General features: G+C 47.7%; 213 protein-coding genes and 1 riboswitch. Of the genes, 176 read left to right on the top strand and 37 right to left on the bottom strand.

Going from position 1 to position 230,686, the window contains the following annotated elements:
* Positions 1-191 precede the first annotated feature (191 nt).
* Positions 192-1,916: an acetate--CoA ligase gene (gene acsA, locus CHH60_RS11975; protein WP_095290209.1), complete on the top strand. Its 1,725-nt coding sequence runs from the start codon at positions 192-194 to the stop codon at positions 1,914-1,916.
* Positions 1,917-2,075: 159 nt separating this feature from the next.
* Here acsA and CHH60_RS11970 read toward each other — a convergent pair whose 3' ends face one another.
* Positions 2,076-5,192 (bottom strand): penicillin-binding protein 1A, encoded by a 3,117-nt coding sequence (locus tag CHH60_RS11970; RefSeq protein ID WP_095359378.1) that lies wholly within the window; start codon positions 5,190-5,192, stop codon positions 2,076-2,078.
* A gap of 289 nt (positions 5,193-5,481) precedes the next feature.
* On the opposite strand from CHH60_RS11970, the gene CHH60_RS11965 reads away from it, so the two are divergent.
* Positions 5,482-5,700, top strand: a complete 219-nt coding sequence (locus CHH60_RS11965) for a helix-turn-helix transcriptional regulator (protein WP_221192608.1) — start codon at positions 5,482-5,484, stop codon at positions 5,698-5,700.
* A gap of 563 nt (positions 5,701-6,263) precedes the next feature.
* On the opposite strand, the gene rpsD is transcribed toward CHH60_RS11965, so the two are convergent.
* The gene (rpsD, locus tag CHH60_RS11955) at positions 6,264-6,863 is read right to left on the bottom strand and encodes a 30S ribosomal protein S4 (protein WP_095290216.1); all 600 of its coding nucleotides are present in this window, start codon (positions 6,861-6,863) and stop codon (positions 6,264-6,266) included.
* A 466-nt stretch (positions 6,864-7,329) separates the two neighbouring features.
* Between rpsD and CHH60_RS11950 the strand changes: the two genes are divergently transcribed.
* From CHH60_RS11950 to CHH60_RS11930, 5 genes are all read left to right on the top strand, one after another.
* On the top strand, positions 7,330-9,312 hold the full coding sequence (locus CHH60_RS11950; RefSeq protein WP_095359376.1) for a sensor domain-containing diguanylate cyclase: 1,983 nt from the start codon (positions 7,330-7,332) through the stop codon (positions 9,310-9,312).
* A gap of 99 nt (positions 9,313-9,411) precedes the next feature.
* Positions 9,412-10,314, top strand: a complete 903-nt coding sequence (locus CHH60_RS11945) for a hypothetical protein (RefSeq protein WP_095359375.1) — start codon at positions 9,412-9,414, stop codon at positions 10,312-10,314.
* Positions 10,315-10,419: 105 nt separating this feature from the next.
* Positions 10,420-11,535: an aminopeptidase gene (locus CHH60_RS11940; protein WP_095359374.1), complete on the top strand. Its 1,116-nt coding sequence runs from the start codon at positions 10,420-10,422 to the stop codon at positions 11,533-11,535.
* A 96-nt stretch (positions 11,536-11,631) separates the two neighbouring features.
* On the top strand, positions 11,632-11,877 hold the full coding sequence (locus CHH60_RS11935) for an HPr family phosphocarrier protein (RefSeq protein ID WP_095290222.1): 246 nt from the start codon (positions 11,632-11,634) through the stop codon (positions 11,875-11,877).
* A 226-nt stretch (positions 11,878-12,103) separates the two neighbouring features.
* Complete coding sequence (locus CHH60_RS11930) at positions 12,104-12,397, top strand: YlaN family protein (protein ID WP_095290224.1); 294 nt, start codon at positions 12,104-12,106, stop codon at positions 12,395-12,397.
* Positions 12,398-12,571: 174 nt separating this feature from the next.
* Here the strand turns inward: CHH60_RS11930 and cax are convergent, their stop codons facing one another.
* Positions 12,572-13,642, bottom strand: a complete 1,071-nt coding sequence (cax, locus tag CHH60_RS11925; RefSeq protein WP_095359373.1) for a calcium/proton exchanger — start codon at positions 13,640-13,642, stop codon at positions 12,572-12,574.
* A gap of 181 nt (positions 13,643-13,823) precedes the next feature.
* On the opposite strand from cax, the gene CHH60_RS11920 reads away from it, so the two are divergent.
* Entirely contained in the window at positions 13,824-14,186 is a 363-nt protein-coding gene (locus tag CHH60_RS11920) for an Asp23/Gls24 family envelope stress response protein (protein ID WP_095290227.1), read from the top strand.
* A 125-nt stretch (positions 14,187-14,311) separates the two neighbouring features.
* Here the strand turns inward: CHH60_RS11920 and ftsW are convergent, their stop codons facing one another.
* Both ftsW and CHH60_RS11910 read right to left on the bottom strand, forming a co-directional pair.
* Positions 14,312-15,607, bottom strand: a complete 1,296-nt coding sequence (gene ftsW, locus CHH60_RS11915) for a putative lipid II flippase FtsW (RefSeq protein ID WP_095359372.1) — start codon at positions 15,605-15,607, stop codon at positions 14,312-14,314.
* 13 nt (positions 15,608-15,620) lie between these two features.
* A complete protein-coding gene (locus CHH60_RS11910) occupies positions 15,621-15,968 on the bottom strand; it encodes a YugN family protein (RefSeq protein ID WP_095359371.1) in 348 nt (115 codons plus the stop codon).
* A gap of 209 nt (positions 15,969-16,177) precedes the next feature.
* Here CHH60_RS11910 and CHH60_RS11905 point away from each other — a divergent pair, with 209 nt between their 5' ends.
* The 8 genes from CHH60_RS11905 (at position 16,178) to CHH60_RS11870 (ending at position 26,111) form a co-directional block, all read left to right on the top strand.
* The gene (locus tag CHH60_RS11905) at positions 16,178-17,350 is read left to right on the top strand and encodes a M20 family metallopeptidase (RefSeq protein WP_095359370.1); all 1,173 of its coding nucleotides are present in this window, start codon (positions 16,178-16,180) and stop codon (positions 17,348-17,350) included.
* Positions 17,351-17,529: 179 nt separating this feature from the next.
* Positions 17,530-19,221 (top strand): DNA repair helicase XPB, encoded by a 1,692-nt coding sequence (locus CHH60_RS11900; protein WP_095359369.1) that lies wholly within the window; start codon positions 17,530-17,532, stop codon positions 19,219-19,221.
* Between the two features lie 47 nt (positions 19,222-19,268).
* Positions 19,269-21,074, top strand: a complete 1,806-nt coding sequence (locus tag CHH60_RS11895) for a helicase-associated domain-containing protein (RefSeq protein ID WP_095359368.1) — start codon at positions 19,269-19,271, stop codon at positions 21,072-21,074.
* Positions 21,075-21,200: 126 nt separating this feature from the next.
* Positions 21,201-21,641: a YlbF family regulator gene (locus CHH60_RS11890; protein ID WP_095290237.1), complete on the top strand. Its 441-nt coding sequence runs from the start codon at positions 21,201-21,203 to the stop codon at positions 21,639-21,641.
* Positions 21,642-21,727: 86 nt separating this feature from the next.
* Positions 21,728-21,991 carry a YlbG family protein gene (locus CHH60_RS11885; protein ID WP_095290540.1) on the top strand — a complete coding sequence of 88 codons (264 nt, stop codon included), beginning with the start codon at positions 21,728-21,730 and terminating at the stop codon, positions 21,989-21,991.
* 550 nt (positions 21,992-22,541) lie between these two features.
* Positions 22,542-23,531: an ABC transporter permease gene (locus tag CHH60_RS11880; RefSeq protein WP_095359367.1), complete on the top strand. Its 990-nt coding sequence runs from the start codon at positions 22,542-22,544 to the stop codon at positions 23,529-23,531.
* Between the two features lie 13 nt (positions 23,532-23,544).
* On the top strand, positions 23,545-24,453 hold the full coding sequence (locus CHH60_RS11875; protein ID WP_095359366.1) for a carbohydrate ABC transporter permease: 909 nt from the start codon (positions 23,545-23,547) through the stop codon (positions 24,451-24,453).
* Positions 24,454-24,491: 38 nt separating this feature from the next.
* Positions 24,492-26,111: an extracellular solute-binding protein gene (locus CHH60_RS11870; protein ID WP_095359365.1), complete on the top strand. Its 1,620-nt coding sequence runs from the start codon at positions 24,492-24,494 to the stop codon at positions 26,109-26,111.
* A gap of 96 nt (positions 26,112-26,207) precedes the next feature.
* Here the strand turns inward: CHH60_RS11870 and CHH60_RS11865 are convergent, their stop codons facing one another.
* Complete coding sequence (locus tag CHH60_RS11865; RefSeq protein ID WP_255247903.1) at positions 26,208-28,496, bottom strand: helix-turn-helix domain-containing protein; 2,289 nt, start codon at positions 28,494-28,496, stop codon at positions 26,208-26,210.
* Positions 28,497-28,644: 148 nt separating this feature from the next.
* Between CHH60_RS11865 and CHH60_RS11860 the strand changes: the two genes are divergently transcribed.
* From CHH60_RS11860 to CHH60_RS11830, 7 genes are all read left to right on the top strand, one after another.
* Positions 28,645-29,931 carry an alpha-L-fucosidase gene (locus tag CHH60_RS11860; protein ID WP_176476039.1) on the top strand — a complete coding sequence of 429 codons (1,287 nt, stop codon included), beginning with the start codon at positions 28,645-28,647 and terminating at the stop codon, positions 29,929-29,931.
* Positions 29,932-29,945: 14 nt separating this feature from the next.
* Positions 29,946-30,983, top strand: a complete 1,038-nt coding sequence (locus CHH60_RS11855; RefSeq protein WP_095359362.1) for a carbohydrate-binding family 9-like protein — start codon at positions 29,946-29,948, stop codon at positions 30,981-30,983.
* Positions 30,980-33,634 (top strand): transglutaminase domain-containing protein, encoded by a 2,655-nt coding sequence (locus CHH60_RS11850; RefSeq protein ID WP_095359361.1) that lies wholly within the window; start codon positions 30,980-30,982, stop codon positions 33,632-33,634. The genes CHH60_RS11855 and CHH60_RS11850 overlap by 4 nt, the downstream gene beginning before the upstream one ends.
* Positions 33,631-34,677: a glycoside hydrolase family 18 protein gene (locus CHH60_RS11845; protein ID WP_095359360.1), complete on the top strand. Its 1,047-nt coding sequence runs from the start codon at positions 33,631-33,633 to the stop codon at positions 34,675-34,677. Before CHH60_RS11850 ends, CHH60_RS11845 begins: the two co-directional genes overlap by 4 nt.
* A gap of 246 nt (positions 34,678-34,923) precedes the next feature.
* Complete coding sequence (locus tag CHH60_RS11840; RefSeq protein WP_095290252.1) at positions 34,924-35,361, top strand: hypothetical protein; 438 nt, start codon at positions 34,924-34,926, stop codon at positions 35,359-35,361.
* Between the two features lie 135 nt (positions 35,362-35,496).
* Complete coding sequence (locus CHH60_RS11835; RefSeq protein WP_095359359.1) at positions 35,497-36,426, top strand: selenium metabolism-associated LysR family transcriptional regulator; 930 nt, start codon at positions 35,497-35,499, stop codon at positions 36,424-36,426.
* 36 nt (positions 36,427-36,462) lie between these two features.
* A complete protein-coding gene (locus tag CHH60_RS11830) occupies positions 36,463-37,326 on the top strand; it encodes a PHP domain-containing protein (RefSeq protein WP_095359358.1) in 864 nt (287 codons plus the stop codon).
* 81 nt (positions 37,327-37,407) lie between these two features.
* Here CHH60_RS11830 and CHH60_RS11825 read toward each other — a convergent pair whose 3' ends face one another.
* Positions 37,408-39,153: an Rqc2 family fibronectin-binding protein gene (locus tag CHH60_RS11825; protein ID WP_095359357.1), complete on the bottom strand. Its 1,746-nt coding sequence runs from the start codon at positions 39,151-39,153 to the stop codon at positions 37,408-37,410.
* 322 nt (positions 39,154-39,475) lie between these two features.
* Between CHH60_RS11825 and CHH60_RS11820 the strand changes: the two genes are divergently transcribed.
* From CHH60_RS11820 to spoVM, 19 genes are all read left to right on the top strand, one after another.
* Positions 39,476-42,289 (top strand): calcium-translocating P-type ATPase, SERCA-type, encoded by a 2,814-nt coding sequence (locus CHH60_RS11820; RefSeq protein ID WP_095359356.1) that lies wholly within the window; start codon positions 39,476-39,478, stop codon positions 42,287-42,289.
* A gap of 149 nt (positions 42,290-42,438) precedes the next feature.
* Positions 42,439-43,272: a diaminopimelate epimerase gene (gene dapF, locus CHH60_RS11815; protein WP_095359355.1), complete on the top strand. Its 834-nt coding sequence runs from the start codon at positions 42,439-42,441 to the stop codon at positions 43,270-43,272.
* 137 nt (positions 43,273-43,409) lie between these two features.
* Positions 43,410-45,299 carry a bifunctional homocysteine S-methyltransferase/methylenetetrahydrofolate reductase gene (locus CHH60_RS11810; protein ID WP_095359354.1) on the top strand — a complete coding sequence of 630 codons (1,890 nt, stop codon included), beginning with the start codon at positions 43,410-43,412 and terminating at the stop codon, positions 45,297-45,299.
* A gap of 19 nt (positions 45,300-45,318) precedes the next feature.
* A complete protein-coding gene (locus tag CHH60_RS11805) occupies positions 45,319-46,218 on the top strand; it encodes a YicC/YloC family endoribonuclease (RefSeq protein ID WP_095359353.1) in 900 nt (299 codons plus the stop codon).
* 51 nt (positions 46,219-46,269) lie between these two features.
* Positions 46,270-46,530 carry an extracellular matrix/biofilm regulator RemA gene (remA, locus tag CHH60_RS11800; protein WP_006209218.1) on the top strand — a complete coding sequence of 87 codons (261 nt, stop codon included), beginning with the start codon at positions 46,270-46,272 and terminating at the stop codon, positions 46,528-46,530.
* Between the two features lie 13 nt (positions 46,531-46,543).
* Positions 46,544-47,116 carry a guanylate kinase gene (gene gmk / locus CHH60_RS11795; RefSeq protein ID WP_090901057.1) on the top strand — a complete coding sequence of 191 codons (573 nt, stop codon included), beginning with the start codon at positions 46,544-46,546 and terminating at the stop codon, positions 47,114-47,116.
* 156 nt (positions 47,117-47,272) lie between these two features.
* On the top strand, positions 47,273-47,488 hold the full coding sequence (gene rpoZ / locus CHH60_RS11790; protein WP_095290265.1) for a DNA-directed RNA polymerase subunit omega: 216 nt from the start codon (positions 47,273-47,275) through the stop codon (positions 47,486-47,488).
* A gap of 120 nt (positions 47,489-47,608) precedes the next feature.
* On the top strand, positions 47,609-48,844 hold the full coding sequence (coaBC, locus tag CHH60_RS11785) for a bifunctional phosphopantothenoylcysteine decarboxylase/phosphopantothenate--cysteine ligase CoaBC (protein WP_095359352.1): 1,236 nt from the start codon (positions 47,609-47,611) through the stop codon (positions 48,842-48,844).
* 2 nt (positions 48,845-48,846) lie between these two features.
* Positions 48,847-51,396 carry a primosomal protein N' gene (gene priA / locus CHH60_RS11780; protein ID WP_095359351.1) on the top strand — a complete coding sequence of 850 codons (2,550 nt, stop codon included), beginning with the start codon at positions 48,847-48,849 and terminating at the stop codon, positions 51,394-51,396.
* A 167-nt stretch (positions 51,397-51,563) separates the two neighbouring features.
* Entirely contained in the window at positions 51,564-52,052 is a 489-nt protein-coding gene (gene def / locus CHH60_RS11775; RefSeq protein WP_095290270.1) for a peptide deformylase, read from the top strand.
* A gap of 6 nt (positions 52,053-52,058) precedes the next feature.
* Positions 52,059-53,018 carry a methionyl-tRNA formyltransferase gene (gene fmt / locus CHH60_RS11770; protein ID WP_176476038.1) on the top strand — a complete coding sequence of 320 codons (960 nt, stop codon included), beginning with the start codon at positions 52,059-52,061 and terminating at the stop codon, positions 53,016-53,018.
* Positions 53,015-54,514: a 16S rRNA (cytosine(967)-C(5))-methyltransferase RsmB gene (gene rsmB / locus CHH60_RS11765; RefSeq protein WP_095359349.1), complete on the top strand. Its 1,500-nt coding sequence runs from the start codon at positions 53,015-53,017 to the stop codon at positions 54,512-54,514. The genes fmt and rsmB overlap by 4 nt, the downstream gene beginning before the upstream one ends.
* Positions 54,515-54,704: 190 nt before the next feature.
* A complete protein-coding gene (gene rlmN, locus CHH60_RS11760) occupies positions 54,705-55,745 on the top strand; it encodes a 23S rRNA (adenine(2503)-C(2))-methyltransferase RlmN (protein WP_095290542.1) in 1,041 nt (346 codons plus the stop codon).
* Between the two features lie 7 nt (positions 55,746-55,752).
* The gene (locus CHH60_RS11755) at positions 55,753-56,529 is read left to right on the top strand and encodes a Stp1/IreP family PP2C-type Ser/Thr phosphatase (RefSeq protein WP_095359348.1); all 777 of its coding nucleotides are present in this window, start codon (positions 55,753-55,755) and stop codon (positions 56,527-56,529) included.
* Positions 56,526-58,742 carry a Stk1 family PASTA domain-containing Ser/Thr kinase gene (gene pknB, locus CHH60_RS11750; protein ID WP_095359347.1) on the top strand — a complete coding sequence of 739 codons (2,217 nt, stop codon included), beginning with the start codon at positions 56,526-56,528 and terminating at the stop codon, positions 58,740-58,742. Before CHH60_RS11755 ends, pknB begins: the two co-directional genes overlap by 4 nt.
* A gap of 62 nt (positions 58,743-58,804) precedes the next feature.
* Positions 58,805-59,722: a ribosome small subunit-dependent GTPase A gene (gene rsgA / locus CHH60_RS11745; RefSeq protein ID WP_095290277.1), complete on the top strand. Its 918-nt coding sequence runs from the start codon at positions 58,805-58,807 to the stop codon at positions 59,720-59,722.
* A 2-nt stretch (positions 59,723-59,724) separates the two neighbouring features.
* Positions 59,725-60,384, top strand: coding sequence for a ribulose-phosphate 3-epimerase (gene rpe, locus CHH60_RS11740; protein WP_095290279.1), 660 nt, complete (start codon positions 59,725-59,727; stop codon positions 60,382-60,384).
* A gap of 3 nt (positions 60,385-60,387) precedes the next feature.
* Positions 60,388-60,639 (top strand): hypothetical protein, encoded by a 252-nt coding sequence (locus tag CHH60_RS11735; protein WP_095359346.1) that lies wholly within the window; start codon positions 60,388-60,390, stop codon positions 60,637-60,639.
* Positions 60,640-60,807: 168 nt separating this feature from the next.
* Positions 60,808-60,888 carry a stage V sporulation protein SpoVM gene (spoVM, locus tag CHH60_RS11730; protein ID WP_019424875.1) on the top strand — a complete coding sequence of 27 codons (81 nt, stop codon included), beginning with the start codon at positions 60,808-60,810 and terminating at the stop codon, positions 60,886-60,888.
* A 197-nt stretch (positions 60,889-61,085) separates the two neighbouring features.
* On the opposite strand, the gene rpmB is transcribed toward spoVM, so the two are convergent.
* Both rpmB and CHH60_RS29555 read right to left on the bottom strand, forming a co-directional pair.
* On the bottom strand, positions 61,086-61,274 hold the full coding sequence (rpmB, locus tag CHH60_RS11725) for a 50S ribosomal protein L28 (protein WP_024631107.1): 189 nt from the start codon (positions 61,272-61,274) through the stop codon (positions 61,086-61,088).
* Positions 61,275-61,513: 239 nt separating this feature from the next.
* Positions 61,514-61,738 carry a hypothetical protein gene (locus CHH60_RS29555; protein WP_141236705.1) on the bottom strand — a complete coding sequence of 75 codons (225 nt, stop codon included), beginning with the start codon at positions 61,736-61,738 and terminating at the stop codon, positions 61,514-61,516.
* A 173-nt stretch (positions 61,739-61,911) separates the two neighbouring features.
* Between CHH60_RS29555 and CHH60_RS11720 the strand changes: the two genes are divergently transcribed.
* The 9 genes from CHH60_RS11720 (at position 61,912) to glsA (ending at position 73,529) form a co-directional block, all read left to right on the top strand.
* Positions 61,912-63,720 carry a DAK2 domain-containing protein gene (locus CHH60_RS11720; RefSeq protein WP_095359345.1) on the top strand — a complete coding sequence of 603 codons (1,809 nt, stop codon included), beginning with the start codon at positions 61,912-61,914 and terminating at the stop codon, positions 63,718-63,720.
* Positions 63,721-63,750: 30 nt separating this feature from the next.
* Positions 63,751-64,614, top strand: coding sequence for a DegV family protein (locus CHH60_RS11715; RefSeq protein WP_095359344.1), 864 nt, complete (start codon positions 63,751-63,753; stop codon positions 64,612-64,614).
* 10 nt (positions 64,615-64,624) lie between these two features.
* Positions 64,625-66,670, top strand: coding sequence for an ATP-dependent DNA helicase RecG (gene recG / locus CHH60_RS11710; RefSeq protein WP_095359343.1), 2,046 nt, complete (start codon positions 64,625-64,627; stop codon positions 66,668-66,670).
* Between the two features lie 112 nt (positions 66,671-66,782).
* Positions 66,783-67,070, top strand: a complete 288-nt coding sequence (locus CHH60_RS11705) for a stage VI sporulation protein F (RefSeq protein WP_095359342.1) — start codon at positions 66,783-66,785, stop codon at positions 67,068-67,070.
* A 784-nt stretch (positions 67,071-67,854) separates the two neighbouring features.
* Positions 67,855-69,522, top strand: a complete 1,668-nt coding sequence (locus CHH60_RS11700; protein WP_176476037.1) for a sensor histidine kinase — start codon at positions 67,855-67,857, stop codon at positions 69,520-69,522.
* A 7-nt stretch (positions 69,523-69,529) separates the two neighbouring features.
* Positions 69,530-70,321 (top strand): LytR/AlgR family response regulator transcription factor, encoded by a 792-nt coding sequence (locus CHH60_RS11695; RefSeq protein ID WP_095359341.1) that lies wholly within the window; start codon positions 69,530-69,532, stop codon positions 70,319-70,321.
* A gap of 210 nt (positions 70,322-70,531) precedes the next feature.
* Positions 70,532-71,773, top strand: coding sequence for an L-lactate MFS transporter (locus CHH60_RS11690; protein WP_095359397.1), 1,242 nt, complete (start codon positions 70,532-70,534; stop codon positions 71,771-71,773).
* Positions 71,774-71,991: 218 nt separating this feature from the next.
* A complete protein-coding gene (locus CHH60_RS11685) occupies positions 71,992-72,474 on the top strand; it encodes a GNAT family N-acetyltransferase (RefSeq protein WP_095359340.1) in 483 nt (160 codons plus the stop codon).
* Positions 72,475-72,587: 113 nt separating this feature from the next.
* Positions 72,588-73,529, top strand: a complete 942-nt coding sequence (gene glsA / locus CHH60_RS11680) for a glutaminase A (RefSeq protein WP_095359339.1) — start codon at positions 72,588-72,590, stop codon at positions 73,527-73,529.
* A gap of 253 nt (positions 73,530-73,782) precedes the next feature.
* Here the strand turns inward: glsA and CHH60_RS11675 are convergent, their stop codons facing one another.
* Both CHH60_RS11675 and CHH60_RS11670 read right to left on the bottom strand, forming a co-directional pair.
* On the bottom strand, positions 73,783-74,124 hold the full coding sequence (locus CHH60_RS11675; RefSeq protein ID WP_095359338.1) for a YolD-like family protein: 342 nt from the start codon (positions 74,122-74,124) through the stop codon (positions 73,783-73,785).
* Positions 74,121-75,365: a DNA polymerase IV gene (locus CHH60_RS11670; protein ID WP_095359337.1), complete on the bottom strand. Its 1,245-nt coding sequence runs from the start codon at positions 75,363-75,365 to the stop codon at positions 74,121-74,123. The genes CHH60_RS11675 and CHH60_RS11670 overlap by 4 nt, the downstream gene beginning before the upstream one ends.
* 656 nt (positions 75,366-76,021) lie before the next feature.
* On the opposite strand from CHH60_RS11670, the gene CHH60_RS29770 reads away from it, so the two are divergent.
* From CHH60_RS29770 to CHH60_RS11640, 7 genes are all read left to right on the top strand, one after another.
* Positions 76,022-76,162 carry a hypothetical protein gene (locus CHH60_RS29770; RefSeq protein ID WP_176476036.1) on the top strand — a complete coding sequence of 47 codons (141 nt, stop codon included), beginning with the start codon at positions 76,022-76,024 and terminating at the stop codon, positions 76,160-76,162.
* A gap of 65 nt (positions 76,163-76,227) precedes the next feature.
* Entirely contained in the window at positions 76,228-78,453 is a 2,226-nt protein-coding gene (locus CHH60_RS11665) for a hypothetical protein (RefSeq protein ID WP_095359336.1), read from the top strand.
* Positions 78,454-78,479: 26 nt separating this feature from the next.
* Positions 78,480-79,688, top strand: a complete 1,209-nt coding sequence (locus tag CHH60_RS11660) for a HEAT repeat domain-containing protein (protein ID WP_095359335.1) — start codon at positions 78,480-78,482, stop codon at positions 79,686-79,688.
* 22 nt (positions 79,689-79,710) lie between these two features.
* Positions 79,711-81,108 carry a glycosyltransferase family 2 protein gene (locus tag CHH60_RS11655; RefSeq protein WP_176476035.1) on the top strand — a complete coding sequence of 466 codons (1,398 nt, stop codon included), beginning with the start codon at positions 79,711-79,713 and terminating at the stop codon, positions 81,106-81,108.
* Positions 81,109-81,215: 107 nt separating this feature from the next.
* Entirely contained in the window at positions 81,216-82,022 is an 807-nt protein-coding gene (locus CHH60_RS11650) for a response regulator (RefSeq protein ID WP_095359334.1), read from the top strand.
* Positions 82,023-82,084: 62 nt separating this feature from the next.
* Positions 82,085-83,452, top strand: a complete 1,368-nt coding sequence (locus CHH60_RS11645; RefSeq protein WP_095359333.1) for a nucleotide sugar dehydrogenase — start codon at positions 82,085-82,087, stop codon at positions 83,450-83,452.
* A 26-nt stretch (positions 83,453-83,478) separates the two neighbouring features.
* Positions 83,479-84,384, top strand: coding sequence for a hypothetical protein (locus CHH60_RS11640; RefSeq protein ID WP_255247898.1), 906 nt, complete (start codon positions 83,479-83,481; stop codon positions 84,382-84,384).
* Between the two features lie 102 nt (positions 84,385-84,486).
* Here the strand turns inward: CHH60_RS11640 and CHH60_RS11635 are convergent, their stop codons facing one another.
* On the bottom strand, positions 84,487-85,359 hold the full coding sequence (locus CHH60_RS11635; RefSeq protein ID WP_095359331.1) for a helix-turn-helix transcriptional regulator: 873 nt from the start codon (positions 85,357-85,359) through the stop codon (positions 84,487-84,489).
* A 497-nt stretch (positions 85,360-85,856) separates the two neighbouring features.
* On the opposite strand from CHH60_RS11635, the gene CHH60_RS11630 reads away from it, so the two are divergent.
* The 6 genes from CHH60_RS11630 to CHH60_RS11605 all read left to right on the top strand — a co-directional run bounded on the left by CHH60_RS11630 (position 85,857) and on the right by CHH60_RS11605 (position 92,551).
* On the top strand, positions 85,857-87,059 hold the full coding sequence (locus CHH60_RS11630; protein WP_095359330.1) for an LLM class flavin-dependent oxidoreductase: 1,203 nt from the start codon (positions 85,857-85,859) through the stop codon (positions 87,057-87,059).
* Positions 87,060-87,103: 44 nt separating this feature from the next.
* The gene (locus tag CHH60_RS11625) at positions 87,104-88,378 is read left to right on the top strand and encodes an ABC transporter substrate-binding protein (protein ID WP_095359329.1); all 1,275 of its coding nucleotides are present in this window, start codon (positions 87,104-87,106) and stop codon (positions 88,376-88,378) included.
* Between the two features lie 3 nt (positions 88,379-88,381).
* The gene (locus CHH60_RS11620) at positions 88,382-89,254 is read left to right on the top strand and encodes a carbohydrate ABC transporter permease (protein ID WP_176476034.1); all 873 of its coding nucleotides are present in this window, start codon (positions 88,382-88,384) and stop codon (positions 89,252-89,254) included.
* A 40-nt stretch (positions 89,255-89,294) separates the two neighbouring features.
* Complete coding sequence (locus CHH60_RS11615; RefSeq protein ID WP_095359328.1) at positions 89,295-90,110, top strand: carbohydrate ABC transporter permease; 816 nt, start codon at positions 89,295-89,297, stop codon at positions 90,108-90,110.
* Positions 90,111-90,222: 112 nt separating this feature from the next.
* A complete protein-coding gene (locus CHH60_RS11610; protein WP_095359327.1) occupies positions 90,223-91,440 on the top strand; it encodes an MFS transporter in 1,218 nt (405 codons plus the stop codon).
* 523 nt (positions 91,441-91,963) lie between these two features.
* A complete protein-coding gene (locus CHH60_RS11605; RefSeq protein WP_095359394.1) occupies positions 91,964-92,551 on the top strand; it encodes a cell wall hydrolase in 588 nt (195 codons plus the stop codon).
* 167 nt (positions 92,552-92,718) lie between these two features.
* Here the strand turns inward: CHH60_RS11605 and CHH60_RS11600 are convergent, their stop codons facing one another.
* Positions 92,719-93,495: a hypothetical protein gene (locus CHH60_RS11600; RefSeq protein ID WP_095359326.1), complete on the bottom strand. Its 777-nt coding sequence runs from the start codon at positions 93,493-93,495 to the stop codon at positions 92,719-92,721.
* 335 nt (positions 93,496-93,830) lie between these two features.
* On the opposite strand from CHH60_RS11600, the gene yaaA reads away from it, so the two are divergent.
* Positions 93,831-94,583, top strand: coding sequence for a peroxide stress protein YaaA (gene yaaA / locus CHH60_RS11595; protein WP_095359325.1), 753 nt, complete (start codon positions 93,831-93,833; stop codon positions 94,581-94,583).
* Between the two features lie 169 nt (positions 94,584-94,752).
* On the opposite strand, the gene CHH60_RS11590 is transcribed toward yaaA, so the two are convergent.
* Positions 94,753-96,117 (bottom strand): right-handed parallel beta-helix repeat-containing protein, encoded by a 1,365-nt coding sequence (locus CHH60_RS11590; protein ID WP_217989978.1) that lies wholly within the window; start codon positions 96,115-96,117, stop codon positions 94,753-94,755.
* Positions 96,118-96,601: 484 nt separating this feature from the next.
* A complete protein-coding gene (locus tag CHH60_RS11585) occupies positions 96,602-98,194 on the bottom strand; it encodes a catalase (protein ID WP_095359324.1) in 1,593 nt (530 codons plus the stop codon).
* A gap of 189 nt (positions 98,195-98,383) precedes the next feature.
* Here CHH60_RS11585 and CHH60_RS11580 point away from each other — a divergent pair, with 189 nt between their 5' ends.
* Entirely contained in the window at positions 98,384-100,348 is a 1,965-nt protein-coding gene (locus tag CHH60_RS11580) for an ATP-dependent DNA helicase (RefSeq protein ID WP_255247896.1), read from the top strand.
* A 253-nt stretch (positions 100,349-100,601) separates the two neighbouring features.
* Here the strand turns inward: CHH60_RS11580 and cysK are convergent, their stop codons facing one another.
* The 4 genes from cysK to CHH60_RS11555 all read right to left on the bottom strand — a co-directional run bounded on the left by cysK (position 100,602) and on the right by CHH60_RS11555 (position 103,825).
* Positions 100,602-101,555 carry a cysteine synthase A gene (cysK, locus tag CHH60_RS11575; protein ID WP_095359322.1) on the bottom strand — a complete coding sequence of 318 codons (954 nt, stop codon included), beginning with the start codon at positions 101,553-101,555 and terminating at the stop codon, positions 100,602-100,604.
* A 202-nt stretch (positions 101,556-101,757) separates the two neighbouring features.
* The gene (locus tag CHH60_RS11570; RefSeq protein ID WP_095359321.1) at positions 101,758-102,144 is read right to left on the bottom strand and encodes a hypothetical protein; all 387 of its coding nucleotides are present in this window, start codon (positions 102,142-102,144) and stop codon (positions 101,758-101,760) included.
* Positions 102,145-102,557: 413 nt separating this feature from the next.
* Positions 102,558-102,791, bottom strand: a complete 234-nt coding sequence (locus CHH60_RS11560; protein ID WP_095290332.1) for a hypothetical protein — start codon at positions 102,789-102,791, stop codon at positions 102,558-102,560.
* Positions 102,788-103,825 carry a nucleotide-binding protein gene (locus CHH60_RS11555; RefSeq protein ID WP_095359319.1) on the bottom strand — a complete coding sequence of 346 codons (1,038 nt, stop codon included), beginning with the start codon at positions 103,823-103,825 and terminating at the stop codon, positions 102,788-102,790. Before CHH60_RS11555 ends, CHH60_RS11560 begins: the two co-directional genes overlap by 4 nt.
* A 903-nt stretch (positions 103,826-104,728) precedes the next feature.
* Here CHH60_RS11555 and CHH60_RS11550 point away from each other — a divergent pair.
* A complete protein-coding gene (locus tag CHH60_RS11550) occupies positions 104,729-105,451 on the top strand; it encodes a YitT family protein (RefSeq protein WP_095359318.1) in 723 nt (240 codons plus the stop codon).
* Positions 105,452-105,573: 122 nt separating this feature from the next.
* On the opposite strand, the gene CHH60_RS11545 is transcribed toward CHH60_RS11550, so the two are convergent.
* The gene (locus CHH60_RS11545) at positions 105,574-106,026 is read right to left on the bottom strand and encodes a DUF2188 domain-containing protein (protein WP_095359317.1); all 453 of its coding nucleotides are present in this window, start codon (positions 106,024-106,026) and stop codon (positions 105,574-105,576) included.
* 206 nt (positions 106,027-106,232) lie between these two features.
* Here CHH60_RS11545 and CHH60_RS11540 point away from each other — a divergent pair, with 206 nt between their 5' ends.
* On the top strand, positions 106,233-107,033 hold the full coding sequence (locus tag CHH60_RS11540) for a lipid II flippase family protein (RefSeq protein ID WP_095359316.1): 801 nt from the start codon (positions 106,233-106,235) through the stop codon (positions 107,031-107,033).
* 49 nt (positions 107,034-107,082) lie between these two features.
* Here CHH60_RS11540 and CHH60_RS11535 read toward each other — a convergent pair whose 3' ends face one another.
* The 4 genes from CHH60_RS11535 to CHH60_RS11520 all read right to left on the bottom strand — a co-directional run bounded on the left by CHH60_RS11535 (position 107,083) and on the right by CHH60_RS11520 (position 109,597).
* Positions 107,083-107,484, bottom strand: a complete 402-nt coding sequence (locus CHH60_RS11535) for a hypothetical protein (protein ID WP_095359315.1) — start codon at positions 107,482-107,484, stop codon at positions 107,083-107,085.
* Entirely contained in the window at positions 107,481-107,687 is a 207-nt protein-coding gene (locus CHH60_RS11530; RefSeq protein WP_095290343.1) for a helix-turn-helix transcriptional regulator, read from the bottom strand. Before CHH60_RS11530 ends, CHH60_RS11535 begins: the two co-directional genes overlap by 4 nt.
* A gap of 207 nt (positions 107,688-107,894) precedes the next feature.
* Positions 107,895-108,857, bottom strand: coding sequence for a peptide-methionine (S)-S-oxide reductase MsrA (msrA, locus tag CHH60_RS11525; RefSeq protein ID WP_095359314.1), 963 nt, complete (start codon positions 108,855-108,857; stop codon positions 107,895-107,897).
* 128 nt (positions 108,858-108,985) lie between these two features.
* The gene (locus CHH60_RS11520) at positions 108,986-109,597 is read right to left on the bottom strand and encodes a TVP38/TMEM64 family protein (protein WP_095359313.1); all 612 of its coding nucleotides are present in this window, start codon (positions 109,595-109,597) and stop codon (positions 108,986-108,988) included.
* Positions 109,598-109,795: 198 nt separating this feature from the next.
* Between CHH60_RS11520 and CHH60_RS11515 the strand changes: the two genes are divergently transcribed.
* Together CHH60_RS11515 and CHH60_RS11510 are read left to right on the top strand one after the other, a co-directional pair.
* Positions 109,796-110,734: a Gfo/Idh/MocA family protein gene (locus CHH60_RS11515; protein WP_095359312.1), complete on the top strand. Its 939-nt coding sequence runs from the start codon at positions 109,796-109,798 to the stop codon at positions 110,732-110,734.
* 52 nt (positions 110,735-110,786) lie between these two features.
* A complete protein-coding gene (locus tag CHH60_RS11510) occupies positions 110,787-111,101 on the top strand; it encodes a hypothetical protein (protein WP_095290350.1) in 315 nt (104 codons plus the stop codon).
* A gap of 21 nt (positions 111,102-111,122) precedes the next feature.
* Here CHH60_RS11510 and CHH60_RS11505 read toward each other — a convergent pair whose 3' ends face one another.
* Positions 111,123-111,941 (bottom strand): AraC family transcriptional regulator, encoded by an 819-nt coding sequence (locus CHH60_RS11505; RefSeq protein WP_095359311.1) that lies wholly within the window; start codon positions 111,939-111,941, stop codon positions 111,123-111,125.
* 160 nt (positions 111,942-112,101) lie between these two features.
* Here CHH60_RS11505 and CHH60_RS11500 point away from each other — a divergent pair, with 160 nt between their 5' ends.
* The 6 genes from CHH60_RS11500 to CHH60_RS11475 all read left to right on the top strand — a co-directional run bounded on the left by CHH60_RS11500 (position 112,102) and on the right by CHH60_RS11475 (position 117,627).
* A complete protein-coding gene (locus CHH60_RS11500; protein ID WP_095359310.1) occupies positions 112,102-113,214 on the top strand; it encodes a Gfo/Idh/MocA family protein in 1,113 nt (370 codons plus the stop codon).
* A gap of 215 nt (positions 113,215-113,429) precedes the next feature.
* Entirely contained in the window at positions 113,430-114,398 is a 969-nt protein-coding gene (locus tag CHH60_RS11495; protein WP_095290356.1) for a sugar phosphate isomerase/epimerase family protein, read from the top strand.
* A gap of 24 nt (positions 114,399-114,422) precedes the next feature.
* Complete coding sequence (locus CHH60_RS11490; protein WP_095290358.1) at positions 114,423-115,151, top strand: ThuA domain-containing protein; 729 nt, start codon at positions 114,423-114,425, stop codon at positions 115,149-115,151.
* Positions 115,152-115,470: 319 nt separating this feature from the next.
* A complete protein-coding gene (locus tag CHH60_RS11485; protein WP_148565210.1) occupies positions 115,471-115,767 on the top strand; it encodes a winged helix-turn-helix transcriptional regulator in 297 nt (98 codons plus the stop codon).
* A gap of 237 nt (positions 115,768-116,004) precedes the next feature.
* Positions 116,005-116,733: a hypothetical protein gene (locus CHH60_RS11480; RefSeq protein WP_095359309.1), complete on the top strand. Its 729-nt coding sequence runs from the start codon at positions 116,005-116,007 to the stop codon at positions 116,731-116,733.
* 183 nt (positions 116,734-116,916) lie between these two features.
* Positions 116,917-117,627, top strand: a complete 711-nt coding sequence (locus tag CHH60_RS11475) for a hypothetical protein (RefSeq protein WP_095290362.1) — start codon at positions 116,917-116,919, stop codon at positions 117,625-117,627.
* A 104-nt stretch (positions 117,628-117,731) separates the two neighbouring features.
* Here CHH60_RS11475 and CHH60_RS11470 read toward each other — a convergent pair whose 3' ends face one another.
* Complete coding sequence (locus tag CHH60_RS11470) at positions 117,732-118,448, bottom strand: Crp/Fnr family transcriptional regulator (RefSeq protein WP_095359308.1); 717 nt, start codon at positions 118,446-118,448, stop codon at positions 117,732-117,734.
* Positions 118,449-118,886: 438 nt separating this feature from the next.
* On the opposite strand from CHH60_RS11470, the gene adhE reads away from it, so the two are divergent.
* The 17 genes from adhE (at position 118,887) to CHH60_RS11385 (ending at position 143,024) form a co-directional block, all read left to right on the top strand.
* Positions 118,887-121,499 carry a bifunctional acetaldehyde-CoA/alcohol dehydrogenase gene (gene adhE, locus CHH60_RS11465; protein ID WP_095359307.1) on the top strand — a complete coding sequence of 871 codons (2,613 nt, stop codon included), beginning with the start codon at positions 118,887-118,889 and terminating at the stop codon, positions 121,497-121,499.
* Between the two features lie 552 nt (positions 121,500-122,051).
* The gene (gene pflB / locus CHH60_RS11460; protein ID WP_095359306.1) at positions 122,052-124,310 is read left to right on the top strand and encodes a formate C-acetyltransferase; all 2,259 of its coding nucleotides are present in this window, start codon (positions 122,052-122,054) and stop codon (positions 124,308-124,310) included.
* Between the two features lie 72 nt (positions 124,311-124,382).
* A complete protein-coding gene (pflA, locus tag CHH60_RS11455; RefSeq protein WP_095359305.1) occupies positions 124,383-125,135 on the top strand; it encodes a pyruvate formate-lyase-activating protein in 753 nt (250 codons plus the stop codon).
* 249 nt (positions 125,136-125,384) lie between these two features.
* Complete coding sequence (locus CHH60_RS11450; RefSeq protein ID WP_095359304.1) at positions 125,385-126,749, top strand: ABC transporter substrate-binding protein; 1,365 nt, start codon at positions 125,385-125,387, stop codon at positions 126,747-126,749.
* Between the two features lie 51 nt (positions 126,750-126,800).
* The gene (locus tag CHH60_RS11445; protein ID WP_095359303.1) at positions 126,801-127,685 is read left to right on the top strand and encodes a carbohydrate ABC transporter permease; all 885 of its coding nucleotides are present in this window, start codon (positions 126,801-126,803) and stop codon (positions 127,683-127,685) included.
* Positions 127,685-128,515: a carbohydrate ABC transporter permease gene (locus CHH60_RS11440; RefSeq protein WP_095359302.1), complete on the top strand. Its 831-nt coding sequence runs from the start codon at positions 127,685-127,687 to the stop codon at positions 128,513-128,515. The genes CHH60_RS11445 and CHH60_RS11440 overlap by 1 nt, the downstream gene beginning before the upstream one ends.
* 30 nt (positions 128,516-128,545) lie before the next feature.
* On the top strand, positions 128,546-130,381 hold the full coding sequence (locus CHH60_RS11435) for a cache domain-containing sensor histidine kinase (RefSeq protein ID WP_095359301.1): 1,836 nt from the start codon (positions 128,546-128,548) through the stop codon (positions 130,379-130,381).
* Entirely contained in the window at positions 130,382-131,632 is a 1,251-nt protein-coding gene (locus tag CHH60_RS11430; protein ID WP_095359300.1) for a response regulator, read from the top strand.
* Positions 131,629-133,227 carry a beta-N-acetylhexosaminidase gene (nagZ, locus tag CHH60_RS11425; RefSeq protein WP_095359299.1) on the top strand — a complete coding sequence of 533 codons (1,599 nt, stop codon included), beginning with the start codon at positions 131,629-131,631 and terminating at the stop codon, positions 133,225-133,227. Before CHH60_RS11430 ends, nagZ begins: the two co-directional genes overlap by 4 nt.
* 263 nt (positions 133,228-133,490) lie before the next feature.
* Entirely contained in the window at positions 133,491-135,743 is a 2,253-nt protein-coding gene (locus tag CHH60_RS11420) for a stalk domain-containing protein (RefSeq protein WP_095359298.1), read from the top strand.
* A gap of 367 nt (positions 135,744-136,110) precedes the next feature.
* Positions 136,111-136,575 (top strand): Fur family transcriptional regulator, encoded by a 465-nt coding sequence (locus CHH60_RS11415; RefSeq protein WP_095359297.1) that lies wholly within the window; start codon positions 136,111-136,113, stop codon positions 136,573-136,575.
* A 2-nt stretch (positions 136,576-136,577) separates the two neighbouring features.
* Positions 136,578-136,835 carry a membrane protein insertion efficiency factor YidD gene (yidD, locus tag CHH60_RS11410; RefSeq protein ID WP_095359296.1) on the top strand — a complete coding sequence of 86 codons (258 nt, stop codon included), beginning with the start codon at positions 136,578-136,580 and terminating at the stop codon, positions 136,833-136,835.
* Positions 136,836-137,268: 433 nt separating this feature from the next.
* Entirely contained in the window at positions 137,269-139,299 is a 2,031-nt protein-coding gene (gene metG / locus CHH60_RS11405; RefSeq protein ID WP_095359295.1) for a methionine--tRNA ligase, read from the top strand.
* A 363-nt stretch (positions 139,300-139,662) separates the two neighbouring features.
* Positions 139,663-140,598 carry a metal ABC transporter solute-binding protein, Zn/Mn family gene (locus CHH60_RS11400; RefSeq protein WP_255247901.1) on the top strand — a complete coding sequence of 312 codons (936 nt, stop codon included), beginning with the start codon at positions 139,663-139,665 and terminating at the stop codon, positions 140,596-140,598.
* A 56-nt stretch (positions 140,599-140,654) separates the two neighbouring features.
* Positions 140,655-141,413 (top strand): metal ABC transporter ATP-binding protein, encoded by a 759-nt coding sequence (locus CHH60_RS11395; RefSeq protein ID WP_095359392.1) that lies wholly within the window; start codon positions 140,655-140,657, stop codon positions 141,411-141,413.
* Between the two features lie 46 nt (positions 141,414-141,459).
* Entirely contained in the window at positions 141,460-142,263 is an 804-nt protein-coding gene (locus CHH60_RS11390; RefSeq protein WP_095290395.1) for a metal ABC transporter permease, read from the top strand.
* Between the two features lie 47 nt (positions 142,264-142,310).
* Positions 142,311-143,024: a cytochrome c biogenesis CcdA family protein gene (locus tag CHH60_RS11385; RefSeq protein ID WP_095290396.1), complete on the top strand. Its 714-nt coding sequence runs from the start codon at positions 142,311-142,313 to the stop codon at positions 143,022-143,024.
* A gap of 145 nt (positions 143,025-143,169) precedes the next feature.
* Here the strand turns inward: CHH60_RS11385 and splB are convergent, their stop codons facing one another.
* Positions 143,170-144,240, bottom strand: coding sequence for a spore photoproduct lyase (splB, locus tag CHH60_RS11380; RefSeq protein WP_095359293.1), 1,071 nt, complete (start codon positions 144,238-144,240; stop codon positions 143,170-143,172).
* A 218-nt stretch (positions 144,241-144,458) separates the two neighbouring features.
* Here splB and mntR point away from each other — a divergent pair, with 218 nt between their 5' ends.
* From mntR to CHH60_RS11365, 3 genes are all read left to right on the top strand, one after another.
* Positions 144,459-144,887 (top strand): transcriptional regulator MntR, encoded by a 429-nt coding sequence (gene mntR / locus CHH60_RS11375; RefSeq protein WP_095290400.1) that lies wholly within the window; start codon positions 144,459-144,461, stop codon positions 144,885-144,887.
* 212 nt (positions 144,888-145,099) lie between these two features.
* The gene (locus CHH60_RS11370) at positions 145,100-146,698 is read left to right on the top strand and encodes a family 10 glycosylhydrolase (protein ID WP_095359292.1); all 1,599 of its coding nucleotides are present in this window, start codon (positions 145,100-145,102) and stop codon (positions 146,696-146,698) included.
* An 84-nt stretch (positions 146,699-146,782) separates the two neighbouring features.
* Positions 146,783-147,781: a patatin-like phospholipase family protein gene (locus tag CHH60_RS11365; RefSeq protein WP_095359291.1), complete on the top strand. Its 999-nt coding sequence runs from the start codon at positions 146,783-146,785 to the stop codon at positions 147,779-147,781.
* Positions 147,782-147,839: 58 nt separating this feature from the next.
* On the opposite strand, the gene CHH60_RS11360 is transcribed toward CHH60_RS11365, so the two are convergent.
* On the bottom strand, positions 147,840-148,184 hold the full coding sequence (locus CHH60_RS11360; RefSeq protein ID WP_095359290.1) for a hypothetical protein: 345 nt from the start codon (positions 148,182-148,184) through the stop codon (positions 147,840-147,842).
* A 5-nt stretch (positions 148,185-148,189) separates the two neighbouring features.
* Positions 148,190-149,182: a DUF1385 domain-containing protein gene (locus CHH60_RS11355; RefSeq protein ID WP_095290407.1), complete on the bottom strand. Its 993-nt coding sequence runs from the start codon at positions 149,180-149,182 to the stop codon at positions 148,190-148,192.
* Positions 149,183-149,394: 212 nt separating this feature from the next.
* Here CHH60_RS11355 and CHH60_RS11350 point away from each other — a divergent pair, with 212 nt between their 5' ends.
* From CHH60_RS11350 to CHH60_RS11330, 5 genes are all read left to right on the top strand, one after another.
* Positions 149,395-149,970 (top strand): YqhR family membrane protein, encoded by a 576-nt coding sequence (locus CHH60_RS11350; protein ID WP_095359289.1) that lies wholly within the window; start codon positions 149,395-149,397, stop codon positions 149,968-149,970.
* 77 nt (positions 149,971-150,047) lie between these two features.
* A complete protein-coding gene (gene aroQ, locus CHH60_RS11345) occupies positions 150,048-150,491 on the top strand; it encodes a type II 3-dehydroquinate dehydratase (protein ID WP_095290410.1) in 444 nt (147 codons plus the stop codon).
* A gap of 39 nt (positions 150,492-150,530) precedes the next feature.
* Positions 150,531-151,604, top strand: coding sequence for a M24 family metallopeptidase (locus CHH60_RS11340; RefSeq protein ID WP_095359288.1), 1,074 nt, complete (start codon positions 150,531-150,533; stop codon positions 151,602-151,604).
* A 313-nt stretch (positions 151,605-151,917) separates the two neighbouring features.
* A complete protein-coding gene (efp, locus tag CHH60_RS11335) occupies positions 151,918-152,475 on the top strand; it encodes an elongation factor P (protein WP_024631007.1) in 558 nt (185 codons plus the stop codon).
* Positions 152,476-152,665: 190 nt separating this feature from the next.
* Positions 152,666-153,919: an aspartate kinase gene (locus tag CHH60_RS11330; RefSeq protein ID WP_095359287.1), complete on the top strand. Its 1,254-nt coding sequence runs from the start codon at positions 152,666-152,668 to the stop codon at positions 153,917-153,919.
* Between the two features lie 74 nt (positions 153,920-153,993).
* On the opposite strand, the gene CHH60_RS11325 is transcribed toward CHH60_RS11330, so the two are convergent.
* The gene (locus tag CHH60_RS11325) at positions 153,994-154,743 is read right to left on the bottom strand and encodes a 2-phosphosulfolactate phosphatase (protein ID WP_095359286.1); all 750 of its coding nucleotides are present in this window, start codon (positions 154,741-154,743) and stop codon (positions 153,994-153,996) included.
* Between the two features lie 265 nt (positions 154,744-155,008).
* On the opposite strand from CHH60_RS11325, the gene spoIIIAA reads away from it, so the two are divergent.
* The 29 genes from spoIIIAA (at position 155,009) to CHH60_RS11180 (ending at position 182,327) form a co-directional block, all read left to right on the top strand.
* Positions 155,009-156,013: a stage III sporulation protein AA gene (gene spoIIIAA / locus CHH60_RS11320; protein WP_095359285.1), complete on the top strand. Its 1,005-nt coding sequence runs from the start codon at positions 155,009-155,011 to the stop codon at positions 156,011-156,013.
* Positions 156,006-156,524, top strand: coding sequence for a stage III sporulation protein SpoIIIAB (spoIIIAB, locus tag CHH60_RS11315; protein WP_095359284.1), 519 nt, complete (start codon positions 156,006-156,008; stop codon positions 156,522-156,524). The genes spoIIIAA and spoIIIAB overlap by 8 nt, the downstream gene beginning before the upstream one ends.
* A gap of 29 nt (positions 156,525-156,553) precedes the next feature.
* On the top strand, positions 156,554-156,757 hold the full coding sequence (gene spoIIIAC / locus CHH60_RS11310) for a stage III sporulation protein AC (protein WP_017687585.1): 204 nt from the start codon (positions 156,554-156,556) through the stop codon (positions 156,755-156,757).
* Positions 156,758-156,789: 32 nt separating this feature from the next.
* Positions 156,790-157,179, top strand: a complete 390-nt coding sequence (gene spoIIIAD, locus CHH60_RS11305) for a stage III sporulation protein AD (protein WP_095359283.1) — start codon at positions 156,790-156,792, stop codon at positions 157,177-157,179.
* A 21-nt stretch (positions 157,180-157,200) separates the two neighbouring features.
* Positions 157,201-158,397: a stage III sporulation protein AE gene (gene spoIIIAE / locus CHH60_RS11300; RefSeq protein ID WP_176476033.1), complete on the top strand. Its 1,197-nt coding sequence runs from the start codon at positions 157,201-157,203 to the stop codon at positions 158,395-158,397.
* A gap of 30 nt (positions 158,398-158,427) precedes the next feature.
* The gene (spoIIIAF, locus tag CHH60_RS11295; RefSeq protein ID WP_095359282.1) at positions 158,428-159,294 is read left to right on the top strand and encodes a stage III sporulation protein AF; all 867 of its coding nucleotides are present in this window, start codon (positions 158,428-158,430) and stop codon (positions 159,292-159,294) included.
* Positions 159,295-159,311: 17 nt separating this feature from the next.
* Complete coding sequence (gene spoIIIAG, locus CHH60_RS11290) at positions 159,312-159,950, top strand: stage III sporulation protein AG (protein ID WP_095290425.1); 639 nt, start codon at positions 159,312-159,314, stop codon at positions 159,948-159,950.
* Positions 159,951-160,018: 68 nt separating this feature from the next.
* Entirely contained in the window at positions 160,019-160,849 is an 831-nt protein-coding gene (locus CHH60_RS11285) for a SpoIIIAH-like family protein (protein WP_095359281.1), read from the top strand.
* A gap of 137 nt (positions 160,850-160,986) precedes the next feature.
* A complete protein-coding gene (accB, locus tag CHH60_RS11280; protein WP_095359390.1) occupies positions 160,987-161,454 on the top strand; it encodes an acetyl-CoA carboxylase biotin carboxyl carrier protein in 468 nt (155 codons plus the stop codon).
* A gap of 56 nt (positions 161,455-161,510) precedes the next feature.
* Positions 161,511-162,854, top strand: coding sequence for an acetyl-CoA carboxylase biotin carboxylase subunit (gene accC, locus CHH60_RS11275; protein WP_095359280.1), 1,344 nt, complete (start codon positions 161,511-161,513; stop codon positions 162,852-162,854).
* Positions 162,855-163,082: 228 nt separating this feature from the next.
* Complete coding sequence (locus tag CHH60_RS11270) at positions 163,083-163,493, top strand: Asp23/Gls24 family envelope stress response protein (RefSeq protein WP_024630996.1); 411 nt, start codon at positions 163,083-163,085, stop codon at positions 163,491-163,493.
* 154 nt (positions 163,494-163,647) lie between these two features.
* On the top strand, positions 163,648-164,187 hold the full coding sequence (amaP, locus tag CHH60_RS11265) for an alkaline shock response membrane anchor protein AmaP (RefSeq protein WP_095290430.1): 540 nt from the start codon (positions 163,648-163,650) through the stop codon (positions 164,185-164,187).
* 14 nt (positions 164,188-164,201) lie between these two features.
* Positions 164,202-164,435 (top strand): DUF2273 domain-containing protein, encoded by a 234-nt coding sequence (locus CHH60_RS11260; protein ID WP_095290432.1) that lies wholly within the window; start codon positions 164,202-164,204, stop codon positions 164,433-164,435.
* A gap of 218 nt (positions 164,436-164,653) precedes the next feature.
* A complete protein-coding gene (gene nusB, locus CHH60_RS11255; protein ID WP_095359279.1) occupies positions 164,654-165,106 on the top strand; it encodes a transcription antitermination factor NusB in 453 nt (150 codons plus the stop codon).
* A gap of 47 nt (positions 165,107-165,153) precedes the next feature.
* Entirely contained in the window at positions 165,154-166,011 is an 858-nt protein-coding gene (gene folD / locus CHH60_RS11250; protein ID WP_095359278.1) for a bifunctional methylenetetrahydrofolate dehydrogenase/methenyltetrahydrofolate cyclohydrolase FolD, read from the top strand.
* 8 nt (positions 166,012-166,019) lie between these two features.
* A complete protein-coding gene (gene xseA, locus CHH60_RS11245; protein WP_095359277.1) occupies positions 166,020-167,384 on the top strand; it encodes an exodeoxyribonuclease VII large subunit in 1,365 nt (454 codons plus the stop codon).
* Positions 167,374-167,631 (top strand): exodeoxyribonuclease VII small subunit, encoded by a 258-nt coding sequence (gene xseB / locus CHH60_RS11240; protein ID WP_095359276.1) that lies wholly within the window; start codon positions 167,374-167,376, stop codon positions 167,629-167,631. The genes xseA and xseB overlap by 11 nt, the downstream gene beginning before the upstream one ends.
* Positions 167,624-168,529 carry a polyprenyl synthetase family protein gene (locus CHH60_RS11235; RefSeq protein ID WP_095359275.1) on the top strand — a complete coding sequence of 302 codons (906 nt, stop codon included), beginning with the start codon at positions 167,624-167,626 and terminating at the stop codon, positions 168,527-168,529. The genes xseB and CHH60_RS11235 overlap by 8 nt, the downstream gene beginning before the upstream one ends.
* A gap of 284 nt (positions 168,530-168,813) precedes the next feature.
* The gene (dxs, locus tag CHH60_RS11230) at positions 168,814-170,721 is read left to right on the top strand and encodes a 1-deoxy-D-xylulose-5-phosphate synthase (protein WP_095359274.1); all 1,908 of its coding nucleotides are present in this window, start codon (positions 168,814-168,816) and stop codon (positions 170,719-170,721) included.
* Positions 170,722-170,775: 54 nt separating this feature from the next.
* Positions 170,776-171,621 carry a TlyA family RNA methyltransferase gene (locus tag CHH60_RS11225; protein WP_095359273.1) on the top strand — a complete coding sequence of 282 codons (846 nt, stop codon included), beginning with the start codon at positions 170,776-170,778 and terminating at the stop codon, positions 171,619-171,621.
* 85 nt (positions 171,622-171,706) lie between these two features.
* A complete protein-coding gene (locus CHH60_RS11220; RefSeq protein WP_095359272.1) occupies positions 171,707-172,192 on the top strand; it encodes a hypothetical protein in 486 nt (161 codons plus the stop codon).
* Positions 172,193-172,227: 35 nt separating this feature from the next.
* The gene (gene ahrC, locus CHH60_RS11215; protein WP_095290448.1) at positions 172,228-172,677 is read left to right on the top strand and encodes a transcriptional regulator AhrC/ArgR; all 450 of its coding nucleotides are present in this window, start codon (positions 172,228-172,230) and stop codon (positions 172,675-172,677) included.
* A gap of 53 nt (positions 172,678-172,730) precedes the next feature.
* Positions 172,731-174,467, top strand: coding sequence for a DNA repair protein RecN (gene recN, locus CHH60_RS11210; RefSeq protein ID WP_095359271.1), 1,737 nt, complete (start codon positions 172,731-172,733; stop codon positions 174,465-174,467).
* Between the two features lie 102 nt (positions 174,468-174,569).
* Positions 174,570-175,901: a SpoIVB peptidase gene (gene spoIVB, locus CHH60_RS11205; protein ID WP_095359270.1), complete on the top strand. Its 1,332-nt coding sequence runs from the start codon at positions 174,570-174,572 to the stop codon at positions 175,899-175,901.
* Positions 175,902-176,093: 192 nt separating this feature from the next.
* Positions 176,094-176,912 carry a sporulation transcription factor Spo0A gene (spo0A, locus tag CHH60_RS11200; RefSeq protein WP_095359269.1) on the top strand — a complete coding sequence of 273 codons (819 nt, stop codon included), beginning with the start codon at positions 176,094-176,096 and terminating at the stop codon, positions 176,910-176,912.
* Between the two features lie 265 nt (positions 176,913-177,177).
* Positions 177,178-178,044 carry an EAL domain-containing protein gene (locus tag CHH60_RS11195; protein ID WP_095359268.1) on the top strand — a complete coding sequence of 289 codons (867 nt, stop codon included), beginning with the start codon at positions 177,178-177,180 and terminating at the stop codon, positions 178,042-178,044.
* A 200-nt stretch (positions 178,045-178,244) separates the two neighbouring features.
* A complete protein-coding gene (locus CHH60_RS11190; protein WP_255247895.1) occupies positions 178,245-179,048 on the top strand; it encodes a GGDEF domain-containing protein in 804 nt (267 codons plus the stop codon).
* Between the two features lie 114 nt (positions 179,049-179,162).
* Entirely contained in the window at positions 179,163-181,136 is a 1,974-nt protein-coding gene (locus CHH60_RS11185; protein ID WP_095359266.1) for an AraC family transcriptional regulator, read from the top strand.
* Between the two features lie 153 nt (positions 181,137-181,289).
* Positions 181,290-182,327: an NAD(P)/FAD-dependent oxidoreductase gene (locus CHH60_RS11180; protein ID WP_095290455.1), complete on the top strand. Its 1,038-nt coding sequence runs from the start codon at positions 181,290-181,292 to the stop codon at positions 182,325-182,327.
* A gap of 88 nt (positions 182,328-182,415) precedes the next feature.
* On the opposite strand, the gene CHH60_RS11175 is transcribed toward CHH60_RS11180, so the two are convergent.
* Positions 182,416-183,189 (bottom strand): FlxA-like family protein, encoded by a 774-nt coding sequence (locus CHH60_RS11175; protein WP_176476032.1) that lies wholly within the window; start codon positions 183,187-183,189, stop codon positions 182,416-182,418.
* A gap of 201 nt (positions 183,190-183,390) precedes the next feature.
* On the opposite strand from CHH60_RS11175, the gene CHH60_RS11170 reads away from it, so the two are divergent.
* Positions 183,391-184,029, top strand: a complete 639-nt coding sequence (locus CHH60_RS11170; RefSeq protein WP_255247894.1) for a hypothetical protein — start codon at positions 183,391-183,393, stop codon at positions 184,027-184,029.
* A 534-nt stretch (positions 184,030-184,563) separates the two neighbouring features.
* The gene (locus CHH60_RS11165) at positions 184,564-185,040 is read left to right on the top strand and encodes a hypothetical protein (RefSeq protein ID WP_095290460.1); all 477 of its coding nucleotides are present in this window, start codon (positions 184,564-184,566) and stop codon (positions 185,038-185,040) included.
* A 179-nt stretch (positions 185,041-185,219) separates the two neighbouring features.
* Here the strand turns inward: CHH60_RS11165 and CHH60_RS11160 are convergent, their stop codons facing one another.
* Positions 185,220-185,813 (bottom strand): thymidine kinase, encoded by a 594-nt coding sequence (locus CHH60_RS11160; RefSeq protein WP_095359263.1) that lies wholly within the window; start codon positions 185,811-185,813, stop codon positions 185,220-185,222.
* A gap of 178 nt (positions 185,814-185,991) precedes the next feature.
* On the opposite strand from CHH60_RS11160, the gene CHH60_RS11155 reads away from it, so the two are divergent.
* Entirely contained in the window at positions 185,992-186,204 is a 213-nt protein-coding gene (locus CHH60_RS11155; protein WP_095290465.1) for a hypothetical protein, read from the top strand.
* Positions 186,205-186,212: 8 nt separating this feature from the next.
* Here CHH60_RS11155 and CHH60_RS11150 read toward each other — a convergent pair whose 3' ends face one another.
* Together CHH60_RS11150 and CHH60_RS11145 are read right to left on the bottom strand one after the other, a co-directional pair.
* Positions 186,213-186,560, bottom strand: a complete 348-nt coding sequence (locus tag CHH60_RS11150; RefSeq protein ID WP_095359262.1) for a potassium channel family protein — start codon at positions 186,558-186,560, stop codon at positions 186,213-186,215.
* Positions 186,561-186,714: 154 nt separating this feature from the next.
* Positions 186,715-187,032: a DUF2627 domain-containing protein gene (locus CHH60_RS11145; protein ID WP_095290469.1), complete on the bottom strand. Its 318-nt coding sequence runs from the start codon at positions 187,030-187,032 to the stop codon at positions 186,715-186,717.
* A 226-nt stretch (positions 187,033-187,258) separates the two neighbouring features.
* Between CHH60_RS11145 and lpdA the strand changes: the two genes are divergently transcribed.
* The 5 genes from lpdA (at position 187,259) to lipB (ending at position 193,137) form a co-directional block, all read left to right on the top strand.
* Positions 187,259-188,683, top strand: coding sequence for a dihydrolipoyl dehydrogenase (lpdA, locus tag CHH60_RS11140; RefSeq protein ID WP_095359261.1), 1,425 nt, complete (start codon positions 187,259-187,261; stop codon positions 188,681-188,683).
* A gap of 140 nt (positions 188,684-188,823) precedes the next feature.
* Positions 188,824-189,852 (top strand): thiamine pyrophosphate-dependent dehydrogenase E1 component subunit alpha, encoded by a 1,029-nt coding sequence (locus CHH60_RS11135; protein ID WP_095290473.1) that lies wholly within the window; start codon positions 188,824-188,826, stop codon positions 189,850-189,852.
* A 2-nt stretch (positions 189,853-189,854) separates the two neighbouring features.
* On the top strand, positions 189,855-190,841 hold the full coding sequence (locus tag CHH60_RS11130) for an alpha-ketoacid dehydrogenase subunit beta (protein WP_095290475.1): 987 nt from the start codon (positions 189,855-189,857) through the stop codon (positions 190,839-190,841).
* Between the two features lie 70 nt (positions 190,842-190,911).
* On the top strand, positions 190,912-192,312 hold the full coding sequence (locus tag CHH60_RS11125; RefSeq protein WP_095359260.1) for a dihydrolipoamide acetyltransferase family protein: 1,401 nt from the start codon (positions 190,912-190,914) through the stop codon (positions 192,310-192,312).
* A gap of 117 nt (positions 192,313-192,429) precedes the next feature.
* A complete protein-coding gene (gene lipB / locus CHH60_RS11120) occupies positions 192,430-193,137 on the top strand; it encodes a lipoyl(octanoyl) transferase LipB (protein ID WP_095359259.1) in 708 nt (235 codons plus the stop codon).
* A 25-nt stretch (positions 193,138-193,162) separates the two neighbouring features.
* On the opposite strand, the gene prli42 is transcribed toward lipB, so the two are convergent.
* Positions 193,163-193,264: a stressosome-associated protein Prli42 gene (gene prli42, locus CHH60_RS11115; RefSeq protein WP_095290480.1), complete on the bottom strand. Its 102-nt coding sequence runs from the start codon at positions 193,262-193,264 to the stop codon at positions 193,163-193,165.
* An 85-nt stretch (positions 193,265-193,349) separates the two neighbouring features.
* Between prli42 and CHH60_RS11110 the strand changes: the two genes are divergently transcribed.
* A complete protein-coding gene (locus CHH60_RS11110; protein ID WP_095359258.1) occupies positions 193,350-194,483 on the top strand; it encodes a M20/M25/M40 family metallo-hydrolase in 1,134 nt (377 codons plus the stop codon).
* A 126-nt stretch (positions 194,484-194,609) separates the two neighbouring features.
* On the opposite strand, the gene CHH60_RS11105 is transcribed toward CHH60_RS11110, so the two are convergent.
* Entirely contained in the window at positions 194,610-194,744 is a 135-nt protein-coding gene (locus tag CHH60_RS11105) for a Z-ring formation inhibitor MciZ (protein WP_095290484.1), read from the bottom strand.
* A 122-nt stretch (positions 194,745-194,866) separates the two neighbouring features.
* On the opposite strand from CHH60_RS11105, the gene CHH60_RS11100 reads away from it, so the two are divergent.
* From CHH60_RS11100 to sigF, 12 genes are all read left to right on the top strand, one after another.
* On the top strand, positions 194,867-195,451 hold the full coding sequence (locus CHH60_RS11100; RefSeq protein ID WP_095359257.1) for an NUDIX hydrolase: 585 nt from the start codon (positions 194,867-194,869) through the stop codon (positions 195,449-195,451).
* Positions 195,451-196,668 carry an endonuclease Q family protein gene (locus CHH60_RS11095; protein WP_441339390.1) on the top strand — a complete coding sequence of 406 codons (1,218 nt, stop codon included), beginning with the start codon at positions 195,451-195,453 and terminating at the stop codon, positions 196,666-196,668. Before CHH60_RS11100 ends, CHH60_RS11095 begins: the two co-directional genes overlap by 1 nt.
* 133 nt (positions 196,669-196,801) lie before the next feature.
* Positions 196,802-197,431 (top strand): stage II sporulation protein M, encoded by a 630-nt coding sequence (gene spoIIM / locus CHH60_RS11090; protein WP_095359255.1) that lies wholly within the window; start codon positions 196,802-196,804, stop codon positions 197,429-197,431.
* Between the two features lie 108 nt (positions 197,432-197,539).
* Entirely contained in the window at positions 197,540-198,007 is a 468-nt protein-coding gene (fur, locus tag CHH60_RS11085; protein WP_024630961.1) for a ferric iron uptake transcriptional regulator, read from the top strand.
* 167 nt (positions 198,008-198,174) lie between these two features.
* Complete coding sequence (locus CHH60_RS11080) at positions 198,175-198,417, top strand: DUF4227 family protein (protein ID WP_095290490.1); 243 nt, start codon at positions 198,175-198,177, stop codon at positions 198,415-198,417.
* A gap of 74 nt (positions 198,418-198,491) precedes the next feature.
* The gene (locus CHH60_RS11075; RefSeq protein ID WP_095359254.1) at positions 198,492-199,382 is read left to right on the top strand and encodes a tyrosine recombinase; all 891 of its coding nucleotides are present in this window, start codon (positions 198,492-198,494) and stop codon (positions 199,380-199,382) included.
* Between the two features lie 184 nt (positions 199,383-199,566).
* Positions 199,567-200,391, top strand: coding sequence for a purine-nucleoside phosphorylase (locus tag CHH60_RS11070; protein ID WP_095359253.1), 825 nt, complete (start codon positions 199,567-199,569; stop codon positions 200,389-200,391).
* Between the two features lie 186 nt (positions 200,392-200,577).
* Positions 200,578-200,799 (top strand): hypothetical protein, encoded by a 222-nt coding sequence (locus CHH60_RS11065; RefSeq protein ID WP_095359252.1) that lies wholly within the window; start codon positions 200,578-200,580, stop codon positions 200,797-200,799.
* A gap of 255 nt (positions 200,800-201,054) precedes the next feature.
* Positions 201,055-202,176 carry a D-alanyl-D-alanine carboxypeptidase family protein gene (locus CHH60_RS11060; RefSeq protein ID WP_255247900.1) on the top strand — a complete coding sequence of 374 codons (1,122 nt, stop codon included), beginning with the start codon at positions 201,055-201,057 and terminating at the stop codon, positions 202,174-202,176.
* 143 nt (positions 202,177-202,319) lie between these two features.
* On the top strand, positions 202,320-202,673 hold the full coding sequence (gene spoIIAA, locus CHH60_RS11055) for an anti-sigma F factor antagonist (protein WP_036663380.1): 354 nt from the start codon (positions 202,320-202,322) through the stop codon (positions 202,671-202,673).
* On the top strand, positions 202,670-203,125 hold the full coding sequence (spoIIAB, locus tag CHH60_RS11050) for an anti-sigma F factor (protein ID WP_095290499.1): 456 nt from the start codon (positions 202,670-202,672) through the stop codon (positions 203,123-203,125). The genes spoIIAA and spoIIAB overlap by 4 nt, the downstream gene beginning before the upstream one ends.
* A gap of 11 nt (positions 203,126-203,136) precedes the next feature.
* On the top strand, positions 203,137-203,892 hold the full coding sequence (gene sigF, locus CHH60_RS11045) for an RNA polymerase sporulation sigma factor SigF (protein WP_095290500.1): 756 nt from the start codon (positions 203,137-203,139) through the stop codon (positions 203,890-203,892).
* Positions 203,893-203,965: 73 nt separating this feature from the next.
* On the opposite strand, the gene CHH60_RS11040 is transcribed toward sigF, so the two are convergent.
* Positions 203,966-204,913, bottom strand: a complete 948-nt coding sequence (locus CHH60_RS11040) for a DMT family transporter (protein ID WP_095359250.1) — start codon at positions 204,911-204,913, stop codon at positions 203,966-203,968.
* A gap of 108 nt (positions 204,914-205,021) precedes the next feature.
* Between CHH60_RS11040 and CHH60_RS11035 the strand changes: the two genes are divergently transcribed.
* The 25 genes from CHH60_RS11035 to CHH60_RS10915 form a co-directional block, all read left to right on the top strand.
* On the top strand, positions 205,022-205,933 hold the full coding sequence (locus tag CHH60_RS11035) for an AraC family transcriptional regulator (RefSeq protein WP_095359249.1): 912 nt from the start codon (positions 205,022-205,024) through the stop codon (positions 205,931-205,933).
* Between the two features lie 513 nt (positions 205,934-206,446).
* Positions 206,447-207,103, top strand: coding sequence for a stage V sporulation protein AA (locus tag CHH60_RS11030; RefSeq protein WP_095359248.1), 657 nt, complete (start codon positions 206,447-206,449; stop codon positions 207,101-207,103).
* Positions 207,090-207,512 (top strand): stage V sporulation protein AB, encoded by a 423-nt coding sequence (locus CHH60_RS11025; protein ID WP_095359247.1) that lies wholly within the window; start codon positions 207,090-207,092, stop codon positions 207,510-207,512. Before CHH60_RS11030 ends, CHH60_RS11025 begins: the two co-directional genes overlap by 14 nt.
* Before the next feature lie 86 nt (positions 207,513-207,598).
* Positions 207,599-209,206 carry a spore germination protein gene (locus CHH60_RS11020; RefSeq protein ID WP_095359389.1) on the top strand — a complete coding sequence of 536 codons (1,608 nt, stop codon included), beginning with the start codon at positions 207,599-207,601 and terminating at the stop codon, positions 209,204-209,206.
* 107 nt (positions 209,207-209,313) lie between these two features.
* Complete coding sequence (gene lysA, locus CHH60_RS11015; RefSeq protein ID WP_095359246.1) at positions 209,314-210,645, top strand: diaminopimelate decarboxylase; 1,332 nt, start codon at positions 209,314-209,316, stop codon at positions 210,643-210,645.
* A gap of 213 nt (positions 210,646-210,858) precedes the next feature.
* Positions 210,859-211,290, top strand: coding sequence for a peptidylprolyl isomerase (locus CHH60_RS11010; RefSeq protein ID WP_095290511.1), 432 nt, complete (start codon positions 210,859-210,861; stop codon positions 211,288-211,290).
* 153 nt (positions 211,291-211,443) lie between these two features.
* Positions 211,444-211,608: riboswitch (FMN riboswitch) on the top strand.
* A gap of 363 nt (positions 211,609-211,971) precedes the next feature.
* Positions 211,972-213,075, top strand: a complete 1,104-nt coding sequence (ribD, locus tag CHH60_RS11005; protein WP_176476031.1) for a bifunctional diaminohydroxyphosphoribosylaminopyrimidine deaminase/5-amino-6-(5-phosphoribosylamino)uracil reductase RibD — start codon at positions 211,972-211,974, stop codon at positions 213,073-213,075.
* A 46-nt stretch (positions 213,076-213,121) separates the two neighbouring features.
* Positions 213,122-213,790 (top strand): riboflavin synthase, encoded by a 669-nt coding sequence (ribE, locus tag CHH60_RS11000; protein ID WP_095290513.1) that lies wholly within the window; start codon positions 213,122-213,124, stop codon positions 213,788-213,790.
* Between the two features lie 39 nt (positions 213,791-213,829).
* Positions 213,830-215,068 (top strand): bifunctional 3,4-dihydroxy-2-butanone-4-phosphate synthase/GTP cyclohydrolase II, encoded by a 1,239-nt coding sequence (locus tag CHH60_RS10995; protein WP_095359245.1) that lies wholly within the window; start codon positions 213,830-213,832, stop codon positions 215,066-215,068.
* Between the two features lie 85 nt (positions 215,069-215,153).
* Positions 215,154-215,621: a 6,7-dimethyl-8-ribityllumazine synthase gene (ribH, locus tag CHH60_RS10990; protein ID WP_095290516.1), complete on the top strand. Its 468-nt coding sequence runs from the start codon at positions 215,154-215,156 to the stop codon at positions 215,619-215,621.
* Between the two features lie 102 nt (positions 215,622-215,723).
* Positions 215,724-216,524, top strand: coding sequence for a segregation and condensation protein A (locus CHH60_RS10985; protein ID WP_095290518.1), 801 nt, complete (start codon positions 215,724-215,726; stop codon positions 216,522-216,524).
* A complete protein-coding gene (gene scpB, locus CHH60_RS10980; protein WP_255247893.1) occupies positions 216,493-217,158 on the top strand; it encodes an SMC-Scp complex subunit ScpB in 666 nt (221 codons plus the stop codon). The genes CHH60_RS10985 and scpB overlap by 32 nt, the downstream gene beginning before the upstream one ends.
* Before the next feature lie 193 nt (positions 217,159-217,351).
* On the top strand, positions 217,352-218,071 hold the full coding sequence (locus tag CHH60_RS10975; RefSeq protein WP_095359244.1) for a DUF2953 domain-containing protein: 720 nt from the start codon (positions 217,352-217,354) through the stop codon (positions 218,069-218,071).
* Positions 218,072-218,256: 185 nt separating this feature from the next.
* The gene (ytfJ, locus tag CHH60_RS10970) at positions 218,257-218,742 is read left to right on the top strand and encodes a GerW family sporulation protein (RefSeq protein WP_095359243.1); all 486 of its coding nucleotides are present in this window, start codon (positions 218,257-218,259) and stop codon (positions 218,740-218,742) included.
* Between the two features lie 131 nt (positions 218,743-218,873).
* Positions 218,874-220,061, top strand: coding sequence for a D-alanyl-D-alanine carboxypeptidase family protein (locus CHH60_RS10965; RefSeq protein WP_095359242.1), 1,188 nt, complete (start codon positions 218,874-218,876; stop codon positions 220,059-220,061).
* Positions 220,062-220,156: 95 nt separating this feature from the next.
* On the top strand, positions 220,157-220,762 hold the full coding sequence (locus CHH60_RS10960; protein ID WP_371859959.1) for a nucleoside recognition domain-containing protein: 606 nt from the start codon (positions 220,157-220,159) through the stop codon (positions 220,760-220,762).
* 7 nt (positions 220,763-220,769) lie between these two features.
* The gene (locus CHH60_RS10955) at positions 220,770-221,303 is read left to right on the top strand and encodes a spore maturation protein (protein ID WP_095290528.1); all 534 of its coding nucleotides are present in this window, start codon (positions 220,770-220,772) and stop codon (positions 221,301-221,303) included.
* A gap of 66 nt (positions 221,304-221,369) precedes the next feature.
* On the top strand, positions 221,370-222,188 hold the full coding sequence (locus tag CHH60_RS10950) for a S1 family peptidase (protein WP_095359241.1): 819 nt from the start codon (positions 221,370-221,372) through the stop codon (positions 222,186-222,188).
* 229 nt (positions 222,189-222,417) lie between these two features.
* A complete protein-coding gene (locus tag CHH60_RS10945; protein WP_095290531.1) occupies positions 222,418-223,167 on the top strand; it encodes a pseudouridine synthase in 750 nt (249 codons plus the stop codon).
* Between the two features lie 132 nt (positions 223,168-223,299).
* On the top strand, positions 223,300-223,827 hold the full coding sequence (locus CHH60_RS10940) for a redoxin domain-containing protein (RefSeq protein WP_095290532.1): 528 nt from the start codon (positions 223,300-223,302) through the stop codon (positions 223,825-223,827).
* A 14-nt stretch (positions 223,828-223,841) separates the two neighbouring features.
* The gene (resB, locus tag CHH60_RS10935; RefSeq protein ID WP_095359240.1) at positions 223,842-225,515 is read left to right on the top strand and encodes a cytochrome c biogenesis protein ResB; all 1,674 of its coding nucleotides are present in this window, start codon (positions 223,842-223,844) and stop codon (positions 225,513-225,515) included.
* The gene (ccsA, locus tag CHH60_RS10930) at positions 225,512-226,774 is read left to right on the top strand and encodes a cytochrome c biogenesis protein CcsA (RefSeq protein ID WP_095359239.1); all 1,263 of its coding nucleotides are present in this window, start codon (positions 225,512-225,514) and stop codon (positions 226,772-226,774) included. The genes resB and ccsA overlap by 4 nt, the downstream gene beginning before the upstream one ends.
* Positions 226,775-226,916: 142 nt before the next feature.
* On the top strand, positions 226,917-227,633 hold the full coding sequence (locus tag CHH60_RS10925) for a response regulator transcription factor (protein ID WP_017687664.1): 717 nt from the start codon (positions 226,917-226,919) through the stop codon (positions 227,631-227,633).
* Positions 227,634-227,688: 55 nt separating this feature from the next.
* Complete coding sequence (locus CHH60_RS10920) at positions 227,689-229,086, top strand: ATP-binding protein (protein WP_176476030.1); 1,398 nt, start codon at positions 227,689-227,691, stop codon at positions 229,084-229,086.
* A gap of 199 nt (positions 229,087-229,285) precedes the next feature.
* On the top strand, positions 229,286-230,686 hold a 1,401-nt coding region (locus tag CHH60_RS10915), incomplete at its 3' end, for a collagen-like repeat preface domain-containing protein (RefSeq protein WP_141236948.1).

The following is a 230,686-nucleotide window of genomic DNA, read 5'->3' as shown; positions in this document are numbered from 1 at the left end:
CTATAATTGCGTAGACAAAAAACGTTCACAATTCAAGCAGATTTGAGTTCATTGGTTTGGCCAGACAGGTACATGATGAGAATTTCTCTCTATTAATGTAAGCGCTAACTGGAAGTTCAGTCAACACAAAGGCAATGAGAAGTAACCCATTATGGGAAATCGAAATGTCGAGTTGAAGGAGGCTGGCAAGCATGAGTCAAGCACATGGTGAGATGCTGCAAACGGTTGTGTCTGAATCTAACCTGGGCGATTACACAGAGGCCCGAAGCCGGTTTGATTGGGAATCGGTGGAGAGGCACTTTACGTGGCACGCCAGCGGAAAAGTCAACATGGCGCATGAAGCGATTGATCGTCATGTACTGGAAGGAAGAGGCGGGAGAACGGCGCTGTTATACAGTGATGCTTCGCGTGAAGAAGCGTATACTTTTGCTGATTTGAGCGAGCAATCGAACCGTTTTGGGAATGTTCTGCGCAAATATGGCATTGTCCGGGGAGACCGGGTGTTTATTTTTATGCCGAGAAGTCCTGAGTTGTATTTCAGCCTGCTGGGTGTGTTAAAAGCAGGAGCCATAGCCGGACCCCTGTTTGAGGCGTTTATGGAGACGGCAGTTAAAGACCGGCTGGAAGACAGTGGGGCCGTAGCCCTCGTCACGACGCCAGAACTATTGGGACGCATTAAACGTGCGGAACTGCCGGAACTGAAGCATATTTTTGTTGTGGGTGGAGGTACCCAGACCGAAGAGGGTCTAATCGACTTTGATGCAGAGATGTCTGCAGCCTCGGATGATATGGAAGTGGAATGGCTGAATCGTGAGGACGGTTTACTTATTCACTATACATCGGGCTCAACAGGTAAGCCTAAGGGTGTCTATCACGTCCAAAATGCCATGATTCAGCATTACTATACCGGCAAGGTCGTTCTTGATTTACGTGAGAATGACGTGTACTGGTGTACGGCTGACCCAGGATGGGTAACAGGTACATCATACGGGATCTTTGCTCCATGGCTGAATGGAGTGACCAATGTCATTCGTGGGGGCCGGTTCAGCCCGCAGGATTGGTACAGCACCATTGAGAAAAATAAAGTCAGCGTCTGGTACAGTGCCCCGACCGCGTTCCGTATGCTAATGGGTGCAGGGGACGAGACTATTGCACAACATGATCTCAGCAGCTTGCGCCATGTAATGTCGGTTGGAGAACCGCTCAATCCGGAAGTGGTGCGTTGGGGATGGAAAGCCTATGGTCAGCGGATACATGATACCTGGTGGATGACAGAGACCGGAGCACAGCTGATTTGTAACTATCCAGAGATGCCGATTAAGCCTGGTTCAATGGGGCGGCCACTACCAGGTATTGAAGCAGCTATTATCGATGACCGGGGACAGGAACTCCCTCCATATAGCATGGGGAACCTCGCCATACGTACACCTTGGCCATCCATGATGGCGAAAATTTGGAACAACCCGGCCAAATATGATGAATATTTCAGGCTGTCTGGCTGGTATGTATCCGGGGATTCAGCGTATATGGACGAAGAAGGGTATTTCTGGTTCCAGGGCCGGATCGATGATGTAATCAATTCTTCCGGAGAACGTATTGGTCCGTTTGAAGTGGAGAGCAAGCTCGTAGAGCATCCTGCGGTTGCAGAGGCCGGAGTCATCGGTAAGCCGGATGTCACGCGCGGGGAGATTATCAAGGCGTTTGTGGCGCTGCGTGAGGGCTATGAGGCGACTCCTGAGTTGAAGGAAGAGATCTATCGATTTGTAAAAGAGGGCTTGTCTGCTCATGCAGCTCCGCGAGAGATCGAGTTTAAGGATAAACTGCCCAAGACTCGTTCCGGTAAAATCATGCGACGTGTGCTGAAGGCTTGGGAGCTCGATTTGCCGACAGGTGACCTGTCCACTATTGAAGATTAATAACCGATGAAGATTAATTACTGAAAACGTGGTGCTTGCATTTTAAAGAACAAGCCTGATTTGCGTAAGATGCAGATCAGGCTTTTTATTATATGAAAAAAAGCCCCCATCCTCTAATAATGAGGGTGGGGGCTTAAAAAAACGTGCGTTATGGCATCCTTACGGTTGATATGGGACCGCAACAGAGGGCTCGGATTCTCCTACGCTGTTGATGGCAGATACTTTGAACCATCCGCTAGCAGAGGCAGGTACACCGTAATCCATTGAGGTACCCGAAGTTGTGCCAATCTTGGTGTAAGGGGCAGAGCCCGTTTCACTGTAATAGACAGCATAGCTCTGTACACCATCGCTCTCCGGATTGGAGGCCCATTGAATGCGCAATCCTTGGGTGAGAGCTGCTACGCTAACCTGTCCAGGGGTACCTGGAACGGTAGTTGCAGCGTCAGTGTTTTCATTTTCTTCCGGCTCAACGATGGTTCCAGGAACATTGATCGGTTCTTTTACTTCCTCATCCGGGAGTGGATCTGACACTCCTGCACTGCTAACCGTAGCACTAGGAGCTGACTCTTTGCCGGCTACATCGACAGCAGTGACATAGAAAGTGAAATTCCCGCCCTGTGCGTATGCTGTAAATGATCTGGATTCACCTGTCAGGACAACTTGGCCCTGGTTCTGGAAGCCGGCACCATTTACGGAGCGATACAACCGATATCCGACAACGTCATTTTCAGGCGTTGCGTTAAAAGTAATTACAGCTTTGCCATTAGCAACAGATATTCTCACATTCCCTGGTGCATCTGGTGCCTTGCCATTGTCCGATCTCGGGTCGACTTGTGTTGGCATGTCTGCATCCGCATCTTCTGGCAGGTAATAGGCAAGGGATTCGTGACGGCTCATCCGTGAGAATGCATTTTGCAATTCCTTGATCAGATCGGAGATCGGTTTCTTCCGTTTAATAACCGTCTTCTCCTTCAGCATGTCGCCAGGTGTTTCATCACGAGGGATGTAGTTTACACCATTGTAGGTAATGTATTTTGCTTTAGCGACACCATCATCACTATCTTTGGGAATAAATTTGCTGTTGAAAATATCGGTTACAAATTTGTCAGTCAGTGATGTTGGCAATTTGCCGCTATAAGCAGATACCGTACGTGTTTCAATGCCCGATGGTTTCTTGAATGAATCCGTCACAAACAGTTCCTTGTCGGTAGCAACGACTTCATTCATAATCTGAGACCAGAGCTGCTGGGCACGTTTACGCTGAGATTTGGTTTCAAGGGTGTTCACAGGCTGTTTGTATCCAACCCACACACCAAGCGTGACATCAGGTGTATAGCCTTCAAACCAGACATCCGCATAGTTTTGCGTTGAACCGGTTTTTCCTACGACAGGTGCACTTTTTGTATACTTATACGTTTCGCGTACCTTATCCGCAGTACCTTCGGTTATTACGGTTCTTAACATATCGGTCATGAGGTACGCCGTCTGTTCGGAAAATGCTTGAACAGGTTCGGATTCATGCTTATAAACGATATTTCCTTTGGAGTCTACAATTTTGCTAATCATGTAGGAGTCGTTATATACCCCATTGTTCGCAATTGCTCCGTAAGCATTCGTGAGTTCTTCTACGGTTACACCGTATTGGAGTCCCCCGAGAACACCCGTCTGAGCCTGATAGTCTTGCTGCTGAATGGTCGTTATGCCAAGCTTCTTGGAGAATGCCCAGGCTTTTTCGATCCCGACGTCTTCATTGAAGAGTTTCAGCGCAGGAACGTTCAGGGAATAGTTCAGCGCTCTACGAGCGGTTACAAGTCCCTGATAACGATTGTTCGCATTCTTCGGAATATGGAAGCCGTTTGAGCCTCCATCCTTAAGAATGATCGGTGAATCATCAATGATGGACGCTGGTTGAACCAGTCCTTCTTCCAGAGCAGGTAGGTAGGCGGCAATAGGCTTCATCGTTGAACCTGGCTGACGCACCATCTGGGTTGCGTAGTTCATCTGTTCATCCTGGAAGCTCCGGCCTTCAATCATGCCCAGAATAGCCCCGGTTTTGTGATCAATCATGATGGCTGCAGTCTGTTCTTTTCCTTTTTTGGGATCGTCCGCAGCAAAATTACTGTCATTCTCGGCGATGGTACGCATGGTTTTGTAAACACTTTTGTTAATCGTTGTGTATATGCGATACCCACCTGTACGCAATTGCTGCTGAGCTTCTTCGAGCAGAGCACTGCTTTCCTTTTGTGTCCCATCCTCGGTAGAATCTGAACCCTCGGAAGTTCCTTCAGCTGCTGTGTCAGCATTCATTTGTTTCATCAAAATTTGTGCTGCCTGGCGTTCGGTTTCCATCATAAGATATGGATAAGTGTTGTAAGCCTTGACGGTCTTCGGTGCCAGTGAACTCTTAATATCAAATGCAAGAGCTTCGTCATACTCGGTTTGATTGATTTTGCCAAGTTCAAGCATACGGCGTAATACCAGATGCTGGCGGTTGATTGCACGCTCAAAATTATCCTCTACAAAGTCGCCTTTTCCGTTAAAGGCTGAGTAAGAAGAGGGGAGCTGAGGCAATCCGGCAAGATAGGCTGCCTGAGCCGTGTTTATTTTCTCCAGATCATTAATGTTGAACAATCCTTTGGCAGCTGCCTTGATCCCATACACATTATATCCACTGGAGCCGTTACCAAAAGGAACTTTATTCAGATATGCAGTCATGATCTCGTTCTTGGTCAGGAATCGTTCAAGTCGCAAGGACAGCAGTATCTCCTTGACTTTGCGGTCTTCGGTACGATCGAGATTCAAGAACACACGCCGTGCCAATTGCTGAGTCAGCGTACTTCCGCCCGTTTGCACAGACTCTTTCAGCACCTTCTGCTTCACGGCTCGGAGCGTTCCGCTCATATCTACACCTTTATGTTCGTAAAAATGATTGTCTTCAATCGATATGACAGCATCAATAACTTTCTGTGGTATCTGGTCAAAGGTGACCGGACGCCTGTCTTCTTCCGTACGTAATTGACCGATCGGGCTACCGTCGGCAAAGTAAGCAAAGCCTGTGATGGAGTTTTCGCTGACTTTTTGTTCAATCAGGGCCCTGGAGCGGACGGGCTCGTCTTTTACAATGGAACTGACGTATCCCATCAGAGCACCGCCTACAAATAGTGCCCCCATAAAACCCAGGACAACCATCCATTTGACGACACTGCCCAGTCTGCGGGCGAAGCTGCGCTTGCGGGCAGGCTGTTCATCGGGCTTTTTCTTATTAACATCAACCATTCAGTGTCTTCCTCCTTTTAACAGCACTTATTATAGCATAAAAAGGCGGGTTTGCATGCCTGAGAAATACAAGCAATGGTCGAAAATTGCCATTATTTTGGTCTATGTTATTTATTATGTCTGGTTAAGTACCATATCATGAGTATACAAGAAGGTGTTCGGTATAAAGTGGAGGTGCTTTCCGGCAGTCTGATTTATTATATTGGTCTAATTGTAAAGTTTACTTTACAATTTTAGAAATAGGATGTATGCTTTGTGTAAAGCAAGCTTTACAAATTAGAGTGAGGTAATGATACTGGTGAAAAATAAAATTGAGATCTACCGTCGTGAGCTTAACATGACGCAACAGGATTTGGCTGAGAAAGTTAAAGTATCACGTCAGACCATTATTTCGTTGGAGAAAGGGCGATACAATCCGTCGATCTTGCTGGCTCATCATATTGCCCGGGTATTTCAAAAAAATATTGAACAAGTTTTTATTTTTGAGGAAGAGGGGAATGGACAGTGAGGAAATGGACTCTAGTTTCTATTGCTATGTGTATCATCGGCTTGCTTGTTTTTTCAATTGCTCTTTATCAGAAGTATGCGTTGAATAATCCTGATTTGTCGTTCGCTATGCCGTTGGGATTTGGTTTACTGGGGTGTTCCATTCTAAACTTCATCATGTTGACAACGGACAAAAAAGGGGCTAGTCAGGCTAGGCACTCCGAAAGTGACGAAAGAGTAATTTCACATTGTAAATCTTCATTTTCACTCGGATTTATAGTCATGATATTAGTGATAATCACAATTCTGGTAATATATCAGTTCGGAATCAGAATAGAGGTGTTTGAATCAGCAATCATTATTATGATGAGTGGTATTTTTTCATCTCTGACCTACTTTGTCTATAAGCTCTTAAAGTATTAAGATCATCACATATCTGGTGAATTAGTTAACTCTGAGTTTGTCTGTGTTTAAATTGGTATCTTATTGGTATTACTAAATGTTTTAGGCAGAAAAACATTAAAAAACAGCTGCCGAGAAAATCTCGACAGCTGTTTGGGTTGAAGCTTTAAAGTCAATCAACGATTAACGGTTGTAGAACTCGACAATTTGTTTTTCGTCGATATCTTGGGACAACTCGGAACGCTCAGGCAGACGGATGTATTTACCTTCTACAGCAGCGTCGTTGAATTCAAGGTATGCTGGAAGATGCGAACGGTTTTCCAAAGCTTCCTTAACGGAAGAAAGACCGCGGCTTCTTTCACGCAGGCCGATTACATCGCCAGTGCTTACTTGGTAAGAAGCGATATCGACTTTTTTACCGTTTACTGTTACGTGACCGTGGGATACCAACTGACGTGCTCCTGCACGGGAGTTAGCAAAACCAAGACGGTAAACGAGGTTGTCAAGGCGGCACTCAAGCAAGAACATGAAGTTTTCACCCGCGATACCTTGCATTTTTTGCGCTCTAGCAAACAGAGTGCGGAATTGTTTTTCGCCCAAACCGTACATGTGGCGAAGTTTTTGTTTTTCTTGCAACTGCATACCGTAGTTGCTCATTTTTCTGCGTTGGTTAGCTCCGTGCTGACCTGGAGGGAAAGGACGTTTCAATTCTTTGCCTGTTCCGCTCAGGGAAATGCCGAGGCGACGGCTCAATTTAAATTTAGGACCAGTGTAACGTGCCATGTTTATAGTAGCTCCTTTTTAGTTAAAGTTCATATAGGGCTCTGTTTGCGCTCCAATTTGTTGATGCGGGCAAGGCCACACATACGTCAATCAGGAAAGTTCAGCCGCTGTCCTGAAAGCAACAAAAAGAATGAGGGTGACACAACCGGTAATGCCCAAATTTAAAGACCCATTAGTAGTCTTCATCAACAATTTATATTACAGTTTAAAAGAGACAAAGTCAAGAGTAGGAGAAAGGCAAAAAAACGTCTAAATTTGTCGATAGGTCATTAGGCCCAAAAAAATGGGACAATTTTCTGAAATATGGATGCAAAAAAGCTATAAAGAGAGTAAAATAGAATGTATCTTAACTTTAAATGATCATGTACATTAAGGTTATCGTAAGGTTTTTGCAGGTTTGCGATAACGTCTGCAGATTAATGCATCCCTTTAGAGGTTGCAAAAACGGTGCAAAGGAGCGCCTGACATGTTAGAACATCTAGGAAGTTTACCAGCCAGCATGCATTCGCCAAGTTCGGGCGATTCCGCATCTTCTGCAGCTCAGCGTAATGAGCATGCGTTCTGGATGCAGCAAATGGATATCACACCTTTTGATTTCTCATATTTGAAAAACTTGCTGCAGCAAGCCTATACGGATTGGCTGACTCAGCATGATTCAAACTGGAGCGCATCATCTGCAATTTACAGCGTGTGGAATACAGAAGGTATTTGTGTAGCGACGACCGCCGATGAGTCTATGGACAGGCCTGTATCAGTTCAGACGGTAATGAATTGTCTTGAAACCGGAAGGGCACAATCATTGCGTGGTTCAGATGAGCACGGGGATTTCCTATACATTGCCGAGCCTCTGTTTTCCAGAATCAACAAGGATATGTTCGCTGTGTTTACAGCTTTCATTTACGAGCCTCATCGTTATGAAACGTCTGAAGAGATTGTTCGATCTGAGGCAGCGCATTATCGTACTTGCTTTTACCGAAGATTTGAATACATATTTTTGGCAGATCTGCTAAAAGCTCATGAGCAAACGGCGCGTGAAGAGCATCGGAGGTCCATTCTTTTTCAGATCGTGCAGCGGATGCATGACAAAATGGACGTGGATGCCATATTGGACGAGGTATTTGACAGTATCGATTATTTGTATCCGACCACACACATGAATCTGTACATGTCCCAAGATCGCAACAGTTCCAATCCGAGAATCAGACCTTTGCTTGTCCATGAACATGGGGAAGATATTTGTCTCCGTTCATTTAAAGATGGACAAACGATAGTCATTCGCTCCGATCAGGGGGAAAATCATATTGTGGAGGTTGGACTTCCGCTCAAGGGAAAGCAGGGTATCTATGGTGTGTTTCACATCGAGATGAATGACGAGCTCATGGAAGAGCCCGACTTGCAGCTTATCACCATGATGGCGGATATGGCAGGAACTGCTTTTGAGAATGCCAAATTACATGAGCAATCGAACATGTTGATTCAGGAACTTCGTCTAATCAATGATTTGACACAACGTCTAAATAGAAGTCTGCAGTTGAAAGAGATTTATAAAATGGCCGAGTTGGAGTTAAAGGACATTTTTCAAGCTGAATCCTGTTGTATTCTTCAATTGAATGACACCACGAATCGTTTCGAAGTGATGTCATCCAGTATTGGAGAAATGCGTCAAAAATCCTTTTCACTGGATTACGGTATCGCGGGTTTGCTGTACCAGACAGAAGAACCGCTTATTTTATCCAATTACGCACAGGATAACAAAGTGTCCTCCGTATTTATGGAGATTACTAATTCCATGTCACTGATGGCTTCACCGATTCGAGTGAACGGTCAAGTGAAGGGGACCATTTTGCTGGGACATCCCAAACAGCAATATTTCTCATACGATAATTATCGTCTTCTGCAGATGCTGTCCATACACGTAGGCCTGGCTCTATCCAATGCGACGCTGCATGCGGAGGTTCGCCGTTTGGCCAACCTTGATATGTTAACTGGATTGTACGTCAGACATTATCTCGATAGTGTCATTCACGAAAAGCAGGCCAATGAATTCTGTGGTTCATTAATTGTGGTTGATATCGATCAGTTCAAACAGGTGAACGACACATTTGGCCATCAAACCGGGGACCAGGTGTTGAAACAGGTTAGTGATATCGTTAAATCTTCCGTTCGTTCCGATGATATCTGTGCCCGGTGGGGTGGCGAGGAGCTGGCCATTTACGTGCCGCAGCTGGGGATCCACCAGGCACTCGAGTATGCAGAGGTCATACGCAGCCGAGTGGCGGAGGAGACCAGGCCACCTGTGTCCGTATCTAGTGGTATAGCCGAGTGGAACTGGATGGATGACAAGGTCAGTGTGGAATCATTATTTTACCGGGCAGATATGGCGCTCTACGAGGCGAAACATAACGGTCGCAACCGGATTGTGCTGGAAAAACAGGAAGTGACGCGCTAAGAGAGAACAATTCCATGGATTGGAGTTGTTCTCTCTTTTTTCTTTTACAGCAAAGTTTGCGTTGATGTGAAGTATAAGGGTATACAGGAGGGGCAGGCTATGGAGAACCTTGGACGGAAGGATGGATTTTATATGATTACAAGGCAGGGTATGCGTACATTAATGCTGCTTTTGAGTGTTATTATCCTTTCTGCACCGGGCTGTGGGCTGATACATCGTGAACGCACTCCAGAAGAGGTGTTCTCCATGGCCTTATCCGGAATTGCAGGTAAGGAGAAGCTGGACTTTGTAGGGGAAGCAGGGTTAAGACGAGAGAGCAGCGGACTTTTTGAAAATCAGTTCAAATTTGAAGGAAAGCTGGAAAATCATGATCAGCTAACGCTGCAGACACGACTCCCTGGAGCTGTCACTGCAGCAGGTTCAAGTAAGGTAAACGGAATGGATGCCGCTTCTGCAAATCTGACTACCCAACCAAGCGGATTCAGCGCCTCTTTTCAGCGAAAAAAGGGACAATGGGAGGCATTGACCGCAGAGCATGAACCACTCCGTGGATCACTGTCCCGGTACAACCCCATCGCCCAACTGGAGAATATTGACCGGATGAACAAAACGATAAAATCCGAATACGGTTCTGGTCGAAGAACAAGGATCCTGCGGATTGAACTGGCACCTGAAGATGCCAAAGCCTGGGCCACAACCCAATTGAACGACGAGATGAACGCGATTAGGGCAGAATATATGCACCGGGCGAGTAATATCAAAGGCACGAGCAAGGCGAAGCTTGAGAAGGAATTGAGCCAGGTTTGGCAGCAGGGTGAAGCTAGTATGGAGCAAATGATGAAACAAGCTAAAGTACAAACGGTATATCATCTGACTGTGGATCGGAAGACCAGTTTGCCGCTGCGGCTCTCTTCGGAAAGTCAGGTGACGTACCAGGATGCAAGCAACAAAAGCAATAAAGAAGCTCTGGTCATGGATGTTAATTTTAAAACATATGATTAGACGTGGGTTCTGCCTGCTGACGGGATTGCAGTAGCGTGCTACAATAGTATCGTAATTTACCGTTGTTCAATTTTTTGAATGGCAGATGACAGGAGGATTTACGAGATGAAGGACCCACGAATTCAGAAACTTGCAGCTAACCTGGTTGGCTACTCTGTAGATGTACAGCCTGGCGAGAATGTGCTGGTTGAGATGATTGGATCGGAACGTGATCTGATCAACGCTATTATTGAAGAAGTAGGTAAAAAAGGCGGCAATGTTTTTGTACAGCTGACCGACAAGACGGTTCAACGTGCGATGTTGAAAAATGCTACAGAAGAGATGATGAAAACCTGGGCAGAGATTGACCTGAACCGCATGAAACAAATGGATTGCTACATTGGTATCCGTGCAGGCGAAAATGTGAACGACCTGTCCGACGTGCCGGAAGAAAAAATGAAAATGTATAACTCCCTGTATTCCCATCCGGTACATAGCGAGCAGCGGGTTAAACATACGAAATGGGTTGTACTTCGTTACCCGAATGCCAGCATGGCGCAGCTTGCGAATACCAGCACGGAAGCATTCGAAGATTTCTATTTCGATGTGTGCAACCTGGATTATGCCAAAATGGACAAAGCGCAGGATTCCCTGGCTAACCTGATGAACCGTACGGACAAAGTTCGTATTACAGGACCAGGAACGGATCTGAGCTTCTCCATTAAAGATATCGGTGCAGTGAAGTGCTCCGGTCAAAAAAATATTCCTGATGGCGAAGTTTACAGTGCACCTGTGCGTGATTCTGTAAACGGAACAATCAGTTATAATGCAGCAACCCTGTACAACGGGGTAACGTTTGAAAACATCAAGTTCACCTTCAAGGATGGCAAGATTGTTGAAGCGACAAGCAACGATACAGAACGCCTGAATGAGATTCTGAATTCCGATGACGGTGCACGTCATATTGGTGAATTTGCAATTGGCTTCAATCCGCATATTCTGCATCCAATGAAGGATATTCTGTTTGATGAGAAAATTGCAGGCAGTCTGCACTTTACTCCTGGGCAGGCATACGAAGAAACGGACAACGGAAATCGTTCCTCCATTCACTGGGATCTTGTGCTGATTCAGCGCCCAGACTACGGCGGCGGCGAAATTTACTTTGACGATGTGCTGATTCGCAAAGACGGCATCTTTGTGATTCCAGAGCTGGAATGCCTGAATCCAGACCAATTGAAGTAACCGCGGGATTTTGCTGTTGCTAGGAAAGCGGATTCACGGTATCATGTAGTGGTAATTAATAGATGATACCAAATGTGAAAAGACGGAGGGATTCCTATGTCGAGTAATAACGCGGCTGTAGTGGAAATTGCTCAAACAGCAGGCAAGTTTACTTCTTCAATCGTGCTTCATTCGGAGAACAAGTATATTGATGTGAAAAGTATTCTCGGTTTGTTTACCACGCTGATTAGCACACACAGCTATGAACTTCACGTTCATGGACCAGATGCAGACGAAGCAAAAGCAGCCATGTCAGAAGTATTTGCTAAACATGGCCTGAATGTAAGCATCGCATCCGAGTAATCATTCCAGGAAGCATCTCCGCCTGTCTTGGCGGGGGTGCTTTTTCGTATACACAAATGAACAGGTTCTTCTTTGAGTCCGTTGCTGAGGAGTTAAAATACGTGCTGTCCAAGCCTTCGTTTTGAGTGGTTATTTTGGTCAGGTTCTTGTATTAGCTCCTGATTTCGTCTAATATTAGAGGTAGAACGTCTTTACGCGATTTTTGGGACATAGGGGGGAAAAATGCATGACTTCATCTGATCTGCAGGACCAGCTGAACATGAAAGCGATCAGTCTTCTTCAAGAAGATGCAGATAAAATACAGAAGCTTATTGAAGTACAGATGGAGAATCTGGCTACCCGCTACTGCCCTCTCTATGAGGAAGTATTGGATACACAGATGTATGGGTTCTCCAAGGAAGTCGATTTTGCTGTTCGTGCTGGGCTTCTTCCTGAAGGTGCTGGTAAGCAGCTGGTAAGCGCGCTTGAGCGGAATCTGGCAATTCTATATGAAGCTTTGAACAAAAAGAATGAGCAATAGCCTGCTATCGTGCGGGTCAGAATAGAAGGCATGCAGGCATTTTGCATGCTTTTTTTGTGTGTGTTTTAACAAATAAAAAATGGTGTAAGCCGATCATAAAAAAAGCAGTCCGGAAATGTGTCCGGGCTGCTTTTGCTATCTGTTCGTTATGTCAGCATCTATAAGCTTATGAGGTTACACCAGGAAGAAGGATACCCCCAGAATGATGTAGACAACCAGCAGGAGCAATCCCTCATACCAGTTCGTTGAACCATCCTGGGTAATCGACTTGGCGATAAATACGGCTACCCCAATGGCAAGAAGCTCAATCGTTGTAAACACGATATCCATGGTTCTGCCCGTAAAGTAACTCACAAAAATAAGCACAGGTGCAACAAAAAGTGCGATTTGCAAGCTGCTGCCGACCGCAATCTCTACAGCGGCACCGATCTTGTTTTTCATGGCAAGCATAATAGCTGCACTGTGTTCGGCCGCATTACCGATAATCGCAACCAAAAATGCACCAACGAACAGTTCACTAAGACCAAATTCTTCGGTAAATACCTCGAGAGTACCCACGAGCCATTCACTGACAAAGGCTACCATAACTGTGGCGATAACCAGGTATAGAATTGATTTTTTCTTGGACCACGCCGGCGCATGTTCATGCGGCAATTCCTCGTCTTCATCGACAGTGACATCCGCGAGATAGTTCTTGTGCGTTACCATCGAGAATAAGAGCCAAGCGATGTAGGCAATGATCAACAGCCCTGCGACAATTAGGCTGAGCGTATCTGTGTCCTTTTGAGTAATGGAATGGGTGTTGAGAAAAACAGCCGGAATGAACAGGGCAATGATCGCCACGATCATCAGGGAGCCGTTTAGTCCCGCAAGAGAGACGTTGTAATTTTGAATTTTGAACTTGAGTCCTCCGGCAAAGATACTTAGCCCCAGCACCAGCAGCAGGTTTCCGATAATGGAACCGGTCAGACTTGCTTTTACCATGTCGAATAAGCCCTCTTTGACGAGGAAAATGGCAATGATCAATTCGGCAGCGTTACCGAACGTAGCATTCAAGAATCCGCCAAGCCGCTGTCCGGCATAGTGAGCAACATTTTCGGTAGCTTTCCCTAAAAAACCGGCCACAAAAATAACCGAAATGGCTGAAATCACAAACTGCAGGATCGGATTCCAATGCAGATAGTGGGCAATGGCGCTGAATGCAAAGGTGACAATCAGCAAAATGGATGAAATCCGGTTTCTCACAACAAACACCTCGGTTAAAATTATTTTGTTTTAAAATGACAATGAAAGTCTTATGAGATTATTTTCATATTTCAATATAACCAAATGGTGGTAGGTTGTAAACGCATGTTTTCGAGTTTAATTTGCTTTTTGGGGTGGAAAGGATTTAAAATACGAGTAACGAAGTGAAGGAGGATGTGGCATGGCAGAACAACTTCAACTAGAAGGCGGTAACATCCGGATTGCCGATGACGTGGTGGCGAAAATTGCCGGAATGGCTGCGATGGAGACACCGGGGATTGCCGCAATGTCTGGAGGATTGTCAGAGGGCTGGGCCAAACGTCTCAGCGGTAAAAACGTACAGAAAGGCGTAGGCGTTGAGGTCGGCCAACTGGAAGCAGCCATTGACCTGCGCATCATCGTCCTGTACGAGACACCGATTCATGAAGTATCCCGTATGCTTCAGCAGAATGTGAGAGAAGCGGTAGAGACCATGACCGGATTGCGCGTTGTCGAAGTGAACGTGAAGGTAGAAGGCGTATCCTTCAAAGGCGACGACTTGTAAGGTACTAACCTCCAATTTAACTGAAGAGCAGATGATCGTAGATGATGTTCTCTGTGCTCCAGTTAACCCAAAAAAAGACTTCACATCCCTAGGATGCGAAGTCTTTTTTTTATTCCGGTACACCGTTAACGAATGCGCCGAATGGATTTGGAATCCCGTGAACGAAGAGCCGGGGAAGTACGTGTTTGCGTTTGTACCGTTACGGATTTGGTTCGCTCTTCCTTAATGACGTCCTGGTTGTTCGTACGCGAGATACTGAGCAGAATACCCATGGCCACCATCATCACAAAGAGTGACGTACCTCCATAACTGATAAACGGAAGGGTAACCCCCGTCACCGGTATGGTCTGGGTCACGCCTCCGATATTAATGAACGCCTGAATGGCGATCAATCCCATGATTCCGATACCCACCAGCGTTCCGAACGGGTCAGGACAACGCAACGAGACAATAATGCCGCGCCAGATAAAGTACAGATAAACCAAAAGGAATAGCGTACTCCCCAGGAAACCAAGCTCTTCCCCAATTACGGAGAAAATGAAGTCATTATACGCGTTCGGCAGATAATGAAGCTTCATCGTACCTTGTCCAATACCTGAACCGGTCATGCCGCCATCACCGATGGCCACAAGGGAGCGGAAAAGGTTGAGACTTCCACCACTAGTGTCCGATAACGGATCAAGGAATGCCTGAATACGCCCGATCTTGTAATTCTGTTCGGCAGAGGCTGCAGTAGTACTGTCAATAGCGTCTGAAGGAGACATGGAGGAGAAGAGGGCATTCGCGCCGAGTGCGAGTGCCCCTCCCAGTACAACTAGCAGGATCGAACCCATAATATGCTTCATGCTTGCTCCGCCTGCATAGATGACGAGACCACAGGTGGAAACCAGAATGAAGCATGTACCGAAGTCCGGCTGCAGCATGATCAATCCTGCAATGAATCCGACAATGACTAAAACCGGAATATAACCTGTCTTGAGGTCCCTGAAGCGTTCGCCTTTTTTGGTGATGAGTGCAGAAAGGTATAGTATTATGGCAATCTTGGCGAACTCCGCAGGCTGAAGACTAAAGCCAAAGATGCGGATCCAGCTTCGTGCACCGTTCAACATTGCGCCTGTAACAAGTACGAGCACCAGCAATACCGTGGTGAATAGGAAAAAAGGTGCATAAAGCTTCTTGTATTTATTAAAACGAATGTTCATGGCAAAGAACATACCAACTAAACCGATAACCGCCCACATAAGTTGTTTTTTCGTGAAGTATAGGGGATCATTGTTAAAGCTACTGTTTGCAATTGCAATACTGGAACTGGAGCTGAATACCATCAGCAGTCCAAAGCCCACTAACAATAAAGTGAGGATTAGCAGTTGGAAATCTGGCGTGCCTCTCTTCGTTTTCGTTTGGGCCGATTGTTGTTTCATGATTTGGCCCAGCCTATGCTTCCAGCAGTTCTTTGAGCTGCTGCAATTTTTGGGCTGCCAGCTTCACGACTGGCTGCGGAACGGTAGAGTCATAATCGAGACCGTGCGGAAAGGTTGCTTTGCCAAGGTAAACAGCCTCGACAGAGAGCACGGTATCGGGTTTTTCAAGTTTGCCATCTACTACACGGGTGTTGATACGTACAAAGTATTCTGAGTTGGTGTTGTCATCTTCAATTTTGTAGTCATATGTAGCACGGTAATACTCCCATTGCCACCGGACAAATCCGACTTTCTCGGCGCTCTCATCCAGGTATGCCAAGTCGCTTTTCAAGCCATCCAAGCCTGTATTCTCAAAAATCATAAGCGTCTGATCCTCCTCATAGCTTCCGAGTATAATTCTCGTGCATTTCTCTAGTTCATGATAGTATGTTTCCCCTTCCCGTGCAAGCTTTCCCAAGGCGTTTCGTATCGGTTTTCTTCCAATTCTGCTACAATATACAGCAATAGGTTTGAAGAGGATGGTTCGGACTTGATGAAAGTTCCGTTCAAGATCGAAAGGATGGGGAGAAAATGACAAATAATATATGGTGGGACGATCTGCAAATCCATATGGTGGAATGGCGGCGTCATCTTCATCGCAATCCCGAGGTTTCCTTTCATGAGGAAAAGACATCTTCTTTTGTAGCGGATATGCTGGAGAGTTTTGGCGTTGAAGTGAAACGTCATGTAGGTGGTCATGGTGTAATTGGTACGATTCGGGGGGACAAGCCCGGTCCTGTCGTCATGCTTCGGGCTGATATGGATGCACTGCCAATCCAGGATGAGAAGGACGTAGAGTATGCTTCACAGAAGGCAGGAGCAATGCATGCCTGCGGTCATGACGGTCATGTTTCCATTTTACTTGGAACGGCATTGTATTTCAGCAAGCACAAGGCTGATATCCAAGGAGAGATTCGCTTTTTGTTCCAGCCTGCGGAAGAACTGCTTCCTGGCGGGGCTGTGAAAGTCATTGCGGATGGTGCGCTTGAAGGTGTGGATGTGATCTATGGCATCCATTTGTGGACGCCTCTTCCGGTAGGAGTGGCAGCCAGCAAGGAAGGACCACTGATGGCAGCTGCTGACGACTTTTACATTGAGATCAAAGGAAAGGGCGGCCATGGTGGTATGCCGCAGTCGACCGTGGACAGTCTGGTTGCAGGTTCTGCACTTGTCATGCAGCTGCAGACGGTGGTCAGCCGTTCCGTGGATCCGCTGCGACCTGCGGTTCTGACGATTGGTACAATGCAGGCGGGATCTGCCCAGAATGTCATTGCCGAGTCCTGCAAAATGAGTGGAACCGTCCGAACGTTTGATGAAGAAACGAGAGCCGAAATGAAGGAACGTGTACATCGCATCGTTTCCCAGACAGGCGGTGTATACGGGGCACAGACGGAAGTGAACTACATCATGGGTTATCCGCCTGTAGTCAATGACAAACAAGAAACGGACCGCTTCTTCCGCAAAGCCGTTCAGGTGTTCGGAGATGAACAAGTGCACACGTCTCCGATGCTGATGCCAGCAGAAGATTTCGCTTATTATTTGCAGCAGGTTCCAGGCTGCTTCATGTTTGTCGGGGCAGGGAATCCGGACAAAGGTGCCATTTATCCGCATCATCATCCCAAGTTTGATTTTGATGAAGATGCTATGCAGCATGCGGTTAAGCTCTTTATTGCCATGGCTACCGATTATATGGGTGGCAAATAGAATGTTTTGGGTATAGTTGGGCATCCTACTCATAGAAGTAGGGTGCTCTTTTTTATGCAAATTTACCGGGTAGGTATCGGCTGTAAAGGTTCATTTCTGGGTGTGCCGGAACTGAACTTTTTGTCATGAACATCTATTTTGGAGCACAACGTCATCGGTACCGGATCGGAGGAGTAGACATGGAGAAGACGGATGCCTGTATTGTTCAACGGGATTTTACGATTTTGCTGGAAGTGGGTCATCCGGGATTCGAGCAGGCACGGACACGACTAAGCGTATTTGCCGAACTTGTAAAGACGCCGGAGGGATTCCATACCTATCGCATGACATCATTATCCCTGTGGAATGCTGCAGCACTCGGTTGGAGTGCGGAACAAGTCGTTAGCAGTCTCGAGTCCGTTTCTCGCTGGAATGTACCCGCAGCACTTGTGCAGGATATTCGGAGAATCGTAGAACAATACGGAAAATTGAAGCTGCATTGGGAGCAGGATCACCAGCACCTGCGTCTGGTTGGAGACAGTGAACAACTGCTTGATGAATTGAGCGGGCTCAAAACCATTGCGGCCTTTCGGATGGAGCGTGTTGCCCGGGATGAGCTTGTCGTTCGCGGAGAACAGCGGGGCTTGCTCAAGCAAGAGTTGACACGTCTGGGCTACCCTGTACTTGATTATGCAGGATATCGCCCCGGAACACGTCTTTCGTTTGGTTGGAAGAATGATAAGAATATACATCATGAAACCGATGTGGATCAGAAAGCCTTTGAACTGCGTTCTTATCAGAAAGAAGCTGTAGACGCATTTGAGGGTAGTGAGGGCATGGGAGGGAGCGGGCTGCTCGTGCTGCCTTGTGGAGCTGGAAAAACAGTCATTGGAATGGCTGTGCTTGAACGTCTTCAATGTGAATGCCTCATCCTGACTTCCAATACGACCTCTGTGCGGCAGTGGATTCAGGAATTACAGGATAAAACTACCCTTACTTCGGATCATATCGGGGAGTACTCCGGTCAGAAAAAACAGGTTCGGCCTGTCACGGTGGCTACGTATCAGATTCTTACACATCGAAAATCCAAAGATTCCGATTTTACTCACATTAAATTGCTGAGTGAGCGGGAATGGGGACTCATCATTTATGATGAGGTGCATTTGTTACCTGCTCCTGTCTTTCGGGCAACTGCAGATATTCAAGCTACGCGAAGACTGGGATTGACGGCAACCTTGGTGAGGGAAGATGGATGTGAACAGGATGTATTCTCCCTTATTGGTCCTAAACTCTATGATATGCCATGGAAAGACCTCGAGCGGCAAGGGTGGATTGCCAATGTGCAGTGTCAGGAGATACGGGTTCCTTTTTCAACGGATCTGAAAACGACCTATCTGGAGGCAGAAGGAAAACATCAGTTTCGTCTTGCAGCGGAAAATCCCGCTAAGCTACAAGTAATCAGACGATTGCTACGTCAACATGATGGTTTGCCTGCACTTGTGATCGGTCAGTATCTGGACCAGCTCGAAACCATTGCCCGGGAAATTGACGCTCCGCTGATCTCGGGTACGATGTCACAACACGAAAGGGTAAAGTGGTTCGAATCCTTTCGTCGGGGCGAAATTAAAACCATTGTAGTTTCCAAGGTGGCAAATTTTGCTGTTGATCTTCCTGACGCTGCTGTTGCGCTTGAGATATCAGGAAGTTATGGTTCCAGGCAGGAAGAGGCTCAGCGACTGGGCAGGATATTGAGGCCTAAGCCTGGTGACAATAGAGCATATTTCTATGCGCTGGTATCAGAGGATAGTAAGGAACAGGAGTTTGCATTGCGCCGTCAGATGTTTTTGGTCGAGCAGGGATATGAATACTCCATTATACATGAACATACTTAAGTCCCATTAAGCGTTAGCGTAGGAAGAGGAAAGGCGGGAGCATAGTAATGCTTGGACATGAAGCAGTGGATATCGATGAAATAATGAAACTGTCAGCCACAGAACATTCGGTACTTGGTGCTCTTTTTCACAAACATGCGTGTCAACCCTTTTCCGTGATGATGACCACCGCTGAGTCTGCGGAAGAAGGATTGAGCGGGGCGGAAGCTAGGTTAGGTTTTATGCGCCTGAGACAAAAAGGGTGGATTGAAGCGGTTCGCAAAACTTGGGGAGAGAACCTATACTACATTCCGCTGAGTTATATTCCTGCATTAACCGTAGCCTACGCAAATAGAGTCGGTAAACATTCATTTTTAATACATGAACAGGATCAGAAGGAATCTGGAACCCAGATGGTTAGTGGTGGTCAAATTCACGTTATTCGTGAAGCAAGGGCTGATATCGCTGCCGAAATCATTCATATATTGGCCTGGATCGCAAGAGATGGCCTCACATTGACGAATAAAGGTACGATCCACAAGAGAATGCTGCAGCGGTTTAGCGCTTTGACTCATTTATGTCCTGATGATTTTGCTGCATTGAATCTAGACTACGAACATCCGGATATCTACCCTGTTCATGTTGCCATTATGCTGGACATGCTGCTTGCTCTGGGGCTTCTCCATAAGGATCAAGAAAAAATAAGGGTACATGACGAGACTCTGGGTCACTGGTTAGAGCAGCCGTGGTCGTGCATGCATCGCGAGATATTCAAGGTGTGCATGGAACGATATGGTGTAACCAGTCCTGCAGAACAACATTTTCGCTATCGCCTGGTCTTGCTCGGTAAAGGAAAGGAGACCTGGTCCAATATTTCGGATCTGATTCCGTATTTCAAAGGCAGCGGCAGTAATACCGGGCTTCCTGAATATGTTCAGAGCTGGCTAAACGCACTGGCTGGGTGGGGGTACGGAGAGAGTGGTGTAAATGCTTCGGGTGATTTGTTTTTTCGCTGGTTGGTTGAGCCTGAGGAATTGTTGTTCTTCAAAGTACAGCAGGAACTGGACAGCGCTAAGAATGTTTTCTTTGTGCAGCCTGACTTCGAAATTATGGTCCCGGCAGAGGTAGTCCCGCAGGTCCGCTGGAAAATAGAAAATTGCGCCGAACTGCTGAGCTGTGATCGCATGAGCATCTACCGTGTGTCCAAAGAACAAATTGTCAATGCCTCTCATCGGGGGTTTACGTCTGACAAGGTGGTGGAATTTCTGCGCCGTTATGCTGCCACGGGAGTCCCCGAGCATATGTATCACGCGATACAACAGTGGGGAAATGAGTGGGAGCGATTAAAGGCACAGCGTGGAGGAAATGCAGAGAAAATACAAAGTATACAGCCGACCGATTTCCTATGCAGTAAGGGGTCAGGGGAGGATAAGAGTACTGAGATTTACAAGCATGAGCCAAGGGTTGGGCTTAGCGGTCTACGAGAAAGCTTTTATGTGCATGGCAGGGAGGGCTTAATCCAAAAGGAACCGGATAAGGCATCTTCGTATACACACGGACAGCCGATAGCGGAGCAGTCGGATGATTTACCCGAATTCGGCTCCATTCCCGACATGTGGCATAACGATTGGCGGCGATATCATATATCCACGACACGTCAGATTACGGCAAAAGCGATAGAATGGCAGACCAAGCTGGGACTGAGGAAGGAACAGTCCGAGGTATACATTATCCCGGATCAAATTCAAGGCCAAGACGATTGGACACTAACAGGCTGGATTGTACCTGGGGCAGACGAGAGGGCAATAGAACGGTGCACGATTTCTCCCATGGATTGGGACAAGATCAGATTAATCGTTCCGGAGCTGATCTGAAGCAGGAAGAGCTTATGTTCCCCTATTTTCTATTTGCAGGAAAAACTCTTCTTAACTACCGGGGGATATGCTATGATAAAGTAGTCTACCTTACGTAGAACTTTATATATAGATAGGATGAATTTCATGAGCGTAGCGGAATTGAACACGGTCGATATGGCCCAAGTGTTGACGGGCGCATATGAACTGGGCGACATGATTAACCAATCTGCCGAAGTATCGGATTATTTATATTGGAAGCAGCAAGTTGAGAGCAATCCGGAGGTCCAAGCGGGAATACGCAAGCTGGAAGCCAAAAAGGAACTGTTTGAAGAAACACAGCGTTTTGGACACTTCCACCCGGATTATCATGCTGCAAAAGACCAGGTGAAAGCTCTGGAACAGGAGCTGGAACAAATTGAGGCAGTAGCTCGCTTTAAGCAGGCTGAGAGAGCACTCGATGAAATGCTGCACCAGATGTCTGAAACCATTGCTTATGCAGTCTCTACCACAATCAAGGTTCCGAGCAATGACCCGAACCCCAAAGGTGGCGGCTGTGGAAGTGGCGGCAAGTGCAGCTGCGGTTAACGAATTCCGAATGAATTAAAATCCTTATAGACCGGACCTTCTCCTCGAAGCGTCCGGTCTCCATTATAAGAAGGGCGGGGAGAATGATGTTTGCGGAAAGGACAGGATTTATTATTTGGGTTAGTGATCTAAAAGCAGCCCGCAATCTCGAAAAGTATGGTACCGTTCATTACATTTCCCGCCGTATGCATTATGTCGTCATGTATGTTAATGCAGAGCGAGCTGAAGATACAATGAAGAATGTGAAGCGGCTGTCCTACGTGCGCAAGATCGAAAGGTCTTATCGTAACGAAATCAAGACAGAGTATGCCAGCAAAACGATGGATAAAACAAGCTTTTACGGAATTTAAAATATATAGTCTTCAACGTTAGTGATTTGATGGAACTGGACATAAGCGCGGAATAATAAAACATATTGATCAAAGGTCGCCTTCATGGCGACTTTTTCTTTTGGGGATCATGCTTCCATCCAGGGCTGCAAGAACGTGGTACATATGAACAGTAGGTAAATACCGACCATGAAAAAATAATAGAAACACTAGTTGAAGGTACGTGTATGTTATTTGAGTGTTAATTAATATAACATATAAAGATTGAATTCAGCGAAAAAAAGTAAACGTGATGTAAAATAAATTGTGTACACCCGAAATTTTCAATTGGTAATTTTCCACTTTTGCAATTGTAATCGCTTTCTTTTGGTCGAAAACAACACATTTTTGAATTGTTAAAATGGAGGGGAAATGTTAAAAAACCTTGTTATACCAATGTTTATGGAGTCTGACAAAATGACATATTTACGAAAAAACACGTGATCCCCTATTGTTAAACTACAGCTGCGCCAACAAAACTAACATGCAACATGAATGCTCTAACGTTTTTCCTGCAGCGTATGACCCGAACATGAGAAGCGACAGAAGGAGGCGATCCTGTGTGCAGGAAGTAAAAACGGCCAATCGGCAGCAGACATTATACAAGCCGAACATCAGTAGAAAGCGATGGCAAAAGGTCTGGAGAAACTGGCAACTGTATTTGTTTATTGCACCCGCATTTCTGTATTTTCTCATCTTTCACTACGGACCCATGTACGGCATCCAGATTGCGTTCAAAAATTACAATCCGGTACGCGGAGTATTTGGGAGTCCTTGGGTAGGTTTTGATCATTTTATAAGGTTCTTTGAATCCTATTATTTCTGGGATTTGATGTGGAACACACTGGCGATCAGTTTGTATGAGCTGGCTGTCGGGTTTCCGATTCCGATCATTCTGGCTCTGGCGTTTAATGAACTGAAGCATAAACGTTTCAAAAAGCTGGTCCAAACCGTTACGTATGCGCCTCATTTTATCTCGGTTGTCGTAATGGTCGGGATGGTGATTGCTTTCCTCTCTCCATCAACCGGAATCCTGATCCGTTTCGTGGAATGGATGGGTATAGATGCACCCTCATTCCTGACAAGCCCTGCATGGTTTAAGACGGTATACGTACTCTCCGGCGTATGGCAAAGTGCGGGCTGGGGAACGATCATTTACCTTGCTGCGTTGTCTGGAGCGGATCCTGGCCTGCATGAAGCAGCAATTATAGACGGGGCAAACCGACTTCAGCGTATCCGGCACATTAACATTCCCGTGTTGGTACCAACCATGACCATCCTGCTCATTCTGAACATGGGGAGCCTGCTGGGGGTCGGGTTTGAGAAGATCCTCCTGATGCAGAACCCGCTGAACATGGAATCTTCCGATGTCATATCCACTTTCGTATACCGTTCAGGTCTGGAAAATGCCCAGTACAGCTTCTCTACTGCTGTCGGCTTGTTTAACTCTGTCATTAATGCGTTTTTGCTCGTTACCGTCAATCAAATCGTACGCAAGACGAGCGAAAACAGTCTGTGGTAAAGGAGGAGGCTGAATGTTAACCGGTATTCAGGAAACGAGACAAGACAAAATTTTTCTAACCTTGAATTATATCTACGTTACGATTGCTTTCCTTCTTGTAGCGTACCCGCTGGTATATATGATTAGCGCCTCCATCAGCAATCCGAAGGAAGTTGCTTCAGGTGCAATGTGGCTATTTCCGAAAGATATCACGTTTGAAGGCTATGAGCGTGTGCTTCAGGATCAACGAATCTGGTCAGGCTACGCAAATACAATTCTGTATACGGTTGTCGGTACTGCAGTGAACCTGGCGGTCACCATTCCTGCAGCCTATGCGCTCAGCAGAAGAGACCTGGTCGGAAGAGGGTTCTTTATGGGCATCTTTATGTTCACGATGTTCTTCGGCGGAGGGCTGGTACCAAGTTATCTGCTGATTAAGGAGCTCGGCATGATCAACAGCATGTGGGCACTGATTTTGCCTTCCGCAGCTTCGGTATGGAATATCATCGTCTCCCGCACCTTCTTCCAGGGAACGATCCCGAGTGAGCTTCAGGAGGCTGCACAGATCGACGGCTGTTCTAATTTTAAGCTGTTTTTCAAAATCGTACTGCCATTATCCATGCCGATCATAGCCGTTATGGCACTCTTCTACGGTGTAGGTCACTGGAACAGTTATTTCTCAGCAATGATTTATTTGAATGATTCGGCCAAATATCCGCTTCAGCTCGTGTTAAGACAGATTCTTGTCCTACAGGAAATGTCAGCTCAAGGCTCTGGCATGATGGACGGCTCATCGGCCTCGGCACTGAATAACAAAGCCGAAGTGGCGGCACTCGTCCGTTATGCAGTCATTATTGTATCGACACTTCCGGTCATTATCATCTATCCGTTTTTGCAGCGGTACTTCGTTCAGGGTGTCATGATTGGTTCCGTCAAGGGCTGATCTATACCAAATAAATCATCAAAAAGGGAGTTGTTGTCATGAAGAGAGCTCACAAGAAATCAACGGTTCTGTTAAGTCTGATCCTTGCTGCAAGCATGCTTGCGGCATGCGGAGCATCTCCTGATGGCGGTTCAACCGCTGAACCGGGTACACCGGAAGAGACAGGGGTGAAACAAGAGGGCTTTCCTATTGTGGAGGAACCGATCACATTGACCATGATGTCCCAGGATGTAGGCGTGGCTGATTGGAATACCATGCCTGTTATTCAGGAAGCAGAGAAGCTTACCAACATCAAGTTTGAATTTCAGCTTACTCCGATTGACAGCTTTGCAACCAAGAAAAACCTTGTCTTTGCAAGTGGTGATTTGCCTGACGTACTGTACGGAGCCGATCTTACACCGGCAGAGCAGGTGACCTATGGCACCCAAGGCTCACTTATCCCGCTTGAACCTTATATTGATGGGGGATATGCTCCGAACATTAAAAAATTGTTCGATGAGAATCTGGATATTCGCAAATCGTTCACAACGCCCGAAGGACACATTTATGCCCTGCCATTCATCGACAGTGCCGCCGTCTGGTATCGCAGCCCCATGTGGTATAACGGCAGTATGCTGGAAGCGCTTGGTGTAAAAGAACTGCCAAAAACGACAGAGGAATTGTACGCGCTGCTGAAGCGAGTGAAGACGGAAGATCCGAATGGCAACGGCAAGGCCGATGAAATTCCGCTCACCTCCGTGAAGCTGGATGATCTGCGCATGTATTTTCTGGGCTTCTGGGGCATATATGACCCTGTCGTTTACGTAGATAAGCAAGATAAGGTGTTTTACAGCCCGATGCAGGAAGGATACAAGGGATATTTGGAATTTATGAATCGTTTGTGGAAGGAAGATCTGCTGGATCACGAAACCTTCTCGCAAACCCCTGAGCAGAAAAAAGCCAAAGGAGAAAATAATCAAATTGCCCTTTTTAATGACTACTTCTCCTACTTTACATTAGGTGGTGATCCGGACGCGGCAATGAAAAATCCGCTCATGACACCCGTGGCAAGCGATATTGCAGGAACGCCTGTTTACGGTATGCATCCAGGACTCTCTGCTAACGGAACATTTGCCATCACAAGTGTAAATGAGCATCCTGAAGCCACCATGCGCTGGATCGATTACTTGTATTCCATCGAGGGACAAACGCTCTTCAATCAAGGTCCTGAAGGCACGCTGTGGAAATACACCAACAAAGATACGTATGAAAAGGAATGGCTGCCTGTTCCGGGAGGCGGTGATCGGGAAGAGTACAGAGGCACCATTACGCCTAACTTCGGCATGCTGACTCCGGGGCATAACTCACCGGAGCTCACGAATGGTCTGACGACCGAATTTGACGAGTGGATTGCGAAAGAGAACGAAGAGAAGCTGATACCGATCGGTAAAGCGCCGTTTCCGAATGCGTATCTGACCAACGAACAGCAGGATGAGGCCTCCGCATTGTTATCTGATCTTAATACGTACGTGAAGCAGATGGAAGCGAAGTTTGTAACCGGGGAAGAGCCATTGTCCAACTGGGACGGCTATGTTGAACAGATGAAGAAATTGGGTGGAGACCGAATTCAGGAAATCTATCAGGAAGTGTATGATACGTGGAATGCCGCAGGCGAGTAATCGGATGTGAATCCCCGTTTGAAGCACCATGAAATAATAGAAAAAAAGCCAACATCGACGGCAATCCTGGTTGTTCGTCTGTTGGCTTTCCTGTTATTAGCTGGCCGATTCAGTTCCTGCATCACTACCCGTAGTGCGATGAAGCTTGCGATATTGTCCTGGTGTAAGCCCGGTCTCTTTCTTGAATTTACGGATGAAATTCGGTGTATCCAGATATCCGACTTCCTGAATGAGGTCTTTCAGAGGGGTATCCGTTGTTTTCAGCTGATGAAAGACTCTGTCGAGTCGTTTTTGCCAAATGTACTGAAGGAAGTTGATTCCGGTCTTCTCTTTGAAAGAGCGGCTCACATGGGAAGGTGAAACTTCAAATTCATACGCAAGCGTATCCAGGCTAAGATTGTGATCTGTAAAATGGGCATCGATATATTCAATAATGCGGTCTATCAATGTCTGCTCTTCCTGCTGCGTATCCTTTTTCACCTCGTTGCATAACTGGGAGGCAAGCAAGAGCAGAACGGATTCAAGCTCTTCCAGCGAGCTGCTAAATACCATGTTGGGAGCAATCTGCTGCAGCATTTGATGTTCTCCGAGTTCCGAAGCTGTCTTAAGGATCGTGTTCAGCAGATCGAAGCTGATGCAGCGCACAAGCAGTGCAGGCAGCATGGAAGACTGCAAACTGGTCACGGATGAGCGAATCATCTGAGTAGCGATATCGATATTTCCCTGTTTCAGACTTTGAACCAGCTTCAGCTGCATATGGTTTGGAATCCAGTAGGAATGGCTCGGTGTTTTGGACATTTCTTCAAATAAAGCGGATGATCCATACTCTCCTGGTACGAGCAAATCAAAAGCAGAACAGGCTTCAACGTAAGATTGGGTCAGTTCATGAAGCTGCGAATAAGCACTTCCGGCACCAATCAACGGGGTTACGGACAATTTTTCCAAAAGCAAGCCTCTTACTTGTTCCATGATCTGTTTTATACGTGTTACCAGTTCGATTCCTTCAGCGGAATCAAAACTCATGATTAAACCGAAACGGTCCAGCTGAGGCAGCTCAACGCCATAACCGGTTGCCTGCAGATCAGGCAATTCAATCTGTGCAAGACTGCTTGCAATACGGCGGCGGAGTTCCATATCGGCATGCTTGGAATCATTCCAGCCAATGACCATGACAAACAAATAATCCTTGTTCAGTTTCAGGTCGAACAGCTGCACCAGTTCAGAAGACAATGGATCAGGATTTCCAGACTTAATTAAGGTCGACAAGTACTGGTTCCGAGCATACGGTTCCTGTAAATCAATGCGGGAGCTGTAATTCTGCAAGGCAGAACGAATCCGTTCCAGTTCATTGGCATTTCCATTTCGAGACCCTCCATCAGGTTTCTTTTCCGGGAAACGGGAAGCGGCAAATTCGACCAGGGTTGAGATGGGCTGATATTGCATTTTGGCGAGAACGAGAGCAATTGCGACTCCGACCAGCAGCACAATACCTATGATCATCATCATGAAACTGCGGACATCCAGTACACTGCTGAAGAACTGGGAGCTTGGCATTACAGTCATGTAGGTCCAACCGTTGGTGTCCGATTGCACAGATACGATGGAATGATCTTTGCCGTCCAGCGTCCGCTCCTGGATTCCTGGAGTAATGGTTTTAAACAAGGCAGCCAATGCATCTGTGCTTAGGGTATCTCCCTGATGGTTGGCCGTTAGTACCTGACCCTCTGCATCGAGGACATAGGTCAGGCCTTGATAGTTTCCGAGTATGGAATCAATCAGATTGGTAATCTGAGACTCCTTGATAAAAACCATGACCGTGGCGTGGGGGTTCAGACTGTTTGGAGTAATGGGAATAAGGTAAGCAAGCTTGCGGTCCTGTACTCCACCAGTTTTGGTTACCACATCGGCAGGTCTTACGGTAGGATGCTTCGTTTCGTTGAGATCGTTATACAGGGATTGTTTGTCCCATTTCTCGAAGCTGAGATTGTCGGCAAACACCTCAAAATCGGTCAGACCTTTGCTGGAATAAATACGAGTATCATCGTGGAAATAAAGATAGATTTCATCAATCATGGAACTGGTGGCTTTGTACTGATCCAAGGCACGAATGGCTTCCGGGCTGGTCTGGGTATTGGTGACCCGATAGGAAGAGAGCCGATTATCGTAAGAAATGCGGGAAGCAATCTCGCTCAGCTCTTTCATTCGGCTGTCAATGGTTACGTTGGTTTGTGATAACTGGGCCAGACGCGAGCTTTCAATCTCAGTACGGAGGGTTTTAACTGCGTTTTCATAGAGAAATACGGTCATGAATACGAGAGGAATTAGCAGAATGAACAGGTAGGACCAAATGTATTTCAGGAACAGTTTGGATTTGAAATAGTCCATTCGCAAGTGAAATGCTGCCTCCTTTCCATATGGAGAAATGCCATTTCTTTTCTTATAAATGATATCAATAAAAAAACAGTTTGGACATAGCTTTTTCGCACGTGTGCACACGGTTTCCAAATATCGCAGAGAAAAGGTGTAGATGATGATGCAGAAATGGTTTGAGGATGCAAAGCTGGGGATTTTTATTCACTATGGAATCTATGCCGTTGACGGTGTTGCGGAGTCGTGGTCTTTTTACAATGGACGCATGACTTATGACGACTACATGAAGCAAATGGAGGGATTCACGGCCTCCAGATTTGATGCCGCGGTGTGGGCGGACCTAATCGAGAAATCGGGTGCCAAGTATGCTGTGCTGACAACCAAGCATCATGACGGAGTTGCTCTGTGGGATACTCAGTACAGTGACTTGAACACGGTAAAGAAAACACGGGCTACACGTGACATTGTCAAAGAATATGCCGATGCGATCACGGCGAAGGGGCTTCGGCTTGGACTCTACTACTCGTTAATCGACTGGTCCCACCCGGATTACCCGAGTGTATATGAAGGCGGGAGGGTACCGGATGACCCCGGTTCTAGCAATCCGTTCTCCTATCCCTTGGATGGGATTCAGGATGAAACCAAATGGCAGAAGTTTTTGGAGTTTAACAACCATCAATTGAAAGAATTACTCACCGGATTTGGCAAGGTTGACCTGCTGTGGTTTGACGGGGATTGGGAACGAAGCGAGAAGCAGTGGAACCTGCCGGAATTCAAGCGTTATCTGAAATCAATGCAGCCAGATCTCATCATCAATTCACGCCTGCAGGGACATGGGGATTACAAAACGCCCGAACAAGGGCTGCCGATTACGAGACCAGATGGGCCGTGGGAGTTTTGTACAACGATCAATTCCTCTTGGGGGTACGTCCCTACGGATCAGCATTACAAATCACTGTCTCAGATCGTTCGCATGTTCTGCGACTGCATCTCCATGGGTGGCAACATGCTGCTCGATATTGGTCCGCGAGAGGACGGAACAATTGATGAGAGGCAGGAAGCGATCCTGCTTGGACTGGGCGATTGGATTAGAGCGCATGCAGAAGCCGTATACGGGACAAGAGACGGAATAATGAGCAGATATTATGGAGATGGAAGCACGCTCTCGGCAGATGGAAAGACACTCTATCTCTTTGTACATGGCGATCCGAAGGAAAGCATTTGTGTGAAGGGGCTGTGCAACGAGATCAGGAACGTATCCGTGCTGCATTCAGGCAAAGAACTGACATATGACATTCACGGCGGGGTTCCGTGGTTTCAAATTCCGGGTACAACCTGGATTCACCTGACGGGTGAAGACACCCATGAACTGACAACAGTAGTGAAGCTGGAGTTCGATGAAAAGGTAGACATGTATGGCGGCTCCGGGGCAGTCGTTACTCATAACTGAATGGAGGGATCAACGTGATGCTAAGTGGCGTACCTATACCACATATCGATACGTATCAGCCGAAGCACTACATTTGCCAACGTGCAGCAGGTGAATTGGAGCTTGACGGAAGGCTGGATAAGCCTTTTTGGGATCAGGCGGAATGGACGGACAAGTTCGTCGATATTGAAGGGGATCTTCGTCCTGCTCCGGCCAAGGATACAAGGGTGAAAATGCTATGGGATGATGAATATTTTTATTTTGGTGCCGAGCTTTGGGAAGATCAGATCTGGGCAACGCTGACGGAACGGGATTCTGTCATTTTTTATGATAATGATTTTGAAATTTTTATTGATCCTGACGGGGACAGCCACGGGTATTACGAATTCGAGATCAATGCGCTAAATACGGTATGGGACCTGCTCCTCATCAAGCCATACCGGGACGGAGGGCCACCGCTGGACAGCTGGGATATGAAAGGATTGAAGACAGCCGTGTATATTGACGGCGAGCTGAATCGTCCGGAAGCGATTAACCGGAAATGGTCTGTTGAGGTTGCGATCCCGTGGACCAGTCTTAAAGAATGCGCCAAGGAAAAGCGGGCACCCCTGTCGGGTGAATTTTGGAGAGTCAATTTCTCACGGGTAGAGTGGCAGACTGAAGTGATCGATGGAAATTACCGCAAAGTAATGGATCCCGGAACCAGTAAGCCATATCCTGAGGACAACTGGGTCTGGTCGCCGATGGGACTGGTGAACATGCATTATCCCGAACTGTGGGGTTATGTTGTGTTTGCGGGTGAGCATACTCAAGACGATTTTGTGCTTCCACAGGATGAACGGATCAAATGGGAGCTAAGAAAGCTATATTATCTGCAGCGTAATTACAGAGAAAAGAATGGGACGTTTACGCAAGATATGTCATTGCTCGGCTGGACTTCTGAAGTGGAAGTTTATCCCGAAATCTACGCTGCTCCAAGCCTATTTCAGATTTCAGCTGCGACTGCGGATAGGGGCGGAAGGTGGATCATTCGCGAAGACGGGAACCTGTGGGAAGAGAGGGATACCAAATGAGTGTACAAACGTCGGCGTTTTCGCTTACCCCCGAAGAAATGAAATCTATTGAAGATAAACTCCGTATCAAAAGGAGGCTTGTCCAGGCACAGGCTGACGAGATCTTTTCGGTATTTAGGGAGCCGCTGTCCGTAGAAGAAGAGTGGGCGCTCAAGTTTGTGTATGCATACAGTCCGCTTCAGGATCTGGCAGATGTTCCGGGCGCACTGTTTCTAAGCCACGTAAGATCAACTCTGCGAATGCGGCGTGAGGTTCCGTGGGGGCAACGGGTACCGGATGATTTGTTCCTTCACTTTGTGCTTCCATGCAGGGTGAATACGGAGAATATCGAGGATTGCAGAGCGATCTTCTATGCTGAACTGGCCGATCGCATCATGTCGCTCACGATGTCAGAAGCGATTCTGGAAACCAACTACTGGTGCCATGAAAAGGCAGTCTATACCGGCAGCGACCTTAGGACGGTTTCGCCGCTCACCATGATTCGGAGTGCAAGGGGGCGCTGCGGGGAAGAATCAACACTGGCAGTGACCGCACTGCGAAGTATCGGGATCCCTGCTCGTCAGGTATACACGCCTCGCTGGGCGCATTGTGATGACAATCATGCCTGGGTGGAAGCATGGGCTGACGGAACCTGGCATTATATCGGCGCCTGTGAACCGGAAGCCAGGCTGAATCAGGGATGGTTTACGCCTCCTGCCCGTCGGTCGATGCTGATGAATACAAGAGTGCTTGGCGCCTATCATGGTCAAGAGGATGTGACATTGGCAACCGAATGGTACACCGAGCTGAATCTTCTGGAGAATTACGCTCCAACGAAGGAGCTGACTGTAGCGGTCAAGGATCTGGCCGGAGTTGCAGTGGAGGGTGCTGCCGTGCGATTTGAGCTGTATAACATGGCCGAATTCTATCCGATTGCGGAGTTATTAACGAATGAAGACGGAGAAGTGGTCTTCAAAACGGGGTATGGAGATCTGCTCGTCCGGGCGGTATATCAGGGACGGTGGCTAGAGCATAAGATCACGATTGACCAAACAGACCGTTTGGAACTAGTGCTGGATCTGCAAAATCAACCTGAGCAGGAGAGCGGAGTGATTGATTTCGATATGGTTCCTCCGCCTGAGACGGAGGGAGAGGAACTCCCGGCGTTGACAGGGGAAGCGGAGTCACTCCATAAGCAGCGTTTGTCTGAAGGGACGGATATCCGGACTGCGTTTGAAGCCACCTTTGTAACCGATAAGGAGAGCATCGATCTATCTCGTGAGCTAAGCCTTCCGGAGGCGAGGGTATGGGACGTCATGCAAAAGGCGCGCGGGAATGGACATGAAATAGCCGCGTTTCTCAGGGAAAGCTCTCCTGAACACGGGCAATGGCCGTTATTGCTGCTGGAGTCGCTGAATAGTAAAGATTTGATTGATACGTTCCGTCCAGTCCTGCATGAGCATTTAGCTTATTCGCTTCCGCTGCGTGGTATGCTCCCGGATACCTTGTTTATTCCCTATTTGTTATGTCCGCGCGTTGCTTTTGAAATGCTTGGGCCGTACAGGAAACAATTCCAAGCCGCGTTTGCTTCAGATGAGAGGGACGCAATAGTGAGAGAGCCTTCACTTCTTGCTGAGGCACTCAAGGAAAAGTTCATTCATTGGGAGGATCTGCCCAATCTGAAAGGAAAGGGTACAGCGGCAGGAACCTATCGGATCATGGCCGGGGACGAAGAATCGCTGGCTATCCTGTTTGTTGCCCTCTGTCGCAGCCTTGGCATTCCATCCCGTTTGCATCCAAGCGAACGCAAGCCGCAGTATTGGCAGAAAGGGTCCTGGATCTTCGCGGATCTTGTCAATAAAGAAAAGGGGAAGCAGCGAATGGGAAGTATTCGTCTTGTGCAAAACGAGTCAGGAGGAAACATGCCGGAGGCTTCCTACTATGAGAATATTTCCATTGCGCGTCTTGTTCAGGGGAAATACGTGACCTTGCATTTTCCTTATAAAGAGACAAAGCTGTTTGACGAGCCTCTGCCAGCAGAGGAGGGGGCTTATCGCATGACGACAGGCGTACGTTTGAAAAACGGCACGGTAAGAGCTCGATTCACTTATTTTGATTTAAAGGAAGGGGAAGAGTCTTGTGTTGCCGTAACCTTCCGCAGCGCCGATGAAGAAATTCCTGTCCTTGGAACGGTGGATAAGTACGCAGAACTGCGGTGGCAGGACGAGAACGTAACTACACTCGAGCGTAGCGTAAGTGGAACGGCCGCAGGCATACTTCTTTCCTGGATTGAACCTGACCGGGAGCCGACCATGCACTTGCTGAAGGAACTTGCTGATCTGAAGCAAGAGCTGGTGGAACGAAATATATCGGTTGTTTTAATTACTGGCTCTGCTGGTACAGGGAAATCTTTGAAGACGGAGCAGCTTGAGATGCTGCCGTCACAAGTCCGGTTAGGCGAGGCAGCACCTGCCTCACTGCCCGAGGTGTTCCGTAGCTCTGGAGCGACAGAGTCAGGATACCCCCATCTGGTTGTTCTGGATAAGGCTTATCAGATTCGTTATGTCTCATCCGGATATCGGATTGGTGCCGTGAAGGAAGCCATTCAGGTAAGTGCGCAGCTGGTCGGACAACGCAGTGAACCATTCCAACATGATGGAGGCAGCCTATGAACCCCAAATGGATTATTGGATACGTCGGACATCGTGATTTGAATCATGTACCGGAGGCAGAGCTGAGCAGAATGACGCATATCAATATCGCTTTTGCTCATATACAGGAAGGTATCATTCAGACCAGCCATCTGCAGCATATGGACCGGATTCCAATCATCAAGAAAGCTTTCCCGGATTTGAGATTAATTTTGTCTGTGGGAGGCTGGAGTGCAGGCGGATTCTCGGAGGCAGCTGCAACCGAGCAAGGAAGACAGAAGCTCGCAGAATCAGCTGTTATGGCAGTAATTACCTATGGCCTGGACGGGATTGATCTGGATTGGGAATACCCGTGCTATGGGGAGGCGGGTATTGCTGCCTCTGCCGAGGACAGAGTTAACTTTACACTTTTGTTAAAAACGATGAGGACTGCTCTGACGAAGCAAGGCGAGCAAGATGACAGGTATTACATGCTTACCATTGCAGCCGGTGCTGACCAGTACTACATTGACGGCACGGAAATGGATCAGGTACAGCAGTATCTTGATTATGTGCAGCTGATGACATATGACATGCGTGGAGGTTTTCAGGTGCTGACTGGACACCATACCAACCTCTACACGGCGACAGGTGATTTATACCGAATTAGCACCGATGCGTCCGTACGCATGTTTCTAAAGGCGGGTGTACCCCGAAATAAAATCGTCATTGGTGCAGCATTTTACTCCCGAATGTGGAAGGGTGTGCCTGACCGTAACAACGGATTGCATCAGGTGGCTGAGACGACCGGAGGCTACGGTCCGGAATATACGGAGTTAAGCGAGAAGTATATTGACCTTAACGGATATATCCGTTATTGGGATGATGAAGCAAAGGCACCTTATTTGTTTAATGGCAACACGCTCATCTCATACGACGATCCGGAATCAGTAACGGCCAAATGCCGATATATCCTGGAACAGGATCTCGCGGGATTGATGTTCTGGGAATACAAATGTGATACGTCACATGAGCTGCTGAGAACGATGGATGACGAGCTCGGCGCAGGAAGACATGTGTTATAGGTGTGAGAAACTGAGTACCTTATGCGGAATCCGCCATATCGCGGGTTCCTTTTCTTTTAAAAAGAGATTAATATAGAGAGAAGGTTTATTGGTTATCATAGGTTTTTGCTTACTTTTATAAAGAATTAGGCACAAAACGGATTTTGTGAAAAAATCTGAACTTACGCCTTGAGCTTGCGGGACTTATGTTGTAATATATTTGGTAATAAATAGATAGAAAGTCCTATCTGGTGGAGAGTGATTCCCATGCGTGATAAGGTGATGCAACGTTGGAGCACCTACGAGCCGTTTTTCGTAGCTCTTGGAGACAAAAAAGTGGCTGACATCGTCATTACCCATCATGCCAAAATGCGGTATGCAGACCGTATTGAGCCCACGCGTAATGATGATGACCATATTGCGGCTTGGTTATGGGAGTGTCTGAAGCAGGACCGTATTACGCCATACTACCGTAATGAGCAGGACGTCTACCTCATCGACGAGGATGTGGTAGTGGTTGCGGAATTTTCCGAGCTTGAAGGTGAATATGACATCGCCGGCAATCCTCTTCACAAGATGATTGTAGTTACCTTTTTGGGGCGAATGTCAGAGACCATTGAGCTTCGTGACCTGAAATCATATTATTCCTGGTTGAGGCATTCCAGACGAATGACTCTGGTGAAGAACAGTCGGAAGCACAGGTAATTCAGAAGAAACATTTAAGATTTTTAGCCATGATATATTCAAGCTACATCGCATGCAGACAAGCTGCATGCTTTTTTTGTTGGAATTCAAGAAATCGGCTACAATGAGGTAAGCGTACAGAAGAGGGGCGAAGATATGAATTTTCATCAGTTGCATATTTTTTACACAGTGGCAGAAAAGGGGAGTTTTTCAGCAGCTGCGCAAGCCTTACATATGACCCAACCTGCGGTGACGATGCAGATTCAATCACTGGAAGACTACTTTGGCACCAAGCTCCTGCATCGTTCAACCAAGAAGATAGAATTATCCGAAGCCGGACGAACCCTGCTGCCCCATGCCAAGCGGAGCGTGGAACTGGTCAGGCAGACCGATGAAGCCATGTCGGCCTTCACGCAGATGCTTCAGGGAAGATTACAGCTCGGTGCCAGTTTGACCATTGGCGAATATGTTTTACCGAGGATGCTTGGTCCCTTTGCAAGGCAATATCCCGATATCTCGATCGTAATGAAAGTGATGAATACAACGCAAATTATGGACGATATTTTGAAACACCAGTTGAACTTTGGCCTGATTGAAGCCCCAATCCATCATCCGGACATGATTGTAGAACCGGTAATGCAGGACGAATTGAAGCTGATTGTTCCGGCAGGTCACGCGCTCGCCGATCGCGGGGAAGTGGAGCTGGAAGAGGTTATGGCTTATCCGTTTGTACTGCGGGAGAAGGGCTCCGGTACAAGACAGGTCATGGAAGACCAACTGCAAAAGAAAAACATTGACCCGCAGGACATGAATGTTGTGATGGAGCTTGGAAGTACGGGTGCAGTGAAATCGGCGGTTGAAGCTGGAGTGGGTATTACCATGCTGTCTCCTTCATCCGTTCAGCATGAATTAGCACTTGGTCTCGTGCATATTGTTGAGATCCGCGGACTTGCATTCAAACGACAATTCTATGCCATTCATTTGAAGTCATCCCTGCTCCCTCTATCCGCAGTAGCATTCTTGAACTACCTGAGACAGCAGGAGCACACTGGAGCGGAAGAAATGATGGATAAAGGAAGTAAATAATCGTGAACACAACCATGTAGCAAGGAGATGTTGTTAATGGATCAACCTAACGGACGCTGTGATCTCCATACGCATAGTCAGGCTTCGGACGGCATGCAGTCACCTGCCGAAAATGTAAGGCTGGCCAAACAAAAGGGACTGTCAGCCGTTGCAATTACGGATCATGATACGGTAGCAGGTGTGGCAGAGGCACAGCAGACAGGCCAGGAATGTGGTATCGAGGTTGTAGCCGGCGTTGAGATCAGTACCCGCGCAGGAGGCAAAGACATCCATGTGCTGGGTTATTATATGAATATAAAGGATGAACTCTTCCTGGAGCGGCTGCACGGACTTCGTGATGCACGTGAGGAACGAAATCATCGCATTATTGCCAAACTGCAGGAGCTTGGTCTTGATATCAGCTGGGAGGAAGTTATTGAGGGGCTGGGACGTCCTCTTGAGCCGGATGAGAGCATTGGGAGACCGCACATGGCCGATGTCCTGGTCAGCAAAGGCTATGCTGTCGATATGAGGGATGCCTTTGATCGATATCTGGCCGAAGGTAAGCCGGGCTTCGTAACGGTACCACGTGTCGCTCCCGAAGATGCCTGTCAGTGGATTAGAGAGGCAGGGGGAGCCGCAGTTATTGCACATCCGGGTCTCTATGGAGATGATGAACTGGTTCGCCGGATCATTGAGCAGTTCCGTCCAGACGGAATTGAAGTATTTCATTCCGACCATGGCCCTGAAGAGGAACACAGGTATGCCGCATTGGCACGTGAATTCGATTTAATTGTGACAGGCGGCTCAGATTACCACGGTGTGAGACAGGGAGTTGTTTTTCACGGGGATTTGGGGAGCAAAACGGTAGCATTGGATGTGCTTGAACAATTGCGGACAGCAGCAAACCGCCAATTATAACCCAAATTGAAAAGGCCCAGAACACGATATTCTCTGTTCTGGGCCTTTTTGTGTCATTTTGTTTGTGGTGGCACCTGCAGCCTATCCGTTTTTGATGGTGGATGGCAAGCTTTTGACTAACTCTTCATTGGGTGTCACAAACAGTGTTTTTTGATGATCGTAGATGACGAAACCGGGCTTGGCCCCGCTTGGTTTCCGTACGTGACGAATAAAGGTATAGTCCACAGGAACACTGCTTGATTCCTTGGCCTGACTGAAATAAGCTGCGAGCTGTGCTGCTTCCTCCAGCGTAGCTTCCCCGAAGTCCGTGCTGCGAATGACAACGTGTGAACCGGGGATGTCTTTGGTATGCAGCCATGTATCATTGGCCGACGCCAGACGGTTAGTGACATATTCATTTTGCAAGTTGTTTTTGCCCACCAGAATATCAATTCCCTCAGTCGAGGTAAACTGATGTACGGTTGGACGGTCGTTTTTCTTTTTCTTCTTGCCTTTTTTGTTGCGGTCGCGAAGATATCCCTGCTGAACCAGTTCTTCACGGATCTCCTCAATATCGTTCATGGAAGCGATGGACAGCTGCTGCAGCAGGTTGTCCAGGTAGACGATCTCGTCCTTGGTTTTGCCGAGCTGCTCATGAATGACCGCCAGACTGTTCTTATATTTATTGTACCGCTTGAAGTAACGCTGCGCATTGTCCGATGGTGTAAGCAGGGGATCCAGTGCGATGGTAATGGTTGCCTGATCTTCATCATAGAAGTTTACAAGCTCCACGCTTTTGTCTCCCTTGCTAATCTGGTGAAGGGAAGCAAATAACAATTCGCCCCATAATCTGTATTTTTCCGCGTCATCGGCTTCGAGCAGATCCTTGTTCAGGTTGTCGAGTTTTTTGACATTTTTGCTTCGTTCATTTTGCAGAAAACGCAGCAGATCACTTACCTTTTGTTTTACCGTATCCCGCTCGGCTTTATCCCCGAAATAATCCTCCATGCATTTGCTCATCGTGTCATAGGTCTTCTCCGCATCCTGAATACTTTGAAGACGGACAGCAGAGAAGATCATTTTCCCTTTGGCATTCAGTCCTGTGATAGGGGTGTAGTTATTGTCTCTCACAGGTCCCATTACAGAATCAAAGGCATTCCAGAGGGCGTTCGCCTCCGCTGATGCATCTCCATTGTCTGTATCGGATGCACGAGCAGCAATCTCTCCTGCGATCAGCGGACTCAGGCCACTGAATGAGTTCACAAGCCAGCGGGCAGCCTCTTCTACCGTTTCAGAGTAACCCTTGATGAATTCAGCGCTGTTCACTTCCAGCGGATTGACTTTGTGCTGTTCTGGCGGAGCTGTATACGAAAAGCCAGGCATGATGACCCGGTAGCTACTGATGGAAGGGGTAACGTGATGTATACCGTCCAGAATCGTTCCTGTGACCGGGTCGAGCAATACGATATTGCTGTGACGCCCCATGAGCTCAATGATGATTCGTTTTACGGATACGTCACCGAGTTCGTCGCGTTGACGAACGTCGATGTGGATGATCCGTTCCATGCCGATCTGACGAATCTCCTCTATAATGGCTCCTTCGCAGTGCTTGCGCAGCAGCATGCAGAACATCGGTGCTTCTGTAGGGTTTAAGAATGTCTTCTCCGTAAAATGCACACGGGGATACGTCGGACTGGCCGATATCAGCAATTTGCTGTTCCCGCGTTGTGCACGAAGGGTCAGTACGACATCATGGCCGTTTGGCTGATGAATCTTGCTAATGCGGCCGCCTTTGCAGCCCTGCAGTTCGTGTACGATGGCTCGTGTAACAATGCCGTCCAATGCCATATTTTTCAACTTCCTCTCTATCTATAACTGAAACACACAACTGGAATATGTAAAAATCAGAACCGGTTGCTGTTCGTTCGTCACTTGCCTTCGTGCATAAGGTAACTCGGCTTCTACTGCGTTATGACCGCAGACTTTTATTTTAGCCTATTCTGTCCATCAGGGAAAGGATTCACCATCCGGGTGCTAATTGGGGTCCTGTCCGAATACATATAGAGCAGGTAGTTTGTCCGGCGTGACATACAGCTGCCTGTTAGCGATCACGAGCAGCTGTATCAGCGTCTTTTACAGGAAATATAGACTGGGAGGGGAACCTTGAAGCATGGAACAGACCAAGTGGCATCAACTAAGCGTAGAAGAGCTTCGCAGCACGCTTGACGTCAGTCTGGAGGAAGGATTGACAGATGAAGCTGTTGCGCAGAAGAGGAAGGTCGCCGGTTCAAATGAGCTGAGTGAAGGAAAACGTATATCCCCAATTACACTGCTGCTTAACCAATTTAAGGACTTTATGGTGCTCGTTTTGATGGGGGCGACACTGGTCTCCGGATTGCTTGGAGAATATTTGGATGCCGTTACTATTGTGGCGATTATTGTGTTAAATGCCATTCTGGGCTTCGTACAGGAATTTCGGGCTGAGCGTTCTCTCCGCGCATTGAAACAGCTGTCCGCACCTCTTGCCAAAGTTCTTCGGGCCGGTCAGGAAGTGCAGCTTGCTGCCAAACAGCTGGTGCCTGGGGATATCATCCTTGTCGAGAGTGGAGATCGCATCCCGGCGGATGTAAGATGGCTGGAAACGAACAGTCTGGATGTGGAGGAATCGGCACTCACTGGAGAATCGGTCCCGGTAAGCAAGCACTGCAACCCCATTGCAGACGATGCCGTACCACTCGGAGATCAGAAAAACATTGGATTTATGGGCACCATGGTTACCCGCGGGACGGCCAAGGGCGTTGTCATTCGGACAGGCATGGATACCGAGATGGGTAAAATTGCCGATCTTATCCAAAATACCGAGGAACAGGAAACACCGCTTCAGCATCGTTTGGAGCAATTGGGCAAAATACTTATTTTTGTTGCACTGGGGCTTACCGTGATGGTCGTTGTGGCTGGTATTTTGCATGGACAACCGGCAATTGGGATGTTCCTTGCTGGCGTCAGTCTGGCGGTAGCTGCCATACCTGAAGGTTTGCCGGCGATCGTCACGATTGCACTTGCGCTGGGTGTGCAGCGAATGATTAAGCGCAAAGCCATTGTACGAAAATTGCCTTCTGTCGAGACACTTGGCTGTGCCTCCGTGATCTGCTCGGACAAGACGGGGACATTAACCCAGAACAAGATGACAGTGACCGATGTGTGGCTGGAAGGTCGGAGTATCCAAGTCACCGGGGACGGGTATGCACCGGAAGGACAGATGCTGGAAGACGGCAGGACGGTGGAGCTGAAGAGTGACCAGACACTGCGAAGACTGCTTCAGATTAGTGCGTTATGTAACAATGCGAGTATTGTGGAAAGTTTCTCGGAAGAGCGGAATAAGAAAAAGGGTAAGGATGGCAAGAAGGAGGCAATCAAGGAGGATGGCGTGGTATGGGAGCTGAAAGGCGATCCAACCGAAGGAGCGCTCGTCACTCTGGCTTCCAAAATGGGCCTTACTCCTGCCGGCCTCAAAGAGCTATATGCTCGTCAACAGGAGTTCCCGTTCGATTCGGACCGCAAACGAATGTCTGTCCTCATCCAGCATCAGGGAGGCCGCATGGTTTACACCAAGGGTGCCCCTGATGTGTTGATTGGACAATGCAGCTATATTTTATGGGAAGGCAAAGTTGTACCCTTTACCGGAACGTTGAGACAGAAAGTGATGGCTGCAAACGAGAAGATGGCCGGAGCAGCCCTGCGTGTCTTGGGGATGGCTTATCGTGAAGTACGCCCTGAGGAAAAAGTAGATGATGAACATGCTGCCGAAAATCAGCTTGTGTTCGTTGGACTTGCAGGCATGATTGATCCACCTCGGAGAGAAGTCAGAGATGCGATTGCAACTTGCCGCAGAGCGGGTATCCGTACGGTCATGATTACGGGTGACCACGGGACTACTGCAGAGGCGATAGCCCAGCAGCTGGGCATTCTTCCGCGGGGCGGAGGTTCGTTAAGCGGGCAGCAGCTGGCAGGATTGACGGATGATGAGCTGGATAAGCAGGTGGAAGGTATCTATGTCTTCTCCCGGGTGTCACCTGAGCACAAGCTCCGGATTGTAAAATCCCTGCAGCGCAAAGGCCATGTCGTAGCGATGACAGGGGACGGTGTCAACGACGCACCAGCGATCAAAGCGGCGGACATCGGAATTGCGATGGGAATTACAGGTACGGATGTGACAAAAGAGGCATCAGCCTTAATTCTCAGTGATGATAATTTTTCTACTATTGTAGCTGCGATTGAAGAAGGGCGTAATATATATGAGAATATTCGGAAGTTTATTCGGTACTTGCTTGCTTCCAACGTGGGCGAGATCTTGACGATGTTCTTCGCGATGATGATGGGACTGCCGCTGCCGCTCGTGCCCATCCAGATTCTATGGGTGAACCTCGTGACAGATGGCCTGCCGGCCATGGCACTGGGTGTGGATCAGCCGGAGAAAGATCTGATGGAGCACAAGCCACGCGGCGCCAAGGAAAACATTTTTGCCCGGAGACTGGGCTGGAAAATCATCAGCCGCGGTGTATTGATCGGATTATGTACATTAGGTGCGTTCTGGCTTACCCTTCAAGCAGCTCCGGATCAACCGGGTCAGCTTATCAAAGCACAGTCCGTAGCTTTTGCGACACTTGTTCTGGCTCAGCTTATTCATGTATTTGACTGCCGGAGTTCGCGCTCCATTTTCCACCGGAATCCGCTCCAGAACAAATACCTGGTTCTTGCGGTGATCTCGTCCGTTGTGCTGATGCTGGTTGTAATGTACGTGGAGCCGCTGCAGCCGATCTTCAAAACCGTACCGCTCGGCATGCGAGAATGGGCCATTTCCATTGTGGCCGCAGGTATCCCAACGTTCCTGATGGGAGCAGGCAGTGTCTGGGGTGGCCGTCGTAACCGTCGCCGGATGGGTCCTGGAAGCTTCGTACCGAAAAGTACAAAGTTTTCGGCATAAAATCAATAGCATTTCCTTATCGTTTTCGTTATGCTATCCTCAAAATGATTCGGGGCGAAAGCCTTCGACATTTTGCAGGATAGCTTTTTTGTGTAAACAGGCAAGAATAACGCTTTGGCAGCAGACTGCCAAAAGGAGTGGGCAAGGATATGGAATTTACAAAAATGCACGGACTTGGCAACGACTTTATCGTTGTATTTGGAGAAAAACAGCTTCCGGCTGATGCAGCAGAGCTTGCTGTGAAATGGTGCAACCGTTTCTTCGGCATCGGTGCGGATGGACTCGTTTATATACTGCCTTCGGAGAAGGCGGATTTTCAGATGCGCATTATGAACTCTGATGGTTCGGAAGCGGAACAATGCGGCAACGCGATTCGCTGTGTAGCGAAGTATGTTTATGACCATGGTCATGTGACATCGGAGCACATCACCATTGAAACCATCGGCGCTGGTGTGCAGCCGGTAACCCTTAATGTACTTGACGGCAAGGTGGCAACCGTTCGTGTAGATATGGGCGAGCCTATTTTGGACGGGCTTAAGGTTCCGACAACAGTGGATGCCAACCCTGTGGTTGATCATACGATTGAAGCGAACGGACAGGAGTTCAAATTCACGGCAGTTTCGATGGGAAATCCCCACGCTGTCATTTATGTAGATGATGCAGTGAACTTTGATCTCTCGACCTGGGGGCCTGTGCTGGAAGTTCATCCGATGTTCCCGAAAAAGATCAATGTTGAGTTTGCCACTGTACGTGATCGCGGATTCGTCGATATGCGTGTATGGGAACGCGGTGCGGGTCCAACCCTGGCTTGTGGGACCGGAGCTTGTGCAACGCTTGTATCTTCAGTATTGAACGGACACACGGATCGTACAGCAGTTATTAGCCTCAAAGGCGGAGACCTGCATATTGAGTGGAACGAAGCTGACAATCATGTGTATATGACCGGACCGGCAGAGGTTGTTTTCAAGGGATTCACCTCATAAGTTGACAGTTTGAGCCAAGAGGCCTTCGGGCCTCTTTTTTTGACTGAATTTCATGGAAATCCTGTGTTTTTCTACGTTATTGATCGGCTTTTGTGTTACATTAGTATGAAATGATCAGCTAGGCGGGGGGAAAAGGGATGAAGGCGGATTTGCGGAGTGTCTTGCAGGAACGAGTTCTCATTGGAGATGGGGCGATGGGAACATATCTGTACCAAATGGGTTTCCCGGTTGGAATTTCATATGAAGAATTAAATTTGGTCTCACCTGAAGTGGTAGCAGATGTGCATCGTCGTTATTTGGAGGCGGGTACTGAAATATTTGAGACAAATACTTACTCTGCCAACTATGACAAATTATCCAAGTTCGGACTGGAATCGAAGGTGACGGAAGTCAATCGTGCGGGGGCACGCATTGCCAAGGAAGTCGCTGGTTCAAACGGATACGTTCTAGGGGCCGTGGGTTCCATTCGTGGAGGCAAGCGGACTAATGTATCGACAAGCGAACTGAAGCGTTTCTACGAACAGCAGATTTTTGCCCTGTTTGAAGAAGGGGTTGACGGGATTCTGCTTGAAACCTTCTATGATATCGAAGAGATGGATATCGCCCTGCTGCAGGCTCGCAAGCTGAGTGATCTGCCGGTGATTGGGCAGTTTGCAGTTGAGGATATTGGACATACGCTGGATGGATACACGATGCCGGAAGCGTTCCGGATCATGCGTGAGCAGGGTGCGGACGTGATTGGGTTTAACTGCCGCTCCGGTCCAAACGGAATTATGCGTGCCATGGAAACCGTATCCGGGCGAATCGGAGTTCCGATGTCTGTTTACCCTAACGCTGGGGCGGCAGACTATGTCGATGGCCAGTTCCGTTATGGTGCCACACCGGAATATTTCGGGCAGACCGCGGTGCAATTCGCCGATCTGGGCGCCCGTATTATCGGTGGATGCTGCGGTACGACGCCTGATCATATTGGGGCAATTGCACAGGCTCTTTCCGAATATACTCCAGCACCCATTGTCCTGCCTGACCCAACAGAAGCAAAACCGCGTATCGTACTGCATGAAAATGTGGATGAACGGTCCGGCCGTGGTGGACAGCCGACCATTGTGGATCTGGTCAAACAGCGCCACACGGTTATCGTTGAACTCGACCCGCCTCGTGACCTGGACATTGCCAAATTCATGAAAGGTGCCGAAACACTGAAAGCCGCAGGTGCGGATGCGCTGACACTGGCTGACAACTCGTTGGCGGTAACCCGCATGAGTAATATGGCTCTGGGACATCTCGTTCAGGATCGTACGGGCTTACGTCCGCTTGTGCATATTGCTTGCCGTGACCGAAATCTGATTGGGACCCAGTCACACATGATGGGTTTTGACGCTCTCGGTATCAACCACGTGCTTGCGGTTACAGGTGATCCAGCGCGTTTCGGTGATCTTCCTGGATCCAGCTCCGTATACGATCTGACTTCATTTGAAATTATACGTATGATCAAGCAATTGAACGACGGTGTAGCTTTCTCCGGTAAACCGCTTAAACAGAAGGCTGGTTTTGTCATCGGAGCAGCGTTTAACCCGAATGTGAAACATCTGGATAAGGCGGTTCAGAGACTGGAGAAAAAGATTGCCTCCGGTGCCGATTACATTATGACGCAGCCTGTCTATGACCCGCAATTGATCGTAGCCATGCATGAGGCGACCAAACATTTGGAAGTGCCTATTTTCGTTGGTGTAATGCCGCTGGCAAGTGGACGAAATGCAGAATACCTGCACAACGAAGTTCCAGGCATTCAGCTGTCGGATGAAGTTCGTTCTCGCATGGCTGGTCTCGAAGGAGAAGAAGGACGGGCTATGGGCGTAAAGATTGCCAAAGAGCTATTGGATGTGGCAACAGACCATTTCAAAGGGATCTATCTGATGACTCCGTTTATGTTCTACGGCATGACTGCCGAGCTGACCCAATATGTATGGGAGAAGTCCGAGCACCAATGTCCTACTTGTTTCAACCCTAATAATCAATTACAATAGTGTAACGGATGTGATGCCGATGTCATTCAGTATGACCGGATACGGTCAATCCGCCTTTCATTTTGGAGGCTACAAGGTACAATTGGAGATTAAATCCGTCAATCATCGTTACTGTGAAGTGATGATGCGCATGCCGAAAGAATGGACATGTTATGAAGACGGATTGAGGAAAAGAGTACAGAGCCGGCTGAAGCGCGGGCGGATTGATGTTTATGTAATGAAAGAAAAAGATGAAGATCAGGCTCTTCCTGCCGTGCTTAATGAGCAGGCAGTCAGAGCCTATCTGCAGGCAGCAGAACAGCTGGAATCCCGCTTTGGGATGCAGGGCAAACCGAGCATTATGGACATGCTTTCATTGCCGGATGTCATGGTTCATTCCGATGGAACGAGTTCAATTCCGGAGGAAGAGAAGGACGAATGGGAGCGTGTGCTGCAGCAGAGCTTGGAAGAGGCCTTGTCCAGTCTGGAGCAAATGCGCGCGCGTGAGGGTCTTCATCTGGCCAGTGATCTGGAACGGCGGATTAGTCGTTTGGAGTCGCTGCATACCGAGATGCTTACTCTTGCACCTACTGTGGTATCAGATTACCGCAACAAGTTAAGACAAAGGCTTACGGAAATGCAGGAGGAAGGCTCTTTCCCTTTTGACGAGCATAAATTGGGTATGGAAATTGCTGTGTTTGCCGATCGTTCTAACATAGAGGAGGAACTTACGCGTCTACTCAGCCACTTCGGACAGAGCAGGGAACTGCTGAAGAGTGAAGAGCCGGTAGGCCGCAAGTTGGACTTTCTTATTCAAGAGATGAATCGGGAAGTCAATACGATTGGATCAAAAGCCAACCATTTGGCTCTGGTGAACCGTGTTGTCGAGATGAAGGCGGAGCTGGAGAAAATTCGCGAGCAGGCGGCGAATATCGAATGAACGGCCATATTTCGGCAAGAGAGTCGCATGTATAGGGGGAAGAACCTGATTATGGCAATCAAACTCATCAACATTGGATTCGGTAACATCGTATCGGCGAACCGGATTATATCCATCGTAAGTCCGGAATCGGCGCCGATCAAGAGAATTATACAAGAGGCAAGAGATCGTCATATGCTGATAGACGCAACGTACGGAAGACGTACTCGTGCCGTGATTATTACGGATAGCGATCATGTCATTCTGTCGGCGGTTCAGCCTGAGACGGTCGCCCATCGTCTTTCTTCGAAAGATGATGACAACGACGAATAAAATGGAGTGTAATATGTCTAAAGGATTACTGATAGTGTTGTCCGGCCCATCTGGGGTCGGGAAGGGTACAGTATGCAGCGCTTTGCGCAAACGTGTACCGGAGTTGATCTATTCTGTGTCTGCAACGACTCGCCAGCCTCGTCTGGGTGAAGAGCATGGTGTGAACTATTTCTTCAGAAGTCATGAAGAATTCCTGAACATGATTGCTGAAGACCAGCTGCTGGAGCATGCAGAATATGTAGGTAACTATTACGGAACACCACGTGACTTTGTCGAGAAAACCATTAACGAAGGCCGCGACATCATTCTTGAGATTGAAGTTCAAGGCGCGTTAAAAGTGAAAGAGAAGTTCCCGGAAGGGATTTTTGTATTTCTGCTGCCTCCTTCATTGGACGAGCTCAAAGATCGCATCCAGGGACGCGGTACGGAGAGTCAGGCAACAATTGATCACCGGATGTCCGTAGCCGTGGATGAGATTAGTCTGCTGGAGCAGTACGATTACGCTGTCGTTAATGACGAGATTGATTTGGCGTGCAAACGAATAGAAAGCATTATTATCGCCGAACATTGTAAGATCAATAAATAATTTTTTTGACGGCCGCAGGATGCAATTATTCGGAGAACTGCTGACATATATCTATAGATGGTCAGATGAAGTTCGGTTCATGTGAACGACTGAATTGTTGCATTCTGTAAGGCGGGTCAAAGGGATTATACTAATGCAAAGAGGTGTTTTGTAAACATGCTGTATCCTTCTATTGATGAAATGATGAACAAAGTCGACAGCAAGTATTCTCTTGTTGTTGCTGCTTCCCGCCGGGCCAGACAGCTTCGTGAAGGCGAGAAAACGGATCTGAGAAATGCGAGATCCCATAAACAGGTTGGCGTTGCACTCGAAGAAATTTATGGTGATCATCTCGTTGTCATCAAAGGACAGGACGAAGAGGAAGAAGAGTAAGCCGCCTGCGGCTGCTCTTCAACTGCATACGGCGCAAGCCGGACTTATTTGACAACCGCGAGGTTGTTATTTTTTTCTCTATTCATCGTTTATACGTCGTATATATCGGGGGAAATAACCATGTTGAACGGTAAAAAAATCGTACTTGGCGTGACTGGCGGCATAGCCGCATACAAGGCGGCTACATTATGCAGTAGACTGGTGCAAAAAGGGGCGGATGTACACGTCATTATGACGGACTCTGCCAAACAGTTTATTACCGAATTAACGCTGCAAACGTTGACCCGAAATGTAGTCTACAGTGATACATTTGATGAGCATGAGCCATCAGTTGTATCACATATTCATTTGGCCGATATGGCCGATCTGGTTCTGGTTGCCCCGGCAACAGCCAACGTTATTGCCAAAATGGCACATGGCATGGCCGATGACATGCTCTCCACCACACTGCTGGCAACGACTGCCCCGGTAATGATCGCACCTGCCATGAATGTTCATATGTATGATCATCCTGCTGTCCAGCACAATATGCGTCTGCTTTTCGAGCGAGGAACACTGATGATTGAACCAAGTGAAGGACAGCTTGCATGTGGATACGTGGGTAAAGGGCGACTGGAAGAGCCGGAGACGATTGTCGAGGTGGTTGAACGTTTTTTTGAAGATCAGCAGTCAGCCAAACCAGACTTGAAACAACAGTCCGCCTTGTTAAAAGGCAAAAAAGTGGTCGTGACGGCGGGTGGTACGATTGAGCGTATTGATCCTGTCAGATATATTACCAATGACTCTTCCGGCAAAATGGGATTTGCCATCGCTGCAGCAGCACGTGATTTGGGGGCAGAGGTTACGCTCGTTATGGGCAGTACACAAGTTCAGCCGCCAACAAATATGGAAGTGATACGGGTGCAGTCTGCCCAGGATATGTACGAAGCGGTCATGAGCCACTGGGATCATGCTGATATCGTCGTTAAGGCTGCGGCAGTTGCCGATTACCGTCCCAAGGAAGTACATGAGGAGAAAATCAAAAAGAAAGGCGATACGCTATCGCTGGAGCTTGTTAAAAATATAGATATTCTTGAAACACTAGGGAAGCAAAAGAGTCATCAATTTCTAATTGGTTTTGCCGCAGAAACCCATTCTGTAGAGATGTACGCAAGGGAGAAGCTGGAGCGGAAAAACTGTGATCTGATCGTAGCCAATGACGTTGCCCGGCCGGGTATCGGATTTGGAGCAGATACCAATGCGGTTCATATTTACGACCGTGAAGGGTTGGTGGAAGAGCTTCAGGTGATGTCTAAGGAGGACATAGCTTACCGATTGCTTGCGATTGCGGCGGAGCGCATTGCCGGGAGGAATTAAATATGGAGATCGCCAAGGTTATTGTCGATGTTCCGGTGAAACAGACCGATCGGCCCTTTGATTATCTGGTGCCGGAATCGATGCGTGATTGGATTGAGATTGGCAGTCGGGTAGGTGTGCCATTTGGACATCGAACTGTGCAGGGATTTGTGGTTGATCTTGTACCCCGTACCGGAACAGAATCCTTCAAGTTGAAGCCCATTCAGGAACTGTTGGACATCGTTCCCCCCTTGTCAGAAGATTTGGTGCAGCTCGCCGAGTGGATGAGTGAACGATATGCCAGCAACCGCATTTTGTCGCTGCAGGTCATGGTGCCGACTGCACTGAAAGGTAAAGCGGAACGATATATCTCCATTGGGGATGCACTGGATGGACAGCATACCGGAGCACCATCGGATGAAGATGTCCTCTTCGTGTGGGGAGAGGAGTCCACCTCGGAGAAGGTGCAGCAGGACATTATACGTTTTGTTAAAAGTCGAGGGCAGGTGCCTTTGCAGCAATTGAGCCGTAAATACCCCAATCATGCAGCGTTGATCAAAAAGCTTCTGCTTAGCGGTGTATTGCTGGAGAGTCAGGCAATCAAGGACAAGCTGAACAAAAAAACGATGAAGGCAGTGGATTTGGCGGTAGATGCGGCTGCGGCGGAGGAGGCACTTGCATCTTTCCCGGCGAAGGCACAGCGGCAGAAGGAGGTTCTTGCTTTTCTGCTTGAAATGAAAGAGCTGCTGCCGATGCCGATGAAAGAATTGCTGGCCACGCTTCAAGTGTCTGCGGCTACCGTCAAAGGGCTTGAGGAGAAAGGGCTGCTTGTAACGGAAGACGTGGAAGTCTTTCGTGACCCTTATCAAGGCAGGAAGTTTCGCGCCACTGAACCGCTTGCTCTTACTGCAGAGCAGCAGAACGTGTACGATAAAATTAATGGCCGATTACAGGAAAGGCGCCATGGCGTCTTTTTGTTACATGGTGTAACAGGCAGCGGTAAGACCGAAGTATATCTGCAGACGATCCAGCAATGTATTGAGCAGGATCGGCAGGCGATTGTACTTGTGCCTGAGATTGCCCTCACGCCACAAATGGTTGAGCGGTTTAAAGGGCGATTTGGAGACCAGGTTGCCGTTATGCACAGCCGTCTTTCGGGTGGAGAGCGTTATGATGAATGGCGCAAAATCCGGGAAGGCCAAGTAAAGGTTGCCATTGGCGCGCGTTCTGCTGTCTTTGCTCCATTTGACCGACTGGGTCTAATTATTATGGATGAGGAACATGAGACTTCTTACAAACAGGAAGAAACTCCGAAATACCATGCCCGTGATGTAGCTGTAAAAAGAGCACAGCAGCATCAGGCTGTTGTGGTCCTGGGCTCCGCGACGCCTTCGCTGGAAAGTTATTATGCCGCACGTTCGCAGAGCAATGATGATTTTGCCCCGCTGCTGCTGGAAATGCCTACTCGGGCGCTTGGCAACAATCTGCCGGATGTGCGAATCATTGATATGCGGGAAGAGTTGAAGGATGGCAACCGTTCGATGTTCAGTCGGGCTCTGCACAAGGGACTGGAGGAACGGTTGGAGCGCGGGGAGCAGACAGTTTTGCTGTTGAACCGCCGAGGCTATTCCACTTTTGTCATGTGCCGCAGCTGCGGTTATGTGGCCGGCTGTCCCGAGTGTGATATTTCACTGACGTATCACCAGCGTTCAAACAATCTTCGTTGTCACTATTGCGGGTATGCGGAAGCAGCTCCCGAGGTATGCCCTGAATGTGGCAGTGAACATATCCGTTACTTTGGTACAGGTACGCAGCGAGTGGAGGAAGAATTGGCCAAGTTGTTCCCGGGAATTCGTGTAATCCGCATGGATGTGGACACAACGACGGAGAAGGGGTCGCATGAGAAACTTCTGAAGCAGTTCCGGGAGAAAAAAGCGGACGTGCTGCTTGGTACCCAGATGGTTGCCAAAGGATTGGATTTTCCGGATGTCACCCTGGTTGGTGTCATCACGGCAGACTCGGCACTGAACCTGCCCGATTTCCGGGCTGCCGAGAAGACCTTCCAGCTGTTGACCCAGGTAGCGGGCCGTGCAGGGCGTCATCAATTGCCTGGTGAGGTATTTGTGCAGTCCTATACACCGGAGCACTATTCCATTGGACATGCAAGCCAGCATGATTATGTTTCTTTTGTACGTGAGGAACTGCTTCATCGCCGCAATCTGCAATACCCGCCGTATTGCCGCCTGATTCTGGTGACCTTTTCGCATGAGCAATTGCCTGTACTGATCCGGCTTGCCGAAAATTACACACGTCTGTTGAAAGAACGTGCCAATGCAGCAGGCTGGCTGGGAAGCCTCGACCGTTTCAGCAACGATGCCTTCGACGTGCTAGGGCCTGTAGCCTCGCCCATTCCCCGGATCAAGAATAGATACCGATTCCAATGTATGATAAAATGGCGGGGGGATGTAGACGCTATCGGAATCGCCCTAGAGACAGCTCGGCGCATGGACGATGATGTTCAGGCGCAAAAACTGCTCATTAGTTTGGATGTAGACCCGCAAATGTTAATGTAGCATGATGCATCGTTTTCCATGGACACTTCGTGTGATAAAAATTGGGGAAATGATTAGAGCAAAATGTGGATGTGAACAAGCGGTATAAACATAGATTATAAACAAGCAAACGATAATCAAAAGAATGATACCCAACATGAGATTTGGGTTAGGAAGGTGCTTACAACATGTCGATTCGTATTATTGTTAAAGAACCAGATGAGGTGCTTCACAAAAGAGCCAAGGAAGTTACAAAAGTAACACCAAATGTACAAAAACTGCTGGATGATATGGCAGATACCATGTATGACGCTGAAGGCGTAGGTCTTGCAGCCCCTCAAGTAGGCATCTTGAAACGCCTGATTGTCATTGATGCCGGGGATGAACAGGGCCTCATTAAAATGATCAATCCTGAAATCATCGCAAGTGAAGGCGAACAGTTTGGGCCGGAAGGCTGTCTGAGTATTCCGGGTATTAACGGCGACGTTCGCCGTTTTGAGACAGTTACCGTTAAAGGCTTGGACCGTGAAGGCAATGAACTGATTATTACGGGCAGTGGTCTGTTATCCCGGGCATTCCAGCACGAGATTGATCACCTGGATGGCGTACTCTTCACGGATATCGCTGAGAAAGTGTACGAAATTGCAGCCGATCAGACTGGACCGCGACGTAATTAAGGAGTGATGGATTTGAATATTGTTTTTATGGGTACCCCGGAATTTGCTGTCCCTTCTCTGGATATGCTCATTGCTGAGGGTTATAACGTGGTGGGGGTAGTCACCCAGCCCGATAAACCGCAAGGCCGCAAAAAAGTGCTCACGCCAACGCCTGTTAAGGCTGCGGCTGAGCGCCATGGCCTGCCCGTATTTCAACCGGTGAAGCTGCGTGATCCTGAATCCGTGGCCAGATTGGCTGAATGGAAGCCTGATTTGATCGTGACTGCAGCATTTGGGCAGATTTTACCGAAGGCCGTATTGGATATGCCTGTACGAGGCTGTGTGAATGTGCACGGTTCTCTTTTGCCTAAATATCGTGGTGGTGCTCCAATTCAGCGCTCCATTATTAACGGGGAGTCCGTAACGGGAGTTACTTTGATGTATATGGCAGAAGGTTTGGATACCGGGGACATGATCTCTCGTGTGGAAGTTCCAATTACCGATGATGACACCTCTGGCACCATGTTTGTGAAGCTCAGCGATGCAGGCTCCAAGCTGCTGCAGGCAGAAATGCCTCGTCTTATTGCGGGGGAAACCACGGCTGTCCCTCAGGATGAAGCCGAAGCTTCGTATGCCCGCAATCTGACTAGAGAAGACGAGAAAATAGACTGGAATCGAACATCCCGTGAAATCTATAACCAGATCCGTGGTCTTGTTCCGTTCTCTGGTGCATTTACAATGTGGGACGAGCAGGTGTTTAAAGTATGGGCTGCTGCGAATCCCAATCAATGGGGAGCTTCGGAGACTGGAGCCAAAGGACAAGCTGAGCCTGGTACAGTGCTGCAGCTGAATGCATCTGGTATCGAGGTACAGACGGGTGACGGTTCACTCTGGCTGACAGAAGTTCAGCCGGCCGGCAAGAAAGCGATGAAGGCGGCTGACTTTGGCCGCGGCGGTACGCTGAAACCGGGCACGGTGTTACGATGAGTGAGAATAGATCCGGCAGATCCGTAGACAGTCCGAGCAGAGGTAACGCTAAACAGAACCGGCGCCCGAGTCCAGGGAAACCGGGTGGTTCCAGAAATGCTGGGGGCTCCCGGACCTCGGGAGAAGCTTCGCGCGCTCAACGACCCAAAACTTCTCCACGCGCACTTGCAGTGAAGGTTCTAAGTGCTGTGGAGCAGGATGGAGCCTACAGTAACCTGGAGCTCAATCGTCGTTTGAAAGAGTCGGAGCTTAGTCCGGCTGATGCGGGGCTGGCAACTGAGCTGGTATACGGAACAATCGCAAGACTAAATACGCTTGATTATTTCTTGGAACGTTTTGTAGCCAAAGGAATGGCCAAGCTCCAGCCATGGGTACGAAGTCTCCTTCGGATCAGCGTCTACCAGATGCTGTATCTGGACCGGATTCCGGAACATGCTGTTGTCAGTGAAGCCGTCAATCTGGCGAAGAAATTGGGTCACCAGGGAATCTCGGGTATGGTCAATGGCGTTCTGCGCAACATGATCCGTAACCGGGATGAATTGCGGATTCCGAATGATCTGCCAGCGGCTGAGCGCATTGCACTGGAACACTCTCATCCACTGTGGATGGTTAAACGCTGGATCGGCCAATACGGTGAAGAGACAGCTGAAGCGATCTGCAAGGCCAATAATGAACCACCAGCAGTGAGTGTCCGGGTAAATACGACAATGACCACACGTGAGAAACTTATGCACGAGATGGAGAGCACGGGGGCAGTGGTGGAGCCTTCCCGGTTAAGTCCTGACGGCATCCTTGTACGCAGCGGTGGGAATATGGCACTAACGTCATGGTACCGGGATGGATTGTTCTCAGTACAGGACGAAAGTTCCATGCTGGTGGCAGAAGCGGTCGCACCTGAAGAAGGTCAAAGCGTGCTGGATTGCTGTGCAGCTCCCGGCGGTAAGACAGCTCATATGGCCGAGAAAATGCAGGACCGTGGACGGATCATTGCCAATGATGTGCATGCACATAAGCGTCAGCTGATCATGGATCAGGCAGACCGTTTGGGGCTGAGCTGTATCGATGCAGTAACTGGAGATGCACTGGATTTGGATGAACGTTATCCTCATGCTTCGTTCGACCGGATCCTTCTGGATGCACCTTGTTCGGGTCTCGGTGTCATTCGCAGGAAGCCAGATGTCAAATGGACCAAATCGCCTGAAGATATCGAAGATATCTCGGCGCTGCAGCGAGAATTGCTGGACCGGGTTTCACCGCTGTTGAAGCCGGGCGGCGTTCTGGTGTACAGTACATGTACGATTGAGCCGGCTGAGAACGAACTTATGGTCGCTGACTTTCTGAAGCGCCATCCTGAATACCAGGCCGTGGATTCTGCCTGGACCGGAACCGAGATGGAAAAGTGGAATCCGGTGAACGGGGGCGTGCAGATTCTGCCCCAGTATGCACACAGTGATGGCTTCTTCATTGCAAGGCTGACACGTGCAGCCAATGAATAAATCCATAGCACGTAAGGAAGGCCGCCGGGGGGAACTTCGGCGGATTTCTTTTGTAATGGGGTGCGGCTTGTGCGCCGAGGTGTTATAATGCATGAAGTGCAAGACTCTAGGGCATACATGGATGTAAAGTGGTCTTTGTGATAGAATAGGAAGAATGAAAAGAAAAGAAGGAATAGGTGTTGACAACAAAATGAAACCTTTTATATATGATTTTTCCCTGGAAGAGCTGCAGCAATGGGCTGTTGAGAATGGGGAACCCGCTTTTCGCGGTGGTCAGATTTTCGACTGGATTTATGTGAAGCGAGTAAATGATTTCAGTGAGATGACGAACCTGTCCAAAGCATTGCGCGAGAAGCTGGCAGAGCAATTCGAATTTGTAACCCTTACCGAAATTACGAAGTTTGAATCCAAGGATGGAACGGTGAAGTTCCTGTTTGGCCTTCATGATGATCATGCAATCGAAACAGTTATCATGAAACACAATTACGGTAACAGCATCTGCGTAACAACACAGGTAGGCTGCCGGATCGGTTGTACATTCTGTGCATCCACACTGGGCGGACTGAAGCGTAACCTGACAGCAGGCGAGATTGTTGCTCAGGTCGTACAGGCTCAGAAGATTCTGGATGAGCGCGGCGAACGTGTAAGCAGTATTGTCATCATGGGTTCGGGCGAACCGTTTGAGAACTATGAAGCAACAATGACTTTCCTGCGCATCATGATTCACGAAAAGGGCCTGAATATTGGTCAGCGTCACATCACGGTCTCCACAAGCGGAATTGTACCAAACATCTACAAGTTTGCGGACGAAGATACGCAGATTAACCTGGCAATTTCGATCCATGCACCGAATGATGCACTGCGTTCCAAATTGATGCCGGTAAACCGTCGTTTTCCTTTTGACGATGTGATGGAATCCCTTCGGTATTACCTCGCCAAAACGGGCCGGAGAATCACATTTGAATATGCACTTATCGGTGGCGTGAACGATCAGCCGGAACATGCTGCGGAACTCGCAAGTGTGCTCAAGAACATGCTCTGCCACGTGAACCTGATTCCAGTCAATCACGTACCTGAACGCAAGTATGTGAGAACATCGAGAAGCGACATTTTTAATTTTCAGAAGATTCTTTCGGAGCAGGGTGTTAATGTAACCATTCGTCGTGAACAGGGACATGATATTGCTGCCGCTTGCGGTCAGCTTCGTGCAAAGCATATGGAGTTGAGGTGAGAACGTTTTGATCAAAACAGTTCATGTGAGCCATATCGGACGCGTGCGTTCGGTTAATGAAGATTCAGCCTGGATCCGCAATCTGGAGACAGGGTATATACTGGGTATTGTCGCTGATGGCATGGGCGGGCATCTCGCTGGAGATACCGCCAGCCGTCTGGCAGTCGAGACATTGGTGCATGACCTGGGAACATTGGAACCGGGGCTGTCGCATGCATCCTTGTCTGCTGCCCTCAGCGATGCTATTTTGCATGCCAACGAAGTGATATATCGGACCGCATCCGGAGACGACAAATACCACAACATGGGTACAACCGTGGTTGCTGCCTTGTTGAATGATGCAGAAGGGGTTATCGGTCATATCGGGGACAGCCGAGCTTACAAAATTGCAAACAAACAAGTGATCCAGTTAACGGAAGACCATACCCTGGTGAATGAATTGTTTAAAAATGGTCAGATCAGCAAGGAAGACGTATCTCATCATCCGCGTCGCAACGTGCTGACCCGTGCTCTTGGAACGGATGCAGAAGTCAAAGTGGATCTGGATCCCATCAAGCTGGAAATAGGTGAAGTTCTGCTGTTGTGCAGTGATGGACTTAGCAATCTGGTCAGTAATGAACAGCTCGTTCAAGTGGCAGGGAATCAGGATCTGCCGCTGGAAGAGCGTGCGGATCGTCTGCTTCAGCTGGCTCTGCTGGCTGGCGGAGATGATAATATCACGGTTGCGCTATTTGAAGCGCAGCAGGAAGGTTCCGTGGTGACGGAAACGGGGTGTGAGTCATGATAGGGCACCAGCTAGGCGGACGCTATGAAGTCATTGAGCGTGTTGGCGGTGGCGGCATGGCACTTGTGTACAAGGCCCAGGATCTGCTTCTGAACCGGAATGTGGCGATCAAGGTGCTGAGACAGCAATTTGTACATGATGAGGAATTCATCCGACGTTTCCGTCGAGAAGCGCAGTCAGCTGCATCCTTATCTCACCCCAACGTCGTCAGCATCTATGATGTTGGCCAGGAAGATGACGTTCATTATATTGTCATGGAATATGTAGAAGGCAAAAATCTGAATGAGATTATTAAAGAGCGGGCTCCGCTGCAGGTGGATGAGGCTGTTCGAATTGCTTCCCAAATTGCAGACGCCCTGGATCATGCACATCATAATCAGATTATTCATCGGGATATCAAACCGCATAATATATTGATTGGCCGAAATGGCCGTGTGAAGGTTACCGATTTCGGGATTGCACGAGCGGTTACTTCCACGACGATTACACAGACTGGTTCCGTAGTCGGATCGGTGCATTATTTCTCACCAGAGCATGCCAAAGGTATTGTTACTGGCGAGAAGTCGGATTTATATTCTCTCGGTATCGTACTCTATCAAATGCTGACTGGGCAGCTTCCGTTCCTCGGCGAGAGTCCGATCAGTGTTGCCTTGAAGCATCTGCAGGAAGAATTTGATGAACCTCGCAAATTCAACCCGCTGATTCCGCAAAGTGTGGAAAATGTGATTTTGAAATCGATGCGAAAAAATCCGCAGGAGCGATATCAGTCGGCCAAGGAAATGCAGAACGATCTGGAAACCTGTTTGATGCCAGAGCGACGCAATGAAAACAAGATCGATTTCCCGGATGAGGATGATGTGGATCAGACCCGTGTCATGCCTGCCATCAAACCGGAACCACGTGGAATTACTTCTACAGGCGCGGCTCCGGTCATGGAATCGGACGAGGAGAACCATAAAGGCAAGCCCAAGACGAAAAACTGGAAAAAACCAACACTATTGATCTCATTGACTGTCTTAATTCTAATCGCCATGGTGGGTGTTGTGTGGTACGTCAAAGGCATGCTCGTTGTGCCTGAAGTGAAAGTGCCAAATGTTGTTAACCAGACTGAAGAGAAGGCGCGCCAGATGCTACAGGATGAAGGTCTGGTTGTGAGCGATGATGTCATCCGGCAGTATAAGGAAGGTGTCGATCCCGGTATCGTATTCGAACAAAGCCGAAACGAAGGTGATGTGGTCAAGGAAGGTTCGGAAATTCAACTTAGTGTTGGAGCTGAAAAGGAACTGACCAAAATGATCAGCGTCGAAGGTGATTCCTACGAGGATGCGGTCAAGGATCTGACGAATCTGGGAATCAGTGAGGATCGGATCAAACGTAAAGATGAATATTCTAATGACGTTGCATCAGGCCTGGTTATTTCCCAGACCCCTGGGGCCGATCAAGAATTTGATCCGGAACAGACCGAAATTGTCTTAACCGTCAGCAGAGGCGCTGAAACAGTGAAGATGCCAGATTTGAAAAATCGCACACGCAACGAAGCAGAACAGATGATCAAGTCTGCCGGACTGGTTCTGGCTCAGGTTCAGGAAGAGTCGAGCTATACGGTTGATCGGGGTAAAGTGACCCAGCAATGGCCTGTGGAAGCCGGAGCCGATGTAAAACCTGGTGACAAAATTACCATTTTCGTCAGCACTGGATATCCGCCTGAGGCATTGGAGTATTCCTTCAATATCAATGTTTCACCAAAAGAAGAGGGCAAAAACAGCAAGATTCGAATTACATTCGAAGATGCCCGCGGCAAGAATCAGGAATGGGGTACCCGAACCATTAAACAGTCGCATCAGGCCCTAACCATTCCGCTTGTTCTGGCTCCGAATGAGAATGGTGCTGTATCTGTATATCGGGATGGTCAATTCCTGGATACGTACGTGGTTACCTACGCTGAAGCCAAAAATGGTACCGTAGTCGTGCCATCCATTGAGCCAGAGATCAGTAATCAGCCCCCACCAGCGAATGAGCCTGAAGAAGGCGGCGGCGGTGACGAAGGCAGCGTGGACGGCAACCAGGAAGGTGAACCTGATTCGACTCCTGCTGACGGTGAAGAAGATAATGAAAGTGAAGATACGTCTGCCATGAATGATAGTAAAGGTAAAGATAAAGGTCATGGAAAAGATAAGAAGAATGAAGTCGTAAACGCAACAAGCCGTCCGTAAGGACGGCTTATTGCTGACGTTAGGTTGGAATGCACCGCAAATCAAAGGAGGGCGACGGAGCTATGCCTGAAGGTATCATCGTAAAAGCGCTAAGCGGTTACTATTATGTCATGCCACTGTTAGAAAACGGGGTGCCTTCGGTTGAAGGCTCCGCCGTTCAATGCCGAGCGAGAGGCATATTCAAAAAGAGAGGCGTATCTCCGCTTGTCGGTGATCGCGTCAGCTATATGCTGACAGAGAATGGCGAAGGAACAGTAGATGAGATTCGGGAACGGGAGACGGAGTTAATTCGTCCTCCTGTTGCGAATGTCAGTCTGGCTGTTCTTCTGTTCTCCGTTAAGGAACCGGACATGAACCTCAATCTACTGGACAAATTTCTCGTACATATTGAGCAGGCAGGATTGGATGCTCTAATTGTATTAACGAAGCAGGACCTCGTAGATCCAGAGAAGGATACCAGGGACACTGTGGCTGAGGTTAAGGCTCTCTATGAACAGATTGGGTATGAAGTCATCTCGACCAGCTCGCGAACAGGAGAGGGCAATGAACTGCTCAAAGAACGCCTCGCAGGAAAGATTAGTGTGTTCTCGGGTCAGTCCGGTGTAGGTAAGTCTTCCATGCTTAATGCCCTGATGCCAGGGCTGACACTCGAAACGAGTGAAATCAGTATGCGTCTTGGCCGCGGCAGACATACGACTAGGCACGTTGAATTGATCCCGCTGGATAACGGCGGATTTGTAGCAGATACACCCGGATTCAGCCAACTGGACTTTCTCGAGATTGGTGTGGAGGAATTATCCACCTGTTTCCGTGAATTTGCCCAGTATGCGGATCAGTGCAAATTCCGCGGCTGTACCCATACACATGAGCCCCAGTGCCGAGTACTTGCAGCCAAGGAGGAGGGTCTAATCTCCGACAGCCGTTACAAGCATTATGAGCAGTTCCTTACAGAAATGAAAGACAAGAAGCGGAGGTACTAATTATGATTAAAATTGCTCCATCCATCTTATCTGCAGATTTTGCACGTCTTGGTGCTGAGGTAGCTGAGGCGCAAGCTGCTGGAGGCGACTGGATTCACGTTGATGTCATGGACGGTCATTTCGTTCCGAATATTACGCTGGGTCCTGCCATTGTGAAAGCTATTGCGCCACATACCAACCTGCCACTGGATGTACATCTGATGATTGAGAATCCGGAACGGTATGTTGAAGAATTTGCCAAAGCAGGAGCGGCTGTTATTACCGTTCATGCCGAGGCATGTGTGCATTTGCACCGTGTGATTCATCTGATTAAGGAACAGGGAGTTAAGGCGGGAGTTGCTCTGAATCCAGGGACACCTGCCAGTGCCATTCAGGAAGTGCTTGATGACGTGGACATGGTTCTGGTCATGACCGTGAATCCTGGGTTTGGCGGACAAGCGTTCATCTCGGGAACCATGAACAAAATCAGACAAATTCGCAGCTGGCTGAATGAAAAAGGACGCCATGACGTACACATCGAAGTGGACGGTGGAATTGCAGCCGATACAGCACCACTCGTTGTAGAAGCAGGCGCGGATGTACTCGTCGCAGGTAGTGCGGTATTCGGACGTGAGGACCGTGCAGCCGCTATTGCCGAAATCCGTAGCAGCTACGGAGGCTGATCTATGGGCCTTAAGGAGACGCTGTGGACAATGGCTGCGAGCCTTGTAACGGGACTGGTGCTCGCTTTATTTGCAGTCATTCAATCCCCATACAATGCGCTTACTTCACTGATTGGCGTGGGCGTTGTCATTATGTATTTTCGAAAGTTTGATCGCACACGATCGCGTGTTACCTTCGTCATATTCAGCATACTGTATTACTTGCTGAGTGTATTCATGATCGCTGTCTATCAATTTGTTCCTGCCCAAACGTAAATGAGCTGTTCTTCGGGCTCGTCATGTTGGAATAGGGACAGGTGGTTCCGCATAAATATGGTTACATGAGCAGGTTTCTCATGTAGCCTTTTTTGTCGTGTTTAAGGTGAAGAAGGCCCTGAAGCATAGGATACGGCGGATGCATGAGCATGATGGGGAGGGTGAAGTATGAAATTTTACACATTCAAACTGCCGAAGTTTTTGGGAGGGTTTGTAAAGGCGATCCTTAATACGTTTCAAAAGAACTGATAAGATCGAGAGCAGGCTCAAAAGGCGAATACCGCCGCTATGGCTTCAGGACGATTGGGGAATCCGACCTGAGAAGTGCCATGCGGCGGGCATTCACATGCTTGTGCAGGTATTTATGTACTTTTTTGAATACCAAAAAAGCACCTGCAAGGAACAAGGTGCTTTTTGCTTATCCGATTTATAGTAGCTTTGCGTGATTATACGCGAGTCACTTTACCGGCTTTCAGTGCACGGGTGCTTACGTATACACGTTTTGGTTTACCGTTCACGAGAATGCGGACCTTCTGAACGTTTACGCCCCAAGAACGACGGTTACGGTTGTTAGCGTGGGATACGTGGTTACCGGTGCCCGGTTTCTTACCTGTCACATAACATTTGCGAGACATAGATTACACCTCCTATCCTAAAATAACCAGTTGCCTTCGGAGAGACGAAAGTCATTCCTTAAAGGCTAAATTGTTCTTCCTGACCATAGTGGTCAGGCTCCAGTAGCTAATGGCGTTGTTCAAGCCGGCATGGCCGGATCATTTCCATTACTTAACCTGCATAAAACAATACTTGAATATAATATCATACCCAAAAAAGCTTCGTCAACTGATCCAAAAACTTTATTTATTTCTCCTGCCTAATATAGTACAATGTTGAATAGTCCATAATACAGCGGTGAACAGGCTGTTGCCGCGAGAAAGCCGGAGATTTGACCGTCCCAAGAGGTCGGTGGTCTGCAATTTGGCAACGCTGTGCGCTGTGACATTTCCATCACTGGCACCAGTCTCCATGCGGCATTCATGCCGGCTCTCGATACCGGTGCATATCCGTATGCCCCGAACTCGGGCTTCAGCGGTTGCAAGATATCGGTGGCTCGGCCGCCCAGACCGTAGATCCGGATGACATGTTGAATTGTATGCCTTTGCCGGACAAGGTGTGGACGAAGAATGACGCAGAAGCGTCAACGCATGAACAGACCAGTTAACATCTTGGTGCAAGATGTTCGTGTATCAAGCTAGGAAGGGGAATTCTCACTTGAGTATACGTTCTTTAAATGGAACAGATTTTACCGCAATGGTACTTGCCGGCGCGGAACAACTTGGACAGCATGCAGAGCACGTCAATTCCCTGAATGTTTTCCCTGTGCCGGATGGCGACACGGGAACGAACATGAATTTGACAATGAGTGCGGGAGTTGCAGAGATTAAACGCAAGAGTTCTGCCTCCATCGGAGAAGCTGCCGGTATTTTATCGAAAGGCCTGCTTATGGGTGCACGGGGGAATTCTGGCGTTATTTTATCGCAGTTGTTCCGTGGGTTCAGTCGTTCAGCTGCTCCTTATGAGGAACTGAATACGCTCCAATTTGCAGCAGCCCTCCAAAATGGCGTAGACGCAGCGTACAAAGCTGTCGTGAAGCCTGTTGAAGGAACCATTCTTACCGTGGCTAAGGAAGCAGCGAAACATGCCAGCTACTATGCAAGACGGACGAATGATATTACCGAATTAATGAATGAAGTATTGTTAAAAGCAAAAGAGGCACTGGCAACGACTCCGGAATTGCTGCCTGTACTAAAACAGGTTGGCGTCGTGGATTCGGGTGGACAGGGGCTTGTATATATTTACGAAGGTTTTATGGAAGTTCTGCTGCAGACCGACGGTGTTAGCCGTGCATCCCTGCAAAAAGAAGTACAACCATCTGTGGCATCGTCCGCATTGAAACCGGCTGTACCGGCAGAAGAGGTACCTGCGAAGCCTGCACAGCAGGTCATTGCTCCAGAGATGCCGTTGTCTGCACAGGCTAGACTGGAAACGGAAGATATCGAATTCCTGTATGATATGGAATTTTTCATTAACCGCCAGCTCGGAGATAATGCAGGCGTGGCATTCGATGATGAGGCATTCCGGAAAGCGTTGTCAGTTAATGGAGATTCCATCATCATTATTGCTGACGACGAAGTGATCAAAGTGCATGTGCACTCCAAGACACCTGGAGATGTACTGAATCTGGCACTTCGTTACGGCGAAATTACTCAGATTCACATTTTGAACATGCGTGAACAGCACCGGGATCTGCTAACGGCGGGCATGGACATTGCGCCTTCTCCTGAATTGTTTGCAGAGATTCCGCCTGAAACGACGCGCAGTCATGAAGAGGCAGTACCTCCGGCAGACGAGATGGCTCCGTATGGTTTTATCGCTGTATCTTCAGGCGAGGGTATTGCGGAAATCTTCCAAAGCCTCGGAGTGGATGTCGTTCTGTCCGGCGGACAGACGATGAACCCGAGTACTGAGGACTTTGTGAATGCAGTTCGCTCGATCGCTGCGGAACAGGTATTTATTTTGCCGAACAATTCCAATATTGTTCTTGCTGCCGAACAGGCACGAGAACTGCTTGAAGACGAACGCCGGATCACGGTGATCCCGAGCAAAACCATTCCGCAAGGAATGGCAGCTGCGTTTGCCTTCCAAGAGGATGAGTCTGCTGATACCAACCGTGATCAGATGCTGGAAGCCATTGGCCGAGTGCAGTCGGGTCAGGTTACTCATGCTGTAAGAGATACTCAGTACGATGAGCTGGATATCAAGGCAGGCCATTACATTGGTATCCATAATTCCAAAATCGTTGCGACAGATGAAAGCATGCTGCGTGCGTGTGAAGGGTTGCTGCAGCAGATGATGGAGAGTGGAGATGAAGTGGTTACCATCCTCGAAGGGGAAGAAGCTGACTCTGAGGTTACTGCTGCACTTGCAGCATGGCTGGAGTCGCAATATCCTGATGCTGAGGTGGAGGTGCATTCCGGAGGACAGCCCGTTTATTATTATTTGTTCTCTGTGGAGTCCTGATAGTACACTCACGCAAGGAGGAGATCTCGCTTGAGCCATAAGATTGCGATTGTAACAGACAGTACCGCAGATATACCGGAAGAGCTTGTCCGTAAATACGGAATTCATGTGGTTCCACTGCGCGTTCTGTTTGGTGAAGAAAGTTATGCAGACGGCGTTGATCTGACTTCGGAACAGTTTTATGCCAAATTGGAGAAGGCTTCGGCGTTACCTACAACGTCACAGCCTTCGCCAACCGAATTCATGAACATCTACCAGACTCTGCTGGATGAAGACCCGGAACGTCCGATTGTCTCGATTCACCTGTCATCAGGCATGAGTGGAACCTATCAATCGGCACTACTGGGCAAATCTCTGCTGGAGCGCGAGGGCGACATTACGGTGCTGGACTCCAAGTCGGCATCTTATGGATATGGTCTGATGGTTGTTCAGGCAGCTGAACTCGCGAGTCAAGGCAAGTCGGCAGTCGAGATTGCTGCAGCTGTGGAAGCCATGCAGAAGAGCCGCAAGCTGTTTTTCCTTGTGGATACACTGGAGTATCTGCAAAAAGGCGGGCGAATCGGAAAGGCTGCGGCTTTTCTGGGCACCTTGCTGAATATTAAGCCCATCTTGTCCATTGATGAGGAAGGTGTCATATACGCTGTTGAAAAAGTCAGAGGACACAAAAAAGCAATGGCACGCATTATTGAGCTGTTTCAGCAGGACCTTGCGGGTAAGCGTGTGAACGTGGCCGTGGGCCATACCGCAGACCCCGGATCAGCGATTGCTTGTGCAGAGCAGCTGCGTGGGCATTTTACACTGAATGAAGTGGTGTACACCAATATTGGAGCCGTTATTGGCAGCCATGTTGGGCCTGGCGTTATTGCCATCTTTATGTGGCCTGTTCCGGAATGAGGGATTAGACATGAAATTGGAAGAAATATCGGTTAAGCAAATTAACGGCGTGAGTGCTCTCAAAGAGGGAGAGCTTCACGCCTTTGGCATCTCTAGTGTTAAAGACCTGCTTGAGTACTATCCGTTCCGTTATGAGGATTATCGTCTGCGCTCTCTTAGTGAAGTGAAAGACGGGGACAAGATTACGGTCCAGGGTAAGATCATGGGTATTCCGGTGTTGCAGCGCTATGGTAAAAAGTCCCGTCTCACCTGCAAGGTGATGACAGAAGAGTGGATGATTACGGCAACCTGGTTTAATCGTCATTTTCTAAAAGACCAGCTTACGCCGAACCGCGAAATTGTGCTTACCGGGAAGTGGGAACAAAAGCGCATGCAGATGACCGTCTCGGATTCGGAGTTTCCGGATAAGGGAGATGGCCGTTCAGGTACGCTGCAGCCGGTCTACTCGGTAACGGGCAAGCTGACGCAATCCTGGATGCGCAAGACAATTAATCAGGGGTTGATCCAATTTGGAGACATGATTCCCGAGATTTTACCTCCATCTCTTATGAAGAAATACGGACTGATGCCTCGTAAACAGGCTATCGCGGGGATTCATCGTCCGCAGGATAATCGGGAAGGCCAACAGGCCAGACAGCGCATGGTCTATGAAGAATTATTTTTGTTCCAGCTGAAGATGCAGGCCTATCGCGCATTGAACAGAAATCGAATGGATGGGGTTGTGCATACAACGGATAATGCTACCATTCGCGAGTTTGTGCGCAGTCTGCCGTTTGAACTGACAGATGCTCAGAAGAAGGTGGAACTGGAAATCCTTCATGATATGCGTTCACCTTATTCCATGAATCGCTTGCTGCAAGGCGATGTGGGTTCGGGTAAAACGGTGATTGCAGCCATAGCGCTGTATACCTCGGTTCGTTCCGGTTTCCAGGGAGCTCTAATGGTTCCTACCGAGATTCTGGCCGAGCAGCATATGCGATCATTACAAAAGCTGTTTGAACCTTTTGGCGTAACGGTGGGCCTTCTAACCGGCAGCGTGAATGGACGGAAACGCAAGGATCTGATCGCTTCGCTGCAAATGGGGATGATTGATATCGTGGTAGGTACCCATGCATTGATTCAGGAAGATGTATTCTTCCGTGATCTTGGTCTCGTCGTTACGGACGAGCAGCACCGCTTCGGGGTGAACCAGCGCAGCATTTTGCGGCGAAAAGGATATAATCCCGATGTGTTAACCATGACGGCGACTCCGATTCCGCGGACGCTGGCGATTACGGCATTTGGGGATATTGAAGTATCCACGATCTCGGAACGGCCGAAGGGACGAATTCCGATCTCCACCTATTGGGTTAAACATGACATGATGGAGCGTGTGCTCGGTTTCATTTCCCGCGAAGTGGATCAGGGCCGTCAGGCTTATCTTATATGCCCTTTAATTGAGGAATCCGAGAAGCTGGATGTTCAAAATGCGATTGATCTGCATGTGCAGATGCAGCAGAACTTTCCGAATTATCGTGTGGGCCTGCTGCATGGACGGATGACCGCTGGGGAGAAAGAAGAGGTGATGCGTGCGTTCTACAGCAACGATATTCAGCTCCTCGTCTCCACCACCGTGGTGGAAGTCGGCGTCGATGTACCGAATGCTACGTTAATGATTATCATGGATGCGGACCGTTTTGGCCTGTCCCAGCTGCATCAGCTTCGCGGCCGTGTGGGCCGGGGTGCCCACGCGTCCTATTGCGTGCTCATCGCCGATCCCAAAACAGAGGTTGGGCAGGAGCGCATGAAGGTCATGACCGAAACGGAGGATGGCTTTGAAGTTTCTCGCCGTGATCTCGATCTGCGGGGACCGGGGGATTTCTTCGGGACCAAACAGAGTGGATTACCGGAATTTCGCCTGGCGGATATGGTTGCAGACTTTGCCGTATTGGAGCAAGCGAGGGATGATGTGTCCAGTTTGATCAGCGATCCGAATTTCTGGACATCTGTGGACTATACGGCTTTGCGAGAGTATTTACAGCAGCAGCAGGTATTCCAGGGTGATCTGATCGATTGATTGTGGCCTGGATGCATTGCTTTCCTGCAATTCGTGCGAAAAAAGTCAAGTAAACAAGCCCTCCCGTCATATGAATAGAAAGTGAGTTCATTTTTGGGAGGTGCTGTACGTTTTGGGTTATCAACAATATGGAATTAGTCCGCAGCTGGTGGAGCGGATCAAATTAAAGATGAAGAATCCTGCTGTCAAAGATCGCATTAAAAAGCTGATTGACGGAATTACGAAGTCCGACCTTCAGGATCGGGCAAAGGTTAGAAGATTGGTCAAGTCATCTGCTGTCATCTTGAATGAAAATTTCTCCTCAGCTCAGGAGGAGCAGTTCGTTGCCTTCGTCATCGCTCAGAAGATTGATCCTAACAATACGTTTCATTTGATTAAGCTGTGGGGGATGTTTCGGTGAGGTCGCTGTAGGTTGAGGATAATAAAATGCATGCAGGACAGCACACGTGGCCGCTACGATTGCAGTACCATCTTCCGATCGCTGTTATTCCCGGATTTTTTTGAACGCCCTTTTTGAATGGGGAAATCCGGGAATAAAGGCGAGCGCTTTGCTTCTCCAGATTGGTACTGCACTCTCCGCTACTGTGTTATCCAATATTTATTTTATAAAAACTCAACCTACATCGAGGGTGTAGGTTGGTTAAAGGGCGGGGTAGCCCATAAGTCAGGAAATTGACTTATGGGCTGCCTTTTTTGATGGTAGGCATCAGACCAATCGTCCGTGATGCATCTTAAGGACATCTTTCAACGAAAAGCTAAAATAGTTGTAACGAACTGAGCGTACGTTATCCGGGTAAATTCTTCGGGTTCGGTGTCGTAATGAATCGTAGAGTTGTTATTTCGTCTTTCGCGGATGTTAATAGCAGTTTTTTACTTCTATAGCGTCGTATAGGTTCGTTAAAGTTTTCATTCCACACTAATTCTCGTAATAAGGTGTAACGGATTCCTTAAAGTCTGTCTGAATGGAACAAATGATTCTCCATTGCATCCTTTTACTTCTCATTTCCACCTGATGACTTTGCTTTCTCCTTGGCAGAGCGGTAAACTGGTGCATACGAGCAAAAAGGGATAAAGGCAAAAAGAGCATTCATAGGATCATGCAAAATGGAACAAAAACTGGAGATGCAATATTAAGGCATAAGGCATAACGCTGGATTTTGATGGATTTGGAGGAAGCGGTCTTCATGGAAATGTTTACGATGCTGCTGGGTTTATTTGAGCGGGCGGCGCTGCTAATTATCTTTTTATTCTTTTTATCGAGGGTACCTCGTTTTAGACAGATTTTGCAGAAGGGAAAACTAAGGCCGCAGGAATATGTGGCGGTGACACTGTTATTCTGTGCTTTTGCGATCTTTGGCACCTATACCGGGATCAATGTGGAAGGTTCACTGGTGAATGTGCGGATTATTGCCGTTTTGTCGGGTGGCATTTTGTTTGGAGCGCCTGTAGGGATTATTACGGGGATAGTCTCGGGAGTGCACCGGTATTTGATTGATATGGATGGGATTACGGCCATTCCGTGTCTCATTACGAGTATCATTGCCGGTCTGGTGTCGGGTTACATTCGCAAATACACACCCAAGTCGAAGCGGTGGATGGTTGGTATTGCGGCCGGGATGATCTGTGAAGCACTTACGATGCTGCTGATTCTGCTATATTCCTACCCGGACCCGCTCGGTGCGGACATTGTATCCAAGATTGCATTGCCCATGATTCTGGGTGAAGTCAATATTGGACTGATCGTACTGCTGGTGCAGAGTGTGGAAGGGGAAAAGGAAATGATCGCAGCACGCCAGGCCAAACTGGCCTTGGAAATTGCGAACAAAACGCTGCCCTACTTCCGCTCCATCGATGAGGATTCCTTGCGGACCATCTGTCGCATTATTCAGGAGGATATTCAGGCTGATGCTGTTGCCATTACGAATACTCGCAATGTTCTCGCCTATGTCGGGTTCGGGGAAGAACGATATCACATCGGCAATGAGATCATTAGCGAGATGACGAAGCAGACGATCTCGAGCGGAGAGATTACGATCAGTAATGATGTGACCGATGAGAAAACACCGGATATCCATTCCCTGCTGATTATTCCGCTCAAGGAGAGGAGCGAGGTCACGGGAGCGCTGAAGATTTATTACCGTAAAGCCTACAAAATTACGTATCCACTGCAAACGATGGCCGTGGGACTATCCCAGATTATTTCCACTCAGATGGAAGTATCCCGGGTCGAAGAGATTAAGGCAGCCGCCAACAAAGCGGAACTGCGGGCATTGCAGACAACCATTCATCCTCATTTTCTCTTTAATGCGCTGAACGCGATTGCTTCTTCGATTCGAACGAAGCCTGACCGGGCACGGGAGCTGATTGTGAATCTGTCGGGATATATGCGCTACAATCTGGAGCTGTCGGATGAGCTAATCGATATCCATAAGGAGCTGGAGCAGGTCCGCAATTATGTGGAGATTGAGAAAGCCCGTTATGGCAGCAGGCTTAACGTGATCTATGAGATTGATGAAGTGGCGGTGCATATTCCAAGTCTGGTCATTCAGCCACTTGTTGAAAATGCCATCATGCATGGTGTCCTCAAGGTCAAGGGTCCTGGTACAGTGCGGATTCGGGTACAGGATTACCCTGATTTTGTACGAATAGGAGTCAGTGACACCGGTGCTGGTATCAACCCCGATATCATTGAGAAGGTCTATCATGACCGGATGCCGGGGAATCAGATTGGTCTATATAATGTTCATCGGCGGGTGAAGCTCATTTATGGACAAGGTGTAACTATTACGCGGCTGGAGCAAGGAACGGATATTATTTTTGATGTACCCAAAGGAGATGTCGTGACAAGGTGATTGGTCTATGAGAGCCCTTATCGTGGAAGATGAAATTCCTGCAAGTGAAGAATTGAATTATTTGATCCAGGAACATAGTGAGATTGAAGTGGTTGCCTGCCTGGAAGATGGACTGGATGTACTAAAATTTCTGCAGGAGCAGGAAGTCGACGTTATTTTTCTCGATATTAACATTCCATCTCTGGACGGCATGATGCTGGCCCATCATATTGGGAAGTTCGCCAGTAAGCCTTATATCGTCTTTACGACTGCTTATAAGGAGCATGCAGCTGAGGCATTCGAGCTAGAAGCCTTTGACTACATTCTGAAGCCTTATGATGAGAAACGAATTGCCGCCATGCTGCTCAAGCTGGAGAATGCCTTCAAACGCGATCATGCGGGAGAGGGATTGGTTGAACATGTGCAGGCTCAAGTGACGGATGACACTTCCGTACAAGGATCACCGCCAAAAGCATCAGTCGCCGGAAGTGGAATACGAATTAACCTGCTGCGAAACGAGAACATTATCGTAACGGATACAGCCGACATTTATTATGCGGAAGCACAAGAGAAAGTAACAAAGGTGTATACCAAAAATGGTGAGTTTACGATGCCAGTGAGCATTTCGGATTTTCATGGCCGACTGCCTCAGGAGTCCTTTTTCCGCTGTCACCGTTCTTACCTGGTCAATCTGTCTCAAATTCGTGAAATTGTACCCTGGTTTAACAATACCTATCTGCTCCGTCTGCGCGATTTGGAAGCGGAAGTGCCGGTTAGCCGGGGGAAGGTCAAGGAATTCAGGCAGCTCATGCGCATATAGAGGCATTTCATTCCGTCTATGGTGCAACTCATGCTTAAATCGGTGTTATGAATCCCCTTTCATGTATGATTAGCTTGTGAACGCATTCAAAGCAGCATTGTCATTCACCAAATGATGGACAATGTGCTCAGACATGACATCGGCAAAGGGGAGATCACGATGAAAGCAGCTATTTCATCAGCACCTAATTCAGCATCGACATCCATAAAAATGAATCGTTGGCTTATTGTACTGGGAACAATTATTGTACAAATGGGCCTTGGAACCATCTACACCTGGAGTTTATTTAATCAACCGCTGTCTGACCGTTTCGGATGGGACGTCAGCTCGGTCGCGATAACTTTTTCGATCACGAGTTTTGCACTCGCATTTGCTACGCTGTTTGCAGGCCGTTTGCAGGAACGATGGGGACTTCAGCGCCTGATCCGTGTTGCAGGGATTGTTCTTGGTCTGGGACTGGTGCTCAGTTCTCAGGTTACTTCATTAACATTGCTCTACATTTTGGCGGGATTCGTGGTTGGGTTCGCAGACGGGACCGCATACATTACATCGTTATCCAACTTGATCAAATGGTTTCCGGAACGCAAAGGTCTCATCTCGGGTATTTCCGTCGGTGCTTTTGGTACAGGCAGTCTGTTGTTTAAATATGTGAACTCGGCATTGATAGGTGCTGTAGGACCTGCTCAGGCATTTATGTATTGGGGTATCATCGTCCTGGTCCTGATTGTGGCCGGATCTTTCCTGATTCGTGAAGCCGTTGTTCGTGAACAGGCTCCCGTTAGCAAGACTGAAGGGGCGAAGCAGGAAGAAGTTATTCGTCATCAGTACACGGTAAAAGAAATGCTTCGCACCAAAGAAGCGTATATGCTGTTCGTTATTTTCTTCACGGCTTGTATGAGCGGATTGTATCTGATCGGTATTGTCAAAGACATTGGCGTACAACTGGCAGGTCTTGACGTGGCTACCGCCGCGAATGCCGTAGCGATGGTTGCGATCTTTAATACGGCAGGGCGTATCATTCTGGGGGCCTTGTCGGACAAAGTAGGCCGGATGAAAGTGATTGCCGGGGCACTGCTGGTTACAGCAGTTGCCGTCATGATACTAAGCCTCGTTCCGCTGACCTATGGCGTGTTCTTCGCCTGCGTGGCTGCAGTTGCGTTCTGTTTCGGTGGTAACATTACCGTATTTCCGGCGATTGTCGCGGATTACTTCGGACTGAAAAATCAGAGCAAAAACTATGGCGTCATCTATCAGGGATTTGGAATTGGAGCCCTGGCTGGATCCTTTATCAGTGCCCTGCTGGGCGGATTCCATCTGACGTTTATCGTTATTGCCATCCTCTGTGCTGTTTCCCTGCTGCTTGCCTTGATGATTACACCTCCGGGTCAAAATCGTCGTACACGTCAGCATGAGGGTCAAATGAGTCTCAAACCTTCATCCCGGGCAAGCTGAGTGAATTCGAATCTTGAATATCGTTATAATTTAATGTTCTATGTTAAATAAATGAATGGCGGTCTCTGCGGAGGCCGCTTTTTTCAATAGGGTTAGGGGAATACTACTGGTTGGTAGTAGATCGCTTGGGGGCAGCGTGCATTGTATCCTGTGCTTCTGCTATACTCTAGGTGAATTAAAGGACAACAACATCTGTTCGGAGCTGGAGGAGGATTTCGATGAACTTCGTTAAATATGCTGAACCTGATTTTGCAGACTATTATGCTCTGGTTTCCAATATGGAAGTCATGAAACAAATTACAGAACGTACGCTCCCGGAGGATGAAGCGAAGAACCAATTCCGGTCCATGCTTGATTATAATCTGGGATCCAGCTGCGGATATTACCGAGTATCAGATGCAAATGGAGCTGGGCTGGCTTACGCAAAACTCATTCCGGATGAAACCGATTCGTCCCGAGCAGAGATGGGCTATATGGTTTTGCCTGAATACTGGGGCCAAGGTCATGGCACGTCCATTGCGTCGCGTCTCATTTTAAAAGCACAGGCGGCGGGAATTGGTGTGCTCTACGCGATCATTGACCCATCCAACGTGGCATCCCGCCGAATATTAACCAGACAGAACTTTGTATCGACACGGACAGGCGATATGGAAGGACTCCCCGGCGAGATTCTGGAATTAAACCTTAGGGTGCGTCGGTAACCGATCATGCCATAAGGGTAATGATATATACACATTCTGCTTATACCTGGCAATGGGGCTCATACGGCTTGGAATGATGCAGAATGCTGCACAGAGATATGGAGGGGATGGAGATGAGCAATACGGTAATGGAGCGTCTGAACGAATTACTGCCGGAATGGCTGGAGACCAGTCGTCTGCATACAGGGCAGGGAAAGGTCGCTTCCTATATCCCGGAGCTGGTCAAGGCATCACAGGATGAGCTGGGCATACATATTATGGACCCCGAAGGCAATCATGTGTCTGCCGGGGATTGCGGTGTACCCTTTACGATGCAGAGCATCTCCAAAGTGTTTACCCTAATTCTGGCCCTAATGGATCACGGGGAAGAAGCGGTTTTCTTTAATGTAGGAAAAGAACCTACGGGTGACGATTACAATTCGATGATCAAACTTGAGCTGGTTGAACCGGGTATCCCGTTTAATCCGCTGATCAATGCAGGAGCCATAACGGTCTCCTCCCTGGTCGCGGGAGACTGTAAGGAAGAGAAATCAAGGCGAATTCTGGAGTTTTTCCGCAAGCTCGCGAACAATGATCGGCTGGACTATAACGAAGAGGTCTTCCGGTCCGAATCGGAGACAGGTCACTTGAACCGTTCGCTGGCTTACTTTTTGAAGCATAATGGTGTAATCAAGGAAGATGTGGAAGATGTGCTCTGTGTCTATTTCCGTCACTGCTCGATCGAGGTGACTTGTGCGGATCTGGCGCGTATGGCTCTGGTGCTTGCTCATGATGGCACAGACCCGATTACCGGAAATGAGCTCATTCCACGCCGTTATGTACAGATTGCCAAAACCTTCATGACGACGTGCGGTATGTATAACGCATCGGGTGAATTTGCCATTGAAGTCGGGCTGCCTGCCAAGAGCGGAGTATCCGGCGGAATTATCACCCTTGTTCCTGGCCAGTTTGGCATTGGTCTTGTAGGACCGGCACTGAATCGAAAAGGGAACAGCATTGCGGGCGTACATTTGCTGGAGCGCCTTTCCAAGGAATTTGACTGGAGTCTTTTCTAAAGATTTCCCCATATACCCACCAAAATGGCCGATGAATCACATATCGGTCATTTTGCTTCTTTGGGCCGAAGGCAGCTTCGGCGAGAATGGGTGTTTGGATACCTGAGAAGGCCATATTGAAGTGTAGGAAAACGGTCCTGCATGCATCAATTCGGCTGCATCTAATGCGGAATATTCGCTAATTAGAGTTGGTGAAGTGAGTAGTTCCTATTGCCGATATAAGCTTGAGCGTTGGAACTTGTTATCTGCTGCGTCATTCATTCGCCGGTGTCACATTGGTAATCAGATTCATCTGAACGTCCCGGGTCCCGTTTGATGTCAGCAGCCTTAGCGTACGTACAGTAGGGTCCAGCTTCAGTACCTGTCCAGTAAATCGGATATCGTCATGTTCATGGAACAGGGTTATGGTTACCGCATCTCCAAGCATCATTGAGTTGCTGAGCAAACGGGACATTTCTTCCGCTACCTGAGCATCCAGTGATGGACGGGTCCGGGGAGCAAGCTGTTCCTGATGAAGAATGTAAGCTTCCCGGTGTTCGGGAAGCATCATGCGCGAAGACTCAAAGAGTCCGTTTTGCTGTAGTTTTTTACTCATTTGTAATGACCTCCGATTTTATGGGAACGGTCCTGTGCCTGTGCAGACGAGCAGAGCGAGGAAGCCCGCATGATGGCGGTGTCTCCGAACTTGCGCTTGATGTCATCTGTGGCACGTTCCAGTTCTCTTTTGCGTTCACGATCATCGAACCAGGACAACTGTACTTCGGAATCAGGCACCAGCCCGGTCAGTGAGATGCTGATGCGGCGGATGGGTAATCGGTCCCAATGGCGAAGGAAGAGCACCGCGGCCGCATCATAGACTTCATCCGTAATGTTGGTTGGCTCGCTCACCTTCATCTGGCGCGAGAAGCCAGTTGGGCGGTCGTAATCCTGCCCTCGGCATCCCACGGAGACCACGTTACCCATCAGAGATTTATCCCGGGAGCGTCGACAGACGAGCTCTGCCAGCTCAAGCAGGACAACCTTGATCTCTTCCCAGGACTCATAATCTCTGGGAAGCGTCATCTGATGTCCAATGCCCTGCTGCTGATGCGTGTATGTCCCGGGTTTCACGGGTGAATCGTCCATACCGCGGGCAATGCGCCATATGACTTCACCATTTACTCCCCAGCGTTCCCTCAGTCTGGACAGAGGTGTCTGTGCCAGATCACCTATTGTACGAATACCCATGTTAGAGAGATGTTTCCCCATCCGTGAACCGACCATGAACATGTCCCGGACAGGTTTGGTCCAGATTGTTTTCTCCATGTCCTTACGATTCAGTACACAGATGCCCTCGGGGACTTTTTTGGCATATAAGTCACAGGCCATTTTGCTCACCACTTTGGTATCACTGATGCCAATCCGAATATATACGCCCGTCTCCTCCATGACCCTGGATTGGATGCTGCGAGCAATCGTCTCCGGACTGCCGAACAGCTCCAGGCTTCCGGTGACATCGATAAACTGCTCATCAATACTGTAAGGCTCAACAAGGTCAGTGTAGGACTGAAGAATCCGGGTGATGTGCAGTGACACGCGAATGTATTCTTCCATCCGGGGGCGAACGACGACAACGTTCGGGCATTTGGCAAGGGCTTCACCCAGTCGCTCAGCCGTCGTAATTCCATAAGACTTGGCAATAGGGCAGGCCGCAAGGATGATGCCTGAACGGCGTGCTGGATCTCCCGCTACGACGAGGGGACGGTCTTTGTATTCGGGATGTGCCGATTTCTCCACACTGGCATAAAATGACTGGCAGTCTGCGAGCATAATGACGCGTCCATCTTTGCGGGACATAACGGGTCTCTCCTTTATTCCGTGATTCGGCTGTTCACGAACAGACAGAGCTATTCAGCCGCATATTTTATGCATTTTATTTACAGTTTGGAACATGTGTTCTTGTTTTATAAGCATATCCCGAATGCTCTAAAGCGGCAACCGGAATTTTTTTGCAAATTGGACACAATTATGGAATCCAAATAATAGAGTCAGAATTTAGGAAATAAGATGTGCTTTTTTACATTTGATGTAAGAGATTCGTGACTTCAGGGTGATGACCCGGTGTTCATTTCGTTTTTTGTAAAAGTAATATAAATGGGCACAGTCCTATAAGGGGGGACTGATGTCCTTTTTTGCTTTTCTGCACTTTTCAGAAAACCTTGCCAGGCCGCGGGTTTTCACTGATGCGTTATCGGACTATAGTATCAATTTTGTAATCTTTATGGTTAATACTGTAAAAACGTCCGCAACTTTAACATATGACTTGCGTTTAAAGGGGTAAGTGTTCAAGCTGAAACAGCTGCTGCATACCGCGTTGCATATAACTTTAACGGGTAGAGAACTGCAACAGGTCAAGGCGTTTACAATTAGGTTTTAACCATCTCAAATGGTATTCATGAAGCAGAGAAGTCAGACAGGCTTTTAAAGCAAGTTCATGGCCATTTTTACGAATTATGGGCAGAATGTTGCATTCCACGTTTGCTTCCATCAGCCTAGTTACAAATGCAGAGTATTGGCGCTATAGTGAGAACACACCGCTGGCATCTCTACCCGGAGCGGACATCCAAGCAGATGAATGGCTGCATGTCTGTTAGCTTTAATTTCAGATTCAGACCATAACAGGCAGGATGCATAATAGAGAGGTGAGCAATCAGGAGCCATGAGCAGACGAAGAAGAAAGCGCTGGATGCTAACGATGTTGACGGGAGCTGTTGTACTGACCGGTGGAATATTGGCCGGCTGGCAATACATGCAGCCCCAGCTCGTTACCTACACAGCCGAGAATGGCACGGAGATGAAATTCAAGACCGAGGGAGACCGGTTCATGGAATACGGGCCCGATGGAACATGGAGGGAGATGTTCGTTAAGGGCGTCAACCTGGGTGCAACTTCACCGGGATATTATCCGGGAGAGTTTCCCCTGACCGAAGAGGATTACCTAAGGTGGTTCCAGCAGATTCAGGAGATGGGGGCCAATGTCATACGGGTGTATACGGTCCACGAACCGATTTTTTACTCAGCATTGGTCGATTATAACCGTGGCCGGGAGCAGCCGTTATATTTTATACAGGGTATATGGTCGCCGGAAGAAGAGTTGATTGAGAAGCAGGACGCTTATGCTGATCACATTGAACAGACGTTCAAGCAGGAGATTGAAAAAGCGGTAACCGCGGTATATGGGGATGCGGATATTCCCGAGAAGGCCGGAGCCTCCAGCGGCAAGTACAAGAAGAATGCCGGTAAATATCTGATGGCCTGGCATGTTGGCACCGAGTGGGATCCCACGATGGTAGACAACACAAATGAAAAACATCCCGATGTTCCGCAATACAAGGGCGTTCATTTTTCCGGGACAGCAGATGCCTCACCTTTCGAGAATTGGTTGGCCGAGCTGCTGGACTATACAGCCGTTCTGGAGAAAAAGTATGGATGGGAACATCCGATGACGTTCACCAATTGGGTGACAACCGATGTGCTGGAACATCCAGGCGAACCATTGTTTGAAGAGGACCTCGTCAGTGTGGATGCCCGTCATATTCAGCCGGAGGAATGGCAGGGAGGATATTTTGCAGCATACCATGTGTATCCCTACTATCCGGATTTATTCCATACGGACCAGACCCTTCAAACGATCAAGGATGCAAACGGCGAGTACAACACGTACAAAAGCTATTTACGCAAGCTTAAAGCCGAGTTTTCCGATATGCCTGTAATGGTTACAGAGTATGGTGTACCTTCTTCCCTGGGGATCTCTCATCTAGGTATGGGAGGAAGGGATCAGGGTGGACATAACGAGGCCGAACAAGGAGCCATTGACGCTTCACTGACTCAGGATATCTATGACGAAGGGTATGCGGGAGCGATTCTGTTCATGTGGCAGGATGAATGGTTCAAGAAAACCTGGAACACGATGCCTTTCGAAATTCCTGCGGATCGGCGGGCCTACTGGCTAAATGTGCTAACCAACGAGAAAATGTTCGGTCTGCTCGCCATGGACCCGGGCAAACAGGAACAGCTGACCATCGACGGGAAACTGGATGACTGGGCTGCACTGAACGAAGAAGAAGTTACGGTATGGCAGGGAAAAGTGGACGGCATTCAGGAAATGAAGCTGACCCACGACGAGGCTTACCTGTACATTGGGATGACGCTGGACCAGCCATTTGATCCAGATAAAACGATGCTCCGCATAGGGACGGATACACTGGCAGGCGGCAATCAGCCTGGCAAGCGGCTTCCGGAACGAACGCTAAGTGATGGTCTCGAAACAGTCATCACGCTGGGACAGGATGATGAATCCCAGGTAGAGATCGCCAAGGATTATGATTTTAACCAGCGTCTGTACGGCAAGGAAGGATACGATATGCTGCCGGACAAGCAAGGAAATGAAGCTGATCCCTTCCATCCATGGAATTTGGCAGTCAGCCTGAGGATGACGCCGCCGGATACCCGGTCCGCTCATCCGTTTATGAATGAAAAAGTGGGTATCCTGAAGCGGGGAACTACGGCTCCCGGACAGTCCGACACAGATTCATTGACGACCTGGCAGTATGACGGCAATCAAGTGGAGATGCGAATTCCCTGGATGCTGCTTGGGTTTGGTGACCCAAGCTCACTGCAAGTGATCGATTATGGACCCCTGCAGGAAGGACGGGTGTTTAAGACGGTGAAGACCGAAGGCATAACGCTGGTTCCATGGTTAATGGACCGATCGACGGGCAGCGTAGCCTGGCCTGCAGGTGATCAGACCACGCTGGATTTGAAAACCCTGCCTGTGTATAGCTGGCAGCCTTGGGAACAGGTGAAATACAGTGAACGACTGAAGCTGAGTTACGAAGAAATGAAGAAAGTCTTTGAACAAATTCCTAGTTCTCAGATGAATTAAATGAGTATAAAGGAGGACCTTTTCACATGTTTTCGAGTTTGGCTTTGGCCTATCTATTTTTATACATCTGTATAGCGCTCGTCGCTCTGGGTGTGATCCTGCTGTTTGCCATGAAAGTGTCCCATAACGGCAAACGGCGTAAGATTGAATTCTACAAACAAAAGCAGCGGGATTACTTCACGTATCTGCAAACGGCACTGACTGAAGGTCGTCCGCTGCGGTTGCCTCCTGGCAAGCTGGCTCCGATTGAACGACAGGTGATTCAGAGCAAGCTCATTGAGTGGATTGATCAATTCAAAGGAGAGTACCGTGAGAAATTGATTGCACTCTGCCGTGAGGCAGGATTCGTAGAGCATGATCTGAAAGAACTGGGCCGGCTGCGTTATGGTCGGCAGATCGATGCAGCTTACCGATTGGGCGGCATGCGCTGTCCCGAAGCCGTTCCGGGTTTAATGGAATTGCTCAAGGATGAGAAGCCTGGACCGATGGCATTCGTGATTGGACGTTCCATTGCGAGAAGCACCACCCGTCAGGGTGAATTGAAGGACATGCTTGAAGTGTTATTGACCAAAGGGAAGTCGATTCATCATCTGGCTGCGGACATTTTGCTTGAGACCAGTCTGGATACGAGCAGACTTCTGATTGAGTTGCTGGAAGACCGCAATCCAGATTTTGTGAAGGTTGGACTTGTCGCCATGTGGGGACAAGCAGTACCGGAGGTCATGCCGGCACTCGACCGGTTGGTCGGTGCAGAGCATCAGGATGTACGGGCGGAAGCGGTGAAGCTGTATCTGAGCGCAAGTCCGGCACTTCAGGATGAGACGATTCTGAAGCTGATGAAGGATGCTGACCCGGAAGTGCGGGCGGAAGTCGTTCAGGCGCTCGGTTCGAAGCATGCGGCAGGCAGCATTCCACTGCTGCGCAAAGCGCTGCGTGATGAAGACTGGCGAGTGCGCTATAACAGTGCTGAGAGCTTGAGCATGCTGGGCGAACCCGGATTCGAAGCTTTGTGTCAGGCAGCGGTACAAGGTACCGGTGTTGAACGCGAGATTGCCATGCAGCAAATTGAGAGCACGATGAAGCAATCCGGAGCCGATCACAAAGCGGTAGACCAGATGATTGTGCATAACAAGAGAAGACTGCTCTATGATCAATATTTTGCCCCTGTACCGGGTAACCGAACAACGAAGAGACGCACCGGTGTGGCTGCGGTAGGAGGGGATTACACTGCTTAGAGATCTGTTATTGATTTATGGCATGGTAGCCATCTACTATGTCGTTGCTGTAAATGCGCTGTATTTTTCCATTCTGGCGCTATCATTCCGTAACATCTGGACCATTTTCAGACGGTCCCATTATTCCAAATACAACACATTGTCAGGATCGGAGTTGGTGCCTTCAGTATCCCTGCTGGTGCCTGCTTACAATGAAGAATTGACGATTATTGAAAATGTGAACTGTCTGATGACGCTGAATTACCCAACGTACGAAGTCATCGTGGTGAATGACGGTTCTAGTGACAGTACCCTGAAAGTTCTGCTGAAGGAATACCGTCTAAAACCTGTACCGGATACCAAGATCCGTGGCAAAATTCCTTGTCAAACCATTCGCGGGATATACCACAATCCGGAATTCCCGGATCTGTACGTGATCGATAAGGAAAATGGCGGAAAGGCAGACTCGCTGAATGCGGGAATTAACCTGTCACACTATCCGCTGATTTCTTCCATTGATGCCGACTCTTTGCTGGAAAAGGATGCCTTGATTCGCATGGCACGCATGTATATGGAAAATCCCGAAGAGACCGTGGCGATTGGCGGAGATGTTCGCATAGCGAATGGCTGCAAAATCGAAAACGGAGCTGTTCAGGATGTCTCCCTGCCGCGCAAAATGTGGCCGATGTTCCAATCCATTGAATATCTCAAAGCCTTTCTGGGTGGACGAATTGGCTGGAGCCATATGAACGGACTGATCATCGTGTCGGGTGCCTTCGGCATGTTCCGCAAGGATGCTGTTATTGCCGTTGGTGGGTACCGGGATGGTTATCCGGGGGAAGACATGAACATTATCATCAAGCTTCATCGCTATATGCTGGAAAATAAATTGAAATACCGCGTAGCCTTTTGTCCTGAAGCTGTTTGCTGGACACAGGCACCGGATTCCTACCGCATTTTGTCCAGTCAGCGTAAGCGCTGGGGACGCGGGAATCTGAAGAACATGCTGGAGAACCGCGGCATGCTGTTCAACCCAAAATATAAGGTGATGGGCATGCTGACCATGCCGTACAACGTCATATTTGAAGCACTCAACCCTTATTTCCGGATTACCGGTCTGATCGCTCTTGCTGGTTATGTGCTGCTTGATATGACGCAGTGGCCGATTCTTGTTCTGTTCGGATTGCTGAACTTCGTGAGCGGTTATCTGCTGAGCGTAGGAGCATTGATTCTGGAAGAAATTGCGTTCCGGAGATACAACAAGCTGTCTGATCTGGTCAAAATGCTGGTTTACTCTGCTCTGAAATTTGTGGGTTATCACCAGCTTGGCGTTCTGTGGAGATTGCAGGGACACATTCAGTTCATGCAAAACAACAATTCATGGGGAACGATGACACGTCAGAGCTGGTCCGAGGAAGAAAAGGGAACCGAAGCTGCCTGATTCATATCTGCATCGAAGGGTGCAGGTCATAAGCAGTATTGAATTCTCACGAATAGCAATACAGCAGCAACAGAATAGATAACCAAGGGAGAAGGGTGGAAAAGAACATGCCTAATACGGCAACATTGCAGCGTGAAGCTGCCGTTAATGTGTACCTAAGTGTGGAACAGGGATTGAAGGATGCGGGTGCCGGAACATGCGGCTTAATGTTCATCCATTGTGGAGGTGTACAAGTCCAGCCGGAGCAGCAGGTCAGGAATTATCTGGAGCAAACGAGCGAGTTTGCCTTCCAGCTGTGGAAGGATGAGGCAACCCAGACGCTTGCGGTCCTGCTGCCTGGTTTGACGCTGAACGAAGTCCACTATGAAGGGCTTCGCATCAAGCATGAGCTGCAGGAGACGGTTCCTGGAGCCGAGCCGCAGATTACGCTGGCGAGCTTCAAGGATAGTGAGCGTCCTTCTCAGGCGACGATTCAGCACATGGCTGAATCGGCGAAGCTGGTTGACCCTGAGGAGATTCATATCTACACGCTGGACAATACGGCGGACGAGCCGGGCAGAATTTTGATCGTGGATAACGATCCGACAGTTCGTGAGTTTTTGCAGCTGCGCCTTAAAATGCAGGGCTATGAGACGTATGAAGCGGTAGATGGACTGGCTGCACTTGAATTGATTGAGAAGGTGTCACCTGACCTGGTACTGACTGAACTGAATCTGTATGGGATTGACGGCCTGCCGTTCATTCACCATATACAGAACCTGGAGGTCGAGCAGCCGCCGAAGATCGTTGTGCTGACCGAGCAGCGTGTTGAACAGACGATCAGCCAATGCTTCCGCAGCGGTGTGGACGATTATATGACCAAACCTTTCTCCCCAGTGGAGCTGGATGCACGTATTCGTCGCTGCCTGCACTAATAAAATTATCAACCGAACGGATTTACGGAACACTACAAATACATTAACCTGGAGGGAATATCATGGAGAATCAACAATTCCATACTTTACTGAATGCCATTGAAAACAAAGAAGCGGTGCTTGGCGTGGTCGGGCTCGGTTACGTAGGACTTCCGCTAGCCGTGGAAATGGTAAATCAAGGCTTTACGGTAATCGGTATTGACCTGGACGCGTCCAAGGTCGACAGTATCTATAATGGGGATTCCTATATTCACGATATCTCGTCCGAGGAATTGAAAAAAGTGATGCAAACAGGCCGTTTCCAGCCTACAACGGATTACAGCATGCTGCGCGTCATTGATGCATTGAGCATTTGCGTACCAACACCGCTCAGTGAGAATCAGGATCCGGATACATCCTACATCGAGACTGTGGTGGATCAGATCAAATTGCACATGAAACCGGGCATGCTGATTACGCTGGAGAGCACAACCTACCCGGGTACAACGGAAGAACTGATTCAACAAAAGCTGGACAAAATTGGCCATGAAGCCGGCAAGGACTATTTCCTCTGCTTCTCGCCTGAACGGGTGGATCCGTCCAACGGACGTTTCACCACGTACAATACGCCGAAAGTTATCGGGGGGACAACGGAAGCTTGCCTGAAACTTGGTACGGCACTGTATAGCAAGTATGTACAAACGGTTGTACCGGTATCTTCACCAAAAGTGGCGGAGATGTCCAAACTGCTGGAAAATACGTTCCGCAGCGTAAACATTGCGTTTGTAAATGAAATGGCGATGATGTGTGACCGCATGGGCATCGACATCTGGGAAGTCATTGATGCAGCGGCGACGAAGCCGTTCGGATTCATGCCGTTCTACCCAGGCCCAGGCATCGGCGGCCACTGCATACCGCTTGATCCAATGTATCTGTCCTGGAAAGCGAAAGGGTTCCGCTTCTACAGCAAATTTATCGAACTGGCACAATCGACCAATGACAACATGCCGTACTATGTTCTGAACAAAACATCAACGATTCTGAACGAATACGCCAAATCTGTTCGGAACTCCAACATCCTGCTGCTCGGCATGTCGTACAAGCCGAATATTGCAGACCTGCGTGAGTCACCTGGACTCGAAGTATATGAACTGTTCAAGGAAAGCGGAGCGAATGTCAGCTACTTCGATCCATATGCTGATTCCTTCCTTGACAAGCATGACGATACGGTGTACAGCGAAGTATTCAACCTGGAGCAATTCAAGAAATATGACTGCATTGTGCTGATTACCAACCACAGAGATCTGCCATACAGCGATATTGCCGATTTGGGTGTGCCAATTCTGGATACACGCAATGCGTTCCGGACTTACACACAGCCGCACATCTACAAAATTGGACACTCGGTTCAGCATCCTGTGCTGGAACCAAGTGAAGCGTTGCTCGTCTGAGAAATAACATGATTCGCTGGGGCAGGATGTCGGTGAGGACAAAATGGGCTCTGCTCGCGTTGACCTTTTGTTTGCTGCTGCTGCCCTGGCTGTTCAAATGGTTTTCGGCAGAGGAGAAAAAAGCGACCTGGCTATGGGATGCTTCCATCATCGCAGAACAGACCCCGGATATCATCTCCTTCTCCAAGGAGCAGGGTGTTGATGTCATTTTCCTGCAGATACAGGATGAGGTATCGGATGATACGTATCGCAAATTCATTGCGTCTGCCCAGCAGGCAGAGATCCAGGTACATGCCCTGAATGGTCATGCGGACTGGGCCTACAGGGATAAACAGGAAGAGGGACTCGCGTTTATCGAAAAAGTAAAAGCATATAATGCGGCTTCGGCCAAAAATGAACGTTTTGAGGGAATTCAGCTGGATGTTGAGCCTTATCAGCTAAAACGCTGGGAGAACGAGCAGAATAGCGTTATTGCAGAATGGAGCGACAACATGAAGGCGTGGACCAAAGCTGGTAAAGATGCCGGACTTTACATGAGCGCAGCGATCCCTTTCTGGTTGGATGCACGCGAGTCGGCAGAAGGCGGAGGCACATTCAGCCGCTGGGTGATTGATCATTTTGATGCGGTGGCCATTATGGCTTATCGAGATAGTGGTCAGCAGATGTATGATCTGTCCAAGGAAGAGCTGGACGAAGCGGATGAGCTTGGTAAGAAAGTGTGGGTTGGAGCCGAGCTGGCGGACACACATGAGGGCGATCATCTGACCTTTTTCCGGAAATCCATAAGCAATATGGACGAGGAGATCGCCAAGGTGTTTGACCTGGCCGCATCTCATTCCTCCTTTGCTGGAGTCGCTGTGCATCATTATGAAGCATGGTATGCAAAGGAAAACGGCATTCCGCTGGCTCGCAAAAGTGATGAGGAGAAGTAGCGGGTAGCTGGGAAAAGCAGACACCAAAAGGGCAAGTTTCCGATTAATGGAGACTTGCCTTTTTCTTTTGCTATTCGCTTTTTGCCGTGCTGTACTTGGAAATCAGCTTTTGGCGTTTACGCTGGTACGGTACCGATTGGGCGGCAGACCCACCTGCTTTTTGAACGCTTTGGAGAAGGAAAATAGATCCGGATAACCTACTGAATGAGCTACCTCCGTCAAGGTTAAAGGGGTTTGGACGAGCAGACGCTTGGCCTGGTCCATTTTGAGCTGCTGGATGTATTGCACCGGAGACAACCCGTACGCTTTGCGAAATTGTTTGGCAAAATGAGTTCGGTCCACCCCCGCGTGAGCAGATACGCCCTCTACCGTGATCCCTCCGGCAAAATGAATATCCATGTATTCTTTGCCTTTTTGCAGCCAGGGGATAGCCGCATCCGGCTGCAGTCCCTTGACGGCAGAGGTACGGGAAACGCGATCAAATAGACCGAGAAACCGGGTGAGGCGTCCCAGGTCACTTGCTCCCCCCTGAGGTCTGCGAACTTCCTCCATAAAAGCACGCATTCCACTAGCCGTCTCCGGAGTCAGTATACCGGAACGGTGAGGAGCATCCGGCGTGAGTCCAACCCGCGAGAGAAGTTCGGTTGCATGGGTACCATCGAAGGCGATAAAGATCTTCTGAAGCGGCTCCTTGGGATCAGTCCAATACTCATGGGTGACATGCGGAAACAGACAGAATGCATCCCGGGCTCTGAGGGGATACTGTTGTCCGTTCTGTATAAATGTACCTTCACCCTCGAGGACAAACAGCAGGTAATGATAGGGCGTTGTACGAGGGCCGATATGATAATTGTTCTTGGCGATATTGCGTCCAATTCGGATAGGCCAGGCTCCACCAGCTTTCTCGAATTCGGACGGAGTAAAAAAAATAATATCCAAAAACTCGTGGTGGTCCTCCTTCATGCTCTCCGTCATCAGGAACACCTCTTTAATATAAGTTTGATTTCTAATGTTTGTAGGTTGTTATTATTATAACCTATTATACAGGTGGGTTTTGTACATATTCAAGAATAGGATGACTTATTTCTATAAGATGACCACAAAATGACAAAATTAAAATGTCGTAAAATGACATTGATCACAGACAAATCAATTGATATGATGGCCATACCTATTAAACCAAGCTAATTAATCGGCATTTGAATGCTTCTTACAAATTACAATCAGAAAATAAGGCACAGTCTTAAAATCAGTTTTTGATAAGTGCGAAAATAGTGGAGGGGACGAAATCGATTCTGGAGAAGTGTAACGCTCGCCTTTATCTCCGGATTTTTCCCTTGAGAAAGGGATGAAAGAAAATCCGGGGATAACAGCGATCGGAAGAACGATTCGTTACCGGAACGGCTACTTCGCAGATGTTAGTTTTATTTTTGATATGGGACTTTATTTATCAACAGAGAGGAATGACTTGTATGAGCGAACACGAAGAATTGAAATTCGGGTGGTTTTTGCCAACGGCTGGAGACGGAAAATATGTTGGGGTCGCCCCGGAACGGGAACCGAGCCTGGACTATTTGATACAGGTAGCACAAACGGCCGAAACGGCTGGATTTGAATTCGTATTGATCCCGACCGGTGGGGCGTGTCTGGATGCTTGGGTCGTTGGTTCGGCAGTGATGAGTCATACTCAAACGCTTCGTCCTCTGGTGGCCATTAGACCAGGACTGGTTACACCGGTGCTCGCCGCACGGATGGGAGCTGCACTGGATCAGCTCTCTGGCGGACGTGCCATGATTAATGTCGTGACGGGCAGCTCGGTCCGAGATCTGGAGGAACTGGGAGATCCGCTGGCACATGCCCATGACGAACGGTATGTACGGGCAAGCGAGTACATAGAAGTGATGAAGCGTTCGTGGACACAGTCGACAGGACTCAATCTGACCGAGTTTGCCGGCAGTGGTTCCAAATCGAATGCGGAAGCAACCAGTGATGATAATCTGGTGTTTAATGGACAGCATTACAACTTTAAAGGCCCGGTAGGTATGCCGGAAACGGTACAGAAGCCTTACCCACCATTTTATCTGGGTGGAAGTTCGCCTATTGCCAAAAGAGTGGCTGTAGAGCATGCCGATACGTTCCTGATGTGGGGTGAACCGCACGACTGGATTCAGGAGCAAATTGAGGAAATTGAAGTGATCCGCGAACAGGTGAAACAGGAAACAGGACAGGATCGCCAGCTGCGTTACGGGATGCGGGCACAGGTGCTCATTCGAGATACCGAAGAAGAAGCTTGGGCTGCAGCGTGGGAGATTATTAGCAAAGTTCCACCTGAAGCCATCGAGAAAGCGAAAGCGGCTTTTGCTGAGACAGACGCCACCAACCAGCGCAGACAGAATGAACTCCGTGAATTGTCCGAGAAACAGCAATTCGTTGTAGGGCCCAACTTGTGGACCGGTTTGTCCGTAGTTCGTTCAGGTGGGGCAATCCTCATCGTGGGCACGGCGGAACAAGTTGCAGAGCGTCTGATGGAATACGCTGATCTCGGCGTGACCACATTCATATTGTCAGGCTATCCGCATCTGGAAGAAGCCGAAATATTTGGCGAGAAAGTAATGCCGATCATTCGCAGCAAGTGGAATACGAGAAATGTGAAGCATCAGCTTAGCAGCAATTAATTGAATTATCACCTAATTCAACATTACTCAGGAGGTCGTCATTCATGAGAAAAAATAAAAAATTCATCCTTCCCCTGGTCAGTATGCTGGTTATGTCCTTGCTGCTGTCCGCTTGTGGGGGCGGGGATAACTCTGCAGCAGGCGAGAACGGTTCCTCCGGTTCAGGCAAAGTCACCATCAGCTTTATGCACTGGCGCGGTGAAGATGCTGAAGCGCTGAACAAGACCATTGATGCATTCGAAAAGGAAAATCCGAACATTCATGTGGAGATGCAGACGCTTCCTTCTGACCAGTATCAATCCACCGTTCAATCCAAGATCAGTGATGGCTCGGTGGGGGATGTATTTGCCTCCTTCCCGGGTGCACAGTTCGATGCTTTTACCAAAGCCGGATTGTTCACAGACCTGACTGGATCATCTTTTCTCTCTGCCTATAACTCCAAGCTGATCGAGGCAGGCCAGCTGGATGGCAAGCAATATGCCATTCCGTATCAGCTCGTATACAACGATCCAATTTATAATGTGAAGCTGTTTGAAAAATACGGTCTGACACCGCCGAAGGACTGGGACAGTTTCCTGGCGCTCTGCCAGACACTGAAAGATAACGGAATTATCCCGATCGCATTTGCCGGAGCAGACATTGGTCCGGGGCAGTTCATGAACACCATGGTGATGAATAATGCACCAAGTGACGACATTTTTACCAAAGTGGAAGCAGGAGAAGCGAAACTCACAGATGAGTTCTGGGTGAAAACACTCACGCAAATTAAGGAGCTGAACGATAAAGGCTACTTCCAACAGGATGCACTGGGTACCAAGGACCCGGCGGCGGGAGCGCTGTTCATTCAGGAGAAGGCAGCCATGCTGGCAAGTGGTTCCTATCAGCTGGCTCAGAACAAGCTGCAAAATCCGAACCTGGAGCAGAAGCTGCTTGCACCCATTACAGTAAGTGCAGACCAGGCAAAGTATGAAGGGGTTCATACCACGACGTTCATGCTTGCGGTAAACAGCAAGTCCAAACATCCGGAAGAAGCGAAGAAGTTTATCGAGTTTCTGAGCAAACCCGAAGTGGCTGGAGCTTATGCCAACCAGACGGGTCAGAACGTAACGGTAAATGACGTGAAGTATGATTCTGCCGAACTTCAGGTTGCAGGGGAGTGGGCCAACAAAAAGACCGTGTTCCAGCCGCGGTTCACCATCCTGAATGGAGATAATCAAAAGGCTGTCACCAACTCCATTCAGGCCGTGCTTAGCGGGACTTCCCCTGAAGAAGCCGCGCAGCAGGCTCAAGCGATCATTGATCAGCATATCGGGAAATAAGTCATGAAGAATCGTATTCAGCTATCCCTGTTTCTGTTACCCGGGTTGCTGCTGTACGGGGGACTGTTCGTATTTCCTACATTGACGGGGCTGTTCTACTCCTTTACGGATTGGGACGGGGTATCCCCGTCGTATGCGTTTGTAGGGCTGGATAATTATAAGGACAGTCTCAGCAGCATCGTCTTCCGCAAGGCTTTTGGCAATAACGTCGAATTCATGCTCACGGTGGTTATTGCCCAAACCTTTATTTCACTTGTGTTGGCCTTACTGCTCGTCCGAAACACCAAAACGCGGATTGTGCTTCGCGCCCTGTATTTTCTCCCGGCCATCTTATCCTCCGTATCGGTTGGACTGATCTGGGCTTTCATGTATGATCCATCCATTGGATTGATCAACTATGGGTTAAACGGGGCAGGTATGGAGAGTCTTGCACGAAACTGGATCGGTGATCCCAAAATTGCAATCTACTCCATTGCAGCCGTGCAGGTCTGGGCTCATGCCGGGCAAATGATGATTGTGTTTATCGCAGGACTGCAAGGCATTCCGGCTGAACTGTATGAGGCCGCTCGAATGGACGGCGGCAGCAAATGGCAGGTATTCCGTACGGTGACCTGGCCGCTGCTTGCCCCTTCGGCTACGATTGTCGTTGCCTATACAACGATCCAATCATTCAAGGCATTCGATCTTATTTTCACCATGACGGACGGAGGTCCGAACTACGCGACCGAAATTTTGACGACGTATATTTATCATACCGCCTTTGGCAGCTATTCATTTGGCCTCGCTTCTGCGGGTTCGATGATCTTCCTGGTTCTGCTGGCCTTGCTGACGTTTGTGCAGTTCAAGGCACTGCGTGCCGACCGGGTAAGCTATTGATGCCGGAACGGGCTCGCACAGGAGGCAGAAGGGAGTTCACATGTTTCTAAAATGGTTCAATCGCCTGATTTTGTTGGTGTACGCGCTGCTGATTATCGTGCCGCTGTACTTCGTATTTGTATCCTCATTCAAAACAAGCAGCAACTTCTTCACCAGTCCATTCAGCTGGCCTGATCCGTTTACCTGGAATAACGTTACGGGCATGTTTCGCAATCAGCCGATGTGGCAATATTTCGGCAACAGTCTTGTCGTGACACTGGGCACGGTGGTGATTGAGCTGCTGCTGAGCAGCATGATTGCCTACGCTATTGTTCGCTGGGGCGGAAGCGTGGGTAAAATGGTGTTTGGCCTGTTTGTGGCTGGGCTTATTGTTCCTTCCCAGGTCAGCATGCTGCCGATCTACTCTCTTACACGCACGCTGGGCTGGTCGGACAGTCTGACGGGCCTGATCGTTGTATCGGCCGCCATGCTGATGCCTGTCTCCGTATTCATGCTAACGGGTTTCATGCGCATGCTGAATGTCGAAATTCTGGAGGCGGGCAGCATGGATGGGGCAAGCGAGTGGCGTCTGTACACACGGATTGCGCTGCCGCTGGCTGCGCCTTCCCTTGCGGCAACGGCTACGTTCCTGCTGGTCATGGTTTGGAATGATCTGCTCATTCCGATGCTCATGCTCAGCAGCAAGTCCAAATTGACGTTACCGCTGGCACTTATGCAGTTCCGCGGGGAGTACGTGACGAACTATCCAATGATGCTGACGGGAGTACTGGTGACGGCCATTCCGATGATTGTGCTGTTCATTTTGCTCCAGCGTTATTTTGTTGCAGGTCTGACAGCGGGTTCACTCAAGGGGTGAGCTATTGGAAAGTGAAGTGGAGAAGAGCGTATTTTTCATTGATTTCTGGATCGTTCTGCATAATAATGGTTTAGTGTCAGAATGACTACATAGAGATCAAGGAGCTATCGTTATGACTAAACTGGAAGTGTTGCGGAATCCCAAGCAGCGCAAGCTGCTGTTCAGTGCCGGGATGAGCTGGCTGTTTGATGCAATGGAAGTCGGCATGATCTCCTTCATCGTGGCAGCTCTTGCCAAGGAATGGAGCCTCAGTCCCGGACAAGTCGGTGTGCTGACCAGTATTAACTCCATCGGGATGGCGCTGGGTGCATTGCTTGCGGGTGCACTCGCTGACCGTTTTGGCCGTAAGGCCATTTTGATGTGGACCCTGTTAATCTTCACCATTGCGAGCGGTCTGTCTGCACTGGCGACGGGCTTTGCCGTACTGTGCGTACTGCGCCTGATTGCTGGAATTGGACTTGGTGGCGAGCTGCCTGTAGCCTCCACACTGGTATCAGAGTCCATGCCGACGGCAGAACGCGGCCGTGCCGTCGTGCTGCTGGAGAGTTTCTGGGCTGGAGGCTGGATTGTATCGGCACTCATTGCCAACTTTGTCATCCCGGAATACGGCTGGAGAATTGCATTTGCCATTGGTGCCGTTCCGGCATTCTACGCGCTGTATCTACGCCGTGTCATTCAGGACCCGCCGCGTTACAAGCAAAACAAGACCATCCGGAAGACGACGTTCCGGGAGAAAGTGGCTGCAGTCTGGTCTGCTCCGCATCGCCGGACAACCATCATGCTCTGGATCTTGTGGTTTACGGTGATTTTCTCCTACTATGGCATGTTCCTGTGGCTGCCTTCCGTCGTGATGGCCAAAGGCTTCACGCTGGTCAAAAGCTTCCAGTACGTGCTGATTATGACCTTGGCACAGCTGCCAGGTTACTTTACAGCGGCTTATTTTATCGAGCGGTACGGACGTAAATTCGTCCTGGTCGTTTATCTTACACTGACGGCAGTGAGTGCGATTGCTTTTGGTTTGGCAACTACCGAAGCGGCAATTCTCACCGCAGGCATCTGTCTGTCTTTCTTCAATCTGGGGGCATGGGGCGGTCTGTACGCGTATAGTCCGGAACTATATCCAGATTCGGTTCGTTCAACAGGTGTGGGTCTTGCCACATCGGTGGGCCGCATCGGGGGCGTACTTGCTCCATTGATGGTCGGCATGCTGGTTCAGCGTGATGTGGCCATCAGCCTGATTTTCACGATTTTCTTCGTGACGATCCTGATTGGCGCAGCGGCTGTACTGTTCCTCGGCCGGGAAACGAAGGGTCAGGAACTGGCAGAGTAGATGTAAATAAATACAAGCGCAACTTTTGTGCGGGTCTGCCTGCCTACGGAAATGGAGGCTGGACAAGCGGCATAAGGTTGATATAAGAAGAGGCATAGCCCTGACATGACCATGGGCTCATGCCTCTTTTTGCTATATTCAAGGCCCTGTTTTTCATGCTCCATCGGTCCGATAGACGGCACTTTGGCGATATCCTATAATGACACTCGGGATGTCCATAAGGGAGGGTTCAGGGGGAAAAGTGGGGTCTGGACTCAGAATAATGGAGGTTAATTGAATCATGAAAAATAGTATTAAAATGGATCAAACGAATACAATGGCTAAAAAGCATAAGGTGAGTGGAACGAAAAGTGCCAATGAACTGATCAGGGCTTATAGGTCAGAATTAAGCAAAATTGCTGGCAACATGGAACCGATTACGGTGAGTCGGGCAGTAACCCATCGGAGGGGGAAAAAGGCTGGCAAAAGAGCAGGACGAGTCAGTTTACTTCTCAGTGCCTTTGCGATTGCTCTTGGTCTCACGATGGCAGCTCCATCTGCGGGAGCTCAGAAGCTGGAGCAGGGCGTTCAAAGTGAGCATGTGCTGCAATTGCAGGAGCAGTTGCGGGATCTGGGATACTTCAAAGCCGGATTGACCGGATATTACGGTTCCATTACCAAAAGCGCTGTACGCAAATTTCAGCAGGCCCAGGGCCTGAGTGCAGATGGGATTGCAGGCCCGGCGACACTGAATAGGCTGAACAAAAAGGCCAAAGCCGAAGGTGAGACGCTGCGCCAGTTGGCTAAGCTGATCCACGGGGAGGCGCGCGGGGAATCCTTTGAAGGACAGGTTGCTGTAGGGGCGGTCGTTTTGAATCGGGTGCAATCGAATGCATTCCCGTCATCCATTCCGCAGGTGATTTTCCAGAAAGGACAGTTCACTGCCATTGATGATGGTCAGTTCAATACAAAGCCGACGGCTACTTCTTATAAGGCAGCACGTAAAGCTTTGAATGGTGCTGATCCGACGAATGGTGCGCTCTATTATTACAATCCGAAGATTGCAACTTCGCTATGGAGCAAAAGCAGGCCGACACTCCTGACGATTGGACAGCACGATTTTACGAGATGAGGCAGGTTGTGGCTTTAGATAGAGCCAATACATTTTCTTAATACAACAAGTAACCCCAGCTGTGTATGCTGCTCTACTGCAGGTACGTGGCTGGGGTTTAACAATGATGTTATCGCGGACAAATGATATCTTAGTATTGAAGCAAATATAAGTTTATAAATTTATTATTACTGTTGGACCGTGAAAGGAATACTTAACGAAGTAGGCTCTACAATGGTCTCTCCGGTGTCATAGTCATAGATTCTGTTGAAAACCAATTCAATGGATTCCAGCTTGTCAGGGTCATCTGTATATACGAAACCATAGCCCATATTATCCATGACTACGCCGTCATATTGATGATAAACATAAGGTTTCCTCATGAAATTACGATCTGCTGAGATGGGTTTACCCGTGCTCGGATGGATTGAATTCAACCCGTAAAATCCGATATTTTGATCCGTTGTATTTTCTACACTGTAGACCATTTTAATATAAGTCATATCAGGACCGATATCTTCTTGGTTCAGAATTGAAATGTTTTCTCGGGAATCCTCAGGAATCTCACGAGCCTCTAATAATTGAACATCCATAATATGAATCGTTAATGGACCGAATTCAATACTTTGCTTCAGAGGGACAGTCTTTAACAATTTTAGTTGTCCGCCGTAATCAAATGTACCTGTATCTCCGGGTTCGGACAGAAGCGGTGATGGTGCACTTTCAAAAAGCTTGTCCTGAAGATCGCTGGCGGCTTGCTCGAATTGATTATAGTCTGGCTTAAGTCCTTTGTATGTTTCTTCAGCGCGGAAAGGCTTTACACCGGATTTTAGGACGAGTTCAGTGGAAGAAGTCTTTGGCTGTAAAGGGGGGATTTCGATTTCCAGTTGTGTAGATGTGGCATCATTGGAGCTGCCTGAACCGCCCAAAAGTGCGAGAGCGAGCAGTAAATGAAATACAAACATAAAAAGCGGCACCCTTTCTCTTTGGAAAATAGCAATTCAAATATATCGTATATAATCATAACAAAACAGCTCATGGTGACCATGAGAATATGGGCCCAACTTCAGCTAATAGCATATTGATAAGTCCTTTCTTTGGTCTAGTAGCAGGGGCCTATGCCAGACAAAGCGGGTTCGATCGATTGTTTATTTCGAAATGTATCCTAGACAAGAGTCTGTTTATTCCAAGTTTTTCAAAGGTAAGAGAGGAAAATATGCTTCACCATTGGATTCGCCTGTCCAATCCTGTACAATGGATAACGATAAAAACAACGGTAGATTAAGGATGGATCAGCACGATGAGAATTATCATATCACCAGCCAAAAAGATGAAGGTCGATACCGATCTGATGACCAGCGCGCAGTTGCCGCGTTTTATAAACGAATCAGAACAGCTGTTGAGTGTACTTCAAAAGTTATCCTATGAGGAGCTCAAAGCGTTATGGAAGTGTAACGATGCAATCGCCGAACAGAACATGGAACGGATCTGTAAAATGAATGTAAAAGCCAATCTTACGCCAGCCATCTATGCCTATGAGGGCATACAGTATCAATATATGGCAGCGGGTGTTTTTCAGGAGGAAGAACTGGCGTATCTGGAGCAGCATTTGCGCATATTATCCGGTTTTTATGGCATGTTACGGCCTTTGGACGGGGTTACACCTTATCGGTTGGAGATGCAGGGCAAGCTGCAAGGTCCGGGTTTCAGCTCTCTTTATCATTTTTGGGGTAGCAAACTCGCAGATCAGCTTCAATCAGAAAGCAATTGTATTTTAAATTTGGCTTCCAAAGAGTACAGCAAAAACATCATTCCTTTTCTGAGTGAGGAAACCCGATTTATCAATTGTGTATTTGGACAAATGATCAATGGGAAGATGGTTGAGAAGGCAACCCGGGCGAAAATGGCTAGAGGTGAGATGGTGCGGTATATGGCAGAGCGTAAGATTACAGATGTGCAGAAGATCAGAGACTTTGATCGGCTAGATTTTGTTTTCTCCGAAGAGAAGTCGGATGAGAGTAATTATGTATTTATATATCCACAGGAGAAATAGCGGAAATTAATAGGTCAACGGGATGTGCGCTGCAACTCAAAAGCCCCTTCACCAACACCAGCTAATTTGGCTGGCATCGTGAAGGGGGTTCTTCTTTAAACGGTTACATTTTACTACACATGTGCATTCAACTTACATGTTTTTAATCTAACTCAAAACTACATACCAACTACCGCGCCCCAATATTTGTACCAGATGGCGTACCCGAGCCAATCAGATCACTGCCTGCAGCAAGCTTCAGGAAATTACCCAGTACTGGCGTCCCATCGCTGCTGCGAGTTACAGATGGTACAAGGGAGACAAAGTCGTCTGCACTCGCGAGCAGGCCTTTGTCATTTACGCTCTTTTTGTTTTTCCACCAGACGTTGGTGCTGCTGACGTCCGTTCCGCTTGTTTTGTCACTGGCGCCGCCCTGGAAGGACAGGTTGTTGGTGAAAAGATGGGTGCCTACGTCGAAGGCAAAATTGCTTTGGCCGTTGTTCCAGGACGTGTTGTTTTTCATCTGAATGGAACCGGGATTACTGTTGTACGTGAATCCATGTTTTTTATTATTAAAGGCAATGCTGTTTTCCACAATATGATTCACGGCAATTTTCTCGCCGCCCAGCTTGAAGCCGTTACCATCACTATCGGTGGTGGATGTACCGTCGGAAGTAGCGCCGTTGGCGTACGCAATACTGTTACGAATCGTGACCACACCGATAGCACCCGTATCTGTTTTACTGTACAGATCCCATCCATCATCCACATTGTAGGCTGCAATGCAGCCATCGAAGAGGTTGCCCGGGCCCACAGTCAATTTCGCGGCAAAACCGTCTGCATCCTCGCCGTTATCAGGATCATAATTGTCGTGAGAGTAGGAGCGGATGACTTCATTGTAAGCAGGCCATTCACTCTTGGCGGCGGTGGAAGCATATCGTCCCAGCTGAATCCCCGTATCCCGATTATGATGAGCCTCGATCTGCTCCAGACGGTTGTAACTGCCCCCGATAAAAATCCCGTTATCGCCTGCCCCTTTCACTTCGATCCCTTTAACAAACCAGTAATCCCCGAACATTTGCAAGCCCCGATTCGTGGACGCAAAGGCCTGGGCCGAGAAATCGAAGACAGGCTTTTCCATTCCGTAAGCAACCAGATTTTTGCGCTGTCCAGACGTGCCGCTGTTGCCGCGCTCAATCGTAACGGTTTCCGAGAAATTATAGGTTCCGCCGCGCAAAAAAATGGTTTTCCCCGGAGCGATTTGGGTCAGTGCATTCGCAAGTGTAGTCGGGCTTGCCAGCGTTCCCGGATTGTTTGCTGATCCGTTAGGAGCGACATATAAATCACCAGCAGCGAGTGCAGCAGGAGTTGTTGCGGCTGACTGATCAGACGAATTTTGCACACCACTCTCCGTAAATTCCATCGCACCAGCTAATCCACCACCTAATAGCAATAGAGGAAAAGCGGTACTCAAACACAGATAAGCCATTTTCGATTTCCATGAACGTTCAGAGCGTACAGATGGATAATTAGAAACAGAAGGGAACCATTTCATTGTGAAACCTCCTTGGTTAATGGGATAGTGCATTTCGGTAAGGCACAGATTCATCGTAAAACGTGTAAGCGTTATCAACAATAATCATTTCATTGGGTTAGCTACACAAGCCGGTATGTCAGACGTCGAGGTCTCAAGTGTTGCTATTTGAAAGGCGATGCATAATCCTTACATTGGCAGATCGTCTTAATTTAACGAGCGATCGTCTGAAATGAACGAGAGGAAGGGGCAACTGGATGACAAAAAGGCATGAAAACAAGGTTGATCCACTGAAATGAACTTGGACTACATTAAACTTGGAAAGGTCAGACTTGAGTGGAAAAGTATTTGTTCATGGGTATAACTCAAAAAGCCCCGATAGCAGCTGCTTTAGGCAGATGGACTATTGGGGCATTGGCCATATAGCGGTCAGATCCAAGATAAATTTCGAGTACGGTAACTACGTGCTAATCTCTTCTGTCACCAGCTGTCCTTGTTTCGACTTTTAGTAGGGATCAGCTTCATGACTGCGCCCGGATGCTTCTTCCGCGCTTGGTTCATGTTTTGGCTGAACCGTTGCACTGTCATCGGTCGGCACAGAGGCCAGTCCTTCAGCTACACGACGACCGTAGTCGGCATCGGCCTGAGTGAAGTGTGAGATCATGCGTTCACGAATGTCCGGTTTACATTTGGAGAGTGCACCAACCAGGTTGCCGACCAGTTCCTCTCGCTCCCAATCTTCAAACGCCCGGTATGTATCACCGGCTTGACCGAAGTCGTTAGGACGTGGAATTTTCTCCCGAACCAGATGACCTTCAATAAGAGGTTCATGCTCCTTGCCGCGTGGAGCTGCTTCGGACAGACCCCCCAGAGAAGAAGGCTCGTAGTTCACATGCGGGTTCTGTCCTGGCGCACGATCAACTTTGTACTGCATCTGACCACCGCTTTGGTTGGTGGCTACGCGATTTTTGGGAGCATTCACAGGCAGCTGCAGATAGTTCGCTCCAACCCGGTGACGTTGGGTATCCGAGTAGGAGAAGGTGCGCCCTTGCAGTAATTTGTCGTCCGAGAAATCCAGCCCGTCCACGAGAACACCCGTGCCAAACGCAGCTTGTTCCACTTCGTTAAAGTAATCCTCAGGATTGCGGTTCAAGGTCATTTTTCCAACAGGCAAAAACGGAAATTGCTCTGGCGGCCACAGCTTGGTCGGATCGAGTGGATCGAAGTCCAGCTCTGGATGTTCGCCGTCTTCCATAATCTGAACGCACAGCTCCCATTCAGGGTAATCCCCTTGTTCAATCGCATGATACAGATCCAGGGTGGCATGATTGAAATCCTGTCCCTGAATCTCGCTGGCGTCTTTTTGCAGCAGGTTCCGTATCCCTTGCTTCAGTGGTTCCCAGTGATATTTAATGAGCACGCCTGTGCCTTCTTGGTTTACCCATTTGTATGTATTGACGCCCGATCCCTGCATTTGACGATAATTGGCCGGTATTCCCCATGGAGAGAAGAGGAACGTAATCATATGGGTAGCTTCAGGACTAAGCGAAACGAAGTCGAAAAACCGCTCCATGTCCTGTGCATTGGTCAACGGGTCCGGTTTAAAGGCATGTACCATATCCGGGAATTTCAACGGGTCACGAATGAAAAAGATTTTCAGGTTGTTGCCAACAAGATCCCAGTTGCCGTCTTCGGTATAAAATTTCACAGCGAAGCCGCGCGGGTCACGGAGCGTCTCTGGCGAATGCCCACCATGGATTACCGTTGAAAAACGGACAAATACAGGGGTTTGTTTGCCTTTCTCCTGAAATAGACGAGCACGTGTATATTTGGATACAGGCTCATCACCGGCTGTGCCGTACGCTTCGAATATGCCATGAGCACCAGCACCGCGTGCATGTACCACCCGCTCAGGAATACGTTCGCGGTCAAAATGCGTAATCTTTTCGAGAAAATGATAATTCTCCAGCGTAGTCGGTCCCCGGCTGCCGACGGTTCGGACATTCTGATTGTCCGTGATGGGATGGCCCTGACGATCCGTTAAAGTCTCTGGAGACGTGTCTGGGGAATGCTCTGAGTGTGAAGAATGATGATTCATGGAGCACCGCCTTTCCTTTTGATGGATTCGAATATATATTTTCCCTGGATCCTTGTTCTATACATTCCTTGTGGTAAAAAAAGCTTGTCACTTACCTCATGGCGTGAGATAATTAACTTTTGCCCAGCGGCCTTTTTTGAACGGAAAATGTTAAGGACCGCTTGTATAAGAATGGAGGCTGACCAAGGATTGTCTACACAACGTTATCCTTTTGCATATGACCCGGCAGAGCCCTTTGTATCCCGTTTGGGAGAGTGGGTGGCCGATGTTTTCTATGATATTTTGCCTGAGTCCGGCTTCGAGGTACGGGATGAACAGATTTTTATGGCGTACCAGCTCGAACGGGCCTATGGAGATAAAAAGACCATTATGGCTGAGGCCGGTGTAGGGACAGGCAAGACGTTAGTCTACCTGCTCTATGCGGTCTGTTATGCACGTTATACGGGCAAACCGGCAGTGATTGCCTGCGCCGATGAGTCATTGATTGAACAATTGGTGAAGCCGGGCGGAGATATTGCGAAGCTGGCTGAACATCTGGATCTTCAGGTGGACGCACGTCTCGGTAAATCACCAGATCAATACGTTTGTTTGAACAAATTAAGTGCGGTAAGATTCGCGGATGAGGATGCGCCTGTCATTGAAGAAGTACATGAGAGCCTGCCTGATTTCGTGAATACACCTGGAACGCTTCAGGCTTTCTATCCCTATGGTGACCGCAAACAGTATCCGCATTTGAACGATCGCCAGTGGAATAAGATCAACTGGGACCCATTCCAGGATTGCTTTGTTTGTCCCAAAAGACAGCGCTGCGGCCTGACGTTATCACGTGATCACTATCGCCGCTCCAAGGACATCATCATCTGTTCCCATGACTACTACATGGAGCATGTGTGGACCTATGAGGCCCGCAAACGCGAGGGACAGCTGCCGCTGCTGCCTGATCACAGCTCGGTTGTCTTTGATGAAGGGCATTTGCTGGAAGAGGCCGCGCTGAACGCACTCAGCTACAAACTGAAACACCGCATCTTCGAGGAACTTGTAACCCGGCTTTTGGAAGGGGAGATTCGCGAAACCCTTGCAGAACGTGTGGACGAAGCCATTGAGAGCAGTGAGCGACTGTTTAGACTGCTGGATACGTATACGGTGGCGATTCCAGGCTCAGAACGGAAGGAAGTTCGAGTTGAAGCGCCGCTGCTGCGTGAAATTGAACGTCTGACCAGTGTGCTGGATGCGATTGGGGAAGAGCTGGTATTCGAGAGCGGATTGTTCTCGCTGGATGGGTACCAGATGCGGGTAGTGGAAGAACATCTGGATATGATCCAGACGGCATTGTCTCTGTTCCGCAAGGAAGATGGCTACATCTGCTGGGCGGAAGAGAATGAGGACGAGACGACGCTGTCCATCATGCCTCGCACGGTAAAAGAAATCCTGAACGAGCGCGTATTCAATACCGGGATTCCAATTGTATTCTCGTCGGCAACCTTGTCTGTTGACAATTCCTTCCGTTATGTGGCAGACAGTCTGGGGATTGATGATTTTGTATCATTCTCGGTTGCTTCTCCATATGACTATGCAGATAAAATGCAGATGAAGATTACAGATCAAGCTGTACCAGGTCACCCGGAGAACGAAAATCGGATGCGAGATGCTGTGTCGATGCTTCAGGAAAGTGGCGGCCGTGCACTTATTCTGTTCCGTACCATGGAAGAGCTGCGAACGTTTAAACAGGACATCATTCATGTTCCGGAAGCACAGGGACTGCGATTCATGTACGAAGGTGACCGGGAGATCAGTGATCTGATTGCTGCGTTCCAGCAGGATGAGGAGAGTGTGCTGTGCTCCGTCAATCTGTGGGAGGGACTGGACGTTCCGGGCCCTTCATTATCCAATGTCATGATCTGGTCGCTCCCGTATCCTCCGCAGGATCCTGTATTTAATGCTAAACGCAGTGCATCGGCGGCACCGTACGAAGAGATTGATCTTCCATACATGCTGCTGCGCGTGAAGCAAGGTCTGGGACGTTTGATTCGCACAAGCAGTGACTCGGGTTCTGCAGTCATTCTCGATGAATCGCTGTATACCAAAAAGGAAGCCAAAGACCGCATAGCGGCCCTGCTTCCCAAAGGTGTGGAATGGACCACGTTGACACACTGATTGGTTTAGTTACATGTTCTTAAAATGATTGCTTATCGAAATAAGTTCTTGTTCTCTGCGGATGAATCATCTGTAGGTGAGCAAGAGCTTATTTTTATTTTGATATGATATTGAGGGTGCCTGGAGTGGAGTTTCCCTTACTCCTAGCTAAGCGTGTAGCAGGCTCATGGAGCAAGTGAACGCAAATAGGCTGCCCTTAGTCAACATGATGACTTAAGAGGCAGCCTTTTTTAGGAGTACAGATTATATTGTGTTAAAAAATACCCATGCTCAAATACCGTTCCCCGGTATCCGGCGCAATACAGAGCACTCGGTGGCCTGGTCCCAATTCTCGCGCAATGCGCAGTGCGGCCCAGGCCGAAGCACCAGATGAAGGGCCGAGCAGCAGCCCTTCCCGGGCAGCAAGCTGCCGCATTGTATCCAGTGCATCCTCATCGGACACCTGGATAATGGAGTCCCACACGTCGGTATTCAGAATGTCCGGTATGAACCCCGGACTTGTACCGACGAGCTTGTGGGGACCGGGCTCACCGCCGGAGAGCACGGGTGAACCTTTGGGCTCCACCGCATAGATCCGGATATCCGGCAGCTGCTTGCGCAGCTCTTCACCGGTTCCAGTAATGGTGCCGCCTGTGCCCGCTGTTGCAATAAAAGCATCCAGCTTGCCCTCCATCTGCTGCATAATCTCGGGAGCAGTCGTAACCCGGTGAATGTCCGGATTGGCCTGATTCTCGAATTGCTGAGGAATGAAGCTGCCCGGAATGTCAGCGTGAAGCTCTTTCGCTTTGCGGATAGCCCCAGGCATCCGTTCAGCCGCAGGAGTGAGTACGACATCTGCGCCATAGGCTTTCAGAATGTTGATTCGCTCCTTGGACATATTGTCTGGCATGACGAGAATGGCCTTATATCCTTTGGCGGCTGCATTCATGGCGAGACCGATGCCGGTATTGCCGCTGGTCGGCTCGATGATGGTTGCTCCGGGAAGCAGCAGCCCAGCCCGTTCAGCCTGAATGATCAGATTGTAAGCAGCACGGTCCTTGACACTGCCGCTTGGATTGAAATATTCCAGTTTGACATATACGTCAGCAGAGTCGCTGCCTGTGAGCCTGTTTAGTTTTACAGCCGGCGTCTGTCCGATCAACTCGGTGACATCTGCCGCAATGCCTGTATATCTAGTGGATGGTTGGTTACCCGAATTCAAATTCATGAAGTACAACTCCTTGAGTAATGAGACGTCTGAGGGAATTTCTAATTATAGAGTCTGTTCGCCTTAGTATAGACGACAGGCTTTTTTTGTTTTAGAAAGAATTCATTTCACGTCTAATATAGGTTCATCGTTGATAACGATAACGTTCCATTCCATCTTAATGAACCCGGCCACTCCGGGTCAACCTGTATTCCGGTACAAGCTACATGCGCTGCGTCAGATCAATATGCAGATGTCGGCTGAGTTCTTGCTTGACTTCATTACGCGCGAACGTCCAGAGCATGTAGAACCGCTGCCAATATCCCCTGCACAGGTAGACGGTTTCGATGCCATCCTGTTCACGTTTCTCCTCAAGAATTTTGACTCCACGTTTCCGCATCTGCTGCCGAACTGCCAGCATTTCTTGAAGTACCTGATTTTGAATGCGGGTCAGGGATAGGACGTACACCTCGGGCATTTTCAGCAGAAGTGAATCCAGGGTGTGAATATCCCGTTCAAGCACATCCAGCAGCAGGGTACCCACGACAAGGCTTTTAACCAATCGGTGGTCTTCATCTGCAGGGGATGGGGCGGAAGAGGAGGATGACATACATTCACTTCCTTAACCTTGAATTCGAACATATATATTTACAGAACATGTGTTCTTATATTATAATCAATATATGCAATGATGATACGGAATACAACAAGAAAAAAATGGGATTGGGCTTTCAGCAGGACCATGTACATTTCATTATGGGGATGATTGATCAGGACAAGCATACTCCAAATTTTAGGTATAATTTTTGGGTTATGCAGGAAACCTAAGAGCGTAAGAAATGGCCTAATGCAATTGCAGGACTGGATTCTTAAGCTTTCCGAGGTTAGTGGGGAGAGGTGTTCTTTTCCGGTTGGTTGGTTTAATTGCGGGAGAATGGCCGACAAAAAAGCCCCTGCCTTGGGAGGCGGGGCTTGTGACGTACTGCCGATATCAGCGGCAGAATTGAGAACAATGCATAGAAGTTAAGCTAAATATTGAGGTTTCTCGTACAAAGCTTCTTTTTCCAGGATGACCTTATAAGGTCGTTCCTTCCCCTTAAGCGAGGGGCCGATCGTGATTAGCGGGACGGCCGGTTTGTGGAAACGATCTTCTTCCTTAGGTTCCGGAACCGGTCGTGATGATTCGGGCGCAGAGCTGAGGCGTACCTTTTTTTCGCTGCCCCAGCGCTTGCTTATTTTTTTCATTTCCGGTTTCATTCCGGTTCGCCTCCTAACAAATCGTTGATGGCGTTGAACAGTTGACGATTCTGTAGGTCAATCTGTTGAAATACCGCCTCATCCGCATCTATATGTCCAATAATATGAACCGTAATCACATACCTCTTGGCTACAGGATAGCATAGCAGATATTCTTTCTCAAGGTAATCGTCATACAGGTTAATCTTGATTTTATTTTCACGGTAAGAATCAATGACCAGAATGCGCTTTGGGTCATCTGGCTCTTTGTCGTCATTGGCAGACAACTCATATTTTCTCCCCGGTTCCCCTACATTACCACATAATTGCTCGATATAACCACTGTCATCTGTACGGTATATGGCTGTACCACGTACTGCGAATGGAGGATGGGACACAAATGCCGTACGAAGGGCATCACTCATTCGGTCGAGCATGACGGCATCCGCTTTGCGAACCCGCAGCAACTCTCTGAAGAACCTCAGAAGCTTTAGCAATTGCAGCCGTGCTTCTCCTTCAGTTACTTTATGCTGATTGATGATTTTCTCCAATTCTGGATCTACCCATCGTCCTTGTTCCTCTATACTGTCAGCAATTTTGGAGCATGCAACCGACACAGCTGGCGCCCACTTGCCATCAGAACGAATCTCATAGACCAGTGGATTCAAACCAAGAAGATCGGTAGGCATACGTAATCCCTCGATTTTTGCAGCATCCTTGATGTCTGTAATATCCTCCGGAAGAATGAAAAAAATACGCTTTCGTCCCAAACGGCCCATAAACAAACCCATTTCCAGCATTGTATTATCCCTGACAGATGCATAGTACTTCCCGCGAATTTTGGATATATCATCCGGATGAAAAATAAAAATGGCAAAGTCCGTCGTGCGCACCTCTGTTTCCAGATCGTCCATCGTATAGCTGCTTGGATTGAAAACACCGGAGTACCAAGGAGTAACTTCGGCTGAGAAACGCAAATTTTCGTGTACTGCGGCTGCAATCGGCTTCGCTTCCAGCGAGCAGCCAATAAAGACTCTTGGCTTCAATGTTTTCATCAATCCGCCTCGCTTAAACGGTAGTGGGAATCAATTGTTATATTATACCATAAAAAGCAGAGTAAGTCTGGAAAACGTCCACGCTGGTCAAGAATGAGCCGATTTTCGTTTGCTATAGTGTATGTGAAAGCTCTCGATGATTCCTTCAAAATTCGCACAAAAATAAAAAATGGCCCCATTTTGTCACAGTTGGGTGACTGACAGTTATATTCGCAATCATCGGTCATAGAATGAAGGAGCAGGTTGCACCATTAGTAAGCATTGATTGTCCTGGTGTGGCTGTTTGCCTGCTGGAGCCGCCCAGAGCATGCTTTATGCGCATTTTTGAAGGGTCTGCTGTTTAGACCCGTCCATGTCGGTGTTATATAATAGAAGAACAAGCAAGTTAGCTATAGCAGTTTAAACTGGATAAAAGAAATTACATGTTTTTATCAGAGTGTCATTTACACGGAACGAAGAGTGCAGAACCCATCTGGAGAAGCGAAGCGCTCGCGTTTATCACCGAATTTTTCCCTTAGGAGAAGGGAATCAAAAAATTCCGGGATAACAGCGATCGGAAGAGGGGGCTGCAATCGAAGTGGTTAAGTGTAAAGTTTATGCGTCAAACGTGTGATGTTCGTCAGTTTAATTGAAGTAGCTAACCACAAACAGACAGAAAGGATCAGGATACCATGAGTTCCCGAAGGACAATCTCCCCAAGGACGATCTGGAAACGTTACGATCTCTCATACACTTAGCGCCCCTTGTAGAGTAAACCAACCGTATTCAAAAAAACGGCTGACTCTGCGAAAGAGGGGATTGGAATGAATATTCGAAGGACAAATACGATGATTTCTTCCAGGCTTGCCTTTTGCAGGGTACGGTCGGTCTAAAAACCAACCTACAAACTGCGAGGGAACCTGAATGAAGAGAACATCGTTAACCAAACAACACATTAAGGCTGAGGCGGGAAAACTCGCCATCATGCTGCTCGGTACTTTTATTTTGGCATTTGCTTACTATCACATTAATTTTCAGAATCATTTATCGGAGGGCGGATTTGTCGGTCTGGCCCTGCTCGGAAAATACGCAACGGGGTTATCGCCTGCCATTGGCATGCTGTTACTCGACATTCCGGTCATGATCCTGGCCTGGTTCATCAAGGGCTGGAAGTTCATGATTCAGGCGCTGATTGGCGTAGGCGCATTTTCCCTGTTCTATGACGGCTTTGAGCGATACTCGACATTGCAGATGTCATTCAACGGAAACCTGTGGATTCCGGCTGTCCTCTCCGGCATATTGACGGGTGTAGGGGCAGGGATCGTGCTCCGATTCGGCGGAGCGACAGGCGGAGATGATATTCTTGCCGTGCTCGTTAGCCGCTGGAAGGGATGGAAGCTGGGAACCGTTTTCTTTGTCAGCGATGCGTTTGTACTGGGCTTATCCCTTTTCTTTCTTCCGGTAAAAGAAACTTTATATACCATTCTGGCCGTGTGGATTGCCAGCAAAGTCATTACGTACGTGGTCAGTGTTCCGGTACGCCGGACCGTTACGACCTCAGCTGTGAAGGTATCCATGCCTTCGGCAGCCAAGGCGGTGACTGCCCCTGCACCACGGACTTCGGTGGCGAGAGGAGTAACACATTAAATGAAAGTAACCAAAAAGTCCTTTTGACTGCCTGAGCGGCAGTCAAAAGGACTTTTTTTGTTGCTTTATACACTGAGAAGCTGTTTTTATATGGATCACATTCAGAGTGATGCACAAACCTGTCAGGGTTTGATGGAAGAAGCGATCTGTCCATCCTGGTTGTGAATAATAGCCCGAATGTTCTGCTCACCGCTGATTTCCTTGGCGGCATCCACCGCTTCAGATTTGGTGTCAAACGTGGATACATATTGGGATTGGCCTTCTTCCTTAATAGCCCAGCCCGAATCCGTGGGTACGACGTGAATATTGTCATGGCTTTTGGAAGAGGAGACGGGTTCTGAATGGCGACGTTTAGAAGCTGAACCGCTACCATCAGATGATCGGCTCGAATCCGTTGAACCCGCTTCAGGGTGGTTCTCATCCCATTCTTCGGCTTTGGCAGTGGCTATCGCTATTGCGCGTCCTTCCTCATACCCGTCATCCAGCAGGGCATTGGCGATTTCAACCGCCTTATTTCGGATACGGGGCTCCAGATTTTTCATGGATACCGGATAATCATTCTTATTCCAAGGCATGCCTGAATCCCTCCTATAAAGTAATCATGGTTAGTTGTATATTACCCTACGGGAGAAGGGATAAACGACAAAATGGATAGGCTGTGAAGGGGGGGGATGATTTGTCATACAGGGATGGTATTCCTATACTTTTGCAAACTGGAGGGGTATAATGCTGTCACATGTACAAAAAGTCCAATACAGGAAAATAAAAGGAGTAAAATCGTATGTTCAGTCTGAGTCTGGCTATTCCGATGCTGTTTACCATGCTTATTCATGCTGCAGACAGCCTGTCTTATGCGCTTCGTCTTGGCGGGCTAAGAACCCGAAGAATTGCGCTGGCCCTTTCCTTGTCGGGGATTCTGCTGCTGGTATCGCGTACATCGAACATGGCCCAGGGACCGATGGTAGGGAATCTGGTGGATACCGCAACAAGTGGAGGGAACTCACATTTTGCCGTGCAGCTGCACTGGCTGATGGGGGCGGCAACAGCAGGAACCGCAATCGCCATATTATGTTTTCCAACGATGGTGAAGCTTGCGTCCAGAATGGTTGTGCATTTTGAAGCAGCGGGGTCCATTCCGGGGATGGTACGCGGGTTGCTGAACGGCACCAAAATCAGAAACGCAGCCTATTATATTACGCCACCTTCCTGGAAGATGGCTAAGCGATTAGTGCAGCATGGAATGCCAAGACGTTTAATGACGCTTAATGTAGCGGTGACAGCCATTTATACAACGGGTGTATTATCCAGTTTGTACGCAGCTTACCTGTATCCAGGGCAGGCAGTGGCTGCCTCCCAATCGACAGGGCTGATTAACGGAATTGCGACCATTTTGCTAACGATCTTGATCGATCCGCGAATTTCCCTGCTCAGTGACAAATCCCTGCGAGGCGAAATCCGTTTGGACCGAATGAATCAGATCTATGGCTGCATGCTGGTATCCCGTTTATTCGGCACGCTTGTGGCCCAGCTGCTGCTCATTCCATTTGCATACTGGATCGGGTGGGTCGTCAGCTGGATGTGAAGAAGTAAATGGAACAGGGCATCAGGGGAGGGACGCTGCGCAGAACACGTTAATCCTCTGTTGTCCTGTATTTGCGCATGTGAACCCATTCGATAAAAGGCAGCGTAACCATGGAAAGTCCGAGCAACGATAATAGCAGGAGGCTTGGCTTTTCATGGACCCATTGATCTATACCAACGGCCACCAGAATGAACAGGGTCAGTATAAAATATCCCACCTTCGAGCTCTGCTCCCTAATGCGTCTGCCCAGTTCCTCATCCTCACGCACCCCATCCCGATCCTCTTTGGTGCCCCAAGTTAGGGCTGACAGGAATAGGATCGTAACTGCACCAAGTGAAGCTATATCGTTCAATCCAATGTCCTTTCCTGCTGCAGTACGATAAATAACAGTAGCAAGCACAATGAATGCTGCAGCACCTGTAAGGGTCATTTTCCAATGCTTTATTTTCATTCTGAATTTTTCCTTTCGTACTGAAATAACTGCTCGATGGTGACCTCAAGCGCCTCGGAAATGGCAAAGGCGAGCGGAAGGCTGGGGTCGTATTTGTCATTCTCTATGGCGTTAATGGTTTGTCGGCTGACGTCACACAACTCGGCGAGTTTGCCCTGGGATATGCCCAGCTCTTCACGCAGCAGCTTAATACGGTTTTGCATGAATCAACCTCTTTCCTTGCTCCTAGGTTGTAAAGAACTCTTTACAGCTGTATTGTAAATGGTAAAAAGTGTAGGTGTCAAGAACTCTTTACATATCATATCTGATTCAAATAGGAACATGAAAAAAGCAGGAGCACCGGTGATAACCCGCTGCTCCTGCTTTTTTGGACCGTGTTTTGGTTCCACGGTTAGGCAGTCGTATTAAATTTATTTGAAGAGGACTGCATACTCGCCGTATCCCTCTTTTTGCAAGTCTTCCTTCGGTACAAAGCGAAGAGCGGCGGAGTTAATGCAGTACCTCATACCACCCGCTTCGACAGGACCGTCGTTAAACAGGTGCCCCAGATGGGAATCCCCTTCACGACTTCTGACTTCGGTACGAATCATGAAATGGCTGAGATCCGTTTTTTCCTTCACGTTGTAATCACGCAATGGACGCGTGAAGCTTGGCCAGCCGCAGCCGGAATCGTACTTGTCCGTTGAGCTGAAGAGAGGCTCGCCAGAAACGATATCCACATAGATTCCGTCACCGTGGTGATCCCAGAACTCGTTGTGGAACGCAGGTTCCGTTGCATTATTCTGGGTCACTTCGTATTGAAGTGGAGTCAGACGCTCTTTCAGATTGCTTTTATCCACATTGCCGGACCAGTTGCGCTCGATAAAGTCTTCACGTCCGGAGCCTTTGCGATACCGTTTATAGTGAGCCGGATTTTTGTGGTGATAGTCCTGATGATGTTCTTCCGCCTCATAGAATGGTTTGGCAGGCAAAATGGGTGTGAAGATCGGCTTATCAAACCGTCCGCTCTGCTCCAGAGCCGCCTTGGAGGCTTCTGCAATCTGACGCTGTTCTTCGCTGTGGTAGAAGATGGCCGTCTGGTATGAAGATCCGCGGTCATGAAATTGTCCACCCGTATCCGTCGGATCGATCTGCTGCCAGAATAACTCGACGAGCTTCTCATAAGGGAAGATGGAAGGGTCGAACGTAATTTGAACAGCCTCTACATGTCCTGTCGTTTCCGAACAGACTTCCTCATATGTGGGGTTCTCGGTATGTCCTCCTGTATAACCCGATACGATCTTGTGGATTCCGGGCAGTTCCTCAAAGGGGGACACCATACACCAGAAGCATCCGCCTGCAAATGTTGCTTTTTCGCTTGAATGTTGTTCCATGCTATAGTCACTCCATTTCTGATGAAGATCAATGAATTTGGCTTACACTTCTATTATATCCTGAATTGACAAGCCAACCAAGCCGAACAGGGACGATGAAGCCGATTAGTCATGTTGATGAGTAATAATCAGGTCTTTTTTCGCGAGCGAACACGAAAAAGCAGTAAGACGAGGCCCATAATGGCAAAGTATCCCACAAAAATGAGCAGACTCGCCCAGAGAGAAGTTTCCGCTTTCGCGCCCGCATAGGCAAAAATTATGATGGCAGGCATTTTTCCGATGGCCGTAGCCACCATGAACACCCAAAAAGGTGTGTAGGTAATGCCGGCATAGATATTAACCGCAGTTTGAGGCACAACGGGAAGCAGGCGAAGCGTCATAATGCCCATAAAGGGATGAGCCTCCATCCAGGTGGTAAAACGACTCAATCCACGGATGCGATCCAGGTAAGCTCTGGCCTGATTACGAAAAGCATATCTCGCTCCCGCATAAACGAGCAGTGCTGCGAGGGTGGTCCCCACCCAGCATACCCAAGCTGCTGTTGTGGTGCCGTAACTGTACCCCAAAGCTGCGATTACAAACTTGTAGGGAATCACAGGTACCAACGCAAAAAGCATTGCTATGATAATTAGAAGGGGTATGGACTGATTCTGATCGGTCCATGCCAGCAATTCATATCTGTTAATAAACGTGACTCCGGCGAGCAAAACATACAAGAGGAGCCATAACCATTTCCGCAAATCCCCAAACGCTCCTTTCAGGTCAGGGCACTACTCCAATCTCCTGATCCTATATGCCTTTCTACCCAAGTGTACCACGTTCGACCGGGAACCGGATAATTCAATCCTTCTTGTGCTGATCAACTGGCATGTTGCTGGCTGAAGGGTTACACTATAGGTCGTGGAACTTAGAACTCATCTGAAGGTGGAATGCTTATCATGGAAATAACGAAGCGAACCCGAGCTGGGATCATCGGACTTGGAGGTATTGCTCACAAAGTATACTTGCCCCTGTTAACCGCGCATCCTAATGTGGAAATTGCCGGTATTATGAACCGTTCTCCGGAGCCGGTAACGGCTGCTCAGCATGCTTATAGATTAGATAACGGAACGACGGATCTGAAAGAACTATTGTCATGGGATCTGGATGCCGTTTTTGTACATACAGCAACGGAAGCACATTTTGATATTGTCATGCAATGTTTGGAACGGGGACTAGCTGTATATGTGGACAAACCGCTGTCCTACACCTTGCGGGAATCCGAAGAAATGACTGCTTTTGCCGAGGCGCAGGGGCTGCTCCTCGCGGTAGGTTTTAACCGAAGATTTGCACCAATGTACCAGAAAGCGAAAACTTGGATGCAGGGCGGGCAGGGTTTTGAATCCTTGATGTTAACGAAGCATCGGACAGGTACTCAGCATCTTCCTGCAGCAAAAACGATCTATGATGATCTGATTCATATGCTGGATCTGATGTTATGGTATTCGGATCATCATGTGGAGCTGGTTCATCAATGGACCCGCACGAATGATATGGACCAGCTTCTTCATGCTGCCGGATCTGCCAAGCTTGGAAGAAAGGCCATCGGACGATTCGATATGGTGCGCGAGGCGGGGGCTGACCTGGAGAAGATCGAACTCCACGGCGGAGGCAGATCGGTGGAAGTTGTGAATATGGAAGAAGCCAGATATACCGAACGCGGAGAGCTTGAACGCAAGGAAACTTTCGGCAGCTGGGACTCCATATTAACACGCAGAGGATTTAGCGGAGCCGTAGATCATTTCTTGACTAACCTGGACACCCCGGACGATTGCATCATTAGCTCCAGTCACGTAATGGATAGCCATGAGCTGGCAGAGCAGCTGATTCTGAAATGATCTTCTGTTAAAAACGGGATAAAGAACATAACTCATACGGAGGAATGACACAATGGACGAATATGAAAAGGAACGCAGAAAACAGATCGAGGAAGCGGTCGTAGAAACCTATAAACAGGAAGAAGAAATGATGATTTTGGTATTCGCCCAGTGGTGTGCCAATCATGGACTGGACCCAGAAGAAATGTACCGGCAAGCTTACCCGGATCAGCAGAGCAATGAACGGCTGCAGCAAGTGCTGCAGCTGGTTGTGCCGAAGGAGGAAGCCGGAGAGATTCCGGATGATACGGTGCTGGGTGTGTTGTCCATGTTTGGCAACGAAGACTTGGCCATGGTGGTATCGGAGGCAATAGCCGCGCGCAAATAAGCATAATTTACGTATAATACCTTACATCTGTTCCCGGTGAATGAGGCGGAATTCCTTGGGCGACATGCCGAACCGGGAGCGGAATACGCGGTGGAAATAGGTGTAATTGTTAAACCCCGACGATTCGGCGACATGCTCCAGGGTCATCGGACTGAAGATGATCCGTTCTCTGGCCATGTTCAGCCTTACGTCCAGCGTATACTGCATGATACTTTTGCCAAACGCTTCCTTGAACAGATGAACCCCGCGTGACACGCTGATGCCCACATGGGTTGCTACATCTTCAAGTTTGAACAGGGAGGAAGCATTCTCCTCGATATAATTTTTTATTTCATACGCCACATAGTTGGTGTTGGTTATCGTCGGATGTTCAGCGAGAAGACGATCCACTTCCAGACATAAGATGCGCATGTAGTAACTGGAGATCTCTGGATATGGATTGGAGATTCGGCGCTGCTCCAGCACGAGTTGACGGAACAGGGTCAGCAGGCTTTCGGTCAATTCGACCTTAATCCGGTTTGGCCTTTTGTGGCGTTCCCACCATTCATCCACCCAGGAGCCATTAAAAAAGATATGGTAGTCACCGCTCTCTACGAGTCGTTCTCCCATCGGATTACGTTCATTGTCTATTTTGAGTTCATAAGGCTCGTCCGGACTGAAAAGAAGCAGATCGCCCGCATCGACGAGTGACATCTCGCCGTCTATTCGTGCCCGGCAGCGACCGTCGGTCTGCAGCCTCAGGAGGTAGTTCTTAACCCCTTCGGGATGAATACCCGCATAGGGTTTGCGATGAAATGAGAAGCCTGCTGTAAGAACCTGGCAGGAATAATCGGTCGGCATTGGCATACTCCTTGCAATTTGAAAATTATGACCAGATAGTTCATGTTTCGATCATATTATTCATTTTAATTGAACCCAAAACGGAATACCATAGTATTAAATTCAAGGCACCAAACATTCATCACAGCTTCTCACCATGCGTAAGGAGATGAACGTCACATTGGAGAAATTAAAAGCAGGCATCATCGGGTGCGGTAACATCAGCGCCATCTATCTGGAGAATCTGAAAAATAGCCCGCTCATTGAAATTGTAGCCGTAGCGGACTTGATCCGTGAACGTGCTCAGGAACGGGCAGATGAATTTAATATCGCAAACGTTTACAATGTAGATGAGTTGCTGCAAAATAAGGAAATCGAGCTTGTGCTGAACCTGACGGTGCCTGGCAGTCATGCCATGACCGATCTGGCTGTGCTTGAATCAGGCAAGCATGTCTATGCCGAGAAGCCACTGGCCATTTCGCTTGAAGACGGCCGCAAAGTCATTGAACTTGCTGAAGAGAAGGGATTGTATGTTGGTTCCGCACCGGATACCTTCCTTGGATCAGGCATTCAGACGGCACGTCAGGCTATTGTAGACGGTCTGATCGGGAAACCGATTGCGGCGACTTCCTTCTTCATGGGTGGCGGACCTGAAGCATGGCATCCCGATCCCGAGTTCTTTTACATTGCAGGAGGAGGACCTATGTTTGACATGGGACCATACTATCTCACAGCGCTGGTTACATTGCTGGGACCCATTCGGAGAATCAGTTCTTCTGCAGGCATTCAGATCACCGATCGTGTTATTGGCTCGGGACCGAAGGAAGGAACGCCTCTCCGGGTACAAACTCCGACGCATCTGGCAGGTACCATCGATTTTACCGACGGAGCCATTGCAACGATGATTACCAGCTTCGATATTCGTGGAGCTTCGGACTTGCCTCGAATTGAGATTTACGGAACCGAAGGCACGCTGAGTGTACCGGATCCTAACTATTTCAATGGGGAAGTGAAGCTGCGCAGATTCGGTCAGGATACGTGGGAGACGGTAACCCCTGTCTTCGAGAGCAGTCAGAATGAACGCGGAATTGGCGTTACCGAGATGGTCGAATCCATTCGTGCCGGACGGGAACACAAAGCCAGCGGCAAGCTCGCGTATCACGTGCTAGAAGCGATGCATGCATTCCAGCGCTCTTCTTTGGAGGGCAAGCACGTTATGCTTGAGAGTACTTACGATCCAAATGCAGCGACCAAAGAAAATGAGGATCCGACTGAAATTGTACAATCGAATTAAGGGTATTCAAATGACTTAAGTTGAAGTTCAAGCAACACAGGAAGATGGTTTTTCCATCTGGAATAACCAGTATTGTTACGTTTAATTTCAGGATAGAAATGCTCTAGATTTTCCACACTATTAAAACAAACTTGTGATCTGAACGGTACATTTATGCAGTTCTTGGTTCATTTAATCAGCAATTATTCGATATTTAATCCAGGGAGGAATCGCACTTGAAACTCGGCGTATTTTTGGTACTATTCGGAGGACGTAAATTGGAGGATGCACTTGACTACGTAGCATCCAAGGGTTTGAAAGCAGTAGAGATCGGAACTGGAGGCCATCCAGGCAATGCACATTGCAATCCGGAGGAGCTTTTGAACAATGAAGCAGCACTGAAAAACTTTAAAAATGCAGTGGAATCACGCGGTCTGACCATCAGCGCACTGAGCTGTCACGGTAACCCGCTTCATCCGCAAAAAGATATCGCCAAAGGTTTCCACGATGATTTCGTGAAAACAGTTCAATTGGCACAAAAGCTGGAAGTTCCTGTAGTGAACACATTCTCCGGATGTCCGGGAGACCATGAAGATGCGAAGTATCCGAACTGGCCTGTTGCACCGTGGCCGAATGATTTCCAGGAAGTGTTGAAATGGCAATGGGAGAACAAAGTGATCCCGTACTGGACAGAGTGGGGCAAGTATGCAGCAGATCACAATGTGAAAGTAGGATTGGAACTGCACGGTGGATTCTCTGTGCATACTCCAGCTACTTTGTTAAGACTGCGTGAAGCTGCAGGGGAAGTCATTGGTGCGAACCTGGATCCAAGTCACATGTGGTGGCAAGGAATTGATCCGGTACAAGCGATTCACATTCTGGGACGTGAAGGCGCGATCCATCACTTCCATGCTAAAGATACAACGATCGATCCGGTAAACGTAAACAAACATGGTTTGACAGATATGCAGGATTACACAAACATGCTTGACCGCGCTTGGCAGTTCCGCTCGGTAGGTTATGGTCATGATAACAAGACTTGGGCAGATATTATCAGTGCCCTGCGTCTCGTAGGCTACGATTATGTTGTAAGTATTGAACACGAAGACGGTCTGATGTCGGTTGAAGAAGGATTCTCTAAAGCCGTACAAAATCTCCAGCAAGTATTGATTGAGGAACCGCTGGGCGATATGTGGTGGGTTTAGAGCTATACTAGGGGGAAATTGAATATGATTAACGTCACCATTTGGAATGAGTTTGTCCATGAGAAAATTCACGATGAAGTAAGGGAAGTCTATCCAGACGGATTGCACCGGGCGCTGGCAGACGGACTCGGCGGCGAAGGATTTGCGATTCGGACAGCTACACTGGATCAGCCTGAACACGGCTTAAGTGATGAGGTGCTGAATTCCACAGATGTGCTGATATGGTGGGGACATATGGCACATGATCGTGTAAGCGACGAGATCTCACAGAAGGTTGCACAGCGAGTACTGAACGGCATGGGACTGATTGTTCTGCATTCCGGGCATTTCTCCAAACCGTTCAAGGCCTTGATGGGCACCAGTTGTGATCTGAAATGGCGTGTAGCTGACGAGCAGGAGATCGTATGGTGTGTTAATCCTTCTCATCCCATTGCGGATGGGATTGAAGGCAAAATTGTACTTGAAAAGGAAGAAATGTACGGTGAATTCTTCGATATTCCGGTACCTGATGAGCTCGTGTTCGTAAGCAACTTCCAGGGTGGGGAAGTATTCCGAAGCGGCTGTACGTTCCGTCGCGGTGAAGGCAAAATCTTCTACTTCCGTCCAGGCCATGAAACCTATCCGACGTATTACAAGCCGGAAATTCTGAGAGTGATCAGCAATGCAGTAAAATGGGCATATCCTGCCCGCAGCTTCAAGCCGCAATTTGGCAAGAGCGAACCTGTAAGACCATTTGGTGGCGTGCTGGTCTAGGCCGCAAAAGTAGTATCTGATGGGCAAATGAAACGCTATACCTAAGAACCCTTCTCCGAGTCAAGTATGACTGTGGCAGATGGGTTCTTTTTGGGTAAGATAGGTACATGGGAGTTATACGATATTTGCCATGGTTCATCGAATCGTCCTGAGGTATACTTGTTGTATAGTCAAAGTGCAAAGATGCCTATTAAATTTTAACTTTTTTACGGCAGACGTTTTCTTTGTGGCGTAAATGTGTTATTATGAAATATACTAACTAAATGTAAGTTCAGTGATCTCTAAAGAGGTGATTAATGTGGAAGGCCAAGATTTACGGATGTGTCCGCGTTTTGAGACGGCATTCTCGTTTTTGGGCAAACGCTGGAACGGTCTGATTATTCAAACGTTGATGAGTGGGTCTAAGCGATTCAAGGATATTTCCAACCTGATTCCGTCCATGAGTGACAAGATGTTATCTGAACGGATGAAAGATCTGGAGAGTGAAGGTATTCTGATTCGTCATGTTTATCCCGAGACACCGGTTCGTATTGAATACGAGCTAACAGAAAAAGGGAAAGCTTTGCAGCCAGTAATGAACCAAATTCAGGACTGGGCAGAGCAATGGGTAGATTAAACGATTCATATGTCCAGGCTCAATGATGTGACCTGACAACAGAGAGCTCTTGATTTCGCTGAAATCAGGAGTTTTTTGTCTTATATGTTTAATCAGTCATCATAGCTTGTCAGTTCAATATACAGGAATGTAGAAAGAAACCACCTTTTTCCTGCAGGTCTTGCACATATTGACAGAAGTTATAGTATAATTTAAGAAAAATGGCCGCAGGCGGCCGGAGCGAGGAGGCCACTTGTCATGAGAGAAGAAAGCTTATCCCGTGAAGTACGCTACGGCAAACAAGATATTGCGGAACTTGAGAGCGCATCCATTCAGGTTCATCTGATTTACAAAAAAGCTGCGGAACTGTTTAAATATTATGTTAATCCCCGCGTGGGTAACCAGGACCCAGGGGAAGCAGTTCCACTCGGAAACAGCACTGGGCAGGAAGTGGCTCCGGTCGTCCTGCAAAAGTGGATTCAGACATCGTCAGGCTGGAAATGCATTGGTTGTGAGTTAAGATACCCGGGATCTGTGCAGGATAAGCTGGATGATGATTTTCCACGTGGTCAGCTTATTGGAGCTGCGGGGAAACGAAGATATGTGAAACCCGAAATGCTAATTCAAGCCATTGTATGGTCTCAATATGAAAAAATCAGGCTGCTGGCACCCTGGCTTGGTGATGAAGCTTTTTATACCACAGAAGAGCTGGATGTCATCGCCCGGTACATTGTACCGACATACTTCTCAGAACGTCCCCTGCATGAGCAGGGCAAGCTCTTCAAAATTCACCATCCGTACAGTCAGATCCGGCTGTATCAGGAATACGTAACAGCTCCTACATTCTGTGTACAGATGGATGGAGAGCTGCTCGAAGGGCGACTTTTGACAGGAGTATATGTGTCGGAGGAACAGTTCCATGGGCTTAATCCGTACCTGAAAAATGGGGACGGGGGCCGGACTTATATGCAGGCTTGTGTTCAATAGAGGGTAATTAAATATAAGGGTTGAACGATCCAAACGAAGGAGCCCGCATGCGGGCTCTTTGTGCTGCAGGAAGGAATATGGAAGAAAAGTAACGGCATTGACACTTTTTTTGAATGAATATTGTGCCATAATAGAGGTTATGGACAACAGGGTGAAGATTTTACGCAGGGTGGTGTTACCGACATGATGAAGAAGTTCCCCGGTTACATCGGTTTATGTTTGCTTATCATGGCAATTCTAGCCGGATGTACAGAGACACAGCCTTCTGAACAGCCGGTGGTCAAGGAGACCGATACTTCCAATACCATTACCGTTGCTGTCGATGGAAGCACTTTTTTGCCTGATGCAACGAAGTCGATCAAGAGGGATTTTAGTGAAGGACTCACGCTAAAGAAGGCGCTATTGAACAGTGGTCTGGTTGATTTTACGGCCGACGGCAAGCGGATTCAATCCGTAGGGGAAGTTTCACTTGATTCCTCGCTAAGCTGGGCAGTTAAGCTAAACGGCAAGGATATTGATCCGGAAAATTGGGGCATGGAGCTTCATGCCAAGGATGAAGTGATCATTTACGTAAAAGCCGCCGACAGTAAAGGAGAAGGTGTTGCATATCAGACAACCCTGCTCAAGATCAGCGGCGGCAATATTATGCCAGACCTTAATCGTCAATATGCGGGTGTCTATATCCAGGAGTGCACGGTTCGGGATGTGCTTAAGTCCAGCGGCATCGTCAGAATGTCGGAAAATAACAAATACGTCGTTTCGGTTGAAAATGTTGTTCCACGCATGAATCAGCGTTGGGTGATCATGGTGAATGACAAGGAACTGATGGAAAACGGTTTGGATATGAAGTTGAATCCACGGGATGCGGTTAAATTACAGTTAACGGCATCTTAAACATAATTATAAAAGCCCGGACCTCTGCAGGAGGACGGGCTTTTTTCATGTCACTTATAGATTAAGCTCATTACTGAAAGGTGATGACTCCAAGCACTTAATGCTTAGATGCGGCAGATTTCATTGGGACATAATTCACAATGGCAGATGCCTTGGAGCATCTTCAGGTCCTTGATAACAATCATGCCGTTATCATATTCAATAGCATCTTTTTTGCGCAGATCGCTAAGCATGCGGTTCACACTTTCGCGGGTAGCTCCAATCATGTTGGACAGATCCGTGTGGGTAATTTTTTTATGAATAATCACGTGATCGCCGTGAGGCTCCCCATAAGAATTGGACAACCGGATCAAGGTGGAACAGAGCGCACCAGGTTTGCCGTATAACATCAGGTCACGGAATTTGGTTTGAGTTAAGCGGTGATGAATGCCCATCCACTTCATAAAATCAATGGCGAAGTCACAATGCTGACAGATCAGCATCTCCAGGTCTTTGTGCTCCAGTACACCGATTTCACTGTCTTCCAGCACTTCGGCCGAGAACGTATGCTTGGAACCGAAGAACGGATCTGCCTGACCAATCATATCACCGGACTGGTACATGTACATGATAAGCTCTTTGCCTTCATCCGTTGATTTCGTGATCTGTGCACGGCCCCTTTTCATATAATAAAGCTTGTCGGACACATCACCTTCCCAATACAGGTGGGTCCCTTCAGGAAAGGTACGGTCTTTCATGGTTACGAGCAGATGATTGAAATTCACTTCCGAGAAACAGTTGGTATTGCCGCGTTTTTCCATGACACTCAGTTGTTCTCTCATAAGTCTATCTCCCCTTTGTATCCACCGGAGGGGGATTACAATCATGCAGTCCGCACTCCGTGGTTCGCCGCAACCGTTACCGTCCTTATTAGGTCATCTCCGCCGGGGAGGACGGTACAAATTGCGGTGGTTCAATTTTTAAGTTCAGTATATACCTAATCTTACCGTTTGAGGGGCATGGAAAGGGGGCAAAAATGGCGAAATTTCAAACATTGTGATTAAATTCACTTTGGAGAGGGAAGGCTGCATTTAACAGCTATATAGTTTAAATAGGAAGTGAAAATGACCAGTGGACGGAACTCCAAAAAAACTTAAATTAAATTTGTTATACTTTGTGAAAATAATCACATAATTAACCTTTTCGACATGTTACGATGTGTACGTAAAGAAGAGAGACAAACCAAAAAAACAATACGAACCTTTAGGAGGATGAGGGAGATGGCTGTAAAGAACGAAGTCGCCCCAACAAAAGAACCGACAGCAGGTCAGTATATTCAAACGTTAATTGACAAAGCGAATAAAGCACACGCAGCATTCATGTCCATGGATCAAAAACAGATTGACCGCATTGTGCAAGCCATGGCACTGGCAGGCCTGGACAAACACATGATGCTTGCCAAAATGGCGGTGGAAGAAACCGGTCGCGGAGTGTATGAGGATAAAATCACCAAAAATATCTTTGCAACAGAATATGTATACCACAGCATCAAATATGACAAAACCGTAGGTGTTATTGAAGATAACGAGTATGAAAGCTTCCAGAAAATAGCGGAGCCAGTCGGCATTATCATGGGAATTACCCCGGTGACCAATCCGACATCCACCACAATGTTCAAAGCGTTGATTTCCATCAAAACACGTAACCCAATCATCTTTGGTTTCCACCCTTCAGCTCAGAACTGCAGCCGCGAAGCCGCCAAAATTTTGCTCGAAGCCGCGGTGAAGCATGGTGCTCCGGCCGACTGTATCCAGTGGATTGATGATCCTTCCATGGACCGCACGAATGCATTGATGAATCATAACGATGTGGCGCTCATTCTGGCGACAGGTGGCTCAGCAATGGTACGCGCAGCGTACAGCTGTGGTAAACCGGCACTCGGCGTGGGACCAGGGAACGTACCTTGCTTTATTGAGAAAACGGCAGATATCAATCAGGCTGTAACGGATCTGATCTTGTCCAAGTCATTCGACAACGGTATGATCTGCGCATCCGAGCAAGCGGTCATCATCGAAGAACCGATCTTCGATCAGGTGAAAAAGAAAATGATTGCGAACGGTTGTTATTTCGTCAACAAGGATGAAGCTGCGAAATTGACAGCAGGTGCCATCAATGCGGAGAAATGTGCGGTTAACCCGGCGATTGTCGGTCAATCGGCAGTAACCATTGCACAAATGTGTGGTATCGAGGTTCCGGCTGGCACCAAAATTCTTGTAACAGAGATTGAAGGCGTCGGCACCAAGTTCCCGCTGTCTGCAGAGAAATTAAGTCCGGTACTGGCTTGTTACAAAGTAAAAACGGCAGCTGAAGGGATTGAGCGTGCTGCGGAAGTGGTTGCTTTTGGCGGCATGGGTCACTCCTCCGTTATTCACTCGAATAATGAAGAAGTCATAAGCAAATTTGCGGATCGTCTGCAAACGGGACGGATTATCGTGAATTCGCCATCCACACACGGCGCCATTGGGGACATCTACAACACCAACATGCCGTCATTGACCCTGGGATGCGGTTCATATGGTCGTAACTCGACCTCATCGAATGTCACTGCCGTTAATTTAATCAACGTGAAAAGGGTGGCTCGCCGTACCGTGAATATGCAATGGTTCAAAGTGCCAAACAAAGTGTACTTCGAAAAAGGAGCGACGCAGTATCTGGCCAAAATGCCTGATATTACTCGCGTAGCCATCGTTACGGATGCCATGATGGTCAAACTGGGCTATGTGGAAAAAGTGGAGCATTATCTGCGTCAACGCCAAATGCCGGTGGCAATCGAAGTATTCTCGGATGTAGAGCCCGATCCATCAACCACAACGGTAGACCGTGGTACGGAAATGATGCGCCGCTTCCAGCCTGATTGCATTATCGCTCTTGGTGGTGGATCACCAATGGACGCTGCCAAAGCCATGTGGTTGTTCTATGAATATCCGGACACGGACTTCAACGATCTGAAGCAAAAATTCATGGATATCCGTAAACGGATCTACAAATACCCACGCCTTGGATCAAAAGCAAAATTCGTAGCGATTCCGACAACGTCGGGTACAGGATCGGAAGTAACATCGTTTGCCGTAATCACAGATAAGAATTTGGGCAACACCAAATATCCACTGGCTGACTATGAGCTTACACCGGATGTAGCCATCGTAGACCCTGAATTCGTATATTCACTACCAAAAACAGCCGTTGCAGATACAGGTATGGACGTACTGACACATGCCATCGAAGCGTATGTATCGGTTATGGCAAATGATTACACCGATGGTCTGGCGATCAAAGCCATCCAGCTGGTATTCCAATACCTGGAGCAATCGGCACTGCAAGGGGATAAACTGGCACGGGAGAAAATGCATAATGCTTCGACAATTGCCGGTATGGCTTTTGCTAACGCGTTCCTGGGGATTAACCACAGCTTGGCGCATAAATGGGGCGGACAGTATCACACTGCACATGGACGTACCAATGCAATCCTGATGCCGCACGTCATTCGTTATAACGCGAAAAAACCGACCAAATTTGCATCATTCCCGAAATATTCGCACTTTGTGGCAGATGAGCGGTATGCGGAAATTGCCCGAATTCTGGGATTGCCTGCACGTACTACAGAAGAAGGGGTGAACAGCCTCATCAATGCAATCCGCAAACTGAACAAAACACTCGGTATTGAGGAATCGTTCCAGGAAATCGGATTTGATGCCAAGGACTTTGAAGCTCATGTAGATTACCTGGCCGATCGTGCTTTCGAAGACCAATGTACAACCGCTAATCCGAAACTGCCGCTGGTGACCGAACTGGCAGACGTTTACCGCAATGCCTTCTACGGACGGTTTGAATAAACAGTATCGTAAAGTAGCAAGCAACGAGTTTAAGGTTAAGGCAATAGGTTCAGGGTTCCCCGGGAGGGGAGCCCCGATTGCCGTCTTTTTGTCGATGACGGAATCCGTTGGGAATCCGTTGAACGGTTTGGTATTCACACAATAACGGAGAGGACAGAAAAAACTGAAGAAGCGAAGCGCTCGTCTTTATCAATGGATTTTCCCAATTAGAATAAGAAATGAAAAAAATCCAGTGATAACAGCGATCGGAAGTTGTTCTGGCTGCGCAGTGGCTAAGTGTGAATAATTATGGGGTTCACCCTGATCCTGCAGTGGTGGAGTGAGGAAGTTCACTAACTTTGTGATAAAAATCACAGATGGTGAAACCCGCAAGACGTATACTGAAAATGTAAGAAAAACATCCATCCCGCGGTTCCGGTTCCCATGTAGAGAGAACGTGTTCCGGCTGATATGTGAAAAAGTTCACATTAATCGCGGCTCTGGGCACAGATGAGACGATTTTGCTTGCACCCTGTCATGTGTCCGGAAATCCAAATTTGTGGAGGGATTACTATGTCGGTGATCGAAAAAGACGTAAAACAACAAACAGGCTGGAGAAACTTTACGAAAGGCACATGGACCAAATCCGTGGATGTGAATGATTTTCTGGCACACAACCTGTCTCCGTATTACGGGGATGAAGCATTTCTCGCAGGAGCGACACAGAACACCAAAGACCTGTGGGACATCGTATCCGATCTGACCAAAAAAGAGCGGGATAACGGCGGTGTACTGGATGTGGACGTAAACACTCCGGGAACGATCGTGTCTCACCAACCAGGGTATCTGGATCAATCCAAGGAACAGATCGTCGGTGTGCAAACGGATGCTCCATTCAAACGTTCCATTCAGCCAACAGGCGGAATTCGCATGATGATTGATGCATGTCAGGCTTACGGCTTCGAAATGCCTCAAGAAGTCATTGATATATTTACTAATATTCGCAAAACACATAATCAGGGTGTATTCGATGCATATACATCCGAGATGCGCGCAGCGCGCAAAGCCGGCATCATTACGGGTCTGCCTGATGCTTACGGCCGCGGCCGGATCATTGGCGACTACCGCCGGGTTGCTCTGTACGGTGTGGACTTCCTGATCCGCGCCAAAAAAGGAGAGCTGAACGCTCTTGAAGTGGATGTCATTGACGAAGATGTCATCCGTCTGCGTGAAGAGTTATCCGAACAAATCCGGGCTCTGCAGGAATTGAAGCAGTTGGGCGAAATGCATGGCTTCGATATTTCCCTGCCGGCTACCACAGCGAAAGAAGCGTTCCAATGGCTGTACTTCGGTTACCTGGCTGCGATTAAAGAGCAAAACGGTGCTGCGATGTCCCTTGGACGTGTATCTTCATTCCTGGATATCTACATTGAACGTGATCTGCAGGAAGGCCTCCTGACCGAAGAACAGGCTCAGGAACTGGTTGACCATTTTGTCATGAAATTACGGATCGTCAAATTCCTGCGTACGCCGGACTACAACGAGCTCTTCAGCGGTGACCCGACATGGGTAACCGAATCCATCGGCGGGATGTCCGTCAACGGAGAAACACGCGTAACGAAAAACAGCTTCCGTTTCCTGCACACGCTGCACAATCTGGGACCTGCACCAGAACCAAACCTGACCGTACTCTGGTCTACGAAACTTCCGGAGGCATTCAAAGAGTATTGCAGCAAAGTGTCCATTGAAACCAGCTCCATCCAATATGAAAATGATGATCTGATGCGTCCAATCTACGGAGACGATTACGGGATTGCCTGCTGCGTATCGGCCATGAAGATCGGTAAACAAATGCAGTTCTTCGGCGCTCGTGCCAACCTGGCGAAAGCGCTGCTGTATGCGATCAATGGTGGACGCGACGAGAAATCCGGAGCACAGGTCGGACCGGAATATCCGGCCATTACAAGCGAAGTATTGGACTACAATGAGGTCATGAAACGGTTCAAACCGATGATGGAATGGCTGGCTAAACTGTACATGAATACCCTTAACGTAATCCACTACATGCATGACAAATACAGTTATGAACGGATCGAGATGGCTCTGCATGACCGCGATATCGTACGTACCATGGCCTGTGGTATTGCCGGACTGTCCGTTGCAGCCGACTCCCTGAGTGCAATTAAATATGCAAAAGTTAAACCGATTCGTAACGAGCAAGGAATCGCCGTTGATTTTGAAATTGAAGGAGACTTCCCTTGTTACGGTAACAATGAAGACAGTGTCGACAGCATCGCGGTTGAACTGGTGGAGAGCTTCATGGGCATGATTCGCAAACATAAAGCGTACCGCAATGCCATTCCAACCCAATCTGTATTGACCATCACATCCAATGTGGTGTATGGCAAAAAAACCGGTACAACACCAGATGGACGTAAAGCAGGCGAACCGTTTGCTCCAGGTGCCAACCCGATGCATGGACGTGACAAAAAAGGCGCTCTGGCATCCCTAGGTTCTGTAGCCAAATTGCCTTACGAACACAGCCTGGACGGTATCTCCAACACATTCTCGATTGTGCCTAAAGCACTTGGTAAAGAGTCCGATACCCGCAAATCCAATCTGGTTGCTATGATGGATGGTTATTTCGGTCAAGGTGCTCACCATCTGAACGTGAACGTGTTCGATCGTCAGCAGTTGATTGACGCCATGGAGCATCCGGAAAATTATCCACAATTGACCGTAAGGGTATCCGGCTATGCCGTAAACTTCATCAAATTGACGCGTGAGCAGCAGCTGGATGTCATTAACCGGACCTTCCACGGTTCGATGTAATAACACGGTAAACAGGAGTAGATCACCATCATAAACGCACAGCGGATGCGGATACAGAAAGGAAGAGGCAGCATGGTTAACGGACATATTCATTCACTCGAAACTTTCGGGACGGTTGACGGCCCAGGCATCCGCTTCGTGCTTTTTATGCAGGGATGTCACCTAAAATGCCAATATTGTCACAACCCGGATACATGGGCGCTTGATGGAGGCCGGGATATGAGCGTGGAGGAAGTTCTCGCAGAGATCGAGCCATACTTGACCTATTATCGCAGTTCGGGTGGCGGACTTACGGTATCGGGAGGCGAACCGACGCTGCAGGCTCATTTCGTAGGCCAGGTTTTCAAAGAAGTGAAGCGGCGCTGGGGACTGCACACCACTCTGGACAGCAACGGTTACAATGAACCTGATCGTATTCTTGACTTGTTGGACCATACGGATCTGGTCATGCTGGATCTGAAACATATCGATGATGAAAAGCATATCAAGCTTACCGGGAAATCCAATGAAAGAACACTTCGGATGGCCCGCTGGTTATCGGATCATGGCCGGAAAATGTGGATTCGGCACGTATACGTGCCAGGCATTCATGATGATGAACAAGATCTGCTTAACCTGGGGCGTTATATCGGTACATTGAACGGTGTGGAGAAGTTTGAGATTTTGCCGTATCACCAGATGGGCATATACAAATGGCAGGCACTCGGAAAAGTATATCCGCTTGACGGCGTTCCGTCTCCTACCGAAGAGGAAGTGGAACGGGCTTATCGATTGATTGAACAGGGGCGGAAAGAAACGACAGGCACACTTGCTCAGGCAAAATGATCCATATCATCCATGGGTCCGATAGAAAATGAACATTCCTTAAAAATGGACCCACTCTTCAAACAGTCTTTGCGACAGACGTCGCAAGGGCTGTTTTTTTTGCATTTTACATGAGGATTACGAAAAGGCTTGTTCAGTGAAGGATTTTATCCCCTCATTGATGAATTGTCATCCTTACGATGGTAGCTCCGGCTTTTTATAATCAGAGTGTAAAACCAATTGCGCAATATCCGAGGAGGGTCAACGACGATGAAAAAAAGAATGATAATGCTGCTCTCACTGCTGCTGGTAACGTCCTGGACGCTGGCTGCATGTTCGGGCTCAGGGAACGAAAATCCGCAGGGAGCCTCAGGCTCCGAACCGGAGACGAGCAAGGAACCAGTGGAAATGCTGCTGCGTCACACCCAAGTAGGGGCGGATAAACAGAAACGGTTGGCCATTCTGCAGGACGTCGTCGACAAAGTGGAAAGTGAGGTCCCTAATCTGACCTTTACGCTGGACGGGGTTGAATCGGATGTGAACCGGAAGGAAAAGCTTCGCGGGGAAATGGCGGCCGGCAATCCACCGGATATTTTCGAACTGTTCGGCAGCCCGGACTCCAAAGTGTATGCCAAGGAAGGCATGCTGCTGGATCTGACACCGATTTTGCAAGAGCTGGGCATTCAGGATCAGTTTACATCCCTTGAACCATTCACGTATGAAGGCAAAGTGTATGGACTGCCGATAGGTGGTTCAGGCGAAGGTTTCTTCTATAACAAAGAATATTTTGCAAAAAAGGGCTGGCAAGCACCAACGACCATGGCTGAGCTAGATAACATGCTGGCCGAGATCAAAGCGGATGGGAAAGTGCCGCTTGCCTCTGCTTCCAAGGCCGGCTGGGTCCCACTGATGTTGACGAACCATCTGTGGTCCCGTTATGCCGGTCCCGAGATTACAGCGAAGTTTGCAACTGGTGAAGCCAAGTGGACCGATCCGGGTGTGATTCAAGGTTTTGCGAAGCATAAGGAATGGGTCGATAAGGGGTATTTCAAAAAAGGCGAGCTTGGCTTCGAATACGCAGAGTATACGACTCAATTCACAAGTGGTGAAGCGGTATTGATGTATGACGGAACATGGAAGTCATCTGTATTCAAGGAAGGACAGAGCGGGGAATCGTTGATCGGTAAGGTTGGATTCTTCAATATGCCGCCGGTAGAGAATGGCGTAGGAGATCAGACTTCCCTCATGCGTGATGTCAATAATGGATATGGCTTCTCGGCATCTGTAGCGGAAGATCCTCAGACGCTGGAAGCGGTAAAAGCGTTCATCAAAAATTTCTATAATGAAGATATGCAGGTGCGTGGACTTGTGGAGGATGGAGTCCTTCCTGCCATGAAGCTGGATGAGAAGGTATTAACGGACAGCATTACCGACGAGCTGATGAAGGAGATCGTTGCTGTCCTGAATGCATCCCAGACATCATTTCCAGCCTTTGATGCACTGGTACAGGCGGATGTGACCACCGAGATCAGCAATCTGCAGATTCAAAAACTAATTGGCGGACAGACTACGCCGGAGAAGATGGCAGAGGAGCTGCAGCAAGTTCAGGAGGAAGCCAACGCTTCCGTGGAATAATGAATCTACTCAACCCAAAGCTGCAACTGAAGTTACTGAAGGAGGCTGAATATGAACACTTCACTCCGCAGCCCACTCATCTACACGCTGTTTGTATTACCGGCATTGATTTTGTTTGTCATGTTTTTCCTGTATCCGATTGGCAGCTCACTGTACTATAGCTTGACCAGCTGGAATGGCGTTTCGACAGACCCACGATTTGTGGGTTTGTCGAATTACGCCAAGGCTTTAACCGATGAACGGTTTTGGATATCCACACGGAATAATGGCTTTTTTATCGGATTTTCCGTATTGATCCAGGTTCCGCTGATTGTATTATTCTCATTGCTTATTGCCAATGTCAAACGATTAAAGGGAGTATACAAAACGGCTGTTTTTTTACCTTCCATTATGTCGACGGCGGTCATCGGTATTTTGTGGGGATTTATCTATGAGCCCAACATTGGGCTATTAAATCAACTGCTGAATACGTTTGGCATTCCGCCGGTTTATTGGCTTTCGGATAATCGTTTCGCGATGCTGTCCATTCTTGTGACCAATGCCTGGCAGTGGACCGGATTTTACATTGTTATGGTACTGGCGGCCATTCTCGCCATTCCTCGTGACCTGGATGAAGCAGCAGCCATCGATGGTGCTACGGCAGTACAGCGGGCCACCCGAATCACGCTGCCGCTCATCAGGCCCATTATTTCGGTTGTCATCATGCTGTCCATTGCGGGAGCGATGAAGGCAGCAGATATTGTGCTTGTAATGACCAAAGGCGGACCGGCCGGCTCCACCGAGGTGCTTGCTACGTATATGATCAAATATGCGATTACCAATTTTAAATATGGGTACGGCAATACGGTAGCGGTTCTGATCTTTGCTCTGACACTTGTGCTGACGGCTGTGTACCAACTGCTCGTGGCAAGGCACAACGAAAGGGTGGAGTATTGATGGTAAAGAATATACGAGCCAGTATTCCTCATGTGTTGTTGATGTTATATTTAATCGCTATTTTATTTCCCTTTTTATTCGTTATCTTCTCTTCTTTCAAACAGGATAACAATGAAATTGCTCTTCATCCTTTTGGTCTGCCAACTAACTGGGTGTTCAGCAATTACGTGGAAGCCTGGGTCAACGCCAAGATTGGTACGTATTTCTGGAACAGCATGTACATTTCGGTGCTCTCTTCGGCAGGTACCATTATACTGGGCGCCATGTTTGCTTTTGCTGTAACCCGGATGAGACACCGCAAGTGGAGCCTGTTTCTCTATAGTCTTATACTGGCCGGCATGCTTATTCCGAACAATGCGCTGATGCTGCCCATTTATTTGCTCGTCCGCAAGTTGGGCATATTGGACACGCATCTGGCTTTGATTGTTCCCTATGTAGCAAATGCAATTCCTTTTACGATTATTATACTGGCTGCTTTTATGAGATCACTTCCCGGAGAGATAGAGGAAGCAGCGGTAATGGATGGCTTGAGGGCCCCAGGGATCTTTGCTAAAATAGTGATACCTCTTACAGTTCCAGCCATCGTTACGGTATTTATCGTGAATTTCCTCGGCAACTGGAACGAATTTTTGCTCGCCAATTATTTCCTATCTACAGATAAGCTGCGCACCCTGCCTGTAGGCATGGTCCAGTTTCGTGATCAGTACCAGATGAACTATGCCCAGATGTCCGCAGGAATTGTATATAGTGTTGTGCCTGTCATTGTTATTTACGCCATACTACAGGAGAAAATCATTGAAGGTGTGACCGCAGGCGGTGTCAAGGGTTGATGGCCTTCGCGGTTATTGGGGAGAACGGATATGAACTTGCGCATGAAGCTGGCCTTGGCATTTCTGCTGTTAATCATTGTACCGATGTGTGCACTGGGTATCGGGATGTTCCTGGTCACCTCGCACACGATTGAGAAAAAATACAACCAACAGGCCGAATATGCCCTCCAGGCCATTAGTTACAATATCGAAAATGTTTTTCAGCAGATAAACAATGTCACGGATAACGGGATCGCCACGTCGGTATTTCAAATGGCACTCAACGCCAAAGACCCGACCAAGCAGGATCTCGGGACCGGTAATCAATTATCGCTCAATGCCAGCCAGCGCAATTTCCGATCTCTTCTATATAACTATCCGTTCATTAGCTATGCTTTCTTATATGATCTGCGTTCTTCCCAGAACAATCAGATCGTCTCCATATTCACTAAAGAAAATTTTGAAGCGCTTCCTTTTCAGCAATTCAAGGTACATCCTTTATTTCAGGAAATCCATCAGCTTAATGGCGTGCCCAAATGGCTTGCCCCGCTTGAGTATCCCGAACTTACCGGTAATGATCCTGTCTTTACGCAGATCAGGCTGGTCAAGGAACTCAGTTATTTTCAAAATATCGGGATTCTGGTGGTACAAATAAAAAAAGGGGAGATCGATCGCATCTTCCGGCATTTGCAGATCAGTGATTCCGCACAAAATACGTCCTTTCTATTAATTAATGAAGAAGGTTTGGTAGTCTATGACCCATCCGGGCAGTACAGCGGGGAGAATATGGATAACCTCGGTGTAAATGCCGCCAGTTATGGACCCGGTTTCAGCAGCATCCGAACGGTATTTGATGGCACGGAGAGTATCCTGTCCCAGTATCATCTGAAAAACTACGGTTGGAGTTTAATCAGTGTAACCTCGTGGGAAGCGTTGTCGGCCGAAACCAATGTATTCGCAGGCTGGTCGGTGATCATTATTCTGGTCTGTCTTCTTGCTGCGATGGTCTTCAACCTGTTTTTCATGAATCGGATTACAGGCAATATTGCGGTGCTGGTCCGCTTCATGCGGCGAGTCGAGGATGGTGACTTCAACGCACGGGTAGAGGGAAAAGGATTCGATGAGATGCAGCTTCTTGCCCATGGGTTCAATGAACTGCTGGACAGGATTGGAAGCCTGTTTCGCCGTGTGAGGGCAGAGCAGCATCAAAAGGCCAAGGCTGAACTGCGTGTGCTGCAGGCTCAGATCAAGCCACACTTCCTGTTCAATACATTGGAATCTATCAACGGGCTGGCCATGCGAGGAGAGGGACGGAAAGTCAGCGAAATGGTAAACCGTCTTGGCAATATCCTTCGGATCAGTATTCAGGATCAGGAAGAAATTCCACTGGGCGAGGAAGTAAGGCATCTCCAGAGTTATCTTGAAATTCAGCAATACAGATTCAGCGAATTGTTCACGTACGAAGTGGATATACCTACTCATTTATATGCATCCTCCGTACTTAAACTGACCTTGCAGCCGTTAGTAGAAAATAGCATTCAGCATGGTTTCGAGGGTATTGAGTACAAGGGAGTACTTCGAATCCGTGCGTTTGAGCTGCACCATAATCTGATACTGCAAGTGGAGGATAACGGGCTTGGCATTCCCCAGGAAATAATGGGGAGATTCGAATACATGGCAGAAGATCCTCCGGAACATTCGCATGCAAAAGAAGGGGAGCACTCCCTATCCTCCATGGCTGAACGCCGGGGACTCGGCTTACGAAGTGTGGCGGATCGGATACGAATTCGATACGGGGCGGGATATGGCATATTTATCTGTTCTGCTCCAGGACATGGGACAGTGATTCAATGCATAATTCCACGATATGAGCAGGGGGATGCCTAGATGAATCTGACGGCAATGATTGTTGATGATGAACTGCCGATTTTGGAAAATTTGAGACTGATCCTGCCCTGGGAAGACATGGGGATTGAAATTACGGGCACGGCCAGAAGTGGAATAGAAGCACTGGATAAGGTGGCTGATTGCCATCCTGACATCATGCTGTGCGATATCCGCATGCCTACCATGGATGGTTTGGAACTTATTCGAATCCTGCGCGAGCGGGGCGAGTCATGTGAAATTATTTTGCTGACCGGATATCAGCAGTTCGAATATGCCCGAACGGCCATCCGTTACAATGTACATGAATACATATGCAAACCTATTGATTACTCGGATCTAGAGAACAAATTACGTGAGTTAACTGAACAAATTATTCAGAAGAGAGTAACAAGTGAGTCTGAACGCCATCGAAGTATAGAAATGGAAAACTGGATCAGGCACAAACATGTGACAGACTTGCTGCGGGGTGAAAAGGAAAACCTGGCATGCTTCCCAGTGCAATCTTCGGAAACGTTGCCCTCTGCAGATCGCTATGTCCTGATCCTTGTGGATGCAGAAGGTTATTTCCGCCATTCCATCGGCTGGACAGCTGACCAGCATCAGCAATGGCATGATGAAATCCATACCATTCTTAAAGGTCTAACAGAAGTAATAGAAGGAAGCATCATAACTCATGTCCGTAAGGGGGAATGGGGCATATTGCTCAAGGCTTCGCTTGGATGGGAGACCAGAGCAGATCAACTAGCTCAGCGTATTCAAAAGAGGCTTAATGCCATCTTTGCTTCAGACTCAGCAATGAAGGCAAGGATTATTCTTGATGATACGCCCGTATGTCTGGACCACCAGATTATTGAGCGATACCGGCACTGTCAGAAACAAAGCGCCTCGCGTCCTTCGGTTTCGGAATGGATCAAGTCTGCATGTGAGTATATGGATACACATCTGGATCATGATCTTGGCATAGATGAGGTAGCGGATTGGCTGGGAATCAGTTCGAGTTACTTTTGTCAGCTGTTCAAAAGTCATGTGGGGGTTACATTTGTTGAATATATGACCCAGAAACGGATGGAAACAGCAGCGATGTTATTGAGTACAACGGAATGGAGCATTACGTCGATTGGGGAAGCCACGGGCTATAAAGAGCGGCGTTATTTCTCCAAGGTATTTCATAAACATTTTCATATGAAGCCGTCCGAATACAGGCAAAGCCATAGAATAGCCACTTCATTGGAGGAGGAAATGCAGACATGAGCGCATGGGGACATTTCACACTGGAGCAAAAGGTGGGTCAGCTGTTTATGTGCGGCTTTCATGGACAGCAAGTGGATGAACAGATTACGCGCTTGATACAGGAATACCATGTTGGGGGTGTTATTTACTTCAGGCGCAACGTGGAAAGTGTAGAACAATTGACCCGTTTGTCTGCCGAGCTGCAGAGTTTGGCCGCAAAAAGCAGTGAGCTGCCGCTTATGATCTCAGTAGATCAGGAAGGCGGTATGGTTGCGAGAATTGATAAGGACGGGATTACCCGAGTGCCGGGAAGCATGGCTCTTGGCGCAACAGGTCATCCGGACTACACGTATCAATGTGCACGGATTCTTGGGGCCGAGCTTAAGCGGATTGGGATCGATATGAATCTTGCGCCCGTTGTTGACGTGAACAATAATGTTCTTAATCCGGTGATAGGCGTGCGATCCTATGGAGAAAATGCGGAGAACGTCGCTGTCCATGGTGCGGCAGCCATCGCTGGATATCAGTCCAGCGGCATTGCTACGACAGCGAAGCATTTTCCGGGGCATGGAGATACGGCTGTTGATTCACATCTTGGCATGGTAACGGTTCCGCATGAATGGCAAAGGCTGGAGCAGGTGGAACTGCGGCCTTTTCGCCGGGCCATTGAGGCAGGTGTGGATGCCATCATGACCGCACATGTGATTTTCCCGGCAATTGAACCTGAGCCTATTCCTGCAACATTGTCCCGTAACGTATTACATGAATTACTGCGCGAACAAATGGGGTTTAAAGGAATTATCATTACAGATTGCCTGGAGATGCACGCGATCTCCAAACCATATGGGGTTGCGAATGCGGCTGTTCGTGCAGTGAAGGCGGGAGCAGATTTGATTCTGGTCAGTCATACCCTGGAGGAGCAAATTGCAGCAATAGATGCAGTGGTAGAAGCGGTCCGCCATGGAGACATCGAAGAGCAGATCATTGACCTGGCGCTGGAGCGTGTCGTGGATTGGAAGCAAAGACGCTGCGGTAATCAATCAAGTGATCAATCGAGTGAAGATTCAAGTATGCCATATTCGTTTTCATCCGTTCCGGAGAAGTTGCTGTTAGATGAAATTGCATGCAAAAGCATTACCGTAGTGCATAATGACGGTGTACTGCCATTAAAGCCCGAACAAAATGTGTTTATTATATGGCCAGAGGTTGTACAGCGAACAGAGGTAGATGAACCTTGGTCTCATTCGGATTCACTTGGGATGGTGCTTGGGCAATACAAAAAACATGTTCGGGAGCATAAAATAACAACACAGCCGTCATATGAAGAAGCAGAACGAATTACGAAAAGTGTAATGGAGGGAGAACAAGTCATTGTATGCACGTACACCTCGGCTGGGGTTCTTCCCAAAGGTCAGCGTTACTTGATTGAACGGCTAAGTGTAAACCATTCATTAATTGTCGTAGCTTTGCGTAATCCCTATGATCTGCTGGAAATACCCAGACCGGGAGCTTACGTATGTACTTATGAAAACACACCTGCCGTGGTACGTGCACTCTCCTCGTTAATTACGGGTGAACTGAATCCGAGTGGAAGCTTGCCCGTCCGATTAAGTTAACTTTATAGTGAAAAAGATGACCTTACTATTATGTGGGATATTCATCCATATAATGGTAAGGTTTTTTGGTTGAATAAACCAATTGAATCTTTGAATGATGATGAAATGATAACTAACTATTTTCATAGTGTTTTCGCTCTATTAAAACTTTACATTTCTAATCTATTATTTTTAGCAACTTTTCCCGGTGACAAGCGTCTAATAGTATGACTTTTTGAGGGGGATATTAATAAAATGGGAGCAGAAGGAGCCAAAGAAAAAGAATGAATTTGAAGAAGAAACTGTCTATACTTACCGCTTTAGCTGTTTTTCAGGCGTTTGCAGCCATTCCTGCGAATGCACTTGCAGCTGATCAGAGCGATTCGACACCAGTGAATACAGCCAAAGTTAAATCCGTTGAGGTTATTAAGAAAGAACAAACCATAGCGGAATCCGAAGTAAAAGATCAATCAGGTACACAGACATCCGATAACGATACAACGGAGGAGACGAACCCTGAATCCACAGATTCATCAGGTACGGACGTTACTCCAGTTGACCCTGCAGCTCCTGCTGAATCTGAAGATGCAGAAGGTACAGAGGAAGAAGCGCCAGCACCTACACCTGTAGAGGTTGAGCAGCCTTCCACTAGTGGTCAGTCCGGTACTGCCGGTGGAGACCTGACGCTGTACATGAACAGCAATAAAATGGTGCAGGATGGCAAGACATATCTTGCTGGACAGCCGATGGCTGTCAAAAATGGTGTATCCTATGTAGCGATCCGCGCGCTGGTTGACCGAGTTGGCTATGATGTGAAATATGACAACACGACCAAGGAAACAATCATTATTAGCGGGGAAGATGAACTGCGTTTTAAGACCAACAGCAAAATCTATACCGTTAATGGTGAAGCAAGAACGATGAAGGGCGCTGCTTACCAACAAAAGAATACGTTTATGGTGCCGCTGACTTCAATTACACAGGCACTCAATATTACTTATACAGTGAACCAATCCGCCAAAACGGTGGTATTGAAACTGAGTACCAAACCGGTAGCCAGTTTCACGGTACCCAAAGAAGTTTTTGCCGGTGACAACGTAACGTACACAACGAAATACAGTTCTCCCAAAGGACTGGACATTGTGGATGAGCGCTGGACTGGCCGTCAGGATTCGTTCGACCAACCAGGTACATATACGGTAACGTATGCTGTCCAGGATTCAAGCGGTCAATGGAGTGATCCTTACTCTGTAACAATCCAGGTCCAAAAACCGAATCTTCCTCCTGTAGCGATGTTCACTACAGACAAGGAAGAGTACAAAATGGGTGAAAAGATCACCTACATTGATCAAAGCACAGACGACGAAAATGCCATTGAGACAACAGAGTGGGACAACAACGCACTGGCATTCTTTGTTCCAGGACCGAAGACCATTACGATTACAGTTACAGACAAACACGGTCTGAGTGACAGCTATTCCAAAATCATTAATATCACGGGCGAAACGCTGTACACTCTCTCTGATTTCAATCAATTGTTCACACCGGTTGGTGGGAAGTTTACCTTCAATGGTGGAGAAGTACCTGCCATGGAGAAAGTTCCATACACTTACTATGATGAGCAAAGCATTCTGATTCGCAGTAACAGTCCGGAAACCGTTAATAGCGAAGGAATTGTCTACAAGGAATCTTCGATTGGACAAACACGTTTTATGATTCACCACGTGAATAATACAGGTAAAAACGTAAAAATGTACGTTGTGGCTACCAACAACAATATGTATCCGGCAACATTGGAGCAGCAAAACATGGGCTTCGCGGGTCCATCTCCGTTTGCTACTGTAGCTGGGAAACTATCGATTGACCGCTGGTTCAAATCCATGCAGGAAGGCACTGGCAAATTGGACGTGGTCCTGCAGCCAGGAGAGAGCAAACTGGTTCTTACGGAACTTAGTGCTCTGCCGATGAAGAAGGGCCAAGTGATCTCCCTGTACTCCGATGTATTCAGCGATTACAGACTGGATTACAACATTATTATGATTGAAGAAAACAAAGATCCGCTGGAAGTATGGTCTACGCTGCCAGTGCTGGATCGTGATGGTGTTCACAACCGGGGGACTTACCCGAATGCAACACGTGTCATTACGTACGATCAAGAAGTAGGTGCGAAGCCTTCCCGTCTTCCGCTTGGTGACAATGCAAGTGATCCAAACCTGGTCGGAACAGACCCGATGGCCTACACAGATGCTTCCAACGCCGGTAATTTTGGTGTGCTTTATAAAATTACACTGAATAACGTAGCACCGCGTACGCTGATCTCGTTCAACCCTCGTGGTGGTAAATATTCGGGTGTGGCACTTGTTAACGGTCAGGTTGTACAAATTTCCGAGGGTAAATCCTTGAGTGCTCCTAACGAGCAAAGTGTACTCTATCGCACAGGCTCTTATGGTGAGAGTGTTACCATTCTGTTTTCAGCGGCACCAGGAAGCAATCTTCCTGTAAATCTGCTGTTCACCCCGCTTCCGGCTGAGAAGTAATCTTGACCAGGCAACAAGGAACGGACGGTTTGGAGTGAAAGCTTATATTTCATATACCCGATCACCCCAAAAGTCGCCCGAAGAAATGATCTTCTGAACCGTCAGAGAAGGACTCCATGTGAATGGGGTCCTTTTTAATGATCTGACGTGAACAGTGCGCTTCTCGTTTCGTTGACTCTAATCCGAATTTGAGGCATTATTAGAATTATAATAACAAGCATGGTATCAGCGTTGCATAATTGTAATTCCCATGAAGTCGATGGGTAACATCTGGACGAATAAACCTTAGTAATCTAACCTTTTGCTAATTTGGATTTGCTGTTAGGATGTATGCATAATGCTTGTATGACAGGAGGTGCTTGAAGTCATGCTGTCGACAGAACAGATTATTAATACTATGTCCTCACAGGGACTTCGCATTACGGATCAGCGGAAGACACTGGCCCGGTTATTTGCCGAATCTCCTGGGTATCTTACACCCAAGGACGTCTATGAATATATGGGTAAGACTTACAGCGGACTGAGCTTTGACACGGTGTACCGGAACTTGCGTGTCATGCAGGATTTGGGTGTGCTGGAGCAGGTCATTTTTGAAGACGGTGTAAAATTCAGAGCGCATTGCAGCGAAGACCACCATCATCATCATATGATCTGTCTAAAATGTCAGAAGACCTATCCGATCGTTTTTTGTCCGATGCAGCTGGCAGATGCTCCAGAACAGTTTCAGGTTGTGGATCATAAATTCGAAGTGTTCGGATACTGCAAAGATTGTGCGGAATATGCTCCGGCGAAAGTGTCCAATGGGCATTCACACAATCACGGGAAACACTAACAATGAAGCTATCCCGCAGAGTGGCACAGGCGCCGATTCGCGTATATCGGAATTACATTTCTCCCTTGAAACCACCTACATGTCGCTTTTATCCGACTTGTTCGGCATACGCAATGGAAGCGATCGAGGTTCATGGCGCATTCAAAGGTTCGCTGCTGGCTGCCAAGCGTATCGCAAAATGCCATCCGTTTCATCCCGGTGGCGTTGATTTGGTTCCGCCAAAGACAGAAAAAACGATCATGGTACATGATGAGGGATGAAGGTGGAGTCATTAACGGCATGATCGGATGACAAGGTCGTAGTTGTGCTGCTGCCGACTTGACAAAGAGGGCAGCATTTCAGTATATTTTTCGTATAATGATTTCCAGTGAAGGGATAAGTACAGACACACCCCCAGTGCAGAGAGCCGGATAAGCTGAGAACCGGTCTGGGAGGAGGATGGAATATGGTCCCCGAGGAACCTCTTTCGAGCGTGCAGACGTGTATGTAGACGCTGTCGTAAGGCTGAGGCGTGATCCAGCGTTAATGGGCGGTCGAAGGACCGGCAGAGCCTGTGTTTTGCAAAAAGCACGGGGAATTTGGGTGGTAACACGTGAGATTTACTCTCGTCCCATAGGGGCGGGAGTTTTTTGTGTTCTTTTTTAGCTAAGAACGCGAAAGCAAGCATGACATATGAAGGAGGAGAAGTCTTTCATGACTAATCAAAAAACATTTTATCTGACGACGCCGATTTATTATCCGAGTGACAAATTGCATATTGGGCATGCGTACACAACGGTAGCTGGAGATGCAATGGCTCGTTACAAACGTCTGCGCGGTTATGCAGTGCGTTACCTGACAGGAACCGATGAGCACGGACAGAAAATTGAACGGAAGGCTCAGGAGAAGGGTCAGACACCACAAGCATTTGTAGACGACATCGTCGTAGGCATCAAGGAGCTGTGGAACAAGCTGGATATCTCCAATGACGATTTCATTCGTACAACGGAAGAACGTCACAAAACAGTTGTACAGGATATTTTCGATCGTTTGCTTAAACAGGGAGATATCTATAAGGGTGAGTACGAGGGCTGGTACAGCATTCCAGATGAAACCTACTACACGGAAACCCAACTGGTTGATGTGGAGAAGAATGAGAAGGGTGAAATTGTCGCTGCCAAAAGTCCGGATAGTGGACACCCGGTAGAACTTGTCAAAGAAGAATCCTATTTCTTCCGGATGAGCAAATATGCAGATCGTTTGCTGAAATATTATGAAGAGAATCCTGGTTTTATTCAGCCGGAATCCCGCAAGAACGAGATGATCAACAACTTTATCAAGCCCGGTCTGGAAGATTTGGCTGTTTCGCGTACAACGTTTGAATGGGGCGTGAAAGTCAAAGGCGATCCAAAGCACGTCGTATATGTCTGGATTGATGCATTGTCCAACTATATTACGGCTCTCGGCTACGGATCATCCGATTCATCACTGTATGACCAGTTCTGGCCTGCAGATGTTCATCTGGTAGGTAAGGAAATCGTTCGTTTCCATACCATCTACTGGCCAATCATGCTGATGGCGCTTGACCTGCCTTTGCCGAAAAAAGTATTTGCGCATGGCTGGTTATTGATGAAGGACGGCAAAATGTCCAAATCGAAGGGCAATGTCGTTGACCCAGTGACCCTGATTGACCGTTACGGCCTGGATGCACTGCGTTATTATTTGCTGCGTGAAGTTCCATTTGGTTCGGATGGTACGTTCACTCCAGAGAGCTTTGTAGAGCGTGTGAACTCGGATCTGGCCAACGATCTGGGGAACCTGCTCAACCGTACCGTTGCGATGGTGGATAAATATTTTGAAGGCAAGGCACCTGCATTTACTTCGGGTGTAACGGAATTCGATGCTTCACTGGAAGAAGCTGGCCTTGCAGCGGTGGATAAAGTGGAGCAGGCGATGGAAAATCTGCAATTTTCCGTTGCGCTGACTGCGATCAGCCAATTTGTTAGCCGGAGTAACAAATATATTGACGAGACACAGCCGTGGGCTCTGGCACGCGATGAAGCGAAACGGGATGAACTCGCATCCGTTATGTCTCACTTGATCGAAAGTTTGCGTATTGCTTCCATCTTGCTGCAGCCGTTCCTGACTCGTGCTCCGCATAAAATCTGGGAACAGCTCGGTATTCAGGAGGGCGAACTTACAGCATGGGATACGTCTAAGCAGTGGGGTGTAATACCAGCGGGTAATGCTCTGCAAAAGGGTGACCCTATCTTCCCACGTCTCGACTCGGAGCAGGAGGTTGCGTATATTGCTGAAGCCATGACAGGAGGCAAAAAAGCGGAACCGCAAGCGGATGGCACACAAGGTAATGCTGGCGATTCTGCGCAAGCATCCGAACCCGTGACTGCACCTGAGGGCAAGGAAGAAATCGGCATCGACGATTTTGCCAAAGTGGAACTGCGTGTAGCACAGGTTATCGCCTGTGAACCAGTCAAAAAAGCCGATAAGCTGCTGAAATTGCAGCTGGATCTTGGTTATGAGCAGCGTCAGGTCGTATCAGGGATCGCCAAGTTCTACTCCCCGGAAGAGATGGTTGGACGCAAGGTCATTTGTGTAACAAATCTCAAACCAGTAAAATTGCGCGGTGAGCTGTCCCAAGGTATGATTTTGGCGGCATCTCATGGAGACCAATTAACACTGGCTACGGTACCTGACAATATGCCTAATGGTGCACAAGTAAAATAAATTCTGTTGAACATTTAGTCAGATGCTTGATTAATGACGAATGAAGGTGACCCGATACTATCGGGTCGCTTTTTTTCTTTCCTCTTGATTGCCCTGGCTAATAACGTAGCAAAACAAGCATATACTGTTATGAACTCTGCGCTCGAGGGGAGAATAAATAGGACCCGACCGCTTGACAACCACGTTCAGGTTACCTATAATTCTTTCAGTAATGTTTACGATTAAGAGATGCGGAGTGAAGTAATAGTGAAATGGTATAATGAAACAACTCAAACCAGGGGTACCCGGATACAGCATACAAGCAAACGTGGCCAAACCAGAACGAAATGGTTATGGAGCAGCTTGCTTATTCTCAGTTTGCTCATGTTGTCGGCGTGCGGACAAAGTAATTCGGAAAGTGCGAAGATCGAGGAAGGCAAAGTGAATGTGATCACGAGTTTTTATCCTGTGTATGCATTTACAACGGCCATCGGCGGTGAAGACGCAAACGTTATTAATTTGCTGCCAACCGGCGTTGAACCCCATGACTGGACGCCAAAGAGCCAGGACATTGTAAACACCTCCAAAGCACAATTGTTCCTATACAACGGTGCAGGCCTTGAAGGGTGGGTACCTAACTTTCTCAAGTCCCTTAACAGCGATACCCAAGTGAAGTCTGTGGCTGTAAGTGATGGAGTGAGCTTGCTGACGGCTGAAGGTGATGATGGGCATAACCATGGAGAAGAGCATGAAGACGAACACGCGGAAGAAGCAGGCACAGAGGACGTTGCAGACCATCACGTGGATCCTCACACATGGGTAAGTCCCAAGTCGGCTATCGTGATGGCCGAAAATATCAAAAATAGTCTGGTCGAAGTAGATCCTGATCATCAGGATGGTTACGAACAGCGCTATGAGGAACTTCGGACCAAACTCGAAGCGCTCGATCAGCGCTTTACGGATGAATTATCCAAAGTCTCCAATAAAGAAATTGTAGTGTCCCATCAAGCATTCGGATATCTTGCACGTGATTATGGTTTGACCCAGCATGCCATCATGGGGCTATCCCCGGATGCCGAACCAACAGGTCAGGATATTGTGAATCTGTCCAAGCTTGTGAAGGAAGAGGGCATCAAGTATATTTTCTTCGAAGAGCTGGTCTCCGACAAATTGGCCAAAACACTCGCTGGCGAAGCCGGTGTGGAAACGATGGTGCTGAATCCGGTTGAAGGGCTTACCAAGGAACAGGCAGCCAACGGGGATGATTATTTCACCCTGATGGAGAAAAATTTGCAAAATCTGCTGATCGCATTAAAATAAGATAGACTGAAGGATTCGTTTTGCAATCCTTATATATAATGAAGGGCGGCTTTGCCATGCAGCAAATCATGCCACTATGTCATGATCCAATCATTGAGATTGAGAAGTTATCTTTCTCTTACGGTGACCAGCGAGTGATCGAAAATCTTGATTTTATGGTCAAGGAACGGGATTTTGTCGGTATTATCGGTTCAAATGGAGCGGGAAAAACGACACTGCTGCGCATGTTGGTGGGACTGTTGCCTCCAGCGCAGGGGGATATCAAATTGTTCGGACAGTCGATTCGCAGATTCAAGGATTGGGAACGGATCGGCTATGTCCCGCAAAAAAATGCATTTAACCCATTGTTCCCTGCAACCGTGCGGGAAGTGGTCATGTCTGGCTTGTACAACAATAAGAATATGTTCCGCCGGATGACGCGCAAATCGCAGCAGCAGTGCACGGATGCACTGGAGGTTATGCGTATCGAGGATCTGGCAAACAAACGGATTGGACAATTGTCCGGAGGACAGCAGCAGCGTGTGTTTTTGGCGCGTGCGCTTATCAATCATCCGGATTTGTTGATTTTGGACGAACCTACAGTGGGGATTGACGCCGAGTCTCAAGCAAGTTTCTTTGAGCTCATTACCCATATGCATGAACACCACCGGATGACGTTCCTGATGGTTTCACATGATATGGACCGGATGGAGAACTATCTTGGTTCAGAAGCGGCAACAACCAACGGGAAAATCAACTTTCATGTTCGTCATTCGCATGAGGTGGAGGATTGTGCCGAGACCAATTTGCAGCATACTACTGCCCTGGTACGATAATGATATTGTACAACTAGATTAGACAAGGCTGAAGGAGTCGTGTGTTTTGGAGATTTTAATGAGTGATTTTTTTCAGCGTGCACTGGCAGGAGGATTGCTGATCGGTATTACAGCTCCACTGATTGGACTGTTTCTGGTGCTGCGGCGTTTGTCCATGATAGGGGATACCCTATCTCACGTAACAATAGCCGGGGTTGCCCTCGGTTTTTTGATTGAGGTTTATCCGATTGCAGTGGGACTTGTCTTTGCTGTGCTCGCATCCTTTGCCATAGAGAAGCTGCGCAAGGCATATAAGACTTATGCCGAGTTATCCATTGCTATTATCATGTCAGGTGGCGTCGCGCTTGCTTCGTTGTTCTTTACACTAGGTAAAGGGTACAATACGGATGTAATGAGTTACTTGTTCGGCAGCATTTATACACTGGACTCTACCGACTTGAAGTTGGTTGGAGTGGTAACGCTGATTGTAGTCATCGTTGTTGCGCTGCTACATAAGGAGTTTTTCCTGCTCAGTTTTGAGGAAGACGCTGCGGCAGTTACAGGTCTGCCTGTAAAATTGCTTAACATGCTGATTACGGTGATGACAGCTCTAGTGATTAGTACAGCGATTAAGATCGTGGGGGCACTGCTGGTGTCAGCACTATTGACCATACCTGTAGCCGTAAGTTTGCTTATGGCCCGCAGTTTCAAGTCAGCCATTATTCTCTCGGTTGTTATCGGGGAGATTGCAGTAGTCATTGGTTTGGTGGTAGCAGGAATTTGGAATTTGGCTCCAGGAGCAACGATTGTATTATTGCTTATCATGATGCTGATTCTTACGATGATTGGAAAAAAAGGGTTCCGAGCCTGAAGAAATACGCGTGCAAGTGAGCCCCAGGGAAGGGAGACCACCGCTTCATGCCTGATGTTAATGTGTGGCTGGCTTTTGTCGCAGGATTGGCTTCATTTATATCACCATGTTGTCTTCCACTGTACCCTTCGTATTTATCCTACATTACGGGAATGACAGTACAAAGGTTAAAAGACGATCGCAATCAGCGTGAAGTTCGGTTTAAAACGTTAACACACACGCTGGCGTTTATTTTGGGATTCTCGGCAGTTTTTTACTCGCTTGGACTTGGAGCTGGATTGTTTGGACAATTTTTCAATGATAACCGTGATTTGATCCGTCAGTTATCTGCCATTTTAATTATGCTCATGGGTTTATTCCTGCTAGGGGTATTCAAACCGCAATTTCTGATGAAAGAACGTAAGATGGACCTGAAGTGGAAGCCAGCAGGGTACCTGGGTTCTTTTATTTTCGGGATTGGTTTCTCCGCAGGCTGGTCGCCGTGTATCGGTCCCATCCTGACAGCAATCATCGCGATGGCTGCGAGTGAACCGACGACCTGGCTAGCCTTGATCACCGGCTATACGGCTGGATTCGCATTACCTTTCTTTATCCTTGCTTTCTTCATCGGTTCAACACGTTGGATCTTACGATATTCCAATGTGATGATGAAAGCCGGGGGAGCACTCATGCTGTTTTTGGGTGTACTGCTATTCACGGATCAAATGACCAAAATCACCATATGGCTGCAGCAAATTACACCCGATTGGATGATTATTTGAGCAGCGTATCAGTAAAAGTCATTTATCTATTTAACGTATGAAAATAAGCAAAGCAGGCTACATGAAGGCCAGAGTACATTCTGTCCCATGTAACCTGCTTTTTTGATCGCCACTACCGTGGATATGATGTCAGTACTTATGTGCCTTATGTGAAGTAATCGATGTTCGCTAACGGGAAGTGTTCAAAAATTTGCTCTGTGATGAACTCACGCAATGCGTCCTGTTGGTCATCCTTGTACACATATTTATACTGCCCCCAACGGCCCCATTTCATTTTTCTTTTCTCGATGTCCATTTCGAGTTTGGTTTTGGGGTAACGTTTCTCAATGGTGGCTTTTGCCGTTTTGGTAAATCGATGCTGAATCATTTCAAACGTTAGATCCTTCGTGGCATCTTCCGGGAGCGTGTCGGCAAGCTTCTGTAAAAGCTCCGCGTATCCTTCCTGCCATCCGTCATACCACATGATGGGGGCGATGATAAACCCTAACGGGTACCCCGCATGCGCTATTTTGCCTGCGGCTTCAATACGTTCTTCAAACCTTGAGGTAGCAGGCTCAAAGTTCTTGATGACATAATCCGAATTGACACTGAACCGGATGCGGGTATGACCGTTATGTTTGATATTCAATAATGGGTCCACGTGATGATATTTCGTTACAAAGCGCAAACGTCCGTATTCCTCATCCGCCATAAAACGGATCAGATCACCCAAATTTTCGGTAATATGCTCGAGTCCTACCGGATCGGAAGTACAGGCTGCTTCAAACCGGGTGATTTCAGGTGCCCGTTCATCGATATAGCCTTTGGCCGCCTGAATGATCTCTTCGGTGTTTACATACACCCTGACATAGGGCTTGGCTCCAAGCGTGGTTTGAAGATAACAATAATGACAATGGCCCATGCATCCCGTTGAGATGGGGATCGCATATTCAGCGGAAGGTTTTGACTGATCAAATTTGAGTGTTTTGCGCACACCTACGACCAGGGTTCGCTTCGCCATCCGGTATTTTTCCTGCTCTGTTTCACCAGGCAGATTGGTGATCCGGTTATGGGAAGTCGTCATCTGGTATGGAATTTCTTTGGATGTCACCCATTCCATGATTCGCTTGCCCTTCTCATATTCCAGCGCACCGGGTTCAAAATAGACCAAATCGGGAATAAAGGGTTTAGTACCTTTTGCTTTGCGAACCGGGGGCTGCGCTACACTTGTACTCACGGAATCACTCCTTTCAATAGGAACTCGCTTAGTTTGCCTCACATGGGTAGGAGTCAACCTTGCCAATACTTGCGTACCGGATCAGAAGTGCCCATGTGTTACAAACGACATAGCGATTGATTCGTACAAGACTTGCCAATGCGTATTGATAACATGTATCATTATAAGATAGGGATCAGGCAAGAATATTGCCGGTCAGAGAGAAGAGAGGGAAGCAGATGCCAACGCCCAGTATGGAAGATTATTTGGAGCGTATATACAAATTGATTGATGAAAAGGGCTATGCTCGTGTGTCAGATATAGCTGAAGGATTGGAAGTGCATCCTTCATCGGTGACCAAGATGATCCAAAAGCTGGACAAAGACGAGTACCTGATTTACGAAAAGTACCGTGGGTTGGTACTTACTCCAAAAGGGAAAAAGATGGGGAAACGTTTAATGGAACGCCATCATCTGCTTGAACAATTTTTAACGACGATCGGTGTCCAGGAAGAGAATATCTACAAGGATGTGGAAGGAATCGAACATCATCTAAGTTGGGATTCCATTACCTGTATCGAGTCTCTGGTAGAATATTTCCGTCAGGACGAGAGCCGATTGCGTGATCTGCAAAATATTCAGGAACTCATGAGCAATACCGAATCCTGAGGCAGCACAGGGCCATTCACAGAGGTCCTTAAGAGCTTAAACTTTCAAAAAACAGAGGGTGTATCTTTGTCATTGTAAATGGCAGAGAGAGACCCTCTGTTTTTTTTGTTGTCCATAATTTGGTGAATTATCGCAACTAACCAATCCTTTGGAGCGTCTATTAAACTAGCAGAATTTGCCGAGAATTTTAATGATGATGGAGGATTGTACTGATGAAGTTTCGTAATGGTTTGATCCTGCTGCTCATTTTCGTGCTGGGTTTACAAACAGCTGGGTTGAGTGCGCAGGCTGCTTCACAAAAAGAGATTGATATTTATCTGGATGGTCAACGTTTGGAATCCGACGTATCACCCTACATTTTGCCCAAAGTAAATGTGACGATGGTTCCGCTGCGTGTAATTAGTGAAGGATTGGGAGCGTCCGTCCTTTGGTCACAAGCTTCGAGAACCGTAACGATCAAGAAATCCGAATCAGTCATCACCATGACTAGTGGACGCCAGCAAGCGACGGTAGATGGTATCGCAGTCGATTTGGATGCATCGGTTGAATTGAAGAAGGGCCGTGTTATGGTTCCGATTCGATTCGTTAGTGAAAACCTTGGAATTACAGTGAATTGGAATCAGGCAGAACAGACGATTCGATTGACGACATCAGACGCTCCTACGCCAGACCCGGCTATCCCGGCAAATCCCGGAGGAACAGGCAGTACGCCAAGCACGGATGATATGCGTGGTGCATGGATCTCAACAGTGAACGGTGATTGGCCTTCCTCCAGTGCCAAAGGCAACGTGGAAAAGCAGAAGCTGGAGTACACTCAACAGCTGGATACACTCAAAAGCATGGGAATCAATGCCGTATTTGTTCAGGTTCGAGCCAATGCAGACGCCATCTATCCTTCAGGTCTTGTACCATGGAATAGTGTGCTAACAGGGACTCAGGGCAAGGATCCAGGATACGACCCGCTTGCCTTCATGATTGAGGAGGCTCACAAACGCGGTCTGGAGTTCCATGCCTGGTTTAACCCGTTCCGGGCAACCAACTCGGCGAGCACAACCGGACTTGCTGCCAATCATGTGTCCAAATTGCATCCGGATTGGATCGTGAATGCATCTGGTAAACTTTATATTAATCCAGGAATTCCGGAAGCCAGACAGCATATCATCGATACCATTATGGAAGTGGTAAACCAATATGATATTGATGGTGTTCACCTCGACGATTACTTTTATCCTTCTAACGTAACGTTTAACGATGACGCTGCCTTTAAGGCCTACAACACATTGAATACCAAAGACCGTGCCGAATGGAGACGGGATAACATCAATCAGTTTGTTAAACAGCTGGGTGAGAGCATCCACCAAGTAAAAGCTGGCGTAGAGTATGGAATCAGCCCTTTTGGTGTATGGCGCAATAAAGCTGTCGACATCACAGGTTCCGATACCAAAGCGGGAGTAACTGCCTATGACAGCATGAATGCGGACGTGCGTACATGGATCAAACAGGAGTGGATTGACTATGTTGCACCGCAAGTATACTGGAGCATGACGTTAAGTGCAGCACGCTATGACAAAGTGGTTGACTGGTGGGCAAACGAAGTCGCTAATACCGACGTTAAGCTGTATATTGGGCACTCGCCTTACAAGCTGGGGACGCCTGAAATAGGCTGGCAGACTTCCCAGGAAATTATTGATCAGCTCGTGTACAATGAGAAATACGATACGATCAAAGGCGACATTTACTTTAGTTCGCAGTATTTGACGAAGAATCCGCTGGGCTTGATTGCGAAATTAAAAGTATATTATGGACTTTAGTTCATTTTAGCGTAATATGACCAACCCTCGTTCTCATAGAGTGGCAGTAGGAATGGACTGCCTGGAGAACGGGGGTTTTTTAATATGTTAATCAATGGGGTGTTTGAAGGCGGAGGCGTAAAGGGGATTTCGCTTGCAGGTGCCGTGCAGAGTGCACAGGACTATGGAGTCCAGTTCAATCGTGTTGCAGGGACGTCCTCCGGATCGATTGTAGCTTCATTGATTGCCGCAGGATATCGCGCAGAAGAGATGAAATCCATCATTGAGAATACGCCATTTGCATCATTGCTGCGGCGTTCACCTATATTCGATATACGCTGGATTGGACCAGCAGCAAGGCTGTTTTTGAAAAAAGGTTTATATTCGGGTGAAGCACTTGAATCATGGATTGGGAACATGCTCAAGCAAAAAGGAATCCGAACATTCGCAGACCTGCCACCAGGTAAGCTTCTGATTACTGCATCGGATATCTCGAACGGGACTATACTGGTACTCCCAGATGATATACGGCGTTTCGGTATTGATCCTAATAAGTTCGAAGTAGCCAAGGCTGTAAGAATGAGCTGCAGTATTCCCTATTTTTTCGATCCGGTGGCTATACGCAGATCGCCTGTGATGTCCAAAGGCATGCGTTTTCCCGATCAGTTCGTGTATGTCGTGGACGGAGGATTGCTTAGTAATTTTCCCTTATGGCTGTTTGACGGGGAACGAACAGCGCTCGATGGAGACATCATTCCCACGATTGGTTTCAAGTTGGTTGGCAAGACGGAGGGGGAGCCTAGCAGAATCAAAGGTCCTTTAAGCATGCTTCAGGCATTAGTTGAGACGATGCTCACAGCGCATGACGAGCGTTATATTGAGCAGATTAACCGTTTCCGAACGATTAAAATACCAACCCTTGGCGTTAAGCCAACACAGTTTAATCTGTCCGTGCAGGAGAGTACTGCATTATATTTATCGGGTGTTGCAGCAGGTACGGAGTATTTCAGTCGATGGAACACAAAGTTCTATGGTGAGCAGTTGGATAAACAAAAAAGAGAAGAGCGGAAAAAAACTCAAACGCCGACTTTAACGCCAGTATAACCAAATAAAAGCACTGCTTCATGTTACGAAGCAGTGCTTTTTACTTTGCAGATAAGAACTAGTGAAACTTGGGAATATCGTCATCGCTTTTTCCCTTATTTCCTTGAATGACATGAAAGGGATAATCTTTCCGTTTTTTGGAGGAACCGCTGCTTTTTCTTACTCCGGACCCGGATTGAGCCTTCATTTTAGCCATGGTACGTGCTGAAGGTTTGATCTTAGGCTTGGTTTTGCGAGCCCAACGCTTGGGTGGGAACTTATAGAGCAAGAATATACCACCGAGTACTACAAGAGGTATAATAAATCCGAGTATTCCTCTGTCTCCAAGTGTGCTTATTATTCCAAATGCAGCAAGAGCAATGGCCGCCCAAAAAACGATAGTCATGACCGCCTGCTTGTTCATATCAATCACCCTTTCACAGGATCGAGTGTTGCAACAGGTACTTCGGACGTAGCTGATACATTGGCAAGCTTGGCATCCAGTTCACGCATGCGGTTAAATGAAGCGATGGACACTTCCACCTGTTCGTTGGTTGGCTCTTTGGTAGTGAGCAATTGCAGCCAAAGTCCAGGGTATCCGAGATAACGCAGTACGGGAATGTCACGCACCGAGTTGGTGAGCTTCAATAGTTCGAATGAAATCCCGAGGACAACAGGCAATAACAGCAAGCGCTGTCCCATCCGTTCCCAAAGGTTGTCGTAGGTGAAAAGGGAATACAGGAAAACACCGATAATCACCGTAAGCATGATAAAGCTGCTTCCACAGCGGTAGTGCAGTCGGCTGTATTTCTGAACATTCTCAGGTGTAAGTTCCTCACCGGCTTCATGAGCACTAATGACCTTATGCTCCGCCCCGTGGTATTGAAATAGTCGTTTAATCATTGGCGTCTGTGAGATCAGCCATAGGTAGGCAAGTAGCAGAATCAGCTTAATGCCGCCTTCCAGTAAATTATGCAAAAACTGATTGTCGAATGCATTTTTAAACAAAAAATTCTCAATGACGACAGGAAGCAGCGTGAGCACAATTTTACCAAAAAGGAAAGATAGAATGGCTACCGCGGTAACACCAATAATCATGCTAAGGCTCCAGCCGGAACCTTCTTTTTCTTTTTGTTTCGCCTTCTCTTCAGGTTCGAGTTCATCATCAGCATAAGCGTCAGCAGAATAATTAAGATGTTTGCTTCCTTTGACACTTGAATCTATAATGCTGACAATCCCGCGCAGTAACGGAATCCGCCGCAATTTCATGACCCAGGTCTTGTCTTGCTTGGGAACTTCCAGATACGTAATTTCGCCGTCTTTTCTTCGAACAGCTGTAACGTTGACATGTTTACCGCCAAACATTACGCCTTCAATGACAGCTTGCCCCCCGTAGCTGACAGGCTTGGATTGTTGAGGCAAATTATTCACCTTCCTATTCTGTTCTATACCCTCTGGTTCAAAGGTAGTTTGATATCCCTATTGTATCGAATTTTGAGACCGATTTCTAGTTTCAGGGACAAACCTTGAGATGTTGTTGTTAAGTTTGTCCTGTTCTGAACATACTACCCGGTAGAGAATGATTGAAATCTGGTTTTAGCGCGCACAGAAGACCGAGGCAAAGGAGAATATAGATGGCAGAATATACGGATAGACACGCATCTCATGTGGATTCGAAGCATGGGGATGTGAAAAGTCATGCGAACAAGGGCACACGCTCGAAACAGCGCCAGGGGCAGCATTATTATACCAAGCCGTTCCCCTTTGCTGTGGAGCTTGGTTTCTTTGCAGGTTTTATATGGGGAGGCATACATTGGCTAAACTACCTGCTTCACTTCAGTATCGTCCCGTTAGGCTTTTTGGCAGAACCCTTTTTCAAACATGAGTACATCTATACCGCTGCAGGGCATCTGACAGGCTGGTTGTTTTTTATTTTGTTTTCCATTGTGGCTGCACTGATATACACATATACACTGAGAAAATGGAAGGGCCCCTTGCCCGGTATTGCTTACGGGATCGTTTGGTGGCTTATCATCTTTGTACTGGTTGGGCCCAAACTGGACATGGTGAAGCCGATAAACCGTCTAACTTGGGATTCCATTATCACTGAATTTTGCTTCTTTTTGCTATGGGGGCTGTTTATCGGCTATACCGTAGCCATGGAGTACACGGATGAACGGAAACGCGAGCCCGAGAAAGCGGGAGCATAGCCGCAAAAAAGCTTCTCAATCCGGCAATGGCTGTGTTAAAATAGCAGATGGTTATTTGCAGAAAGGATGGAGCAGCTATGAAACGGATTGTTGTGATCAATGGCCCGAACCTGAACATGCTCGGTATACGTGAACCTGGCATCTATGGAACGCTTAGTCTGAAGGATATTGAGGACAAGATTCGCAGACAGGCTGAGGAGCTTGGCGTCTCCATCGCTTTTTATCAATCCAACCACGAAGGAGACATCATTGATCGTATTCATGCAGCGATGGACGATGCAGACGGAATCATGCTTAATGCCGGAGCGTTCACCCATTACAGCTATGCTATACGTGATGCGATTAATGCAGTAAAAGTGCCTACCGTGGAAGTACATCTATCCAACATTCATGCACGCGAAGCTTTCAGACATCATTCAGTGATTGCTGCAGAAACAATCGGGCAGATTGCCGGATTTGGCGAAGTAAGCTATGAACTGGGGCTGCTGGCTCTCGTGCGTCATCTGGACAAACAAACCTGAGCCGGGGACCCGGGAATGTGAGAGAAAGAAGGGTTACCGATGGAAAACAAACGAGTAAATAAGTTGCGTGAGGCCATGCGTGAGCGCGAACTCACCGCAATGCTGATTACGAACCCGATCAACCGTCGTTACATGACGGGCTTTACAGGGTCAGCAGGATATGTGCTGATTACGGAACAGGAAGCCTATCTGCTGACTGATTTTCGTTATATGACACAGGCACCACAGCAAGCAAAAGGATTTACCGTTGTGGAGCATGGACCAAAACCGATGGAATCGGTGCGGGAACTGCTGGCATCAGCAAACATCAAAGAGGTTGGCTTCGAGCAGGATACGGTCACATTTGGCACGCACTCCGCTTATGCTGAAGCACTTCAATCTATTGAATTGAAAGCTGTATCCGGCATCGTGGAACAACTTCGCATCTTCAAGGATGAGAATGAAATCGCTGTAATGCAAAAAGCTGCTGATCTCGCCGATGCTACGTTTAGCCACGTTTTGCAGTTTGCCAAACCGGGCATGACTGAGCGTGAAGTGGATTTGGAAATGGAGTTTTTCATGCGCAAGCATGGAGCGACATCCTCTTCCTTCGACACCATTGTAGCCTCGGGTGAACGTTCCGCAATGCCACATGGCGTAGCGAGCAGCAAGGTCATCGGACAAAATGAGCTAATTACATTTGACTTCGGTGCATTGCTTGACGGATACTGTTCAGATCTGACACGCACGATTGCAACGGGTACACCTGTACCAGAGCTGCGTAAAATTTATGATATTGTACTGGAAGCCCAGTTACATACGCTTGAAAACCTGAAACCGGGCATGACCGGACGGGAAGCAGATGCGCTGGCACGTGATATCATTGCAGGATACGGATATGGAGATCAATTCGGACACAGCACAGGCCACGGCCTGGGTATGGAAGTCCACGAAGCTCCGCGCTTGTCCAAACTAAGTGACGATGTGTTGAAACCGGGCATGGTGGTAACCGTTGAACCGGGAATCTACATTGATGGACTTGGCGGCGTACGTATTGAGGATGACGTGGTTATCACGGAAACAGGCATTCATATCTTAACGAAGTCGGACAAGAAGTTCACCGTTATCGGCTAACATTCTAGCCACTAGCGATATAAGACGTTTTTTATTTTGTAGGTACAGATTATTGCTGATTGTTCTGGATTATTGCAAAAGTAGTGAAGGGGCGGAATCGATTCTGAAGAAGCGAAGCGTTCGCGTTTGTCTCCTCATTTTCAACCTTAGTAAAGTCTAATTAAGAAAATGAGGAGACAACAGCGATCAGAGGAACGATCCGAACTCGTAACGGCCACGTAGCACATGGTTAGCAATTCAGCAATGAACCCACCTATAAATAACTCATCGCCATATATCGCCTACTTTTCAACCATATCAGGAGGGATTTTTCGTGATTTCAGTAAACGATTTTAAAACAGGTTTGACGGTACAAGTAGACAATGACATCTACACAGTGTTGGATTTTCAACATGTAAAACCAGGTAAAGGTGCTGCCTTCGTACGTTCCAAATTGAAAAACCTGCGTAACGGTAACACAGTTGAAAAAACATTCCGTGCGGGTGAAACGATTGGCCGTGCCATCATTGAAAACCGTGGTGTATCTTACCTGTATGCAAGTGGTACAGAGCACACGTTCATGGATAACGAAACATACGATCAGTTCACACTGACAAGTGACCAACTGGAATGGGAATTGAACTTCCTGAAAGAAAACATGAACGTAAAAATCGTTAGCTACCAAGGTGAGATCCTCGGTATTGACCTGCCGACAAGCGTAGAGTTGAAAGTTATCGAGACTGAGCCAAGCGTAAAAGGTAACACTGCTCAAGGTGCTACCAAAAACGCTAAAGTGGAAACTGGCCTGAACGTACAAGTGCCATTGTTCATCAACGAAGGCGATGTACTGCTGATTGATACTCGTGAAGGTAAATACTCTTCCCGCGCGTAACTTTCATGGGGTGTAAGCAAAATACACAATGATTTCGACCCTTTGCCAATGATTTGGCAGAGGGTTTTTTCGAAAAAAGATTAGCCTATCAGTCACTTTCGTAATATACTGGGTTAAAGTCATTTTTCGGAGAGAATAATGGCGATGGACATAATTATGCATACTGCACAAGGTAGGGAGTGGATTTGCGTTGTCATTGTACGTCATGAAGTTTGGGGGCAGCTCGGTCGGAGATACGGAACGCATGAAGCGTGTAGCCGGACGTGTTGTAGAGAAAGCTGATGAAGGACATCAGTGTGTGGTTGTGGTTTCGGCTATGGGAGACACGACAGATGATCTGATTGATCAGGCGAAGCTGCTGAACAGTGAATTGCCTGCGCGGGAAATGGATATGCTGCTGACCACAGGAGAGCAGATCTCGATTTCACTATTATCCATGGCTATTCAGGCACTGGGACGTAAGGCAATTTCGTTTACCGGATGGCAAGCAGGCTTCCGTACTGAACCGGTACATGGAAAAGCAAGAATTAATAATATCCATCCGGAACGTGTGAATGAAGCGCTTGCTGACGGCAATATTGTAATCGTTGCAGGATTCCAGGGCATGACCGAAGATGGAGAAATTACAACACTTGGTCGCGGTGGATCGGATACAACGGCAGTAGCGCTGGCAGCAGCCATCAAGGCGGATGCGTGTGAGATCTATACCGATGTAGACGGAATCTATTCGACAGATCCCCGGATTGTCAAAGTCGCACGCAAGCTTAAGGAAATTTCGTATGACGAAATGTTGGAACTTGCAAATCTGGGGGCTGCAGTGCTGCACCCGCGTGCGGTTGAATACGCGAAGCACTCCGGTGTGCCTTTGATTGTAAGATCCAGCTTTAACCATAATGAAGGAACGGTTGTGAAGGAGGAAGCAGCAATGGAACAAGGCGTCGTGGTAAGCGGAATTGCCTATGACAAAAATGTGGCTCGTATCAGTATTTTGGGAGTTCCGGACGTACCGGGAGTTCTTGCCGAGGTGTTTGGTGCACTTGCATCTGAACAGATTGATGTCGATATTATCGTACAAAGCGGTGTGATGGACGGTAAAGCAGACTTCTCATTCTCGGTGGCACTGTCTGATCGCGAGAACGCGCTGCGTGTCCTAGAGGGCCTTCACAGCCGTTTGCCATACCGTGAAGTCACATCGGAAGATAATTTGGTTAAAGTATCTATCGTGGGTGCTGGCATGGTCAGCCATCCAGGAGTTGCAGCTAAAATGTTCCAAGTGATTTCTTCTCAAGGTGTGAACATCAAAATGGTCAGCACATCCGAAATTAAGGTATCTTGCGTCATCGATGGTGACAAACTTCATGATGTGATCAAAGCACTGCACACAGCGTATGATCTCGACACGGCAGAGCAGGCAGTCGTTGGCGGTCCACAAGTTCGCAGATAATTTGATTCCTATGTATAAATAAACAAAAGGTGTTCTGTATCGCTATCCAGGCGACAGAACACCTTTTTTATGCTTTACAGCAATTTGGAAATCCTTTCTCCCTCCAAGCCCCGAAACAATTCCATACGATGATCTTCTCTCATCTCTGGTACACAGTCGAGCACGTTTAATTGGGAGCAGTAGGTGACATCATGCATTCTGCCCAGTTTGTCAAGCCGCCTCGCACCAGTAGATACACGGACAAGATCCGGTAAATTGTCCTCGCACTGGGCAACAGCCTGATACAGTACCCTGCCAAGATCGTTCACTCTGATTGGGTAATGGGACTGACGGTACAGCTCCTCAATAATGCATCCAGCACACAATCCATCTTCCAGTGCGAATTCATCCTGATCTCCTGCACATAACAACAGAACGTCTCTACGAAGCAGGCAGAGAGCAGCTGCAACAGCCTGCACGTTCAGAAATGAACCCGCCAGCACATGTCTTGCCCTGGAAGCTTTGATCAACGCACGTGTCCCGTCAGTAGTGGTCAAGATCACGGTTTTACCCGCGATCTCCTGCGTCATATATTCATAGGGGGAATTACCCACCTCGAATCCAGCGATTTTTTTGTTGAAACGCTCCCCTCCGCGAATCGAATCTTTAACGGTCATCTGTTTGGCTTGAGGAACGGTTTCCACCGGGATGACACCCGCAGCATCATAGGCCAAGGCTGTAATGATTGTACTTGTTGTACGCAGCACGTCGATGACAACGGCACTTCGCCCTGCGATATCGATTCTTCGAACTTCATTCACATTGCCTACCACGTCGACTTGCACTCCCCACAACTCCTCTCTTCATTTGGGGATAGATAGTACTGTCTTCCCTCCGGAATGGATTTCACCTGTCTGCAAGCACTATATGCATGATGATATAGACGGGTGCCTAGAAGAAGCCTGGATCTATGATATTTGACTCTCAGGCTTGTTCTGAAAGAAATGCTAGATTTCAGCGTCATAAATTGAATGTACAGGCATAGACTTGAGATAGGAACAAGCACCCGATACGCGGTAAATACGATTTTAGGGTTGGAGGGGCCTATTCATGAAGGTGAACTGGAAGGATCTCTTTCCGGAACCGATTCGAACCATTCTGGGAAGGATGCCGCCCGCTATATTGGAACAAGTGGAGGAAGTACGTATCCGCGAAGGAAGGCCGCTCGAGATCAATGCTGGGAACGCCTATCACTTCCTTACCGCACAAGGCAGCACGACAGCGAAGCCTGAAGAAGCTTATATTCCTCAAAAAGAGGTAACACACCGGCTTCTGGATCTGATCAGTAATCATTCGCTCTATACGCTGGAAGAAGAACTGCGCAAAGGATTCATCACCATTCCGGGAGGCCACCGAATTGGATTGGCCGGCAGAACGGTGCTCAGCGGCGGCCGAGTGGAATACTTGCGTGATATTAATGGTTTCAACGTCAGGGTAGCTCGTGAAGTACATGGGGTAGCTGATCGAATCCTGCCCTACCTGTTGGATCTGAAGAGCGGACAGGTATTCCACACGTTGATACTCTCACCGCCTCAGCAAGGGAAAACGACGTTGCTGCGAGATTTGGCCAGACAAATCAGTAGTGGAACCAAGCTAACAGGTGTCAGTGAGCTGATTCAGGGGCTACGGCCACGTCTTAAGGTTGGCATTGTGGATGAACGGTCCGAGATCGCCGGAAGTTATAAAGGTGTACCCGGGTTTGACATCGGTCCCCGAACCGATGTTATGGATGGTTGTCCCAAGGCGGAAGGCATGATGATGATGCTTCGTTCCATGTCGCCAGACGTGCTAATTGTGGACGAGATCGGCCGGCAAGAAGATGCAGAAGCTGTGATGGAGGCACTGCATTCCGGTGTTTCGGTTATTGCAACTGCCCACGGCCGGGATCTGTCCGAGCTGTCTTCCAGGCCTGCATTGCGCACCTTAATCGGAGCACAGATGTTTCAGCGTTATGTTCAGCTGCAGCGGACGAGCCGAGGCATGAGCTTCAAGGTGGCCGATGGCAAAATGCGAGGTCTTCAGCAGACCGAGGCAGGAGGTGAGGCCTTTGGTTAACATGCTGGGTGCCGTAATGATTCTGCTTGCCAGCACACTCGCGGGTTTCTACCGTGCCAAACAGTATGCGCTCAGACCTAGACAGCTGCGAGAATTGATTGCTGCCCTGCAGCGGTTGATGACGGAGATCAACTACGGACTGACCCCACTTCCCGATGCGATGGGGAAAATGGGAGTTCAAACCAGAGAGCCTGTCAAAACCCTGTTTCTTCATGCAGCCAAGCAAATGGAGCCTCCGCTGGGTCACACGGCACGAGAGAGTTTACAGTCCGGAATCGAACAAGCATGGGGAAAATCAGCGATGAAAGCAGATGAGAGGGAAGTCATGCTGCAATTAAGCTACAGCCTTGGCACCAGCGACCGTCAGGATCAGACCAAACACATTTCGCTAGCCATTCAACAACTTATGCATGAGGAATCCCGTGCTCAAGCCGATCAAATGAAATACGAACGGATGAGCCGCAGTCTCGGGATGCTTGTCGGAGCGTTAATCGTCATTCTGATCTTTTGAAATTGCCGCGATAGTGAGGTGCCAAGGTCATGAATCTAGAAGTGAACGCAATTTTCCAAATTGCGGGCATTGGAATCATCATTGCGATGATTCATACGGTGCTGAAACAAATGGGAAAGGAAGATATGGCGCACTGGGTGACCGTGATCGGATTTGTCGTTGTATTGTTTATGGTTGTTCGCATGCTGGACAGCCTGCTGCAAGAGATCAAATCGATCTTTCTGTTTCAATGAAAACGGTCATGAAGCCGGGATGGTGGTGACCTGTGGAAATTATCCAAGTCGTGGGTCTAGCCCTGATTGCAACAGTTCTTATTCTCATCGTTAAGGAACAGAAGCCGATGTTTGCCTTTCTGATTGCGGCTGCGACAGGCATTGTGATTTTCATGCTGCTCATCGGCAAAATTGGCGCTGTCATTGAGGTGCTCAAGCGGCTGGCCGAAAATTCAGGCATGGAAAATATCTATCTGAAAACGGTGTTGAAAATTATTGGTATAGCATACATTGCCGAATTCGGTGCTCAGATTGTAAGAGATGCTGGGCAGGAGAGCATCGCTTCCAAGATTGAGCTTGCCGGTAAGGTATTGATCCTCGTACTCGCTATTCCGATCATCAGCATTATTATTGAAACCGTCATGAAGCTGATGCCGGTCTAGAAGGAGGCGTGCATACAGCAAATGAACATGATGCAAGACAAGCAGCGATGGCGCCTTACAATCGTGCTGGTGCTGTGTTTTCTGTTTGCCATAATGGGACAGGTCGCAGCAGGCTCAAGCTCACCCTCGGATGAATGGATGCAGCAGCAGGCCGATCAGCTTCCCAAGGATCAAGTGGAGAAATATTGGGATCAGCTCATGCAGCAATATGGTGGCTTTTTTCCGGATGGGAAGACTCCTTCTTTCATGGATATGCTTATCCCGGGCAATGAGGGATTCAGTCTGAAATCAGTGTTTGTGGCCATTGGCACTTTCATGCTGCATGAGATTTTATATAACGGCAAACTGCTCGTCACCATTGTGATGCTGAGTGTGCTGAGCATGATTTTGGAAACACTGCAGACCGCATTCGAGAAAAACAACATAAGTAAAATCGCTTACTCCATCTGTTACATGGTCATCATCGTCATTGCGATTAACAGCTTTAGCGTAGCCATTGGATATGCCAAGGAAGCCATTGAAGGTATGGTCAACTTCATGATGGCTATGGTGCCCTTACTGTTCACGCTACTAGCTTCCATGGGAAACATCATTACTGTTTCTGTTACGCATCCGCTGATCATTTTCATGATACATCTGGTCAGCACGCTGATCCACATCGTTGTATTTCCGCTATTATTTTTCTCGGCTGTACTGCACCTTGTCAGTTCAATATCAGACAAATATAAGCTGACTCAACTGGCAGATCTGCTTCGCAACATTAGCGTTGCATTACTCGGCATTCTACTGACGATGTTTCTCGGGGTTATCTCAGTACAAGGGGCTTCAAGCTCCGTTGCAGATGGCGTAAGCCTCAAAGCCGCCAAGTATATCGCAGGCAATTTTGTCCCCATTGTGGGAAGAACATTTGCAGATGCAACAGACACGGTTATCACGGCATCCATGCTGGTCAAAAACGCCATTGGCCTAACGGGTGTCATCATCATCCTGTTTTTATGTGCGTTTCCTGCGCTGAAAATATTGACACTTGCCCTTATCTACAACATAACGGGAGCTATCATGCAGCCGTTAGGTGATACGCCGATCGTTGGTTGCCTGCAAGCCATCGGAAAATCGATGATTTATGTCTTCGCAGCTCTGGCGGCCGTGGGATTGATGTTTTTTCTGGCAATTACGATACTGCTTACTGCGGGCAACCTGACAATCATGATGAGATGAGCAGGTGATCCCGGGAAAGGAGCTGGAAGGATGGGGTGGCTGAGCACTTGGCTCCGGGAATTGATCATGATCGTACTGCTGGCAACATTCGTGGATATGCTGTTACCCAACCGCTCCATGGAGCGTTACGTCAAGCTTGTGCTGAGCCTCCTTATCCTCCTAACGCTCCTGTCTCCCATTACCAAGCTACTGCGGAGTGATCCGGTTGGTGAACTGAAGCGGGCCATGACAGCCATGGAATCTCCATCGGAAGGGAATGTCACACTGGAACAGATCTTGGCTCAAGGCAGGCAGCTGCAATCGAATGAGCAGGAACAATCCTTGCAGTGGACGGCACGGGAACTCGCGAGTGTGATGAAAGGGCAGATCGAGGAAACGACGGGAGAACGGGTTCAATCCGTTGAAGTCCAGTTGGTCATGCCCAAACGCCAGGCCGATACAGAAGCTTCTTCCGCAGGGGATCTGCCCGTGATTAAAAGTGTCGTCGTGCAAATGTCCCCTCCTGGGAGTGGGAAGCGAAATGATGCTGAACAGCAAGGTACAGGGGTAAACTCCAGTCCGGTGTTTGGATCTGAACAAGCTGGGGATTCTTCTGAAGCAGCTTCATCTCCGAAGCCAATCGAGATTGGACAGGTAGAGGTGCCTGAAGTACAGATTGAGGTGGGAAAAGAGAATGCTAACCAATACGCAGCCAATGAAGGTTCTCTGGGCCAGGATGAAACGAATGGGACCGTATCTGAACCTGTGAATGGAGCATCTGGAGGCAATGATCAAGAAGAACAGGGGACGTCCCGCTCCGAGCGAGCTGTCCAAATTATTACACTACTCACCGAAAAGTGGGATATTGATGCCACCAACGTACAGGTGAAGGAACAGAAAAGCGCTCAGGCGTTGTAAAAAAAGGAGGGTATCCGATGAAGCAATGGCTTAAAAAGATTGAAGGCCTGCTCGGTGGTGGGGAAGGCGGAGCCAGACGAAGCCAGACGTTCCGCTGGCTCATCATTCTGGGCCTGATCGGAGTAGGCATTATGCTGTTTAACTCCTTCGTCAATGTGAAAAAGATTGATTCCGAGAACATCGGACGAGAACCCCCGGATCCGGTTGCATCGATGGCGTCTTTACCAACTGATCCGGCAGATCAAAATCCGTTTCAGGCCATAGAATTCGCATTTGAAGACAAGATCAAGGGTGTACTTGAAAACATCGTTGGTGTAGGAACGGTGGATGTCATGGTCACTGTCGATTCAACCGAGGAGTTGGTCGTGCAACGAAACGTAAAAGATTCGCAGCAGCTGACTGAGGAGACGGATGCAAACGGAGGCAAAAGGCACATGACCCAATATACCCGCGATGGCGAGATCATTACTTATGAAATTTCAGGGGATCAGACACCGATTGTTACGAAAAAGCTCAAACCACAGATCAGGGGGGTGCTCGTCGTTGCCAAAGGTGCCGAAAACAAGGTCGTGAAGGATTTGATAACCGATGCCGTGGAAAAAGGACTGAATGTCGCTGCATACCGAATATCGGTTGTGCCTCGTAAACAGGACTAGTCAAGTGCAATCCAAGTGGAATGGCCCAGTTATTATACGAATCAAGCTAATTTGAGGAGGAAGTTCTAATGAATAACAAACGCCAAACGGTATGGCTCGTTTCTATGCTGAGTCTGATGGTCATTTTGTCCGCATATTATCTGTTCACAGAGGACTCTGGTCCAGTTAATGCCCCAGTGGCGGAGAGCCAGCAAGTGGATGGTATCAATCAGGGGGAAGTCAAAGAGACCGCCGGCATTCTTGATCCTACAGAAGGTTTGGTTGTCAATGAAGTTGTGAACGAAGGTGAAGTAACCGGTTCTGATCCTGCAGGCCAGCCAGCTTCCGAGGAAACGGAGAATCCTGCGGCTGCAGAAGGACAGCAGGCTGCTGAAACAGAGCAAACTCCAGCAACAGAGTCAGGTGAGAACAAGGCTGAATCGAATGAAGAAGCAGATAAAGGAACGACCGCTACACCTGATGCCAGCAGTCAGACAGAGGGAAGTGCAACCAAAACGGATGAAGAAGTACTGAAAGAGATGGAAGAACAAAATACGGCGGCATCTGCAAGCAGTCAGTTTCAAAATTATCAATGGCAGCGTGAAGAGAGCAACAATCGCAAGTATGAGGAACTTATGACCATTGCCGGCGATCTGAGCAAAACCCCAGAGGAAAACGCGAAAGCGACGGAAGAACTCCGTGCATTGGAGGAAAAAGAAGCCAAAATTAACGGCATTGAAGAAACGCTGTCCCAACAGTTCGCCAATGCGATCGTACAAGAAGATGCGGACAAGTATAAAGTAGTCGTGCTTAGTGAAAAACTGGACGTTAAGCAAGCCGTTTCTATCGTGGACTTGGTCATGAAAGAGCTCGCGGTTACGCAAAACAGAATCAGCGTGCAATACGTGACGGAACAGTAATCTGATCCATGGAGAAGTGCCCGGGAGCTTGTTAAAGTCTCGGGCTCTTTCCATTTTTAACGATTATGATATAATACATAAAGCCATATGACCGTCCTAGTGAGACTGGCATGATGCCGAAGGAGTGAATAATGGAAATGTTTAAATTGAGTGAGATCAAAGAACTGATCAAACTGGTGGATGAAAGTTCCGTTCAGGAGTTGGAAATTGAAAATGAAGGATCACGTCTGTCGATCCGCAAACCGGGTAAAACCGAATACGTTCAGGCAGCAGCGGTTCAACCGCAAGTCATTGCTGCTCCGCAGGCACAACAACCTGCTGCAGTCGTAACAGAAGCTGCTCCGCAAGTGGATACTACAAGCCATTTACATAAAATTGTATCCCCGATGGTGGGTACTTTTTACAGAGCTTCTTCACCGGAAGCGGGTCCTTTTGTAAGCGTTGGTGATAAGGTTGTTGATAAAACAACGGTATGTATCATTGAAGCGATGAAGCTGATGAACGAGCTTGATGCCGACATCAAGGGAGAAATCGTTGAAGTGCTGGTTGAGAACGGACAGCTGGTCGAGTATGGACAGCCCCTGTTCCTGGTTAAACCGGAATAACGGTAAATCGCCGGAGAGCGGCAACCGCTTGAGCTTCGAAGGAGGACAATAACGAAATGAAATTTCAAAAAATACTGATTGCGAACCGTGGAGAGATCGCGGTACGCATTATTCGTGCCTGTCGTGAGCTCGGTATTTCGACAGTTGCGGTTTATTCGGAAGCGGACAAGGATTCTCTGCATGTACGTCTTGCAGACGAAGCCTATTGTATTGGGCCTACGTTGTCCAAAGACAGCTATCTCAATTTCACCAACCTGATGAGTGTGGCGACATTGACGGAATGTGACGCAATACACCCTGGTTATGGATTCCTTGCGGAGAACGCCGATTTTGCGGAAATTTGTGATTCCTGCAACATCACCTTTATCGGTCCTTCCCCTGAAGCGATAACCAAGATGGGTGACAAAGCTGTCGCCAAGCAAACGATGAAAGACGCGGGCGTTCCTGTTATTCCGGGATCCGATGGTCTTGTCGAAAGCATGGAAGAAGCGATCATGCTTGGCCGGGATATCGGCTACCCTGTTATTATCAAAGCTACTGCAGGTGGCGGAGGTAAGGGTATTCGTATCGCAGAAGATGAAGAAGCCCTGATCAAACAGATTACAGCTGCTCAGCAGGAAGCGCAAAAGGCTTTTGGCAACGGCGGGGTGTACCTGGAGAAATTCCTGACAGGTATGAAACACGTCGAGATTCAGATCATTGCCGACAAGCATGGAAACGCAGTACACCTTGGCGAGCGTGATTGTTCTGTTCAACGCCGTCGTCAGAAGCTGGTGGAAGAAGCACCTTGTCCAGTGCTGAATGAGGAAGTACGTACACGGATGGGCGAGGCTGCGGTTCGTGCAGCACTGGCTGTGGATTACTCCGGTGCAGGAACACTTGAGTTTTTGCTCAGCCCTAACGGAGAATTCTATTTCATGGAAATGAATACGCGTATTCAAGTGGAACATCCCGTTACCGAAATGGTGACAGGTGTGGATCTGATTCGTGAAATGATCTCGGTTGCTGAAGGCAACCCGCTCTCATTCCGTCAGGAAGACGTTGTCATCAACGGATGGTCAATTGAATGCCGTATCAATGCTGAAGATCCGGATCGCAATTTTATGCCTTCACCAGGTAAAATCGGTTTTTATCTTGCACCAGGTGGTCCAGGTGTCCGCGTGGATAGCGCAGCTTATCCGGGCTACACGATTTCTCCGTTTTATGACTCCATGATCGCTAAATTGATTGTGTGGGGTGCGAATAGGGAAGAGGCGATTGCCAAGATGAAACGTGCGCTTGCTGAGTTTGCCATTGAAGGCATCTCAACGACGATTCCTTTCCATCAGAAATTGCTGGAACATCCAACGTTCATTCGGGGCGATTTTGATATTAAATTCCTCGAGGAAAACGAGATTTAACAAGCATATTGGGCTTGTTTGTCATAATCTAGCCCAAATGATATAGTATGTAATAATAAGAGCGCATGTCTCCTGCAAGGGATAAGCCCACACTTATCGTGGTGAAGTTTGCTTGCAGGGGTTCCGGAATAGCCCGGACCGGCAGGGTGTTCATAGCCATCAAGCCTGTAGGACAGCGCCCTGACGGATGGCCGCAAACTTATTACGCGAAAGGTGTGTTGAACAGTTATGAGTACACTACCGACAGAATTTGAACGAACGGATATCGGTGAAATCCAGATCGCACCTGAAGTCATTGAAGTAATTGCTGGGCTGGCTACGGTAGAAGTTAAAGGAGTAGCGGGCATGAGCGGTGGTTTCGCTGGCGGATTTGCTGAATTGCTTGGTCGCAAAAACCTCTCCAAGGGCGTTAAAGTGGAAGTGGGCCAACGCGAGGCTGCAGTGGATGTGTCGGTTATCATCGAGTATGGTTATCGTCTTCCCCAAGTAGCTACTGAAATCCAACAAAATGTTAAACGCTCCATTGAGAATATGACTGGATTGAATGTGAACGAAGTTAATGTGCACATTCATGACGTTCAGTTCAAAAGCACTGAAAAAGTGGAAGAGATTGACCTGAACAGTCAGCGTGTAAAATAAAAGAAGACAGATTCCCCCGGCATGACTGCCGGGGGTTATCCCGTCTTGGACATGTCTTCATCTTCCATTAGGACATATGGATAGAACGTGTTGACATGATATGCATATGTTCAGGTTACAGCAACGTTAGTGAGCAAGGGAGGCTGTGCAGTTCGTGGCGAAAATACTGGATCGGCTTCTGTTGTTTATATACAGCATAAGCGTTGGAGCAATATCGGCAGTTGTCATTCTACTCATTAGTGGAGTACTGCCTTACGAATTGAATTACCAGCAGGAACAGAACGTCATTGTTGCAGCCGTTGTTGCAGCTGCGATTTTGTTTATCCTGAGTTTGCGCTTTTTTTACATCTCGGTACGGCGTGGGCGGGCTTCGTTGCCATCTGTAGATCAGCGTACGGAATACGGTGATGTGCAGATCTCAATGGAGACCATTGAAAATCTCTGCCTGAAAGCAACTTCCCGCTTCCGGGGAGTACGCGATGTTAAGGCACGTATTCGTGTGGTTGAGTCGGGATTGGAGATTATGATCCGTGCAGTGGTCGATGGCGAGACGCCAATTCCAACGCTGAGTTCGGATTTGCAAAAGGCCATACATGATCATGTACACGAGATTACGGGGATCCCGGTTTCGAATGTAACCGTGTATGTTGCCAATGTTACCCAGTCGCCTAACTACAAGAGTCGAGTGGAATGAGGTGAGTTTCACTGATGCTGTGGAGAGAGATTTGGGATAGTCACAGAGGCCGGATAACCGGAATTGTGGGCGGCATCTTTTTTGGATTTCTTTATTTGTTTACCGGGTTTTGGGATATGTTGTTCTTTGCACTTTTGGTGTTCATCGGTTATACATTAGGCAGACGAAGCGATTCGAAGCTGGGCTTGTTCATTCCTTGGAGGGAATGGGGACAATGGCTTGGAGAGCGCTGGCGTCCGTTTAAGTGAGCCACCTGAACCCTGCAATATGTTTCTTCCGAAAAGAGCTTAGTTTAATATGCCCGTTTTTTGGAGGAAACGTACTGCAGGTTTTTTTGTGAAAAGGGATAACAATAACCATATCGTAAAGGCCACTTCATTTCGCATCACAAACATGGTGCGTGAATGGTTCTTTTATTTTAAAATAAGCATGATGACGCTCGGATGAGCGCTGCAGGAGGCAGGACATGAAAAGACGTTTGGCAAGGGAAATTGCGATACAAAGTCTGTATCAGATGGAAATGAATGAAGTGGGTGCAGCTGAAGCTGTAAATATGCTGATTAACGAAGCGGCAGAGGAAAATGAAACGGAAGTCGTTATTCACGATGCAGATGTAATGCGCAGTTATGTAACGGAAATTGTTCAAGGAGCATGGAATCATAAGGAAGCCATCGACGGATTGCTGGTGGATTATCTCAAGGGCTGGCAAATTAGCCGTCTGTCTCGGGTAGACCGTCAGATCTTGCGGCTGGCCGCTTATGAAATGGTATTTCGTGATGACGTTCCGGCGAAAGTGTCGGTCAACGAAGCGATTGAATTGTCCAAGCATTTTGGTACAGAAGAATCCGGGAAGTTCGTTAACGGTGTACTTGGACGCATGATCCAGGAAGTTGACACGATTAAAGCGAAATTGTCCTAAAATAGCGAGTTACTTATTAAATGTTCACATAAGGGAGAGAGAGTACAATGACAGCATCTATTATTAACGGTAAAGAAGTGTCCCAGGAGATCCGCGCAGGCATAACTGAAGAAGTAAAGCAGCTTAGCGAACAGGGGGTTGTGCCTGGTCTGGCTGTTGTGCTCGTCGGGGAAGATCCGGCATCCCAAGTCTATGTGCGAAATAAGGAAAAAGCTTGTCACGATCTCGGTTTTTACTCTGAAGTACATCGTCTCGATGCAGGTACGTCCCAAGAGGACTTGCTGGCTCTGGTGGACAAGCTGAACAATCAGAGCTCGATCAACGGGATTCTCGTTCAGCTTCCATTACCGAAGCATATTGAGGAGAAAGCTGTTATTGATGCAATAGCGGTTGAAAAAGATGTGGACGGTTTCCATCCGGTCAATGTGGGTAACCTTGTGATCGGCGATGACAGTTTGCTGCCATGTACACCTGCTGGAGTGATTGAACTGATCAAGCGGACAGGATTGGAAATGTCGGGTAAGCATGCTGTTGTAATCGGACGCAGCAATATTGTGGGTAAACCGGTATCTTTGCTGCTTCAACGTGAGAATGCAACCGTAACGATGTGTCATTCACGTACGGCAAACATGAAAGAAATTACACGTCAAGCCGACATATTGGTCGTAGCGATCGGTCGTGCAAACTTCGTGGATGCCGATTATGTGAAACCGGGTGCTGTAGTCATCGATGTGGGTATGAACCGTTTGGACAATGGTAAATTGGCTGGAGACGTGGATTTTGAAAGTGTGAAGGAAGTTTCCGGTCCTATTACTCCAGTTCCGGGTGGCGTTGGACCAATGACGATCACCATGCTGATGCAAAATACACTGATCGCTGCCAAACGCGCTCACGGATTGGCCTAGGTACATCTGTGGCAGATCGGCAGATCTACTCCATCAAAGACCTGAATCGGTATATCCGAATGAAATTGGAATCCGATCAGGTCCTGTCGGACGTCTGGCTGCGTGGGGAGATATCCAACTTCACACATCACTCTAGCGGCCATATGTATTTTACATTGAAGGATAAGGACAGCCGGATTAAGGCTATTATGTTCGCGTCCCACAATCAGCGATTGCCCTTTGTGCCAAAGGAGGGTGCAAGGGTTATTGCTCGTGGTAATGTATCGGTTTATGAGCGGGACGGTCAATATCAATTTTACGCTACTCAGATGCAGCCTGATGGGATCGGAAGCCTCTATCTGGCTTATGAGCAACTGAAAAAGAAACTCGAGGATGAGGGGCTTTTCTCTTCGTCCAGGAAACGTACTATTCCTCGGTATCCCAAAACGATCGGTGTAGTTACGTCTCCTACAGGAGCAGCGGTAAGGGATATCATGATTACATTGCAGCGCAGATACCCTTCTGCGAAAGTGCTTCTATATCCTGTTCTGGTCCAGGGTAAAGGCGCAGCACCTTCAATCGTAAAAGCCATTCGCAACCTGAATCTCCTTGGTGAAGCGGACGTGCTGATTGTAGGCCGTGGCGGGGGATCACTGGAGGAACTGTGGGCTTTTAATGAAGAGATGGTCGCCAGAGCCATTGTTGATTCAGATATCCCTGTGATCTCTGCAGTCGGACACGAAACTGATTTTACCATTGCAGACTTTGCAGCAGACCTGCGGGCTGCGACGCCAACAGCGGCTGCTGAACTGGCTGTGCCAAACCGTGCAGAGCTGCTTGACCAGATTGCGCTAAGACAGCGTCAGCTCCAGCATAGTCTGCGTCAACGGGCTGCACATAACCGTGAACGACTTGCAAGATTACAGCGTTCGCCGGTACTTGTCCACCCAAGACGGACATTGATGCAGCATACAGAACGATTGGACATGCTGCATCAGCGGCTGTTGAGAACAGTAGATACCCGAATGAAATGGACCGCGGAGAAACAGGAGCGTCTGCGTGCTGCACTGCAGCGGTTCAATCCACGCGAACAGGTGAATACGGCTCAACGGGAAAATGCCGCAGCGCGGCGTCAGCTTGAACTTGCGATGAGGTCTATCGTCAGATCGAAGCAGCAGCAATGGAAATCTTCCGTGCGCCACCTCGATGCTCTAAGTCCGCTAAAAGTCATGTCACGCGGATATAGTCTGGTGTATGACGAGCAGGAGCAAAGACTGATCAAATCGTTGAAGGAAGTGCAGCCTGGAGATTCAATTAAGATTAAATTAACAGACGGACAGCTGGACTGTCAGGTTTGGGGAATGAAGGAGGATGACAACATCCATGGCGAATGAACCGGAACTGAATTTTGAAGAGGCAATGGCGGCACTTGAAGATATCGTAGCTCAGCTGGAACATGGGGATGTTCCATTAGAACAGGCCATTGATCTGTTTCAGCGAGGAATGAAACTCTCCCAGTTATGCGGAATCAAGCTGGAACAAGTGGAACGCAAGATTGAAATGATCGTAGAAGAAGATGGGGAACTTCGGAAAAAGCCGTTCGGAACTTCGGAAGTTGAGAGCGGTGAAGGCAATGAGTAGTCGTCTTTCCTTTGAACAGTATCTCCAACAGACAACAGATGAGGTTACGGAAGCTTTAAAAGAGATTCTCCCAGTTCACTGGGATGTGCCTCAATCCCTGCGTGATGCGATGCAGTATTCTCTTATGGCTGGAGGCAAGCGCCTCCGTCCTCTTCTGGTCGTCGCTGCGGCGGAAGCCCTCGGATCACAACGTGCAGCTGCGCTTCCGGTAGCCTGCGCCGTGGAAATGGTACACACTTATTCACTTATCCACGATGACCTGCCTGCAATGGATAATGATGACTATCGTCGGGGAAAATTAACGAATCACAAGGTTTATGGTGAAGCCACCGCTATTCTTGCAGGGGATGCTTTGTTGACTCATGCGTTCTATAGTGTAGTGCAAGCAGGCCGCAAGAACGGTGTGCCGGCAGAAGCCTTGCTTTCTATTATGGAGGATCTTTCCGAACTGGCTGGTGCCCGTGGCATGGTTGGTGGGCAAGTAGCCGATATGGAAGGTGAGCAAGGGATGACGAATCTGGAACAACTGCAATATATTCATTTGCATAAAACCGGTGATTTGATCGTGTTTTCATTGCTGGCTGGTGCCCGTATTGGTGGTGCAACAGAAGGACAACTTGATGCACTGCGTGTATTCGGGCGTGATCTTGGTCTTGCTTTTCAGATTCAGGACGATATCCTTGATCTGACTGGCGATGAGCAAAAAATGGGCAAGAAAACCCAAAGTGATGTAAATCAGCAAAAGGTGACTTATCCATTTTTCATAGGTATGGAAGCGTCTCAAGAACAGGTGAAGTCCTTGACCCAATCTGCAAAAGAGGCCCTCGGCAGAGCAGAGCTATCAGATTCATCGCGGTTGATGGAAATTGCAGATTATTTAATGCGCAGAGATCATTAGTCTAAAAGTAAATGAAACTGCCCTGCGGCTGTTTCGTAAGATTCAGATCGGTGTAATAATGTTAATGTGCTTTTTGCACGGTGATTACGTTTGACGTAACGGATACATAATAATGGTTCAATTCACTTATCTTGCTGGCGAAAAAGCTCGCAATCTGGAGTATGAAGCCGTAAATTATGATTCCTGTTCTTTTATGTTATAATGATTTAATGTGATTTAATAAAATTCAGTTTAAAAAGTGTTATCCACTTAATCAAACAATCTAGGAAAGCGGGGAGATTCTCGTGCTGCTTCCACAAATTAAACAACCCAGTGATCTAAAATCGATGTCTCCGGATGATCTTGTTTTATTATCCGCAGAGATTCGGCAATTTCTGATTGAGAAATTGTCCGTAACGGGGGGGCATCTGGCACCGAATTTAGGCGTGGTTGAGCTCACGGTAGCCCTGCACTACTGTTATAACAGTCCGGTAGACAAAATGATTTACGATGTAGGGCATCAAGCGTATGTGCATAAAATTCTTACTGGACGCATGGACCGTTTTGATACATTGCGTCAGCACAATGGATTGTGCGGGTTCGTCAAGCGTAACGAGAGCGAGCATGATGTATGGGAGGCTGGACACAGCAGTACATCCTTGTCTGCTGCCATGGGTATGGCACTTGCACGTGATTTGAAGGGTGAAGATAATCAGGTTATTGCCATGATTGGCGATGGAGCTCTTACAGGTGGTATGGCCTTTGAGGCACTTAATCACATCGGTCATGAGCAGAAAAAACTGATGGTCATTCTGAATGATAATGAAATGTCCATTGCACCCAATGTCGGGGCGATGCATAAATATTTAAGCAAAATCCGTTCCGATCGGCATTATCTAAAAGCCAAAGATGATGTGGAAGGAATGCTCAAAAAGATTCCTGCCATTGGAGACCGTTTGGCCAAATCGGCAAGCTGGATTAAAGATAGCGTCAAATATATGATGGTTCCGGGTGTTTTGTTTGAAGAACTCGGCTTCACTTATTTGGGACCCATCGATGGACATGACATTCCCAAATTAATTGAGACGTTCAAACAAGCGGATAACGTGGAGGGACCAGTTCTCGTTCATGTTCTCACAACCAAGGGTAAAGGATACCAGCCAGCTGAGGCAGACTCACACAAATGGCATGGTATCTCCCCATATAAAATAGAATCCGGTCAGGTGCTCAAGGCAGTTGGCAAACCAATGTACACCGAAATATTCGGGCAGACACTCGTTGAACTTGCAAAAGAAGACCAGCGTATTGTTGCTGTAACGCCTGCTATGCCGACTGGATCGGGGCTTATTCCTTTTAGCAAGGAATTCCCGGACCGCATGATTGATGTAGGGATTGCAGAGCAGCATGCGGCAACCATGTGTGCTGCACTGGCCATGGAAGGCTTGAAGCCTGTCTTTGCCGTATATTCTACGTTTATGCAGCGAGCTTATGATCAGATCGTGCATGATATCTGCCGTCATAATGCCAATGTGATCTTTGCCATTGACCGTGCGGGATTTGTTGGACCTGATGGAGAGACGCATCAAGGCGTGTATGATGTGGCCTTTATGAGACACATTCCTAACATTGTACTTATGATGCCGAAGGATGAGAATGAACTGCGTCACATGATGAAAACGGCACTTGATTATAACGAAGGACCTATTGCTTACCGGTATCCTCGAAACAATGTGGTAGGCGTTCCAATGGATGAGCAGCTCGTACCGATTCCAATCGGCACTTGGGAACAGCTGCGACCATCTGAAGGTTATGCCATCATCGCTTCGGGTTCCATGGTTCAAATTGCTGAAGAAGCAGCTGAAACCGTGAAAAAGGAAGGCATTACAGCCGGAGTAATCAATGCACGTTTCCTCAAGCCACTGGATGAACAAATGCTTCGTGATCTCGCGATTCGTGGTACCAAACTGATTGTGCTTGAAGAAGCTTCTCAAGCTGGCAGTATGGGCAGCGCAGTGCTTGAGTTCTATGCTGAACAGGGTCTGCATGATGTACATGTTAATCTTATGGGGATTCCAGATCGCTTCATTGAACATGGCAGCATCAATGAACAACGGGCTGAAGTTGGGCTTACTGTGGACAACGTATGTGTGCAGCTGCGCAGTTTGGCAGCTCAGACCTCTTACGGCATGTCCAGAACCCGCTTTCCTTCTTGATAAATGGAATGCTTCACCTAAATAAATGAATTAACTATATGATAGGAGAAAGACATGTCACTCCCGAAAGAACGAATTGATGTTCTGCTGGTCGAGCAGGGTTATTATGAAAGTCGTGAGAAGGCAAAAGCGGCGATCATGGCTGGACTGGTGTATGCCAACAATGAACGAATTGAAAAGGCAGGCATGAAAATACCACGGGAAGCTGAACTAAAGGTTAAAGGCTCAGTGCATCCTTATGTGGGACGTGGTGGATTGAAGCTTGAAAAAGCGATTAAACACTTCGGTCTTGACATGAGCGGTCTGGTCATGCTTGATATTGGTTCGTCAACGGGTGGATTTACGGATTGTGCATTACAACATGGTGCATCGCATGTATATGCCATTGATGTAGGATACAACCAGCTGGACTGGTCGTTACGCAATGATGACCGGGTTACCGTGATGGAAAGAACCAATTTTCGTTATGTGACGCCTGAGGATTTAATTGGACCTGAGCCGAACTTTGCCAGCATCGATGTATCCTTCATATCGTTGCGTATTATACTGCCGCCCTTGCTTGCTCTTCTGAAGCAGCCGGCAGATATTGTAGCATTGATCAAGCCTCAATTTGAGGCAGGACGTGAGAAGGTAGGTAAGTCTGGTGTGGTACGGGATCCCAAAGTACACAAGGAAGTACTGGAAACCATGCTTCACTTCGCGAATGAACTTGGTTTAAATCTTCGGGGCTTAACCTTCTCACCTATTACCGGTGGAGAGGGCAATATCGAATTTCTCGCTCATTGGCGTCTGGAAGAACCGGACGCATCACAACAAGAGAAGGATCTGGCTTCACTCGATGCACTTGCCCATCAAGTTGCTATGGAAGCCGCTCATACTTTTACGGGAAACTCATCATAGGATGAGTTTCTTTTCGCTGGAAAGGTGATCCTATTAACAGGAGATTGACTGCCGGACCTCGAATAAGTCTTCGAGGTGAACGATGATGAATGGGCAATCCGACACAATCGTTATTGGTGTACTTGCTGTCATTTTAATCATATGGCTCTTTTACGGTTTGCGTAATTGGCTGAATCGACCGGTACCGGTAAGTTTGTCAGGCATGCAGCTGAATTCCGACATACCGCATTCCCCGGTTGTAGATCTGCTTGAAGCAGAGGGGTATGAAGTCATCGGAGGCAAAATGAAGATACCGCTCGCCTTTGAGGTCAATGAATCCGTTTATTATAGTCGGTTGTTCGTTGATTATGTTGCCGAGCGTGATGAGATCAGATATTTGGTCAAGACGTCAAGGCGTAAACAGCCGGTGGAATTCACAGGTCCCGCCATTCGGGATCGCTTTTTGTACTATTTATTGTTGTATCCAGGTTGTGAAGGTATATTGTACGTGGATACGGAAGAATCCAGCGTAAAGATCATCCGTTTGATGGATTATGAGGAAGATGTATATGATGGGGATGATCTGAGCTAGGGAATCAATGGTAACTATTTAAACTGGAGGCATGTATGAAAGGACAACGACATATTAAGATACGTGAAATTATTAGTCAGAATGAAATAGAAACCCAGGATGATCTGGTTGAAGCACTGCGTCAAGCCGGTTTTCAGGTGACACAGGCCACGGTATCCCGTGATATTAAAGAATTGCTGTTGATCAAAATTCCTATGGATGATGGTCGTTACAAGTACTCATTGCCAACTGACCAACGTTATAATCCAATCCAGAAGTTGAAACGGGCATTAGTGGATAACTTTCTCCATATTGACCATACCAATAATCTGGTTGTAATGAAATGTCTGCCAGGAACGGCAAACTCCATTGCGGCGTTGCTGGACAATATTGAATGGACTGAAGTTATGGGTACGATCTGTGGTGACGATACAATTCTCATCATCTGCCGTACTGAAGATAATAGTGTGACGGTTATCGATCGAATTATGGGTTACATTTCTTAAAATCCGATTTTAAACATAATTGCTGAGTTTGTCATCCGGAGGTGCTTTGGCCAATGCTAGTTACATTATCGATTCGTAATCTGGCTGTTGTAGAAGAAGTGGATGTAGTATTTCACGCAGGGTTTCATGTGTTATCTGGGGAAACAGGTGCAGGTAAATCAATCATTATCGATGCGCTCGGTTTGATCGCAGGTGGTCGCAGTTCGGCCGATCTGATCCGTTACGGTTGTGACAAGGCGGAGATGGAAGCTCTGTTCGAGATGGAACAGGGTCATCCGGTGTGGGAAACACTGGAGAAGCTTGGGATCCATTGTGAACCTGAAGAACACCTCGTTATTAGACGGGAGCTGAATACCCAGGGTAAGAGCACATCCCGCATCAATGGTCAGTTGGTCAATCTGACGATGCTGCGAGAAGTGGGAGAAAAACTGATTAATATTCATGGTCAGCATGAGCACCAAAGTTTGCTGCGTGCTGAAAGCCATCTGGGCTTATTGGATACCTACGGAGCAGCTGTCATTGGTCCAGTGAAGTCGGAATATCAGGAAAGGTACAGCCGGTTCATTACTGCTGAGAAAGAACTGCGTGCCCTTCAGGAGTCAAGTCAGCGTGCATATCAGCTGCTGGACATGTATCGTTTTCAATTGGAGGAGATTGCTGCTGCCGGGTTAACAAGTGGTGAAGATGAATTACTTGGTGAAGAACGGGTCAAGCTATCCCATAGTGAGAAAATGATGGACAGCGTTGTCGGTGCATATGATCTGCTCAGTGGTCAGCGCGGACTTGAGGCAGTAAGCATTGCCCTTTCCCGGATAGAAGATATCTCTGGTTACGATAGCAAAGGACTACAGCCTATCGTGGAACAGCTGCAGTCGGCCTTTTATCAATTGGAGGATGCTACATTTCAATTAAGGGATTACCGTGAAAAAATAGAGTTTAACCCCGGTCGACTGGAGGAGGTTGAGCAGCGCTTAAACTTGATTTCTGGTCTAAGACGGAAGTACGGGGACAGTGTTGACCTTATTTTGAATTATTATGAACAGATTAGCCATGAAACAGACCAGCTGGAAAACAAGGACGAGCGCCTGGAGAAACTGCGTGCTGAGCGTGACAAGCTCCTGGTTCTGGTGATGGATTCTGCAGAGGATCTGAGCCGGGTACGCAAGCAGTGTGCCGATGAACTCGCTGCTCAGGTGGAGAGTGAGCTGAAGGATCTTCAAATGGAGCGTACAACGCTGCGTGTTCAAATAACGCCATCAGAAGATCCGAAGGGGATTGAATGGAACGGGCGCAGGCTCCGGCTCAGTCGTCAGGGAGTGGACAATGCGGAATTTCTCATCTCCCCGAATCCGGGCGAACCGCTGCGTCCATTAGGGAAAATTGCATCAGGTGGCGAGTTATCCAGAATGATGCTTGCCATGAAGAGTATTTTCGCGCGTCACGATCGAATTCCAGTCCTCATATTTGACGAGGTTGACACAGGAGTTAGCGGACGGGCGGCACAATCCATAGCTGAGAAACTGTTCCGTTTATCCTCAACCTGCCAAGTGTTTTCGATTACACACTTGCCACAAGTTGCCTGTATGGCAGACCACCAGTACCTCATTGAAAAGCATGTCGTTGACGGGCGTACAATGACGCAGGTGGAATCGCTGTCAAACGAGGGCAGAGTGAAGGAATTGGCACGTATGCTCGGAGGTGTTGAAATTACAGAAAAAACATTGCATCATGCACAGGAAATGCTGAATTTGGCGGAAGCCAAAAAAGGAGGAAACGAGCGACCGGCGTAATGATTGACAGTAATAAAAGCCTGGGGGCAAGGTTATCTTATAGGTACGCAATTGGCGACCACCTTTCGTCAAGCGAAAGAAGCAAAGGGAGTGTGACAGCCATTGAATTCCCCCCTCAGGAAGAAATTGCTAGGTCTTTTATTTGCCTTCTTTCTATGTGTAATCAGCCAGGCGATTCAGCCTGTGCAGAGTTATGCCTCCTTACCTGACGAATTACAGGTATTTGCAGGCAGGCAAGCAGATGTACGACTCGCTGTACCGGCTTCTTCCAGTGCCGTTGTAGACCGACCGGATATTGTTGGTTTAGATGGACAGGAGCAAGCAGTGCATGTCACGAAGCAGCAACCATTGCATCTTCATCCTCAGCAGACAGGGCAAGCGAAATTAACCTTGAAGCTGTGGGGCAAAATTCCGGTCAAAACGGTTAATGTGAACGTGATTCCGGATTTGCGAGTTGTACCCGGGGGTCAAACCATTGGCGTAAAAGTAAAGTCGGCTGGGATTTTGGTTGTAGGTCATCACTTGGTCCGTGCTGAAGGAGACCAGAGAGTCTCTCCAGGAGAAACAGCAGGCATTAAACTTGGGGATCTGATAACCCATATGAATGGCAAACGTTTGGATGGCGTTGCAGGTGTCGCTGAAGCTGTAGAACAAGCGGGAAAAAGCAAAAAAGGGATCGATGTGGTATTGCAGCGTGGGAAGGAAACAGTTAAAACACGACTCACACCAGCATATGATGCTGAAGATCAGGCCTGGAGGCTTGGGTTGTACATTCGTGATTCTGCGGCTGGCGTAGGCACGCTAACGTTCTATGCACCAGATCAGGGCGTGTATGGAGCTTTGGGGCATGTGATTACGGATATGAATACTCAAACATCCATTGTTGTAGGCAGTGGACAGATTGTCCAGTCGAATGTGACGTCTATATCCAAAAGTGAATCCGGAGATCCGGGTGAAAAACGTGCACATTTTCTTAAGGAAAGCAAAATATTAGGCAATATTGAGCGTAATACGGCTTTTGGCATATTTGGTAAGATGTCTGACAATCCCGATCACAGTTTATACACCAAAGGAATTCCTGTCGCTTTCTCACATGAAGTGAAGGAAGGACCGGCAGAAATTTTGACTGTTGTCGATGGTCAGCAGGTTGAACGTTTCGCGATCGATATTGTGCATGTGGCCGATCAATCTGAGCCTGCAACCAAAGGGCTTGTGCTTCGCATTACAGATCCTAAGCTGCTTGATAAAACGGGTGGGATCGTTCAGGGAATGAGCGGCAGCCCAATCGTTCAGAATGGCAAGCTCATTGGCGCTGTGACACATGTGTTTGTTAATGACCCTAAATCAGGTTACGGCTGTTTTATCGAATGGATGTTACAGGATGCCGGCGTGATGATCAAAAAGGAAAAAGCAAAAAATCTTAAGGCTGGGTAGACCGCCTTAAGATTTTTTGTCGAATGAAAAAGATAATTATCACATAATGAAATAAATTATTTATTATATAGCAATGCGAAAAAAAAATAAAGAAAAATAATTTTCGACAGAAGGAATTTCCTCGCCTGTGTCGAAAATTTAACCTGTAAGGAAATGTACGAAACAGTGGTTAAACCAAAGGAGGATACCGTTTTGCAAAAAATTGAGGTATTGCTGGCTGATGATAATCGTGAATTTACGAATTTGCTTGCCGAATATATATCCGAACAGGAAGATATGGAAGTTACCGGAATTGCCTACAACGGGGAAGAAGTACTGCAGTTGTTGGAGCAAAGCCGTGATGTGCCGGATGTATTGATTCTGGATATTATTATGCCTCATCTGGATGGGCTGGGTGTATTGGAGCGTCTGCGCAACCTGAACCTGAATCCACAACCGAAAGTGATCATGCTTACGGCATTCGGTCAAGAGAACATCACACAGCGTGCCGTGCAGCTCGGTGCTTCTTATTACATCCTCAAACCTTTTGACATGGAAGTGCTCGCTAACCGGGTTCGCCAGCTTGTTGGATCCCAGACAAACGTCTCTTCAAGCACGAACAGTGGTTCATCCATGTTTATGACCAACAAATCCAATGTAGTGCCAATGGGCAAACACAAAAATTTGGATGCCAGCATCACGTCCATCATACATGAAATCGGCGTTCCTGCGCATATTAAAGGATATCAGTATTTGCGTGAAGCCATCACCATGGTATATAACAATATCGAAATTTTGGGTGCGATTACCAAAACGCTGTACCCTGCGATTGCCGAGAAATTCAAAACAACACCATCCCGCGTTGAACGGGCCATCCGTCATGCGATTGAAGTGGCATGGACACGCGGAAACATCGACAGCATCAGCCACCTGTTTGGTTACACGATCAACATCAGCAAGTCGAAACCGACGAACTCCGAGTTTATCGCGATGGTTGCCGACAAGCTTAGAATTGAGCATAAGGTGTCTTGAAAGGACCGGGAGTAGTTAGGTAATTATGAAAGCAACAGCATACGAATGCCGTGATTTACAGGTCCATTAGCGTCCTATAGATTGCGGCATTATTTTTTTATTTTCATAAAGTTTGGAATATTTTTTATCAAAAATACGATGCGTATTTATTCTTTGGATCGAATAGATTCACATTTTACCTACAGTTTACGCTTTTTGAGTTGGAAAATGGTACGATGTGACCACTGACAAAGCTCAATCATAGGTATAAAGGATGGAAGTTATAATGAAAAGCATAGATTCACCAAATACATACAAACATGATTTGTATTATCTTATCAGGTATTTTCATAAATCCTTTCGAAAATCACTTCTGCATTACAAGCAGTTCTCTGGATTACAGCAAATCATCCGTCATAAAATGCTTACTACGTATTTTCAACCGATTATAAATTTACAGGACGGAAATAGTTTAGGTTACGAAATCCTCAACCGTCCGCCAGTATCCCCACTTTTCCCCAATACGGAATCTTTTTATGAGTTTATCGGTGACACGGATCAAGTTTTTGCCTTTGAACGGTTTTGCCGTGAGATTTCGATTGAACGATTTAAATCATCACTGATAAAAGAACAGTATCCGAAGAATACCGTGATCTTTCTAAATATCCATCCTCAGGTTTTAGCTGACTCCACTTACCGTAACGGCGAAACGATTACGCTTCTGAATAGCTACGGTTTATCACCTGAACAAGTTGTTTTTGAATTAACCGAAAAGCAGGCTGTTCACGATTATGTGGAGTTTGAACGAATACTTTCCAACTACCGATCACAAGGTTTTAGAATTGCCATTGATGATGCGGGCTCTGGATACAGCAGTCTTAAGGCCATTGTCAGTTTGAAACCTGATTTTATTAAATTGGACAGGGCACTAATTAATCATGTGGATACACGGTCGGATCAGCAGAACATTGTACGCATTCTGAAACAGTATGCGGCTGACTCCGATACACACATCATAGCTGAAGGAATCGAGCGTGAAGAAGAAATCCATTTTCTTCAAAGTGCAGGTATCGAGTATGGGCAGGGATATGCCATTGGAAGACCTGATGTTGAACTAAAATGTCCTCTACTAGCTACTTCTAAGATCGTTTAGTAACGGAGAGAAATTGCTTACCATAAAGTTGACCATGAACATAGGGGGAGAATGATATTTTTACGCAAATAGGTGAAATAGCAGAGACCATTCCTGTCGTGACAGCTGGGACAAAGTGCGATATCGTCTATCATATTTTTAAATCAAATCCCAATCTGGAAGGTTTGGCTGTTGTTGGGGAAGACACGGTGTCACTAATGATGCGAGCTCGTTTCTTTCAACAAATTGGTACGCAATACGGTTATAATTTGTATATGGGTCGGCCGGTTGAACTAGTGGTCAATGTTCGTGCGCTGGTTGTGGACTATTCGGAATTGATTACCGATGTAAGTGTTCAAGCGATGAATCGTGCAGAAGAAGAATTATATGACCTTGTGCTGATTACTTCAGAAAACCGTTTGGTTGGAGCTGTAAGCATTCGACGTTTACTTCTTGCGGTAGCAGACGTTCGGGCCGAAATGGCCATTTTTATGAACCCGTTAACAGGGCTTCCAGGCAACCGAATCATTGATGATCGGCTTCATCAAACTCTCCAATTGGGACAGTTCAGTGTCCTATATATCGATTTGGATTATTTTAAATCCTATAACGATAGCTATGGGTTCAAAATGGGAGATCAGCTTATTCAGGCAACGGCAAATCTTTTGCGTCATTATTTTGTTTTTCCTGAATCCTTTCTTGGACATATTGGTGGTGATGATTTTATTGCAATACTAAACCACCATGACTTCAGGCAGGTAAGTGAAGAGGTCATCGCTGGATTCGAGAAGATCAAGAGAACGTTTTACAATCAGGAAGATTTGGATAACCAATTTGTTTTGGGAGAAGGTCGTTCAGGAATTCATCGACCAATTCCACTGGTCTCGGTCTCCATAGCCGTAGTTACTAATGCCAGTCAGGAGTATGAAGGCATCGATCAGATTGTTAAAGAAGCCACCCGAATTAAGAAAGTGTGCAAATCCATCGCAGGCAGCGTTATATACGGGAATGAGGACGCTCTCTGAGTAGAAAGTATGCCTTTTAAATCCATGTTATTATTGATAATGAAAATTATTATCATTTATAATAGAGAAATTAGATAGAAGTTTTAGTTGGAAGATAAGATTGGGGAGAGATGCATGCAATCAAATGAACAGATACAACTATGGAATCAGGCGGCGGTCAAGATTCTGGACGTTCGCCGGGTTGTTCTGGAAGCAGGAGAGCGAATTCAAGCTTATTACCTCCCGGCGAACAGTTTTATGTACGCATTGAGGGGAAAAGCTTTCGTTGAAATGGATGGACAACAGTATGAGACGAAGCCATTTAATTTGCTGCATGGTAGTAAAGGGTCGAGACTTGATATCGAAGCTAGGGATGAATTCGAGTATGTAATGCTGTTTTACAGGGCATTTCAAGCCTTCCCGAAACCAAGGTACGCATGGCGTTTGGAACAGAAATCAGTTACACCATTCTCGCTTCAGTATGCATTTATGCCGGACAGTCCTCTTGTATTGCTGCGTTATTTAAATGATATGGAGAAGGCCTGGATTCAAGCAAATCATCTGGATCATCTACTGGTGAAAAGCCTGTTTTATCAATTTGTGCACGAACTTATGTTTCAACTGGCAGAGCAGGAAATACATACAATTCGTCCAGATCCCGTAAAACAGGTGCTTCGATACATACACACCCAGTATAGGGAACACATGACCCTTGATACGCTGGCAGAACAATTCAATTACAGCTCTCGTCATCTGTCCATGCAGTTTAAACGGAAGACAAGCTATAGCCCAATCGACTATTTAATCCAGATTCGCCTGAATGAAGCCCAAAAATTGCTGCGGTATTCGAACATCACGTTGAGAGAAATTGCGGCTGAGGTCGGTTACTCCGATGTATATTATTTTAGTCGCCTATTCAAAAAACATGTAGGAATGCCGCCAATTCGTTATCAGCAAAAAGTAAGGGAACATGAAGTAATAGAGGATCGTCCATTACATGTCTCTGAATTATCCATTGGCAATAGACGGAAGCAAAGATATATTGATTATGATAATCATTATCAATATATTGACGGAGGGTCTACACCAATGAAAAAAAGAAAAGCTAGCTCCAGCATGTTATTTATTGCCATATTAAGTTTGACCATGTTGTTGTCTGCATGCGGTGCAGGATCAACGCCAACGCTGACAGCCAGCGAAGGAACAGGAAACACTTCGAATAGTACAACCGTCTCCACCTCGACAGATGCTGGTGCACAGACGAATAATGGTAGCGAAACACGTACAATTTCAACCGTTAAAGGCGATGTCGTAGTACCCGCCGATCCCAAACGGGTTGTTGTGCTTTACCTCCAGGGAGATGTGGTTGCACTTGGTGTGAAACCAGTGGGTACCTCGGAAGTGTTCGATGGAGCCGCATACAAAAGTGAACTTGAAGGGGTAAATTCACTCGGCACTTGGTTTGAACCAAACCCTGAGGCAGTGATTGATTTGAATCCGGATCTGATCATCGTCCCTTCTGAAGATACCTATACCTTGTTAAAAGATGTTGCTCCTACCGTGTATGTTCCATACGAAAAAATGTCAACGGAGGAAAGACTGCAATATATCGCAGGTATTTTTGGAAAAGAGAAGGAAGCTGAGACTTTACTTAATAATCTGAATAGTAAGGTAGATGAGGGCAAGAAGAAACTAGCGGATGCAGGCATTCTGGATAAAACGGTTTCCATCATTGAAGGCGGCCTCAAAGGCATGGCAGTTGTGGAAAGCAAGCAATTTGGCCGTGGCTCTCAGATTATTTACGAATACCTAGGTATGAAAGCACCTGACATTGTTCAACAGAAGATTGATGTGTCTACCAAAGCATCTGGATCTACGGTATCTATGGAAGTTCTCCCCGAATACGTGGGGGATTACGTATTTCGTTCCGTATATGACGGGGCAGACAACCTGATGGATAATCCGGTATGGAACAGCATTCCAGCTGTGAAAGAAGGTCGTCTGATCGAGATCGATTTTAATTTCTTCTATTATTCCGATGTGTACTCGTTGGACAAGCAGCTTGATTTTGTGGTCGAACATCTATTGAGTACGGTCAAAGCCGAATAGACTTTTGAAAATGTAAAAGATATCTTTAAAAATTGTTTTATTTTTATCCATTGTATTTTGATAAGATTCCCATTAAACTAGGGATTAAGTGATAATGAGAATCGATATCAAATACTCGATGTTATGGATCGAATTAACGGAGGTAACCTTAATATGGATCAGCAGTTGGAACTATATGATGTAACCATTATCGGCGGAGGTCCTGCCGGGATGTACTCTGCCTTTTATAGCGGTATGCGGGATATGAAAACGAAATTGATTGAAGCACGGGACAGACTCGGTGGACGCATGCTCTTTTATCCGGAGAAGATGATCTGGGATGTGGGTGGTGTAACACCGATTTTATGCGCGAATCTAATTAAGCAGCTTGAAGAACAGGCGAGAACGTTTGAACCTACGATTGTGTTTGAACAACAAATTGAAGGGTTTGAACGTCAGCCGGACGGTACGATTATTCTGACGGCTGCTACTGGTGAGAAGCACTGGACTCGGACAGTTATTATGGCAATCGGTTATGGAATATACAAAATGGCGAAGCTGGAACTTGAGGGAGCTGACCGTTACGAGGTAACGAATCTGCACTACACGGTGCAGGAATTGGAACCTTTTCGGGGCAAACGTGTCCTCATCTCTGGGGGAGGCGATTCTGCAGTAGACTGGGCCAACGAGCTTGAAGCTCTGGCAGAACAAGTCACGGTTGTACATCGACGCGATCACTTCGGCGGACTGGAGCGAAATGTCATTCGTATGAGAGAATCCTCGGTGGATGTTCGTACACCCTATGCAGTGAATACGCTGCACAGTGTTAGTGGCGAAGTCATTGAACAAGTGACGATTTCCCACGTGGAAACAGGTGAAAGCGAACTGCTGGAAGTCGACGCAATTATCGTTAATCACGGCATGAAGAGTGACTTTGGCCCCATTCGGGACTGGGGATTGGATCTTGGAGAGTGGCATGTAACCACAACAGAGAAGCTTCAAACCAATATTCCGGGTGTATTCGCGGCAGGCGACTTTGTGGATTATGGCAGCAAGCTATATCTTATTGCAGGAACTTTCACGGATGCTGCCCTAGCGGTCAACAGTGCAAAACTATACATGGATCCTGAGGCAGAAAAAGTTGCCTATGTATCTTCTCATAACAGCCGATTCAAAGAGAAGAACAAAGCTCTCGGTGTTGTAGAAGAATAAATACCAAATTAAAAAACCATAACCTTAATTACCTTGACTAAATACCAGGTATTAGGGTTGTGGTTTATTTTTGTGTGCTCTAAATTTATTAAGCTAAAATGTCAATCGATGTATTTGTGTTTATCATTGTCGGAGAATTCGAATGTTGAATGTTGTCCATAACCTCGTTGTTACCCGAAAGTATATCGTCTTTATTGTCCTTTTCCGCTTTAACTTCTTCTGTAGAAGCTTTCTCAGCAGTCGGTTCATTCTGTGGAGCTGTATCGTTTATATCTTTGAGTAATTCCCCAATTTTCTTATCCGTACTTCTAATGTGGGATTTAACTTCCTGAACCATTTCTCGCTTCATTTGAAAAACGGTATGCTCTGCATTTTCAAGCATTACTGATTTTCCGTTATCTGCATGAGGGTTACTATCTAATAAGGTACGATCAAAACGAACGCCGCCCTCTAGCGTGTTGATTGAACCTTGCATTTTCTCACGGGATCCAACCAGCTTCCCCAATTGATCGTATGTATTGCTATTCTTGATTACAGAACCGAGTGAGACCGTATCTTCAGGTTGAGAATCAGAACTTTTGGGCTTTTCATTCTCTTTTTGTCGTGTCTTTTCCTGAATCTCTTCTGCTTTAATCTGAGCAATTTGAGCGTCGATTTCCTGGATACTGGAGGTCAAGGTTTGAATGCGCTGCATTTTCGTTTTTGTATCCAGTTTTTCATCGGATCTCACGGTCTGCATTTCTTCGCTCAGTCTCGCCTTTTGTTTCATTAGGTCCTGAATAATCTTGTCTGTTTTGGTAGTTGTATTACCGCTGCTCTGATTGGATCCGGTGCTTCTGTTCGTTGATGAAACGGATAACATAAGGGATTCCTCCTGGGTGTGATAGTTGCATGATTTTTTTATCATACTTATTATAATATCGGAATTTTGGGTTATTCTGTTAAGGGACACTGAAACATGCAGTAGCTAAAATTGTATGGCAGTTTGATCAGTTCCGAAGTGAAAACTATAATATGAAAATAGACGAATAAATCTGACAGAGTGGAGAATACGGGGTGGGGTATGTCTAAAATGTTTCGGAGTTTCATTTCCTCTGTCCTCAGGGTTACCAAAGGAAAGAAACGAATCAAATACGCAGCCATTTATCTTGCAGTTGCCGGTGCTTTGCATCGATTACTGGTGGAGAGTAGGCGTGAGCGATCCGCAGCCAGAAGGCTGCAGCAGGATCTTCCTGTCGCAGAACTGGGGCAAATGAAGCTGGAACCGGGAGATATCGTTTACACGCCAAGTTCGGAATCAACCTATTATGCAGGTCACATGGGGATTATTGGGCTGGACGGCAAAGTGTATCATGTTCATCCTTATGGGCCCGTGTTCGCCGATTCCCTGGAATGGTATCTTACCCGATTTTATGAGGGAGATCGTTTCATTGTATTTCGTTCACGTTTAAACCAGGCTGGGCAGCGTGCGGCTGAGTGGGTACATGAACACTACAAGCAGGTTAAGTTTTATCGATTGCAAACCAATCTGCGAAGCATTGAACGAAATTATTGCTCCAAATTTGTATATCAGGCCTATCAATTTACCTCAGGGCTGGATCTGTGGAGCAGAAGGTTTACCCGGTTCAATCAAGGGTACATCTATCCGTTCCGAATTGAGCGTTCACCTGCGCTGGAAGTATTGGGTACCTTTTATAAATAAAGATTCAATACTGACATGGCTGTCCTTGACCTTCATAGGGAGGATAGCTTTTGTCGGTTTTTTTGATATGTGTACCGATTAAAGACAGGAAAAGGCTCTAAAACGTCGAATAGATTATGAGATAGACGTGCACAACTGGGAATTGTATACATAATACCGGCAAGTTCAATATGACCGGAGAACGACGAAGAATGGCTGCAATCTAGTCTAGAGAAAGAGTGAGAGTGAAATGAAATGGCTGGGCTTCTTACGCGGATTCAGACGAAAACAAAACGTAGTGAAGCTATCGGACTACACCCCTAAAAAAGAAAGGAGGTACTATTGCTCCATATGCAAGAAAAAAGTTGAATCAGTCGTTCATTACGCAGCGCCTCAGGGAAATGTTACAGGTGTATGCAGTTCCTGTAAGCTGTTGGCGGATGAACGTGGAATGTACCCCATTTAATAGGAAGAATCTTGCTCAGGAAATAACATTGCTTTGATTTATGAGCATTTTTGTAGTACATTAGCAAATGTATTCGAAGGAGGATTCTAATGTACTCAGGTAGACAAGACGATACTTTATACATCATGACCTACACCTTAAACAGCGGTATCAAGGGTACGGTTCCACTGTCTAATAAGCAGATTGTTGAGTGGCTGGATTGCTACAGAAATGAGAAGCGCTTCGTGACCGAGATTGGGAAAGAGTTCTTTGGATTGAATGCAGGCCTCGTGGCAGATTTCAAAGTTCAAAATCATTTATCCGATTATCAACAGACCATCATGCCCACACAGCAGCAGGATAATCTGGAACGCTTGTCCAGTGCATATAAATCAACCGAGCTATTGATGAAAATTGATTGCAAATGCGGTACGGCATATGTAACGGAATCTCCATATAAGCGAACCAAATGGTATTGTACGAAGTGTAAAGAGATTGTATTTCTGGACGCCAAAAAAGGAATGGTAGAAACGTCCCGCGGTGACGCTTACTACATGACCAACAAATATTTTGTTTCCCGCGACTAGTGGGAGACTACGAATGAGAGCATCGCTTTGAAGCGGTGCTTTTTTGTAATGAATGTTGAACCGGGTATAGCGAATGCAGTGGATAAGCAAAAAAAGCCCTTGAGGGCTTTTTAAGAACAGGCAGATTTGACTCAGAGTTCTGCTTCAGAGGACCTGCCGAATATATAATAAAAGCTGAACTAGCATTCTACTTTGTGAGGAGGAATGAAACAGCAGCGGCAGCGTGGTTCGTAGGCTTCCGAATCGCCAATCATGACAACCGGACCAAGAGTGACTGGCTCTCCGTTCACAATACGTTGAGTGAAGGCAGCATCAGGGCTTCCGCAAACCGCACAGAATGCGGAGAGTTTCTCAATGTCATCTGCCATGGCGAGCAGACCCCCAATATATCCGAATTCCTTGCCTCGATAATCCATATTAAGACCATCTACAATCACGTGTTTGCCGCAATAGGCAAGCTCGGAGACCAGGTCCATAATGGCACTGCTGAAAAATTGCACTTCATCAAAAGCAATCACATCAGCATCTTTGGTCTGAGCAAGAATCATCTCCACGGATTCCGGAGTTAATTGCCGGGGGATGGAATGGGCAGGAAGACGATATCCGATTCGGCTGACAATCTCGTCCTGGGCAAACCGATCATCTTCGGCTGGTTTGTAAGCAACGACCTTTTTACGGCCAAATTGAATCAATTTCTGACAACGGCGAATGAGTTCACCGGATTTTTCACTGAACATCGGTCCAGTAATTACGGTAATACGTCCTGTTTGCACGGTGCTGCTACTCCTCTCACATACGGATTCAACAAAAAAAGCGACCATTACAGAGTACCACAAAATCTCCGTTCAGAGCTAGAACTAATCCAAGCTGCTTTGTGTTACTATATGGATTATTACACTGTTGGTAACGGCAGTTGTGAAGCAGTAGTATTGGAAAAGAGGTGTTATACAAGTGAATGAAGCGATAAATGAAATGCAGCAGCGGTATGAGGAATTAAAGGGACAGGCTGTCCTTCATGAAGGCGCGGAGGCGCTAATTGCCGATCTGTTTGCGGAAATAGAGCGGCTGCAGGCCAGCAATTTAACCCTGCGCAGAACCATTCTGAAGTCTTCTTCCAAAGAATCCCGCATGTCAACAAAGCTGAGGGATGCATTATACGAATAACCCGGAGATTACTCCGGGTTCTCTTCTGTCTGTAATTTGCGAGGAAATAGAATACCTGCTGTAATTCTGGCAATCATGGCAAAGGTAAGGCCAATGCCGGCATACATGTAGATCACGGTAAATGCTTTGCTGAATCCGGTGGTAGGCACAAATTCAGGATGCCCCACCGTCGTCAGAGTCACGGCACAGAAATAAAGCGCATCGATCCAGTGCAGCCCTTCCACACGGGTATAGAACAAGGTTCCTGACAGCAGTGTTGCTGCAGTCAAGATAAAAAGTGCGAGAAACTTGGGGTCCTTGAACGCGTGGAAAATGCCCTTGAGCAATCTTTGCAGCGTCATGAGAAACGATATCATGTTAAATCATCCTGTCTTTTTTTGATGTCGATGTTTCGCATAAATTCTTTGAGTCACGTACGGAATGATGCAGAGATATCCATGTGAATAAATAAGCATTATACCTGATCTTGATTGAATGATAAAGCTAGGGAGAACAGCAAAAAGCCCGGACTTATGAAAGCTTGCCGGGTGTCTCTGCCTGTTCGGTTGTGTTTTTGGAACGGAAACGGGGACCTACATAATTGCGTTTACGGTCACGGAACAAAATCCATCCTCCCAAGAAACTCATGCCTGCAGCAAACAGGAGAAGCCCGCCTCCAAAGGAAAGCCACTGGAAACCAGGTGAGATCTGATCATTCCCGTGCTCAGCATAATATAGGAAAAGGGCGTCTTTCATCATCAAAAAACCTTTCATGGCCATTAATCCGGGAATAACCAAGACCAAAATCGCCAAAAACCGTGCAAAGACCAGTCGAGTATTCATCACCATTTAACCCCTTCTGCCAAATGTCGACGTAAAATAAAGGTTGCGCTTACAGGTCATGCCTGATTCCATCATAGCTTGGTTTGTGCACGCTGTCCATGTGTTGGGACAAACTTTGAGTTGACTGCCCAAGGGGAGTACAATGGAATATAGTAAAGTTCTGCAAAAGGCTTTTTATCATCATCATCGTTCCATTCATAACTAATCATATTGATAGAGGAGAACATAAAAGATGCCAATTACATGTGATGTTGCCATTCTCGGAGGAGGGACCGGAGGTTACGTTGCCGCAATTCGTGCTGCCCAGTTGGGTAAACAGGTCGTCATTATTGAGAAGGACAAGCTTGGGGGTACCTGCTTGCATCGCGGGTGCATTCCTAGCAAGTCGCTATTGAGAAGTGCGGAAGTGTACGCTGAGATTCAAGAGAGCGAATCGTACGGAATCGAAACAACTGGAGCAACGCTGGTATTTCCCAAGGTACAGGCGCGCAAGGATGCCATTGTGGAGCAGCTGCATCAAGGGGTTCAATATTTGATGAAAAAAAATAAGATCCAGGTCGTATACGCCAAAGGCCGTGTAATCGGACCGTCCATTTTCTCACCTCAGAGCGGAGCGGTAGCTGTGGAGTTTGAAGATGGGGAGATGGATACGGTTGTGCCAACCAATCTCATCATTGCTACCGGGTCACGTCCTCGCGTACTTCCGGGCCTGGAGCCGGATGGCCGGTATATCATGAGCAGTGACGAAGCTCTGCGGATGGATGAATTGCCAACATCACTCATCATCGTGGGTGGTGGCGTGATTGGGCTGGAATGGGCATCCATGCTGAATGACTTCGGGGTGGACATTACGGTTGTCGAGGCTGCCGATCATGTATTACCCGCGGAAGACGAAGACGTGGCAAGGGAGATGCAGCGGTTGCTTGGCAAACGCGGAGTACGCTTCCTAACAAAGGCTAAAATCATGCCAGAATCATATGAGGCTGGTCAAGAAGGCGTTCGAATTGATGTTCAGATGAATAACGATCAGCAGGAGACGCTCAGTGCGGACAAAATGCTGATATCAGTCGGACGGCAGGCTAATGTTGAAAATATTGGGCTCGAAAACACCGATATCAAACTGGACCGCGGATTCATCGCGGTAAACAAACATCTACAGACTGGTGAAGGACATATCTATGCCATCGGGGATTGCATTGGTGGATTACAGCTTGCACACGCTGCGAGTCATGAAGGCATTCTGGCCGTAAATCACCTGGCAGGTGAATCGGTTCATGCCGTCGAATCCCACCGTATTCCCCGGTGTGTGTACACTCGTCCTGAAGCAGCAAGCATTGGTTTCACGGAGCGTGAAGCGAAAGAGCGCGGTTTCGATGTCAAAACCGGCAAGTTTCCGTTTCAGGCGATTGGCAAATCGCTCGTTCATGGAAACCGGGACGGTTTTGTGAAGGTAATCGCCGATGCCAAGACGAATGATATATTGGGTGTACATATGATTGGTACCCATGTAACGGAACTGATTGCTGAGGCTTCGCTGGCACAAATGCTGGATGCGACGCCATGGGAAGTGGGACAGACGATCCATCCACATCCTTCATTGTCCGAAATTATGGGCGAAGCCATGCTGGCCGTGGACGGAAAAGCCATTGGAATGTAGGTCTGGACAGACTTATGAGAAAGGTTCTTTCCTTTTTTGGGCAAAAGGGATTATAATAAGGTTAAGCCAAGTCTTAGTACCAGGTTATAAGATCGGGTTGTAAGACGGGCACAGGCTCTGATTAAAAGGAGGTACCTCATATGAGTTCACAAGGTACTGCAGATGCGGTCCACCGGCATGAACAGCTGGGACTTAGCGATGGAGAAGTATTGGACATGTACAAATACATGCTGCTTGCACGCAAGTTCGATGAACGTTGCCTGCTCTTGCAGCGGGCCGGCAAAATTAACTTTCACGTATCCGGTGTAGGTCAGGAAGCTGCGCAAGTGGGTGCTGCTTTTGGATTGGACCGGGATCACGATTATTACTTACCTTATTACCGCGATTACGGCTTCGTATTGGCGGTAGGCATGACGCCTCGCGAGCTGATGCTCTCTGCATTTGCCAAGGCGGAAGATCCGAATAGCGGCGGCCGTCAGATGCCGGGCCATTTTGGTCATAAAAAGCTGCGAATTGTTACGGGCTCAAGCCCGGTTACTACGCAAGTACCGCATGCCGTAGGTTTTGCACTGGCAGCAAAAATGCAGAAAAAAGAATTTGTTTCTTTTGTTACGTTTGGTGAAGGCTCAAGCAACCAGGGAGACTTCCACGAAGGAGCTAACTTCGCTGGAGTTCACAAGCTGCCTGTTATTATTATGTGTGAGAATAACCAGTACGCCATCTCGGTTCCGGTCCATAAGCAGCTTAGCGGCAAGATATCGGATCGCGCACTGGGGTACGGCTTCCCTGGACTACGGGTTGACGGCAATGATGCGCTGGAAGTATATGCTGCTGTCAAAGAAGCGCGCCGCCGTGCAATTGCCGGTGAAGGCCCTACCCTGATTGAAGCCATGATGTACCGTTTGTCTCCTCACTCCACTTCCGACAATGATCTGGCTTACCGGACCAAGGAAGAGGTTGACGAGAATTGGAAGAAGGATGGCGTTCTTCGGATGAAAAATTATTTGATTGATTGCGGCATCTGGGACGAAGCCCGGGATGCGGATCTGGCTTCCCAGCTCGCGCTGGAAATGAAAGAAGCGACTGAATATGCAGACAACGCGCCATATCCGAAACCTGAGGACACTCTGACGCACGTTTACGCGGACAGCGAAGAAGGGGGACGGTAATCATGGCGGTTATGGAATATATTGATGCGATCCGTCTTGCGATGAAAGAAGAGATGGAGCGAGACGAGAATGTTTTTGTACTGGGTGAAGACGTCGGTGTCAAAGGCGGCGTCTTTACCACAACCAAAGGCTTGCAAGAGCAATTCGGCGAGATGCGTGTGATGGATACACCTTTGTCCGAATCGGCCATTGCAGGGGTAGCCATTGGGGCGGCTATGTATGGCATGAAGCCAATAGCGGAGATGCAATATTCAGACTTTATGCTGCCGGCAACCAATCAGATCATTAGTGAAGCGGCCAAAATCCGCTATCGTTCCAACAATGACTGGAGCTGTCCGATTGTTATCCGTGCGCCGATTGGCGGAGGGATCTTTGGAGGATTGTATCATTCACAATGTCCCGAATCTATTTTCTTTGGTACACCTGGTTTGAAAATCATTGCTCCTTACTCGGCATATGACGCCAAAGGTTTGCTCAAAGCTGCCGTCCGTGACCCGGATCCGGTACTGTTCTTCGAAAATAAGAAGTGTTACAAGCTGATTAAAGAAGACGTACCAGAGGATGATTACATCGTTCCGATCGGCAAAGCAAATGTGCTTCGTGAAGGTGCGGATATCACAGTTATCGGGTACAGCCAGCCGCTGCATTTTGTAATGCAGGCTGCGGAAGAACTGGAGCGTGAAGAAGGGATTACTTCCCACGTTCTGGATCTGCGTACACTGCAGCCGCTTGACCGTGAAGCGATCATTGCTTCCGCTCGTCAGACAGGCAAGGTGCTTATTGTTCACGAGGACAACAAAACAGGTGGTGTTGGTGCCGAAGTTGCGGCTATTATCAGCGAAGAGTGCCTGTTCGATCTGGATGCACCGATTCAGCGTCTTTGCGGACCGGACGTACCGGCAATGCCAATCAGCCCAACACTGGAGAAATTCTACATGCTTAGCAAGGATAAAGCGAAGGAAGCCATGCGCACCCTTGCAGAGTATTAATTCGTTGATCATAAGTTTCGACAATCTATTCGAAAAAAGGTTAAAAGCTAAGTTTGGAGTGATATAAAAAATGGCTGAACGTATGAAATGGATCGAGGTCATTATGCCGCAGCTGGCAGAATCGCTGGTCTCGGCTACCATTGGGAAATGGTTAAAAAAACCGGGTGACCGGGTTGAACAATACGAGCCAATCTGTGAAGTAATCACCGATAAGGTCAATGCAGAGATTCCATCGACAGTTGATGGAATCATGGGTGACCTTCTGGTGGAAGAAGGTACGACGATTGCTGTTGGCGAAGCCATCTGCCGTATGCAGGTAGCAGCTGCGGATGATGAACAAGTGGCAGAGCAAGTGACACAAGTATCCCAGCAGAACAATGCACAGCAAGGATCAGTGACTCCAGTAGGTCATGATCCCAATCAGCCTATGCGTAATCGCTACTCTCCTGCGGTACAGTCACTTGCAGCAGAGCATGGTCTCAACTTGCAGGCTATTCAAGGCACAGGAGCAGGCGGACGCATCACACGCAAGGACGTGCTTGCTGTTATCGCTCAAGGAGGCCAAACAGGTATACCAGCACATCCTTCCTCTGCAGTTAGTCCATCTGCTTCACCGTTTAGCGGTTTGAACAAAAGCGGTGCAGAAACGGGAATCTCTGCAAGAGAAGCGGTTTCTGCGCCCGATGCTGGCGTTCCCGTGAGACATTCCGGGATTCATTTGACGGAATCTCCGAAAATTCCGCAGATTGAAGTAGAAGGTGGCGGCCAGGGAAGATCGGAATATTTTATCGATGTTACTCCTGTGCGTAATGCCATTGCCCGGAACATGCGTCAAAGCGTATCGGAGATTCCTCACGCATGGACCATGATCGAAGTGGATGTTACCAACCTGGTCATGCTGCGCAATAAGCTCAAGGATGAGTTCAAGCGTAAAGAAGGCATTAATCTGACGTACCTCTCCTTCATGATGAAGGGTGTTGTAAATGCAATTAAGGATTACCCGATCATGAACTCGGTTTGGGCTGTCGACAAAATTATCGTTAAACGGGATATAAACTTGTCCATGGCGGTAGGTACGGAAGACTCTGTACTGACACCGGTGATCAAGCATGCGGATCAGCGTAATATCGCAGGTCTGGCCCGGGAAATCGATGATTTGGCACGCAAAACCCGTGAAGGTACCCTGAAGCTGGATCATATGCAAGGTGGTACGTTTACGGTCAATAATACCGGTTCGTTTGGTTCAATTCTTTCGCAACCGATTATTAACTATCCACAAGCGGCTATTCTCACGTTTGAGTCGATCGTGAAGAAGCCTGTAGTCATTAATGACATGATTGCCGTTCGTTCGATGGCCAACCTGTGTCTGTCTCTGGATCATCGGATTCTGGATGGCGTCATCTGCGGCCGATTTTTGCAGCGGGTCAAAGAAAACCTTGAAGGTTATAATATGGAAACAAAGGTGTATTAATGAAATAGAGTTGTCAAGGGAAAGTGTATGTGCCAAAGGCCGTGCACTTTTCCCGCTGTCTGCGGTTAAACGATCAAATATGGTTTGGACAATGAAGCGGAAGGGTGTGGGGAAATCATGAACAAGCCGCTGGATGTGACATACATACCGATGCTTGATTATGAACAGGCTTGGAACCGCCAAAAAGCAATTGTACAGCAGCTGGACGAAGGTGGAGGAATCGAGCAGATGCTTCTGCTGCAGCATCCTCCCACGTATACCATCGGATCTCAGAATCATCCGGAGCATCTGCTTCTCAGCAAGGAGGAGCTCGAGGCAAAGGGGATTACCTTGTTTCAAATTGATCGGGGCGGTGATATTACATATCATGGTCCAGGCCAGCTTGTTGGTTATCCGCTGCTCGTCCTCGGCCGTGATGAAGCTCTTGATTTACATGGGTATTTGCGCAATCTGGAGCAGGTCATCATTGATTACCTGGCAGATGAGGGTATTGAGGCAGGCCGGAAAGAGGCATACACCGGAGTATGGATCGGAGATATGAAGATCGCTGCCATCGGGGTAAAGTTCAACCGTTGTAAACATCGGCGAGGATTCGTGACGAGTCATGGTTTTGCTTTTAATATTACTTCAGGTATTCAGGATGAAGGATTTCAGGGGATTATCCCTTGTGGCATAGAGCAGTACGGCGTGACCTCTCTAGAGGACATCACCGGCAGAACCTACACCGTGGAGCAAGTTGCCCAGCAGATAGTCCCCTATTTCGGACGTGTTTTTCCATATGAGATGACTTGGAGAGACGAAAAAGAAGCCGTTGTCCGTCTCTAGTTCAGACAGTCAAGGGCTTCAGATTCTATCCAAATAGTAGAGGTTCAAGAGCAATGAAAAGGGTAGACCCGATCATAGCAATCAGCATGAGATAGATCACGATTTTGAACCATTTCTTTTTTTGCATGAAGAGAGAACTCCTTTCAACAAATGAAAAATAAACAAGCATATTAATTGTATTGTACCGTATCCATGAGAGGGAGGAAAGTCCTATGATTAAACAGGAACGTGTCATACATCAGTTTATGGAACTGGTGCAGATCGACAGTGAAACGAAGAATGAACATAACATCTCCAACGTATTGAAGGAACAGTTTACCCAGCTGGGTCTCAGCATATATGAGGACGACACCATGGAGAAAACCGGGCATGGAGCAGGTAACCTTATTGTTACCTTGGAAGCGGATGGTGCACCGGAGGCAGCGCCGATCTTTTTTACCTGCCACATGGATACTGTAACTCCTGGCCAGGGAATTAAACCCGAGCTCGGGGAAGATGGTTGGATTCGCAGCGATGGCACAACGATCCTCGGAGCAGATGACAAGGCAGGCATTGCTGCCCTGCTTGAAGCGATTCGGGCGATCCAGGAGAACAAGGTTCCACACGGAAAAATTCAGTTCGTCATTACCGTTGGCGAAGAATCCGGTCTGGTCGGTGCACGTGCGATGGATCCAAAAGATATTGATGCTGAATTTGGTTATGCACTTGATTCCAATGGTGCAGTGGGAACGATTTGTGTTGCTGCCCCGGCGAGAGCCGAGATTCAGATGAACATTTATGGGAAATCGGCACATGCAGGTGTGAACCCCGAAGACGGCATCAGTGCAATCCAAGTTGCGGCGAAGGCCATTGCAGCAATGACACTGGGACGGATTGATGATGAGACTACGGCCAACATTGGCAAGTTTCAGGGCGGATCTGCACTGAACGTTGTGTGTGATTTTGTACAGATTGAAGCGGAAGCACGCAGTATCGTGCAGGAAAAAGTGGAAAAGCAAATTGCTCAGATGCGTGAAGCTCTGGAAACAACCTGCCGCAAATACGGTGCCACAGCCGAATTCCGCAGCGAGATTTTGTATCCTGCCTTCGGGTTCCACGATGAGCATGAGGTTGTGCAGCTTGCGCAGCGTGCGATTCGCGGTCTGGGTCTGGAAACAAGTACTTTTGCTTCGGGTGGTGGCAGTGATGCCAACATCTTCAATGGCTTCAACATTCCGACCGTCAATCTGGCGGTAGGTTATGAGGATATTCATACGACGAAAGAGCGCATTCGTGCGGATGATATCGTTAAACTGTCCCAGGTTGTCGTAGCCATCATTCAGGAGACAGCTTCTGGCAGCAAGTAATCATATAGAGGTGTTTACTTGTAAGTAAGCACCTTTCTACGTAAAAGTCCGAAACCGGTTAGCATCGGATTCGGACTTTTTGCGAATTCATGTTATATTTCATGGGAGAAAGAAAGTAAACAAGGATTACTTTCGTCCCGCAATCAGTTCACTTAGTTTGGCATCAGGACCCCATTCACGCAGCCATTGCTTGAGTATAAGCTGTACTTGCCTTGCTTGTCCGACCACATGTACCGATTGAGATGTCACATAACTGTTCATTGGATATCCCCCTGATATTTGGTTTATTTTTCTCGAAAGGCTATAGGCTCACGATATGCCAAAAAACGGGGGATTATACGTATTGTGAATATAAAATCTTGTAAAAGTGGAGTTGATCATATATGAATCCTACCAACCAAACGGGCTCTAACCACCCGTCTAATCCCAAGCTCGATGAAGTAACGGTCTCGACGAAGCCAATCTTCGAAGGGAAAGTCATTTCTCTTCAGGTCGATACGGTCAAGCTGCCTAATGGACAGACAGCTTCACGTGAGATTATCCGTCACCCCGGTGCGGTAGCTGTACTTGCCTTGAACGGGGATCGCATGCTGGTGGTTGATCAGTATCGTCAGGCGATGGGGCGTACCGAGGTGGAAATCCCTGCAGGCAAACTTGATCCGGGAGAAGAGCCGGAGGTTGCGGCCGCTCGTGAATTACGGGAAGAAACCGGCTATGCAGCCAAGTCGCTGCGTCATCTGCGTTCATTCTATACATCACCAGGTTTCGCAGACGAGATCATTCACTTGTACATTGCCGAGGAGCTCGAAGCCGGAGACATGGCACTGGATGAAGATGAATTTCTAGAAGTATCTGAAATCACGCTTGAGGAAGCGTATCAGCTTATGGATCAGAACCGGATCAGTGATGCCAAAACGATGATGGCTGTGTATGCATGGGATCTGTACAGAACGACAGGGCGGTTTTAATGATGGCAGATCAGCAGACAACGTCTAACACGTGGGATTCCTGTTACGCAGACCTGCATATCCACATTGGGCGTACGTCCCGCGGTGAAGCTGTTAAAATCAGTGGCAGCCGGGATCTGACCTTCGAGAATATTGCTCGTGAAGCGTCAGAGCGCAAGGGGATTCATCTGCTCGGCGTCATAGACTGCCATTCACCAGTGGTACAGATGGATATCGAGCAGCTGCTTGAGAATGGCACGATGTCCGAACTGAAGGATGGAGGCATTGCCTACCAGGACACCACGATTCTGCTCGGTACCGAAATCGAGCTGCGCGAACCGGAGATGCGGGAATATCACATGCTGGCCTACTTTCGTGATTTGACAACGATGAAGTCATTCACGGAGTGGATGCAGCGTTATATGAAAAATGTGAATCTCAGTTCACAACGGGTATATGTCTCATCCCTCGAAATGCAGGCCGAGATAAAAGCCCGAGGCGGACTCATCGTGCCCGCACATGTCTTTACACCTCACAAAGGCATCTATGGCAGCACGGCTCCGCGTATGGCTGATGTGCTGGATACAAGCCTGATTGATGCCGTGGAGCTGGGATTAAGCTCAGACTCATCCATGGCCAGCTACATTCAGGAGCTTGACCAGCTCCCTTTTCTAACCAATTCGGATGCACACTCCCTTGGTAAAATCGGACGCGAGTATAATGAGCTGCAGATTTCCCATCCTTCATTTGACGAATTCAGCATGGCACTGAAGGGTGAGGCAGGAAGAAATATTAAGGCCAATTACGGCTTGAACCCAAGGCTTGGCAAATACCACCGTACGTATTGCGCAGCCTGTGGCAGTATTATGAATGAACAAGCGATGTCAGCGGAACGCTGCCCCTATTGCGGCAGTACGAAGCTGGTGCAGGGTGTTCTGGATCGTATACTGGCTATAGCAGATCGGGAGAGCCCTAACGTTCCAGAATTCAGGCCACCATACCACTATCAGGTACCGCTTGAGTTTATTCCAGGACTGGGCAAGGCAAAGCTGCGTCAGCTTCTGGAACACTTTGGTACCGAAATGAATGTACTTCATCGCACAAGTGAAGACGAGCTTGCGAGTGTTGTGGGACCCGTTCTGGCCAGTCTTATCGTTGCTGCTCGAAATGGTCGACTGGAGTTGTCATCCGGAGGCGGGGGAACCTATGGCAAGGTCTCTGGTAAAGAAACGGACTAAGACAGGCAGAAGGGAAGTATAGGGCGAGTATCGGGACAAGGAGTCATACCCACGTACTTCGGTTCATAGAATGACTGTGTGGATTTCTTAGAGATCCTGCAGCATGATAACCGGAAAGGGGACCCGTTCCAGTATGCGTTCTTCCTACTTCACGTTCAAAGGTCAAACCTCGTTATATGTATTTGTAGCTGTCTTGTTTCTGGTCGGTGTCATTTTCGGCGCCTTGATGGTTAATGCCCTGTCACTTGAACAGCGTCAGGATCTGGAGGGTTATCTGGGCAATTTTTTCATGACAGTCCAGCACAGCGGGCAGATTGTCGAGTCCGGAACCTATTGGGATATAGCGTTACTACATTTGAAATGGGTTGGCCTCATCTGGGTACTGGGCTTATCCGTCATCGGATTGCCGGGTATATTGGTTTTGGATTTTCTAAAAGGAGTGCTGATCGGATTTACCGTTGGATATCTTGTCGGACAGTATTCCTGGAAAGGGCTGCTATTTGCCCTGGTATCCGTCGCGCCGCATAATTTGTTCGTCATTCCGGTATTGCTGATCTGCAGTGTGTCGGCCATGACCTTTTCCTTATATATCATTCGGAATCGTGTACTCATGCAGCGGACACCGGGTGGACAAAGGCCATTTGCCTCTTATGTGCTGCTGACGCTGGTTATGGCTGGTCTGCTGTTAGGCGTCGCGTCTTTTGAAACTTGGGTAACACCTGCGATGATGCGTTGGGTAACGCCAATGCTGCTCCCGGCGTAGCGCCGTAACGGACAGTGTAAAATGTTGACTTTAATTACGCACTCCCCCTATAATGAAAGAAGTGGGTTAAGTTGCAGTGTGCAGTGATTTCCTAGGGGGAGGGAGAAAATGGAAGCACGGATCGATAAAATTAAGCAGCAACTACAGTCCCAAGGCTATAAATTAACGCCCCAGCGGGAAGCCACCGTAAGAGTACTTCTTGAGAATGAAGAAGATCATCTGAGTGCGGAAGACGTATTCATGCTCGTTAAAGAAAAAGCTCCCGAAATCGGTCTGGCAACCGTGTACCGTACCCTCGAACTGCTGAGTGAGCTGCATGTTGTAGAGAAAATCAACTTCGGCGACGGTGTAGCGCGTTATGATCTGCGCGGAGATACATCCAAGCATCACCATCATCACTTAATTTGCGTTCAATGCGGAAGTATGGATGAAATACGTGAAGACTGGCTTGGACCGCTTGAAGAGCGTCTGGAGCGGGAATTTAACTTTTCGGTAGTAGATCACCGACTGGATTTTCATGGGATTTGTTATCGTTGCAAAGCTAAAAATGACCAGAAGCCCAAAGATGAAGAATAACATAGCATATCTTCAAGCTCTCACCGGCGGTTTTGACGGGAGAGCTTTTTTGGTCCAGTACATCATGTGAGGTTATCTCTGATGTGATCTCAAATGTCATATTCCTGTGTTTGTCGTCATACCCTGATTCTAGATGAATTGGATTCAAACCAGGAGGGGGACAACCCATGATTATTTCACTGCGCCAAGGGCTTCGTTTTATACGATTTATTATAGTTTTTGCAGGGTTGGTTTATCTGTTCTATCATGTTCTGGATTTGTTCAATGGCTGGATCTCACCTGTGGATCAGTATCAAATGCCAACAGGAAATGCAGTTAAAGTCTTTCAGGAGACGGATTGGCCAGGCAATGGAGAAGCACGTCTTACGCTGGCGGAGAGACTCCGTTTGTTTTATTGGTATGGGGAGTAGTCCGGACAGCCAGGGATGCAAATACGGAAGCAGGTTGCCAGTTCGGCAATGCTGTCAGATGAGGAGCGTTGTACATGAGACAGACGATACACCCCTATGCCTTATACTTGGAAGAAGATAAAGGGATGTCAAGCAGTACGCTGGAGTCGTATCTTCGGGACGTGGACAAGTTCATCGAATTTGCAGATAAGGAATACGGTATTCGTGAGGCAGGGCAGGTGCGTCGTACTCATGTTATCTTGTTTATCGGCAAACTGAAGCAGGCGGGGCGTGCCAATGCGACCATTGCTCGCAGCGTGGTATCCTTGCGTTCCTATTTTCATTTTTTGATGCGCCGTGGCGAGATTCTGCAGGACCCAACGTTTGATGTCGAGGCTCCGAAAGCGGACAAAACGCCGCCACAGGTATTAACGGTGGATGAAATTGAACTCCTTCTGGCCTCGCCCGATACTCGCTCTGCCCAAGGGGTGCGTGATCGTGCAATGCTCGAGCTTTTGTATGCTACCGGTATTCGGGTCTCGGAGTTGATCGCACTGGATATACGGGATGTTCAACCTGGCATGCGGTTTATTCGCTGCGGAGGTGCAGGCAAAGAACGGATTCTGCCGATTGGTGCACCTGCAGCACATTGGGCAAGTGTGTATGTTAACGATTTTCGTAACCACCTGCTCAAAACAGACTCGGACGAGCAGGCCCTGTTCGTCAACGTGTCCGGAAGACGTTTAACCCGCCAGGGCTTCTGGAAGCTGCTCAAAAAAGCGGCGGTGGATGCAGGGATTTCGGAAGAGATTACACCGCACACGCTGCGCCATTCCTTTGCAGCCCACCTGATTGCAAACGGGGCGGATACTCGTGCAGTGCAGGACATGCTGGGCCATGTGGAGCAGGCAGGACAACAATACGGGAATCATGGCCGCAAAACGATGAAGGAGATCTATGAAACGCATCATCCGCGAGCAAAATAATGAGCTTTAACGCTAAAAGTTCAATAATAGATGCGGAACATATAGCTGATTTAGGATAAAATAAACTGTACACATTTAAACGCCGTTATACATAAGCGAGTGCATCGGTCAGGAGAGGAATATACCTGAACGATGCGGCTAGCTGACATAGACGGAAGTTTCAACTCAAGGGGGAACATTTGAAATGACAGCATTAAATCAACAGATGATTCAGGAAGCTGCTTCTTACATTCAAAGCAAAAGCTCCATCAAGCCGGAAGTCGGTTTGATTTTGGGTTCCGGTCTTGGCATTCTGGCCGATCTTATTGAAGATGGGGTAAGTATTGCCTATCAGGATATTCCTCACTTCCCGGTCTCCACTGTAGAAGGGCATGAAGGGGAATTGCTGGTCGGCACCATTAAAGGCCGTCCGGTTGTAATGATGAAAGGCCGCTTCCACATGTACGAAGGATATGGCCCCGAGCTTACAGCGTTTCCTGTACGTGTCATGAAAGAACTGGGTGTATCTTCACTGCTCGTAACCAACGCGGCTGGCGGTGTAAACACTTCGTACGAGCCAGGCGATCTGATGCTGATCTCGGATCACTTGAATATGACGGGCAAAAATCCGTTGATCGGGCCTAATGACCCGGCAATGGGCGTGCGCTTCCCTGACCTGTCTGAAGCCTACAGCCGCCGTCTGCGCGCGCTGGCGAAAGATACAGCGGCTTCACAAGGCTTTAACGTGCGTGAAGGCGTATACGCAGGCTTGCTGGGTCCTAACTATGAGACACCTGCTGAGATCGTGATGCTGCGTACGCTGGGTGCAGACGCGGTGGGTATGTCTACGGTATCCGAGGTTATCGTGGCACGTCATGCTGGTCTGGAAGTGCTCGGCATTTCCTGCATCAGTAATATGGCAGCCGGAATTCTTGATCAGCCGTTATCCCATGATGAGGTCATGGAAACGACCGAGCGTGTTCGTGAATCGTTCCTTGCGCTTGTTCTGGCCGTCATTCCGCAAATGTAAATCGTAAGCTAAAGTAAGACAACCTATGGTGGTCCTTGGGATCATTCAAGAGGTTGTCTTTTTTTATTTTTTTACAAAAAAGTGAAATTCAGAAAATAAAGAAAGAGTAACATGGAAATGTTCTGCCTATGGAAAAATCATTCAGTAGAGTTATAACGATCTATATGTCATATGAGGAGGTTTGATATGAATATTGACCGTGTCATCGGAGTCATACATATTGGAGTGCTGTTGCTGCTTTTCTTTGTTAAAACGAATATTGCATTTTTGGCTGCCAGTCTCATTATCGTTTTGATCATGGTGTATCAAACCTATACCTCTCCGACAAAGTGGAACATCCGTATATCTGTCGTATTAACTTCGTTTCTTATCTTCTGGAATATCTATTCATGGGATTTTGGGGGATGATTCCCTCTTTACATTATCGTGGGTAATTACGTGTCCTCTCTTCAATTAGGAGGCACGTTTTTTTGTGCATTAGGTTGAGATTAGAAAAAGTTCGGGAAATCATTCATGGGATGGAATAATTTACTGTAAACGCGCCGACAATGATTAGCAGTACATGCATGGAGCATGCAGTAAGCAAGTCATTTGAGGAGGTTAACCCTAGTGAAGAAACGAATAATGGCATCGTTCATGACCCTATGTATTTTGCTACCCCTTATGGCAACAACAGTGCTGGCTGAAGAAGCACCCAAAACGGCAGGGGGGACAGATCTTGCCCCGTCCGCTCGTTCTGCCATTTTGATGGATGCCGATACGGGAACGGTTATTTTTGAGAAAAACAGTCATGATCAGCTGCCTCCGGCGAGTATTACAAAAATTATGACCATGCTGCTGACGATCGAAGCCATTGATTCCGGCAAGCTGAAGCTGACGGATAAGGTGAGAACGAGTGAATATGCTGCATCCATGGGGGGTTCACAGATTTTCCTCGAACCTGGCGAAGAGATGACTGTCGATGACATGTTGAAAGGAATCGCCATGGCTTCCGGTAATGATGCATCTGTTGCGATGGCAGAAAAAATTGCCGGATCAGAAGAAGCTTTTGTGCAGCAGATGAATGAACGTGCCAAAGAACTCGGCATGAAAGATACTCACTTTGCCAATTGTAACGGACTTCCAGTGGAGAATCATTATTCTTCCGCACATGACATTGCGCTGATGAGTCGTGAACTGCTGAAACATTCAGGTATTACGAAATATACGGGAGCATACCAGGACTACCTTCGTAAAGATACGGAAAAGCCCTTCTGGCTGGTGAATACCAATAAACTGGTCCGGTTCTACTCAGGCGCAGATGGTCTGAAAACGGGTTATACATCAGAAGCCAAATTCTGCTTGTCGGCTACCGCTATGAAGGACGGTCTGCGTACAGTTGCTGTAGTGCTGGGTGAACCGAATACGAAAACCCGAAATGCTGAAGTGTCTTCGATGTTCGACTATGCTTTCGGACAATACACGATGAAACCTTTGTACAAAGCAGGGGATCAGCTCGGCAGTCTGAAAATTGAAAAAGGGGAAGTCGCTGAACTGCCGCTGACGGCTACGCAAAATTATAGTGTGTTGATGCGCAAAGGCGCCAAATCCGATGAGTTCCGCCATGAGCTGTTAATGGCAAAAGAAGTGAAAGCACCCATCAAGGCTGGTCAGAGCGTAGGTAAGCTTGTCGTATACCAAGGAAACGAGGTTATCAAGGAGTTCGATATCCAAGCCCCTCAGGATGTGAATAAAGCTGGCTGGTGGAAGCTGTTTAAACGAACAACATCGAACCTGTTTGATTAAATGCCGATTTGCGCGTTCTGCATACATTCCTTGAACGTATTTTGTAGTTAATTAGGGGTTTTCTTCTAGTTTTGTCGGGGGGCAGGAAAAGCCTTCGGAAACGTAGAAATCCTTGTTCAAGACTGGGAGGAGAGTGAGCAAACGTGAACTTGCATGTGGAAATGGAACATCACCGTGGGATTCTGATTGTGCGATTATCCGGGGAGCTGGATCACCATACAGCCGATATGGTTCGAATGCAAATGGATGAGGCTATCCAGCGCAGACAGTGTGAACATCTGGTGCTTAGCCTGAAAGATCTTCAATTCATGGACAGTTCGGGTCTGGGTGTCATTTTGGGCAGATACAAACTCATTAAAAATAAAGGCGGCAAGATGGTTGTATGTGATGTTAATCCGCCGGTCTATCGTTTGCTGGAAATGTCGGGTTTGTTCAAGATCATGCCGATTTACGAAAATGAGGGAACAGCTCTCTCGGGTCTGGAGGTCGTCTCATGAGTGAAGGTACGGGAACAAATTTCATGAATCTGCAATTTGCGGCCAAGTCGGAGAACGAATCGTTCGCAAGGGTGACTGTCGCGGCGTTCATTTCTCAGCTTGATCCAACAATGGACGAGCTTAGCGATCTGAAGACGGTTGTCTCGGAAGCGGTGACGAACAGTATCATCCATGGGTATAACAACAATCCCGAGGGTGTCGTGTCCATTCAGGCGCAAATTCGCGAAGACATGATTACAATTATTGTGGAAGATCGCGGAGAAGGAATCGAAGACCTGGAACTGGCCAAACAGCCGCTATATACGTCCAAACCCGAACTTGAGCGGTCGGGCATGGGCTTCACCATTATGGAAAACTTCATGGATGAATTCGAAGTCAGCAGCGAGCCCGGCAGAGGCACCTCCATCAAGATGAAGAAGAGGATTGAATCCAAGAAAGCAATGTATAATTAGGGGTTGGTCTAATGGATGCTGAAGTGAAACAGTCTTCACAGACCTATTTGGACGATGCCGAGGTCAAACGGCTGATTGCGCTCAGTCAGTCGGGTGACCATGTCGCACGGGATACGCTGGTGAACTGCAACATCAGACTTGTCTGGTCGGTCGTTCAGCGCTTTATGAACAGGGGATATGAACCGGAGGATCTGTTCCAGATTGGTTGTATCGGCCTGCTCAAATCGGTGGACAAATTCGACCTTAGTTATGATGTGAAGTTCTCTACTTATGCGGTACCGATGATCATCGGAGAGATTCAACGTTTCCTGCGGGATGACGGAACCCTCAAGGTTAGTCGTTCTCTGAAGGAAATGGCGAATAAAGTCCGCAAAAAAAGGGACGAACTGTCCAAACACCTTGACCGTCTGCCAACGATCAAGGAAGTGGCTGAACAGCTGGGGGTGACACCGGAGGAGGTTGTTTTTGCCCAGGAAGCGAACAAACCGCCGACGTCTATTCATGAGACCGTGTTTGAGAACGACGGGGATCCGATTACATTGATGGACCAGATTGCCGACGAATCTCAGGAACGCTGGTTTGATAAGCTGGCGCTCAATGAAGCGATCGGCGGCCTTAGTGAGCGGGAACGACTGATCGTTTATCTACGGTATTACAGGGATCAGACGCAGTCGGAGGTCGCTACTAGGCTGGGTATTTCTCAGGTTCAGGTTTCACGGTTGGAGAAAAAGATACTTCAATCGATTCGCGATCAGATCGCGCAGTAGATGGTGGAGTACGGACTCCAACAAGGGTGCCGAATCGCCAATATACGACAACTAACAACCTTGCATCGCGCGCCTAACGCGAGTGAGGTTGTTTGTCGTTCAACCGTTTAGATGATCCTGAGCGATTGAATTGCATGACTAGAATCAACCCGATAATACAGGCAGTACCCAGCCATTGATAGAAACCAAAGGGTTCATGGAGCCATACGACGGTTGTACCAACGGCAGCCAGAGGTTCAGCACTTCCAAGCAAGCTGGTCTCCTTGGGTGTAAGACTTTTTAAACTCGCAATGTAGAACCAAAAAGCAATCATCGTCCCAAAGATAATCGTAAATATCAAATACCCGTATGTTTCTGTCGAGATACTGGCAAAGTCCGCTTTCCATGGCGGGTGGATCAAACTAAGTCCCAGACCACCAATAATCATGGCCCAGCCCACGATAACAAGTGAATCGAATTTCTTAATCAGCTGTACAGCATAAAGTGTATAGAATGCAGCAGCTACACCGGACAATAACCCCCAGATCACCGCAAGCCAGGAGACAGATAACTGTGTAACCGAGCCATTCGTCAGCAGTAGAAAACAGCCAAGGAGTGCGAGGACGCCGCATGCAAGGTCCTTGCGCGTCAGTGCAGATTGCTTCCGCAGTGCGATATAAATCATAATCATGATAGGGGAAAGGTACTGAAGGAGAGTGGCAACCGCGGAGTTGCCATGTTTAATGGAAGCCATATATGTATACTGTACGGCGAGCATGCCTGCTAATCCAAATAGGATCAGTTGTACAGCTGTCTTTTTATTTCTCCATACATCAATAATCTGTGATCTACCGTGTGTAAAAGATTGAATAACCAGAAGCAGAATACCCGCACTCAGCAATCGAACAGTTACATACCAATTGACTTCAATACCATCCAGTTGAAACAGTTTTTGCGATACGGTTCCTCCGATCCCCCAGCAGATGGCTCCTGTTAGAACAAGCAGAATACCCGAGAGCTTGGAACTTGCAGATGTTGTCACTCTTGATCGCCTCACCTTAAATATAAGAATAGTGCTATATTAAGGAGAAATACGATATATTAATATCAATATCACACGTAAAAATATAATTATATTGAGATGAGGCTTATGCAAAAGACAGAATTTATCATTGATCAAAATTTGAAGGAAATGACGAAACATCGGACCGATACTTTACCTGTTGCCTGTTATGAAACAACCATTGTGAATAATATACATGGACACATCCCCCTGCACTGGCATGATGAATTGCAGTTTGTTGCGGTTCTCCAGGGTACAGCGTTGTTCCATATCAATGACCAGAAAATTAGTGTAACCAAAGGTAATGGCATTTTTATTAACAGTGGAGCCATGCATATGGCCGAAGATCATGGAGGGTACAATAACTGCATCTATCTATGTCTAAATTTGACGCCCCAACTTGCAGCGCCTTCAGATCTGTACGTAAAGTATGTTCACCCCTATATAACGGCTACCAATTTGCCTTTTCTCTATATAGATGGGGGTATTACCTGGGGAACACAGATTTTGGAGGGCATCAGGCTAATTAGAATGCAGCTTGTGAGTCAAGCGCCCTATTACGAATTGAAAGTTGCTTCAGGGGTGCTGGATATATGGACACTTCTGATTAAGAACGGATATGCGTTGGAGCATGATGCATCCGAGATGACCAGGAGCAGAAGAATGAAGGATATGCTGCAGTGGATTCATCTGAACTATGCCGACCCGGTCAGGTTGAAGGATATTGCAAGGACGGGACAGTTAAGCCGATCGGAGACATGTCGATATTTTAAGCAAATCCTGCGGACTACACCTATGCAATATGTTATGGATTACCGGATCCAGAAAAGCATTGAACTTCTGCGGTTCTCCGACCGAAGCATCACCGAAATCGCGTATGAGGTCGGTTTTAACAGCACGAGCTATTACATTAACCAGTTTCGGAAAAGTATGAAAAAGACGCCATTACGATACAAAAGAGAGCTCGCCGAGAAGAAGCAAGAGGAACGAAACAATTAACCGTTTTTCTGCCAGGTTATCCAGTCTAGTCGCCACATGGCGGCTTTTTTGTTGTGAAAAAGGATAGCTTTTAAGTGTTGATCCATGTAAAACGGTTTTCCTCTCGACTACCCACCCGCCAGCATATTTTTTCAGTCTTTTGGAAAGCGGGGACACGTGCAGCGGAGGGATGGAATCGGTCAAGGGAGCGAAGCGCGGGAGGTTTACTTCATGCTTACACTAGCAACGCAGGAGGCAGAATAAACCTGAAGAAGCGAAGCGTTCGCCTTTGACTCCGAATTTCTACAACAGAAAATAGAATTAGGAAAATTTGGAGACAACAGCGATCGGTAGGTTGGTCTGCGGCCGTAGTGCCCGCGTGTAAGTTCTAATCTTTAACATTCGAAAAACAGCGGCCAGTGACCGATCCATCCCGGAGCATCTGCGTACCCGAACCTTTTTCCAACCGGAATGTAATAAATTTGCACATTCTTCAAATACTAACCTAAATTACGCAGTAAAGGAGTGTTTCGGATGTCTCTGACACCCACTCCAACGGTCTATATTCGTCTGCGCAGCCGTATCCGTATCCAGAGGGGCAGAGGCGTCAAGCTTGGTGATATCGCTCATGTGTTAACCTCTCCGGAAGATGGGGAACGAAGGCTGCTTGAGCTTGAACTGCTGCGCCCGGGACCGGAGGACGGCAATCTGATCCTGATTGACATTTTGCAGATCATCCCTCAGATACGGCGCATGCTGCCGGAAGTTACCGTCGAACTCATTGGTTCGGGGCATACGCTGGTTGAGGTCGTTGCGGGAACGGGCAAACCTTCCCAATCTCTATTCATCCTGGTCTGGCTGCTGTTGTTCTTTGGATCGGCACTGACCATTATGAATTTCCATGCAGATGTGAACATGCAGGAAGTTCAAATTCGAATCGTGGAAATGATAACGGGTCGCCGGGACGAGCATCCTTATCTGTTTCAGGTGGCATACTCCATCGGAATCGGGTTTGGTATGGCTGTATTCTTTAATCATTTATTCAAGAAAAAGTGGAATGAAGAACCTACTCCGCTTGAAGTGGAAATGTTTTTATATCAGCAGAATGTAGACAAGTTTGTCGTCATTGAGGAAACCGAACGAATGCATGAGCAGGAACGCGGGGAGATGAATGTCGATGAGCGTTCTTAATGGAGCGATCAGTATCGTACTTGGGATTGCGGGAGGAGTTGCCGTAGGAAGTGGCGTGATTGCCCTCATTCTCGTGCTTGATATGATCCCCAGATTGGCACAGCTAACCCGAACTTATGACAAGACGCATTGGTATGAAGGAGCATTGATCGGAGGGTCGCTCGTCGGAACCATCGCGGATTTCTGGCATTGGAAGGTACATGGAATACTGATCCTGAGTCCGATCATTGGGTGTTTTTGCGGTGTGTTTATCGGCCTGCTTGCTGCGGCACTGACCGAGGTATTGAATGTGCTGCCAGTACTTGCTAAACGTCTAGGCATGAAATCGTATTTGTTTGGACTGCTGCTGGCCATGATTTTGGGCAAAATGACAGGTTCCTTATTTGACTTTTTTGTATACCAGCGTTAGGTCAAGGAATCGAAGGAGGAAAGAAAATGGATGTGAGATCTGACAATGCTGGACCTGGTTCAGGTGAGGGAGTACCAGAAGAGCTGATGCATAAGACGCCTTATGAGATTCAAAAGGAAGAGGAGCGCCGGGCGTACGAAAAAAAGAAGCAGGATGAGATGTCCGATAGTGTTGAAGAATCGGTACAGTACTGGCAGGACAGGGATGATATCTCCGCTCGCATGAGTGAGAACAAGTATACATTGAAGCAGGTTTTGGGTCTCGGGGAGTCCTTTGATGTCAATATGAGAGAGATGGTCCTGGGAGGCAAAAATGTTGGATTATTGATGCTGACGGGATTTGCTAAAGACGAAATTTTGCTGGAAGTGTTGAAAAGGCTGACCTATCTTACCCCTGATCAAATATCAGGCCATGCGCTTAAGTCGTATTTCGATTGCTACATTCCACATATTCAGGTAGAGAAAGTCGATAAAATGAGTGCTGTCATCAACAAGGTTCTCACGGGCATGAGTGCTTTGTTTGTTGAAGGGGATCGCTCCGTATTAGTGATGGATACACGGAGTTATCCGGTACGCTCACCTGAAGAACCTTCTCTCGAACGCGTTGTCCGGGGGTCAAGGGATGGCTTTACTGAAACACTTCTGACTAATGTGACCTTGGTGAGACGCAGGATTCGCGATCCTGGATTGAAGTTCGAGATTATGCAGGTGGGCCGGAGAACACAAACCGATGTTTGCGTGGTGTACATCGATGATATCGTCGATAAAGTGCAGGTGGATTCGGTCCGAGAAAAAATAAAACGGGTAGATATCGACGGCATACCCGCAGCGGATAAACAGTTGGAGGAAGCGATAATCAATAAGGGGTGGAACCCATTCCCTCTGGTCCGGTACTCGGAACGGCCAGATGTTACCGCATCTCACCTGCTTGAAGGAAGAGTCGTCATATTTGTTGATACATCGCCAAGTGTAATGATTTTGCCTACAACCTTCTTCGATCTGTGTGAGCATGCAGAAGAGAACAGGCAGACTGCGTTTATGGGGACTTACTTGCGTTGGGTCCGCTTTGCCGGCATTTTAATCTCGTTGTTTTTGCTGCCGCTGTGGATGCTGATGGTGATTGATCCTGCGCTTAAACCGATGGGGCTGGATTTTATAGGTCCCCAAGAGAATGTGAAGCTCCCCATTATTTTGCAGTTCCTTCTGATTGAACTTGGGGTCGATTTGTTACGTATGGCGGCAGTTCATACCCCTACACCTCTTGCATCGGCAATGGGCTTGATTGCAGCAATATTGGTCGGGGATATCGCTGTAAAAACAGGATATTTTGTCAATGAAGTGGTTCTGTACATGGCCATTGCTGCCATCGGTATGTTTGCCACACCAAGCTATGAGCTTGGGCTTGCGAATCGGCTGGTGAGGCTGTTCCTGCTGATCGCTGTTGCCATTTTTAAGGTGCCGGGGTTTGTGGTAGGTACAACACTGCTTGTGATAGCGCTGACCATACATCGGTCCTATAATTCCTCTTACTTATGGCCGTTTATACCGTTTAATGCAAAGGCCTTGGGGAACTTCCTGTTCCGTATGCCTCTGCTTGAAAGTAAGAAACGTCCATCATTCAACAAAACAAGAGATAACACAAAAATGTCCGACGATCCGGACGGTGAAAAGCGAAAAAGTAAAAAACACAAATGATCTGCCTAAAAATCCATTCTTCTCGCTGACGAATTTGATATACTGGTGTAAAATCATTGGAATAGAAGAAGCTGTTCCAGTATATAAAAAAGTGAGGAATGCTGATTATGTATTTACATGGTACAAGTAAAATAAATGCTCAAGGACATCTGGAAATTGGCGGAGTAGATGCAACGGTCTTGAAAGAACAATTTGGAACACCACTGTATGTTGTGGACGAGCAATTGGTTCGCGATCGCTGCAGAGAATACATGGATGCATTCCGTGCTTCTGGACTTGGTTTCCAAGTCGCATATGCAAGCAAAGCGTTTTGCGTAATGGCAATGTGTGCTCTCGCTGCGGAAGAAGGGCTCTCATTGGATGTGGTTTCGGACGGTGAACTATTTACAGCACTGCAAGCAGGATTCCCTGCTGAACGCATTCATTTCCACGGCAATAACAAAACATTGGAAGAGATCGAAATGGCACTTGATGCCGAGATCGGCTGCTTCGTTGTGGATAATTTCAATGAATTGCACTTGCTGCAGGCTGTGGCCGCAGAGAAAAATCGTCAAGTGAACATCCTGCTTCGTGTGACGCCTGGTGTTGAAGCGCATACGCATGAATATATCTCTACTGGTCAAACAGATTCGAAATTCGGATTCGATATCGGTAACGGAACAGCATTTGAAGCGATTGAGCTGGCTTCCAAACAGTCCAACCTTGTATTGCTGGGTGTTCACTCCCACATCGGTTCTCAAATCTTTGAGGTGGAAGGCTTCCAAATGGCGATTCAGCGTGTAGCTGAATTTGCTGCAAGCGTATATGAGCGTATTAACGTAGCGTTCAAAGTGGTTAACCTGGGCGGTGGATTCGGTATCCGCTATACAGAAGGGGATACTCCGCTTGAAGTCGCACAATACGTAAAAGCCATCACAGATGCGGTCAAAAATCACTTTGCCCAAATTGGATATGACGTTCCGGAAATCTGGGTTGAACCAGGACGTAGTATCGTTGGTGAAGCAGGTACAACGCTGTATACCGTTGGTACGAGCAAAGACATCCCTGGTGTGCGCAAATATGTCGCAGTGGATGGCGGCATGACGGACAACCCGCGTCCGGCACTGTATGAATCCAAATATGAAGCTGTACTTGCCAACCGTGCAAATGAGTCTGCTCAAGAGACCGTATCGATTGCCGGCAAATGCTGCGAGAGCGGCGACATGTTGATCTGGGATCTGGACCTGCCTAAAGTTCAGAGCGGTGATCTGCTTGCCGTTGCCTGCACAGGTGCGTACAACTACTCCATGGCAAGCAACTATAACCGGATTCGCCGTCCGGCAGTCGTGTTTGTCAAAGACGGCCAAGGTGATGTGGTTGTACGTCGCGAAACGTACCAGGACATCATTCAGAATGACCTCGTGCCTGAGCGTATCGCTAAACAGCCTGTAACTCGTTAATGTTAAGAAATACTAAATAGTAAAAAGACAAAAAGGAACATTCCTTTTTGTCTTTTTTTTGCCTCCAAGCCCAACATTTTTGAAAAAAATTGCGGTTTATTTTGCGGTTGGACTCGTTTCGGTGTACACTAAGAAAAGTGCTATAGAGCTTGGCCCAGGGTCATGCAGGATGGCACCACTAACGATGGTCAATACGAAAGGAGTCATTTACATATGGCGAAACAAGCGAAAATCAAAATGGCAAACGGCGGAGAAGTTCTAATCGACCTGTTCGATCAAGAAGCTCCAAACACAGTGGCAAACTTTGAGAAACTGGCTAACTCCGGCTTCTACAACGGTCTTGTATTCCACCGCGTAATTCCAGGCTTCGTCGCACAAGGCGGATGCCCTAACGGAACGGGTGCTGGTGGCCCAGGATACACAATCAACTGTGAGATCAACCCGAACAAACATGAGCGCGGAACACTTGCTATGGCACACGCAGGCCGTAACACAGGTGGAAGCCAGTTCTACATCTGCTACCAGCCACAGCCGCATCTGGATGGACAACATACTGTATTTGGTAAAGTAACCAAAGGTATGGAGTTCGTTGATGCTTTCGAAGGTCGCGACAAAATGGAAACTGTTGAAGTCGTAGAAGTTTAATCGTATCCTAATCGATAAAATGGCCGTTTCGTTGATAAGACGAAGCGGTTTTTTTATGTCCTTTTGCTTATTAAAAGTTAGTATGTGACAAAAAGGAACAAAAAACAATTGATTTTTCAGCGTTAAAGTGCTAACATCCAATTAATAACGAAAGCGATCCTTCAGGGCAGGGTGCAATTCCCTACCGGCGGTGATGCACCTGTGTGAGGATATCTATCCAGCACTGTTGCAAAGTCCGTGACCTGTCTGCCTGTGGCAGATGGCTGATCTGGTGCAATTCCAGAACCGACAGTATAGTCTGGATGGGAGAAGGAGAGGGGTGCAGCCCCTAATTGGACTGCATTCCGCAGATGCGTTGCTGCACAGTGTAAGACGAGGTTTTATTTCTGTGCAGGGAATGTCGGTTATCCGGCGGTTTCCATACATATGCCACATCATAGAAGCTCTTTACCTGTAATTGTGTTCTTTAGGTATGTGTTTGCTTTCACTTGCCTGAAATGGAATTATGGCGGAGTGCTGTTGGCAATCGTATCAACGACATCCTGCTGGTGACACATGTCTCTCATCATCCCTACCCGAACGATTGTTCGAGTGGGGATTTTTTATTTGGATATGGTATAACCGCCTCTCTGCTCGATGGGAGGCCTATAATTTAAGATTCTAACCGTGGGGTGACCGGACTTGGAAATGATCAATGATGAATTTTATATGGGGCTTGCGTTGGATATGGCAGAACGTGCACAGGGGCAAACGGGGATTAACCCTGTCGTCGGATGTGTTGTTGTAAAAGAAGGCCGGGTTGTAGGTCTGGGAAGTCATCTCAAGCGGGGTACGGGCCATGCGGAGGTACACGCATTGAATATGGCTGGCAGCGATGCTGAGGGCAGTACGGTATATGTGACGCTGGAGCCTTGCAGCCACTATGGCAAGACGCCGCCATGCAGCGAACGTTTGATTCACGAGAAAGTGAAGCGGGTCGTGGTGTGTTGTGAGGATCCAAATCCGCAGGTATCCGGCAGAGGAATCAGCATGCTGCGTCAACAAGGTATTGAGGTTGAGGTTGGCATTCTGCGTGATCGCGGAAGACGTCTGAATGAAAAATTCATCAAGTACATTACCACCGGTTTGCCGTTTGTCACCTTAAAAACGGCATCCACGCTGGATGGTAAAATTGCAACCCGCAGTGGAGACAGCAAATGGATCTCCAACGAACCTGCACGGGAAATCGTACATGCACTCCGCCATCGTCATCAGGGCATCATGGTTGGTGTAGATACGGTTATCGCAGACAATCCGGAGCTGACCACCCGCCTCCAAGTGGAAGGGATCAGTCCTGTGCGAATTGTTGTCGATTCGAAGCTGCGTCTCCCGGTTGGAGCCAAGATGGTCAAGGATGGACTAGCACCGACATGGGTACTTACGACCGATGAGGCGAGCCCTGAGGCGGCCGAACGTCTGGAAGCCTACGGTGTAGAAATTATTCGCTGTGGTCCTGGACCACGTGTGGATTTGCTGAGTGCGCTTAGCAAGCTGGGAGAACGGGAAATCGGCTCCATCCTGCTTGAAGGCGGAGGCACGTTGAATGGTTCCATGCTGGAAGCCAAATTGGTCGATCGGCTGTTGATGTTTATCGCTCCAAAGATTGTGGGCGGATACGACACACCCGGAAGCTTCCGATTTGAAGGGGTGGAGCGCATGAGTCAGGCCATTCAATTGAATCAGCTGGAAATTGAGCAAGTTGGAGATAATATCAGTATAGGCGGAATCCCTGTCTGGCCTGAATAACGGAGCGAAGGAGCAAGGCAAGATATAAGCATAAGGAGGCGGCAGCATGTTTACCGGTTTGGTGGAAGAGGTCGGTCAGATTCGGCGTATTGGTCGAAAAGGCGAAGCATTGGTCCTGAATATCGGAGCTTCCGCCATCATGGACGATCTGAAGATTGGTGACAGTGTATCTGTAAACGGAGTATGTCTTACAGCAACGACGCTGGAAAGCGGAGGATTTACCGCAGATGTCATGCCTGAAACCTACCGTCATACCAATCTGAGTCAGCTGCAATCAGGCAGTAAAGTGAACCTGGAACGGGCGATGCAGTCGGGTGGGCGTTTTGGTGGACACATCGTACAAGGACACGTGGATGGTACGGGAGTCATTGGCGGGATCACACGTGATCAGAATGCGGTTGTTTTTGAGATTAAACCTGACGACCACGAACTGTTCAAATATTTAATTCCAAAGGGGTCGGTAACCCTCGATGGCATTAGTCTCACCGTGGTGAAGACAACAGAAGCATCGTTTACCGTATCGATTATTCCCCATACTATTGGAGAAACGGTGCTTCAGGTGAAAAAGCCGGGGGATACCATCAACATTGAATGTGATATTTTGGGGAAATATGTGGACCACTTGCTCCATTACGGCAAAGGACATCCCGAGACGGGTGCTGGCAAACCGAAAAGTATCAGTGAAGAGTTTTTGGCCAACCATGGCTTTGCATAAGGAACATAACCATTACAAAGAGAGACTGGAGGGGAACTTATGTCAGATCAATCCATACTAGATCCCATAGAGGAAGCGATATACGATTTGATGCGCGGCAAACCCGTCATTGTTGTGGATGATGAGGATCGGGAGAATGAAGGGGACTTTATCGCGCTGGCAGAGAAGGCTACACCTGAAGTAATCAACTTCATGATTACCGAGGGCAGAGGCCTGGTCTGTGTTCCCATTACGCAGCAGCGTGCAGATGAGCTCAATCTGAAACCGATGGTTCAGCAAAATACAGATTTCCATGGAACGGCATTTACAGTTTCCGTGGATCACAAAGATACAACAACAGGCATATCTGCACATGAACGATCCATTACGGTGAAGGGTCTAATTGATCCAGAAGCCAAAAGCAGTGATTTCCGCAAGCCGGGGCATATGTTCCCGCTCATTGCCAAAGACGGAGGAGTGCTCCGCCGTGCCGGGCACACGGAAGCTGCTGTTGATCTGGCGATCATGTGCGGTTCCTATCCGGCTGGTGTGATCTGTGAGGTCATCAAGGAAGATGGCACAATGGCGAGACTGCCAGATCTGCAGGAAATTGCCCGCAAGCATGACCTGAAACTGATTAGTATTCAGGACATGATTCGTTACCGTAATGAGAAGGAACAGCTGGTTCAACGTGAAGTGGCTGTCCGCATGCCGACGGATTTTGGCGAGTTTCAAGCAGTGGCCTATACGAATGCAGTGGACAATAAAGAGCATGTAGCATTGGTCAAAGGTGAAATCGATTCTTCGAAGCCTGTATTGGTTCGTGTTCACTCCGAATGTCTTACAGGCGACGTATTCCACTCCCATCGCTGTGACTGTGGACCGCAATTCGATGCAGCCCTCAAACAGATTAATGATGAAGGCAATGGCGTTTTGCTCTATATGAGACAGGAAGGCCGAGGCATTGGACTGATTAACAAACTCAAAGCCTATAAGCTGCAGGAGGAAGGTCTGGACACCGTAGATGCCAACCTGAAACTCGGGTTTGCCGCTGATCTGCGTGATTATGGTATTGGTGCACAGATTCTGAAGGATCTCGGCGTTCGCCAAATTCGCCTGTTAACGAATAATCCCCGCAAAATCAAAGGCCTTGAAGGTTATGGTCTTGAAGTGGTGGAGCGTGTTCCGATCCAGATGGAAGAGAACGAGGATAATACGCTTTACCTGCATACCAAGCAGGCGAAGCTTGGGCATATGTTGAAGTTCGATGATATCGAACAGAACGAAGAGAAAAACTAATCTTTTTGCTCATGTAATTTATGGAAAAATAAATGCTCACAAACGGTTAATTACATTACATTATTCATTAGAGGAGATGACTTAAATGCCGAACTTTTTTGAAGGACATTTGGTATCGGAAGGTTTAAAATATGGAGTGGTTGTAGGACGTTTTAATGAATTTATCACAAGCAAATTGCTCAGCGGAGCACTCGATGCGTTCAAACGTCACGGGGTGCAGGACAGTGAAGTCGACGTAGCCTGGGTTCCAGGAGCATTCGAAATCCCGCTGATTGCACAGAAAATGGCGGAGAGCGGCAAATATGACGCTGTCATTACATTGGGAACGGTTATTCGTGGCTCAACGACACATTATGATTATGTGTGCAACGAAATGGCAAAAGGAGTGGCGGCCATTAACCTCAAAACGGGCGTGCCTACGATCTTTGGTCTGGTTACAACGGAGAATATTGAACAGGCGATTGAACGTGCTGGTACGAAGGCTGGTAACAAAGGTTGGGATGCTGCCACGGCTGCAATTGAAATGGCGAACTTGACGAAACAGCTAAAATAGTGCTTATTTAATGTAGTGCCCTGCTCTGCGCAGACGAATTCGGGAGATCGGATTCGGCGGCTTAGCGGGGTTTTGTATTTTTCTGGCGGGAGGATTCGTCTAGTGACGGTAGTTACATATAAACTGGAAACTTTTGAAGGGCCTTTGGATCTGCTGCTTCATCTGATCGATAAGGCAGAAATTCATATCCAGGATATTCCCATCAGCGATATTACCGATCAATATATGGCGTATCTGCATTCGATGCAGGAATTGGAGCTGGATATTACGAGCGAGTTTTTGGTAATGGCAGCAACGCTTCTGTCCATCAAGAGCAAACTTTTACTGCCCAAACCACCGGTGATTGAAGACTTTGAGGATTATGATTATATGGAAGAAGAAGATTATGATCCACGTGCGGAGCTGATTGCACGTCTGATAGAATATCGCAAATACAAAGGAATAGCCCGTCATCTGCATGAGCGGGAATGGGAACGGAGCCTTATTTTCTCCAAAGAGCCTGAGGACCTGAGGCCATATATGCCTGTGGAGACCCAATCAAATCCGGTAGAGGGTTTGCATACTTCGGATCTGATTGCTGCTTTTCAGAAGGCACTGCGCAAGGCAGAGAAGCGTACAACGGTTACACGAATTCAGCGCGATGAGATCTCGGTGAAGGATCGTATACGTGATGTCGTTGGAGCACTGGAGAGTATGGGACCCGGAGGAAGGCTGTTATTTTCCAAACTGCTGGATGACCAGATTTACCGGCATGAAATTGTAGTCACATTTTTGGCTGTACTGGAACTGATGAAGATGAAACAGATTGTCTGTTATCAGGAACGGATGTTTGAGGATATCGTTATGGAGTGGAGAGGGGAAGCAAGGAATCATGGATTTTCCGAAATTGAAGTCGATTATTGAGGGGCTGCTCTTTTTGTCCGGAGAGGAAGGTCTAAGCATCAAACAAATTGCTGAGATCGTGGATCAGCGGGTAGAACTGGTGTCAGATGCCGTAGAGGAGATGATCGCTGACTTCATGAACCAGGGGCGAGGCGTTCAAATTCTCAAAATTGCGGGAGTGGTCCAGTTGGGAACGCTGCCGGAGCATGCTGCGTATTTTGAAAAGCTGGCTTATTCTCCTGCACGGACCTCGTTATCTCAGGCTGCACTTGAAACACTCGCCATTGTAGCTTATCGTCAGCCCATTACACGGGTTGAGATCGAAGAGATTCGCGGTGTGAAATCCGAACGGGCCATCCATACACTGGTCAATAAGGATTTGATTCAAGAAGTAGGACGAGCTGAGGCGATTGGGCGACCTATACTGTACGGAACAACCAAATCGTTTCTCGACTACTTTGGACTTGCTTCACTTAAAGATCTTCCGGAACCGGGCTTGTTTGAAGACTCCGAGAATCTGGAAGAAGAGACCCAGATGCTGTTCAACAAGCTGGATGGACAACAGGTGGACTTGGGAAGCACGGATCAGAATGATTTTGATCATGAAAATATGGATAACAATCATGAGGTTCATGACGAGGATCTGGACTCGTAAGAACGAATTGTTCATAGGAAACAGTAATAAACCGGTGCCTGATAAGGTGGCGGTTTTTTTGCATGCCATGAACCTTTAGCAAACGTGGGGAATTTCAACTCCTGAATGGAATTTTCAGGTCAACCGTGAATTATTTCCTATATAGAGTGTCATACTAGACTTGTAAAGAATTGAGGGCTTGGAGGTAAGGCCTGTGTGGATTTGGCTTGGAGGAATCGGCTTGTTCGCCGCACTGCTGCTTGCCGCTGTTCTCATCTCGAATGTTCATGTACATTTTACGTTCCGTAAACATAAAAGCGATGATTTCGCGCGGATCAACGTCCGCCTTTTCTACGGAATTGTACGAATTAACTATGAAATACCAAGTATCGTCTTTCGTAACATGAAAGAAGGTTTCCTGGTGAAAACCGAACAGCATGTCAATCATACGTACGGAGAAGCAGAAGGGCATGAGCGTATCAACAAACGTAAAGTCAAAAAGTGGGCAAAAGACGTTAAGATGATGATGAGGGCTACGGATGCACTCAAAATCTGGGCAAGGCAGACGCTGAACCGTCTACATATAACGCAGCTGTCCTGGTCTACCCGAATAGGTATCGGAGATGCAGCACACACCGCTATTCTTACGGGCTGGGTATGGAGCATCAAGTCAATCATCATCGGTTTTTTGTCGTATCAGATTCAATTTAAACGTCAGCCCATGCTTGAAGTAGTTCCTGTTTGGGAAGATGAGATGGAGTTTCAAACGGAACTGAACTGCAAAATGAAAATTCGTATTACGGCGGTTATGCTCGCAGGAGTGAGGCTAATGACCCGGGTTCTAGAAGTGGACGGCGGATGGCGGATGTGGCTGAAAATACTACGGGAACAACGGCGCAGACACAAGCAAAAATTGAAGGAACAACAAGGCTAATTGGGATAAGAGTAGTTCGTTACTGTATCTCGGTTTCAATTGGTTCTGAAATCGTGAAGTGTCTCCGAGAATGTTGGGTGCTGTTTCCTTGCTTGTTCTGCACAGAGACTTACATAGTCTGTTCAGGTTTGGGGATGATATGGTTAGATCAAACCTAGTTCAAATTGAAACTGGAGGGAATTCAAATGTCAGATCATCCAATTCAAGGCTTAATGGAAACCGCAATGGAGAATATCAAGGCCATGGTGGATGTTAATACCATTGTTGGCGATGCGGTAGAAACACCAGACGGCACGGTTATTCTGCCGATTAGTAAAGTCGGTTTTGGATTCGCCGCTGGGGGCAGCGATTTCCATGTGAATGATGGAAAGAGCAAAGAAGGCAGCTCCGTTCCTGGTGCAAAGACTGAAAGTGCTCACTCAGCCAACGTTGCTTCACCATTCGGTGGAGGTAGTGGTGGTGGCGTATCCATCCGCCCGATTGCCTTCCTAGTTGTTGGAAAACAAGGCGTGCACATCGTGCCACTGGACAACTCCACTCATCTGTTTGAGAAACTCATTGATTCTACACCTTATGTTCTTGACAGAATACAAGGGATGTTCCAGCGTAATACTTCGCAAAATGATGACTCTGGCGTACGCGTTACACCGGATCATACCACTTACAGCTAAGCCGTTTTATCTGGATCCCTTATCACAGATTTTTGTGAGAGGGATTTTTGTTGTTTGGAAAGATGGGACATACTTTAGGTTGTCCGAACATAAGTTAGTACAAGATTCCAGTGACCCGGAGGAATGAATTGATGCGAATGTTTAAAAAAGTAATGATTGGTTTGCTTGTACCGCTGCTGCTTCTGCCTTTCATACAGGTGGCTGAAGCACAAGTAACGATCCCTGGCCCATCAACCCATGCGCAGAGTGCAGCGCTCATTGATGTGACTTCCGGAAGAATCCTATACAGCAAGGACGGGGATAAGGAACTGCGCATTGCCAGTTTGACCAAAATCATGACAGCCATTGTCGCCATTGAACAAGGGAAACTTGATGACAAAGTAAAAGTATCCTCAACTGCTTTTGCCAAGGAAGGGTCATCCCTATATCTCAAATTGGGAGAAGAAATGACACTGGAAAACATGTTATACGGTTTAATGCTGAGGTCAGGCAATGATGCCGCTTCTGCTATCGCAGAGCATGTTGGTGGATCGGAAGAAGGCTTCGTCCTGTTAATGAACCAAAAGGCAGAGGAAATCGGCCTAAAGCACTCGCATTTTATGAATCCACACGGTCTTGATGCAGATGGACACTATTCCACAGCCAATGACTTGGCCCGTTTAACAGCTTATGCACTGCACAATCCTGTTTTTAAACGAATCGTTGCTACCGAGGACAAATCAGCACCTAATCCGAATGAGAGTTGGGAGTACTCCTGGCACAACAAAAATAAAATGCTGCGATTGTATGAAGGCGCTGACGGGGTGAAAACCGGATATACCAAAAAGGCGTTTAGGTGCCTGGTTAGCTCCGCAACCCGGAATGGTCAGCAGCTGGCTGCCGTCACGTTAAATGATGGAGATGATTGGAATGATCATGCGCGCATGCTTGATTTTGGATTTGAGAATTTCCCTTTAGTGGAGATTGCTCAAAAAGAGCAGCCAGTGGCTAACACGGATGTTATTACGGGGCGTGGATTTACTTATCCACTTGCAGAGAGTGAGAAGTCGACCGTAACCAAAAAACTGGTGTTAACGACCAATTCATCAGAGACCAGAAGCGAAAAGAATGAGGAGCAGCTGGATCCGTCCTTCGGCCTCGCTGGGCGCATTGATCTGGAGCTCAAAGGGGAGTTCATTGGTTCAATCCCGGTGTATCGCAAAGGCAGCTACATCCCACCTGAGCCGAAGTCAGAAGAAGCAGCTCTTGGCGAGATTGGTGAAGTTTCAACATGGGCAACTGCATGGCGGGCAGTGCTAGGTCACTTGTTATCTCCATAATCATCAGGAAGCATAGTACGTCATTCATGTGGTACAACACGATGTACTGCGCTTCCAGAGGAGGTTTTAACGTCTTGATTAACGTAATCTGGCTTATGATGATTGTTGTCGGATTTGGCTTTGCAGCCGCGAAAGGAAATATTGAAGTTGTTACCCAGGCTGCTTTTGATGGGGCGGCAACAGGGGTAACCGTATGTTTTGGATTAATTAGTGTACTTGTGTTCTGGATGGGGATGATGAAAATGGCAGAAGATGCGGGATTGCTTGGCAAAATAGCCAAACTGCTGGGTCCGGTCGTAGCCTTTTTGTTTCCTGATGTCCCCCGGAATCATCCGGCCATGGGTTATATTTTGTCCAATATGAGCGCTAATCTGCTTGGTCTCGGCAATGCGGCAACGCCAATGGGAATCAAGGCCATGCAGCAGCTGCAGGAGCTGAACCCCGATAAACAAACAGCTTCCCCTGCGATGTGTACATTGCTCGCACTAAATACGGCAAGTATAACCATTATCCCGACCACCCTTATTGCCATTCGTTTGAACTACCATTCAGCCAATGCAACAGAGATTGTGGGCACCACGCTAATGGCAACGATTATCGCCACACTCGCCGCAATTATGGCAGATCGCTGGTATAGGAACAGGACCTTAAACAGACCGCCACGTGTTATAAAGAGCGGTAATTCCAGCATGAAAGGATGAATCCATCATGTTAACCTTCATCAACTGGATTTCCGTCTGGGCCATTCCGGTTATTATCGCGTTCGTTCCCTTATATGCGTTTACTAAAAAAGTTCCGGTATATGAATCCTTTGTTGATGGAGCAAAAGATGGATTTTCCACGGCGATCAGCATTATCCCGCATCTGGTGGGAATGATGGTAGCCATCAGTGTGTTCCGGGCTTCAGGCGCACTGGATTATGTTATCAGTCTGTTCGCTCCGCTTGTATCCTGGATGGGTGTTCCCGGAGAAGTACTGCCACTCGGCATATTACGTCCGTTAACCGGGACAGGCTCTCTTGCTTTTACAACGGATCTAATCAAAACATATGGCCCGGATTCCATGATCGGACGTATGGCTTCCACAATCCAAGGGAGCACAGATACAACCTTATATGTACTGACAGTATATTTTGGAGCCGTTGGCATACGAAATGGCCGATATGCACTCAAAGTCGGATTGTTTTCTGACCTGGTCGGCTTTATCGCCGCTCTGGCTATTTGTTTGATTGTTTTTGGTTAAAATTTAACGACTCTCCTTCCGATATACTAGATATGCTAGAATGGTAGCGGAGGAGGAGAGTGACACATGCATAAAAGGATAAAACAAATGCTCCGCTTAGGTATGTCAAGCATCATTGCCGTTTCTTTGCTTGCTGGACAGACAGGCATGGCGGCTGCTCAGGCGGTCAATACGATTCATTTTACAGGATACTTTGACAAACAACTGCGTGCACAAATGGCTTTTACTGCAGATTCATTCCCTGTGGTGAACGTTCGTCTGGTCAAGCAAGATGAGCCGGATATGGTGTACTATGACGTGGGAACTTCCATACTGATCTCCAAGGATGAAGTTCTGACCAACTACCATGTCGTTCAGGAGTTTGCCGAACTAAAGGATGGCGACGAAGGTACGTTAACTGTAGCGAGTCCAGGTCACTTGGAACGCCCCATTAAAGCAAAGATTATCAAGACAGATCCCGTAATAGATATGGCCTTGCTGAAGCTGGAAAACGACATGGATGCAGAGCCGGTTGCGTTCGCCAGCGCGAGGGATAACCAGATTGTATATACGATTGGATTTCCGAAAAATCCTGCCGGTGATCTGGTGCTGCTGGACGAAGAGTTTCCTACTACCTATAATACGATTGCCAAAAGCCGGGTGTACAGCAGCCAAGCTTCGGATGTGCCAGGTAAAAAGGGAATTGGCAGTATTGTGAAAGCCATGGCACAAGGCAATTCCGGGGGGCCTGTTCTCGATCAGAATAATCGGGTCATTGGTATGATGACGTTTGTATATGGCGGAAAAACCTATTATATTACATCGAAAACATTGCAGTCTTTCATCAAAGAAACCACATCACCTGCCAAGAAACAGATTGCTGTGGCAGGCAAGGTAACCAGTTAACCCTTGTCGTTAACGTCCAAGTGAATATACATATTCACAAAACTAAACATGCTCATCTTCGTCGTTCCTGTCACGGTGCAGGAAATGGGAAGATGGGCTTTTTTAATTAAATATGCACGAGATCTTGGCTGAAAAAGGGCATTATCGCCTCCTGTTTACATTTTCCTTGGATTATCCTTGTGATTTCCCGCCTTGATGGGTATCATTAGTGTGAGGTGACATGACAAACATGGAAAGATTACAAAAAATTATCGCACAGGCAGGTATTGCATCTCGCCGTAAGAGCGAGGAACTGATCCTGTCCGGCAAAGTGGAAGTTAACGGGGAGGTCGTAACCGAACTGGGTACAAAAGCGAACCCCGAAGAGGATATGATTACGGTTAATGGGAAACCGATTCGCAGTGAAAAGAAAGTGTACTTGATGTTGAACAAGCCCAAAGGTGTGATCACGAGTGCATCTGACCCCGAAGGACGGAAAATTGTATCCGACTATCTTAAAGGTGTCAAAGAACGTGTATATCCGGTGGGACGACTGGACTACGACACAGAGGGTCTGCTCATTTTGACCAATGATGGTGAGTTCGCTCACTTGCTGACGCACCCAAAACACCATGTACCCAAAACGTACTTGGCAACGGTCAAAGGCGTTCCGCATGGTACTGCCCTGGAGAAATTAAAGACAGGCATTATGCTGGATGACGGAATGACTGCTCCGGCAGAGGTGGAGTACAAGGATGTGGACACAGCTAACAATGAAGCTGTCATTTCCATTACCATCTACGAAGGTCGTAACCGCCAGGTAAGACGTATGTTTGAGGCGATTAACCACCCGGTAACGCGCTTGAAACGGATCTCCTTTGGTGGCATTTTGCTACAAAACCTGAAACGGGGACTGACTCGTAATTTGACCAAAGAGGAAGTCAATAACCTGATTACACTTGCAAAATCAGAACCCGCCAAAAAAATGAAAAAAAGGTAATCTGAGGACACATAATTTTCATAAAACCGCCGCAGTTTTGTGACGAAATTCGCTATAATTGTTCATAGGATGTTCACAGTTGGGAGAGACCATGAACAATTACGAATCAGTCACTGCAAAGGGGAGCAGCACATGGGGAAATCAAGAAGAACGGTGCAAATCGTCATTTTGTTATTGATCCTGGTGTTGGGCGGATATGCGATCACTACATCGGTATCCGGCTCGAATGGCAAGCCGAAAGAAGGGGACAAGGCTCCTTCTTTTGAATTGCTGGGCCTGGATGGTCAAGTGCATACGTCTGAAGAATATGAAGGTAAGGCCATGGTGATCAATTTTTGGGGCACTTGGTGTGAGCCCTGTGTGAAAGAGATGCCAGCGCTTCAAGCTCAAGCAGACAAGTGGAAAGATCAGGGTGTTCAATTTATCGGCATTAATGCTGGAGAAGATCAGATGACCGTGGATAATTTTGTTCGTCAGGTGGGCGTCAATTTTCCGATTATGCTTGACCGGGACAAAACTTCGATTCGGGATTTCGGAATCTCGCCGATGCCTACAACCTTTTTCGTATCGAATACGGGCAAAATCTCTACCATTCATATCGGTCAACTTGATTTGGATACGCTTGACGCTCAAATTTCACAACTGGCGAAGCAGCCCTGACAGGAGGTCTAGTCGTGTTCCAGAATACCAAATGTGAATGTGGACATCAGAACCCGGTCGGTACCGTACTCTGTGAAGCATGCGGTAAGCCGCTGCTCGAAGCTGAGGCTAAATCGAAAGAAGTTCTGGAAATGCGCTATGATGGCAGGGCCCGTCGTTCGCAGCGCAGCAACCCGAATATCATTGATCGTGTGTGGAACTTTTTTTCATCCGTGAAGATTGCGGTCTATCTGATTGTATTTACCCTTGTAGGGTCCATGTTGGGAACCATCTACCCTCAAGAGAGTACGTTTCTCAACATTGATCCATCTGTGTATTACAAAGAAACCTATGGACAGTTGGGCCATATCTATTACCTGTTGGGTCTGTCGCATACATACGAATCCTGGTGGTTCATCCTATTGCTTGTTATGATCGGGGCTTCACTCGTCATATGCAGTTTAGACCGGGTGCTTCCGCTCTATAAGGCACTCAACAAGCAAAAAATCCGTAAACACATGCAGTTTCTAACGAGGCAGCGTCTGGTATACCAAGGTCCCATTGAAGAGGGGGCAGAAGAATGGATTACGAAAGCGGTTACGCCGCTTAAAAAGAAAGGATATCGAGTGCATACAGAGGGAGGTGCCCTGCTGGCCGAGAAGCAACGATTCGCCCGGTGGGGACCCTATGTTATCCACATCGGTTTAATTATTTTTCTTCTGGCTGTGTTGGCCCGTGGACTTCCCGGACTGAATCTGGACGAGCATGTTGCCTTTCCGGAAGGCGAGATTAAAAAAATCCCAAATACCTCTATGTACTTGAAAAATGAGCAGTTCAATGTTGAATTTTACAGTGAAGAGGAAGTTCCCGAGCAGTTTCGAAATTTGAATAAAATTGTTCCAAAACTGTTCGAAACTAAAGTCGTGTTGTATGAATGCACCGCCGATTGCTCGGATCTATCCAAGAAGCCTCAATTAAATGAGGTTGCCCGGCATGATGTAAGGGTGAATCATCCATTAAACTATCATGGGTTGAAAGCGTATCAGTTCGATTACGACCTTACACCTACCATACGCTCGGTAACTCCTGATTTGGTCAATGCCAAAACGGGGGAGAAGTACGGTTCAATCCAGATTGACATGGTCGATACAGAGCGCTCCTTCGAGGTAGGTCCATATTCACTTACCGTAAAAGACAAGTTTATGGATTTTGGACTTGATGAGAACGGTCAGCCCAAATCCTTATCGCCTTCACCTAATGCACCAGCCTTTTTATTTGTAATCAAAGGACCGGAGCTGCCTGAGGAAGGCATTCAATATCTTTATTTCGCAAAACAAGTGGATAAACAGCGTTTTAGGCAGGATTCAATAAACCAGCAGCTGATAGGGGGAGAAATTCCTCTGCAGCTTGAAGTAGACAGCATGGATAAGGTTGATATCATCCAATCGGTAAGTTATCTGAATATACGTGTAGATAAGGCAATGCCATTTGTCTGGGTTGGAGCCGGAATTGTGATGTTGGGATTGGTCATGGGCTTCTACTGGCATCACCGTCGTATCTGGATCCGAATTGATGATGGTCAGCTCACGCTGGGAGGACACACCAACAAAAACTGGTTTGGCTTCAGGCGTGAAGTATCAGCCGTGTTAAAACAGATGAATCTTGAAGTGGATGAGAAGTCGTTGGATAACGGGGGGAACCAAGGATGAGTTTATTGGATTTCAGCAGCGACGCATTTATTGTATCTTTTTTTCTCTATTGTGCTGCATTTTTGTTATACGGTATTGCTGTTATGGGCAAGAAGTGGAGTAATCGAGATCCTCAGGCTCATGTAGCCAGATGGGGGAAAAGAGCATTTATCGCTTCGATCGTTGCACTCGCGGCCCATTTCGTTTTCTTTTTTACGCGCTGGGCTGGAGCAGGCCACATCCCTGTCAGTAACATGTATGAATTCATGACTTTTTTATCCATGATGATCATGGTCGCATTTATTGTGGTATATGCCATCTATCGAAAATCATTGCTTGGACTGTTTGCATTACCACTTACCATTATTATTATGGCATACGCCGCCGTATTCCCACAGGAAGTACAGCCTTTAATCCCCGCATTGCAATCGATCTGGCTTAAAATCCATGTAACGCTTGCTGCCCTGGGTGAAGCCTTCTTCGCGGTTGGATTCGCAGCAGGCTTCATGTATTTGCTCCGTACCGTTGATTTCAGTGGGAAAGACAAATCGTCCAGACGTCAGCGGGGCTGGGTGGAGTTTACCTTCGTTACGATTGTCGTTGTAATCGGGTTTATAGGAACCGTATTTGCCTTTCGCGCGACGGGGTACGAGGCGGTTTTTGTCCAGAAAACGGTCAGCATTGACACAGAGGTACAGGAAGATAGTACAATAGAGAAAGTGATTTATCGCATGCCTCCAATTTTTGCACCTTATCAGAGTGAAGTGGAGAGTATGACACCGTTTCTTGGGATGAAGGAACCTCTACTTGAGACGCCATCCTGGATGAATGGAGTTAACGCCGGGCGCAAATTGAATACGGTAGTCTGGTCATTGATTGTAGGTTTGATTCTCTACGGAATTATACGATTAATCGTAAGAAGACCGCTTGGACAAGCACTACAACCTATGCTGGACGGCATTGATGCTGATGATTTGGATGAAATCAGTTATCGTGCGATCGCCATCGGTTTTCCGATATTTACATTAGGGGCATTAATTTTTGCCATGATTTGGGCTCAGATTGCCTGGAGCCGTTTCTGGGGCTGGGATCCCAAAGAAGTGTGGGCATTGATTACATGGCTTTATTATAGTGTGTACCTGCATTTGCGTTTATCCAAAGGGTGGCAGGGCCGAAAATCTGCTTGGCTTGCCGTGCTTGGATTCCTGGTTGTCATGTTTACGCTCGTAGGTGTGAACTTGATCATTGCCGGACTGCACTCTTATGCAGGAGCCGACTAGGATAGGCAGTTTCGCTGAAGTATTGGAGAAAAATCCATGAAACCATGCATTGCCCCTGCATTAAAAGTGGGCATTCAAATATTGTTCGCCAGATCGAACATAATAGAAGTGATTGGAGTTATTGCAAAGGGGCTGGAGTGGAATGGCAGAACATGAGAACCGGATACTGGTCGTGGACGATGAGGAACGGATCCGCAGACTTTTGAAAATGTATCTTGAAAAAGAAGGATATGAAATTGATGAAGCTGAAGACGGCGAGACAGCATTGCGAAAAGCAACAGCTGGAGATTATGGCCTGATTTTGCTCGATGTTATGCTGCCTGGCATGGACGGTGTAGAAGTGTGCACTCGTCTTCGTCAGGTGAAATCGACTCCGGTATTGATGCTTACAGCAAAAGGTGAAGAAATTAACCGTGTTCAAGGATTTGAAGTAGGCGCAGATGACTATGTGGTGAAGCCTTTCAGCCCACGTGAAGTGATTTATCGGGTGAAGGCAATCCTGCGTCGTTCTTCGGCAACTGCTTATCTATCCAAAGAGAGTAACTCAAGCAACAATATCGTATTCCCTCATCTGGTTATTGAGCATGATGCTCATCGGGTAACTGCAGGTGGGGAAGAGATAAGTCTTACACCAAAAGAGTATGAGTTATTACATTACCTGGCGACCTCTCCGGACAAAGTGTTCTCCAGAGAGGAATTGCTCAAGGATGTTTGGAATTACGAGTTTTTCGGTGATCTCCGCACCGTGGATACACACGTCAAGCGTCTTCGTGAAAAGCTGAACAAGGTGTCGCCTGAATCGGCGGCTATGATTACGACAGTTTGGGGTGTGGGTTATAAACTGGAAGTACCGAAATAGTTTCAATTTCTGGAGATCACTGGTCGGGAAGTTATGGATTACGATTATATGTCTCGTGGGCTGTGTGCTCATCGCGCTGGGTCTTTTTTTGCTACCGTATATTGATACGAACTTTGCGGAATCGGAGTCTAGAGACATCAAGCGCCTGTTCACGTATGTCTGTATCATCGGGTTCAGTTTGACGACATTCTTCGCCCTCTTTCTGTTTACGAAGATCACTCAGCCGATGCAGCAGCTGATTCAGGCAGCTAATGCAATTCGCAAAGGTAATTATGGGACTAGGCTCTCCCTAGTGACTAGCGACGAGATTGGTGAACTGGCTAACACATTCAATCACATGGCGGCTCAACTGGAGGACAACATTCGGAACCTGAACCATGAAAAGGAACATTTGGCGAGTGTGCTTCGTAGCATGACGGATGCCGTTGTTACTTTTGATGGTGAAGGTAAGGTTATTCTGACGAATCCTCCAGGGGAGAAGATCATGCAGGCTTGGTGTGACCTGGATTGGGCACAGGACGAAGAGGGGCAGGAAGTAAACAATGGGGATGTGTCTTCCCGGGATGTTCCTGAACCACTGATTCCTTTATTCAAACTGGTTATGGAGCATGGCGGCGATCAGAGCTCGAATGTGCATGTTCAGCAGGGAGTGTGGTCTGTTCAGATGACACCTCTATATGCAGATAGTGTTGTTCGAGGTGCGGTTGCCGTTTTGCGTGATGTGACTGAAGAGGTTCGGTTGGAAAAAATGCGTCGTGATTTCGTGGCCAACGTGTCTCATGAAATACGAACGCCGTTATCCATGATGCAAGGTTACAGTGAAGCTCTTCTGGATGGCATGGCAGCTTCTCCCGAGGAAAGTGAAGAATTGATTCAGGTCATTCATGATGAATCCCTACGGATGGGCAGACTGGTCAAGGATCTGCTGGATCTGGCCCGGATGGAAGCGGGGCATACGGATATGGCGATGAAGGAAGTCGATTTGGTGGAACTTCTGGAACGGGTGTATCGGAAATTCTCCGTACGCTCCAAAGAACAGGATATCCGGCTTCATTTTGAATGTAGTCAGTCTATCATTATGCTTCAGCAGGCTGATGAGGATCGTCTTGAGCAGGTATTTACCAATCTGCTTGATAATGCATTTCGTCATACACCTCCCGACAAAAATGTCATTATTGCGGCCACATTGGCTGGAGATCATCGAACGTCCATGGCTAAAGTGTCGATTAAGGATGAGGGTGCGGGTATTCCTACTTCCGATCTGCCATTTATTTTTGAAAGATTCTACAAAGCGGATAAGGCTCGGGTTCGTGGAGAAAGTGTAGGTACTGGACTGGGTCTGGCGATCGTGAAAAATATCGTTGATGCACATCATGGTATCATTCATGTGAACAGCACGCTGGGCGAAGGTACAGAGTTTATATTACAATTTCCGGTGAATTCCCCGAAATAGCCGGATTTCATACGAAAAATGCGGAAACACCCTCCTCAGGAGGGTGTTTTTTTGTTGAAGTGTACCGTTTAATCTTGTTCAACGTGGAACATATAAAAGTTGTTGAATTAACGAAACAATTATATTGTCCAAGATAATTTTCCCTCCAACGTGACATAAGCTTGAAAAACAAGGTAGTCAAAGGAGGATTGGATAACGTATGTCCGATAGGCGTAAACGGGTAAATATCAAAGCTTTTTTGGAAGGTAGATCGTTCAGGGCGGGATCGCCCTTCATTCCTATAACAACAGGTGAGCAGGAGCAATTTGAAACGTTACTTCAATCTTTGGCAATCACAATTCCAGCTGCAGTTAGTCAGCCTACATCTGCTAACATACTTGCGCTGCAGTCAGGATTACGGAATGTACTTACTTTTGTTAACGAGTCAGGTTTTCGTGCTGGCGTAAAAGCCGAGCTTCAAGCCGTATTGGAACTAACCATTGCAGCTTCGGAGGTCGTACCTGTTGCGTTAGTCAACTTGTCTGGCAACTTGCAGAATCTGCTTGATGATCTGTTGAGTGTGACTTTGTTGCTTGAGGTACCCCCACCAGAGAAGGATAAACTTGTAGGATTAATTAGGAATACGTCTATAGCACTTAGCCGTGCAACCATAGGAATTGGTTCGTCCGGGATAACCGGACCTGCTGGTCCACCGGGGGTACCCGGAGTACCCGGAGTGCCCGGTGTGCCTGGAGTACAGGGGCCGGCAGGGCCTCCTGGAGAGGCGGGCTTAGCGGGTCCAGCAGGCCCAGCAGGCCCAGCAGGCCCAGTAGGTCCCGTAGGTCCGATTGGTCCTGCTGGACCACAAGGTGCTCAGGGTCCAGCAGGACCAACTGGAGTAGGGTTTAATAATGTAACACCATATGATCCAGCAGAAGGGCCCAGTTATTCTCAAGGCCAAGTACTCAGTTATGATGGGAATTTATATGTAGCTAATGTAAATAGTCCAACGGGTATCCCGGGAAGTTCGCCAGATTTTACATTATTGTTATCGGGTGGAACAACTGGTGCTACGGGAGCTACAGGTGCAGGTTTAACAGGCATTGCTCCTTTTGATCCTGCGCTTGCTCCGTCGTATGCTTCCGGGCAAATTGTAACCTATGCAGGTGGAACATATATTACGAATGTGGCATCTCCAACGGGGACACCAGGAACTTCTGGGGATTACACTATACTTGCGAGTGCAGGAGTAACTGGCACGACTGGAGCAACAGGCTTGGGCCTGGAAGGATCGGTGCCATTTGATCCCGCTACGGCTCCGACATATCCATCGGGTCAAGTGGTTACGTTCAATGGCAGTACTTATATTACCAATGTGGCATCTCCGACAGGAACGCCAAATACATCTCCGGATTATACATTGCTTGCGGGGTCAGGACCTATTGGTTCAACTGGTCCAACGGGAGCGACAGGAGTAGGGCTAAGCGGGATTTTACCATTTGATCCAGCCGTTGCACCGACATATCCAGCAGGTCAGGTGGTCACGTTCAACGGAAGTACCTATATTGCTACTGTTGCATCTCCAACGGGAACACCAGGAACGTCTCCAGACTACACGTTA

It is taken from the genome of Paenibacillus sp. 7523-1 (assembly GCF_002276415.1).
Lineage (GTDB): Bacteria > Bacillota > Bacilli > Paenibacillales > Paenibacillaceae > Paenibacillus > Paenibacillus illinoisensis_A.
Note: the sequence above shows the minus strand (reverse complement) of the source record. Positions and strands in the feature narration are given on the sequence as shown.

Excerpts from the sequence above, each read along its gene's own strand:
- acsA (WP_095290209.1), top strand. The coding sequence starts at position 192 with ATGAGTCAAGCACATGGTGAGATGCTGCAAACGGTTGTGTCTGAATCT.
- CHH60_RS11970 (WP_095359378.1), bottom strand. The coding sequence starts at position 5,192 with ATGGTTGATGTTAATAAGAAAAAGCCCGATGAACAGCCTGCCCGCAAG.
- CHH60_RS11965 (WP_221192608.1), top strand. The coding sequence starts at position 5,482 with ATGATACTGGTGAAAAATAAAATTGAGATCTACCGTCGTGAGCTTAAC.
- rpsD (WP_095290216.1), bottom strand. The coding sequence starts at position 6,863 with ATGGCACGTTACACTGGTCCTAAATTTAAATTGAGCCGTCGCCTCGGC.
- CHH60_RS11950 (WP_095359376.1), top strand. The coding sequence starts at position 7,330 with ATGTTAGAACATCTAGGAAGTTTACCAGCCAGCATGCATTCGCCAAGT.
- CHH60_RS11945 (WP_095359375.1), top strand. The coding sequence starts at position 9,412 with ATGGAGAACCTTGGACGGAAGGATGGATTTTATATGATTACAAGGCAG.
- CHH60_RS11940 (WP_095359374.1), top strand. The coding sequence starts at position 10,420 with ATGAAGGACCCACGAATTCAGAAACTTGCAGCTAACCTGGTTGGCTAC.
- CHH60_RS11935 (WP_095290222.1), top strand. The coding sequence starts at position 11,632 with ATGTCGAGTAATAACGCGGCTGTAGTGGAAATTGCTCAAACAGCAGGC.
- CHH60_RS11930 (WP_095290224.1), top strand. The coding sequence starts at position 12,104 with ATGACTTCATCTGATCTGCAGGACCAGCTGAACATGAAAGCGATCAGT.
- CHH60_RS11920 (WP_095290227.1), top strand. The coding sequence starts at position 13,824 with ATGGCAGAACAACTTCAACTAGAAGGCGGTAACATCCGGATTGCCGAT.
- ftsW (WP_095359372.1), bottom strand. The coding sequence starts at position 15,607 with ATGAAACAACAATCGGCCCAAACGAAAACGAAGAGAGGCACGCCAGAT.
- CHH60_RS11910 (WP_095359371.1), bottom strand. The coding sequence starts at position 15,968 with ATGATTTTTGAGAATACAGGCTTGGATGGCTTGAAAAGCGACTTGGCA.
- CHH60_RS11905 (WP_095359370.1), top strand. The coding sequence starts at position 16,178 with ATGACAAATAATATATGGTGGGACGATCTGCAAATCCATATGGTGGAA.
- CHH60_RS11900 (WP_095359369.1), top strand. The coding sequence starts at position 17,530 with ATGGAGAAGACGGATGCCTGTATTGTTCAACGGGATTTTACGATTTTG.
- CHH60_RS11895 (WP_095359368.1), top strand. The coding sequence starts at position 19,269 with ATGCTTGGACATGAAGCAGTGGATATCGATGAAATAATGAAACTGTCA.
- CHH60_RS11890 (WP_095290237.1), top strand. The coding sequence starts at position 21,201 with ATGAGCGTAGCGGAATTGAACACGGTCGATATGGCCCAAGTGTTGACG.
- CHH60_RS11885 (WP_095290540.1), top strand. The coding sequence starts at position 21,728 with ATGTTTGCGGAAAGGACAGGATTTATTATTTGGGTTAGTGATCTAAAA.
- CHH60_RS11880 (WP_095359367.1), top strand. The coding sequence starts at position 22,542 with ATGAGAAGCGACAGAAGGAGGCGATCCTGTGTGCAGGAAGTAAAAACG.
- CHH60_RS11875 (WP_095359366.1), top strand. The coding sequence starts at position 23,545 with ATGTTAACCGGTATTCAGGAAACGAGACAAGACAAAATTTTTCTAACC.
- CHH60_RS11870 (WP_095359365.1), top strand. The coding sequence starts at position 24,492 with ATGAAGAGAGCTCACAAGAAATCAACGGTTCTGTTAAGTCTGATCCTT.
- CHH60_RS11865 (WP_255247903.1), bottom strand. The coding sequence starts at position 28,496 with ATGGACTATTTCAAATCCAAACTGTTCCTGAAATACATTTGGTCCTAC.
- CHH60_RS11860 (WP_176476039.1), top strand. The coding sequence starts at position 28,645 with ATGCAGAAATGGTTTGAGGATGCAAAGCTGGGGATTTTTATTCACTAT.
- CHH60_RS11850 (WP_095359361.1), top strand. The coding sequence starts at position 30,980 with ATGAGTGTACAAACGTCGGCGTTTTCGCTTACCCCCGAAGAAATGAAA.
- CHH60_RS11845 (WP_095359360.1), top strand. The coding sequence starts at position 33,631 with ATGAACCCCAAATGGATTATTGGATACGTCGGACATCGTGATTTGAAT.
- CHH60_RS11840 (WP_095290252.1), top strand. The coding sequence starts at position 34,924 with ATGCGTGATAAGGTGATGCAACGTTGGAGCACCTACGAGCCGTTTTTC.
- CHH60_RS11835 (WP_095359359.1), top strand. The coding sequence starts at position 35,497 with ATGAATTTTCATCAGTTGCATATTTTTTACACAGTGGCAGAAAAGGGG.
- CHH60_RS11830 (WP_095359358.1), top strand. The coding sequence starts at position 36,463 with ATGGATCAACCTAACGGACGCTGTGATCTCCATACGCATAGTCAGGCT.
- CHH60_RS11825 (WP_095359357.1), bottom strand. The coding sequence starts at position 39,153 with ATGGCATTGGACGGCATTGTTACACGAGCCATCGTACACGAACTGCAG.
- CHH60_RS11820 (WP_095359356.1), top strand. The coding sequence starts at position 39,476 with ATGGAACAGACCAAGTGGCATCAACTAAGCGTAGAAGAGCTTCGCAGC.
- dapF (WP_095359355.1), top strand. The coding sequence starts at position 42,439 with ATGGAATTTACAAAAATGCACGGACTTGGCAACGACTTTATCGTTGTA.
- CHH60_RS11810 (WP_095359354.1), top strand. The coding sequence starts at position 43,410 with ATGAAGGCGGATTTGCGGAGTGTCTTGCAGGAACGAGTTCTCATTGGA.
- CHH60_RS11805 (WP_095359353.1), top strand. The coding sequence starts at position 45,319 with ATGTCATTCAGTATGACCGGATACGGTCAATCCGCCTTTCATTTTGGA.
- remA (WP_006209218.1), top strand. The coding sequence starts at position 46,270 with ATGGCAATCAAACTCATCAACATTGGATTCGGTAACATCGTATCGGCG.
- gmk (WP_090901057.1), top strand. The coding sequence starts at position 46,544 with ATGTCTAAAGGATTACTGATAGTGTTGTCCGGCCCATCTGGGGTCGGG.
- rpoZ (WP_095290265.1), top strand. The coding sequence starts at position 47,273 with ATGCTGTATCCTTCTATTGATGAAATGATGAACAAAGTCGACAGCAAG.
- coaBC (WP_095359352.1), top strand. The coding sequence starts at position 47,609 with ATGTTGAACGGTAAAAAAATCGTACTTGGCGTGACTGGCGGCATAGCC.
- priA (WP_095359351.1), top strand. The coding sequence starts at position 48,847 with ATGGAGATCGCCAAGGTTATTGTCGATGTTCCGGTGAAACAGACCGAT.
- def (WP_095290270.1), top strand. The coding sequence starts at position 51,564 with ATGTCGATTCGTATTATTGTTAAAGAACCAGATGAGGTGCTTCACAAA.
- fmt (WP_176476038.1), top strand. The coding sequence starts at position 52,059 with ATGGATTTGAATATTGTTTTTATGGGTACCCCGGAATTTGCTGTCCCT.
- rsmB (WP_095359349.1), top strand. The coding sequence starts at position 53,015 with ATGAGTGAGAATAGATCCGGCAGATCCGTAGACAGTCCGAGCAGAGGT.
- rlmN (WP_095290542.1), top strand. The coding sequence starts at position 54,705 with ATGAAACCTTTTATATATGATTTTTCCCTGGAAGAGCTGCAGCAATGG.
- pknB (WP_095359347.1), top strand. The coding sequence starts at position 56,526 with ATGATAGGGCACCAGCTAGGCGGACGCTATGAAGTCATTGAGCGTGTT.
- rsgA (WP_095290277.1), top strand. The coding sequence starts at position 58,805 with ATGCCTGAAGGTATCATCGTAAAAGCGCTAAGCGGTTACTATTATGTC.
- rpe (WP_095290279.1), top strand. The coding sequence starts at position 59,725 with ATGATTAAAATTGCTCCATCCATCTTATCTGCAGATTTTGCACGTCTT.
- CHH60_RS11735 (WP_095359346.1), top strand. The coding sequence starts at position 60,388 with ATGGGCCTTAAGGAGACGCTGTGGACAATGGCTGCGAGCCTTGTAACG.
- spoVM (WP_019424875.1), top strand. The coding sequence starts at position 60,808 with ATGAAATTTTACACATTCAAACTGCCGAAGTTTTTGGGAGGGTTTGTA.
- rpmB (WP_024631107.1), bottom strand. The coding sequence starts at position 61,274 with ATGTCTCGCAAATGTTATGTGACAGGTAAGAAACCGGGCACCGGTAAC.
- recG (WP_095359343.1), top strand. The coding sequence starts at position 64,625 with ATGAAATTGGAAGAAATATCGGTTAAGCAAATTAACGGCGTGAGTGCT.
- CHH60_RS11700 (WP_176476037.1), top strand. The coding sequence starts at position 67,855 with ATGGAAATGTTTACGATGCTGCTGGGTTTATTTGAGCGGGCGGCGCTG.
- CHH60_RS11695 (WP_095359341.1), top strand. The coding sequence starts at position 69,530 with ATGAGAGCCCTTATCGTGGAAGATGAAATTCCTGCAAGTGAAGAATTG.
- CHH60_RS11690 (WP_095359397.1), top strand. The coding sequence starts at position 70,532 with ATGAATCGTTGGCTTATTGTACTGGGAACAATTATTGTACAAATGGGC.
- CHH60_RS11685 (WP_095359340.1), top strand. The coding sequence starts at position 71,992 with ATGAACTTCGTTAAATATGCTGAACCTGATTTTGCAGACTATTATGCT.
- glsA (WP_095359339.1), top strand. The coding sequence starts at position 72,588 with ATGAGCAATACGGTAATGGAGCGTCTGAACGAATTACTGCCGGAATGG.
- CHH60_RS11675 (WP_095359338.1), bottom strand. The coding sequence starts at position 74,124 with ATGAGTAAAAAACTACAGCAAAACGGACTCTTTGAGTCTTCGCGCATG.
- CHH60_RS11670 (WP_095359337.1), bottom strand. The coding sequence starts at position 75,365 with ATGTCCCGCAAAGATGGACGCGTCATTATGCTCGCAGACTGCCAGTCA.
- CHH60_RS29770 (WP_176476036.1), top strand. The coding sequence starts at position 76,022 with ATGGGCAGAATGTTGCATTCCACGTTTGCTTCCATCAGCCTAGTTACA.
- CHH60_RS11665 (WP_095359336.1), top strand. The coding sequence starts at position 76,228 with ATGAGCAGACGAAGAAGAAAGCGCTGGATGCTAACGATGTTGACGGGA.
- CHH60_RS11660 (WP_095359335.1), top strand. The coding sequence starts at position 78,480 with ATGTTTTCGAGTTTGGCTTTGGCCTATCTATTTTTATACATCTGTATA.
- CHH60_RS11655 (WP_176476035.1), top strand. The coding sequence starts at position 79,711 with ATGGTAGCCATCTACTATGTCGTTGCTGTAAATGCGCTGTATTTTTCC.
- CHH60_RS11650 (WP_095359334.1), top strand. The coding sequence starts at position 81,216 with ATGCCTAATACGGCAACATTGCAGCGTGAAGCTGCCGTTAATGTGTAC.
- CHH60_RS11645 (WP_095359333.1), top strand. The coding sequence starts at position 82,085 with ATGGAGAATCAACAATTCCATACTTTACTGAATGCCATTGAAAACAAA.
- CHH60_RS11640 (WP_255247898.1), top strand. The coding sequence starts at position 83,479 with ATGTCGGTGAGGACAAAATGGGCTCTGCTCGCGTTGACCTTTTGTTTG.
- CHH60_RS11635 (WP_095359331.1), bottom strand. The coding sequence starts at position 85,359 with ATGACGGAGAGCATGAAGGAGGACCACCACGAGTTTTTGGATATTATT.
- CHH60_RS11630 (WP_095359330.1), top strand. The coding sequence starts at position 85,857 with ATGAGCGAACACGAAGAATTGAAATTCGGGTGGTTTTTGCCAACGGCT.
- CHH60_RS11625 (WP_095359329.1), top strand. The coding sequence starts at position 87,104 with ATGAGAAAAAATAAAAAATTCATCCTTCCCCTGGTCAGTATGCTGGTT.
- CHH60_RS11620 (WP_176476034.1), top strand. The coding sequence starts at position 88,382 with ATGAAGAATCGTATTCAGCTATCCCTGTTTCTGTTACCCGGGTTGCTG.
- CHH60_RS11615 (WP_095359328.1), top strand. The coding sequence starts at position 89,295 with ATGTTTCTAAAATGGTTCAATCGCCTGATTTTGTTGGTGTACGCGCTG.
- CHH60_RS11610 (WP_095359327.1), top strand. The coding sequence starts at position 90,223 with ATGACTAAACTGGAAGTGTTGCGGAATCCCAAGCAGCGCAAGCTGCTG.
- CHH60_RS11605 (WP_095359394.1), top strand. The coding sequence starts at position 91,964 with ATGGCAGCTCCATCTGCGGGAGCTCAGAAGCTGGAGCAGGGCGTTCAA.
- CHH60_RS11600 (WP_095359326.1), bottom strand. The coding sequence starts at position 93,495 with ATGTTTGTATTTCATTTACTGCTCGCTCTCGCACTTTTGGGCGGTTCA.
- yaaA (WP_095359325.1), top strand. The coding sequence starts at position 93,831 with ATGAGAATTATCATATCACCAGCCAAAAAGATGAAGGTCGATACCGAT.
- CHH60_RS11590 (WP_217989978.1), bottom strand. The coding sequence starts at position 96,117 with ATGAAATGGTTCCCTTCTGTTTCTAATTATCCATCTGTACGCTCTGAA.
- CHH60_RS11585 (WP_095359324.1), bottom strand. The coding sequence starts at position 98,194 with ATGAATCATCATTCTTCACACTCAGAGCATTCCCCAGACACGTCTCCA.
- cysK (WP_095359322.1), bottom strand. The coding sequence starts at position 101,555 with ATGAATTTGAATTCGGGTAACCAACCATCCACTAGATATACAGGCATT.
- CHH60_RS11570 (WP_095359321.1), bottom strand. The coding sequence starts at position 102,144 with ATGTCATCCTCCTCTTCCGCCCCATCCCCTGCAGATGAAGACCACCGA.
- CHH60_RS11560 (WP_095290332.1), bottom strand. The coding sequence starts at position 102,791 with ATGAAACCGGAAATGAAAAAAATAAGCAAGCGCTGGGGCAGCGAAAAA.
- CHH60_RS11555 (WP_095359319.1), bottom strand. The coding sequence starts at position 103,825 with ATGAAAACATTGAAGCCAAGAGTCTTTATTGGCTGCTCGCTGGAAGCG.
- CHH60_RS11550 (WP_095359318.1), top strand. The coding sequence starts at position 104,729 with ATGAAGAGAACATCGTTAACCAAACAACACATTAAGGCTGAGGCGGGA.
- CHH60_RS11545 (WP_095359317.1), bottom strand. The coding sequence starts at position 106,026 with ATGCCTTGGAATAAGAATGATTATCCGGTATCCATGAAAAATCTGGAG.
- CHH60_RS11540 (WP_095359316.1), top strand. The coding sequence starts at position 106,233 with ATGTTCAGTCTGAGTCTGGCTATTCCGATGCTGTTTACCATGCTTATT.
- CHH60_RS11535 (WP_095359315.1), bottom strand. The coding sequence starts at position 107,484 with ATGAAAATAAAGCATTGGAAAATGACCCTTACAGGTGCTGCAGCATTC.
- CHH60_RS11530 (WP_095290343.1), bottom strand. The coding sequence starts at position 107,687 with ATGCAAAACCGTATTAAGCTGCTGCGTGAAGAGCTGGGCATATCCCAG.
- msrA (WP_095359314.1), bottom strand. The coding sequence starts at position 108,857 with ATGGAACAACATTCAAGCGAAAAAGCAACATTTGCAGGCGGATGCTTC.
- CHH60_RS11515 (WP_095359312.1), top strand. The coding sequence starts at position 109,796 with ATGGAAATAACGAAGCGAACCCGAGCTGGGATCATCGGACTTGGAGGT.
- CHH60_RS11510 (WP_095290350.1), top strand. The coding sequence starts at position 110,787 with ATGGACGAATATGAAAAGGAACGCAGAAAACAGATCGAGGAAGCGGTC.
- CHH60_RS11505 (WP_095359311.1), bottom strand. The coding sequence starts at position 111,941 with ATGCCGACCGATTATTCCTGCCAGGTTCTTACAGCAGGCTTCTCATTT.
- CHH60_RS11490 (WP_095290358.1), top strand. The coding sequence starts at position 114,423 with ATGATTAACGTCACCATTTGGAATGAGTTTGTCCATGAGAAAATTCAC.
- CHH60_RS11485 (WP_148565210.1), top strand. The coding sequence starts at position 115,471 with ATGTGTCCGCGTTTTGAGACGGCATTCTCGTTTTTGGGCAAACGCTGG.
- CHH60_RS11480 (WP_095359309.1), top strand. The coding sequence starts at position 116,005 with ATGAGAGAAGAAAGCTTATCCCGTGAAGTACGCTACGGCAAACAAGAT.
- CHH60_RS11475 (WP_095290362.1), top strand. The coding sequence starts at position 116,917 with ATGATGAAGAAGTTCCCCGGTTACATCGGTTTATGTTTGCTTATCATG.
- CHH60_RS11470 (WP_095359308.1), bottom strand. The coding sequence starts at position 118,448 with ATGAGAGAACAACTGAGTGTCATGGAAAAACGCGGCAATACCAACTGT.
- adhE (WP_095359307.1), top strand. The coding sequence starts at position 118,887 with ATGGCTGTAAAGAACGAAGTCGCCCCAACAAAAGAACCGACAGCAGGT.
- pflB (WP_095359306.1), top strand. The coding sequence starts at position 122,052 with ATGTCGGTGATCGAAAAAGACGTAAAACAACAAACAGGCTGGAGAAAC.
- pflA (WP_095359305.1), top strand. The coding sequence starts at position 124,383 with ATGGTTAACGGACATATTCATTCACTCGAAACTTTCGGGACGGTTGAC.
- CHH60_RS11450 (WP_095359304.1), top strand. The coding sequence starts at position 125,385 with ATGAAAAAAAGAATGATAATGCTGCTCTCACTGCTGCTGGTAACGTCC.
- CHH60_RS11445 (WP_095359303.1), top strand. The coding sequence starts at position 126,801 with ATGAACACTTCACTCCGCAGCCCACTCATCTACACGCTGTTTGTATTA.
- CHH60_RS11440 (WP_095359302.1), top strand. The coding sequence starts at position 127,685 with ATGGTAAAGAATATACGAGCCAGTATTCCTCATGTGTTGTTGATGTTA.
- CHH60_RS11435 (WP_095359301.1), top strand. The coding sequence starts at position 128,546 with ATGAACTTGCGCATGAAGCTGGCCTTGGCATTTCTGCTGTTAATCATT.
- CHH60_RS11430 (WP_095359300.1), top strand. The coding sequence starts at position 130,382 with ATGAATCTGACGGCAATGATTGTTGATGATGAACTGCCGATTTTGGAA.
- nagZ (WP_095359299.1), top strand. The coding sequence starts at position 131,629 with ATGAGCGCATGGGGACATTTCACACTGGAGCAAAAGGTGGGTCAGCTG.
- CHH60_RS11420 (WP_095359298.1), top strand. The coding sequence starts at position 133,491 with ATGAATTTGAAGAAGAAACTGTCTATACTTACCGCTTTAGCTGTTTTT.
- CHH60_RS11415 (WP_095359297.1), top strand. The coding sequence starts at position 136,111 with ATGCTGTCGACAGAACAGATTATTAATACTATGTCCTCACAGGGACTT.
- yidD (WP_095359296.1), top strand. The coding sequence starts at position 136,578 with ATGAAGCTATCCCGCAGAGTGGCACAGGCGCCGATTCGCGTATATCGG.
- metG (WP_095359295.1), top strand. The coding sequence starts at position 137,269 with ATGACTAATCAAAAAACATTTTATCTGACGACGCCGATTTATTATCCG.
- CHH60_RS11400 (WP_255247901.1), top strand. The coding sequence starts at position 139,663 with ATGTTGTCGGCGTGCGGACAAAGTAATTCGGAAAGTGCGAAGATCGAG.
- CHH60_RS11395 (WP_095359392.1), top strand. The coding sequence starts at position 140,655 with ATGCAGCAAATCATGCCACTATGTCATGATCCAATCATTGAGATTGAG.
- CHH60_RS11385 (WP_095290396.1), top strand. The coding sequence starts at position 142,311 with ATGCCTGATGTTAATGTGTGGCTGGCTTTTGTCGCAGGATTGGCTTCA.
- mntR (WP_095290400.1), top strand. The coding sequence starts at position 144,459 with ATGCCAACGCCCAGTATGGAAGATTATTTGGAGCGTATATACAAATTG.
- CHH60_RS11370 (WP_095359292.1), top strand. The coding sequence starts at position 145,100 with ATGAAGTTTCGTAATGGTTTGATCCTGCTGCTCATTTTCGTGCTGGGT.
- CHH60_RS11365 (WP_095359291.1), top strand. The coding sequence starts at position 146,783 with ATGTTAATCAATGGGGTGTTTGAAGGCGGAGGCGTAAAGGGGATTTCG.
- CHH60_RS11360 (WP_095359290.1), bottom strand. The coding sequence starts at position 148,184 with ATGAACAAGCAGGCGGTCATGACTATCGTTTTTTGGGCGGCCATTGCT.
- CHH60_RS11350 (WP_095359289.1), top strand. The coding sequence starts at position 149,395 with ATGGCAGAATATACGGATAGACACGCATCTCATGTGGATTCGAAGCAT.
- aroQ (WP_095290410.1), top strand. The coding sequence starts at position 150,048 with ATGAAACGGATTGTTGTGATCAATGGCCCGAACCTGAACATGCTCGGT.
- CHH60_RS11340 (WP_095359288.1), top strand. The coding sequence starts at position 150,531 with ATGGAAAACAAACGAGTAAATAAGTTGCGTGAGGCCATGCGTGAGCGC.
- spoIIIAA (WP_095359285.1), top strand. The coding sequence starts at position 155,009 with ATGAAGGTGAACTGGAAGGATCTCTTTCCGGAACCGATTCGAACCATT.
- spoIIIAC (WP_017687585.1), top strand. The coding sequence starts at position 156,554 with ATGAATCTAGAAGTGAACGCAATTTTCCAAATTGCGGGCATTGGAATC.
- spoIIIAE (WP_176476033.1), top strand. The coding sequence starts at position 157,201 with ATGAACATGATGCAAGACAAGCAGCGATGGCGCCTTACAATCGTGCTG.
- spoIIIAF (WP_095359282.1), top strand. The coding sequence starts at position 158,428 with ATGGGGTGGCTGAGCACTTGGCTCCGGGAATTGATCATGATCGTACTG.
- spoIIIAG (WP_095290425.1), top strand. The coding sequence starts at position 159,312 with ATGAAGCAATGGCTTAAAAAGATTGAAGGCCTGCTCGGTGGTGGGGAA.
- CHH60_RS11285 (WP_095359281.1), top strand. The coding sequence starts at position 160,019 with ATGAATAACAAACGCCAAACGGTATGGCTCGTTTCTATGCTGAGTCTG.
- accB (WP_095359390.1), top strand. The coding sequence starts at position 160,987 with ATGTTTAAATTGAGTGAGATCAAAGAACTGATCAAACTGGTGGATGAA.
- accC (WP_095359280.1), top strand. The coding sequence starts at position 161,511 with ATGAAATTTCAAAAAATACTGATTGCGAACCGTGGAGAGATCGCGGTA.
- CHH60_RS11270 (WP_024630996.1), top strand. The coding sequence starts at position 163,083 with ATGAGTACACTACCGACAGAATTTGAACGAACGGATATCGGTGAAATC.
- CHH60_RS11260 (WP_095290432.1), top strand. The coding sequence starts at position 164,202 with ATGCTGTGGAGAGAGATTTGGGATAGTCACAGAGGCCGGATAACCGGA.
- nusB (WP_095359279.1), top strand. The coding sequence starts at position 164,654 with ATGAAAAGACGTTTGGCAAGGGAAATTGCGATACAAAGTCTGTATCAG.
- folD (WP_095359278.1), top strand. The coding sequence starts at position 165,154 with ATGACAGCATCTATTATTAACGGTAAAGAAGTGTCCCAGGAGATCCGC.
- xseB (WP_095359276.1), top strand. The coding sequence starts at position 167,374 with ATGGCGAATGAACCGGAACTGAATTTTGAAGAGGCAATGGCGGCACTT.
- CHH60_RS11235 (WP_095359275.1), top strand. The coding sequence starts at position 167,624 with ATGAGTAGTCGTCTTTCCTTTGAACAGTATCTCCAACAGACAACAGAT.
- CHH60_RS11225 (WP_095359273.1), top strand. The coding sequence starts at position 170,776 with ATGTCACTCCCGAAAGAACGAATTGATGTTCTGCTGGTCGAGCAGGGT.
- CHH60_RS11220 (WP_095359272.1), top strand. The coding sequence starts at position 171,707 with ATGAATGGGCAATCCGACACAATCGTTATTGGTGTACTTGCTGTCATT.
- ahrC (WP_095290448.1), top strand. The coding sequence starts at position 172,228 with ATGAAAGGACAACGACATATTAAGATACGTGAAATTATTAGTCAGAAT.
- recN (WP_095359271.1), top strand. The coding sequence starts at position 172,731 with ATGCTAGTTACATTATCGATTCGTAATCTGGCTGTTGTAGAAGAAGTG.
- CHH60_RS11195 (WP_095359268.1), top strand. The coding sequence starts at position 177,178 with ATGAAAAGCATAGATTCACCAAATACATACAAACATGATTTGTATTAT.
- CHH60_RS11190 (WP_255247895.1), top strand. The coding sequence starts at position 178,245 with ATGCGAGCTCGTTTCTTTCAACAAATTGGTACGCAATACGGTTATAAT.
- CHH60_RS11185 (WP_095359266.1), top strand. The coding sequence starts at position 179,163 with ATGCAATCAAATGAACAGATACAACTATGGAATCAGGCGGCGGTCAAG.
- CHH60_RS11180 (WP_095290455.1), top strand. The coding sequence starts at position 181,290 with ATGGATCAGCAGTTGGAACTATATGATGTAACCATTATCGGCGGAGGT.
- CHH60_RS11175 (WP_176476032.1), bottom strand. The coding sequence starts at position 183,189 with ATGTTATCCGTTTCATCAACGAACAGAAGCACCGGATCCAATCAGAGC.
- CHH60_RS11170 (WP_255247894.1), top strand. The coding sequence starts at position 183,391 with ATGTCTAAAATGTTTCGGAGTTTCATTTCCTCTGTCCTCAGGGTTACC.
- CHH60_RS11165 (WP_095290460.1), top strand. The coding sequence starts at position 184,564 with ATGTACTCAGGTAGACAAGACGATACTTTATACATCATGACCTACACC.
- CHH60_RS11150 (WP_095359262.1), bottom strand. The coding sequence starts at position 186,560 with ATGATATCGTTTCTCATGACGCTGCAAAGATTGCTCAAGGGCATTTTC.
- CHH60_RS11145 (WP_095290469.1), bottom strand. The coding sequence starts at position 187,032 with ATGGTGATGAATACTCGACTGGTCTTTGCACGGTTTTTGGCGATTTTG.
- lpdA (WP_095359261.1), top strand. The coding sequence starts at position 187,259 with ATGCCAATTACATGTGATGTTGCCATTCTCGGAGGAGGGACCGGAGGT.
- CHH60_RS11135 (WP_095290473.1), top strand. The coding sequence starts at position 188,824 with ATGAGTTCACAAGGTACTGCAGATGCGGTCCACCGGCATGAACAGCTG.
- CHH60_RS11130 (WP_095290475.1), top strand. The coding sequence starts at position 189,855 with ATGGCGGTTATGGAATATATTGATGCGATCCGTCTTGCGATGAAAGAA.
- CHH60_RS11125 (WP_095359260.1), top strand. The coding sequence starts at position 190,912 with ATGGCTGAACGTATGAAATGGATCGAGGTCATTATGCCGCAGCTGGCA.
- lipB (WP_095359259.1), top strand. The coding sequence starts at position 192,430 with ATGAACAAGCCGCTGGATGTGACATACATACCGATGCTTGATTATGAA.
- prli42 (WP_095290480.1), bottom strand. The coding sequence starts at position 193,264 with ATGCAAAAAAAGAAATGGTTCAAAATCGTGATCTATCTCATGCTGATT.
- CHH60_RS11110 (WP_095359258.1), top strand. The coding sequence starts at position 193,350 with ATGATTAAACAGGAACGTGTCATACATCAGTTTATGGAACTGGTGCAG.
- CHH60_RS11105 (WP_095290484.1), bottom strand. The coding sequence starts at position 194,744 with ATGAACAGTTATGTGACATCTCAATCGGTACATGTGGTCGGACAAGCA.
- CHH60_RS11100 (WP_095359257.1), top strand. The coding sequence starts at position 194,867 with ATGAATCCTACCAACCAAACGGGCTCTAACCACCCGTCTAATCCCAAG.
- CHH60_RS11095 (WP_441339390.1), top strand. The coding sequence starts at position 195,451 with ATGATGGCAGATCAGCAGACAACGTCTAACACGTGGGATTCCTGTTAC.
- spoIIM (WP_095359255.1), top strand. The coding sequence starts at position 196,802 with ATGCGTTCTTCCTACTTCACGTTCAAAGGTCAAACCTCGTTATATGTA.
- fur (WP_024630961.1), top strand. The coding sequence starts at position 197,540 with ATGGAAGCACGGATCGATAAAATTAAGCAGCAACTACAGTCCCAAGGC.
- CHH60_RS11080 (WP_095290490.1), top strand. The coding sequence starts at position 198,175 with ATGATTATTTCACTGCGCCAAGGGCTTCGTTTTATACGATTTATTATA.
- CHH60_RS11075 (WP_095359254.1), top strand. The coding sequence starts at position 198,492 with ATGAGACAGACGATACACCCCTATGCCTTATACTTGGAAGAAGATAAA.
- CHH60_RS11070 (WP_095359253.1), top strand. The coding sequence starts at position 199,567 with ATGACAGCATTAAATCAACAGATGATTCAGGAAGCTGCTTCTTACATT.
- CHH60_RS11065 (WP_095359252.1), top strand. The coding sequence starts at position 200,578 with ATGAATATTGACCGTGTCATCGGAGTCATACATATTGGAGTGCTGTTG.
- CHH60_RS11060 (WP_255247900.1), top strand. The coding sequence starts at position 201,055 with ATGGCAACAACAGTGCTGGCTGAAGAAGCACCCAAAACGGCAGGGGGG.
- spoIIAB (WP_095290499.1), top strand. The coding sequence starts at position 202,670 with ATGAGTGAAGGTACGGGAACAAATTTCATGAATCTGCAATTTGCGGCC.
- sigF (WP_095290500.1), top strand. The coding sequence starts at position 203,137 with ATGGATGCTGAAGTGAAACAGTCTTCACAGACCTATTTGGACGATGCC.
- CHH60_RS11035 (WP_095359249.1), top strand. The coding sequence starts at position 205,022 with ATGCAAAAGACAGAATTTATCATTGATCAAAATTTGAAGGAAATGACG.
- CHH60_RS11030 (WP_095359248.1), top strand. The coding sequence starts at position 206,447 with ATGTCTCTGACACCCACTCCAACGGTCTATATTCGTCTGCGCAGCCGT.
- CHH60_RS11025 (WP_095359247.1), top strand. The coding sequence starts at position 207,090 with ATGAGCGTTCTTAATGGAGCGATCAGTATCGTACTTGGGATTGCGGGA.
- CHH60_RS11020 (WP_095359389.1), top strand. The coding sequence starts at position 207,599 with ATGCATAAGACGCCTTATGAGATTCAAAAGGAAGAGGAGCGCCGGGCG.
- lysA (WP_095359246.1), top strand. The coding sequence starts at position 209,314 with ATGTATTTACATGGTACAAGTAAAATAAATGCTCAAGGACATCTGGAA.
- CHH60_RS11010 (WP_095290511.1), top strand. The coding sequence starts at position 210,859 with ATGGCGAAACAAGCGAAAATCAAAATGGCAAACGGCGGAGAAGTTCTA.
- ribE (WP_095290513.1), top strand. The coding sequence starts at position 213,122 with ATGTTTACCGGTTTGGTGGAAGAGGTCGGTCAGATTCGGCGTATTGGT.
- CHH60_RS10995 (WP_095359245.1), top strand. The coding sequence starts at position 213,830 with ATGTCAGATCAATCCATACTAGATCCCATAGAGGAAGCGATATACGAT.
- ribH (WP_095290516.1), top strand. The coding sequence starts at position 215,154 with ATGCCGAACTTTTTTGAAGGACATTTGGTATCGGAAGGTTTAAAATAT.
- scpB (WP_255247893.1), top strand. The coding sequence starts at position 216,493 with ATGGATTTTCCGAAATTGAAGTCGATTATTGAGGGGCTGCTCTTTTTG.
- ytfJ (WP_095359243.1), top strand. The coding sequence starts at position 218,257 with ATGTCAGATCATCCAATTCAAGGCTTAATGGAAACCGCAATGGAGAAT.
- CHH60_RS10965 (WP_095359242.1), top strand. The coding sequence starts at position 218,874 with ATGCGAATGTTTAAAAAAGTAATGATTGGTTTGCTTGTACCGCTGCTG.
- CHH60_RS10960 (WP_371859959.1), top strand. The coding sequence starts at position 220,157 with ATGATGATTGTTGTCGGATTTGGCTTTGCAGCCGCGAAAGGAAATATT.
- CHH60_RS10955 (WP_095290528.1), top strand. The coding sequence starts at position 220,770 with ATGTTAACCTTCATCAACTGGATTTCCGTCTGGGCCATTCCGGTTATT.
- CHH60_RS10950 (WP_095359241.1), top strand. The coding sequence starts at position 221,370 with ATGCATAAAAGGATAAAACAAATGCTCCGCTTAGGTATGTCAAGCATC.
- CHH60_RS10945 (WP_095290531.1), top strand. The coding sequence starts at position 222,418 with ATGGAAAGATTACAAAAAATTATCGCACAGGCAGGTATTGCATCTCGC.
- CHH60_RS10940 (WP_095290532.1), top strand. The coding sequence starts at position 223,300 with ATGGGGAAATCAAGAAGAACGGTGCAAATCGTCATTTTGTTATTGATC.
- ccsA (WP_095359239.1), top strand. The coding sequence starts at position 225,512 with ATGAGTTTATTGGATTTCAGCAGCGACGCATTTATTGTATCTTTTTTT.
- CHH60_RS10925 (WP_017687664.1), top strand. The coding sequence starts at position 226,917 with ATGGCAGAACATGAGAACCGGATACTGGTCGTGGACGATGAGGAACGG.